The 225,054-nt window shown below is 71.7% G+C and carries 211 protein-coding genes, 4 tRNA genes, 1 other RNA gene, 3 pseudogenes and 1 riboswitch (2 of these 220 only partly in view); of the genes and pseudogenes, 98 read left to right on the top strand and 121 right to left on the bottom strand.

From position 1 onward, the window contains the following. The 3 genes from lpdA to APR04_RS02400 form a co-directional block, all read left to right on the top strand. Nucleotides 1–1,090, top strand: partial view of a dihydrolipoyl dehydrogenase gene (lpdA, locus tag APR04_RS02410; protein ID WP_253867576.1) — the 3' portion only. Its footprint begins 329 nt before the window's first position; 1,090 of the gene's 1,419 nt are visible here — the last part of the coding sequence; its start codon lies off the left edge, out of view; the stop codon is at nucleotides 1,088–1,090. Nucleotides 1,091–1,121: 31 nt separating this feature from the next. Continuing rightward, nucleotides 1,122–2,960 (top strand): 2-oxoglutarate dehydrogenase, E2 component, dihydrolipoamide succinyltransferase, encoded by a 1,839-nt coding sequence (gene sucB, locus APR04_RS02405; RefSeq protein ID WP_253867575.1) that lies wholly within the window; start codon nucleotides 1,122–1,124, stop codon nucleotides 2,958–2,960. A 152-nt stretch (nucleotides 2,961–3,112) separates the two neighbouring features. After that, complete coding sequence (locus tag APR04_RS02400; RefSeq protein WP_253867574.1) at nucleotides 3,113–4,090, top strand: TIGR01777 family oxidoreductase; 978 nt, start codon at nucleotides 3,113–3,115, stop codon at nucleotides 4,088–4,090. Here APR04_RS02400 and APR04_RS02395 read toward each other — a convergent pair. Further along, nucleotides 4,074–5,534 carry a serine/threonine-protein kinase gene (locus APR04_RS02395; protein ID WP_253867572.1) on the bottom strand — a complete coding sequence of 487 codons (1,461 nt, stop codon included), beginning with the start codon at nucleotides 5,532–5,534 and terminating at the stop codon, nucleotides 4,074–4,076. The genes APR04_RS02400 and APR04_RS02395 overlap by 17 nt on opposite strands. A gap of 118 nt (nucleotides 5,535–5,652) precedes the next feature. Beyond that, nucleotides 5,653–6,738, bottom strand: coding sequence for a Gfo/Idh/MocA family protein (locus tag APR04_RS02390; protein WP_253867570.1), 1,086 nt, complete (start codon nucleotides 6,736–6,738; stop codon nucleotides 5,653–5,655). Nucleotides 6,739–6,903: 165 nt separating this feature from the next. Here APR04_RS02390 and APR04_RS02385 point away from each other — a divergent pair, with 165 nt between their 5' ends. The 6 genes from APR04_RS02385 (at nucleotide 6,904) to glnA (APR04_RS02360) (ending at nucleotide 13,366) form a co-directional block, all read left to right on the top strand. Then, the gene (locus APR04_RS02385) at nucleotides 6,904–7,617 is read left to right on the top strand and encodes an HNH endonuclease family protein (protein WP_253867567.1); all 714 of its coding nucleotides are present in this window, start codon (nucleotides 6,904–6,906) and stop codon (nucleotides 7,615–7,617) included. 211 nt (nucleotides 7,618–7,828) lie between these two features. Continuing rightward, nucleotides 7,829–8,827 carry a putative endonuclease domain-containing protein gene (locus APR04_RS02380; protein ID WP_253867563.1) on the top strand — a complete coding sequence of 333 codons (999 nt, stop codon included), beginning with the start codon at nucleotides 7,829–7,831 and terminating at the stop codon, nucleotides 8,825–8,827. A gap of 167 nt (nucleotides 8,828–8,994) precedes the next feature. Further along, a complete protein-coding gene (gene lipB, locus APR04_RS02375) occupies nucleotides 8,995–9,711 on the top strand; it encodes a lipoyl(octanoyl) transferase LipB (protein ID WP_253867561.1) in 717 nt (238 codons plus the stop codon). A gap of 94 nt (nucleotides 9,712–9,805) precedes the next feature. Then, nucleotides 9,806–10,807, top strand: coding sequence for a lipoyl synthase (lipA, locus tag APR04_RS02370; RefSeq protein ID WP_253867559.1), 1,002 nt, complete (start codon nucleotides 9,806–9,808; stop codon nucleotides 10,805–10,807). Nucleotides 10,808–10,849: 42 nt separating this feature from the next. Continuing rightward, nucleotides 10,850–11,593 carry a DUF4191 domain-containing protein gene (locus tag APR04_RS02365; protein WP_253867557.1) on the top strand — a complete coding sequence of 248 codons (744 nt, stop codon included), beginning with the start codon at nucleotides 10,850–10,852 and terminating at the stop codon, nucleotides 11,591–11,593. A 348-nt stretch (nucleotides 11,594–11,941) separates the two neighbouring features. After that, the gene (glnA, locus tag APR04_RS02360; RefSeq protein WP_253867556.1) at nucleotides 11,942–13,366 is read left to right on the top strand and encodes a type I glutamate--ammonia ligase; all 1,425 of its coding nucleotides are present in this window, start codon (nucleotides 11,942–11,944) and stop codon (nucleotides 13,364–13,366) included. A gap of 133 nt (nucleotides 13,367–13,499) precedes the next feature. Here glnA (APR04_RS02360) and APR04_RS02355 read toward each other — a convergent pair whose 3' ends face one another. The 4 genes from APR04_RS02355 to APR04_RS02340 all read right to left on the bottom strand — a co-directional run bounded on the left by APR04_RS02355 (nucleotide 13,500) and on the right by APR04_RS02340 (nucleotide 16,731). Continuing rightward, nucleotides 13,500–14,345 carry a DUF1963 domain-containing protein gene (locus tag APR04_RS02355; RefSeq protein ID WP_253867553.1) on the bottom strand — a complete coding sequence of 282 codons (846 nt, stop codon included), beginning with the start codon at nucleotides 14,343–14,345 and terminating at the stop codon, nucleotides 13,500–13,502. Between the two features lie 105 nt (nucleotides 14,346–14,450). Further along, on the bottom strand, nucleotides 14,451–14,975 hold the full coding sequence (locus APR04_RS02350) for a hypothetical protein (RefSeq protein WP_253867550.1): 525 nt from the start codon (nucleotides 14,973–14,975) through the stop codon (nucleotides 14,451–14,453). A 143-nt stretch (nucleotides 14,976–15,118) separates the two neighbouring features. Next, nucleotides 15,119–15,748 (bottom strand): NAD(P)-dependent oxidoreductase, encoded by a 630-nt coding sequence (locus APR04_RS02345; protein WP_253867548.1) that lies wholly within the window; start codon nucleotides 15,746–15,748, stop codon nucleotides 15,119–15,121. Beyond that, a complete protein-coding gene (locus APR04_RS02340) occupies nucleotides 15,745–16,731 on the bottom strand; it encodes an EamA family transporter (RefSeq protein ID WP_253867547.1) in 987 nt (328 codons plus the stop codon). Before APR04_RS02340 ends, APR04_RS02345 begins: the two co-directional genes overlap by 4 nt. 80 nt (nucleotides 16,732–16,811) lie before the next feature. Between APR04_RS02340 and APR04_RS02335 the strand changes: the two genes are divergently transcribed. After that, on the top strand, nucleotides 16,812–17,714 hold the full coding sequence (locus APR04_RS02335; RefSeq protein WP_253867546.1) for a LysR family transcriptional regulator: 903 nt from the start codon (nucleotides 16,812–16,814) through the stop codon (nucleotides 17,712–17,714). Here APR04_RS02335 and APR04_RS02330 read toward each other — a convergent pair. The 9 genes from APR04_RS02330 to APR04_RS02290 all read right to left on the bottom strand — a co-directional run bounded on the left by APR04_RS02330 (nucleotide 17,698) and on the right by APR04_RS02290 (nucleotide 26,144). Beyond that, nucleotides 17,698–18,165 carry a hypothetical protein gene (locus APR04_RS02330; protein WP_253867545.1) on the bottom strand — a complete coding sequence of 156 codons (468 nt, stop codon included), beginning with the start codon at nucleotides 18,163–18,165 and terminating at the stop codon, nucleotides 17,698–17,700. The two genes, APR04_RS02335 and APR04_RS02330, sit on opposite strands and share 17 nt — an antisense overlap. A 250-nt stretch (nucleotides 18,166–18,415) precedes the next feature. Continuing rightward, complete coding sequence (locus APR04_RS02325) at nucleotides 18,416–18,703, bottom strand: DUF5615 family PIN-like protein (RefSeq protein ID WP_253867542.1); 288 nt, start codon at nucleotides 18,701–18,703, stop codon at nucleotides 18,416–18,418. Continuing rightward, on the bottom strand, nucleotides 18,700–18,933 hold the full coding sequence (locus APR04_RS02320; RefSeq protein WP_253867540.1) for a DUF433 domain-containing protein: 234 nt from the start codon (nucleotides 18,931–18,933) through the stop codon (nucleotides 18,700–18,702). The genes APR04_RS02325 and APR04_RS02320 overlap by 4 nt, the downstream gene beginning before the upstream one ends. A gap of 68 nt (nucleotides 18,934–19,001) precedes the next feature. After that, nucleotides 19,002–19,976: an OmpA family protein gene (locus APR04_RS30880; protein ID WP_253867538.1), complete on the bottom strand. Its 975-nt coding sequence runs from the start codon at nucleotides 19,974–19,976 to the stop codon at nucleotides 19,002–19,004. Next, entirely contained in the window at nucleotides 19,973–22,504 is a 2,532-nt protein-coding gene (locus APR04_RS02310; RefSeq protein WP_253867536.1) for an Hsp70 family protein, read from the bottom strand. The genes APR04_RS30880 and APR04_RS02310 overlap by 4 nt, the downstream gene beginning before the upstream one ends. A gap of 4 nt (nucleotides 22,505–22,508) precedes the next feature. Next, entirely contained in the window at nucleotides 22,509–23,057 is a 549-nt protein-coding gene (locus tag APR04_RS02305) for a hypothetical protein (protein WP_253867534.1), read from the bottom strand. A gap of 108 nt (nucleotides 23,058–23,165) precedes the next feature. Then, nucleotides 23,166–24,452 (bottom strand): hypothetical protein, encoded by a 1,287-nt coding sequence (locus APR04_RS02300; protein ID WP_253867532.1) that lies wholly within the window; start codon nucleotides 24,450–24,452, stop codon nucleotides 23,166–23,168. Continuing rightward, a complete protein-coding gene (locus APR04_RS02295; protein WP_253867530.1) occupies nucleotides 24,449–25,102 on the bottom strand; it encodes a protein kinase domain-containing protein in 654 nt (217 codons plus the stop codon). The genes APR04_RS02300 and APR04_RS02295 overlap by 4 nt, the downstream gene beginning before the upstream one ends. An 82-nt stretch (nucleotides 25,103–25,184) precedes the next feature. Then, nucleotides 25,185–26,144, bottom strand: a complete 960-nt coding sequence (locus APR04_RS02290; protein WP_253867528.1) for an alpha/beta hydrolase family protein — start codon at nucleotides 26,142–26,144, stop codon at nucleotides 25,185–25,187. A 136-nt stretch (nucleotides 26,145–26,280) separates the two neighbouring features. On the opposite strand from APR04_RS02290, the gene APR04_RS02285 reads away from it, so the two are divergent. After that, the gene (locus APR04_RS02285) at nucleotides 26,281–26,898 is read left to right on the top strand and encodes a TetR/AcrR family transcriptional regulator (RefSeq protein WP_253867525.1); all 618 of its coding nucleotides are present in this window, start codon (nucleotides 26,281–26,283) and stop codon (nucleotides 26,896–26,898) included. On the opposite strand, the gene APR04_RS02280 is transcribed toward APR04_RS02285, so the two are convergent. Then, complete coding sequence (locus APR04_RS02280; RefSeq protein ID WP_253867523.1) at nucleotides 26,883–30,212, bottom strand: bifunctional [glutamine synthetase] adenylyltransferase/[glutamine synthetase]-adenylyl-L-tyrosine phosphorylase; 3,330 nt, start codon at nucleotides 30,210–30,212, stop codon at nucleotides 26,883–26,885. The two genes, APR04_RS02285 and APR04_RS02280, sit on opposite strands and share 16 nt — an antisense overlap. Nucleotides 30,213–30,262: 50 nt before the next feature. After that, nucleotides 30,263–31,597 (bottom strand): type I glutamate--ammonia ligase, encoded by a 1,335-nt coding sequence (glnA, locus tag APR04_RS02275; protein WP_253867522.1) that lies wholly within the window; start codon nucleotides 31,595–31,597, stop codon nucleotides 30,263–30,265. Between the two features lie 104 nt (nucleotides 31,598–31,701). Between glnA (APR04_RS02275) and panB the strand changes: the two genes are divergently transcribed. Further along, nucleotides 31,702–32,532, top strand: a complete 831-nt coding sequence (gene panB / locus APR04_RS02270; protein WP_253867521.1) for a 3-methyl-2-oxobutanoate hydroxymethyltransferase — start codon at nucleotides 31,702–31,704, stop codon at nucleotides 32,530–32,532. Between the two features lie 9 nt (nucleotides 32,533–32,541). Here panB and APR04_RS02265 read toward each other — a convergent pair whose 3' ends face one another. Further along, on the bottom strand, nucleotides 32,542–32,727 hold the full coding sequence (locus tag APR04_RS02265) for an SPOR domain-containing protein (RefSeq protein WP_253867520.1): 186 nt from the start codon (nucleotides 32,725–32,727) through the stop codon (nucleotides 32,542–32,544). A 14-nt stretch (nucleotides 32,728–32,741) separates the two neighbouring features. Between APR04_RS02265 and ppgK the strand changes: the two genes are divergently transcribed. Beyond that, on the top strand, nucleotides 32,742–33,488 hold the full coding sequence (gene ppgK / locus APR04_RS02260) for a polyphosphate--glucose phosphotransferase (protein WP_253867519.1): 747 nt from the start codon (nucleotides 32,742–32,744) through the stop codon (nucleotides 33,486–33,488). Nucleotides 33,489–33,536: 48 nt separating this feature from the next. Here the strand turns inward: ppgK and APR04_RS02255 are convergent, their stop codons facing one another. Together APR04_RS02255 and APR04_RS02250 are read right to left on the bottom strand one after the other, a co-directional pair. After that, entirely contained in the window at nucleotides 33,537–33,905 is a 369-nt protein-coding gene (locus tag APR04_RS02255) for an STAS domain-containing protein (protein ID WP_253867518.1), read from the bottom strand. Between the two features lie 267 nt (nucleotides 33,906–34,172). Then, nucleotides 34,173–34,529 carry a DUF3467 domain-containing protein gene (locus APR04_RS02250; protein ID WP_253867517.1) on the bottom strand — a complete coding sequence of 119 codons (357 nt, stop codon included), beginning with the start codon at nucleotides 34,527–34,529 and terminating at the stop codon, nucleotides 34,173–34,175. A 232-nt stretch (nucleotides 34,530–34,761) separates the two neighbouring features. Between APR04_RS02250 and APR04_RS02245 the strand changes: the two genes are divergently transcribed. Continuing rightward, nucleotides 34,762–36,831 carry a HelD family protein gene (locus APR04_RS02245; RefSeq protein ID WP_253867516.1) on the top strand — a complete coding sequence of 690 codons (2,070 nt, stop codon included), beginning with the start codon at nucleotides 34,762–34,764 and terminating at the stop codon, nucleotides 36,829–36,831. Between the two features lie 50 nt (nucleotides 36,832–36,881). Here APR04_RS02245 and APR04_RS02240 read toward each other — a convergent pair whose 3' ends face one another. Further along, entirely contained in the window at nucleotides 36,882–37,544 is a 663-nt protein-coding gene (locus tag APR04_RS02240; RefSeq protein ID WP_253867515.1) for a histidine phosphatase family protein, read from the bottom strand. Nucleotides 37,545–37,685: 141 nt separating this feature from the next. Between APR04_RS02240 and APR04_RS02235 the strand changes: the two genes are divergently transcribed. From APR04_RS02235 to APR04_RS02220, 4 genes are all read left to right on the top strand, one after another. Then, nucleotides 37,686–38,456, top strand: coding sequence for a C40 family peptidase (locus APR04_RS02235; protein WP_253867514.1), 771 nt, complete (start codon nucleotides 37,686–37,688; stop codon nucleotides 38,454–38,456). Between the two features lie 65 nt (nucleotides 38,457–38,521). After that, on the top strand, nucleotides 38,522–39,457 hold the full coding sequence (locus APR04_RS02230) for an alpha/beta fold hydrolase (RefSeq protein ID WP_308292312.1): 936 nt from the start codon (nucleotides 38,522–38,524) through the stop codon (nucleotides 39,455–39,457). A gap of 45 nt (nucleotides 39,458–39,502) precedes the next feature. Then, nucleotides 39,503–39,643: a hypothetical protein gene (locus APR04_RS02225; protein ID WP_253867512.1), complete on the top strand. Its 141-nt coding sequence runs from the start codon at nucleotides 39,503–39,505 to the stop codon at nucleotides 39,641–39,643. Nucleotides 39,644–39,681: 38 nt separating this feature from the next. Further along, nucleotides 39,682–40,113, top strand: coding sequence for a roadblock/LC7 domain-containing protein (locus tag APR04_RS02220; RefSeq protein ID WP_253867511.1), 432 nt, complete (start codon nucleotides 39,682–39,684; stop codon nucleotides 40,111–40,113). Nucleotides 40,114–40,295: 182 nt separating this feature from the next. Here the strand turns inward: APR04_RS02220 and APR04_RS02215 are convergent, their stop codons facing one another. The 3 genes from APR04_RS02215 to APR04_RS02205 all read right to left on the bottom strand — a co-directional run bounded on the left by APR04_RS02215 (nucleotide 40,296) and on the right by APR04_RS02205 (nucleotide 43,395). Continuing rightward, on the bottom strand, nucleotides 40,296–40,868 hold the full coding sequence (locus APR04_RS02215; protein ID WP_253867510.1) for a pyridoxamine 5'-phosphate oxidase family protein: 573 nt from the start codon (nucleotides 40,866–40,868) through the stop codon (nucleotides 40,296–40,298). Between the two features lie 128 nt (nucleotides 40,869–40,996). Next, nucleotides 40,997–42,658: a SpoIIE family protein phosphatase gene (locus APR04_RS30875; protein ID WP_253867509.1), complete on the bottom strand. Its 1,662-nt coding sequence runs from the start codon at nucleotides 42,656–42,658 to the stop codon at nucleotides 40,997–40,999. After that, nucleotides 42,655–43,395 carry an alpha/beta fold hydrolase gene (locus APR04_RS02205; RefSeq protein ID WP_253868004.1) on the bottom strand — a complete coding sequence of 247 codons (741 nt, stop codon included), beginning with the start codon at nucleotides 43,393–43,395 and terminating at the stop codon, nucleotides 42,655–42,657. The genes APR04_RS30875 and APR04_RS02205 overlap by 4 nt, the downstream gene beginning before the upstream one ends. 276 nt (nucleotides 43,396–43,671) lie before the next feature. Between APR04_RS02205 and APR04_RS02200 the strand changes: the two genes are divergently transcribed. Beyond that, a complete protein-coding gene (locus tag APR04_RS02200; RefSeq protein ID WP_253867508.1) occupies nucleotides 43,672–44,046 on the top strand; it encodes a hypothetical protein in 375 nt (124 codons plus the stop codon). A gap of 309 nt (nucleotides 44,047–44,355) precedes the next feature. Here APR04_RS02200 and APR04_RS02195 read toward each other — a convergent pair whose 3' ends face one another. The 3 genes from APR04_RS02195 to APR04_RS02185 all read right to left on the bottom strand — a co-directional run bounded on the left by APR04_RS02195 (nucleotide 44,356) and on the right by APR04_RS02185 (nucleotide 45,590). Continuing rightward, entirely contained in the window at nucleotides 44,356–44,721 is a 366-nt protein-coding gene (locus APR04_RS02195) for a squamosa promoter-binding protein 15 (protein ID WP_253867507.1), read from the bottom strand. A 75-nt stretch (nucleotides 44,722–44,796) separates the two neighbouring features. Next, nucleotides 44,797–45,333, bottom strand: a complete 537-nt coding sequence (locus APR04_RS02190) for an ATP-binding protein (RefSeq protein ID WP_253867506.1) — start codon at nucleotides 45,331–45,333, stop codon at nucleotides 44,797–44,799. Continuing rightward, nucleotides 45,330–45,590, bottom strand: a complete 261-nt coding sequence (locus tag APR04_RS02185) for a hypothetical protein (RefSeq protein ID WP_253867505.1) — start codon at nucleotides 45,588–45,590, stop codon at nucleotides 45,330–45,332. The genes APR04_RS02190 and APR04_RS02185 overlap by 4 nt, the downstream gene beginning before the upstream one ends. 390 nt (nucleotides 45,591–45,980) lie before the next feature. Between APR04_RS02185 and APR04_RS02180 the strand changes: the two genes are divergently transcribed. Next, nucleotides 45,981–46,694, top strand: coding sequence for a hypothetical protein (locus APR04_RS02180; RefSeq protein ID WP_253867504.1), 714 nt, complete (start codon nucleotides 45,981–45,983; stop codon nucleotides 46,692–46,694). A 467-nt stretch (nucleotides 46,695–47,161) separates the two neighbouring features. On the opposite strand, the gene APR04_RS02175 is transcribed toward APR04_RS02180, so the two are convergent. Next, on the bottom strand, nucleotides 47,162–47,563 hold the full coding sequence (locus tag APR04_RS02175) for a squamosa promoter-binding protein 15 (RefSeq protein ID WP_253867503.1): 402 nt from the start codon (nucleotides 47,561–47,563) through the stop codon (nucleotides 47,162–47,164). Between the two features lie 67 nt (nucleotides 47,564–47,630). Here APR04_RS02175 and APR04_RS30305 point away from each other — a divergent pair, with 67 nt between their 5' ends. The 4 genes and pseudogenes from APR04_RS30305 to APR04_RS30870 form a co-directional block, all read left to right on the top strand. Then, the gene (locus tag APR04_RS30305; RefSeq protein ID WP_301311946.1) at nucleotides 47,631–47,765 is read left to right on the top strand and encodes a hypothetical protein; all 135 of its coding nucleotides are present in this window, start codon (nucleotides 47,631–47,633) and stop codon (nucleotides 47,763–47,765) included. A gap of 69 nt (nucleotides 47,766–47,834) precedes the next feature. Continuing rightward, nucleotides 47,835–49,067: a cytochrome P450 family protein gene (locus tag APR04_RS02170; RefSeq protein ID WP_253867502.1), complete on the top strand. Its 1,233-nt coding sequence runs from the start codon at nucleotides 47,835–47,837 to the stop codon at nucleotides 49,065–49,067. A gap of 659 nt (nucleotides 49,068–49,726) precedes the next feature. Further along, a complete protein-coding gene (locus tag APR04_RS02160) occupies nucleotides 49,727–51,754 on the top strand; it encodes a cytochrome P450 (protein ID WP_253867501.1) in 2,028 nt (675 codons plus the stop codon). Between the two features lie 327 nt (nucleotides 51,755–52,081). Continuing rightward, a pseudogene (locus APR04_RS30870) lies at nucleotides 52,082–52,297 on the top strand (tyrosine-type recombinase/integrase); the annotation flags it as partial. A 3-nt stretch (nucleotides 52,298–52,300) separates the two neighbouring features. Here the strand turns inward: APR04_RS30870 and rnpB are convergent. Continuing rightward, nucleotides 52,301–52,699, bottom strand: an RNA gene (rnpB, locus tag APR04_RS02150) — RNase P RNA component class A. Between the two features lie 41 nt (nucleotides 52,700–52,740). Continuing rightward, entirely contained in the window at nucleotides 52,741–53,124 is a 384-nt protein-coding gene (locus tag APR04_RS02145) for a tautomerase family protein (protein ID WP_253867500.1), read from the bottom strand. 48 nt (nucleotides 53,125–53,172) lie between these two features. Here APR04_RS02145 and APR04_RS02140 point away from each other — a divergent pair, with 48 nt between their 5' ends. After that, nucleotides 53,173–54,000 carry a YaaA family protein gene (locus APR04_RS02140; protein WP_253867499.1) on the top strand — a complete coding sequence of 276 codons (828 nt, stop codon included), beginning with the start codon at nucleotides 53,173–53,175 and terminating at the stop codon, nucleotides 53,998–54,000. Nucleotides 54,001–54,131: 131 nt separating this feature from the next. After that, nucleotides 54,132–55,373, top strand: a complete 1,242-nt coding sequence (locus tag APR04_RS02135) for an MFS transporter (protein WP_253867498.1) — start codon at nucleotides 54,132–54,134, stop codon at nucleotides 55,371–55,373. Between the two features lie 9 nt (nucleotides 55,374–55,382). On the opposite strand, the gene APR04_RS02130 is transcribed toward APR04_RS02135, so the two are convergent. The 3 genes from APR04_RS02130 to APR04_RS02120 form a co-directional block, all read right to left on the bottom strand. Beyond that, nucleotides 55,383–56,135, bottom strand: coding sequence for a histidine phosphatase family protein (locus tag APR04_RS02130; RefSeq protein WP_253867497.1), 753 nt, complete (start codon nucleotides 56,133–56,135; stop codon nucleotides 55,383–55,385). Further along, nucleotides 56,132–56,890 carry a zinc ribbon domain-containing protein gene (locus APR04_RS02125; RefSeq protein WP_253867496.1) on the bottom strand — a complete coding sequence of 253 codons (759 nt, stop codon included), beginning with the start codon at nucleotides 56,888–56,890 and terminating at the stop codon, nucleotides 56,132–56,134. Before APR04_RS02125 ends, APR04_RS02130 begins: the two co-directional genes overlap by 4 nt. A gap of 95 nt (nucleotides 56,891–56,985) precedes the next feature. Beyond that, nucleotides 56,986–57,858 carry a Nif3-like dinuclear metal center hexameric protein gene (locus APR04_RS02120; protein ID WP_253868002.1) on the bottom strand — a complete coding sequence of 291 codons (873 nt, stop codon included), beginning with the start codon at nucleotides 57,856–57,858 and terminating at the stop codon, nucleotides 56,986–56,988. A 245-nt stretch (nucleotides 57,859–58,103) separates the two neighbouring features. On the opposite strand from APR04_RS02120, the pseudogene APR04_RS02115 reads away from it, so the two are divergent. Beyond that, nucleotides 58,104–58,553: pseudogene (locus tag APR04_RS02115) on the top strand (S-ribosylhomocysteine lyase); the annotation flags it as partial. 98 nt (nucleotides 58,554–58,651) lie between these two features. Next, the gene (mtnN, locus tag APR04_RS02110; protein WP_253867495.1) at nucleotides 58,652–59,392 is read left to right on the top strand and encodes a 5'-methylthioadenosine/S-adenosylhomocysteine nucleosidase; all 741 of its coding nucleotides are present in this window, start codon (nucleotides 58,652–58,654) and stop codon (nucleotides 59,390–59,392) included. Nucleotides 59,393–59,402: 10 nt separating this feature from the next. Here the strand turns inward: mtnN and APR04_RS02105 are convergent, their stop codons facing one another. Then, complete coding sequence (locus APR04_RS02105; RefSeq protein WP_253867494.1) at nucleotides 59,403–60,326, bottom strand: LysR family transcriptional regulator; 924 nt, start codon at nucleotides 60,324–60,326, stop codon at nucleotides 59,403–59,405. Between the two features lie 131 nt (nucleotides 60,327–60,457). On the opposite strand from APR04_RS02105, the gene APR04_RS02100 reads away from it, so the two are divergent. Next, nucleotides 60,458–61,774: an aspartate aminotransferase family protein gene (locus APR04_RS02100; RefSeq protein WP_253867493.1), complete on the top strand. Its 1,317-nt coding sequence runs from the start codon at nucleotides 60,458–60,460 to the stop codon at nucleotides 61,772–61,774. Here APR04_RS02100 and APR04_RS02095 read toward each other — a convergent pair. From APR04_RS02095 to APR04_RS02080, 4 genes are all read right to left on the bottom strand, one after another. Continuing rightward, nucleotides 61,753–63,570 carry a bifunctional 3'-5' exonuclease/DNA polymerase gene (locus tag APR04_RS02095; protein WP_253867492.1) on the bottom strand — a complete coding sequence of 606 codons (1,818 nt, stop codon included), beginning with the start codon at nucleotides 63,568–63,570 and terminating at the stop codon, nucleotides 61,753–61,755. The genes APR04_RS02100 and APR04_RS02095 overlap by 22 nt on opposite strands. Nucleotides 63,571–63,665: 95 nt before the next feature. Further along, nucleotides 63,666–67,112 (bottom strand): DUF4132 domain-containing protein, encoded by a 3,447-nt coding sequence (locus APR04_RS02090; protein WP_253868000.1) that lies wholly within the window; start codon nucleotides 67,110–67,112, stop codon nucleotides 63,666–63,668. Nucleotides 67,113–67,198: 86 nt separating this feature from the next. Further along, complete coding sequence (gene aspS, locus APR04_RS02085; RefSeq protein ID WP_253867491.1) at nucleotides 67,199–68,488, bottom strand: aspartate--tRNA(Asn) ligase; 1,290 nt, start codon at nucleotides 68,486–68,488, stop codon at nucleotides 67,199–67,201. A 275-nt stretch (nucleotides 68,489–68,763) separates the two neighbouring features. After that, complete coding sequence (locus APR04_RS02080) at nucleotides 68,764–69,645, bottom strand: alpha/beta fold hydrolase (RefSeq protein ID WP_253867490.1); 882 nt, start codon at nucleotides 69,643–69,645, stop codon at nucleotides 68,764–68,766. Between the two features lie 127 nt (nucleotides 69,646–69,772). Between APR04_RS02080 and APR04_RS02075 the strand changes: the two genes are divergently transcribed. Both APR04_RS02075 and APR04_RS02070 read left to right on the top strand, forming a co-directional pair. Then, nucleotides 69,773–70,423 carry a biliverdin-producing heme oxygenase gene (locus APR04_RS02075; protein ID WP_253867489.1) on the top strand — a complete coding sequence of 217 codons (651 nt, stop codon included), beginning with the start codon at nucleotides 69,773–69,775 and terminating at the stop codon, nucleotides 70,421–70,423. 84 nt (nucleotides 70,424–70,507) lie between these two features. Continuing rightward, nucleotides 70,508–72,244, top strand: a complete 1,737-nt coding sequence (locus APR04_RS02070) for an L-aspartate oxidase (protein ID WP_253867488.1) — start codon at nucleotides 70,508–70,510, stop codon at nucleotides 72,242–72,244. A gap of 58 nt (nucleotides 72,245–72,302) precedes the next feature. Here the strand turns inward: APR04_RS02070 and APR04_RS02065 are convergent, their stop codons facing one another. Continuing rightward, complete coding sequence (locus APR04_RS02065) at nucleotides 72,303–72,953, bottom strand: cytochrome b/b6 domain-containing protein (RefSeq protein WP_253867487.1); 651 nt, start codon at nucleotides 72,951–72,953, stop codon at nucleotides 72,303–72,305. Then, a complete protein-coding gene (locus tag APR04_RS02060; protein WP_253867486.1) occupies nucleotides 72,943–73,443 on the bottom strand; it encodes a hypothetical protein in 501 nt (166 codons plus the stop codon). The genes APR04_RS02065 and APR04_RS02060 overlap by 11 nt, the downstream gene beginning before the upstream one ends. A 140-nt stretch (nucleotides 73,444–73,583) precedes the next feature. Here APR04_RS02060 and APR04_RS02055 point away from each other — a divergent pair, with 140 nt between their 5' ends. Further along, nucleotides 73,584–74,132 carry an RNA polymerase sigma factor gene (locus APR04_RS02055; protein ID WP_253867485.1) on the top strand — a complete coding sequence of 183 codons (549 nt, stop codon included), beginning with the start codon at nucleotides 73,584–73,586 and terminating at the stop codon, nucleotides 74,130–74,132. Then, the gene (locus APR04_RS02050) at nucleotides 74,129–74,935 is read left to right on the top strand and encodes a zf-HC2 domain-containing protein (RefSeq protein WP_253867484.1); all 807 of its coding nucleotides are present in this window, start codon (nucleotides 74,129–74,131) and stop codon (nucleotides 74,933–74,935) included. Before APR04_RS02055 ends, APR04_RS02050 begins: the two co-directional genes overlap by 4 nt. Before the next feature lie 29 nt (nucleotides 74,936–74,964). Here the strand turns inward: APR04_RS02050 and APR04_RS02045 are convergent, their stop codons facing one another. The 8 genes from APR04_RS02045 to APR04_RS02010 all read right to left on the bottom strand — a co-directional run bounded on the left by APR04_RS02045 (nucleotide 74,965) and on the right by APR04_RS02010 (nucleotide 81,648). Then, nucleotides 74,965–75,612, bottom strand: coding sequence for a GntR family transcriptional regulator (locus tag APR04_RS02045; protein ID WP_253867483.1), 648 nt, complete (start codon nucleotides 75,610–75,612; stop codon nucleotides 74,965–74,967). 72 nt (nucleotides 75,613–75,684) lie between these two features. Further along, on the bottom strand, nucleotides 75,685–76,752 hold the full coding sequence (locus APR04_RS02040; RefSeq protein ID WP_253867482.1) for an ABC transporter substrate-binding protein: 1,068 nt from the start codon (nucleotides 76,750–76,752) through the stop codon (nucleotides 75,685–75,687). Nucleotides 76,753–76,796: 44 nt separating this feature from the next. Next, on the bottom strand, nucleotides 76,797–77,651 hold the full coding sequence (locus APR04_RS02035) for an ABC transporter permease (RefSeq protein WP_253867481.1): 855 nt from the start codon (nucleotides 77,649–77,651) through the stop codon (nucleotides 76,797–76,799). After that, on the bottom strand, nucleotides 77,648–78,457 hold the full coding sequence (locus tag APR04_RS02030) for an ABC transporter ATP-binding protein (RefSeq protein WP_253867480.1): 810 nt from the start codon (nucleotides 78,455–78,457) through the stop codon (nucleotides 77,648–77,650). The genes APR04_RS02035 and APR04_RS02030 overlap by 4 nt, the downstream gene beginning before the upstream one ends. Beyond that, the gene (locus APR04_RS02025) at nucleotides 78,454–79,158 is read right to left on the bottom strand and encodes an RraA family protein (RefSeq protein ID WP_253867479.1); all 705 of its coding nucleotides are present in this window, start codon (nucleotides 79,156–79,158) and stop codon (nucleotides 78,454–78,456) included. The genes APR04_RS02030 and APR04_RS02025 overlap by 4 nt, the downstream gene beginning before the upstream one ends. Then, nucleotides 79,155–79,871, bottom strand: a complete 717-nt coding sequence (locus APR04_RS02020) for a PIG-L deacetylase family protein (RefSeq protein WP_253867478.1) — start codon at nucleotides 79,869–79,871, stop codon at nucleotides 79,155–79,157. Before APR04_RS02020 ends, APR04_RS02025 begins: the two co-directional genes overlap by 4 nt. Next, complete coding sequence (locus APR04_RS02015; RefSeq protein WP_253867477.1) at nucleotides 79,868–80,857, bottom strand: DUF6282 family protein; 990 nt, start codon at nucleotides 80,855–80,857, stop codon at nucleotides 79,868–79,870. The genes APR04_RS02020 and APR04_RS02015 overlap by 4 nt, the downstream gene beginning before the upstream one ends. Beyond that, nucleotides 80,854–81,648: an NAD(P)-dependent oxidoreductase gene (locus APR04_RS02010; protein ID WP_253867476.1), complete on the bottom strand. Its 795-nt coding sequence runs from the start codon at nucleotides 81,646–81,648 to the stop codon at nucleotides 80,854–80,856. The genes APR04_RS02015 and APR04_RS02010 overlap by 4 nt, the downstream gene beginning before the upstream one ends. A 152-nt stretch (nucleotides 81,649–81,800) precedes the next feature. On the opposite strand from APR04_RS02010, the gene APR04_RS02005 reads away from it, so the two are divergent. The 3 genes from APR04_RS02005 (at nucleotide 81,801) to gdhA (ending at nucleotide 84,332) form a co-directional block, all read left to right on the top strand. Then, complete coding sequence (locus tag APR04_RS02005; RefSeq protein ID WP_253867475.1) at nucleotides 81,801–82,232, top strand: group III truncated hemoglobin; 432 nt, start codon at nucleotides 81,801–81,803, stop codon at nucleotides 82,230–82,232. Between the two features lie 11 nt (nucleotides 82,233–82,243). After that, the gene (locus tag APR04_RS02000; protein ID WP_253867474.1) at nucleotides 82,244–82,879 is read left to right on the top strand and encodes a helix-turn-helix transcriptional regulator; all 636 of its coding nucleotides are present in this window, start codon (nucleotides 82,244–82,246) and stop codon (nucleotides 82,877–82,879) included. Nucleotides 82,880–82,985: 106 nt separating this feature from the next. Further along, complete coding sequence (gene gdhA, locus APR04_RS01995; RefSeq protein ID WP_308292311.1) at nucleotides 82,986–84,332, top strand: NADP-specific glutamate dehydrogenase; 1,347 nt, start codon at nucleotides 82,986–82,988, stop codon at nucleotides 84,330–84,332. Between the two features lie 336 nt (nucleotides 84,333–84,668). Here gdhA and APR04_RS01990 read toward each other — a convergent pair. Beyond that, nucleotides 84,669–85,664 (bottom strand): annotated as a pseudogene (locus APR04_RS01990) (squalene cyclase). Nucleotides 85,665–85,773: 109 nt separating this feature from the next. Between APR04_RS01990 and APR04_RS01985 the strand changes: the two are divergent. Next, nucleotides 85,774–86,391 carry a VOC family protein gene (locus tag APR04_RS01985; protein ID WP_253867473.1) on the top strand — a complete coding sequence of 206 codons (618 nt, stop codon included), beginning with the start codon at nucleotides 85,774–85,776 and terminating at the stop codon, nucleotides 86,389–86,391. A 450-nt stretch (nucleotides 86,392–86,841) separates the two neighbouring features. Here the strand turns inward: APR04_RS01985 and APR04_RS01980 are convergent, their stop codons facing one another. Then, nucleotides 86,842–87,402, bottom strand: a complete 561-nt coding sequence (locus tag APR04_RS01980) for a hypothetical protein (RefSeq protein ID WP_253867472.1) — start codon at nucleotides 87,400–87,402, stop codon at nucleotides 86,842–86,844. A gap of 31 nt (nucleotides 87,403–87,433) precedes the next feature. Beyond that, nucleotides 87,434–88,045, bottom strand: a complete 612-nt coding sequence (locus tag APR04_RS01975) for a uracil-DNA glycosylase family protein (RefSeq protein WP_253867471.1) — start codon at nucleotides 88,043–88,045, stop codon at nucleotides 87,434–87,436. Nucleotides 88,046–88,221: 176 nt separating this feature from the next. On the opposite strand from APR04_RS01975, the gene APR04_RS01970 reads away from it, so the two are divergent. After that, nucleotides 88,222–89,055: a CPBP family glutamic-type intramembrane protease gene (locus tag APR04_RS01970; RefSeq protein ID WP_253867470.1), complete on the top strand. Its 834-nt coding sequence runs from the start codon at nucleotides 88,222–88,224 to the stop codon at nucleotides 89,053–89,055. After that, nucleotides 89,052–90,227, top strand: a complete 1,176-nt coding sequence (locus APR04_RS01965; RefSeq protein WP_253867469.1) for a sensor histidine kinase — start codon at nucleotides 89,052–89,054, stop codon at nucleotides 90,225–90,227. The genes APR04_RS01970 and APR04_RS01965 overlap by 4 nt, the downstream gene beginning before the upstream one ends. A gap of 72 nt (nucleotides 90,228–90,299) precedes the next feature. On the opposite strand, the gene APR04_RS30865 is transcribed toward APR04_RS01965, so the two are convergent. From APR04_RS30865 to APR04_RS01945, 4 genes are all read right to left on the bottom strand, one after another. After that, the gene (locus tag APR04_RS30865; protein WP_253867468.1) at nucleotides 90,300–91,487 is read right to left on the bottom strand and encodes an NUDIX domain-containing protein; all 1,188 of its coding nucleotides are present in this window, start codon (nucleotides 91,485–91,487) and stop codon (nucleotides 90,300–90,302) included. 40 nt (nucleotides 91,488–91,527) lie between these two features. Beyond that, nucleotides 91,528–91,968 carry a GNAT family N-acetyltransferase gene (locus APR04_RS01955; RefSeq protein WP_253867467.1) on the bottom strand — a complete coding sequence of 147 codons (441 nt, stop codon included), beginning with the start codon at nucleotides 91,966–91,968 and terminating at the stop codon, nucleotides 91,528–91,530. A gap of 128 nt (nucleotides 91,969–92,096) precedes the next feature. Next, nucleotides 92,097–92,642 carry a zinc ribbon domain-containing protein gene (locus APR04_RS01950; protein WP_253867466.1) on the bottom strand — a complete coding sequence of 182 codons (546 nt, stop codon included), beginning with the start codon at nucleotides 92,640–92,642 and terminating at the stop codon, nucleotides 92,097–92,099. A gap of 64 nt (nucleotides 92,643–92,706) precedes the next feature. Then, nucleotides 92,707–93,288 carry a histidine phosphatase family protein gene (locus tag APR04_RS01945; RefSeq protein ID WP_253867465.1) on the bottom strand — a complete coding sequence of 194 codons (582 nt, stop codon included), beginning with the start codon at nucleotides 93,286–93,288 and terminating at the stop codon, nucleotides 92,707–92,709. A gap of 128 nt (nucleotides 93,289–93,416) precedes the next feature. On the opposite strand from APR04_RS01945, the gene APR04_RS01940 reads away from it, so the two are divergent. Then, a complete protein-coding gene (locus APR04_RS01940; protein ID WP_253867464.1) occupies nucleotides 93,417–93,869 on the top strand; it encodes a DUF6234 family protein in 453 nt (150 codons plus the stop codon). Nucleotides 93,870–93,916: 47 nt separating this feature from the next. On the opposite strand, the gene treZ is transcribed toward APR04_RS01940, so the two are convergent. Next, nucleotides 93,917–95,743: a malto-oligosyltrehalose trehalohydrolase gene (treZ, locus tag APR04_RS01935; RefSeq protein WP_253867463.1), complete on the bottom strand. Its 1,827-nt coding sequence runs from the start codon at nucleotides 95,741–95,743 to the stop codon at nucleotides 93,917–93,919. Continuing rightward, the gene (gene treY, locus APR04_RS01930; protein WP_253867462.1) at nucleotides 95,740–98,268 is read right to left on the bottom strand and encodes a malto-oligosyltrehalose synthase; all 2,529 of its coding nucleotides are present in this window, start codon (nucleotides 98,266–98,268) and stop codon (nucleotides 95,740–95,742) included. Before treY ends, treZ begins: the two co-directional genes overlap by 4 nt. A 168-nt stretch (nucleotides 98,269–98,436) precedes the next feature. Here treY and APR04_RS01925 point away from each other — a divergent pair, with 168 nt between their 5' ends. Next, entirely contained in the window at nucleotides 98,437–99,324 is an 888-nt protein-coding gene (locus APR04_RS01925) for a cation-transporting ATPase (protein ID WP_253867461.1), read from the top strand. A gap of 268 nt (nucleotides 99,325–99,592) precedes the next feature. On the opposite strand, the gene APR04_RS01920 is transcribed toward APR04_RS01925, so the two are convergent. Continuing rightward, a tRNA-Met gene (locus tag APR04_RS01920) sits at nucleotides 99,593–99,666 on the bottom strand. 167 nt (nucleotides 99,667–99,833) lie between these two features. Between APR04_RS01920 and APR04_RS01915 the strand changes: the two genes are divergently transcribed. Together APR04_RS01915 and APR04_RS01910 are read left to right on the top strand one after the other, a co-directional pair. After that, nucleotides 99,834–100,592: an ABC transporter ATP-binding protein gene (locus APR04_RS01915; RefSeq protein WP_253867460.1), complete on the top strand. Its 759-nt coding sequence runs from the start codon at nucleotides 99,834–99,836 to the stop codon at nucleotides 100,590–100,592. 4 nt (nucleotides 100,593–100,596) lie between these two features. Beyond that, a complete protein-coding gene (locus tag APR04_RS01910; protein WP_253867459.1) occupies nucleotides 100,597–102,456 on the top strand; it encodes an FtsX-like permease family protein in 1,860 nt (619 codons plus the stop codon). Here APR04_RS01910 and APR04_RS01905 read toward each other — a convergent pair. Together APR04_RS01905 and APR04_RS01900 are read right to left on the bottom strand one after the other, a co-directional pair. Beyond that, nucleotides 102,441–103,124: a response regulator gene (locus APR04_RS01905; protein WP_253867997.1), complete on the bottom strand. Its 684-nt coding sequence runs from the start codon at nucleotides 103,122–103,124 to the stop codon at nucleotides 102,441–102,443. The genes APR04_RS01910 and APR04_RS01905 overlap by 16 nt on opposite strands. Before the next feature lie 2 nt (nucleotides 103,125–103,126). Then, a complete protein-coding gene (locus APR04_RS01900) occupies nucleotides 103,127–104,875 on the bottom strand; it encodes a sensor histidine kinase (protein WP_253867458.1) in 1,749 nt (582 codons plus the stop codon). Between the two features lie 109 nt (nucleotides 104,876–104,984). On the opposite strand from APR04_RS01900, the gene APR04_RS01895 reads away from it, so the two are divergent. The 4 genes from APR04_RS01895 to APR04_RS01880 are packed head-to-tail and all read left to right on the top strand — an operon-like array spanning nucleotide 104,985 to nucleotide 108,687. Continuing rightward, a complete protein-coding gene (locus APR04_RS01895) occupies nucleotides 104,985–106,049 on the top strand; it encodes a Bug family tripartite tricarboxylate transporter substrate binding protein (RefSeq protein ID WP_253867457.1) in 1,065 nt (354 codons plus the stop codon). Continuing rightward, nucleotides 106,046–106,582, top strand: a complete 537-nt coding sequence (locus APR04_RS01890; protein WP_253867456.1) for a tripartite tricarboxylate transporter TctB family protein — start codon at nucleotides 106,046–106,048, stop codon at nucleotides 106,580–106,582. Before APR04_RS01895 ends, APR04_RS01890 begins: the two co-directional genes overlap by 4 nt. A gap of 12 nt (nucleotides 106,583–106,594) precedes the next feature. After that, the gene (locus APR04_RS01885; RefSeq protein ID WP_253867455.1) at nucleotides 106,595–108,181 is read left to right on the top strand and encodes a tripartite tricarboxylate transporter permease; all 1,587 of its coding nucleotides are present in this window, start codon (nucleotides 106,595–106,597) and stop codon (nucleotides 108,179–108,181) included. Continuing rightward, nucleotides 108,178–108,687, top strand: coding sequence for a universal stress protein (locus APR04_RS01880; RefSeq protein WP_253867454.1), 510 nt, complete (start codon nucleotides 108,178–108,180; stop codon nucleotides 108,685–108,687). Before APR04_RS01885 ends, APR04_RS01880 begins: the two co-directional genes overlap by 4 nt. 34 nt (nucleotides 108,688–108,721) lie before the next feature. On the opposite strand, the gene APR04_RS01875 is transcribed toward APR04_RS01880, so the two are convergent. Further along, the gene (locus tag APR04_RS01875; protein WP_253867453.1) at nucleotides 108,722–109,612 is read right to left on the bottom strand and encodes an SDR family oxidoreductase; all 891 of its coding nucleotides are present in this window, start codon (nucleotides 109,610–109,612) and stop codon (nucleotides 108,722–108,724) included. A 178-nt stretch (nucleotides 109,613–109,790) separates the two neighbouring features. Between APR04_RS01875 and APR04_RS01870 the strand changes: the two genes are divergently transcribed. Next, complete coding sequence (locus APR04_RS01870; RefSeq protein ID WP_253867452.1) at nucleotides 109,791–110,882, top strand: lipocalin-like domain-containing protein; 1,092 nt, start codon at nucleotides 109,791–109,793, stop codon at nucleotides 110,880–110,882. A gap of 89 nt (nucleotides 110,883–110,971) precedes the next feature. Here APR04_RS01870 and APR04_RS01865 read toward each other — a convergent pair whose 3' ends face one another. From APR04_RS01865 to APR04_RS01850, 4 genes are all read right to left on the bottom strand, one after another. Beyond that, on the bottom strand, nucleotides 110,972–111,424 hold the full coding sequence (locus APR04_RS01865; RefSeq protein ID WP_253867451.1) for a MarR family winged helix-turn-helix transcriptional regulator: 453 nt from the start codon (nucleotides 111,422–111,424) through the stop codon (nucleotides 110,972–110,974). 190 nt (nucleotides 111,425–111,614) lie between these two features. Then, nucleotides 111,615–111,691 (bottom strand) — tRNA-Val (locus APR04_RS01860). Nucleotides 111,692–111,754: 63 nt separating this feature from the next. Beyond that, nucleotides 111,755–112,246 (bottom strand): peroxiredoxin, encoded by a 492-nt coding sequence (locus tag APR04_RS01855; protein ID WP_253867450.1) that lies wholly within the window; start codon nucleotides 112,244–112,246, stop codon nucleotides 111,755–111,757. Between the two features lie 21 nt (nucleotides 112,247–112,267). Continuing rightward, entirely contained in the window at nucleotides 112,268–112,675 is a 408-nt protein-coding gene (locus APR04_RS01850; protein ID WP_253867449.1) for a DUF3052 domain-containing protein, read from the bottom strand. Nucleotides 112,676–113,114: 439 nt separating this feature from the next. Between APR04_RS01850 and aceE the strand changes: the two genes are divergently transcribed. After that, nucleotides 113,115–115,895 (top strand): pyruvate dehydrogenase (acetyl-transferring), homodimeric type, encoded by a 2,781-nt coding sequence (aceE, locus tag APR04_RS01845; RefSeq protein WP_253867448.1) that lies wholly within the window; start codon nucleotides 113,115–113,117, stop codon nucleotides 115,893–115,895. A gap of 131 nt (nucleotides 115,896–116,026) precedes the next feature. Here the strand turns inward: aceE and APR04_RS01840 are convergent, their stop codons facing one another. Next, on the bottom strand, nucleotides 116,027–116,719 hold the full coding sequence (locus APR04_RS01840; RefSeq protein ID WP_253867447.1) for a hypothetical protein: 693 nt from the start codon (nucleotides 116,717–116,719) through the stop codon (nucleotides 116,027–116,029). 100 nt (nucleotides 116,720–116,819) lie between these two features. Here APR04_RS01840 and APR04_RS01835 point away from each other — a divergent pair, with 100 nt between their 5' ends. From APR04_RS01835 to APR04_RS01805, 7 genes are all read left to right on the top strand, one after another. Continuing rightward, nucleotides 116,820–118,106, top strand: a complete 1,287-nt coding sequence (locus APR04_RS01835) for a PucR family transcriptional regulator (protein ID WP_372496051.1) — start codon at nucleotides 116,820–116,822, stop codon at nucleotides 118,104–118,106. A gap of 119 nt (nucleotides 118,107–118,225) precedes the next feature. Beyond that, nucleotides 118,226–119,212 carry an ACP S-malonyltransferase gene (locus APR04_RS01830; RefSeq protein WP_253867446.1) on the top strand — a complete coding sequence of 329 codons (987 nt, stop codon included), beginning with the start codon at nucleotides 118,226–118,228 and terminating at the stop codon, nucleotides 119,210–119,212. Further along, complete coding sequence (locus tag APR04_RS01825) at nucleotides 119,209–120,210, top strand: beta-ketoacyl-ACP synthase III (protein ID WP_253867445.1); 1,002 nt, start codon at nucleotides 119,209–119,211, stop codon at nucleotides 120,208–120,210. Before APR04_RS01830 ends, APR04_RS01825 begins: the two co-directional genes overlap by 4 nt. Nucleotides 120,211–120,337: 127 nt before the next feature. After that, nucleotides 120,338–120,586 (top strand): acyl carrier protein, encoded by a 249-nt coding sequence (locus tag APR04_RS01820; RefSeq protein ID WP_253867444.1) that lies wholly within the window; start codon nucleotides 120,338–120,340, stop codon nucleotides 120,584–120,586. Between the two features lie 130 nt (nucleotides 120,587–120,716). Next, nucleotides 120,717–121,961, top strand: coding sequence for a beta-ketoacyl-[acyl-carrier-protein] synthase family protein (locus tag APR04_RS01815; RefSeq protein WP_253867443.1), 1,245 nt, complete (start codon nucleotides 120,717–120,719; stop codon nucleotides 121,959–121,961). 155 nt (nucleotides 121,962–122,116) lie between these two features. Further along, nucleotides 122,117–122,602, top strand: a complete 486-nt coding sequence (def, locus tag APR04_RS01810) for a peptide deformylase (protein WP_253867442.1) — start codon at nucleotides 122,117–122,119, stop codon at nucleotides 122,600–122,602. A 278-nt stretch (nucleotides 122,603–122,880) separates the two neighbouring features. Further along, nucleotides 122,881–123,378, top strand: coding sequence for a DUF3145 domain-containing protein (locus APR04_RS01805; RefSeq protein ID WP_253867441.1), 498 nt, complete (start codon nucleotides 122,881–122,883; stop codon nucleotides 123,376–123,378). Between the two features lie 137 nt (nucleotides 123,379–123,515). On the opposite strand, the gene APR04_RS01800 is transcribed toward APR04_RS01805, so the two are convergent. Further along, nucleotides 123,516–124,754, bottom strand: coding sequence for an RtcB family protein (locus APR04_RS01800; protein WP_253867440.1), 1,239 nt, complete (start codon nucleotides 124,752–124,754; stop codon nucleotides 123,516–123,518). Nucleotides 124,755–124,917: 163 nt separating this feature from the next. Here APR04_RS01800 and APR04_RS01795 point away from each other — a divergent pair. The 6 genes from APR04_RS01795 (at nucleotide 124,918) to yidD (ending at nucleotide 128,101) form a co-directional block, all read left to right on the top strand. After that, nucleotides 124,918–124,991: transfer RNA gene (locus APR04_RS01795), tRNA-Ile, on the top strand. 195 nt (nucleotides 124,992–125,186) lie between these two features. Beyond that, nucleotides 125,187–125,423 (top strand): hypothetical protein, encoded by a 237-nt coding sequence (locus tag APR04_RS01790; RefSeq protein WP_253867439.1) that lies wholly within the window; start codon nucleotides 125,187–125,189, stop codon nucleotides 125,421–125,423. Between the two features lie 26 nt (nucleotides 125,424–125,449). Continuing rightward, the gene (locus APR04_RS01785) at nucleotides 125,450–125,956 is read left to right on the top strand and encodes a DUF6879 family protein (RefSeq protein ID WP_253867438.1); all 507 of its coding nucleotides are present in this window, start codon (nucleotides 125,450–125,452) and stop codon (nucleotides 125,954–125,956) included. Beyond that, nucleotides 125,928–126,824: a helix-turn-helix domain-containing protein gene (locus APR04_RS01780; RefSeq protein ID WP_253867437.1), complete on the top strand. Its 897-nt coding sequence runs from the start codon at nucleotides 125,928–125,930 to the stop codon at nucleotides 126,822–126,824. Before APR04_RS01785 ends, APR04_RS01780 begins: the two co-directional genes overlap by 29 nt. Before the next feature lie 45 nt (nucleotides 126,825–126,869). Further along, on the top strand, nucleotides 126,870–127,688 hold the full coding sequence (locus APR04_RS01775; protein ID WP_253867436.1) for an HAD family hydrolase: 819 nt from the start codon (nucleotides 126,870–126,872) through the stop codon (nucleotides 127,686–127,688). Nucleotides 127,689–127,723: 35 nt separating this feature from the next. Continuing rightward, nucleotides 127,724–128,101 (top strand): membrane protein insertion efficiency factor YidD, encoded by a 378-nt coding sequence (yidD, locus tag APR04_RS01770; protein WP_308292310.1) that lies wholly within the window; start codon nucleotides 127,724–127,726, stop codon nucleotides 128,099–128,101. Between the two features lie 123 nt (nucleotides 128,102–128,224). On the opposite strand, the gene APR04_RS01765 is transcribed toward yidD, so the two are convergent. From APR04_RS01765 to APR04_RS01755, 3 genes are all read right to left on the bottom strand, one after another. Then, complete coding sequence (locus APR04_RS01765; protein ID WP_253867434.1) at nucleotides 128,225–130,963, bottom strand: pectate lyase family protein; 2,739 nt, start codon at nucleotides 130,961–130,963, stop codon at nucleotides 128,225–128,227. 226 nt (nucleotides 130,964–131,189) lie between these two features. Then, nucleotides 131,190–132,311: a M15 family metallopeptidase gene (locus APR04_RS30860; protein WP_253867433.1), complete on the bottom strand. Its 1,122-nt coding sequence runs from the start codon at nucleotides 132,309–132,311 to the stop codon at nucleotides 131,190–131,192. 94 nt (nucleotides 132,312–132,405) lie between these two features. Next, a complete protein-coding gene (locus APR04_RS01755; protein WP_253867432.1) occupies nucleotides 132,406–132,705 on the bottom strand; it encodes a toxin-antitoxin system YwqK family antitoxin in 300 nt (99 codons plus the stop codon). Between the two features lie 30 nt (nucleotides 132,706–132,735). Between APR04_RS01755 and APR04_RS01750 the strand changes: the two genes are divergently transcribed. Continuing rightward, nucleotides 132,736–133,305 (top strand): hypothetical protein, encoded by a 570-nt coding sequence (locus APR04_RS01750; protein ID WP_253867431.1) that lies wholly within the window; start codon nucleotides 132,736–132,738, stop codon nucleotides 133,303–133,305. Here the strand turns inward: APR04_RS01750 and APR04_RS01745 are convergent. Continuing rightward, nucleotides 133,294–134,415, bottom strand: coding sequence for an N-acetylglucosamine kinase (locus APR04_RS01745; RefSeq protein ID WP_253867430.1), 1,122 nt, complete (start codon nucleotides 134,413–134,415; stop codon nucleotides 133,294–133,296). The genes APR04_RS01750 and APR04_RS01745 overlap by 12 nt on opposite strands. A gap of 253 nt (nucleotides 134,416–134,668) precedes the next feature. Here APR04_RS01745 and APR04_RS01740 point away from each other — a divergent pair. Then, nucleotides 134,669–134,741 (top strand) — tRNA-Asn (locus tag APR04_RS01740). A gap of 131 nt (nucleotides 134,742–134,872) precedes the next feature. Here the strand turns inward: APR04_RS01740 and APR04_RS01735 are convergent. Continuing rightward, the gene (locus APR04_RS01735; protein ID WP_253867429.1) at nucleotides 134,873–135,160 is read right to left on the bottom strand and encodes a hypothetical protein; all 288 of its coding nucleotides are present in this window, start codon (nucleotides 135,158–135,160) and stop codon (nucleotides 134,873–134,875) included. A gap of 101 nt (nucleotides 135,161–135,261) precedes the next feature. Here APR04_RS01735 and APR04_RS01730 point away from each other — a divergent pair, with 101 nt between their 5' ends. The 3 genes from APR04_RS01730 (at nucleotide 135,262) to APR04_RS01720 (ending at nucleotide 138,172) form a co-directional block, all read left to right on the top strand. Further along, entirely contained in the window at nucleotides 135,262–135,669 is a 408-nt protein-coding gene (locus tag APR04_RS01730; protein ID WP_253867428.1) for a hypothetical protein, read from the top strand. Next, nucleotides 135,666–136,034, top strand: a complete 369-nt coding sequence (locus tag APR04_RS01725; protein WP_253867427.1) for a transcriptional regulator — start codon at nucleotides 135,666–135,668, stop codon at nucleotides 136,032–136,034. The genes APR04_RS01730 and APR04_RS01725 overlap by 4 nt, the downstream gene beginning before the upstream one ends. A 341-nt stretch (nucleotides 136,035–136,375) precedes the next feature. After that, on the top strand, nucleotides 136,376–138,172 hold the full coding sequence (locus APR04_RS01720; protein WP_253867426.1) for a P-loop NTPase fold protein: 1,797 nt from the start codon (nucleotides 136,376–136,378) through the stop codon (nucleotides 138,170–138,172). A 77-nt stretch (nucleotides 138,173–138,249) separates the two neighbouring features. Here the strand turns inward: APR04_RS01720 and APR04_RS01715 are convergent, their stop codons facing one another. Both APR04_RS01715 and APR04_RS01710 read right to left on the bottom strand, forming a co-directional pair. Further along, nucleotides 138,250–139,194, bottom strand: coding sequence for an ATP-grasp domain-containing protein (locus tag APR04_RS01715; protein ID WP_253867425.1), 945 nt, complete (start codon nucleotides 139,192–139,194; stop codon nucleotides 138,250–138,252). Nucleotides 139,195–139,616: 422 nt separating this feature from the next. After that, complete coding sequence (locus tag APR04_RS01710; RefSeq protein WP_253867424.1) at nucleotides 139,617–139,850, bottom strand: tautomerase family protein; 234 nt, start codon at nucleotides 139,848–139,850, stop codon at nucleotides 139,617–139,619. 78 nt (nucleotides 139,851–139,928) lie between these two features. Between APR04_RS01710 and APR04_RS01705 the strand changes: the two genes are divergently transcribed. Continuing rightward, nucleotides 139,929–140,420, top strand: a complete 492-nt coding sequence (locus APR04_RS01705) for an NUDIX hydrolase (RefSeq protein WP_253867423.1) — start codon at nucleotides 139,929–139,931, stop codon at nucleotides 140,418–140,420. A gap of 23 nt (nucleotides 140,421–140,443) precedes the next feature. Here APR04_RS01705 and APR04_RS01700 read toward each other — a convergent pair whose 3' ends face one another. After that, nucleotides 140,444–141,658 carry a VanZ family protein gene (locus tag APR04_RS01700; RefSeq protein ID WP_253867422.1) on the bottom strand — a complete coding sequence of 405 codons (1,215 nt, stop codon included), beginning with the start codon at nucleotides 141,656–141,658 and terminating at the stop codon, nucleotides 140,444–140,446. Between the two features lie 159 nt (nucleotides 141,659–141,817). Here APR04_RS01700 and APR04_RS01695 point away from each other — a divergent pair, with 159 nt between their 5' ends. Genes APR04_RS01695 through APR04_RS01680 form a run of 4 tightly spaced genes read left to right on the top strand, consistent with a single transcriptional unit; the run spans nucleotide 141,818 to nucleotide 146,062 of the window. Continuing rightward, nucleotides 141,818–142,849 (top strand): 2-keto-3-deoxygluconate permease, encoded by a 1,032-nt coding sequence (locus APR04_RS01695; protein WP_253867421.1) that lies wholly within the window; start codon nucleotides 141,818–141,820, stop codon nucleotides 142,847–142,849. A gap of 11 nt (nucleotides 142,850–142,860) precedes the next feature. Continuing rightward, nucleotides 142,861–144,105, top strand: coding sequence for a four-carbon acid sugar kinase family protein (locus APR04_RS01690; RefSeq protein WP_253867420.1), 1,245 nt, complete (start codon nucleotides 142,861–142,863; stop codon nucleotides 144,103–144,105). Beyond that, nucleotides 144,102–145,145: a 4-hydroxythreonine-4-phosphate dehydrogenase PdxA gene (gene pdxA / locus APR04_RS01685; RefSeq protein ID WP_253867419.1), complete on the top strand. Its 1,044-nt coding sequence runs from the start codon at nucleotides 144,102–144,104 to the stop codon at nucleotides 145,143–145,145. The genes APR04_RS01690 and pdxA overlap by 4 nt, the downstream gene beginning before the upstream one ends. Continuing rightward, complete coding sequence (locus APR04_RS01680) at nucleotides 145,103–146,062, top strand: GntR family transcriptional regulator (protein ID WP_253867418.1); 960 nt, start codon at nucleotides 145,103–145,105, stop codon at nucleotides 146,060–146,062. Before pdxA ends, APR04_RS01680 begins: the two co-directional genes overlap by 43 nt. A 117-nt stretch (nucleotides 146,063–146,179) precedes the next feature. Here APR04_RS01680 and APR04_RS01675 read toward each other — a convergent pair whose 3' ends face one another. Continuing rightward, nucleotides 146,180–147,121, bottom strand: coding sequence for an alpha/beta fold hydrolase (locus tag APR04_RS01675; protein ID WP_253867417.1), 942 nt, complete (start codon nucleotides 147,119–147,121; stop codon nucleotides 146,180–146,182). A gap of 72 nt (nucleotides 147,122–147,193) precedes the next feature. On the opposite strand from APR04_RS01675, the gene APR04_RS01670 reads away from it, so the two are divergent. The 7 genes from APR04_RS01670 (at nucleotide 147,194) to APR04_RS01640 (ending at nucleotide 152,759) form a co-directional block, all read left to right on the top strand. Next, a complete protein-coding gene (locus APR04_RS01670) occupies nucleotides 147,194–147,463 on the top strand; it encodes a type II toxin-antitoxin system prevent-host-death family antitoxin (RefSeq protein WP_253867416.1) in 270 nt (89 codons plus the stop codon). After that, nucleotides 147,453–147,893: a type II toxin-antitoxin system VapC family toxin gene (locus tag APR04_RS01665; protein WP_253867415.1), complete on the top strand. Its 441-nt coding sequence runs from the start codon at nucleotides 147,453–147,455 to the stop codon at nucleotides 147,891–147,893. The genes APR04_RS01670 and APR04_RS01665 overlap by 11 nt, the downstream gene beginning before the upstream one ends. Then, nucleotides 147,886–148,686, top strand: a complete 801-nt coding sequence (locus APR04_RS01660; protein ID WP_253867414.1) for a helix-turn-helix transcriptional regulator — start codon at nucleotides 147,886–147,888, stop codon at nucleotides 148,684–148,686. Before APR04_RS01665 ends, APR04_RS01660 begins: the two co-directional genes overlap by 8 nt. 153 nt (nucleotides 148,687–148,839) lie before the next feature. Further along, complete coding sequence (locus APR04_RS01655; RefSeq protein WP_253867413.1) at nucleotides 148,840–149,871, top strand: iron-siderophore ABC transporter substrate-binding protein; 1,032 nt, start codon at nucleotides 148,840–148,842, stop codon at nucleotides 149,869–149,871. Nucleotides 149,872–149,881: 10 nt separating this feature from the next. Then, the gene (locus tag APR04_RS01650) at nucleotides 149,882–150,925 is read left to right on the top strand and encodes a FecCD family ABC transporter permease (RefSeq protein WP_253867412.1); all 1,044 of its coding nucleotides are present in this window, start codon (nucleotides 149,882–149,884) and stop codon (nucleotides 150,923–150,925) included. Further along, nucleotides 150,922–151,950: a FecCD family ABC transporter permease gene (locus APR04_RS01645; protein WP_253867411.1), complete on the top strand. Its 1,029-nt coding sequence runs from the start codon at nucleotides 150,922–150,924 to the stop codon at nucleotides 151,948–151,950. Before APR04_RS01650 ends, APR04_RS01645 begins: the two co-directional genes overlap by 4 nt. After that, nucleotides 151,947–152,759: an ABC transporter ATP-binding protein gene (locus tag APR04_RS01640; RefSeq protein WP_253867410.1), complete on the top strand. Its 813-nt coding sequence runs from the start codon at nucleotides 151,947–151,949 to the stop codon at nucleotides 152,757–152,759. Before APR04_RS01645 ends, APR04_RS01640 begins: the two co-directional genes overlap by 4 nt. Here the strand turns inward: APR04_RS01640 and APR04_RS01635 are convergent. Beyond that, nucleotides 152,743–153,057 (bottom strand): DMT family transporter, encoded by a 315-nt coding sequence (locus APR04_RS01635; RefSeq protein WP_253867409.1) that lies wholly within the window; start codon nucleotides 153,055–153,057, stop codon nucleotides 152,743–152,745. The two genes, APR04_RS01640 and APR04_RS01635, sit on opposite strands and share 17 nt — an antisense overlap. 10 nt (nucleotides 153,058–153,067) lie before the next feature. Beyond that, nucleotides 153,068–153,132, bottom strand: a riboswitch (guanidine-III (ykkC-III) riboswitch). A gap of 294 nt (nucleotides 153,133–153,426) precedes the next feature. Between APR04_RS01635 and APR04_RS01630 the strand changes: the two genes are divergently transcribed. Then, a complete protein-coding gene (locus APR04_RS01630) occupies nucleotides 153,427–154,404 on the top strand; it encodes a fatty acid desaturase family protein (protein WP_253867408.1) in 978 nt (325 codons plus the stop codon). A gap of 14 nt (nucleotides 154,405–154,418) precedes the next feature. Beyond that, nucleotides 154,419–154,646 carry a ferredoxin gene (locus tag APR04_RS01625; RefSeq protein ID WP_253867407.1) on the top strand — a complete coding sequence of 76 codons (228 nt, stop codon included), beginning with the start codon at nucleotides 154,419–154,421 and terminating at the stop codon, nucleotides 154,644–154,646. 8 nt (nucleotides 154,647–154,654) lie between these two features. On the opposite strand, the gene APR04_RS01620 is transcribed toward APR04_RS01625, so the two are convergent. From APR04_RS01620 to APR04_RS01610, 3 genes are all read right to left on the bottom strand, one after another. Further along, a complete protein-coding gene (locus APR04_RS01620) occupies nucleotides 154,655–155,758 on the bottom strand; it encodes an NAD(P)-binding domain-containing protein (protein ID WP_253867406.1) in 1,104 nt (367 codons plus the stop codon). 90 nt (nucleotides 155,759–155,848) lie between these two features. Continuing rightward, complete coding sequence (locus APR04_RS01615; protein WP_253867405.1) at nucleotides 155,849–156,436, bottom strand: TetR/AcrR family transcriptional regulator; 588 nt, start codon at nucleotides 156,434–156,436, stop codon at nucleotides 155,849–155,851. Between the two features lie 17 nt (nucleotides 156,437–156,453). Next, nucleotides 156,454–157,035 carry a sugar O-acetyltransferase gene (locus APR04_RS01610; RefSeq protein ID WP_253867404.1) on the bottom strand — a complete coding sequence of 194 codons (582 nt, stop codon included), beginning with the start codon at nucleotides 157,033–157,035 and terminating at the stop codon, nucleotides 156,454–156,456. A 60-nt stretch (nucleotides 157,036–157,095) separates the two neighbouring features. Here APR04_RS01610 and APR04_RS01605 point away from each other — a divergent pair, with 60 nt between their 5' ends. Beyond that, a complete protein-coding gene (locus APR04_RS01605) occupies nucleotides 157,096–158,310 on the top strand; it encodes an MFS transporter (protein ID WP_253867403.1) in 1,215 nt (404 codons plus the stop codon). Between the two features lie 17 nt (nucleotides 158,311–158,327). Here APR04_RS01605 and APR04_RS01600 read toward each other — a convergent pair whose 3' ends face one another. The 8 genes from APR04_RS01600 to APR04_RS01565 form a co-directional block, all read right to left on the bottom strand. Continuing rightward, a complete protein-coding gene (locus APR04_RS01600) occupies nucleotides 158,328–164,669 on the bottom strand; it encodes a DUF2341 domain-containing protein (protein ID WP_253867402.1) in 6,342 nt (2,113 codons plus the stop codon). A gap of 245 nt (nucleotides 164,670–164,914) precedes the next feature. Continuing rightward, nucleotides 164,915–165,154 carry a hypothetical protein gene (locus APR04_RS01595; RefSeq protein ID WP_253867401.1) on the bottom strand — a complete coding sequence of 80 codons (240 nt, stop codon included), beginning with the start codon at nucleotides 165,152–165,154 and terminating at the stop codon, nucleotides 164,915–164,917. Nucleotides 165,155–165,221: 67 nt separating this feature from the next. After that, nucleotides 165,222–165,653: a DUF6098 family protein gene (locus APR04_RS01590; protein ID WP_253867400.1), complete on the bottom strand. Its 432-nt coding sequence runs from the start codon at nucleotides 165,651–165,653 to the stop codon at nucleotides 165,222–165,224. 32 nt (nucleotides 165,654–165,685) lie between these two features. Then, nucleotides 165,686–166,999, bottom strand: a complete 1,314-nt coding sequence (locus tag APR04_RS01585) for a cytochrome P450 (protein ID WP_253867399.1) — start codon at nucleotides 166,997–166,999, stop codon at nucleotides 165,686–165,688. Between the two features lie 115 nt (nucleotides 167,000–167,114). Next, complete coding sequence (locus APR04_RS01580) at nucleotides 167,115–167,531, bottom strand: CBS domain-containing protein (RefSeq protein WP_253867398.1); 417 nt, start codon at nucleotides 167,529–167,531, stop codon at nucleotides 167,115–167,117. A gap of 124 nt (nucleotides 167,532–167,655) precedes the next feature. Then, nucleotides 167,656–168,261 carry a flavodoxin family protein gene (locus tag APR04_RS01575; RefSeq protein WP_253867397.1) on the bottom strand — a complete coding sequence of 202 codons (606 nt, stop codon included), beginning with the start codon at nucleotides 168,259–168,261 and terminating at the stop codon, nucleotides 167,656–167,658. A 93-nt stretch (nucleotides 168,262–168,354) separates the two neighbouring features. Continuing rightward, nucleotides 168,355–169,491 (bottom strand): FUSC family protein, encoded by a 1,137-nt coding sequence (locus tag APR04_RS01570; RefSeq protein ID WP_253867396.1) that lies wholly within the window; start codon nucleotides 169,489–169,491, stop codon nucleotides 168,355–168,357. A gap of 22 nt (nucleotides 169,492–169,513) precedes the next feature. After that, nucleotides 169,514–169,933 (bottom strand): CBS domain-containing protein, encoded by a 420-nt coding sequence (locus APR04_RS01565; RefSeq protein WP_253867395.1) that lies wholly within the window; start codon nucleotides 169,931–169,933, stop codon nucleotides 169,514–169,516. A 240-nt stretch (nucleotides 169,934–170,173) separates the two neighbouring features. On the opposite strand from APR04_RS01565, the gene APR04_RS01560 reads away from it, so the two are divergent. Then, on the top strand, nucleotides 170,174–170,380 hold the full coding sequence (locus APR04_RS01560; protein WP_253867394.1) for a tautomerase family protein: 207 nt from the start codon (nucleotides 170,174–170,176) through the stop codon (nucleotides 170,378–170,380). A 30-nt stretch (nucleotides 170,381–170,410) separates the two neighbouring features. Here the strand turns inward: APR04_RS01560 and APR04_RS01555 are convergent, their stop codons facing one another. Next, complete coding sequence (locus tag APR04_RS01555; protein WP_253867393.1) at nucleotides 170,411–171,199, bottom strand: isocitrate lyase/PEP mutase family protein; 789 nt, start codon at nucleotides 171,197–171,199, stop codon at nucleotides 170,411–170,413. 537 nt (nucleotides 171,200–171,736) lie between these two features. Here APR04_RS01555 and APR04_RS01550 point away from each other — a divergent pair. Further along, entirely contained in the window at nucleotides 171,737–172,699 is a 963-nt protein-coding gene (locus tag APR04_RS01550; RefSeq protein ID WP_253867392.1) for a zinc-binding dehydrogenase, read from the top strand. Here the strand turns inward: APR04_RS01550 and APR04_RS01545 are convergent. The 16 genes from APR04_RS01545 to APR04_RS01470 all read right to left on the bottom strand — a co-directional run bounded on the left by APR04_RS01545 (nucleotide 172,651) and on the right by APR04_RS01470 (nucleotide 190,873). Then, nucleotides 172,651–174,165, bottom strand: a complete 1,515-nt coding sequence (locus APR04_RS01545) for an HNH endonuclease (protein ID WP_253867995.1) — start codon at nucleotides 174,163–174,165, stop codon at nucleotides 172,651–172,653. The genes APR04_RS01550 and APR04_RS01545 overlap by 49 nt on opposite strands. 192 nt (nucleotides 174,166–174,357) lie before the next feature. Continuing rightward, nucleotides 174,358–174,966: an AAA family ATPase gene (locus APR04_RS01540; protein WP_253867391.1), complete on the bottom strand. Its 609-nt coding sequence runs from the start codon at nucleotides 174,964–174,966 to the stop codon at nucleotides 174,358–174,360. Between the two features lie 30 nt (nucleotides 174,967–174,996). Beyond that, the gene (locus tag APR04_RS01535; protein WP_253867390.1) at nucleotides 174,997–175,848 is read right to left on the bottom strand and encodes an HpcH/HpaI aldolase/citrate lyase family protein; all 852 of its coding nucleotides are present in this window, start codon (nucleotides 175,846–175,848) and stop codon (nucleotides 174,997–174,999) included. Further along, on the bottom strand, nucleotides 175,845–177,053 hold the full coding sequence (locus APR04_RS01530) for a CaiB/BaiF CoA transferase family protein (RefSeq protein ID WP_253867389.1): 1,209 nt from the start codon (nucleotides 177,051–177,053) through the stop codon (nucleotides 175,845–175,847). The genes APR04_RS01535 and APR04_RS01530 overlap by 4 nt, the downstream gene beginning before the upstream one ends. Then, nucleotides 177,050–179,080, bottom strand: coding sequence for an SUMF1/EgtB/PvdO family nonheme iron enzyme (locus APR04_RS01525; RefSeq protein WP_253867388.1), 2,031 nt, complete (start codon nucleotides 179,078–179,080; stop codon nucleotides 177,050–177,052). Before APR04_RS01525 ends, APR04_RS01530 begins: the two co-directional genes overlap by 4 nt. Next, entirely contained in the window at nucleotides 179,077–180,045 is a 969-nt protein-coding gene (locus APR04_RS01520; protein ID WP_253867387.1) for a ribokinase, read from the bottom strand. The genes APR04_RS01525 and APR04_RS01520 overlap by 4 nt, the downstream gene beginning before the upstream one ends. After that, nucleotides 180,042–181,433 (bottom strand): ADP-ribosylglycohydrolase family protein, encoded by a 1,392-nt coding sequence (locus APR04_RS01515; RefSeq protein WP_253867386.1) that lies wholly within the window; start codon nucleotides 181,431–181,433, stop codon nucleotides 180,042–180,044. The genes APR04_RS01520 and APR04_RS01515 overlap by 4 nt, the downstream gene beginning before the upstream one ends. Further along, on the bottom strand, nucleotides 181,430–182,623 hold the full coding sequence (locus APR04_RS01510; RefSeq protein ID WP_253867385.1) for an ADP-ribosylglycohydrolase family protein: 1,194 nt from the start codon (nucleotides 182,621–182,623) through the stop codon (nucleotides 181,430–181,432). The genes APR04_RS01515 and APR04_RS01510 overlap by 4 nt, the downstream gene beginning before the upstream one ends. A 64-nt stretch (nucleotides 182,624–182,687) precedes the next feature. Next, on the bottom strand, nucleotides 182,688–183,965 hold the full coding sequence (locus tag APR04_RS01505; RefSeq protein WP_253867384.1) for an ABC transporter substrate-binding protein: 1,278 nt from the start codon (nucleotides 183,963–183,965) through the stop codon (nucleotides 182,688–182,690). 56 nt (nucleotides 183,966–184,021) lie between these two features. Continuing rightward, nucleotides 184,022–184,861: a carbohydrate ABC transporter permease gene (locus APR04_RS01500; RefSeq protein WP_253867383.1), complete on the bottom strand. Its 840-nt coding sequence runs from the start codon at nucleotides 184,859–184,861 to the stop codon at nucleotides 184,022–184,024. Next, a complete protein-coding gene (locus tag APR04_RS01495; RefSeq protein WP_253867382.1) occupies nucleotides 184,861–185,835 on the bottom strand; it encodes a carbohydrate ABC transporter permease in 975 nt (324 codons plus the stop codon). The genes APR04_RS01500 and APR04_RS01495 overlap by 1 nt, the downstream gene beginning before the upstream one ends. Further along, nucleotides 185,832–186,866 carry a LacI family DNA-binding transcriptional regulator gene (locus tag APR04_RS01490; RefSeq protein WP_253867381.1) on the bottom strand — a complete coding sequence of 345 codons (1,035 nt, stop codon included), beginning with the start codon at nucleotides 186,864–186,866 and terminating at the stop codon, nucleotides 185,832–185,834. The genes APR04_RS01495 and APR04_RS01490 overlap by 4 nt, the downstream gene beginning before the upstream one ends. A gap of 187 nt (nucleotides 186,867–187,053) precedes the next feature. After that, nucleotides 187,054–188,277 carry an MFS transporter gene (locus APR04_RS01485; protein ID WP_253867380.1) on the bottom strand — a complete coding sequence of 408 codons (1,224 nt, stop codon included), beginning with the start codon at nucleotides 188,275–188,277 and terminating at the stop codon, nucleotides 187,054–187,056. A 26-nt stretch (nucleotides 188,278–188,303) separates the two neighbouring features. Then, nucleotides 188,304–189,329, bottom strand: a complete 1,026-nt coding sequence (locus APR04_RS01480; RefSeq protein ID WP_253867379.1) for a CobW family GTP-binding protein — start codon at nucleotides 189,327–189,329, stop codon at nucleotides 188,304–188,306. 90 nt (nucleotides 189,330–189,419) lie between these two features. Beyond that, nucleotides 189,420–190,181, bottom strand: coding sequence for a class I SAM-dependent methyltransferase (locus APR04_RS01475; protein ID WP_253867378.1), 762 nt, complete (start codon nucleotides 190,179–190,181; stop codon nucleotides 189,420–189,422). A gap of 50 nt (nucleotides 190,182–190,231) precedes the next feature. Further along, nucleotides 190,232–190,873, bottom strand: coding sequence for an NADPH-dependent F420 reductase (locus tag APR04_RS01470; protein ID WP_253867377.1), 642 nt, complete (start codon nucleotides 190,871–190,873; stop codon nucleotides 190,232–190,234). A 59-nt stretch (nucleotides 190,874–190,932) separates the two neighbouring features. On the opposite strand from APR04_RS01470, the gene APR04_RS01465 reads away from it, so the two are divergent. Further along, complete coding sequence (locus APR04_RS01465) at nucleotides 190,933–191,610, top strand: TetR/AcrR family transcriptional regulator (RefSeq protein WP_253867376.1); 678 nt, start codon at nucleotides 190,933–190,935, stop codon at nucleotides 191,608–191,610. Between the two features lie 190 nt (nucleotides 191,611–191,800). Here the strand turns inward: APR04_RS01465 and APR04_RS01460 are convergent, their stop codons facing one another. The 3 genes from APR04_RS01460 to APR04_RS01450 all read right to left on the bottom strand — a co-directional run bounded on the left by APR04_RS01460 (nucleotide 191,801) and on the right by APR04_RS01450 (nucleotide 194,610). After that, nucleotides 191,801–192,904, bottom strand: a complete 1,104-nt coding sequence (locus tag APR04_RS01460) for a Gfo/Idh/MocA family protein (RefSeq protein WP_253867375.1) — start codon at nucleotides 192,902–192,904, stop codon at nucleotides 191,801–191,803. Next, on the bottom strand, nucleotides 192,901–193,638 hold the full coding sequence (locus APR04_RS01455) for a sugar phosphate isomerase/epimerase family protein (protein WP_253867374.1): 738 nt from the start codon (nucleotides 193,636–193,638) through the stop codon (nucleotides 192,901–192,903). Before APR04_RS01455 ends, APR04_RS01460 begins: the two co-directional genes overlap by 4 nt. Nucleotides 193,639–193,740: 102 nt before the next feature. Next, a complete protein-coding gene (locus tag APR04_RS01450; RefSeq protein ID WP_253867373.1) occupies nucleotides 193,741–194,610 on the bottom strand; it encodes a LysR family transcriptional regulator in 870 nt (289 codons plus the stop codon). Nucleotides 194,611–194,728: 118 nt separating this feature from the next. On the opposite strand from APR04_RS01450, the gene APR04_RS01445 reads away from it, so the two are divergent. Both APR04_RS01445 and APR04_RS01440 read left to right on the top strand, forming a co-directional pair. Beyond that, complete coding sequence (locus APR04_RS01445) at nucleotides 194,729–195,601, top strand: aldo/keto reductase (RefSeq protein WP_253867372.1); 873 nt, start codon at nucleotides 194,729–194,731, stop codon at nucleotides 195,599–195,601. Between the two features lie 62 nt (nucleotides 195,602–195,663). Further along, nucleotides 195,664–196,596, top strand: coding sequence for an aldo/keto reductase (locus APR04_RS01440; RefSeq protein WP_253867371.1), 933 nt, complete (start codon nucleotides 195,664–195,666; stop codon nucleotides 196,594–196,596). A gap of 59 nt (nucleotides 196,597–196,655) precedes the next feature. Here the strand turns inward: APR04_RS01440 and APR04_RS01435 are convergent, their stop codons facing one another. Both APR04_RS01435 and APR04_RS01430 read right to left on the bottom strand, forming a co-directional pair. After that, nucleotides 196,656–197,375 carry a lytic polysaccharide monooxygenase auxiliary activity family 9 protein gene (locus tag APR04_RS01435; RefSeq protein ID WP_253867370.1) on the bottom strand — a complete coding sequence of 240 codons (720 nt, stop codon included), beginning with the start codon at nucleotides 197,373–197,375 and terminating at the stop codon, nucleotides 196,656–196,658. Between the two features lie 94 nt (nucleotides 197,376–197,469). Continuing rightward, on the bottom strand, nucleotides 197,470–198,903 hold the full coding sequence (locus APR04_RS01430; RefSeq protein ID WP_253867369.1) for an FAD-binding oxidoreductase: 1,434 nt from the start codon (nucleotides 198,901–198,903) through the stop codon (nucleotides 197,470–197,472). Nucleotides 198,904–199,006: 103 nt separating this feature from the next. Between APR04_RS01430 and APR04_RS01425 the strand changes: the two genes are divergently transcribed. The 3 genes from APR04_RS01425 (at nucleotide 199,007) to APR04_RS01415 (ending at nucleotide 202,140) form a co-directional block, all read left to right on the top strand. Then, complete coding sequence (locus APR04_RS01425) at nucleotides 199,007–199,558, top strand: MarR family winged helix-turn-helix transcriptional regulator (RefSeq protein WP_253867368.1); 552 nt, start codon at nucleotides 199,007–199,009, stop codon at nucleotides 199,556–199,558. Nucleotides 199,559–199,651: 93 nt separating this feature from the next. Beyond that, entirely contained in the window at nucleotides 199,652–201,100 is a 1,449-nt protein-coding gene (locus APR04_RS01420) for an MDR family MFS transporter (protein ID WP_253867367.1), read from the top strand. Nucleotides 201,101–201,168: 68 nt separating this feature from the next. After that, nucleotides 201,169–202,140 (top strand): NAD(P)/FAD-dependent oxidoreductase, encoded by a 972-nt coding sequence (locus APR04_RS01415; protein WP_253867366.1) that lies wholly within the window; start codon nucleotides 201,169–201,171, stop codon nucleotides 202,138–202,140. Here the strand turns inward: APR04_RS01415 and dnaG are convergent. Together dnaG and APR04_RS01405 are read right to left on the bottom strand one after the other, a co-directional pair. Further along, a complete protein-coding gene (dnaG, locus tag APR04_RS01410; RefSeq protein WP_253867365.1) occupies nucleotides 202,137–204,101 on the bottom strand; it encodes a DNA primase in 1,965 nt (654 codons plus the stop codon). The genes APR04_RS01415 and dnaG overlap by 4 nt on opposite strands. Before the next feature lie 10 nt (nucleotides 204,102–204,111). Then, nucleotides 204,112–205,008 (bottom strand): helix-turn-helix domain-containing protein, encoded by an 897-nt coding sequence (locus APR04_RS01405; RefSeq protein WP_253867364.1) that lies wholly within the window; start codon nucleotides 205,006–205,008, stop codon nucleotides 204,112–204,114. Nucleotides 205,009–205,051: 43 nt separating this feature from the next. Between APR04_RS01405 and APR04_RS01400 the strand changes: the two genes are divergently transcribed. The 3 genes from APR04_RS01400 (at nucleotide 205,052) to APR04_RS01390 (ending at nucleotide 207,221) form a co-directional block, all read left to right on the top strand. Beyond that, a complete protein-coding gene (locus APR04_RS01400; RefSeq protein ID WP_253867363.1) occupies nucleotides 205,052–205,504 on the top strand; it encodes a VOC family protein in 453 nt (150 codons plus the stop codon). A 122-nt stretch (nucleotides 205,505–205,626) separates the two neighbouring features. Continuing rightward, the gene (locus tag APR04_RS01395; RefSeq protein WP_171104560.1) at nucleotides 205,627–205,800 is read left to right on the top strand and encodes a DUF4236 domain-containing protein; all 174 of its coding nucleotides are present in this window, start codon (nucleotides 205,627–205,629) and stop codon (nucleotides 205,798–205,800) included. 122 nt (nucleotides 205,801–205,922) lie between these two features. Next, nucleotides 205,923–207,221, top strand: coding sequence for a deoxyguanosinetriphosphate triphosphohydrolase (locus APR04_RS01390; protein ID WP_253867362.1), 1,299 nt, complete (start codon nucleotides 205,923–205,925; stop codon nucleotides 207,219–207,221). A gap of 607 nt (nucleotides 207,222–207,828) precedes the next feature. On the opposite strand, the gene APR04_RS01385 is transcribed toward APR04_RS01390, so the two are convergent. Genes APR04_RS01385 through APR04_RS01375 form a run of 3 tightly spaced genes read right to left on the bottom strand, consistent with a single transcriptional unit; the run spans nucleotide 207,829 to nucleotide 211,519 of the window. Further along, on the bottom strand, nucleotides 207,829–208,728 hold the full coding sequence (locus APR04_RS01385) for a sugar ABC transporter permease (protein WP_253867361.1): 900 nt from the start codon (nucleotides 208,726–208,728) through the stop codon (nucleotides 207,829–207,831). Then, a complete protein-coding gene (locus tag APR04_RS01380) occupies nucleotides 208,728–210,296 on the bottom strand; it encodes an ABC transporter permease subunit (protein WP_372496050.1) in 1,569 nt (522 codons plus the stop codon). The genes APR04_RS01385 and APR04_RS01380 overlap by 1 nt, the downstream gene beginning before the upstream one ends. Next, on the bottom strand, nucleotides 210,296–211,519 hold the full coding sequence (locus APR04_RS01375) for a sugar ABC transporter substrate-binding protein (protein ID WP_253867360.1): 1,224 nt from the start codon (nucleotides 211,517–211,519) through the stop codon (nucleotides 210,296–210,298). Before APR04_RS01375 ends, APR04_RS01380 begins: the two co-directional genes overlap by 1 nt. Nucleotides 211,520–211,702: 183 nt before the next feature. Between APR04_RS01375 and APR04_RS01370 the strand changes: the two genes are divergently transcribed. After that, the gene (locus APR04_RS01370) at nucleotides 211,703–212,755 is read left to right on the top strand and encodes a LacI family DNA-binding transcriptional regulator (protein WP_253867359.1); all 1,053 of its coding nucleotides are present in this window, start codon (nucleotides 211,703–211,705) and stop codon (nucleotides 212,753–212,755) included. 67 nt (nucleotides 212,756–212,822) lie between these two features. Beyond that, a complete protein-coding gene (locus APR04_RS01365; RefSeq protein ID WP_253867358.1) occupies nucleotides 212,823–214,607 on the top strand; it encodes a glycoside hydrolase family 13 protein in 1,785 nt (594 codons plus the stop codon). 38 nt (nucleotides 214,608–214,645) lie between these two features. Here APR04_RS01365 and APR04_RS01360 read toward each other — a convergent pair whose 3' ends face one another. Together APR04_RS01360 and APR04_RS01355 are read right to left on the bottom strand one after the other, a co-directional pair. Further along, nucleotides 214,646–215,905, bottom strand: a complete 1,260-nt coding sequence (locus APR04_RS01360; protein ID WP_253867357.1) for an arginine deiminase — start codon at nucleotides 215,903–215,905, stop codon at nucleotides 214,646–214,648. Nucleotides 215,906–215,954: 49 nt separating this feature from the next. Continuing rightward, entirely contained in the window at nucleotides 215,955–217,391 is a 1,437-nt protein-coding gene (locus tag APR04_RS01355; protein ID WP_253867356.1) for a basic amino acid/polyamine antiporter, read from the bottom strand. A gap of 286 nt (nucleotides 217,392–217,677) precedes the next feature. On the opposite strand from APR04_RS01355, the gene APR04_RS01350 reads away from it, so the two are divergent. From APR04_RS01350 to APR04_RS01340, 3 genes are all read left to right on the top strand, one after another. After that, nucleotides 217,678–218,334, top strand: coding sequence for a DUF3558 domain-containing protein (locus tag APR04_RS01350; protein WP_253867355.1), 657 nt, complete (start codon nucleotides 217,678–217,680; stop codon nucleotides 218,332–218,334). A gap of 86 nt (nucleotides 218,335–218,420) precedes the next feature. Then, a complete protein-coding gene (gene dusB, locus APR04_RS01345) occupies nucleotides 218,421–219,650 on the top strand; it encodes a tRNA dihydrouridine synthase DusB (protein ID WP_372496048.1) in 1,230 nt (409 codons plus the stop codon). 164 nt (nucleotides 219,651–219,814) lie between these two features. Further along, nucleotides 219,815–221,641 carry a serine/threonine-protein kinase gene (locus APR04_RS01340; protein WP_253867354.1) on the top strand — a complete coding sequence of 609 codons (1,827 nt, stop codon included), beginning with the start codon at nucleotides 219,815–219,817 and terminating at the stop codon, nucleotides 221,639–221,641. Between the two features lie 15 nt (nucleotides 221,642–221,656). On the opposite strand, the gene APR04_RS01335 is transcribed toward APR04_RS01340, so the two are convergent. The 4 genes in view from APR04_RS01335 to APR04_RS01320 are tightly spaced (at most 10 nt apart) and all read right to left on the bottom strand, a layout consistent with a single transcriptional unit that may run on beyond the window. Further along, on the bottom strand, nucleotides 221,657–222,262 hold the full coding sequence (locus APR04_RS01335) for a response regulator transcription factor (protein ID WP_253867353.1): 606 nt from the start codon (nucleotides 222,260–222,262) through the stop codon (nucleotides 221,657–221,659). Further along, nucleotides 222,259–223,464 (bottom strand): sensor histidine kinase, encoded by a 1,206-nt coding sequence (locus APR04_RS30855; RefSeq protein WP_253867352.1) that lies wholly within the window; start codon nucleotides 223,462–223,464, stop codon nucleotides 222,259–222,261. The genes APR04_RS01335 and APR04_RS30855 overlap by 4 nt, the downstream gene beginning before the upstream one ends. A 10-nt stretch (nucleotides 223,465–223,474) precedes the next feature. Further along, a complete protein-coding gene (locus tag APR04_RS01325) occupies nucleotides 223,475–224,284 on the bottom strand; it encodes an ABC transporter permease (protein WP_253867351.1) in 810 nt (269 codons plus the stop codon). Then, nucleotides 224,281–225,054 carry the 3' portion of an ABC transporter ATP-binding protein gene (locus tag APR04_RS01320; protein ID WP_253867350.1) on the bottom strand. 3 nt of this gene lie beyond the right edge of the window, so the window shows 774 of its 777 coding nt (coding positions 4–777); its start codon lies beyond the right edge, outside the window — the gene reads right to left on this strand; its stop codon occupies nucleotides 224,281–224,283. Before APR04_RS01320 ends, APR04_RS01325 begins: the two co-directional genes overlap by 4 nt.

The raw sequence follows: 225,054 nt of genomic DNA, 5'->3' as shown, positions 1-225,054 counted from the left end.
GAAGATCACCGTCGTGGACGGACACGGCACGCTCGTGGCCCCCGGGGTCGTCGAGGTCACGTCCCCGGACGGCGTGGCGACGCGGTACGACGGCAAGGACGTCGTGCTCGCGACCGGCTCGTACGCCCGTAGCCTGCCGGGCCTCGAGCTCGGCGACCGGGTCATCACCTCCGACGAGGCGCTGACGCTGGAGACCGCGCCGAAGTCGGTGGTGGTGCTCGGTGGTGGCGTGATCGGCGTCGAGTTCGCATCCGTCTGGAAGTCCTTCGGCGCCGACGTGCAGATCGTCGAGGCGCTGCCGCACCTCGTGCCGAACGAGGACGTCGCGCTCTCCAAGGCGCTGGAGCGGGCGTTCCGCAAGCGCGGCATCAAGTTCTCCCTCGGCGAGCGCTTCGCCCAGGTCAAGCAGTCGCAGGACGGCGTGCAGGTCGAGCTCGAGTCGGGCACGACGTTCGACGCCGACCTGCTGCTCGTCGCCGTCGGGCGCGGTCCGCGCACCGCCGACCTCGGTCTCGAGGCCGCCGGCGTACGGCTGGACCGCGGTTTCGTCCTGACCGACGAGCTGCTCCGCACCGGTGTCGCCACTCCAGCGGGCGGCCAGATCTGGGCCGTCGGCGACATCGTCCCCGGCCTGCAGCTGGCCCACCGCGGGTTCGCGCAGGGCATCTTCGTGGCCGAGCAGATCGCGGGCCTGGCGCCCGTGACGATCGACGAGGCCACGATCCCGCGCATCACCTACTGCGAGCCGGAGGTGGCGTCCGTCGGCGTCACCGAGGCGCGGGCCGCCGAGCTGTACGGCCCGGACCAGGTCGAGACCATCGAGTACAACCTCGCGGGCAACGGCAAGAGCAGGATCCTGGGTACCCAGGGCTTCGCGAAGCTGGTGCGGCGCAAGGACGGACCCGTGGTCGGCATGCACCTGATCGGCTCGCGGGTGGGCGAGCTGATCGGCGAGGGCCAGCTCATCGTGGGCTGGGAGGCGTTCCCTGAGGACGTCGCCTCGCTCGTGCACGCCCACCCCACCCAGAACGAGGCACTCGGAGAGGCACACATGGCGCTGGCCGGCAAGCCTCTGCACGCCCATAACTGACCACTTAACGACAAAGGAGACCCCACAGGTCATGTCTGAGAACGTGCAGCTGCCGGCCCTCGGCGAATCCGTCACCGAAGGCACTGTCACCCGCTGGCTCAAGGCTGTCGGCGACGAGGTCGCCGTCGACGAGCCGCTGCTCGAGGTGTCGACCGACAAGGTCGACACCGAGATCCCGTCGCCCGTCGCGGGCGTCCTCGAGCAGATCCTCGTCCAGGAGGACGACACCGTGGAGGTCGGCGCCACCCTCGCCGTCATCGGCGACGGCTCCGGTTCTGGCGCCGCGCCGGCCGCACCGGCCGCCGAGCAGGCAGCCGCCGAGGCGCCAGCTCCCGAGCCGACGCCGGAGGAGGCCGCTCCCGCAGAGTCGCCTGCCGCCGAGTCGCCTGCCGCCGAGTCCCCCGCTCCCGCCCCAGCCGCACCTGCCGAGGCTCCCGCCCCGTCCGGTGGCGGTACCGAGGTCCCGCTGCCCGCCCTGGGCGAGTCGGTCACCGAGGGCACCGTGACGCGCTGGCTCAAGGAGGTCGGTGACGAGGTCGCCGTCGACGAGCCGCTCCTCGAGGTATCGACCGACAAGGTCGACACCGAGATCCCGTCGCCTGTCGCCGGTACCCTCCAGAAGATCCTGGTCCAGGAGGACGAGACCGTCGAGGTCGGCGCCGTGCTGGCCCTCGTCGGATCGGGCGCCGCGGCTCCCGCCGCAGAGGCGCCCGCCTCCGCGGCCCCGGCTCCCGTCCCGGATCCGGCCGCGGACTCCCCGGAACCCGCCAAGGCCGCGGCTCCGGCACCCGAGGCGCCTTCCGCACCTGAGCCCACCCCGGCTCCCGCCGCCGAGGCACCCGCAGCCCCGGCCCCGGCCCCCGCTCCCGCTGCGCCGGCTCAGGCTGCGCCGGCTCAGGCACCTGCCGCTCCGGCGGCGGCATCGACCGGTCGCACCATCGGCTCGTACCTGACCCCGCTCGTGCGCAAGCTCGCCGCGGAGAAGGGCGTCGACGTCGCTGAGGTGACGGGTACCGGCGTCGGTGGCCGGATCCGCAAGGAGGACGTGCTCGCGGCCGCCGAGGCCAAGGCAGCACCGGCTCCGGCAGCAGCAGCTCCCGCGGCGGCCAAGGCGCCGTCCGCCCCGGCCAAGCTCGAGGTGTCGCCGCTGCGTGGCACCACCGAAAAGATGTCGCGCCTGCGCAAGATCGTCGCCCAGCGGATGCTGGAGGCGGTGCAGTCGCAGGCTCAGCTGACCACGGTCATGGAGGTCGACGTCACGCGCGTCGCGCAGCTCCGGGCCAAGGCCAAGGAGTCGTTCGCCGCGCGCGAGGGCGCCAAGCTGACGTTCCTGCCGTTCTTCACCCAGGCCGCTGTCGAGGCGCTCAAGGCGTACCCGAAGATCAACGCGACCATCGACACGGAGAAGGGCGAGATCACCTACCACGGCTCGGAGAACGTCGGCATCGCCGTCGACACCGAGCGTGGACTCGTGGTTCCGGTCATCAAGAACGCGGGCGACCTGAACCTGGCGGGCATCGCCCGGCAGATCCAGGACCTCGGTGCCCGCACCCGGGCGAACAAGGTGACGCCGGACGAGCTGTCGGGCGGCACGTTCAACATCACCAACACGGGTTCGGGCGGGTCGCTCATCGACACCCCGATCGTCCCGCTGGGCCACGCCGCGATCCTGGGCACCGGCACGATCACGAAGCGGCCGGTCGTCGTGACCGACCCGGACGGCAACGAGAGCATCGCGGTGCGCTCGATGTCGTACATCTTCCTGTCCTACGACCACCGCCTGGTCGACGGCGCGGATGCCGCCCGCTTCCTGACGGCGATCAAGAACCGGATCGAGGACGGCGCGTTCGAGTCGGAGGTCGGTCTCTGACGCGGACGTTCGCTTCGCGTAGGTAGCGTCACGTAGTTGGCCGTGGCCGGTTCCGGGTTCGGAGCCGGCCACAGCTGTCTAACGGCGCCGGCCCGGCACCGCTCTGGCGGTCAGGCATAGGCCGGAGGCCCCGGGCAGGTTAGATTCACCGCATGGATGTGGTGGTTGCCGGTTCACACGGTCTCATCGGTTCCGCACTGGTCGCCGATCTCGTCGCGCGCGGGGATACCGTGCGGCGGCTGGTGCGCCGGGGCGCTGAGCCGTCCGACGGCGGCAGGCCACCCGGCGACGGAGCCACCACCGCGAGCGAGAGCGCGGCCGGTGCCGCCCTCGTCCGCGACGTCTCGTGGGACCCGCGGACCGGCGAGCTCGACCCGGCCGCGCTGGAGGGTGCGGACGCCGTCGTGAACCTGGCCGGCGCCGGGATCGGTGACCATCGCTGGACACCTGCCTACAAGCAGACGCTCCTCGGCTCGCGCACCACCACGACGAGCCTGCTCGCCCGCACGGTAGCCCGCACAGACACTCCGCCCGTGCTGGTGAACAGCTCCGCGATCGGCGCGTACGGCAGCCGTGGCGACGAGGTCCTGACCGAGGCCTCGGCGCGCGGGGACGACTTCCTCGCCGGCCTGGTCGAGGCGTGGGAGAAAGCCACCGCGCCGGCCGCAGAGGCCGGCGCGCGTGTCGTCTGGCTGCGCAGCGGTGTGGTGCTTGCGCCGTCAGGCGGTGCGCTCGGCAAGCTGCTGCCGATCCTGCGCCTCGGGGTCGGCGGCCCGCTCGGGAGCGGCCGCCAGTGGTGGAGCTGGATCACCCTTACCGACGAGATAGCGGCGATCCGCCACGTCATCGGCGCGGACGTCCGCGGGCCGGTCAACGCCGTCGCCCCCGAGCCCACCACGAACCGGGCGCTGACCCTCGCGCTCGCGCGGGCCCTGCACCGCCCGGCGATCCTGGCGGCGCCCCGGTTGGCGCTGCGGATCGCTCTGGGCCAGTTCGCCGACGACCTCGTCGCCTCCCAGCGGGTCGTGCCCGGGGTGCTCGCCAGGACCGGCTTCACCTGGACACACACGGATGCTCAGGACGCGGCCCGCTGGGTGGTGGAGGCGAACGGGGTCAGCGCACCTCGCTGACGCGCCAGCCGCCCGGAGTCCACACGAGGGTCAGGTCCGCCGACTCGTTCGAGGCAGGGACCGACGTCTCGCCGGTGTCGGACACCTGCTTGTGCGCGGTGATCGTGTAGTCGATCCGGACCACCGCCTCGATGGGCACCTTCTTGCCCGCCTGCTTGCCGCTGGCGGCATCCGACGTCTCGGTGCGCGAGGCGGTGGTCGCGTTCTGGAGAGCCGATGCCGCGCCGGGGCCCAGCGTCACGACCTCCGTCTTCTGCACCTCGGCAGACGCACCGACCACCTGCGCGCCGGTCTGCTCGAGCTCTTCAAGGATCTGCTTGTCCGCCACGTAGGCGGGCGAGCCCTCCACGTTGACCGCACCGATGTCGGACACGGCGCCTGCCAGCAGCGCCAGCCGGCGCGACGTGAGCTCGACGGCGGCACCCGCAGGGTCCTTGGCGTTGGCCACCGGGTTGACCCCGACCGCGACCGACGACGCCGCCGCCGACGGAGACGGCACGGCGACCGCCGGCTCCTCGTCTCCGAAGAGCTGAGGAGCGGCCATGGCCGCTGCCACGATGCCCGCGATGACGCCCGCTGCGATCATGCCCGTCGCGACGACGGACGCCGTGGTGGTCCGCGGCTGGGAGGCCTTCCCTGCCGCTCCTGCCGCGATGGACCGGCCCGTGAGCGGCATCGTCGCCCGACGTCGCGCCGTCACCGCCCAGCTCTTGCCGTCCACTGCCGCGATGGACCCGGTCAGCGTCCTCGCCGCGGAGCGCCACGCCGAGGGCGTGCGCGCCCCGCGCGGCACGTGGCCCGCGATGGGCACCGGACCACTGAGCGCCGCCGAGACCAGCGCCGATCCCTCGGGGAGGCGAACCGGCTCCGGCGTCACGGCCTCGTCAGCGAGCGCCGCGAGCGTTCCGGGCTCGGGCCGGTCGCGCGGGTCCTCGGCGCGGGCGCGGGCCAGTACGGCGCGCAGCGCCTCGTCGGCGTCCGAGTCCAGGCTCGGGCCGGGGAACCCGAGCACCGACTCAACGAGCGTGGCCAGGGACGGGACGTCGACCGGGTCGTCGCTGTGGTCGGGGAGCGTCACGCGGGGCCGCAGCATCGCGCTTCCGTCGGAGCGGAGCAGCACGTCCGTCGGCCGGACCCCACCGTGGACGAGGCCCACGCTGTGCAGGGCCGCGAGCGCCTGCGCGATCGCGACGGTGACGCCGGCGCCTTCCGCGGCGGTCAGGGGACCCCGCGATCCGACGGCGGTAGGCAGATCGACAGCTCCGGTACGCGACAGCCGGACGTCCAGGTTGTCCGGGCCGTTCGGGGAGATGGCGATGAGCGGCACCAGCTGGGGGTGGTCCAGTGTCGCGAGAGTGTCTAGACGGCGCACCAGGAGGGCGCGAGACGCGGCCTCCGTGGGGACGGCCACGCGGACCAGTTCCGCAGATTCGATGTAGTGCACTCGTTCATGAGAACCCCGCGCTCTGAAGCCTGCCCTTTATCCACAGGATTTGCTGAATCCGGCGCCCTGTGGGTGAGCCGCCCGAGCGCAGATTCGTCCCGGCGGTGGTGTCGGCGGCTCATACGTCGATGAGTCGCCCCTCCTTTGCGGACCTCCGGGCGGCGTCCAGCACCTCAGCGGTCCGGACGGCGTCGGCGGGGTCGACCGGGACCTCTGCCTCACCGGCCAGCCACTCGGCGACCGCCGTGTAGAAGTCCGCGTGCCCGCCGCGCGGCTGCGCCACCGCCGTCCGCTCCCTGCCGCGTACGAGCCAGCCGTGGGTGCCCTCTGGCTGTTCGCCGTCGAGCACGTCGAAGGGCGACGCGTCGCCCTCGAACGAGTTCACGAGGTAGGCGCCGCCGTCGCCGAGTACGCGCGTACGGGGTCCTGGCGCACCGACGAGGGAGCCGGCCCAGAGGCGGGAGACCACGCCCGTGGCCGGTGGACCCCCACCGAACAGGACGTCGGCGGCGGCTCGCCCTTGGACGACACCGGGCCGGCTGCCGGGAGCCGCGTGGTGCAGCACGAGGAACACGTCGTCCTCGGTGGGCGTCGAGAGTGCCCGCGTCTCCGCGTAGACCGCGACGACCGGACCGAACAGCTGGGTCGCCGAGTCCACGAGGTGGGGGCCAAGGTCGAGCAGGAGCCCGCCGCCCACGGTGTCGTTCTCCTTCCACCGCTGCTGCGGTTTGGGTCGCCACCGCTCCCAGTGCCGCTCGAAGGTGTGCACCTTGCCGAGGTCGCCCCGGTCCAGCAGGGCCGCGAGGGTGAGCTGCTCGGGGTCCCAGCGCCGGTTGTGGAACACGGTGAACGGCGTGCCCGACGACGACGCCGCGCTCACCACCCGCCGTGCCTCCGCCGCGGTGGTCGCAATCGGCTTGTCGAGCACGAACGGCTTGCCTGCCACGGACACTGCGTCGGCGTGCTCGGCGTGCAACGACGAGGGGCTGGCGATGACCACCAGGTCGTAGAGCCCGGGCTCCAGCAGCATCGACGGAAGGTCGTTGAACAGGCGCGCGCCCGGCCAGTCACCGACCGCCTGGACGCGCCGTCCGGAGTCTCGTGCGACGACGGCTGTCACCGTCATTCCCGCTGCTCGCGCCAGGCGGGCATGGATCTGCCTGCCCGCACCCCCGTAGCCGACAATTCCGATCCGAAGAGCCATGGCCCCATGGTGCCCCGCTGGGCGCGCCGACGCGAGACCACTGGTCAGGGGGTTAACCGCCGTAACCCGATTCTGGCAGACTGGGGCAACAGGTACTTTTCGCACGTTCTTAGCGGTTCCGGCCAAGTGCGTCCGGACCACACCGGCCGACAGAATGAGGGGCTCGTGTCCGCCACAGCCAAGAAGTCCAGCCAGACCCGCAAGGCCCTCCAGCTCGTGCTCGTCGCCGTCGCGGCACTGGTGCTCGCTGGCAACTTCGTCCTCAAGTCCCTTGGCGACGACGTGGCCCCCGCAGAAGGCGCCGAGGGCTCGGCGCTCGCGACGCTCGACTCGCTCACGGTGCAGGACGCCGCCACCGAGGACGGCTACGACCGCGAGGCCGACTTCGGCAGCGCCTGGCAGGACGCCGACGACAACGGCTGCGACACCCGGAACGACATGCTCCAGCGAGACCTCGAGGACTACGAGCTGTCCCCCGGCGACACGTGCGAGGTGGCGTCAGGGACGCTCGACGACCCGTACACGGGCGAGAGCATCGCGTTCGTGCGCGGGGAGAACTCCAGCGACGTGCAGATCGACCACGTGGTGGCGCTCATGAACGCCTGGACCACCGGCGCGGCGGACCTGGACCGGCCCGAGCGCATCGAGATCGCCAACGACCCGCTCAACCTGGTGGCGTCCGACGGTCCGGCGAACATGGGCAAGGGCGCGAAGGACGCCGCCGAGTGGCTGCCCGAGAACCAGGCCTACCGCTGCGAGTACGTCGCCCGGCAGGTCGCGGTCAAGGCCAAGTACGAGCTGTGGGTCACGCCCGCGGAGCGCGACGCCATGGAGGACGTCCTGACGAGCTGCCCCGCGGAACCCCTCCCGGCCTCCTGAGCGGCGCTGCGGCGCTGCTGACTCTGGTTCAGCAGGCTGTTGCGGACCATGACAAGGTCCAAAACGGTCGCCTCACGCCTGCTGAACCTCAGTCAAGAGTGTGTCGGGCGCACCGTCGCGAGCGCGACCACAGCGCCGTCCTCGGCACGGTTGTGCACAGCCTCGACGACCGCGGCGACGACGGCAGGCATTGCGGTGATCTGATCCGGGCATGCGTCCCCTCAGCCCGGTCCCTCCTGCGGTGACCAAGCTCGCCGCCCAGCAGGAAGGGCTCCTCTCGGTGCACCAGTGCCATGCGCTCGGCGTCGATCGACGTCGGATCCAACGGCTCGTCCGGGACGGCGTCTGGCGCCGCGAGGGCAACCGGGTCGTCGACACGGATCCCACCCCGCCGTCGACGAGGGTCCGGGACGACTACTTCGACCACATCCGGCGGCGGTCAGCGGTCAAGGGCATGCTCGTCCAGCCAGGGACGGCCGCGGTCGGAGCCGCCGCGCTCGCACTGCATGGTGTCGCCGGCCTCCCCCGTCACATCGATCCAGAGGTCTCGTACCCTCGGGGCGTCCGGCACAGAGGACTGGACGGCGTGATCGTGCGCCAGTACGGCAGCTTCGCATCCGAGCGGTACGGCAGCTGGCGCATCGCGAAGATCGAGCACGCCCTCGCCCAGGCGCTGCCGGGTCTGTCCCGGGACCACGCCGTCGCTGTTCTCAGCAGCGCCCTGAACAGGCGGAAGATCAGCCGGGCCGGACTCGTCAAGGTGCGCCGGCTGCTGCGCCGACGACGAGACGCGGGGCCGGCGCTCGGCTGGATCGATCTCGCGGACGGCAACGACGAGTCCCCTGCCGAGACCTTCGCCCGCCTCTCCTGCCTCGACCACGGGGTCCCGCCGGATCGCACCCAGGTCGTGTTTCACAAGGACGGACGCTTTTTGGGCCGCTGCGACCTCGGCTGGCTCCTGCGTGACGGTCGGTGGCTCGTGGTCGAGATCGACGGCGTCGCGCCACACTCGACCCACGAGGCGCTCGTCAAGGACGCGCCCCGCCAGAACCGGCTGCTGGCGACCGACCGAATCGTGCTGCTGCGCTTCAAGCCAACGGACAACGACCGGCCGGGAGGCATCGGGGCCGTCGTGGCCGCCCACATCACAGAGCTGGGCGGCCTCCCCCACCCCCACCCACCCCTGCCGGCCACCCCCATCCCCCTCTGATCGGTGCTGAGGTTGGTTCAGCAGGCGGACGGGAACCACTATCGGGCCCAGAGTGGTCGCCTCGCGCCTGCTGAACCCGGGTCAGCGCCGGCCGACCGGCCGACCCACCAGCCCGCCGGCCCGGTGACCCGGTGACCCCGCCACCGCGCGGACGTAGGGTGACTGGCATGGACATCCGCCACCTCACCGGGCACATCGGGTACCACGAGGGCTGGGACCTGCAGCGCAGCACACACGAGTCGGTCCGTTCCGAGGACTCGGCCGACACGGTCTTCTTCCTCGAGCACGCCTCGGTCTACACCGCGGGCGCACGCACGCGCCGCGACGAGTACCCCACTGACGGCACCGAGGTCATCAAGGTCGACCGCGGCGGCAAGATCACGTGGCACGGGCCGGGCCAGATCGTGGCCTACCCGATCGTCAAGCTGGCCAAGCCGTTCGACGTCGTCGAGTACGTCCGCACGCTGGAGCAGGCGGTGATGGACGTGTGCACGGCGTTCGGCGTCGACACCATGCGGGTCGAGGGGCGCTCCGGCGTGTGGGTCGCCGCCGACTCCCCCGACGCCCCAGCACCGCGGCTGGAGCGCAAGGTGTGCGCCATCGGCGCGCGCGTCGCCAAGGGCGTCACCATGCACGGCCTGGCCCTGAACTGCGACGCCGACCTGGTTGCGTTCGACCACATCGTCCCCTGCGGCATCCCGGCCGACGACGCCGACGTCACGTCCCTCACGGCCGAGCTCGGCCGACGCGTCACCGTCGACGACGTCCGGCCGCTGCTGGAGGCGGCCCTGGTCGAACGTCTGACGCCGCTGCTGGCCCGCGGCGAGACGCCGTCCGTCGTGCCGGCCGAGCACCTGCCCGGAACGGTCGCGGCGACGGCGTGACCAACACCACTGACCACCACCGGGCTGACCGCGCACACGCGGGCAGCCCCGGCATAGGCTCGGCACAACCCGCTGAACTGGGAGAGGAAACTGCGTGACCATCGCACCTGAAGGCCGACGCATGTTGCGCATCGAAGCGCGCAACTCGGCTACACCCATCGAGAAGAAGCCCGACTGGATCAAGACCCGGGCGGTGATGGGCCCCGAGTACCGCGACATGAAGTCTCTCGTCAAGGGCGAGGGCCTGCACACGGTGTGCGAGGAGGCCGGCTGTCCCAACATCTTCGAGTGTTGGGAGGACCGTGAGGCGACCTTCCTCATCGGCGGTGACCAGTGCACGCGCCGCTGCGACTTCTGCCAGATCGACACCGGCAAGCCCGCCGACTTCGACAAGGACGAGCCGCGTCGCGTCGCGGAGTCCGTGCGGACCATGGGTCTGAAGTACTCGACGGTCACGGGCGTGGCCCGCGACGACCTGGCCGACGGCGGAGCCTGGCTCTACGCCGAGACGGTCCGGCAGATCCACGCGCTCAACCCGGGCACCGGCGTCGAGCTGCTGATCCCGGACTTCAACGCCATCCCCGAGCTGCTCGACGCCGTCAACGAGTCCCGGCCCGAGGTGCTCGCGCACAACGTCGAGACCGTGCCGCGCATCTTCAAGCAGATCCGGCCCGCGTTCACGTACGAGCGGTCGCTCTCCGTGATCACCCGTGCCCAGGACGCCGGACTGGTCACCAAGTCGAACCTGATCCTCGGCATGGGCGAGACCATCGACGAGGTCAAGCAGGCCCTGCAGGACCTGCACGACGCCGGTTGCGACCTCATCACGATCACGCAGTACCTGCGACCCTCCCTGCGCCACCACCCGGTGGACCGCTGGGTGCGGCCGGAGGAGTTCGTGGAGCTGTCCGAGACCGCTGAGGAGATCGGCTTCCTCGGCGTCATGGCTGGGCCGCTGGTGCGTTCGTCGTACCGCGCGGGCCGCCTGTGGGGCCAGGCGATGACCAAGTACGGCCGTCCCATCCCCGAGGCGCTGTCGCACCTCGCACAGACGACCACCTCCCGTCAGGAGGCGGCGAGCCTGCTGGCCCGCTGATCCGGCACCCAGTCCGTCCGCAGCACACTAGAATTGACGACCATGGCCCGAACCTCGTCCGGGGGCGACGCGCGCAACGATGTAGCAGCGTCTGCCGCCAAGCAGAAGAAGCCCAAGAAGCGCCGCTGGTATCACCAGCTGTGGGACGTCTACAAGATGACCCGCAAGCAGAACCCGCTCGTCACGTGGTGGATGCTCGCCGCGTTCGTCGGGGTCGTTGCGGTAGCGCTGCTCATCGGCGTCCTGGCAGGCCCGTGGGTCTACGCACTGGTCATCGGCGTGCCGTTCGGCGTGCTCGCGGCCATGTTCGTGCTGTCCCGCAGCGCGGAGACCGCGGCCTACACACAGATCGCCGGCCAGCCCGGTGCCGCACGCGCCGCGCTCGGCACCGTCCGTGGGGGCTGGACCTTCGAGGACGAGCCCGTAGCGGTCGACGCGCGCAACCAGGACTTCGTGTTCCGGGGCGTCGGCAAGGCCGGTGTGGTGCTCGTCTCCGAGGGGCCGCCCCACCGGGTCGGCCGCCTGCTCGAGCAGGAGCGCAAGAAGGTCAGCCGCATCCTGTCCAACGTGCCGGTCACCCTGATCCAGTGCGGCGACGGCGAGGGGCAGGTGCCGCTCACCAAGGTGGCGCGCGCCGTCTCCCGGCTGAAGTCGACCCTGACCAGGGCCGAGGTCTCCGAGGTCGCCAAGCGCCTCAAGGCCATCGGCGGCGTCAAGCTGCCGATCCCCAAGGGCATCGACCCGACCCGCGCCCGCCCCGACCGCAAGGGCATGCGCGGGCGCTGACCAGCCGGCGCCGCCGACCGGCGCCCAACGGTCGACCATGGTGAGAGGGCGCCTTGCTCACTGAAGGCGCCCTCTTTGCCTGTCCACATTCGTCCGATGGACGGACGCCGCCCGGCCCGGCGCTGTGACTTCTGGCACTCTGAAGCAGCGCTGGCAGGGCCGCTACCAGCACATCTCCCCGGGATGACGCGGCCGAGAGATCCGAGAAACATCCCGGCAACAACCGGTAACCAAAGAGAAACCACCTGCCCATAGGTTCATGGCGATCCCAAGCGACCGTGCCCCAGTTCGTCACGGCATGGTCCCGACGGACTCCCCCTGAACTTATCGAGCGAGCAAGGAGCGCAGATGTTCAAGAACGCCGAGGAGGCGATCGCCTTCACCCGCAACGAGGGGGTGGAGTTCGTCGACGTCCGGTTTATCGATCTGCCGGGCGTCACGCAGCACTTCAACATCCCGGTCGAGCAGTTCGACGAGGACGCCTTCAGCGAGGGCCTCATGTTCGACGGCTCGTCCATCCGCGGGTTCCAGGCGATCCACGAGTCCGACATGAAGCTCGTGCCGGACATCACGACGGCGTTCGTCGACCCGTTCCGCAAGGCGAAGACGCTGATCGTGAACTTCTCGATCGTGGACCCGTTCACGGGTGACGCCTACGCTCGCGACCCCCGCAACATCGCGGCCAAGGCCGAGGCCTACCTGAAGTCGACCGGCATCGCCGACACCGTCTTCTTCGGTGCCGAGGCAGAGTTCTACGTGTTCGACGACGTGCGCTTCAAGACGTCCGCGAACGAGAGCTTCTACGCCATCGACTCCGTCGAGGCCGCATGGAACACGGGCCGCGTGGAGGAGGGTGGCAACCTCGGGTACAAGACCCGCTACAAGGGCGGCTACTTCCCCACCTCGCCCAGCGACCGCTTCGCGGACCTGCGTGACGACATGGTCAAGGTCCTCGGCGAGGTCGGCCTGTCCGTCGAGCGTGCGCACCACGAGGTGGGCACCGCCGGCCAGCAGGAGATCAACTACAGGTTCAACTCCCTGCTGCACGCGGCGGACGACGTGATGAAGTTCAAGTACGTCATCAAGAACGTCGCGTTCGAGGCAGGCAAGTCGGCCACGTTCATGCCGAAGCCGGTCTTCGGCGACAACGGCTCGGGCATGCACTCGCACCAGTCGCTCTGGAAGAACGGCGAGCCGCTTTTCTACGACGAGAAGGGCTACGGCGGCCTGTCCGACCTCGCCCGCTGGTACATCGGCGGCCTGCTCAAGCACGCGCCGTCGCTGCTCGCGTTCACCAACCCGTCGGTGAACTCGTACCACCGCCTGGTGCCGGGCTTCGAGGCTCCCGTGAACCTCGTGTACTCGGCCCGTAACCGCTCCGCCTCGATCCGTATCCCGATCACGGGTACGTCCCCGAAGGCGAAGCGCATCGAGTTCCGCGCGCCGGACCCGTCGTCGAACCCGTACCTGGCGTTCTCGGCGATGCTGATGGCCGGCCTGGACGGCATCAAGAACCGTATCGAGCCGCCGGCCCCGGTCGACAAGGACCTGTACGAGCTCCCGCCCGAGGAGCACGCGCAGATCGCGCAGGTGCCGACGTCGCTCGACGGCGTGCTGGACGCGCTCGAGGCCGACCACGAGTACCTCACCGCCGGTGACGTGTTCACCGAGGACCTGATCGAGACCTGGATCGCGTACAAGCGCGAGAACGAGATCGACCCGATCCGTCTGCGGCCGCACCCGCACGAGTTCGAGCTCTACTACGACATCTGAGCCTGATCGGCTAGATTCCGGGCCTCACGTGCCTTTCGAGGCCGCGTAGTCCACGAAGAGTCCACGCAAGCTGCGATCACCTTCCGGGTGGCAGCTCGCGTGGACTCTTCTGTGTCGACCTGTCCGGGATCGGTCAGGGATTCCAGTAGACGGTGCTGAAGGCGCGGTCGAAGCGACGGGCCTCCAGGTCCGCCCGCTGGATTCCCCACTGCACGTCCGCGCCTTCCCGACCACTGATGTTCGGGTTCCAGTGAGCCAGCAGCACCCAGTCCTCGACGGCGCCCGACACCGGCTCACCGTCACCCCAGCGCCCCCGCTTCACCTCGTGGACCGCGCTGCTCGCGAGGCGTTCCAGCGGGTCCGGGTCGGAGTCCTCCTGGTCCGCGTATCCGCCGACCTGCAGATGCCCGCTCCGGCCAGAGGCGTCGCACCAGACAGCGACCAGCTCCTCAGCGTTCGGGAACCCGGGAAGTGAGTGGTACGGCAGGTCCGGTTCCGTTCTGGCTCTCAGCTCGCCCTGCGGGTAGGAGTCGACGATCTTCTGGTAGTGGTCGTCGCCGGGGTAGCCCTTCCAGGTGTTCTTGTCGCGTTCCTCCACCGGCGTGCCGACCGGGACATATATGGCCTGGCCGTAGTTCCCCTCGCCGTCCGGCTCATCGAGTGAGGCGAAGAGCAGCAGAAGCCCGTCGGGCGGCAGGGGGAGGTCCGTCGCGTCCTTCGGCAGCGCGGCGAGGTCGACGGACGCGAGGTACGGGTACTCAGGGTCCGGGACCTCCGCGGGCAGCAGCAGCGGCCCGCCGAACGCGCCCGCGACCGTCCCGTCTCCGCCACCGGTGAGAACCGCGCACGGCCGGACGTTGCTGATCCACCGGTCCACCTCTTCAGCCGGTAGCGGGTCGATGTCCTCCCACGGGTACCCCTCCTCGACTGCCTGCGTACGAAAGGGAATCAGCATCTCTCGGAGCTCGTCATCCGTCACACGGGCAACCCTATTGCCCACCACCGACAGCCGCGGGAAGGTCGTGGGCCGTCGTTTGGACGGGCGGTCTTCCGCCGGCGCGTTCGAGCGTGGCCGGCCGAGCGGTCAGGCCGTCCGGCGCCGGAAGTACGCGACCGTCAGCACCGCGAGCAGCGGCCCCCAGGCCAGCAGCGGCACGTAGCAGACGAGCAGCACGACCTTCTGCACGACAGTGGGGAAGTAGAAATCGAGGGCCCCGCTGGTGGTTCCCCTCAGCACATTGACGACGGCGAACGTCCAGATCCCGGTCAGCGCGGCCGCGCCGAGGGCTGCCGGGACGGTCGCGGCGATCCGGTGGATCGGTCGTCCGCCGACGAGCGGCAGCCAGCCCGGCACCACCTCGCCCCACCGTTGGACCAGTCCGAGGGACAGCAGCGCCAGCAGCTCGGCGAAGACCGAGAGGCCGACGATCTGCACACGTTCCGAGAACGGCAGCACGATGGTGGTGTTGACGACCGGGAGCCCGGCAACCAGCGCGATTCGCCACAGGCCGGACGGAAGCGTGATCAGGGCGAGGACGTGCGCCAGCCGGTGCGCGCCCGGCGTGACGCCTGTGGCGGACCGCAGCATCGAGTCGATGGATGAGCTCATGTCGTCGATCGTTGTCGGACGCGTCCTCGAACGGATCACCCGCGCATGTGAGCCTGCTCCCCCGAACGGGTGACTCGGCGGCGGGAACTGGCTCGCCCGCTCGTCTCCTGGGATGAAGTCCGGGTGGCCGGGCGTTTCCAGCGTCAGTAGGCGACGGTGAGGTGCCTCGCGCGTCCCGGGTTCTCGACCTCGTCCAGCACCGCGACCGCGAGGTCCTCGGCCGAGATCCGCGACCGGCCGGCGCCGTCGACCAGGAGCGTCGTCGTGCCGCGGCGGTACGTACCGGTCCGCTCTCCGGGTTCGAGGACCGCCGGAGGACTGAGGTAGGTCCACGCCGCGCGGTGCCCCTCGCACGCCTGGAGCTGAGCAAGACTGGCCACGGCGCTCGACCTCCACCGGGCGGGCACGTACCTCTCGTCGTCGATGACCAGCACGCCGGGAGAGTCCGGGCTCGACAGCGGGCCAGCGCCACCGACCAGGAGCAGCGCCGTTCCCGTCGCCGCGGCGGCATCGAGCAGCACGGTCGTCGTCGCCGGAACGCTCGCCTCCTCGCCCGGACGCGGTCGGACGGCGCTCACGGCGACGTCCGCGGTACGCAGGAGCTCTCGGACCCGCACCGGGTCGCCGGCGTCCACCGAGACCGTCGCGACCGTGGCAAAGCCCTCGCCACCCACTCCGCGGGAGACGGCCACGACGTCGTGCCCGCGCACCGACGCCTCGCTCACCACGCGTCTGCCCACCATTCCGGTGGCCCCGAAGACGACGATCCTCATCGCGCGACCTCCGCGACCGCCGCCGGTGGCGCGACACGCCGGCCCCGTGGCGGGAGCTGGCCGGCGAGCACCGCCGCGAGCGCCAGCACGAGTCCGGCCACCTGGACGGGCGTCAGGGTCTCGCCGAGCACGCCGACGCCGATCCCCGCAGCGACCAGGGGTGCGAGCGGGCCGAGGAAGGCCACGGACGTGACAGGCAGCCGCCCGATGCCCCGGAACCAGAGCACGTACGCGATGAGGCCGCCGACCAGTCCGAGCCAGAGGTAGCCGAGGACGGCGGTGCCGTCGACGGCGGGCGGCGGGCCCTCGGTGAGCAGGGTGATCGGGAGCAGGAAGATCCCGCCTGCGGTCAGCTGCCAGCCGGCGGACGCGATCGGGCCGACGCCGTCGGGCCGGCCCCAGCGCTTGGTCAGGGCGACGCCGAGGGCCATGGATACCGCACCGCCGAGCCCGGCCGCGACGCCGACCGCGTCGAGCCGTGCCTCCGGCCCGAGCACGACGAGGCCGACACCCACGACACCGGCCCCGCCCCAGACCAGCTTGTGCACGGACAGGGGTTCGCCTAGCACCGGCAGCGCGAGGAGGGCCACGACCACGGGCGTGATCGCGCCGAAGGTGGCCGCCACGCCGCCCGGCAGCCGTTCGGCGGTGAGGAAGAGCAGGGGGAAGAAGAGTCCGATGTTGAGGATGCCGAGCACCGCGCTCTTCCACCACCACGATCCGCGGGGCAGCGCCCTGGTCGGGGTTGTCCCGCCGTTCCCGGCCCTGACCTGCCGGGTGACCATGCCGAGCAGCGCGCCGACGGCGATGGCGACGAGACCGGCGGGCAGGGCGCGGACGAGGCCGGCGAAGAGCGGGTACCCCGCGGGGAGCATCTCGGTGGTGACGAAGTAGGTGGTGCCCCAGACCATCGGGACGAGCGCCGTCACGACGGTGAGCGCCACCGTCCGGCTACGGCCCGAGGAGAGCATCGTGGTGGTCATGGACCTCAGTCTTCGTGGGGAACAGCCATGAGTCCAACACATCCTTTTCATGCCATCGATCGTGGTGCACGATTGATCCCATGGAGCTGCAGCAGCTGCGGTACGTCGTGGCGGTCGCCGAGACGTCGAACTTCACCAGGGCGGCGGAGCGTTGCCATGTGGTCCAGTCCGCACTGAGCCACCAGATCAAGCGGCTCGAGCACGAGCTCGGGACGCCGCTCTTCGCCCGGACCAGCCGCCAGGTCCGGCTGACGCCGGCGGGCGAGGCCTTCCTCCCCGCCGCCCGGCAGGCGCTCGAGGCCGCCGAGCGCGCCGTGGCGGACGCGGCGGCGACGGTCGGCGAGGTACGCGGCCGGCTCAGCGTCGGCGTCATCCCGACGGTCGCCGCCGTCGACGTGCTAGCTGCCCTGCGTGAGCTGCGCAACCGTTACCCGCAGGTGCGCGTCTCGCTGCGCACCGGGCCGAGCGACAAGCTGACGTCGGACGTGGCCGGCGGGCGGCTCGACGTGGCGTTCCTCGGCCTGCCGAGCACCGCTCGGCCCACGGGCGTGCGCTGCCACGAGCTGGCCCGCGACCGGCTGGTCGCCGTGCTCGCCCCGGACCATCCGCTGGCCGGCGGCCATGACCTGGATCTCGCGGGCCTCGCGAACGAGCCGTTCGTCGACTTCCCGTACGGGTCCGCCGGGCGGACCCAGACCGATCAGGCCTTCGCCCGTGCTGGTCTCAGCCGGGACGTGGCCTTCGAGGTCACCGACGCGCATCTCATGGCCCAGGTGATCCGCCACGGGCTCGCGATCGGCTTTCTCCCCTCGACCTATCTCCGGCGGGCACCCGAGCTCGCCGGGCTGGCCGTCGTCACCGTGGCGGACGCCCCGAGCCGCGTCGAGTACGTCATCTGGAGCAAGCCCGGGCCCACGCCCGCGACCCGCGCGTTCCTGACGGCGATCGGGCTCTCCGAGATTCGTGCTACTCGGATGCCATGAGGCCCTGACCGGGCTCGGATACACGCCACCGGATGGTCACTTGTTCATCCACCGGCAGCGAGGGAGCGCCAACGAGGATGTGGTCGATGAGATAGAGGATCGTCAAGCGCAAAGCCTCAGACGATGCCTGGGCTAGGTTCGTTCGCGTCAAGGCCATTGCCTCACTCACGATGTCGGGGTTCGACTCAAGGGTTCCCAGCTCGTCCAGGAAGTTTGGATCGAAACCAGATGCGGCCCGTGCCGCCTCGATTGAGCGAGCCATGATGTCGTTCTCGACTTCGAGACGGTCGACTATCTGCTCCAGTACATAGTCCTCCAAAATGTCTGCCCCTATGGAGGCATGATCGCCGTGCGTCGCCTCACTCCCTTCCATCTCCTGGGGATCATATTCGGCCATGCGAGCCCAATGCGTTGCGGCAAAGCAAGCGGTCAGCCACATGGCCTCGGGCATGTTGAGGATGACGTCACCGACCGTTGGAACGTTGACCAGGCTCTTCAGCCCGTCAGGTACGTCGTCGGATCCAAACCTGTCCGTCAGCCCGCCACTAAAATGAAGCGATTCCGGCGTAATGGGGGCTGACGCCGCGCAGAAGTCGTGGTGAGCGATCAGTCGCCGTCAGAAGCGGCCGCCGTGCGCGTCCAGGCCACGATCTGGGTCGCTCGAACCTCGACACGGTCCGCATTCTCGAACGCAGCGACGATCACCTCAAGGTGTGTGCGTCGAACGTCGCGAGCAGGTCGTTGTTCGTCACGTTCCCCATTGCCACCACCAGCAGCCGACGCGGTCGCCCATGCAACTGCTGCGATATGCGGAAGTCGGCGTCCTTGGACACCACTACGCGGTCCTCGACGTCGGCGAACGCCGTAACGTCGGTATCCGACGAATGGTTGCCTTCCGGCAACTCGATCGTGTGCTTGGCGTCGTGCCCGGCCTTGGTCAGCGCACGTGCCAGCCGCGCAGGCAACTGCGCGTCGACGAGGAACTTCACGCCGCGCTGACGGACACGACCGTGTGACCACCCGACGCGAGCGCCCCATACTCCAATGCAGCGAGCAGGTCGTCTTGCTCAAGGTCGGGGTAGTCCTCAAGAATCTCGTCTGCAGACATCCCGGACGCTATCAGTTGCAGGAGCATCTGCACCGGGTAGCGAAGCCCACGCACGACCGGCTGGCCGTGACAGACCTGCGGGTCGGACGTGATGCGATCAAGACGGGACATGTCCCTATCGTAGCCACGGCGCCTCGATCGAGGCAGCACAACAGGACACGACTGGTCCGCGCCATGCCCTACGGCACCACCTCGACCGCCACGGTCACCGTCTGGTTCCGGGCCCGGTTCGTCGCGTTCGTGTTGGGGTACGGCGGGTCCACGTCGCCCGCACTCGCCACGTCCACCGCGCTCAGCGGGATCCCGCTGCCCGACGAGATCACCTGCGCCGCCGCGAGCGCCCGGGCCAGGCTTACCTCGGCGTTGCCGGCGTAGCGGCTGCCCGGCACCGGGGCCGTATCGCTGGTGTGGCCTACGACCGTCACCTCGACGTCGGCCAGGCCACCAAGCCGGTCGCCGAGGCCGCCCAGCAGATCGGCCCCACTCCCCGAGGTCTGAGCGCCACCGGCCAGGAACACCGGGTCGCGAAACGTCACGACCACCGACCGCGGGTCGAGCGTCGTGGTCCATCGGGGATCCCCCAGCGCGTCCCGCACGTCCCGGAGGGCCGCTCGGTCCCCGGACGTCGCGCCGTTCGCCGCCGGCTGGTCCGACGGCGCCTCGTCCGATGGCGCCAGCACGCGGAGCTCACCCATCTCGTGCCGTAGCCGGGTGAGCTCCTGGGCGACCGCTGGGTCGGCGCGCTCGTCCGCCGTCGGACCCGGAGCCCAGGCCCACCCGGCGACCGCGCCCCCGCCGACGAGCAGCAGGCACGCCGCCGCGGCGCCGACCACCAGGCCCCCGCCGGAACGCTTTCCGGCCCAGGTCTCGCGGATCCGGCGGCGCCCGTCGCGCGCCCCGGCGTGTTCGGGATCCAGGTGCTCGACGCGAGCCCAGCACGCATCGGCCTCGGCGAGGTCGCCGCGCTGGGCGTGCACGCGGGCCAGCAGGTCGAGCACCTCCACGGTGTCGCTATCCCTGCCGTCCAGCGTGTCGAGCAGGCGCCGCGCGGTGTCGTAGCGGCCGGCGCGTGCGTGCAGCGCGGCCTCTGCGACGGCGGCCCGGACGGTCGCCACCTCCCCGGCCCGGGCCTCGGCCTGGGCGACCGCGCTCACTGCGCACCACCGTTGCCGAGCAGGCCCTCGCCGAGCAGCGAGGGTGCCGCGGTGTTCCCGCCGGTCTGCCCCAGGAACCGGCCGAGCCTGTTGTTGACACCGGTGAGCCGGTTCAGGTCACCACCGGCGACCGCCGAGCGCCCCTCGGCGAGGAGGCGCTGCACCTCCCTGCGCGGATCGTCGTCCAGCGCACCCTCCAGCCCGGCGAACCGGATCAGCGGCAGCTGCCCGCTGTCCTCGAACACCCGGATGGCGATGGACCGCACCTCGGCCGTGCGGCGCTCGATCACCGTCCGGTTGCCGTCGGCGATGGCCTCGTCGAGCTCGGCCTCGGCGCGGCGCAGGTCGTTCCCGTAGCGGCTGCCGCCCGCGTCCTGGACGGCCTCGCGCGCGACTCCCTGTGCTTCCCGCCCCTCCTCGATGACCCGTGGCAGCTCCAGCAGCTCGTCCACCTCGTCGAGCGCGGACTCCGCCTCCAGGAGCCGCCCCTGGCAGGTGGCGATCGCGTCCTGGTCCGCCTCGGACTGCCGCAGCAGCCGGTCGATCTCGTCCATGACCTCGTCCGAGTCGATCCGGTCCAGGCGGGCCAGCGCCTCCGTGGCCTTGATCCGCTCGGCCTGGCCGCGCAGATCCTGGTACCTGCCGTCGAGGGCGGCCCTGGACGCACGCAGGTCGGCGAGGCCGGGCAGCAGGGACCGCCCGAGGTCGACGTCGATCGCGAACTCGGCGTCGAGGAAGGGTACGAAGGCCTCGGCCCTGATCCCGCCGCTGGCGTCGACCCGCACGACCACCTCGACCTCCGTGTCCACCGGCAGGTCGCGGGCGACGTCGTCCGAGCGCACGTCGAGCCGCCCCACCACCGTGTTGCGGTCGGCCCGCACGTGCTCGCCCTGCAGGATCGGGATCCGCACCAGGCCGACGCCGCTCGCCTTGCTCACGGCCTGCGTCGTCCGCAGCCCGCGGATCGCTCCCTTGCTCGGCAGCTCGGTGTTGCGCTGGACCAGCAGCGCCACCGTGTTGTCCACCAGGCCGACGCCGAGGGAGTGGCTCATGGTCGGCGCACCACCCATTCCGCCACTCTTGCGCTGGTAGGTCAGGCCGCCCTGGTCCGTCGCCAGCTCCGTGCCCGCCGGGTCGTACACGACCACGGTGAACGAGTGGGTGGCGAACTCCTCGGCCCGGAGCCGCACGGAGAACGACCCGTCCGGGCGGAGCGCCACGGCTCCGGTGCTCCAGGGCGGGAGCGACGTCGTGTTGCGTACCTCCACGGTGCTGCCGGTCCAGTCGGCGACGCCGTCCGCCTGGACCTGGCCGCCGAGCAACGGGTCAGGATCGAGGCCTGCCGCCGCGTACTCGAGGTTGAGCCGCGCGCGGCCCGGAGGGAGCGGTGCGTCCCTCCGCACCACCTCGGGGATGCGCTGGGTACCGGCGAAGATCGCCGCGCCGCGGGCCACCACGGTCATCGGGTCCAGGCCGTGGTCGAGCGGGATGCCCAGACCGTCGACCGGGTCGGCCAGCAGCTCGCGCACCAGCGCGAGCTGTGACGAGCCGCCGACCAGGAGGACCCGTTCGAAGGCTTCGGGCCGGATCCCGCTCTCGACCAGCGACTGGCGGCACAGCCGGATCGAGCTCGCGACGAGAGGCCGAGCGATGCGGCCAAGGTCTTCGCGCGTCAGCACGCAGCTGAGGTCGACCTCGCGGCCGGCCTCGACCTTGATGATCTCGTCGATCTCCACGGTGTCCTGCTGGGACAGCTCGACCTTCGCCGTCTCGGCCACCGCCTTGAGCTGCGCGAGCACGCCACGGTGCCGGGTGGGGTCGGTCGTGATGCCGCTGAGGCCGTGGTCCTGCTGCAGCCGGGGCAGCAGGACGTCCTCGACGATCGCCCAGTCGATCCGCTTGCCGCCCAGCGAGTTGTCGCCCGCGTGGTTGACCACCCTGAACTCGCCGTCCTCGATCTTCACCACCGCGGCGTCGAAGGTGCCCCCGCCGAAGTCGTAGACGAGCCAGAACCCCTTCTCGGGCACTTCGGCATCCGCCGTATAGGCCCAGACCGCTGCGGCAGGCTCCTGCAGCAGCGGCGCCGCCCGGAGCCCGGCAAGCTCCGCGGCCCTGCTCGTGGCAGCCGTCTGGTCCGCGGTGAACGCGGCAGGGACCGTGATCACCGCCGTCTCGACCGGTTCACCCGTGCGCCGCTGCACGTCGCCGCGCAGAGACTTCAGCACCTCCGCCGACATCTCCTCCGGCGACATCGTGCGGCCCGACGCCTCGAAGAGCTTGTCCTGGTCACGCCGGCCCATCCGGAGCTTGAACTCCGCGCACGCGTTGTCCGGTTCGGCCACCACACGGGCGCCGGCCTTCCGGCCGACGAGCACGTTCCCCGAGCGGCTCACATACACGGCCGACGGCGTGAACTCCAGGTTCTGGGTGTTCCGGACCATCTCGGCACTCGCGCCCGTCGCCAGGGCTGCGGCGCTGTTCGTCGTGCCCAGGTCGATCCCGATGTGGATGGTGTCGCGCATCGTCATGTCGTCATGTCTCCTTCGTCTCCGGTACCGCCACGATCACTTCGCCCATCTGGATGACCCGCCCCGCACGGCGCACCGACGGCCGGATGGTCTCGACCACGGTCTCCTCGACGACGTCCGGGTCGTCCTGGTAGGCCAGCACGTGCAGGTCCATGCCCACGTCGAACCGCAGACCGTCGTGCCCCTCCACCTCGATCCCGGCATCGGCGAGACGGTCCGCGGCGGCCCCGAGGTGGCGGTTCACCCACCGCACGGCACGTGGTGGGTCCTCCTCGGCTCCCGGGCCGTCCACCCGGTTGCGGGCCCGCCAGATCTCGGTCACGAGACCCGCCATCACGTCGTCGGGCAGGTCGTCCGGCACCAGGGGCGCCGGTGGCGCAGGCGCCGTCGGGCCGGGCGCGGCGACCGGCAGCGTCGCCGCGTGCGCCGGGCCTGCCACCGTGTCCGGCCCGACGGCGGGCGGCAGGATCCGGAACTCTGCCGGGAACCGGCGCTGCCGGGTCCAGGCCAACAGGCTCGAGGCGCCCTCCCGGCGCCGTGGTGGGGCGTTCACCCATCCACTCCTCTCGGGTTCGTTCGTGCTCCGGTACGTGCAGCCCTGCGCAGTCCAGGGATGGCGCGGCAGCCACGCTGTGTCCCGAGCCACCTCCCGGTGGCCACGTCAGGCCTCGACGATGCTCACCAGGAGGCCTGCGGCCATGAGCCCGCCGAAGACGGCCCCCACGATGAGGAAGACCAACGGGGCACCGGTCAGGCCGAGGAGCCACCACGACACCGCGCCGCCGATCAGGAACGCGACGAGAAAGGCCAGGCAGCCGACCTCGCCGCCCTGGGAGACAGTCGCCGGCCGACCGGGCACGGCGCCCGCCGCCCCGCGCCGCGCGGGCGGGGGCCGAAGCGCGCCACGACCGACGAGCGCAGCCAGCTCCTCGAGGTCGGCGACGTTCTTGTCCACGAGCTCCGTCACCGACCGGGCCGACGCGAGCGTGCGAGCCCTGCGGAGCAGGGCGAGGGCCGGCGCCGTCGGCGGTGCGCCCGACGCGCCGTCCAAGTGCTCGTTGACGTACCCGACCACACGGTTGTTGACGACGTGCGCCACCTCGTCCTGGCAGGCAGCGGTGAGGTCGTCGTCGGCTCCGAGCACCGTCGTGATGGTCCTCAGCGCCGCCGCCGTGCCGTCGAGCAGGTCCCGGGCCGTCGAGAGCCCGACGGCGGGGTCCGCGCTCCGCGCCGTCTCGCACGCTGCCCTGACTCGGCCGGCGGAGGGTTCGACGGCCGCACGGGTGACCTCACGCACGACCCTCGGATCGAACCCGGCCCGGCGGAGCGCCTCCAGGTGCGGGTCCGCCTGCGCCCCTGTGGTGGCACCGGCGGCCCGCACCGCCAGCCCGACGGACACCCCGATGACATGCTCGGGCAACCGCTCACGCAGGGCCCGGAGCACGGCCACGGACAGGCGCGGGTCGTCGATCTCGGCCGCGCGGCGGCGTACCCACTCCCAGGTCTCCTCCGCGGTGAACGCCTGCGCAAGGAGACGCAGGCCCGACCTCCAGTCGTCCCAGGTGCCCGCGTCGGCCACCTTGCCGTCAAGGGCCGTCGCCTCCAGCGCCCTGCAGTGCGCGAAGACCGCGTGCTCGGGCCAGCTCGCCTGGCCCGGCCGGAGCCAGAACAGCTCGTGCACGAGCCGGGCCAGCGGATCGCGGAGCACCTCGAACGCGGTACGCAGCGCGTCCGCGTCGTCCGAGGGCGGCAGCGGCACGTCGGCGTCGGGCACCGGTGTCACGTAGTACGGGTTCTGGCTCTCCTCCCGGTGCCTGCGCACCTGGCGGGGCGAGACCGCGGTGGGCAGCCCCGTGACCCGGAACGCGTTGTTCCGGTAGAGGCCGTGCCCGTCGAGGGGGCGAAGCACCCGGTCGAGGTCCCGGGCGACGTCGGCAGTGCTGCTCATCGGCCGCCTCCTCCCGGTGCTGTGCCGGCCCGGCCACCGACCCGCCAGGGGGCCAGCTCCCGGCCCAGCTCGGCCGCGTCGGCGGGCCGGCTCGGCAGGTCCGGCGCGAGGGCACGCAGGACCACCCGCGCCAGCTCGTGGCCGACGTCCCGGTTGAGGTCCCGCGGTGAGATCGGCGGCTGCCGGTGCTGGGCGCCGAACACCGTGAGCGGCACGTCCTCGTACGGCAGCAGGTCCGTCAGCAGGAGGTACGCGACCGTCCCTACGGCGTACACGTCGCCGGCCGGGGAGGCACCCTGGCCGTACCGCAGAGCCTCCGGCGCCATGAACGCGAGGGTGCCCTCCGAGCTGGTCAGGCCCGTCTCCGCATCGGCACGCCGGGCCAGCCCGAAGTCCCCGACCCGCACCCGGAGCCTGCCCTGGTCGAACCCGACGAGGATGTTCGGGTGGCCGATCTTCGAGAGCAGCACCGCCTCACCGAGCATCCGTCGCGTCTGCGCCAGCGTGCCGACGCGTTTCAGGACCTTCATAGCCTGGCGGCCCAGGAACTGGTGCCGCACCCGGTACACCTCGGAGCAGGCACCCTGGCCGAGGTAGCGCTCGACCTCGTACGTGTCGCCGATCCGGCGGCCCTCGGTGAGCAAGCGCACTGATTGGTCCTCCCTTCCGCGACTGTGTCGACGGAAGGCTGGCACGCGCGGTGCGGGACCCCTCCCGGCCCACCGCGGCAGATCAGCCGATCGGGTGCTTCGACTCGACGCGGCCCACCCCGTCGGGCACTCCCGCCAGCGCGGCGCTCGCCTCGGACCAGCTCGTGTCGTCCGGGTACAGGGCGCTGCGCAGGTACGCCGTCGAGAGGCGCTGGACCAGCGCGACCCGCTCAGGGCTCTCGTCGGTCGTCTCCGTGACGCCGTACCCGGTGATCCCGCCGAGCGAGTGCTCCGCCCCGAACAGGGTGAGGAGGCTCTTGCTGCCCGGGCTCAGCGCGTAGGGGTCGGTGAACCAGTCCGGACCCCGCGTCGACAGCATCGACCGGTCCTCGTCCCCTGCGACCACGAGGGCAGGCGTGGCCATGGCGGCGAAGCCCGGGCTCATGAACGAGAAGTTCTCGGCCGCGAACGGCGTGAGCTCGTCCCCGCCAGTACCCGGCGTGGCGAGCAGGACGCCTGCCTTGATCCGCGGGTCGGTCAGGTCCTCGCCCGCCTGGCCGTCGGCGTCGAGCACCCGCGCGCCGAGCAGCATGCTCGCCGTCTGGCCGCCCCAGGAGTGCCCGGCCACGGCGATCCGGTCCCGGTCGAGGCGTCCGGCCAGGCCGGGTACGGCGGCTTGGACGAGGTCGAGCTGGTCGAGGACGCGCTGCAGGTCATCGACGCGGCTGCGCCAGATCGCCGGGTACCGGGGGTCCTCCGGCGAGAGGTTCAGCGTCCGCGAGTCCAGGTGCGTCGGCTGGACGACGACGAAACCCTGCGCGGCCCAGTAGTCGGCCAGCGGCGCGTAGCCGTCCATCGACGCCCCGAAGCCGTGCGAGAAGACGATGACCGGCAGCTCGTTGCCTGCGGTCGGCGCGGAGACCCGTACCCGCAGGTCGTCGCCGCGGTCCGGGGCCGCCAGCACCACCGGCCGCACGGACCCGACCTGGATGGCGACGGGGGCGGCGGGCCGCGTGACGGTCGTCGTAGCTGATTCGCTCATGGAATGCTTCCTTCCAGCCGGACCACCCGTCGCAGCGGGCGGCCCGTCATGACAGAATGGGTAAACGGAACCTTGCTCCGCTCAACATACGGAGCGGTGTTCCGGTTGTCAACGGCACCCAGCGGGAAGGATCGTGGTGGAGGACAAGAACCAGGACGACGCCGGTCAGCGGGCAGCTCCACGCAAGCGCGCCGACGCCCGGCGCAACGAGCAGGCGCTGCTCGACGCCGCCGCCGCCGTCTTCGTCCGCTCGGGTGTCCAGGCCCCCGTGCGCGACATCGCAGCCGAGGCCGGCGTGGGGATGGGCACCATCTACCGCCACTTCCCGAAGCGGGCCGACCTGGTGATCGCCGTCTACCGGCATCAGGTCGAGGCCTGCGCCGAGGCGGGTCCGGCCCTGCTGGCGTCCGCCTCCTCGCCGCACGCCGCGCTTCGCCGGTGGGTCCAGCTCTTCGTCGACTTCCTGGTGACCAAGCACGGGCTCGCCGGCGCGATGCGGTACGACGACGCCGGCTTCGCCGACCTGCACGGCTACTTCCTCGACCGGCTGCTACCCGTCTGCGCCGAGCTGCTCGACGCCGCGGTGGAGGCCGGGGAGATCGAGGCCGACCTCAGCGCCCTCAACCTGCTGCACGGCATCGGGAACCTCTGCATCGGTGCCGACAAGGACCCGGACTACGACGCCGGACGCCTGGTCGACCTGCTCGTCGCCGGCCTGCGCCGGCCTGCCGGCCTCGCTCACTCCGCGCCGTAGAACACCCGCTCCATCACGGTGCGGGCCCGCCGGGCGAGGCGCAGGTACAGCTCCTCGAGCTCCGGCCCCGTGCCGACGTCGCCGAGGAGGCGCGCGATACCGGTCAGCGCGTGGCTGTCGTGCGGCAGCATGTCCACGCCCTGACCGCTGGTCCGGCCCGACCACAGCACGATCGCCGAGCGCAGCCGCGACGCGAGCCGCCACGCCTCCAGCAGCACCTCGGCGTCGTCGTCGGACAGGAGGCCCGCCTCCCGTGCCGCCTTCAAGGCGGCGACGGTGCCGGTGGTCCGCAGACCCGGTACCTCGAACGCGTGCTGCAGCTGCAGGAGCTGGACGGTCCACTCGACGTCGGACACCCCGCCGCGGCCGAGCTTCAGGTGGCGCGCCGGGTCGGCGCCGCGCGGCAGCCGCTCCGACTCCACGCGGGCCTTGATGCGCCGCACCTCGCGCAGGACCGCCGCGTCCGGCCCGCCCTCCGGGTAACGCAGGGGGTCGATGAGCGCCGTGAACCGTGCGCCAAGGGACGCACCGCCCTCGGCACCAGGACCCAGGTCGAGCTCGCGGTTCAGGTCGGGTACGCCGCCGGCCGCAGCACCAGCCGCACCGCCGTCCGACAGCGAGGCCGCCACCGCGCCCTCCTCCGGGCCCCCCGCCGCGACCACGCTCAGCGTGCCGGAGAGGGCACGCGCCCGCAGGAGCGCCTGCGCCTCCCAGGGCGAGGACCAGCGGCTGTAGTACTTCACGTAGGACTCGAAGGACCGTACCAACGGCCCGGTGCGGCCCTCGGGCCGCAGATCGGCGTCCACCGGCAGGCCGGGCTCGGGCCCGACGGCGGAGAGGATGCGCCGCAGGCCCTTCGCCACGCTCAGGGCATAGTCGTTTGCCTCCTTGTCCACCGCGCCGCCCACCGCCTCGTACACGAACATGACGTCGGCGTCAGAGCCGTACCCCACCTCGTGACCGCCGAGGCGGCCCATCGCCACGATCAGCAGCCGCGCGGGCTCGTCCCCGCGGGCGACCCGCCGCTCGGCGCGGGCCTCGTACTCCGCGATGCGCAGCCCGCCGGCCAGGACGACGTCGGCGGCGTCCGAGATGGCCTTCGCGGCGGAGACAGGGCCCAGGGCGCCCAGCACCTCGGCGACGCCGGTACGAGCCAGCTCACGCCGGCGCAGCGCACGCAGCGCGATGGTGGCGCTGTCCACCTCCTGCGCCCGGCCGAGCAGGGCGTCGGCCTCCGCCGCCAGCCGCCGTACCCCCCGCGGCGCGAGCGAGTCGGACTCCGCGAGCCAGCGCACCGACTCCGGGGACCGCCCGATGGCGTCCGCGAGGTACCGCGACGAGGAGAGCACCTGGGCCAGCCGCGACGCCGCCTCGGCGGAGTCGCGCAGCAGCCGCAGGTACCAGTGCGTGGAACCCAGCGTGTCGGACAGCTTCCGGAACGCGAGCAGCCCCTCGTCCGGGTCGGCGCCCTCGGCGAACCAGCCCAGCAGCACCGGTAGCAGCTGCCGCTGGATCGCCGCGCGCCGTGAGACGCCGTCGGTCAGGGCCTGGACGTGGCGCATGGCGCCGGCCGGGTCGCGGTAGCCGATCGCGGCGAACCGGGCCATCGCGGCCCGCGGCGCGAGCGACGCCTCGCCGGTCGAGAGCAGGGCCGTCGCAGGCAGGAGCGGTCGGTAGTAGACGGCCTCGTGCAGGTCGCGCACCTCGCGGCGCACCGACCGCCAGGTCTTGACGAGGTCGTCCGCTCCACCACGGCCCAGCCCGCGCGCGATGCGCCGCAGCTCGGCCTCTGCGGTCGGCATGAGGTGGGTACGACGCAGCCGGAAGAGCTGGATCCGGTGCTCCAGCGCGCGCAGGAACCGGTAGCACTCCCCCATCCTGCGGGCGTGCTCGCGTCCGACGTAGCCCCCGCGCGACAGAGCCGCCAGCGCGTCCAGCGTGGTCCGCGAGCGGATGTCCTCGTCCGCGCGCCCGTGCACGAGCTGCAGCAGCTGCACGGTGAACTCGACGTCGCGCAGGCCGCCCTTGCCGAGCTTGACCTGCCGGTCGGCCTCGGCCACCGGCACGTTGTCCTCGACGCGCTTGCGCATCGCGCGGGCGTCCTCGACGAAGTTGGGCCGCTCGACGGCCTGCCACACCAGCGGCCCGACGGCGGCCCCGTACTCCTCCCCCAGCGCCAGGTCGCCCGCGACGGGGCGCGCCTTGAGCAGCGCCTGGAACTCCCACGTCACCGCCCACCGCTCGTAGTACGCGAGGTGGCTGGCCAGCGTCCGCACGAGCGGCCCCTGCTTGCCCTCCGGCCGCAGCGACGCGTCGACCTGCCACAGCGCCGGCTCCGCCGACGGGCCGGAGCACACCTGCGCGAGTCGTCCCGCGAGCCGCGTCGCGACCCGCAGGGCGTGGTCCTCGTCGCACGCCGGTGCGCCGTCGGACAGCCGGCCGGGCTCGGCGACGTAGATCACGTCGACGTCCGAGATGTAGTTCAGCTCCTGCCCACCGGTCTTGCCCATGCCCACGACGGCCAGGCGCACGCCGACGGCGTGGTCGTCCTCGTCGGCACGGGCGACGGCCAGCGCGCCCTCCAGCGCGGCGGCCGCCAGGTCCGCGAGCGCTGCGGCCACCGCGGGCAGCACCGCCGTCGGGTCGGGTGCGGTCACGTCGGTGGCGGCGATCCGCAGCAGCCGCGCCCGGTACGCGCGGCGCAGCCGGTCGGTGTACGACGGCGGATCGCTCTCGGTCGCCCCCGCCCGGCCGGCCGGCACCTGGGTACCCGCGACCGGCTCGTCGGCCTCCGGGTCCGCGTCGACGGCCCGCAGCAGCTCGGCGCGGACCGCCTCGGCGGGCACGCCGGTACCGGGGGTGCGGTCACAGATCAGGTCGAGCAGCGCGGGATGGCGAACCAGCTCGTCGCCGAGCGCGGAGGACGAGCCCAGCACGCGCAGCAGCCGGTCGCGCGCGGACGGGCGGGGCGGGTCGTCGTCGCCGCGGGGCTCGACGGGCTCGCCCTCCGTGACGGCGAGGACCGGGCGCAGCCGGTCCGGGGCGGCCGCCGCGAGCCGGACGAGCTGCAGCAGCGCGAGGTCGGGATCGGCGACCGCGGTGAGCGACCGCAGCAGCGCTGCGTCGGCGGGGTCGAGGGCGACCGTGCCGCGGTGCGGTCCGGACGCGCGGTCCGCTTCTCTTGCGCCGTTCGGCCTGGCATCCAGGACCGTCGTCAGGTCCGGGTCGCGCCACAGCGTGGCCGACCGGGTGAGGTCGGCGAAACCGGCCCGGATCAGGTGGGTCGTCAGGGTCTCGGGTCGGCGGCTCTGCACCCCCTGACCCTACGACGCGGGCCGGAGGTGCAGCACCCCTGCAGCGGGAATCAGAGCTGCAGGAACCGCTTGATCTCGAACGGCGTCACCTGCGCGCTGTACGCCTCCCACTCCTCGCGCTTGTTGCGCAGGAAGTAGTCGAAGACGTGCTCGCCGAGGGTCTCGGCCACGAGCTCGGACCGCTCCATGAGCTGGATGGCCTCGTCGAGGTCGCGCGGCAGGGGCGCGATGCCAAGGGCCCGCCGCTCGGCGGCGGTGAGCTCCCAGACGTCGTCCTCGGTGTGGTCCAGGAGGTCGTAGCCCTCCTCGATGCCCTTGAGGCCGGCGGCCAGGAGCACGGCGAACGCGAGATAGGGGTTCGCCGCCGAGTCCAGCGCGCGGTACTCGATGCGCGCCGAGTTGCCCTTGCCCGGCTTGTACATCGGCACCCGGACGAGCGCGGACCGGTTGTTGTGGCCCCAGCTCACGTAGCTCGGGGCCTCCTGCCCGCCCCAGAGCCGCTTGTAGCTGTTGACGTACTGGTTGGTGACCGCCGTGATCTCGCCGGCGTGCATCATGAGGCCCGCGATGAACTGCCGTGCCGTCTTGGACAGCTCGAACTGGGCACCCGGCTCGTGGAACGCGTTGCGGTCGTCCTCGAACAGGGAGACGTGGGTGTGCATGCCGGACCCGGGCTGGTCGGCGAGGGGCTTGGGCATGAAGGACGCGAACACGCCCTGCTCCAGCGCCACCTCCTTGACGACCGTGCGGAACGTCATGAGGTTGTCCGCGGTGGTCAGCGCGTCGGCGTACCGCAAGTCGATCTCGTTCTGCCCAGGACCGGCCTCGTGGTGGGAGAACTCGACCGAGATGCCCATGGACTCGAGCATCGTGATCGCGGCGCGGCGGAAGTCGTGCGTCGACCCCCGCGCCAGGTGGTCGAAGTACCCGCCCTGGTCGACCGGCTCGAGCTTCGAGTCGGTCTTCGTCAGCTGGTTGAAGAGGTAGAACTCGACCTCGGGGTGCGTGTAGAAGGTGAACCCGCGGTCGCTCGCCTTGGCGAGGGTGCGCTTGAGCACGTTGCGCGAGTCGGCGAGCGACGGCTCCCCGTCCGGCGTCAGGATGTCGCAGAACATGCGGCCCGTACCGTGGCGCTCGCCGCGCCAGGGCAGCACCTGGAAGGTGGTCGGGTCCGGCTTGGCGACCATGTCCGCCTCGAAGACCCGGGTGAGGCCCTCGATGGCGCTGCCGTCGAAGCCGATGCCCTCGCTGAACGCCGACTCGAGCTCGGCGGGTGCCACGGCTACCGACTTGAGCACGCCGAGCACGTCGGTGAACCAGAGCCGGATGAAGCGGATGTCGCGCTCCTCGACCGTGCGGAGCACGAACTCCTGCTGCCTGTCCATGGGGCCATCTTGCACTAAACCTGTTACAGGCGCGTGTACCGGGTGTGGCGGACCGGTCGTAGGCTTTCCAGCGGCACCGAGGCCGCCCGAACCACAGGAGAACCATGTCCGCCCACACGTCCCCCGTTCAGGGGCCCAAGAGGGTCCGCGTGCATCACCTGGCGGAGGCCAAGGCCCGCGGTGAGAAGCTCGCGATGCTCACCGCGTACGACGCCGTGACGGCCGCGATCTTCGACGCGGCAGGCATGGACGTCCTGCTCGTCGGCGACTCGATCGGGAACGTCATGCACGGCCACGCGACCACGATCCCCGTGACCGTCGACGACATGATCCCCGCCGCCCGTGCCGTCGCGAGGGCGACGAAGCGCGCCTTCGTGGTCATCGACCTGCCGTTCGGCTCCTACGAGGCAGGGCCGCAGCAGGCACTGGAGACGGCGGTGCGGATCTTCAAGGAGACGGGCGCCGACGCCGTCAAGCTCGAGGGCGGCGTCCGCTCCGCACCGCAGATCCGTGCGCTGACGGACGCCGGCATCCCCGTCGTCGCGCACCTCGGGTACACGCCCCAGTCGGAGAACCTGCTGGGCGGACCGCGCGTCCAGGGCCGCGGCGACGCCGCGGTGGAGGGCCTGGCCGCCGACGCCCGGGCGGTCGAGGACGCCGGCGCCGTAGCGGTCGTCCTGGAGATGGTGCCCGTCGACGTCGCCGCGCGGATCACCGAGGCCGCGCGGATCCCGACCATCGGCATCGGCGCCGGACCGCACTGCGACGGCCAGGTCCTGGTGTGGACGGACATGGCGGGCATGACCGCCTGGTCGCCGCGCTTCGCCCGGCGCTACGCCGAGCTCGGCGCGGCGCTGCAGCAGGCCGCGCAGGACTACGTCGCCGAGGTCAAGGACTCGTCGTTCCCGGACGAGGAGCACTCGTTCGACAAGTAGCCCGCCCACCTACTTGCTGCGCCACTCCTCGTCGTCCTGGTCCCACGACTCGTTGCGCGAGCTCGCGCTCTCGAGGGCCTGCTGCGCCTCGGCGCGCGTGCCGTACGGACCCATGAGGTGCGTCCAGGAGGAGCGGCGCCCCACCTCGACCTCACCCGTCTCGGTGTTGTACCAGTACTGCTCTTCGGTGCCCATGAGACGATCCTGGCATGAGTGACCTGGCATTTGGCATCGACATCGGAGGTTCGGGGATCAAGGGTGCGCCCGTCGACCTCACGGTGGGCGGGTACGCGGAGAAGCGGACCCGCATCCCGACCCCCGTCCCGTCCACCCCGCAGGCCGTGGCCGACGTGCTCACGGCGCTCGTCAACAGCTACGACCTGCCCGACGACGTGCCCATCGGCGTCGCCTTCCCCGCACCGATGCACCGCGGCGTGGTTCGCTCGATGGCCAACCTCGACCAGTCCTGGACCGGCGTGGACCTGCCGGCGCTCGTGCAGCGCACGAGCGGCCGCCATGTCGTCGCGGTGAACGACGCCGACGCCGCGGGTGTGGGCGAGGTGCGCTACGGAGCCGCCCGCGACACCGCCGGCGTGGTGCTGGTCGCGACCCTGGGCACGGGGATCGGCTCGGCGCTGGTGGTCGACGGGGTACTGGTGCCGAACACGGAGCTGGGGCACCTCGAGATCGACGGGTACGACGCCGAGTCCCGGGCCGCCGACTCCGCGCGCGAGCGGGAGGACCTGTCCTGGGACGAGTGGGCCGAGCGTCTGCAGCGCTACTTCGGCGTGGTCGAGGACCTGCTGTCCCCCGACCTCATCGTCGTGGGTGGTGGTGTGAGCAAGCACCACGAGAAGTACCTGCCGCACCTGCACCTGCGCGCGCCGATCATTCCCGCCCAGCTGCGCAACGCAGCAGGCATCGTCGGCGCCGCGGCCCTGGCCGCAGGTCGCTGACCAGCCGCACCCGGTCCTCGGGCCGGGTGCGGTCCCGACGGGACCGGGTCAGGCCTCCCGCGCGACGGCGGGTCGCGCCTGCTGGGTGAAGAGAGCGTCGACCCCGAGCATCTCGATGACGCTCCGGACCACCGGCGGCGGTTCCGGAAGGCTGACGGTCAGCCCGTCCTGCGTCCCGTAGGTGTACATCTGCATGAGGAAAGCAACGCCGGTCGAGTCCATGAACGTCACCCTCGAGGTGTCGATCACGACGGCCTTGGCCCTCTCCAGGGCGTTGGCTATCGCAGCACTCGACTCACCGCGCAGGGAGACGTCGATCTCTCCCCACATGCTCACGACACTCGTCCGGGACTGTTCTTCGAACATGATCCCGCCCGTGCGCCCCCTGCTGTCGAATTCGGTGGTGCTCACTTGCATCGCCCCTGTTCATTACTCCCCGACATGGCCGCCGGAACGGGTCGCCCGCCCCCCGGGCAACTCTGGGAGATTGCAACGCCTTCGTCGCGATCACAGGAAGCCTACATCCGTGAAGATCGCAAGTGGAACAGCCTCTGAGTCTTACATTTCACCCTCAGGACTGGTATAAGCCGTAGTTTCCCTGGTCAAACTGGACCATTGCTCCCGGTCAGACCGGACAAAAGGCGTCCGACTTGGACAATCGTTCAAGAAAAAGATTCACGAGATTCAATTCTCGGACGATCGATTCGGGCCATCGGGGCCCTCTGCGACCCCCGGATTGCGTACGGTCGGTGCGCTTTCCTTCTCCCATGCGTCGAGCTGCATAGTGAGGGCCTTCGCAAGCTCGAACACCTGCTGGGGAGGAATGCGCACCCGGGACACCACACGGCCCGGAACCGTTATCGACGTAACCTCTCCCGACTCCGGGTCGGAGACCGGGCTCGGCGGCTGCTTCACGGCGATGAAGTCGAGGATGAACGACGTCGGCGTGTGCCATACGGAGGCGAAGTCGGCCGGTACGCCCGTCTCCATCTCGTCGGGTACGTCGATCTGGAACTCCTGGGGCAGCTCGTCGGACGACACTAGGGGCTCCTCGATTGGCCGGGCGGTTCCCCGACCGTACCGTGGGGCAGGTTGGTGCGACAGCGGAAACGGACTCCGGGGACATATGTACCCGAGCAGCCCGCCCGCCACCGAAAAAGTGCCGCCTCGCACGCCTGCCCAGCACTAGACTCGCGCGTCCGTTCCGACGAGCGTCCCGGACGAGCTCGTCCCCGCAGACTCCTCATCTCCGCAGACTCCTGGAGGGTCCCCCATGCCTGCCGACGTGCCCGAGCTCACCCACGAGCGGGAGTTCCTCGCCGAGGCCCGGTACCAGCTCGGCCGGATGCGGGACCGGGTGGCGGCGCTCGACGGCCGCTACGCCGGCGACCCGGTCAGCGCGGACGTCCTGGAGGCCGCGCTCGCGCGGCGGATGGAACAGCTGACCGACGACCCCGAGATCCCGCTCTTCTTCGGCCGGATCGACGTCGAGGAGAGCGCCGAGACCTTTCACATCGGGCGACGCCACGTCTCGGACCCGGACGGCGAGCCGATGGTCGTGGACTGGCGCGCACCGGTGAGCACCCCGTTCTACCGGGCCACGCCGAAAGAGCCGATGGGGATCACGGCCCGGCGTCGCTACGGCTTCGCCCGCGGCCACCTGACCGGGTTCGAGGACGAGCCCCTGACCGGCGCGGACCTGACCACCGACGGAGCGGACGCCGCCGCGCACTCGGAGATCCTCGAGTCCGAGATCGAGCGCCCGCGCACCGGGCCGATGCGCGACATCGTCGCGACGATCCAGCCGGAGCAGGACGTGATCGTCCGCATGCCGCTCGAACGCACCCTGGTGGTGCAGGGTGCGCCCGGCACGGGCAAGACGGCGGTCGGGCTGCACCGCGCGGCCTACCTCTTGTACGCGCACCGCGAGCAGCTCACGCGCCGCGGCGTGCTCGTCGTCGGACCGAACAAGAGCTTCCTGCGGTACATCCGTGACGTGCTGCCCGCCCTCGGCGAGATCCAGGCCACGCAGGCGACCATCGAGGAGCTGGTCAGCAGCCACGCCCCGGTGCGCGGCACCGAGCCCGCCGACGTCGCGACCCTCAAGGGCGACGCACGGATGGCGGCCGTGCTGCGGCGCGCCGTCTGGTCGCACATCGCCACCCCGCAGGACACGCTGGTCCTGCCGCGCGGCTCCTTCCGCTGGCGGGTCCCCGCGTACGAGGCGCGCGAGGCGATCGAGCAGATCAGGTCACGGGACGTGCGCTACGCCCTCGGCGGGGCCCAGCTGCGGCACGCGCTCGCGCACCGGGTGCTCGTCCAGATCGAGGAGACCGGCGACGCGCTCGACGACCGGGCGTGGGACGTACTGGCCCGGACCAAGCCCGTCCGGGACTACGCGGCCGCGGTATGGCCGGTGGTCGACCCACGCAAGCTCCTTCTCCGGCTCCTCACCGACCCGGAGCTCCTCGCCGGGTGCGCCGAGGGAATCCTGTCCGAGGCCGAACAGCGCCTCCTCGCCTGGGACCACCCGCCCCGCACCGCCGGCTCCGCGCGGTGGACGACGGCGGACGTCGTGCTGCTCGACGAGCTGGCCGACCTGCTGGACCGGACGGAGTCGCTGGCGCACATCGTCGTCGACGAGGCGCAGGACCTGTCCGCGATGATGCTGCGTGCCCTCGGGCGCCGCGCCGCGACGGGCTCGCTCACCGTCCTCGGCGACCTCGCGCAGGCCACCACGCCCTGGGCGTCGAGCGACTGGTCGGACGTCCTCGGCCACCTGGCCAAGCCCGACGGGCACGTGGAGCAGCTCACCGCGGGGTTCCGGGTGCCCGCCGACGTCATCGAGCTCGCCGCCCGCCTCCTCCCCAGCATCGCACCCGGCCTGGAGCCGCCGACCGCGGTCCGGCGCGCTCGCGGCCGCCTCACGATCACCACCGCGCCGCTCGGCGACGTGCTCGTGGGCGTGGCCGGCCTCGAGGGTTCCGTCGGCCTGATCGTGCCCGACGCCGCCGTGCCGCACGTCCGCGGTGCGCTCGCCGCCGCAGACCTCACCTTCGCGGTGGTCGGCGAGCAGGACGACGAGCGCCCCGGCCCGGACAGCGACCCGGACGACGCCTCCGAGTTCGACGCACACCTGGACCTGGTGCCTGCCTCGCTGGCGAAGGGCCTCGAGTTCGACCACGTCGTGCTGCACGACCCCGCGGGGATCGTGGCAGCAGAGCCCAGCCACGCCACCGGCCTGCGCCGCCTCTACGTCTGCCTGACCCGCGCGGTGACGTCCCTCGTCGTCCGGCACGAGGACGACCTGCCGCCGGAGCTGGGGCCGGCCGCCTCCGCCTGAGGACCCGGATCGCGCGGCCACCGACGGAGGGCGTGCCGCTCCGGCGAGGCTCAGTCCTCGACCGGTTCCCCGGTCGGGTCGTCGGCAGCCGGTGCGTCCAGCTCGAGCCCACCGACCGGTCCGGCGGACCACGCCACGAGCCGCCAGCCGCCGACGGGGTCGCCGTCGATCTCCACCAGACCGGTGTTGGCCAGCGCGGTCCGCTCGACGTGATCGACGTCCACGCCCGCCACGCGCGCCGACACCCAGGCACGGATGGCGGCGCCGTGGGAGACCACGACGACGCTGTCCCAGCCGCGCGCGGCGATCGCCGCGACGGCGCCGTCGTACCGGCCGAGAAAAGCGCGGCCGTCCGGCCCTCCGGGCATGACCCTGCCGACCTCGCCGCGCGCCCAGGCGAAGACGGTGCCGAGGTAGCGCAGGTGCGACTCATGGTCGCCGGCCATCTCGAGCTCCCCCGCCTCCACCTCCTGCAGACCGTCGACCATCAGCGGTTCGATGCCCCGCGCTCGGGCGAGAGGCGCGGCCGTGCGCGCCGTCCGCACCAGCGGGGAGACGGCTATGGCGTCCACCTGGCGGTCCCGGAGCGCTTCGGGGACCGCGGCGGCCTGACGATCACCGAGCGTGGTCAGCCCAGGACCGGGGTGTGCCGTGTCGAGCAGGCCTTCCACGTTCGCGGGTGTCTGTCCGTGGCGCAGGAGCAGAAGTCTCATGGGGAGCATTCTCTCCGACCGGTCGACGTCGTCTCGCACACCGCCCCGGACAGGGGGTTTCGGCCGCCGTGGCCGTTCCGTTACCCTTGGGCTCGCCGTGAGTCTGATATGCCGTTTTCGATCAGAAAGGTCCCTGCGTTCATGGATCACCAGTCCAGCCCGGCCACGTCCCAGTCCCTGCGTGGTCGTCACCGGGCAGCACGCGGCCCGGTGCGCACCCTTGTCACCCGGACGCCCTCCGCGCAGGCCGGCACGATCACCGGTCGTGGTGCCGTCATCGCCGCGGCAGGCGGCGGCGTCCTGCTCTCGCTGATCGCCCCGCCCGCTCAGGCGGCACCCGCCACGGAGGTCAGCACGGCGCTGGCAGGCAAGGCCGTCCAGGGCACGCTCAACACGGCCGATCTCAACGCCCTGACCGCCCAGGCCCGTCAGAGCATGGCCGCTACGAACGTCGTCGCCGTCAATCCCAGCGCGGAGCTGAAGGTCGAGAAGTCGGCAGTCTCTGTGATCTCGGCCGCCGAGAACGAGGAGTTCCAGGAGGAGCGTGCCGCAGAGGCCGAGGCCGAGGCACTCGAGCAACGAGGTTCGGCGGTGGTGTCCATCGCGATGCGGTACCTCGGCGTCCCGTACGTGTGGGGCGGGACGACCCCGTCCGGGTTCGACTGCTCCGGCTTCACGTCGTACGTCTACGCCCAGGTCGGCATCGACCTGCCGCGTACGTCGTCCGCGCAGCGATATGCCGGGACCCCCGTGTCCTGGGCCGAGGCACAGCCGGGCGACATGATCTGGACCCCTGGACACATCGCGATCTACGCCGGCGACGGTATGCAGATCGAGGCCCCGGTTCCCGGCAAGAGCGTGCGGTACACCAGCATCTGGCAGTCCAGCCCGACGTTCATCCGCGTCGGCTGAGACCACCGCCGGTGCGGGGCGGCGGGTCCTGACGCCGGCGTCCGTCCCGACGATGCCGGCGATGGATGCCGGACATGGATGCCAGGCATAATCGGGGTGTGTTCGAAGGCTTCACGACCGAGTGGATCGACAGCGACGATGCGTCGATCTTCGTCCGGCACGCCGGATCAGGCACGCCCGTGCTGCTCCTCCACGGTCATCCGCGAACCTCGGCGACCTGGCACCGCGTGGCCCCGCGTCTCGTCGCCGCAGGGTTCACCGTGGTGTGTCCCGACCTTCGTGGCTACGGCCGGTCACGGGGTCCCGAGCCCAGCCCCGACCATTCCGCTCACTCGAAACGAGCTGTCGCCCAAGACATGGTCGCGGTCATGAGGAGTCTTGGCCACGAGCGTTTCTGCTCGGCGGGCCATGACCGCGGAAGCCTGGTGGCGCTCCGGCTGGCTCTCGACCACCCGACGGCGGTCGAGAGGCTGGTCCTGATCGACTGCCTCCCCGTCAGCGAGCACCTCCGCCGCGCGGGCGCGGACTTCGCCACACGATGGTGGCACTGGTTCTTCTTCGCCCAGCCGGAGATCCCGGAGCGGGTGATCAATGCCGACCCCGCCTCGTGGTACGGACGGAAGGCAGACGCAGCCACCATGGGGGCCGACAATCACGCCGAGCTCATGGACGCCGTCGCGCAGCCGGAGGTGGTGCGGGCGATGCTGGAGGACTATCGCGCCGGCCTCTCCGTTGACCGCGAGCACGAGGAGGCGGACCGTACGGCGCACCGGCGCGTCACCGCACCGCTTCGCGTCCTGTGGTCGCTCCAGGACGACATCGAAGAGCTGTACGGCAACCCGCTGGACATCTGGCGCGGATGGGCGGACGAGCTGGACGGATTCGGCATCGACTCCGGCCACCACGTCGCGGAGGAAAACCCGGCTGACCTCGCACAAGCCCTGATCGGTCACTTCCGTCCCTCTCCGAGCCAGAGGAGGCCAGTGCCGGGTTTGAGATGAACGTGCGAGACTGCATCGTTTCTTACGACCGTTGCGAGGGCTATCGTGGCCGCAGCGACGGATCCCAAACCGAAGCTGCGGTACCCCGCCGACCTGTTGACCGGACGCACCAGCATGCTGCGCCGCGTCGTTCCCGCATGCATGCTCTACGCCCAGATCCGCAAGTTCTACCGGTTGCCTGACTGAGCCCGTCCGCGGGAAGCAGGCACCAGAGGAGCAGAAGAGTGACCCTCAGTACCGAAGCAACGAATTTCGGGTGGCTGCTCGACAACTTCGTGCGCACCGTCCCAGGCAGCCGGCACACGCTCGTCGTTTCAGCAGACGGCCTGCTCATGGCGATGTCCGACCAGCTCGACCGCACCAGCGGCGACCAGCTCGCGGCGATCGTCTCAGGCATGTCGAGCCTCACGCGTGGAGCCTCTCGACAGCTCAACGGCGGCAACGTCCGCCAGACGATCATCGAGATGGACAAGGGGTTCCTGTTCCTGATGAGCGTCTCGAACGGGTCCGTGCTCGGCGTTGTCGCCGAGGCTACGTGCGACATCGGCCTCGTCGGGTACGAGATGGCTCTCCTGGTGTCCCGCACCGAGGGCACGCTCACCCCGCAGCTGATCTCGGAGATGCGTGGCAGCCTCCCCGTCGATCGGCAGCGCTAGGACCTGCGTCTCGCCGACAGCACGGCTCGGACGCAGGAGAGGAAGCACGATGGTGTGGTCCGCGACGAACACGGCGTAGGCGTCGCGGACCGCATCCGACGCTGCCTCGGCTGATCGTGCCCCGCCCGACGCGGGCCCGACACGGGCCCGGCGACGGCGAGCGTCGGGTACCGGCGGCGGCCTCAGCGCGGGTCGACGTCGTCCAGCGGGTCGACGTCGTAGGCCGGCAGACCGTCGATGCTCGTCCAGTTCTTGCGCCGCCGGAACTCCTGCTGTCCCGCCTCGCCCTTCCGCTCGAAGTACGGCCCGATCAGATCCCGCTCGCCCCCGTACGCCATGAGGGGCACGCCCCAGCCGCAGCTGTCCGAGACGCGGTCGACGTCGACCACGATGACCGCGCGGGCACCCGGTAGGTCGGTGAAGCGGCTCGCGAGTGCGGAGTACTCGTCGTCGTACCGGGTCACGACGCGGCCGGTGCCGTGGAGCCGGACGATGTTCGGCGCGCCGTCGAACGCGCAGAACATCACGGTGATCCGGCCGTTCTCGCGGAGGTGCGCCACCGTCTCGCTCCCGCTGCCGGTGCCGTCGAGCCACGCGAACGTGTGGTCGTCGAGCACGGCGAAGGTGCCGGGAACTCCGCGCGGCGAGACGTTGACGTGCCCGTCCGGGGTGAGCGGCGCCGTCGCCACGAAGAACACATGCTGCCGCTCGACGAACTCTCGCAGCCGACCGTCGATCCGCTCGTACAGTTTCATGCTCGCACGCTGCCACGAGCTTCGTCGCCTGCCGCGCCCCTGACCAGCACCCGGACGCGCTACAGGCCATCGGCTGAGCTCGATGAGGGCGAACAGTGCCCGACCGTACGCGCCGGCGGGCTCTGCGTTCAGGAGGTGTCGAGGGCATCCCACTCGAGCCGGAGCACGCACGCGTCGTCGTACTCGTTGAGCTCGCCGCCGAGCAGCGACGGGACGAGCTCGGAGGCGACCGCTGCGCCCGGAGACCCGGCGGCTGCCCTGGCGAACGCCTCCAGGCCCGTGGGCAGGCTGCGGTCACGCCGCTCGACCATCCCGTCGGTGTAGAGCCACAGCACGTCACCGCGGCGGAGCTCGAGGACCCCCGGCCCGGCCTCCGGCCCTGAGAGGTGCGTGGAGTGCCGACCCGACCGGTCCGCCATCACTGCCGCGGGCGGCAGCACCGGGGCATCGGTCGCGGTGATTACGCCCAAGGGCCGCCGGCGCCCCTGCCACAGGAACTCGGCGTCGCCGTCGGGCCGGGTCACGAGGGGTGGAGGGTGCCCAGCGCACGCGAAGACGAGCCGCCCCGTAGTCACGTCGAGCTCGGCATAGACGAGCGTGGACCCGAAGCCGACCCCGCGCCGCTGGACGAAGCGGTCCACGCGGGCGAGCACCTCGACGGGGCCGACACCGCTCTCGGCACAGCTACGCACGACCGTCCGCAGCTGTCCCATCGCGGTCGCGGAATCCAGCCCGTGCCCGACGACGTCACCCACGGCCAGCGCGAGGGTCACGTCGTCCACCCAGAAGGCGTCGTACCAGTCGCCACCGACCTCGAGCGAGCGTTCCGCGGGCCGGTAGTCGGTACTGAGGCGGGCGCGCTCGGGCTGAGGCAGATGTTCGGTGAGCATCGCGCGCTGCAGCTCGTACGCCACCGAAACGCTCTGCTCGTGCAGCACCGCACGGTCGAGCGCGACGCCGCCCTGCTGTCCGGTGGCGGCCAGCGCCCCGCGGTCCAGCGCGTCGTCTCCAGCGTGCGCCCGCGGGGCGAGGACCAGGATGCCGTGGAACGTGTCGGCGCCGTGCAGCGGGACCACGACCTGACCGTCGGGCGCGATCACGACCTCGGCCGCTGCGGCGGCGGACTCCCCGGAGCCATCGGTGATGCTCGCAGCGTCTCTCGTCGCCTCCAGGAGCGCCGCGGACGGCTTCTCGACCGACGCGTCGTCACCCAGCCGCGCGCGCAGGGTGAGCGTTCCCGAACCATCGACGAGCCAGACCGACGCTGACTCGGCGCGGAACTCGCCGACCGCCGCGTGCACGAGCGCCTCGCAGACGCCCTCGACGCCCGCCGCCCGGGCGAGGGCTGTGGTCGTGACGAGGAGCGTGCGGACGCTCGCCGCGGACCGCTCCGCTTCCGCGTGGGCCGCCATCAGCTCACGCTCGAACCGTGACCGCTCGCGAGCGTCGAACAGGGCCACGTTGATGACGATGTCGTCGTCGTCCCCGTCGCCGTGCAGCTCCGCGGAGAGCAGGACCGGACGGCGGGTGCCGCCGGCGCGCAGCTCGACCGCGATCTCCTCGACCCGGCCCTGCATGCGCAGCAGCGGGGCGAGGTGCGTCTCCCAGTAGATCCGGCCGCCCACGGACAGCAACGCGCTCAGCCGGGTGCCCCGCAGGTCCCGCGCGCCGGCGTCGTCGAACCAGCTACGGAACGTGTCGTTGGCATCGAGGATCGCGCCCGCGCCGTCCAGACGGAGCAGGGCTACGGGGGCCGAGTCCCACGAGCGGGCACGCCCTGGAGGCGTCACGGAGAGAGATACTCGCGCATCGCGGTGATCAGCTCCTCGGGAGCGCTGAGGTTCGGGCAGTGGCCGACGGCGTCGATGAGAACGAACTTGCTGTCGGCGAGCTGGTCGTGCACGTACTCGCCCACCTCGACCGGAGCGATGACGTCCTCTCGGCACTGGACCACAAGGCTCGGCGTACGGACGGCGGCCAGGTCGGCCCGGTTGTCGGAGAGGAAGGTCGTGCGCGCGAAGCGCTTGGCGATGGCCGGGTCCGTGCGGCAGAAGGAGTTGGTCAGCTCCTCACCGAGCTCGGGTCGGTCCGAGCTGCCCATGATCACCGGCGCGATGAACGCGGACCAGCCGAGGTAGTTGGCGTCCATGGTCTCCAGCAGCTCCTCGATCTCCTGGGCCGAGAACCCCCCGCGGTAGCCGACGTCGTCGACGTAGCGCGGGCTGGGGCCGACCAGCACGAGGCGGTCGAAGAGCTCGGGCCGCCGCGCGGCGGCGAGCAGCGCGATGGTCGCGCTCACCGAGTGGCCCACGAACACGACCGGGCCGAGCGCGAGCTCCTCCAGGAGCTCGACGACGTCGTCCGCGTAGCCCTCGAGAGACGCGTGCCGGTCGGGGTCGTACGCCGCGAGATCAGACCCGCCGGCGCCGACGTGGTCGAGCAGGACCACGCGGAAGTCGTCCTCGAAAGCCGGGGCCACCAGCCGCCACATGGACTGGTCGCAGCCGAAGCCGTGGGCGAAGACCATGGCCGGGGCGCCCACCGGGGCGCCGGCGACCTGGACATTGTGGCGAGTGGCGGCAGACACGGCAGCAGTTTAAGCAGCATCGGCGGCCCGGCCTGTCGACGGCACTTCGATACCACCGCGCTGTTGCGAGGTGTTCATCACTCGAGAGCGAACCATTTGTGGACGCCGTGGAAAGGCCCCGCCTCGCCCATGAGCCTCGCCTGCTGCTCCGCCTGTTCCACGCTCGGCTGCCTCTTTGCTCGGCTTTCGAGGCGGCGGTCTATAGGCTCTCGGATCGTGGGAGAGGCTGACGCGGACGACCAAGAGACCCGAGCGACGCTCTACGCCGTCGGGCACGCGCTCGCGCTCGTCGCCGCCGCGGTGATCGCCGCCTGGACCCTCGTGAACATCTGGACCCTCGCCAATCCGCCCGGCCACGGGACGGTGTGTGCGCTGGTGTACCCGGCGCCGCCCGGCTGCGCGCCGCACGCCCGCTTCACACCGGCGTTCATCTCCGCGGTCGTCGTCTCGCTGGCCTACAGCGCAGTGACGTTCCTCTTGCTGACGCAGGGCCGGCATCGGGCCATGGTTGCCGTATGGGGGCTCGGCGGCCTGCTGATCCTCTCCGTGCTTGCCGGCCAGTTCGTCACGTGGGGCGGCGTGCGGGGCTGAGTCGGTCGCTGTTGCCCGGAGCCCGTCGGGGGGCTCCAGGAGTCCCGACCCGCCCTGACCGACGCGATCGGAATCTGATCCACCTCAGCAGAGCCCGACAGCGCCGCGGCCGGCAGCCTTCCCTTCAGCTTCGGATTCTGCGATCCAGTTCGTCTCCCAGGTCGCTCCGGCGTCCGCCGAGAACGCCTGCTCGAACCTTGATGGGCTCAGACGGCGGTCATGTGTACCGATGTGTACCGAGCTGCCCTCCAATCAGACCGCGTGCAGGCTCGCCGCCGTCCGAGTGTGAACGGCCTTGTGCTTGGCTCTTCACTCCCGATAGAAGACCTCGTCGTCCTCGCTCGGTACGAGGGGCGCGAACTGCCGAAGCTCGGCGCCGCGGATCATCCACAGCCGGAAGAAGCCCTCTTCCTGGTCCATCACGAACAGTTGCACCGCGTTCGGCTCGCGCCACGGCATCTCGAAGAAGCGCTGCCGGACAGCATCGAGGTCAGCATGGTTCAGCACACCCGCCCACACCTCGCACTCGGGCGCCTTCCACCCGCCCCATTGGCTGTCCTCCGCGCTCGTGAGCAACCTCAGGTAGCCCACTCCGCGACGCTCAGGACTCGACCGGCGGGGGGCTTCTGTCCGTAGCCACTCGCTCAGCGCGTTCGCGTTCTCGGTGTCGTCCATGTCGACAGCGCGGCACCACGATCTTCCGGGTATAAATGCGTCGCCTCACGCCCTCCCGCCGCGTGCGACGTGTCCTCATGGCAGAAGGCTGTTGAACACCTGGCGTGCCAACCCCGCGGGCTCCTGACCCTCGACGTGCAGGCGCAGGCCGCTCGGCAGGTGCGACAGATGATGCGCGTAAGTCTCGTGCTCAGCACGGAGGAATCTCGGATCCTTGCTCACTCCGCGTCCGGAATCTGCTCTCGCCCGGGCGAGAGAGGCGTCGAAGTCCGCCGTCAGCACGACGTGGAGAACATCGGTGCCCGCAGGCACCTGGTCAAGGACCTGTTGCACTTCGGTCGGGTTGGAAGTGCCTTCGTCGACCACGATGTCGATGTCGGTCGTCAGCCAGGCGCCGATCAGCTCTGCATGGATCCCATGAGCCCAATCCCAGTCTGGAAGTGTCGGCAGCGCCATCTCCGCAACGGTGTCGACGTCGGTGAGCGCCACCGAGAAGCCCTCCAGCCGTAACAGCCGAACCAGCTCGACGGCCAGTGTGCTCTTCCCGGACGCGATCGGGCCGCTGATTATGACCAGCCGCGAACCCGCGCGGCGCTGAATCTTGTCGATCATGTCCTGACCGTGTTCTCGAACGGCTCCGCCAACAGCACTACCCGATCGCTCTCGACGTCGAACCCGAGTAGGGGATGGTGCCCGTCGCCGCCTTCGGAGCTCATCAGCACTGGTTTCGCCACCTGCCGTCCGATCGCGGAGAGGAACGCGCAGAACCAGTCCTCGACCGACGCCCCGGGTACGAGCAAGTCCGGCAACGCACCCATCAGATCGGGGTCGAAGAACTCTTTGACCCCGTCCCACAGCAGGTCAGCCACTCGCAGATCTTGCCTCTGCGCTGGGGTTCCTCGCCAGCCAATTCACCGCGATCGAGGAACCAGGTATCGTCGCGGGCTTCGACCCGTCGAGCCTGCGAGCAGTGGCGCTGAAGCCGCACTGCACTATGCGCCGGTGGTTCGTGGATCGCAGTCCGGACATCTGGCACGGTATGGCTGGAGGGGCAGCGGCCGGGAGCATCGGGATTCCAACGCTCCCGGCCGTTGGTCATGTTGGCGCCGGACGGGCTGGCGCGGACCTTATGCGGGCTATCTGCGGACTGCCTCGCGTCGTGCTCGCTCATGCGCCAGTGGGAGCGTGCGGATCGCCGAGTGCCGGGCTGGCACCCACGGTCCTGCCCTTAGGTTCCGGTGTGCCAGTAGCATCCCGGCATGACAGCCGATCAGAACACTCCGCCACGGGTTTCGGGCGGCTGGACGAGAATCGTCCTGGTGCCGGTTGGCGTCGTGCTCATGCTCATCGGGGCTTCCCAGGTCTTCGCCTGGACGGGCTACAAGCTCGGGGCCTTGCCGATCGGACTGTGGCAGGTTCTGGAACACGGCGGGTTCAACGGTGTCCTCGGTGAGGACCTCGGCGCCGCGATCGGGCGAGGTCTCGCATGGACCGTCGGCTTCGTCACGGTCTCGATTGTCATACTCAGCATCGTGAGACGCCGAGCGGCCCACAGGCTCCCGGTGGGCGTCTTCGTGCTCGGTGCGGTGTTCGTAACGTCATGGGCATTCCCGGGAAGCGCCGGCCTGACGCATGACGGTGCGCGGCATGACTTTCACACGTTGCGCCCCGCGCTCGACGACGTCGTCGAACGAGCAGTGCAGGGCGATCTCGACGGGCCATATGCCGAGCTTCCCCGGACCCTGGACTTCGTCTCCGTGACCGGCTCCGTCGACCTCTACCACGAGGCGGAGGACCCTGGCGCGGTGACCATCTTCGTTCCGCAGTGGGCACGGCTGGTCGACGACGCGGGCGGCTACATCTACTCGCCGCACCGCAGACCCGACGTAGACATGCATGGCATGGCCTGCACCGCCCCGGCCCGGCTGGACGAGGGCTGGTGGTCCTGCGGGATGAGAACAGGATCCAGCTGAGGCCGCTGGCCGGAAACGCTGGCGACTCCGAGACGTCACTGGTTGGGTGGAACGCCCGAGCGTCGAATGGACCCGGCTGTACCGGCGAGATCGCTTCGAGCCGTTGATGGCTGTCCGGCTCGCTGCGCGAGGCTCCGCTCCGGACGACCTCGCACAACGCGACAGCTCGGGCTTCTCCGGCCACCGCTCCGACGCAGGTCAGAGGCTTAAAGCGGACGAGCCGGCCTGTACGCCGGGTTCTCCCGGATGGTGTGCTGGTATGTCTCGCGATGTCCGACAAGTGGGTTGGGCACCGCGGGGTCGTTGGAACTTCGCGGTTCTGCCGGGTCCGGGGCGCGTTGGTGGAGGTGGCGTCGGATGGCCTCAGACGGCGGTCATGTGTACCCGATGTGTACCGAGCTGCTCCCCAATCCGACCGCGCACAGGCTCGCCGCCGTCCGAGTGTGAACGGCCTTGTGCTTGGCTCTTCACTCCCGATAGAAGACCTCGTCGTCCTCGCTCGGTACGAGGGGCGCGAACTGCCGAAGCTCGGCGCCGCGGATCATCCACAGCCGGAAGAAGCCCTCTTCCTGGTCCATCACGAACAGTTGCACCGCGTTCGGCTCGCGCCACGGCATCTCGAAGAAGCGCTGCCAGACAGCATCGAGGTCAGCATGGTTCAGCACACCCGCCCACACCTCGCACTCGGGCGCCTTCCACCCGCCCCATTGGCTGTCCTCCGCGCTGGTGAGCAACCTCAGGTAGCCCACTCCGCGACGCTCAGGACTCGACCGGCGGGGGGCTTCTGTCCGTAGCCACTCGCTCAGCGCCTCCGCGTTCTCGGTGTCGTCCACGTCGGCCGAGATCATCACGTTCGCCACCCAGCTCATAGCGATCGTTCTACCGGAGCGGACAGCAGGTCACCACAGGATGGGGTCGAGCTGGCACTGAGCGGTCATGAGCAGAGCGTGGGTCTCGCGAGAGGCGTTCCGGGTGCTGGCGTTCGCGACGACGATGAGCCCGGACCTGGCCGCCGTGGGGAAGAACGCCGCGTGTTTCGTGTTCTCTGCTGCCCGTGATAGAAACGCCTGATCGGGCGTCTACGCAGGTCGCCCCAGATTTCGGTGGATAATTTAGATGAATGTCGACGGGTGGAGTGGCATGCCTGACCTGGAACCGCAGCGGAGCGGGGGCCGGGTGTCGCTGGTGGACCTGACCGGTGCAGAGGACATGACTGCGGCACTGCGCAAGCTGCAGGACCAGTGGGGGCCGGTGGCCCCCGTGGATCTGGAGCCAGGCGTACCGGGCTGGCTCGTGCTGGGGCACGCCGAGGTCATGGAGGTGATGCGCACCGAGAGCGTCTTCGCCCGGAACCCACGGCACTGGAGAGAGCAGCTACCACCTCAGTCGAACCTGCACGCCATCCTGTCCCCGACCGGACGGCGGAACCTGTACTTCTCGGACGGCGCGGAGCACCGGCGGCTGCGGCTCCCGGTGGACGAGGCGTTCGCCGACATGGACGAGGTCCGGACGGCAGCGCTCGTGCGCGTCGTCTGCGCCCGGCTCATCGACTCGTTCGCCGCCAAGGGCAGTGCGGACCTGATGGGCGAGTATGCGGCGGCGGTGTCATTCCTGGCGGTGTCGGGCATGTTCGGGTTCGACGAGCGGCAGGGGTTCGACCTGCTGCGCTGCGCGAGCGAGATCTTCGGGCACGGCGGCGATCCCGTGTCAGCCCTGGTCCGGATGGACCAGATCGTGCTGGACCACGTCATCGCGACCCGGGCGGAGCCAGGCCCGAACCTGACCGCCAGCTTCATCGAGCACCCGAGTTTCGAGGACGACACGGAGATCGTGCACTCGATGGTGATCGCGATCTGTGCGGCGAACGAGATGCTCGTGACCTGGATCGCGGCCACACTTCGCCGCATGCTCACCGACCCCCGGTACACCGGCCGCGTCACGGGCGTGCGCCGCGGGCTGGACGACGCGATGGACGAGACGTTGTGGAGCGAGCCGCCCGTGGCGAACCTGCCCGCCCGGTACGCCGTGACCGACTGCACCCTCGGCACGGCGCGGATCCGCGCCGGCGACGCGATAGTGATGGGCGTGGCCGCCGCGAACAACGACCCGCGGGTACGCACCAGCGACGACCTCTTCGAGGCGGGCAACCGGTCGCACCTGTCCTTCGGCGTCGGGCCGCACGCGTGCCCCGCCAAGCGCCCCGGGCGGCTCGTGGTCAAGATCGCGGTGGAGAGCCTCATGGAGCGGCTCGACCTGAGGCTCACCGACCCGGTGGTGAAGTGGGCGCCATCGCCGTGGTCGCGCTACCCGTCCACGCTGCCGGTGACGTTCACTCCCGAGCGCCAGGCCGCCCGCACGCCTGCCCGCGTCTGACCTGCCCCTGGAGCGTCAGACGGCATCGACGTGCGCCTTGCCGTTCACGCAAGTCTTCGTGCGCCATGCCCGCGCGGGGTTCGCCGTCGGGGACCTGCATCCTGAGCATGAACTCGAGGTTCCAGCGTGCCTCGTCGAGGATGTTGGCGACTCGATCTACCGATGCTCGGGACGAGCACCAGCGGCTGGGGGACTCAGGCCGTGCTGGCGAGGGTCTCCGGGTGCACCGGCGTACGGGACGTCCCGGTGCGCACCCAGGACTCGACCTCGTCCACCGCAGCCTCCCCGAGGCGTCGCACCTCTCCGCCGACCGACCCGGCAATGACGGTGTCGTTCGTGATGAGCCGACAGAGGGTCTTCGAGACCGGGGTCGGCGTGGCAGGCGGTTGCCGAGGCTACCGGGTTGCGCCAACGGCGCACAAGACTGCCCGAACCGTCACATGGCTGTCTCATAGTCACTTCTTTACGTACTGGTCACACGGCGACCCGCAAGAGTTGAATGTTCTGCCTGGTATGCACGTTATGGTTCAGGTTGTCCGTCGGCAGACGAGATGGTGTCTTGGCTAAAAGAGGAGCCCCCAGTGCCTGACCACACCGGTAGATCCCGAAAGACGACAGACGCCGTCGCAGCTAGTTCGGACCGCGAGTCCCGCCGCCGCGTGACCAAGCTGATCCGGCACCTGAGCACGCCCGAAGGGCGCGCCGACCCCCACGCCGTCTACGACGAGCTGCGGGCCATGGGCCCGGCGGTACGCATGCCGTGGGGAGCCTGGATGGTCACCTCGCACGGCGCGAGCCACGAGGTGCTCAGCGGATCCGGCTGGCGCACCGTGGACGCCGCCTGGCGCACCGCGCGCCAGCCGACGTGGGTGCAGCACCCGGGCCTGAAGTTCCTGCACGACTCCGCGCTCGGCACCAACCCGCCCGGGCACGCCGGGCTGCGCCGCAGCCTTGGCTCGTTCGTCTCGCCGCAGTCGGTCGCTGACCTCACACCGCAGATCGTCCAGACCGTCCACGAGTACCTCGACCGGTTCGATGCGGTGCTGCGCGCCGACGGCGAGGCGGACTTCGGGGCCCTGGTCGGCGACCGGCTGCCCATGGCGGTGCTCTGCATCGTTCTCGGGCTGCCGCGCGAGGACATCCCGCTGCTGTGCGAGATGAGCCGCATGCTCTCGAACGTGCACGACCTCGCGCCGAGCAAGGCGCGGATGGTGCAGGCCGACCGCGCGGGCAAGCTGTGGAACGCGTACTGGGAACAGCTCGTAGCCCAGCCCAGACCCCGCCTCCCGGAGGACTCCCCGCTGGGAGAGTGGCTCGACACAGAGACCGACCCCGCGGTGCGCGCGGTGGCCGGCTCCCAGCTCAACGTCATGATCGAGGCGGGCCTCGAGACGACGACGTCCCTGCTGTCCGACGGCGTGGTGCAGCTCCTGCGCCGGCCCGACCAGGCCACGTGGATGCTCGAGCACCCGGAAGCCGTGCACGGCGCCGTCGAGGAGCTGGTCCGCTTCGTATCGCCCGTACAGCTCATGACCCGGTACGCAGCGCAGGACACGGAGCTGCCGGGCGGCATCCCGGTGACAGCCGGGCAGATCGTGCACGCCGTGGTCGCCGCGGCCAACCACGACCCCGACGCCTACGACTCGCCGCACGACCTGAACCTCTCGCGCCCGCCTCGCCGCAACCTCGCCTTCGGCGTGGGCATGCACTACTGCCTAGGCGCGCCGCTGGCCCGTCTGGAAGCGACGACACTGTTCCCCGAGGTGCTGCAGCGGTTCGATCTCGAGCTCGCCGGGCCAGTGGGCTACGACGAGACCCTAGCCTTCCGCGGAACGCGTTCGGTGCCGGTACGGCGGCGACCCCGTCCAGCCGCGACCGCGGGTGCTGGTGCGGCGGTGGGTGCTGGTGCGGCGGTGGTTGCTGGTGAGAGCGCGTCCGCCGCCGGACCCGTCGTGGTCGACCGCGAGGACGCCGTGCTGGTGGTGACCCTCACGCGGCCCGACGGCGACAACCGGCTCGACCGAGCGACGCTGACCGCCCTGGGCGACGTGCTCACGACGCTGCCCGACGACGTCGCCGCCGTCGTGCTGCGCGCCGAAGGGCGCCACTTCTGCATAGGCGGCGACCTGGACGAGCTCGCCCAGCTCGCCACCAACGACCCCGACGGCTACCGGAACCTCGTCGAGCTCAGCGACGAGGTGCTGCGCGCCTGGCGCACCTGCCCGGCGGTGACAGTCGCGGCGCTGCACGGCAACGTCGCCGGAACAGGGCTCGGGCTGGCGGTCGCGAGCGACCTGCGCGTGGCCGCCGAGGACGCACGGTTCCGCGCGCCCGAGACGGTCGTCAGCATCCCGGTGGGTCCGAGCGAGGTGCTGGACCGCCTGGTCGCCGAGATCGGTTCCGGCTGGACCCGCGCGATGCTGCTGCTCGGCGATGCCCTCAACGCCCAGGAGGCGCTGGAGGGCGGGCTCGTGCAATCCGTCGTCCCGACCGAGAACGTGTGGGCCGAGGCCAAGCGCCTGGCCCGGCGCATCGCCCGGCGCGACCGGGAGGCCATCCGCGTCACCAAGCAGACGATGGCCCGGCTTCCGCACGACGGTCCCGATCCGACGGAGGGCACCGACGTGTGGGAAGCACCACTAGCCCAGGCCCTGCGGCGCCGGATCACCCTTGGCAACGCGAGGTAGCGACTCCTCGTCGACGAAAGGCCGGCGGGGCCAGCGACAATGCTGGCCCCGCGCCCGAGACGATCGTCAGCATTCCGGTCGGCCCGAGCGAGGTGCTGGACCGGAACTCGCGGCGACCGTCGTCCTGGCGGTCTGGAGACGGCGACCCGTCGACCCGGACGCCGGAAAGTTCACGTTCAAGGAGCACGCCGAGCACTGGCGGACGCTCCAGGTCCATCGCGGCAACACAGAGGACCAGGTCGACGTGGTTCTTGAGATCCGAACCTACCCACGGTTGGGACACCTGCCGCTAGCCCCGATCGACTCCGAGGACATCCAGTCGACTTCCACGATCTGCGTCACTACTACGCGAGCCCGCGCATCCGCCACGGCGCGTCCGTCAAGGCGGTTCAGGCACGACTGGGCCACAAGGACGCGAGTGAGACCCTGGACACCTACTGGTATCACCACGGCCTTCAGGCCAGGCGACCATGGCGCAACTGCGAACGTGATCTCGCGCCTGGAAGCCTCCGACTGGTGCTCCGATGCAGGTCAGGGCCTTAAAAGCGGACGAGCCGGTCTGTACGCCGGGTTCTGTTCCCGCGCCGGGTTACCCCAGCGCGGGCGACGGCCATCCATCTAGGCCCTGCGTTGCCGCAGGGCTCGAGCGGTCTACCCAACTGTGCTTCTCAGAAGAGAATCGGGCGGGCCGCCCTCAAACACAGTCTGTCTGACCTTGCTCCAGGTGGGGTTTACCTAGCCGCTACCGTCACCGGCAGCGCTGGTGGTCTCTTACACCACCGTTTCACCCTTACCCCCGGTCCTGAGACCAGGGGCGGTCTGTTTTCTGTGGCACTGTCCCGCGGGTCACCCCGGGTGGCTGTTAACCACCACCTTGCCCTGTGGAGCCCGGACGTTCCTCGGCGGGCGCCCGAGGGCACCCAACGCGACCGTCCGACCGACTCGTCCGCAGGTAGAAGAGTACCGCCAAGTGGTCGCACCGCCTGTCAGACGTCGACGCGGTAGCCCAGCACCAGCTCGTCGCCCGACATCCCCCGGATCCCCCAGTTCTCGCGCGGGCTCTCCAGGATCACGATCTCCAGGTCGTCGGCGGCCAGTCCGAGGTGCGGCGCGACGTCGTCGTACAGCGCCGCGATGAGCGCGCGCTTGGCCTTGCGGCTGCGGCCGGTGAAGCAGACGATCTCGACCACGAGGTAGGCGTCCGAGCGCGGGGCGACCAGGTCGCCGTCGTCCAGGAGGAGGAAGCGGTGGAACCGCTTGTCCGCCGGGAGCTGCCAGGTGCGCACGAGCGCCTCGTGCAGCGCGTCGGAGATCTCCGCACGCCGCTCGCCCCATATCGACCGGTTTCCGTACACCTTGACCTGGGCCATGTGCGCCAACCTACCGAGCCATCCCGCCCGGCAAACTAGGCTGAGCGGGTGATGTTGCTCCTCCCGCCCTCCGAGGGCAAGACGCCGGCGCCCGACGGCGCGGCCCCGCTCGACATGGACTCCCTGGTCCACCCGGAGCTCACCGAGCGACGCGAACAGGTCCTCGCCGATCTCGCTCGGGTCAGCGCCAGGCCCGACGCGACCACCGCCCTCGGGGTCAGCGAAGGACTCGCCGACGAGGTAGCGCGCAACACGGCGCTCCGCGAAGCGCCGTCGGGCCCGGCTGCCACGGTGTACACGGGTGTCCTGTACGCGGCGGCCGGCCTGGCCACGCTGCCCGACGGCGCCGCGCAGCGCGCCCAGGCGAGCGTGCTGACCTTCTCGGGGTTGTGGGGAGTCGTCGCGCCCGGTGACCGCATCCCCGCCTACCGGCTCAGCATGGGCGTCGGCCTGCCCGACGTCGGCCGCCTCGCCACGTTCTGGAAGCCCGCCCTCGCAGAGGTCCTCGATGCGCGCGCGGCCGGCGACGTCGTCGTCGACTGCCGGTCAGCCACCTATGTCGCCGCCTGGAAACCCCGGACGACCGGGGACGGGGCCACCGAATGGGTGGAGGTGCGCGTGCTGCGCGAGACCGACGGGAAGCGGACCGTGGTGTCGCACAACGCGAAGCACACGCGCGGCGTGCTGGCCGGGCACCTGCTACGCCGGGAGCCCGAGGCCCGGACCTGCGAGGACGTGCTCAAGGCCGCGCAGGAGCTGGTGGGCTCCGTCGTGCTCACCGAGATCGGCTCGGGCAGGGACCAGACCTTGATCGAGGCGAACCTGCTGGACGGCAGGCCACGCGGCCCGCGGACGCTGGAGCTCGTGCTCGCCTGAGCCATCTCTCCTTCGAGGCCTAAGTTTCTTCGCTTTCGAGGGTCTGAAAGCGAAGAAACTTAGGCCTCGAAGGAGAGAGTCGGGCCCCGAACCCTGGCGCACGCGCCCACCGACCGGTTGGATGACCGGTCATGACGACACGCAGCCTGACGGGCGCCCGAGTCGCGGTGGCAGCGGCGTTCTTCGCGCAAGGCTTCGTCTTCATCAGCCTCACCACCCGCCTGCCCCGGTTCCTGGAGCGCTGGGGTCTCGACGAGGTCGCCCTGTCGCTGCTGCTGCTCATGATGGTGCTGCTCGCCGGCGTCGGGTCCCTGGTCGCGGAGCGCACGGCGCGGAACGTCGGCAGCGCAGGCACACTCCGGCTCGGGCTCGCGCTGATGGTCGTGGCGGTGCCCGCGATCACGCTGGCGCCGGCGATCGGCGTCTTCGTGGGCGGGGTCGCGGTGTACGGGGTCGCGCTGGGCCTGGTCGACGCCACGACCAACATGCAGGGCGTCGACCTGGAGCACAGGTACGGCCGGCCCATCCTGCCGTCGTCGCACGGTTACTGGACCACCGGTGGCATCAGCGCCGCCGTCCTGGTGCTCGCGACCGGGCACCTCTCCCCCACCGTGGGAGCGTTCGTGGCGGTGGTCCCGATGCTGATCGCGTTCGCACCGTTCCTTCCGCACGTCGTGGCGGCGCCGCGAGTCGCACCGGGGGCCTCGGCGGGCGACGGACCGGTCCAGTGGCGACCCATCTGGCTCGTGGGCACCGGGCTGGTCGTGTTCTACATGGTCGACACCACCGCAGCGGCCTGGGGACCCGTCTACCTGGCTCGCTCGTTCGACGCCCCGGGCAACCTCGTCGCGCTCGCGACCTTCCCCTACCTCGTGACCTCGATCGTCGTGCGCCTGGCGGGCGGCCGTCTCGTGACCCGGTTCGGCGTGGCTCCGCTGCTCCGCGTCGGGGCGGTCATGGCCTGCGGTGCGCTGGCCCTGGTGGCGCTCGCGCCGTCGTGGCAGATCGCGGTGGTGGGCTTCACGATCCTCGGCGCGGCAGTCGCCCTGGTGGCGCCACTCAGCTTCTCGGCCGCTGGACGCATCGCGGCGGGCACGGCAGGCACGGCGAACGCCCCGGTCGCCGGAACGCCCGCAGGCCCTGCCCCCGAGCCCGCCCGCGCCCGCACGGACACCGTCATCGCGCGCTTCAACCAGTTCAACTACGTCGGCGCTCTGCTCGGCTCTGTGCTCACGGGGTTCGTCGGGGCGGACAACCTCCGGCTCGGGTTCGCCCTTCCCGCGGTGCTGGTGCTGGCGCTGGTGCCCCTCGCTCCGGCCTTCGCCCGGGGAACGCTCAAGCGATCGGGCGACCGCCCGGTCACCCGGCAGTAGGTCGGCAGCTCAGCCGTCGGTCGGCACGCCCACGGCGGTCACCTCGGTGGAGCCGTCCTCCCACAGGCGCACCACCGACAGGGAGGCCGGCGGGATCCGCAGCCGCGGCCAGTGCGAGGCGGGCGCCCCCAGCGCCTGCCCGACGGCGGTCCGGATCTGCGCCACGTGCCCCACCGCCACGACCGTGCGGCCCACACCACCGGCCAGCAGGTCGGCGAGGCCGTCCCAGACACGCGCACCGAGCTGCGCGTAGGACTCGCCGCCCGGCGGCTCGAAGGTGCCCGTCGAGCGCCACCGCGCCAGCTCGCCCGGCCAGCCCTGCTCGATCTCTGGCGCGGTGAGCCCCTCCCACTCCCCGTACCGGCACTCGGCGAACCGGTCCTCGGTGCCGACGTGCAGCCCGAGGCGCCGTCCGACGGCGGTCGCCGTCTCCTGCGTGCGCGCGGTCGGCGAGGCGACGAGCGCTGTCGGGCGCGGCAGGTCCGGCCAGAGGCCGCCGCCGCGCATGCCGCCCGTCGAACCCGCTCCGGTCCGCGCGGCGCGTCCGATGCGGAAGACCGCGTCAGCGGCCTGCGCCGCCTGGAGCCGGCCGCGCGCGGTCAGTGGCGGACCGGGGACGTCCGACCCGGAGTATCTGCCGGCCTCCGTCAGCGGCGTCACCCCGTGCCGGACGAGGACCGCGGTGAGCGGGAGAGCGCCGTCGGACCGAGCAGGCGCGTCCGGCTGGCGCCGGTACGTGTCGAACCCTGGCGCCTCGCTCATCCGGCGGCAGCGCCGGTCTTCACGCCGGAGACGCGCACAAGGATCCGGCTGCACTCCTCGCAGCGCACCACGGCATCGGGAGCCGCGTTCTTGATGTTCGCCAGGTCGCCCGGCGGGAGGTTCATCCGGCAGCCCTCACAGCGGTTGCCGTTGAGCACCGCCGCGCCCGTGCCGCCACGCTGCGTCCGGATCTTCTCGTAGAGGGTGACCAGGGCAGTGTCGAGCCCGTCGGCCGCCTTGGCCCGCTCGCTCACCATCGCCTGGACCTGCGCGTCGATCTGCGCCCAGCCCGCGTCGCGCTCCGCCTCGACCCTCGTCTTCTCCGCGACGAGCTCACCGTTGGCGGCCTCGACCTTGGCCAGAGCGTCCTCGTGCGCCTCGAGCCGCTCCATGACACCGAGCTCGATCTCCTCCAGCGCCGCCTGGCGGGTGGCGAGCGAGCCGAGCTCGTCGGTCAGCGCCACGGCGTCCTTGGCGCTGACGCCGCCCGAGTCCAGCCGCTGCTGGTCGCGCTCCGCACGGTTGCGGACCTGCTCGACGTCGGACTCTGCCTTGGTGAGCTCGCGCTTGAGGTCGGCGACCCGGGTACGCGACTCGACGAGCGAGGCACGCAGGTCGGCGATCCGGCCGTCGAGCTCCGTCAGCGTCGTGAGCGCGGGCAGCGTCTTGCGCTGGTGGGCGAGCTGCTGAGCGCGGGTGTCGAGTGCCTGGACCTCCAGCAGCCTGCGCTGGTCTTCTGGCGGTGCGGTAGCCACGGGAGGCGTCCTCTCGGTCGGGTTCTGGGGGGGCGGTCCAACGCTACCCCGCGCCCGCCCGCGCCGAATCCACCCGCCCCACACGTGCCAGACGCTCAGACGGACGGGATGTGGCCCGTCCAGGGGTCGGTCACCATGTTGCTGACGCGGGCATCGACCGTGAGGCCGTCCGCCGCGAGCGCCGCGACGAGGTCCTCGACGGCGTAGTCCAGCCACGGCCATTCGCTCGCGTAGTGGGCGGTGTCCACGAGGAACGGGGTGCCCGACAGCCCCGCGCCGTCCTCGAACTGGGCCCGTTCGCGCAGCTCGGACGCCGGGTGGTGGCGCAGGTCCGAGGTGACGTAGACGTCGGCGGCGGCCGCGCGGACGGCGTCGAAGTAGCCGTCGCCGGACCCGCCGAGGACGGCGGCCGTGGTCACGATCGCGTCCGGGTCACCGGAGTAGCGGATTCCCTGGGCCGTGGCGGGCAGCGCTTCCGCGACACGGAGGGCGAAGCCGGCGAGCGTTGTCGGCTCGGCGAGGCGTCCGACGCGCCCGATGCCGCGGGCGGTGCCGTGGTCCGGGTCGCTGCCGTCCGTCAGGGTGGCGGCGCGCACCTCGAGCGGCCGCCGGTCGGTGATGCCGACCAGGTCGGCGAGGGCGTCCGCCACGCCGCGCGGGGCGGCGTCGGCGTTGGTGTGCGCGACGTGCAGAGCGCACCGGCCGGTCACCAGCCGGTGCACCACCGACCCCTTGAAGGTCGTGGCGGCCACGGAGCTCACGCCGCGGAGGAACAGCGGGTGGTGCGTGACGAGCAGGTCGGCGCCCCAGTCCAGGGCCTGGTCGACGACCGCGGCCACCGGGTCCACCGCGAACAGCACCTTGCGCACGGCCGCGTGCGGGTAGCCGGCCACCAGTCCGACGGCGTCCCACGCCTCTGCCGTCGACGGCGGGTAGAGACCGTCGAGGGCGCGGACGACCTGCGCCAGCGTGGGGGTTGCGCTACCGAACGCAGGTGGCGGGCTGTCGAACGGCGGTGGGACAGGAGTGCCGTGCGGGCCGAACCGCGGTGGGGCCGGGGTAGCCGGCCCGTTGGACGGGTCGGGCCACCTGGGGGCGTCGCTGCTGCTCACGCCTCGCAGCGTAGTACGCGGCGGCGGTCGAGCACGCCCGGTCGCACGTCCTGCAGACGCGGAGGACATAGGCTCGTGTCGTGACCGAGTCAGCCCCCCGCATGAACGTCGAGTCGTTCAACCTGGACCACCGCGCCGTCGCCGCCCCGTACGTGCGGCTTGCCGACCGCAAGCAGCTCGCGGGAGGGGACGTGATCGTCAAGTACGACGTGCGACTCACGCAGCCCAACGTCGCGCACCTGGAGATGCCGACGGTGCACTCCCTCGAGCACCTGTTCGCAGAGCACTCGCGCAACCACTCCGACGCCGTCCTGGACTTCTCGCCCATGGGCTGCCAGACCGGGTTCTACCTGATGCTGCAGGGCGACCCCGCCTACGAGGACGTGCTCCAGCTCGTCGAGGCGACGATGCGTGACATCGTCACCGCGTCCGAGGTGCCTGCCGCGAACGAGGTGCAGTGCGGCTGGGGCGCGAACCACTCGCTGGCCGGCGCCCAGGAGGCAGCTTCCGTATTCCTCTCGGCACGTGGTGTGTGGTCGCAGGTGTTCGCCGACGGTGCGCCGGGCGACGCGTCCGCCAGCGACGCGGCCGCCCGGGACGCGGCAGCTCGCGAGGCCGCTGCCCGCGACGCCGCTTCCGCCGCCGAGCAGTGAGCGCCCCCACGCCCGTCGCCGTCGTCCTCGTGGCGATGGACGACGAGGCCGCGCCCTTCCTCGATCTGGCGTCCGAGGTCGGCGAGCCCGAGCGCGTCGGCCGCGCCGAGTACCGGCGCATCACGCTCGCCGGCCGGCCCGTCGTGCTCGTGCGCAGCGGGATCGGCTTCGTCAACGCGACCGCCGCCGGCGCGGCCGCGATCCTCCGTCATGGCGCGGACGTGCCGCTGATCAGCGCGGGCAGCGCCGGCGGGCTCGCGAAGGACGTAGCGGTGGGCGACGTCGTGCTCGGCGTCCGCCTCGTCAACGCGGACGCCGACGCCCGCGCCTTCGGGTACGTGCTCGGCCAGGTCCCCGGCATGCCCGAGGCGTACGACGCCGACCCCGTGCTCGCCGACGCCGTCCGGCGGGCCGCTGCTGACGTCGAGGCGCGCGAGCCCGCAGGCGGTCAGGACCGTCCGGCGCTGCGCGAGGGCACCATCGGTTCCGGCGAGAAGTTCGCCACCACCGACCTGGCCCTGCGGCTCCGCGCGGACTTCCCCGACATCCTCGCCGTCGACATGGAGTCCGCGGCGCTGGCTCAGCTGTGCCACGGCTTCGGCGCCCGGTTCGTGTCGGTGCGGGCGGTCTCCGACCTGTGCGCGCCCGACGGCACCGAGTTCCTCACGCACGTCGACGACGCGGCGCTGCGCTCGGCGCAGGTCGTCACCGCGACGGTCGGGCTGCTGGCGGACTGAGCTGCCGGACCTACACGACGGTGCTGGTCTCGCCGGTGCTGGTCTCGCCGGCGCTGGCGCGCAGCTGCTCCACGGCGCACGCGACGAGCGCTGCCCGACGCCGGTCCTGGCCGGCGTGGACGACGATGCGGCGCGAGACGCCCGGGCGAACCAGAGGCTTCGCGACGAGCCCCGGGGAGTCGTCCGGCACGGCCAGCCGCGGTAGCACCGTGACTCCGATGCCCGCGGCCACGAGCCGGAGCGCCGCCCGGTGGTCGTCGAGCCGGGCGGCATAGCGCGGGGCGAACCCGGCAGCGCTGCAGGCGCTCAGGACGATGCGCCCGATCGGGCTGTCATAGATGTCATGGTCGACCCAGGGCTGTTCTGCCAGGTCGCGGAGGCTGACCTCTGGCACGCCGGCCAGCGGGTGCGACGCCGGGAGCACGGCGACGAGCTCCTCGACGACGAGCTCATGACGCGCATAGCCGTCGAGACGGATACCGGCGCCGTCGGCCGGCTCGGTGCGGAGGTCGAGATCGGGTCGCCGGCGCCCGCGGCCGTCGACCGGTTCGTTGAGGCTGATCTCGACGGTGAGGTTCGGCTGGAGCCGCCGCACGGCGCGCACCACCGCAGGCATCCACTGCTCGGCGGCCGAGGCGAAGCAGGCGATGGCCAGGTGCTGTCCCTGACCGCCCCGGAGGTCCGCCACCGCCCGTTCGAGGCGACCGAAGTCGGCCAGGAGCGCCTGCGCCTGGTCGGCCAGCTCCCGGGCGGCGTCGGTCGCCGCGATCCCGCGGCCCTGTTTCTCGAACAGGACGAGCCCGGTCTCCCGCGCGAGCGCGGCCATGTGCTGGCTGATCGTGGCGGGCGAGTAGCTGAGGTTCCGGGCCGCCCCGTTGATCGATCCGGCAGCCAGGACCGCGCGCAGGATCTCGAGCCGTCGTGGGTTGAGCATGACCTCGACCGTAGGGCAGACGCGACCGTAAGGCATTGGCGAACGGTCGCTCGCTTTTGTGTGCTTGTCCTGACTGATCGGCGCGGTCGAGGATAGGCCTGTCTTGATCGGCTCCGCGTGGAAGGACGACCATGGATACGACGTTCTGGGACGATGCCGACCGGCTCCTGATCCGTTACGGACCGAGCTTCACCCCGCGGGTCATCGAGCGGGCCTCCGGCTCGTACGTCTACGACAGCGACGGGACACCGATCCTCGACTTCACGTCGGGGCAGATGAGCTCCATCCTCGGCCACGCGCACCCGGACATCGTGTCGACGGTCTCGTCGGCCGTCGCGTCGCTGGACCACCTCTTCAGCGGCATGCTCAGCGCCCCGGTGCTGGGGCTGGCCGGACGGCTCGCCGGGACGCTGCCGGCCCCGCTGGGCAAGACCATGCTGCTGAGCACCGGGGCCGAGGCCAACGAGGCTGCGATCAAGATGGCCAAGCTCCGCACGGGCCGCTACGAGATCGTCTCGTTCGACCGCTCGTGGCACGGCATGACCCAGGGTGCGGCCTCCGCCACCTTCTCCGCCGGACGGCGCGGCTACGGTCCGCCCACGCCGGGCAACCTCGCCCTCCCCTCCCCGAACGCCTACCGGTCGCCGTTCCGGTCGCCCGACGGGTCCTACGACTGGGAGGCGGAGCTGGCCTACGGCTTCGCGCTCGTCGACCAGCAGTCCGCCGGCAGCCTCGCCGCCTGCCTCGTCGAGCCGATCCTGTCCTCGGGCGGGATCATCGAGCTGCCGACCGGGTACCTCCGGCGGCTCAAGGAGATGTGCGAGGAGCGCGGGATGCTGCTCGTCCTCGACGAGGCGCAGACCGGCCTCGGCCGTACCGGCGACATGTACGCGTTCGAGCGGGACGGCGTCATCCCGGACATCCTGACGCTGTCGAAGACCCTCGGCGCCGGGCTGCCCGTCGCGGCCGTCGTCACGTCCGCGGACATCGAGGAGGTCTGCCACGACCGGGGATTCCTCTTCTACACGACGCACGTCTCGGACCCGCTGGCTGCTGCGGTCGGGCTGACCGTGCTGGACGTCATCGAGCGGGAGCGGCTCGTGGCCCGCGCCGCGACGCTGGGCGAGCAGCTCACCGGCCGGCTGGAAGCGCTCCGCGACCGGTACGACGTGGTCGGCGACGTACGCGGCCGAGGCCTGCTCCAGGGCATCGAGCTGGTGCGGGACAAGCGGAGCAAGGCGCCCGCCGACGCGCTGGGCAACGCCGTCACCTCGGCCTGCCTGGACCGGGGCCTGCACATGAACATCGTGCAGCTGCCGGGCATGGGCGGCATCTTCCGCATCGCACCGCCCCTCACGATCAGCGAGGACGACCTGCATGCCGGGGTGGACATCCTGGAGGCCTCGCTCAGGGCGGTGCTGGACGCTCAGTCCTTGGCGTCCGCGTAGCTCTCCGTCACGGCGACACTGAGCGGGAAGTCCACCGGGAAGTCGCCGAAGAGCAGGCGCCCGGCCTCGTCGGCGGCAGCGCGCACCTCGTGGGACACGGCCTCGGCGAGTGCTGCCGGGGCATGCACCACCACCTCGTCGTGCAGGAAGAACACCAGGTGCGGACGACGGTCGAACGGCGCAGGGGCCAGGCCCGGCGGGGAGCCGGTGGAGAGCTCGCCCAGCGCCCAGAGCCGACGGCGGATGGACGCGATCCAGCACAGCGCCCACTCCGCGGCGGTCCCCTGGACGACGAAGTTCCGGGTGAACCGCCCCCACGAGCGGGTCTGGCTGCGGGCGCGCGACTGGACGTCCGCCCCGGCGTCCTCGTCGAACGCGGAGCCCTGCACCGCGGCCCAGGAGTCGCCCGGCAGCGGCGAGCTGCGGCCCAGCCGGGTGGAGACCTTCTCACCACGCTCCCCGGCGCGCGCGGCCCGCTCGACGAGGTCGATCGCCTGCGGGAAAGCGCGCGCGAGCCGCGGCAGCACCTGTGCGCTGACCCCCGTGGTGCCCCCGTACATGGCGCCGAGCATGCCGAGCTTCGCGTGCTCGCGGGAGTCGACGACGCCGGCCGAGACGATGCCGGCGTACATGTCGGTGCTGGCGCCGTCCTTGGTGCGTCCCGCAGCGGCCATGCGCTCGTCACGGGCCAGGGCGGCCAGCACCCGTGGCTCGAGCTGCGCCGCGTCGGCGACGACGAAGGTCCAGCCCGGATCCGCGGCGACCGCCCGCCGGACGTTGTGGGGCAGCTGCAGTGCACCGCCTCCCGTGCTCGCCCATCGGCCGGTCACGACGCCGCCCACCACGTACTCCATCCGGAACCGGCCGTCCGGCGCCCAGGTGTCGAGCCAGTTCCAGCCGTTCGCCGTGTAGAGACGGTAGAGCCCCTTGTACTCCAGGAGCGGGGCGATCACGGGGTGGTCGAGCTTCTCCAGCTCCCACTTGCGCAGGCTCCGCGCACCCACTCCCGCGTACTCCATGGCACGCAGCAGGTCGGGATGGGAGTCGGGGTTGAGCGTCGGCGGGGCGTCGATGGCATCCCGGATCCGGTTGGCGAGGTCTTCGAGCTTCGCCGGCCTGGCGCCAGGCCGGGGCCGCGGGCCCAGCGCCTCGGTGAGGATCTCGTCGTGGATGTCGCCGCGCCAGGGAAGCCCGGCGTGATGCATCTCGGCGGCCGCGAGCGCCCCCGCCGACTCCGCCGCGAGCAGGAGCCGGAGGCGGCCGGGGTCGGTGCTGTCCTTGATCGCGAGCAGCTGTGCGGTCAGCTCGGCGGCAGGATCGAGGTGGTTCCCCGTGTCGAGGGGCCTGTCGGTGGTGCCGCGGCCCTCGTCGGAAGCACGCGCCGGTGCGGTGATCTCGCCGAGGTCGAAGAGCGGCTCGGAGCCGGGGTGGCGATCGGGGCGGAGCAGCGCGGCCGCCGTCGGGCCGCCCGGGGGTGGGACGGGCGCGAGGCGGTCCCATGCCGTTGGGCCTGCCTCGGCGAGTGCGGTGCGTGCCGCCAGGACCGAGGCGCGCAGGACCGCGTGCGCCAGCCGCAGGTCGTGCGCCCGGTCGACCCGGACGCCGTCGGCGAGGAGCGCCGGGTACCAGCTGTTCGTGTCGTCCCAGGTCCAGCGGGTGTGCGACGCCTCGTCCGCGGCCGCCTCGCGAGCCAGCGCGGATGCCTCGACGACGCGTTGCTCCCCCGCCGGCGCACCCGGGTCGGACACCGGTCGCAGACCGATGCCCGACCCCTCTTCCGAGACCACCGTGTGCATGGGCTCAGTCTGCCGTGCGCCACTGACACCGGGCGTCGGCCGGCCGGCACCGCGATGCGGCCGGTCAGTCGGCGACCATCCTGCGGGGCTCAGTGCTAACTCTTCTTCTCCCACAGATCGGGCAGCAGGTCGGACGCCGCCGCGGCCTGGGCGCCCAGGCCCTGGTCGAACAGCGGTGTGATCTCGTGGTCGGCGAGGTGGCCGTGCCAGGCCGGCGCACCCGAGGCGTCGTCGTCCCTGAGGGTTGCCGCGTGCACGAGCGACACTCGCGCGTCGTCGGGGAGGGTGACGTCCTTGCCGTCGACGCCGATCAGCGCGCCCCCGTCGCCCGGGCGGAACGTCACAGCGCCCGAGTCCGTGCCCGGCTCCGTGCCCGGCTCCGTGCCCGGCTCCGCGCCCAGGCCCGTACCCAGGTCCCCACCCGAGACCGCAGCCTCCGGCGGCTCGGCCGCCCACACCAGGCGTGCGGCGAGGCGCGACATCAGCGGGTGTCCCAGCACGAGCTCGCGCCAGTCGGCGAAGCTCCACGTGCGGCCGGTGACCATGGCCTCGGTGAAGCGCTGCGTCTGGAGCGCCACGACGGCCTCAAGCTCCGCACGCGACTCCTTGAGCTGGCGCTTCGCCTCGGCATAGACCTCGGCGCCGTCGGACACGCGCCGGGCCGGCAGCGCCTTGACCACCTTGCCCGCCGGATCGCGCAGCTCGAGCGTGAAGGTGTCGGAGATGCGCCCGGTGACCACGCGGTCGCCGTCGGGCGAGCCGAGGTCGAGGCGCAGGATGCCGTCGTCGTCGAATCCGGCAGTCCGCACCGTACGGTCGGCGAGCTGGTCCGCGTCCCAGCCGTTGCGGTCGGCGATGTCCTCGGCGAGTGCGGTCGCGGTCTCCTGGACACTGCACTGCATGAACCGGCGTGACACCGCGAGCAGCTGCCGCACCGCTGCCCTGTCCCCGTTGGCGGCCAGCGCCCGGACCAGGTACTCGGCCTGCGCCCGGCGGCCCTTGTGCGTGGCGAGGTAGTGCTGCGCGGTCCTGGCGAGCTCGGCCCCTGGCATGCCGACCGTCAGCGCGAGCAGGCCCTTCTCCGTGGTGGCTGAGCCGAGGCAGGTGGCCTGGTGCCCACGGGTGTCCTGAGCCACCCACGCGCGCAGGACGAACGAACCGAGCGCAGCCTGCGAGGCCGCGTCCAGCAGCCCGACATACCGGGCGATCTGCCCGTCTCCGCTGGGTACCTTCAGCTTGGTCGCCAGGACCACCCACCAGCGGACGACGTCGCGCGGCACGACGGCGCCCTGCTCGTCGGCACCGCCCTGGCCATGGCCGGCTGCCGCCCAGCGCACCTCGGGCAGCTGCTCGAACGGGAACCAGCCGAGACTCGCCGGTACCTTGCCCGCCAGGCCCTTGGCCGCCTCGGCCCGCAGGGTCTCCGGGGCGAGGTCGGCGGAGATGTCGTCGCCCAGCGCCTCCAGCGCCGTGAGCAGCGCGGCACGTGCCGCCTCGCGACGCTCCTTCGTCAGCGCGGCACGCAGGGCAGGTACCGCGGCGGTGTCACCGATGCGCGCCAGCCACGCGGCGGCCGCGGCCCGGATCTCGGCCTTCGGGTCCGCGAGCGCCTGCTGCGCCACGGACCGCACGTCTGCGTGTGCCTCCAGCACCTCCTGGGCGGCGCGGCGGTGGGTCTTGCCTGCGCCGAGGGCGAGCGCGGTGACGCTCGGCAGCAGGAGCGGCGGCACCGCGGGGAAGCGGTGAAAGATCCGCAGCGCCCTGGCGGTGCGGTCGCCGCCGGCCTCCGTGCCCCGCAGGGCACGCTCCAGGACCAGCGGCCGCTCGGCGAACCACGGCCACGACACGGCCGTCGAGATGTCCTCGGGCCCCCACCCGCTGTCCAGGACCACGTCAGCGATGAACTTCTCGGCGTCCTCGACGCCTACGCGTTCCAGGGCGTCCTGGAGCTGGCGCAGGTCGGTGAGCTCGCCCAGGTGGCCGTGCAACCACCACAGCAGGTTGTGACGCCAACCGCGGCGGCTCATCTCGACCGGTACGTGCAGCCGGATGCGGAGCATCAGGTCGTGCTCGCCGAACGGGTAGTTGCGACTACCGGTCAGCCAACGGAGCAGGGGCGACACCCCATATCTCCCCGCGCTGCGGAGCGGCTCGTCCCCGGCGAGCGTGGCCGAGAGCGTCTCGAAGTCCTTCTCGGTGATCTCCTCCAGCCGGGCGAGGTCGTACCGAACGGCCTGCAGCGCCCGGTCCTTCGAGCCGTCCGGCTCCCGCTCCTGGATCTCCGCGAGGCGGGCACGTGTCTCAGCGGTCGCCGTCTCGACGACGGTCCGTACCCGCTTGAGCACGTCGTCCGGCACGACGTCGGCCAGCGGCTCCCACGCCGGAAGCTCGATGGCGACGTCCTGCGCGGGGGACTCCAGCGCGCTGGACCGCTCGATCGTCTGGTCCAGCAGCGTGACGTGCGCGTTCTTCCCGCTCGCTACCTTCCCGTCCTGGTCACGCAGCGACGCGAGCGCCGCCTCGCACGCGTCGATCCCTCCGGCGAGCGCGGCCAGACGTGTCACCGCCTCGTTGAGCCTGCCTGTCGGCACCGTGGTCAGATAGGGCTCGAGCAGCGCCACCTGTCGGGTGGCCGGGAGGCCGGCGAGGCGCTCGAGCGCGGCGATCCGCACACCCTTGGCGGTGTCGACCGCGAGCTCCGCGACGGTCGGCGCAAGACCACCGGTCTCGGTGCGCTTCCCGATCCAGTCGAGCACCTCTGTCTTGCTCTCGGCGTTCAGGCTGGGGATGATCTCGACGAGCACCGCGACGTGCTGGGCCGCGTACTCGTCGAAGGCCGGTGTCCTGGAGAGCGCCAGCCGGGCAGCCGTGCGCTCGGGTCGGGTTTTCGTCGACCGGTGCACGACAGCCAGGAGCACGGTGCGCACGGCGTCGGCGGACGGCACCCCGCCCTCGATCGCGGCCCCCTCGAGTGCCGTCGGGGTCCAGCGCGCCGACACGGCCTCGTTCGTGACGGCCGAGCGGGTGCGCCTCATCGAGCTGACGACGGCCGTGTCGTGCACCAGGAGGGAGAGCCACTCCGGCACACCGGGGATCTCGACGGTGTCGCAGGCCTGCGCCAGCAGGCGCGCGAACCGCACGATCGTGGCGACGTCGGCGTCGGCGTAGAGACGCCGGCGTGCCCGGGCGCCCGACTCCGTCGTCCAGTCCTTGTGCACGGCGTCCCCCTGCCGGACGTCGTCGGGCGAGACCCAGTGCGAGTAGGCGGTGGCGAGTCCGGGCTGGTCGAGCAGCCGGTCGATGGTGTCGGTACTGGCGGACGCCACCGCGGTGAGCACCTCCGGCGTCGCGCCCTGCAGCACGTAGCCGACTGCGTCGGCGTACAGCCCGGTGCTCAGCAGCTTCAGCGGTGCCAGCGCGTCCTGCACCGCACTCGCGACACCGTCGCCGCCCCCGACCCGGTCCACCAGTTCCTGCAGCATCTCGCCCCTCACCCAGCCGTAGGTCACGCGGGCACAGCTCGCCCCTGTGACGCGCCGCATCAGCGGCACGCGCCACAAGTTAGCGGCACCCGCTGACAGTGCCGGCCCCCATGGCCGGACCACTTGTTCTCGGCAGGTCAGAGGTCCTACGGAGCGAGCCGGTGCAGGTCCCTCGGGAAGGGCGTCACCTCGCGGAGGTTCGCCGCCCCGACGAGGCGCGCCACCCAGCGCTCCAGGCCGATCGCGAACCCGCCGTGCGGCGGCATGCCGTGCCGGAAGGCCGCCAGGTACGACGCGTACGTCGCCGGGTCCTCGCCACGCGCCTCGATCGCCGCGACGTAGTCGGCGTACCGGTGCAGGCGCTGCCCGCCCGTGACCAGCTCGAGCCCGCGGAACAGCAGGTCGAAGCTGTTGCTCCACCGCGCTCCCCCGGGGGCCGAGCCCGTCTCCGGGTGGGTGTAGAACGGCCGCTTCGCCATGGGGTAGCCCTCGACGGCCACGAAGTCCGAGCCGTGCTCGGCCATCGCCCACTCCCCGAGGGCACGCTCGTGCTCGGGTGCGAGGTCCGGCTCGTCGGCGGGCGCCCCGACCAGCGCCAGGGCGTCGGCGAAGTGGATCACGGGAAACGCCGCCGGGACCTCCGGCACCTCGAGGCCGAGCCGTTCGGCGGCCCCCGAGCCGCGTACGGCGTCGGTCATGCCGGCGAGGACGTCGCGCAGTACCGCCAGCACGTCGCGATGGTCGCGCACGAAGCCGAGCTCGACGTCGAGGGAGCGGTACTCCGCCAGGTGCCGCACCGTGTCGTGCAGTTCGGCCCGAAAGACCGGTCCCACCTCGTAGACCCGCTCGAAGACGCCGACCATCTGCTGCTTGTAGAGCTGCGGCGACTGCGCCAGGTAAGCGGGCCGGCCGAAGTAGTCGACGGCGAACACGTTCGCCCCGGACTCGGTGGCCGTGCCAACGAGCTTGGGCGTGCAGACCTCCGTGAAGCCGGTCGCGTCCAGCGTCGCGCGGAAGCCGCGCAGGCTCGCCGCCGCGACCTCCCAGCGCGCCTTCTGCGCGGGGTGCCGCCAGGCGACCGCCGCATGGTCGAGCAGCGTCGGCAGGGCGGCCGTCAGGGCGGGCCGCCAGAGCTCGACCGGCGGGGTCTCCGCGGCGTCCGTGAGCGGGGTGACCGCGGGCTCCGTGATCTCCACACCGCCGGGGGCCTGCGGGTTGGCGGTGACCGTTCCGGTCACCTCCACGGTGGTCTCCTCCGGTGGCACCTGCCGCGACACGCCTGAGCGCACCACCACCTGGGCAAGGCCAGTGCGGTCGCGCAGCACGAGGAACGTCACGGTCGCCAGCTCGCGACGACGGTGGACCCAGCCCTGCAGCCGCACGACCGATCCGGGCGGGGCGGTGGGCAGATCACCGGCGAGGGTACGGACCGGCACGCTCGAAGGCGTCTCGGCGGACGTGCTCGACGGGGTGCTCGGGTATGGCAAGGGTGGTCTCATCAGTCCTCCAGAGAGCGAAGGCCCTGGAGGAGCGGGCGGGGGCTAGGTCGCTGTGCCACCACTCCTTCGCCGGGAGACCCCGGCCTCTCGTCGGAACGCCGCACGCGCGGGCGGGGCGCTCGCCCGGTCGTCCGGGCCGAGGGTCGTCACGCCTCACGCTCGCCGACACCAACGTTATGCCCGACGGCGGGGCGCCCGCCAGCCCGTTTCCCTCATCTGCCGGCGTCGAGCCATTGCCGCACCGCCTGCCCGACGGCGTCGGCGTCCTCCAGCGGCGTCAGGTGGCCGCGCCCCGCGAACGCCACGACCTCGGGGTCGCCGGGGAGCGCCGTCGCGAGCCGCGCGGCCTGCTCGAACGGGATCCAGGGGTCGGCGACGCCCCAGCCGATGCGGACCGGGCAGCGCACCTGGTCGAGCAGGTCCGCGATCGGTGCCGTGTGGGTGGGCGAGAGCTGGGCGATCTGCCGGTAGAAGGCGGCCTGCCCGGCCTCGTCGAGCCAGGGCTGGGCGAGCGCCTCGACCGCGTCGTCGGGCAGGTGATGGTTGGCGGCGCCCGCGATGTACTCCCGGACGAGGGCCGCGTGCAGCGGGCCGGGCACCGCGGCGAAGACCGGCTCGTTCTCGGCCACGAGACGGAAGAACGGCGACCCCCACGGGTCGAGCGTCACGATGTCGAGCAGGAACAGGCTCGCGACCTCGACGTCCTGAAGGAGGTGCGCGCCCAGCGCTACGGCTCCCCCGATGTCGTGGGCCACCACGTGGGGCCGGTCCAGCGACCAGTGCCGCAGCAGCGCCGCGAGCCGCTGTCGCTGGGCGACGAGATCGACCGGGCACGCCAGGTCCTTCGGCGATGCACCGTATCCGGGCATGTCCCACAGGAACACGCGGTGGTCACGGCTCAGCGCACGCGCCACCGGCGCCCAGACACGTGCGGACCACGGGGTGCCGTGGCAGAGCACGACGTCGCCGGCCGAGGTCCCGTCCGTCGGCTCGAGCACGTAGGTGGCGACGCGGGCACCGTCGGCCTCACCGACGTCGACGAAGACCGGTGCGGGCAGTGCGGACCGGGCCGCGGCAGGCTGTGGAGCAGGCATGGGCCGACGGTAGGACGTCGAGGCCCGTCGGTCCACAACGAGGGGTTAGGTTCGCCTTACCTTGTTGCTATGCTCGCCACGTGATGACACATTGTCAGCACGTTGCCCCCGCGTCGGAGGAGAGTTCATGAGCCTGGCCGTCGAGGAAGACCTGCCGCTGTCCGCCCTGCTTCGCGAGGGCACGCGCGCCGACCATGGCGCCGCCAACTCCGAAGACTTCATCGAACAGCTCATGTCCGGCGCGCTGGACCGGGCCGCCTATGCCGACCTCTCGGCCCAGCTGCTCGTGGTCTACGAGGCGCTCGAAGCGGCGAGCGCGGCCGTGCGCGACGACGAACGAGGCGCCGGCCTCGTCTTCAACGAGCTCACGCGGGTCCCCGCGATCGAGCGGGACCTGGCCTTCCTGTACGGGCCGTCCTGGCGCGAGGAGATCCGGATCCTGCCCGCGACGAGAGAGTACGCGGACCGGGTGCGCGAGGTCAGCGGCAGCCTGCCGCACTATGCCGCGCACTCGTACACCCGCTATCTGGGCGACCTGTCGGGCGGCCAGATCGTGAAGCGCATGATGAAGCAGCACTACGACCTGGACGGCGACGGGGTGGCCTTCTACACGTTCCCGGACATCCCGAAGCTCAAGGTGTTCAAGGACGCGTACCGCAACGAGCTCGACGGCCTCGACCTGGACGGCGACGAGGTGGCCACCACGCTCGCGGAGGCACACCACGCGTTCCACCTGAACCGCGTGGTGTTCACAGCGCTCGCCGAGATCCACTGCTGACCACCTGATGACCCATCTCACATGTTGAGAATCCTCACAGCCTGAACCTGTCACGAATCGCGGCCGCCGGTGGTCGGATTGAGTATGAACACCACCGAACGTCGGATCTCAACGACAGTGCTGGTCATCGGGACGGGCGGGTCGGGGCTTCGCGCCGCGATCGAGCTCGCAGAACAGGGTGTCGACGTGCTGGCCCTCGGCAAGCGTCCGCGCATGGACACCCACACCTCGCTCGCGGCGGGAGGCATCAACGCCGCGCTCGGCACGATGGACGCGGAGGACAGCTGGCAGCAGCACGCCGCCGACACCATCAAGGAGAGCTACTTCCTGGCCAACCCGCACACGGCGGAGATCGTCGCCAAGGGGGCAGCACAGGGCATCGCCGACCTCGAGCGGTACGGCATGGCCTTCGCCCGGGAGGACGACGGGCGCATCTCGCAGCGGTTCTTCGGCGCGCACACGTACCGGCGCACCGCGTTCGCCGGCGACTACACCGGCCTGGAGATCCAGCGCTCGCTGGTCAACCGGGCGGTACAGCTCGACATCCCGGTCCTCGACTCGGTCTACGTCACCCGGATCCTCACCCACGACGGCGCGGTGTTCGGCGCCTACGGGTTCGACCTGACCGACGGGACGCCCTACCTGATCCACGCCGACGCCGTGATCCTCGCGGCAGGCGGCCACAACCGGATCTGGCGGCGCACGTCGTCCCGGCGCGACGAGAACACCGGGGACTCGTTCCGGCTCGCCGTCGAGGCCGGCGCGCGCCTGCGCGACCCGGAGCTGGTCCAGTTCCACCCGTCCGGCATCATCGAACCGGAGAACGCCGCCGGGACCCTGATCTCCGAGGCGGCGCGCGGCGAGGGCGGCATCCTGCGCAACGCCCTGGGCGAGCGGTTCATGAAGAACTACGACCCCGAGCGGATGGAGCTGTCCACCCGCGACCGCGTGGCCCTGGCCGCGTACACCGAGATCAAGGAGGGACGGGGGACCGAGAACGGCGGCGTCTGGCTCGACGTCTCGCACCTGCCCCGCGAGACGATCATGACCCGCCTGCCGCGCGTCTACCAGACGATGCTGGAGCTGCAGATGCTCGACATCACCGCAGAGCCCATCGAGATCGCCCCCACCGCCCACTACTCCATGGGCGGGGTGTGGGTGCGGCCGGACGACCACAGCACCGAGGTCGACGGTCTCTACGCGATCGGCGAGGCGTCCAGCGGCCTGCACGGCGCCAACCGGCTCGGCGGCAACTCCCTGATCGAGCTGCTGGTGTTCGGCCGCATCGTCGGCCGGGCCGCCGCCGCCTACTCCGCCGGCCTGGAGGCGCAGCGTCGTTCGCACGACGCCGAGGCCGAGGCCCGCGCCGAGATCGCCGACCTGCTGACCGCCGACGGGCACGAGAACGTGCGCGCCCTGCAGCGTGCGGTACGCGACACGATGACCGAGCACGCCGGCGTCGTCCGGGACGAGCAGGGGCTGACCGCTGGCCTGCGGGAGCTGGACGAGATCGAGGTGCGCGCCAAGGAGGTCGGTATCCACCCGGACATCGCCGGGTTCCAGGACCTGGCGCACGCCTTCGACCTCAAGGCGTCGCTCATCGCCGCGCGCGCCACGCTGGAGGCCGCCCGCGAGCGCCGCGAGACCCGGGGGTGCCACAACCGCTCGGACTACCCGGACCTCGACCCGGCACTGCAGGTGAACCTGGTCTGGTCGCCGCGAACGGGAGTGGTCCGTGAGGCGATCCCGGGGGTCCCTGAGGAGATCGCAGCCCTGATCGAGGCGCAGGAGGTCTCGACGGAGGGCAAGCTGGTCGAGTAGCCGGCCGAGTGCGGGATCTTCGCCCTTCTGACGAGTCGGGAAGGGCGAGATCCTGCACTCAACGAGGGTGGCGGTCGGTCCAGGCCGGCCAGACGCGTGTGGCATCCGTGCGGCGGAGGTGGCCGCCCAGGTGCATGGCTCGCCAGACGCCGCGGTAGCCGGGCAGGATCCCCGAGGCGATGATCACGTGGCCGACGACGACGGGGGTCACCACGTACGTCGCCCACCGGTGCACCAGCAGGAACCAGACGAAGGCCGGGCCTCCGCTGACGAGCGCCAGCCCGACCCCCGAGACGACGAGGGCGAGCAGCGTCACGACGAGCACCAGGTTGGCGATGCGCTGCCCGGGGTCGAACCGGCCCTCGTGCCACCCGAACCGCCCGGTGAAGATCGCGGCCGGCCAGCGCCGGAACCAGGCGGCGTCACCGCGGTGGAACCGGACGGACTCCCGCCAGAAGGTGCGCCACCCCCGCGCGCCGACGACGGCGGCCAGCGCCGTCAGCCCCGCGAGGACCCAGCCGGTGACGGTGTGCAGCTCCGCGTCGGAGGCCCCCGTGGCTCTCGCGAGCACGCTCGGCCTGCCCTCCTGGCCCAGCTGCAGCCACCACCCCGTGGCCAGGAGCACGATGACCGTCACGTAGACGCCGGCGTGGAACCAGCGGGCAGGCCGTCCGTTGCGCTCGACGGTGCCCGCCGGGTCAGTACCCATCGCTGGTGCCGGAGTCGCTGCCCGTGTCGCTCCCCGCGCCGCCGGCTCCGACTGTCACGGTCACCTCGGTCTCCACCCCGGCGGGCGAGTGGTCGGCGTTGCGCAGCGACGCGTTGACCACGTGCTCGCCCTCCGGCAGGTCGGCGATCTCGACGCTGTCGCTCTCGACCACCTGGTACTCCTGGTCGTCGCCGTCGAAGAAGACGTGGACGTGGTGGGCGCCGGAGTCCGTCGGGCCGAGCTCCTCGCTGGAGGCGAGCTCGACGGCGAACGGCACCTCGACGGTGTCGCCGTCCTGCGGCGACGTGATCTCGAGGGTCATGCCGCCCGCCTCCGCGTCGCCGCCACTGCCTGCCCCACCGCCGTAGCCGCCACCGGTGCCACCCGTGCCACCGCCTTCCCCGCCACAAGCCGCTGCGAGCAGCACGGTCAGTGCCGCTCCGGCGACGAGCCTCGCTCCTCGTGGTCCGCGCCCCCGTAGTCTGAACATGGTTCCTCCTCTTTCCGGTCGTCCTCGTGGGCTTCCGTCACAGGTCCTTACGTGGCGTGGCCCCCGGACGGATCTCTCGGCCGACGGCCCGATCCGCGAACGGCGAGATCCACGAGCGGTCCGTGTACGTAGGAAAGGACATGACGGCATCGGACGAGGCACTCCTCGCCGGGATGGCCGCGGACGACGCGGACGCGGCCGCCGTCTTCGTGCGCCGCCACCAGGCGCGGGTGTACGGGCTCGCGCTCTTCGTGGTGGGCATCCCCGCCGTCGCGGAGGAGGTGGCGCAGGAGACCTTCGTGCGCGCGTGGCGGCACGCCGACGCGTTCGACCCGCGCCGTGGCCGCGCCACGACATGGCTCCTCGCGATCGCCCGGCATGCCGCGATCGACGTGCTGCGCGTGCGGCGTGACGTCCCCGTCGACCCCGTGGTCATGGTGGAGACGATCGCCGACCCCGACCGCCTCGCCGAACGCGTTGCGACCGGCACCACCGTGAACGCCGCCCTCGCCCGGGTATCACGCGACCAGGCGACGGCGGTCGTGCTCGCCGCGGTGTTCGGGCTCAGCGGTGCCGAGATCGCCGAACGGACCGGTGTACCGCTGGGCACGGCCAAGACCCGTATCCGCCTGGGGCTGCGGCACCTGCGTGACGAGCTGGCGAGCACGAGGGAGGTCGAGAAGCCATGACGACCGGACGGTGCGCCGCGCTGCGGGACGCGCTCACCGAGGTGGCGCTGGGCGTCGCCGACGGCACCACGCGCGGCACGGTGCTGGCGCACCTCGCGACCTGCGAGAGGTGCCGGGACGACCTCGCGTCGCTGGCCGCCGCGGCCGACGAGCTGCTCCTGCTCGTCCCGGAGCGCGAACCCTCGGCAGGCTTCGAGGGCCGCGTGCTCGCCCGGCTCACGTCCGACGGGTCCGCCCGTCCGGCCGGCTCGCCCGCCCTGGCCGACGGCCGCGTCCCACCCGTCGGGCCGGCTGCCCTCCGGCGGCACCGGGCGCGGACGGCCGTCCTCGCCGGGGCGCTGGGCGTGGGGCTGCTCGGCGTCGGCGGCACGGGCGTGTGGGTCGCCACGGAACCGGACCGCGACCTCGCCGCCGCCTACCGCACGACGCTCGACACGGCGGACGGCCGCTACCTCGCGGCCGCCGACCTCACGACCGACGGGGAGTCCGGGGGCCCGGCACGGCCGGTCGGCACGGTCTTCCTCTACGAGGGCAACCCGTCCTGGGCGTACGTGGTGGTTCGCGACGGGACTGCGCCGAGCTACACGGTCACGGTCACCGTCGCCACGGGCACCGCGGCCGACGACGGAGCAGGCGCCGCACCAGGCACTCGCGAGGTCACGCTCGGGTCGTGCGTCGTGGACGCGGGCACCTGCTCGGCCGGCGGCGTGCTCGACGTCGCCGTGCACGGCGTCGTGACCATCCGGCTGACCGCCCCGGACGGCGAGACGTGGGCGACCGCGGCCCCGCGCACCCCGTCCTGACGACGACCGCGCCACGACCGACGGCCGCGTCACGACGCCGCGGCCGCCCCCTCCGTCGCCGTGCGGTTGGTCTCCCGCATCGCCTCGAGCACGCTGTCGATGTGGGCGGCCATCGCCGCCTCGGCGGCCCCGCGGTCGCGCCCGCAGATCGCCTCGACGATCGCCATGTGCTCCTTGACCGACTTGGCGGGCCGGCCCGGCTTCATCGCGAGCCGGTACTGGTGCCGCACGAGCTGGCCACGGAGCCGGACGATCAGGGTCCGGGCGGTGCGCTGACCGCTGATCTCATGGATGCGGGCGTGCAGGCGGCGGTTCAGCATCGCGTACTCGCCGACGTCGCCGCTCGTCGCGGCGGCGTCCATCTGCCCGGCGACGCCACGGAGCTCGGCGATCTCCGCGTCGGTGACGTGCTCGGCGGCCTTGCCCGCGCACAGCGACTCCAGCGCCCGCCGGACCTCGGTGATCTCGATCGCCTCGTCGAACGGGATGACGCGTACGCGGGCCCCGCGGTTCTGCACCCGTTCGACGAGGCCTTCCCCCTCGAGCCGGCCGAACGCGTCACGTACGGCGGCCCGGGAGGCCGCGAACCGCTCGACGAGCTCCGACTCGATGAGGCGCTGCCCTGGTACCAGCTCGCCCTCGAGGATCAGCGCCCTGATGTCCGCGTCCACAGCCATGTTCGAAGGTCTCCGTCCAGCAGTCGGCGTCCGGCTCCACGTTCTGAAGGGGATTCTTCCAGCATGAGTGCCCTATTCGTCCTGCAGCGCGGACTCGATCCACGCTGAGGGCACCAGGTCGGCGAAGGCCGGCGGGTCGGGGATCAGCCCACTCTCCTGGTGGAAGGCGGCGGACGTCTCGTACCCGCTCTCGGCGGGCACCGGGGTGTCCGCGATCGCGTCCTGCAGCACGGGGGCCAGGAGCTTGATCGTCTCGGCGTCCATGGTCGACTGGTACTTCTGCAGCAGCTCGGCCGCGGCGGCGTCGTCGGAGCTGATGAGCTCCTCGGCACGGGCGATACCCCGCACGAACGCCGCGGTCGCCTCTGGCTTGTGGTCCATCACCTCCTGGGTGGTGAACAGCGCGCCGTGCACGGCGTCCGCCAGCTCGGGCACGTCGCCGCGAGCGGGCGAGATGAAGATGCGGCCGACGCCGGTGGCCTCGGCCTGCTCACCGACCGGCTGGAAGAACGACAGGGCGTCGACCCGTCCGGCCTTGAGCGCCCCGATCGCGGCCGACGGGTCGGCTCCCAGGTTGACGAGCGTGACGTCGGTGGCCGTGTCGAGGCCCTGCTGTGCCAGCAGGTAGGAGACCAGGGCCTCGGTGCCGCTGCCCGGTCCGGTGATGCCGATGGCCTTGCCCTCCAGCGCGGCGACCTTCTCCTCGAGCGGCCCGTCGTCGAGCGATTCCGGGATGCCGGCACCGGCGATGACGTCGACGTAGTACTCGTTGACGAGGGATCCGATGACGCGGGCGCCGTCGTTGATCTGGTAGAGGTTGTAGGCGTCGGTCATGACGCCGCCGGCGATGTCGATGCTGTCCGACTCAAGGGCCGCGGCCAGCTTGGCGCCGGTCCCGAGGCGCGGCCGCTCGGCGAGGGTGAGCCCTTCGTCCTCGAAGAAACCCTGGTCCTCGGCGACGAAGATCGGGAAGAAGGCCACCGAGTCGCTGATCTGCCCCACGTTCAGGGTCATGGCATCGGCGCCCGTGGCGGGCTCGCTGGTTCCTTTGTTGGCGCAGCCTGCGGCGGCGACCAGGCTGATCGCGACGAGGGCGGCGGCGCCTGCCATTCGGGCGGGGGTGGTGCGTTGCGGGTTCACGGAGCTCCTCCTTGAGCTGGCACAGCTGGACGGACAGGACACGGTCAGGTGTCGAGCGGCTTCCACCGGCTCGTGCGGGCGTCGATGAGGCCCACCAGACCGTTGAGGACCATGGCGATGACCGAGAGGACCAGCAGCGTCGCGAACACCCCGTCGGTGTCGAACTTCGCGGACGAGTCGCTGATGAGGAACCCGAGGCCGCGGTTGGACGCGACCAGCTCCCCGATGACGGCGCCGATCAGCGCGTACGGGATCGACACCCGCAGCCCGGTGAGCAGCCCCGTCATGGACGCGGGCAGCACCACCTTGAGCGCGACGTCGCGCCGGCTGCCGTTCATCAGCCGCACCGCGTCGACGAGCGCCGAGTCGACCTGGTGGACGCCGGCGGCGGTGTTGATGAAGACCAGGAAGAACACCGACACGGCCGCGAGCAGCACCTTCATGTCGGTGCCGATGCCGAACCAGACGATGAACAACGGCGCGAGGGCGACCTTCGGGATCGCGTACAGCGCCATGACGTAGGGGTCGAGGATGGTCCAGACCACCCGGATCGGCGCGATCAGGTAGGCCAGGACCGCGCCGGCTCCGGCGCCGAGCAGGAACCCGAGCACGATCTCCTGGATGGTGATCCACGTGTTGGTCCACAGCGTGCCGTCGGCGATCCAGCCGGCGAGCCGCTCCCAGATGCCCTGCGGCGAGCTCACGTACTGCGGGTCGAGCACCGGACCGGACAGGACCTGCCAGACGGCGACCAGCGCCACCAGGAGGCCGGCCCGCCACGCCCAGACGGTCGCCCTGCGGCCGTGCTTCTCGCGGAAGCCACGAGCGGTCCGCACCTGGAGCGGTCCGGCGGATCCCGGTCCCGCGGTTCCGGCGTCGGTGGTGGTCGCGGCGCTCATCGGGCGCCCTCCTTCAGTGCGACGGACAGGCTCTTGTGCAGGGCGACGAACCGGGGATCGACCCGCACCTCGTCGGGATCGCGCGGGCGCTGCAGGTCGACGTCTACGTCGAGCAGCACCGACCCGACGGGGCCCAGCACCACCACGCGGTCGGCGAGCAGCAGCGCCTCCTCGATGTCGTGGGTGACGAAGACGACGGTGCGACCGGTCCCCTGCCACAGCCGCAGCAGCTCGCCCTGCAGCTCGGTCCGTAGCTGGGCGTCGAGCGCGCCGAACGGCTCGTCGAGGAGCAGGGTCTCCGGGTCGGCGGCGAGCATCCGGGCCAGGCTCGCCCGCCGTCGCATACCGCCCGACAGCTCCCGCGGGAAGTGGTGCTCGAAGCCCCCGAGGCCGACCAGCTCGATCAGCCGCTGCGCCTCCTCGCGCCGCGACCGCTTGCCCTCGCCGCGCAGCTCGCGCGGCATCTCGACGTTGCGGGTGACGTCCCGCCACGGCATGAGCGTGTCGTGCTGGGTCAGGTAGCCGATCTCGGTGCTAGGCCCGCTCAGCGCGGTGCCCCGGTAGAGGATCTGGCCCGACGTCGGCCGGGTGAGGCCGGCCATCAGGTTCAGCAGCGTGGACTTGCCGCAGCCGCTGCGGCCCAGGAGCACGAGGAACTGGCCCGGCCGCACGGTGATGCTGAACTCGCGCAGCGCCACCAGGTCCTGGTCGCCCTTGGGGAAGTGCTTGGCGAGGTCACGGACCTCCAGCACGCCGTCGGCGTCGGTCCCCTGGCCTGCCGGGTGCACGATGGTGGAGGCACTCATCTCCGGTTCCTCTCTGTGTCGTCCTGCCGGTCTGTGTCACGCAGTCCGTGGATGTCGTAGCTGAGCTCGCCCGCGAGGAGCCGTTCACGCATGCCCGCCTCGCGGGCCAGCCGCGCGCGGGTCGCCGCCAGCACGTCCGCCAGGTCCTCCTGCGGCACGACGACGGCGCCGTCCCGGTCCAGCACGACGACGTCGCCCGGCCGGACCGACTGCCCACCGATCTCCACGGGGACATCGAGCTCACCCGGATCGGTGCGGCGCGCGCCGCGGACACGCACCCACCGGGTCCACACGGGCAGGCCGAGCTCACGGACGTCGTCCACGTCGCGCACGGCGGCGTCGACCAGCACGGCGGCGGCGCCGTGCACCTTCGCCTGGGTGACGAGCAGGTCACCGACGAGCCCGACGGGCCGGGGCTCGGGCATGGCCAGGACGAGCACCTCACCGGGCTCGAGCACCGAGATCGCCCGGTGCACCGCGAAGTTGTCGTCCTGCGCGCAGGCCACGACCCGGGCGGGACCGGCGACGCGGGTGCCGGGCACGAGCTGCTGCAGCTCGACGTCGACCATCCCCCGCCGGCCCGCTGCCTCGTACACGGTGGCGACCCCGGCGCCGGCGAGCTCGTGGCAGATCGCGCCGAGGCCGGCGCTCGCGTCCGTGCCCTGGGCCGTGCTCAGGTTCGTGCTCAGGTCCGCGCTCACAGTGCCTCCACGACGTTCGGGACCAGGCGCTGGAACGCCTCGGCCTGGCGGATCGCCTTGTTGCCCGTCACCTTGCGGGCATGGTTGCCGCGGTGACCGGCGCGCTCGGTGTAGTACTCGCGCAGATAGCTCTGCGCCGCCATCGCGGACATGGCCTCCGACTTGCGGTCCATGACGGGGGTGATGTCGACGAAGACGCTGGGCACGAACCCGCACAGCTCGGGCTGGTGCGGCTCGAACACGAGGAGCTCGGTGGGCGGCGCCGTCCGGAAGCCGGACTCGACGCCGGCGCCAGAGGTCAGCAGCCGCGCCTGCGCCGCGGCGGCGTAGGCCACGGGGTGGTCGGGGTTGAAGGGGTCCTTGTCGGGGTGGGTGAGCACGACGTGGGGCGCGAAGTCGCGCATCAGGCCCGCGAGGCGGTCCACGGCGTCGGGTCCCACACGCAGCGGGTAGTCGCCGAGGTCGAACGCGACCAGCTCCGCGCCGACGGCGGCCGCCGCGGACTCGGCCTCCTTGTGCCGCACCGCCTTGACCTTCTCCTCGGTCTGCCCCTCCTCCTTCCAGAGCTCCCCGGACTCGCCGCGCTCGCCGTACGAGAGAGCGACGACGACGGACGTGCCACCGGCGGCGGAGTTCTTGGCGATCACCCCTGAGGCCCGCCAGACGAAGTCGGCGCTGTGCGCTCCGACGACCAGGAGCCGGCGGCCGCTCATGCGCGCACCCCTTCGGCGTCGGCCGGGACGGGCTCGGCACCGGAGGGCTCGGTGACGACGGCGAGCCTGCGCGAGTTGACGACCGCCATCGTGTGGACGTCCTCCTCGGAGAACCCGTTGGCGAGGAAGCCGTCCGCGAGCAGCGCCAGCCCGTCCTCGACCGGCGGGTTGAACGGCTGCCCCAGGTCGCTGGACAGGACCGAGTGCTCGGGCCCTACCCGGCGCACGTGGTCGTAGAACTGCTCCCAGGAGACCTTGCCGCTGTGCGGCGTCGTGAAGCACCGCTCCATGAGGGCGCCGTGCTCGGCGAGCTCGCGCTGCGCGTCGACGGGCACCCGCTGCGAGGTGAACTCGGGGTGCGTCACCACCATGCGCCGCACGCCCGCCTCGGCGGCCGCGCGCACGACCTGGAGGATCTCGGAGCCGGACAGGTGGCCGGTCGCGAGCACCAGGTCGTGCTCCGCGATCAGGTCGAGCACGTCGCGCAGGGCCTGCACCGGCCCGTCGTCGTCGACGACGGGGATCGCCGGGGCCATGATGCCGCGCTCCGCGAGGTCGTCCTGGATCTGGGCCCACATGGGCGGGACGGCGCCCGCAGGCGCCTTGGCGCGGCTCTCGCGCTGGTTGGTGCAGTCGACGGTGGGCAGCCACACGACGCGTGCGCCCTGCCGGGCCGCGATCTCGACCGCCACGGGGTTGAGCCCGCCGACGGAGGCGTTGAGCGTGATGGCGCCGAGGACGTCGGCGCCCGGCACCACCTTGCGCACGTTCTCGGCGCGCTCCGCCGTCGGCACGTAGTGGGACTTGAGGACGAAGCCGGCCTGGCCGACGTCGACGAACCGCTGGGCGAGCTCGAGGTCGTCGACGCGCCGCTTCATCACGTCGGGCGCGACGTGCACGTGCGTGTCGTAGGCGCCCCGGACGAGCTCGCGGGCCCGTGCCGACGGGACGGGGTGCGCTTCCGGGTGGGTGTGGCCGTCAGTCATACGGTCTGCTCCTTCGCGTGGGTGGGATGCGCGAGCTCGACCAGGAGGTCGTGGCTCGCGCGGGCGATGCGGGGCTCGACGCCGAGGTCGGTCAGCAGCTCGGCCGCCGCGGCCATCTCGTGGGACCTGCGGACGGCGTGCTCGGCCGACCCGGAGACCAGCCGCTCGACGGTCGTCCGGTCGGCGCGGGCGAGCTCGTCACCGATGTTGTCGCGCAGCCAGGGCTCGAGTCCGGCCACCTTCGCGGCGGCCAGCGCCTCGACGACCGCCGCGGCGAGGCCCTTGAAGAACACGCTGCGCAGCAGCTTGCGCGTGGCGGCCTCGCCGGGGCCGCCGTCGACGATCGTGATGCCGGCACCGAGCGGGGTGAGGGCCTCAGCGAGGCGCCGGGCACCAGGGCCGCTGGCGAGCATGGGGGTACGCAGCCCGCTGCCGGGCACGGGGCTCATCAGGGCGACGTCGGCGAAGACGGAGGTGCGCGACGTCGCGGCGAGCGCCGCGGCGAGGTCGCGCTTGAGGCGGGCGTCCCCGGTGTTGAGGTCGGCCCAGACCGCGCGGTGCGCGGCCGGTGCGCCGTTGCGGAGCGCGACCGCTGCGTCGGCCGCGCTGTTGACGCTCAGCACGAGCTGAGCGCCTGCGACGGCGGCCGCCTCGCTGGGCCGGACCTGGACGCCCGAGGGCGCCGGCCGGACCGGGTCGTAGCCCTGGACGACGACCCCGGCGTCGACGAGGTCTCTCGCTATCTCGGAGCCGGCTTCGCCGAGCCCGAGCACTGCCACGCATACGGACATCTGCGGCCGCCTTTCAGTGTCAACAACAATGTCAACAATCCCGTCGACACTGAGTGTGCCGCAGATCGCCCGACCGCACAAGGGCCTGCCACCGCCTTGCTGTGGCGGCTTAAAAAGCATGAACTGCCTCTTTATTCGAGTACGCTGGCCCCATGGCAGATCTGGCAGTACGAGCCGACGTCGAGGACCTGGTGTCGACGTTCTACGAGGCGGCGTTCCAGGACCCGCTGATCGGGCCGGTATTCACCGAGATCGCGAAGATGGACCTCGATCACCACCTCCCGATCATGTGCGACTTCTGGGAGACGGTGCTGTTCAACGCCGGCCTCTACAAGCGCAACGCGCTGCAGGTGCACTTCGCCCTGAACTCCCGGCACCCGCTCGGGCCGGACCATTTCGAGCGGTGGGTGACCCTGTGGTCCGCGACGGTCGACGCACGGTTCTCCGGGCCGGTCGCCGACCGTGCGAAGCTACAGGCGAGCCGGATCGCCGAATCCATGCAGCGGCGCCTGGCCGGACGGTCGGGCAGCCTGCTCGAGACGATCAGCCGCCGCGAGGGTATGGCACCCGCATCGGAGGTGTGAGGATCAGTCCGATGACAGGACGAAGCGAGGACTACCACGCCGCACTGGCCTCGACCAGCCGCCGCCAGGTCCTGGACGTCCTCCTCGCGGCGGCAGAGCCGCTGGACGCCGCCGGCGTCGCCGAGGCGCTCGCGCTGCACGTCACCACCGCGCGCTTCCACCTGGACCAGCTCGCCGACGCGGGTCTGGCCCGGCGTCGGCCCAGCGCGGAGAAGCGGCGCGGGCGGCCACGCATCCTCTACGCGCCGGCCGGGGCCGCGCACGACTCCGATGCCCGCGAACAGCTCGTCGGGGTTCTCGCCGACACGCTGGCTCGCGAGAAGGAGCCGGCCGCCGACGCGACCAGCGCGGGCCGTCGATGGGCCGACACCTTCGACGCCTCGGCCGCCGACGGGCCTGTCGGCGGCCTGGTCGAGGTGCTCGACCGGATCGGGTTCGACCCGGAGGTGACGCCGGACGGGCAGACGATCCGGCTGCATGCCTGCCCGTTCCGCGGCGCCGCCAGGGAACATCCCGAGGTCGTGTGCTCCGTGCACCGCGGCCTGGTCCAGCGGCTGCTCGAGACCACTGGGCCAGCAGCCCAGCTCGTCCCCTTCGTCGAGCCGGAGCTGTGCCTCATCACGCTCGACCGGCCGGCGACCCTATGACGACGGCGCTCCCGGCTTCGTGCCCCATCGTGGGACGCCGCGACAGCCGACAGATGCCTGTGCGTATCGTGTCGCTGCCCTTGCACCACCCGAACGGAGAAATCGCGTGCCCCACCTGGACGAGCGCCTCATCCCGGTCTTCGACGAGGTCATCACCCGCAACCCCGGGGAGACCGAGTTCCACCAGGCCGTCCGCGAGGTGCTGGAGAGCCTGGGCCCGGTAGTGGCCAAGCACCCCCAGTACACCGACGCGGAGGTGATCCGGAGGCTGTGCGAGCCGGAGCGGCAGATCATCTTCCGGGTGCCGTGGACCGACGACGCCGGGCGGGTGCAGCTGAACCGCGGCTTCCGGGTCGAGTTCAGCTCCGCGCTCGGCCCGTACAAGGGCGGCCTGCGTTTCCACCCGTCGGTATACCTGGGGATCGTGAAGTTCCTGGGCTTCGAGCAGATCTTCAAGAACTCGCTGAGCGGGCTGCCGATCGGCGGGGCGAAGGGCGGCAGCGACTTCGACCCGAAGGGTCGCAGCGAGGCCGAGATCATGCGGTTCTGCCAGTCGTTCATGACGGAGCTGTACCGGCACCTCGGCGAGTACACCGACGTCCCGGCCGGCGACATCGGCGTCGGCGGACGCGAGATCGGCTACCTCTTCGGGCAGTACAAGCGCATCACCAACCGGTACGAGTCCGGCGTCCTCACCGGCAAGGGCCTCAGCTGGGGCGGGTCCCAGGTGCGCACGGAGGCGACCGGTTACGGGACGGTCTTCTTCGTCAACGAGATGCTCGCCCACTCAGGAGAGTCCTTCGACGGCAAGCGGGTCGTCGTGTCCGGCTCCGGCAACGTCGCGATCTACGCGATCGAGAAGGCGCACCAGCTCGGTGCCCGCGTGGTGGCGTGCTCCGACTCCGACGGGTACGTCGTCGACGAGGCCGGTATCGACCTCGACCTGCTCAAGGAGATCAAGAACGGCCACCGCGGCCGGGTCGCCGACTACGCGGAGCGGCGCAGCAGTGCGCGGTACGTCGAGGGCGGATCGATCTGGCAGGTGCCGTGCGACATCGCGCTGCCGTGCGCCACCCAGAACGAGCTGGACGGCGCCGACGCGAAGAGCCTCGTCGAGAACGGCTGCCTGATCGTCGCAGAGGGCGCCAACATGCCGACCACGCCCGACGCCATCCGGCTCCTCCGGGACGCGGGCGTGCGGTTCGCACCCGGTAAGGCCGCGAACGCCGGCGGCGTCGCCACCAGCGCACTCGAGATGCAGCAGAACGCCTCGCGCGACTCGTGGACCTTCGAGCACACCGAGGCACGTCTCGCCGAGATCATGCGCTCCGTCCACCACCGGACGCTGGAGACCGCCGACGAGTACGACGTGCCCGGCGACTACGTGGCGGGCGCGAACATCGCCGGTTTCACCCGGGTAGCGGACGCCATGCTCCACCTCGGACTCATCTGACGGCGCGGCTGCCGACCAGGCGACGGAGCCCAGCGCGCCCGGCACCCGAGCCCGGCTGACGGCGGGGACGACAGTCTTCGGGACCGTGCGCGGCAGTGCCCGCCACCCACGGTCCCGGTCCGGCACCGGTCGACGCCCTGGCGCACCCTCGAGGGCCGACTGCAGACTTCGTCGGCGCCTCGACCGACGACTGCAGACTTGACTGCGGTTTTCCGGTCTCTCACCGCAACCAGGTCTGCAGTCGGCATCCGTGGCCGCGACCAACTCTGCAGTCGCAAACGGGCTTGCCGAGAGGTGGACCCGCGCCGCCGTCGACGGACGGCCGGGCTCCACCGCTCAGCCGGGAGAGCTGCCCTGGACGTCGAGCTCGGGAGACGTGCCGTCGTTCGCCGCGTCCCACCAGTCGAGCACCCGCGTGGCGTAGAACGTGAGCCACTTCGACGGCTCCCCCGGCGGCACGTCCACCTCGAACCAGACCCGCCCCGGATGGCGGCCCTGCTGCGGCCAGGTTCCGTCCGGGCGGCGGGCGGCCCTGACCACACCGACGGCGTCGGCGAGCCGAGGGTCAGGCCCGACGCCGTCGTGCAGCGCCGCCGCGCGAAAGTAGTCCAGGGCGTTGAGCGCGCTGAAGCCCCAGCGGAACGGGTACCCGAACCGCGTCGCCCACGGGCCAACGGGCTCGCCCGTCGACAGGGTGCGGAGCAGCCGCCGGTCCAGCAGGTACTCCTCGCCTGCCCGACGCGCGGCCCGCAGCTCGTCGCTGCCGCCGGTCGTCGCCTCGTAGTACAGGAGGCCCTTCAAGGAGCCGAGGGTGGAGTGGAACGACGAGCGGGTCGAGCCCTCGACCCACTCGCAGTTTCAGCCGCCGTCGGCGAGGCGGTGCTCGACGAACCACTGCGCGATGCCCGAGACGTCCGCGCCGAGCCAGGCGCCGTTGGCGAGCGTGAGGCCGTTGATGCAGCAGTCGACCTCGCCGTCCCAGTAGGGCAGGTCGTCGTACTCCCACCGGCTGTTCGCGGCGAGCTTTTCGACCGTGCCGGACAGCTCGGCGGCGTCGAGGCCCCAGTCGCGCAGGGTGGTGAGCGTCCACGTCGTCGCGGCCCAGGGCTGGCCCTCCTCGTCGCCCAGGAAGCCGGCCGGGAAGTAGGCTCCGCCGGCCCACTGCCCGTCGGGATCTTGCAGCGCGAGCAGGCGAGCCCCGAATCCCTCCGTTGCGACACTGGTCCGGGTGGCACGCCATACGTCGTCGGGCGCGCACGCGAGGTCGCGTTCGACCTGCCAGCGCAGTGCTGGGTCAGCGTCGAGCAGCCAGTCGAGCAGCTCCGGTGTCATCGGGAGAAGGCTACTTTTCAGCGGGCCGGTCCGCGAGGTCCAGCCCCGGTCCGCAGGTGGTCAGGAATCGAGAAGCGCCCGGTGCCGTGCCGAACCTAACGTGATGGGCATGGCAAACATCGACTCCGTCACCCTCGAAGTAACCGACCTCAGCACCGCACGTTCCTTCTACGACGCCTCGTTCGACCTGGGCGACCGGCTCCACCTCCGCGAGACGGATGCACCCACCAGCGGGTTCCGCGGGTACCACCTGTCGCTCATCTCGTCCCAGCCGGGAGACGTCAACGCCCTGTTCGACGCCGCCGTCGCCGCGGGAGCCACCATCCTCAAGCCCGTCGCCAAGTCCATGTGGGGCCACGGCGGCGTGGTCCAGGCGCCCGACGGCGCCATCTGGAAGCTCGCGACCTCCGCCAAGAAGGACACCGCCCCCGTCTCCCGGAAGGTCGACGAGATCGTGCTGCTCATCGGGGCGGACGACGTGTCGGCGAGCAAGAAGTTCTACGTCGGTCGCGGGCTGACCGTTGGCAAGAGCTTCGGGTCGTACGTCGACTTCAAGATGGGCTCCAGCCCGATCGGGTTCGGCCTGTACAAGCACTCCGCGCTGGCCAAGGACGGCGGGGTCGCGCCGGAGGGGACGGGCTCGCACCGGATCGCGGTGAACAGCGACCTCGGGGAGTTCGCGGACCCGGACGGGTTCGCGTGGGAGCCGGTTCGGGCGAGCCGGTAGTCGCCTCTGGCGTGCCTCGCCGGCGGTCTTGGCATTTCTGGTGACTATGGCCGCTGCGCGGCACCTGTCCGGGCGCGCGTGCATTGATTGACCGTCAATGAGGCGGACGGCCGAACCAGAGCTGCACTCACCCCGAGGAACAGCATTCCCGATGGGAAAGCCGCTCGTGCTGCCGACCGAGCCCTGTCGACGTCACCACCGAACTGGCGCTTCGCATGCAGAACCAGATCAAGCGGGCGCCCCTTACCGAAAGATCGAGCGACATGTCTCCCTATCCCCCACAGCGCCCCCACCATGCCTGTCGATCCGACAACTATCAGAATGATTCGAAAGAACGGGCTGAACAGTGACCGCTCGAACCGGCTCAAACTTTCGACCGCAACCAATGAGCCTGGTATCACAACGTCCATCCAAGCCCTCCCGAGATGTCGACCTCATCGTTCGCATCGGTTATGCCCATGGGTCGACGTCATTTATCAAGCTTCGCCGTTCTTCCTCGAAGCCCAGGAACCGAAGGCTGCGCCTCCCCTTGATCCCGACGTCGCCGAGCAACCATGGGTGAAGCGAATCGTCAACTATCGCGACCAAGAACTCTAGTACGCCGAAAGGCAGTTCATGCCACAAGGTTGACGACCGCGACCAGACAAGTATCGTCCACTCGTCCGGGTCAGCCCTCGACGGATTCCAGCACAGGAGATCGGCGCTGGCAGTAACCCCCCACACAATCGGTTCCAGCTTCGTGCCTGTGGCAGCTGATCCGTTGAACTGCCGCCAAGTCGCCCGCGCCGTTTCGGTCTCCTGCCGTACTGACCCTGCAAAATTCCCGTCGCCACCCGGATCAAGGATCGTGATGTAATCCTCGATCCCTCCGGCGCCGTAGGTCTCTATCAGCCAGGAATAGTCGCCCGGCGGACGCAACTCGGAGAACTCCTCGAAAACGTTCCAACCGTGATTCTCGGCGGCGACGGGTGGCGGCATGACTGCCAGGACCCGGTCTCTCAGACTCGACATCTCACTCCCAGAATTTTTCGCAGAGGGTCCCTCAGGGTCGTGTGCCCTTCGCGGTCGCCCCGTCGAGCGCCCCGCTCACCAGCAAGCGCAGCGCCGGGATCACCTCCGCCTCGAACCAGGGGTTCCTGGTCTGCCACCGGAAGTTGAGCGGGGACGGGTGCACCAGCGGGATCATGGACGGCAGGTACTCCGCGTACGCACGTACGGTCTCGGTCAGGCTCGGCTTCGCGCGGCGTGCCAGGTAGTACTTCTGGGCATAGCCGCCCACCAGGATCGTGAGCCGGAGGTCCGGCAGCTCGGTGAGGATCCGCTGGTGCCACAGGCCGGCGAAGTCCTTGCGCGGCGGCAGGTCGCCGGAGGTGCCCTTGCCCGGGTAGTAGAAGTCCATCGGGACGAGCGCGATCACGTTCGGGTCGTAGAACTGCTCGTCGTCGACGCCGAGCCAGGACCGCAGCCTCACGCCGCTGGCGTCGTCCCACGGCACGCCGCTCTCCTGGGCCTTCCGGCCGGGGGCCTGTCCGACGACGGCGATCCGGGCTCCCGGCGCGGCGGTGTAGAGCGGCTCGTACCCGAGCTCTCGCGCCCAGGCGTTGGACTGGTGCGCAATGATCTCGGCCCGGATCTGATCGAGAGTGCTGGGCACGGCTCTCCTTCGCGTCTGCTGAGGCCCGGGCAGGGCTGCCCGGTGCAGCCCAGTCTGTCCCCCGTGCGAGCTACCTGCGAGTGTCCACCCTGCGGTGACGATTCCGGGCCGCCGGATCCATAGCGTTCGGGGTAGCCCGCGGCACTCCGGCCGCGGCTTCTCAACAAGGAGTCATCGTGCGTCTGGTGTGGCAGCTCTTAGCGGTTATGGCGGTCGCCCTCGCGGGTGGTCAGGCAGTGATGGCGGTCCAGGGCAACCACTGGCTGGAGCTCGTCATCGGGTTGGCCACGGCCGTGCTCGCGGTGTTCGTCTACGCCTGGGTCGTACGCCGGACCGAGCGCCGCGCACCGGTGGAGGTGGAGCTGAGGAGCGCCGCACCCGGGATCGGCCTTGGCACGCTCATCGGCATCGGCCTGTTCGGCGCCGTCATCCTGAACATCGCCTTCCTCGGCAACTACACCGTCAACGGTTTCGGCACGACGTCGGGCGCGATCGGCCTGGTCGGCTTCATGGCCGCTGCGTCCGTCACGGAGGAGCTGATGTTCCGCGGCGTCCTGTTCCGCATCATCGAGGGCTGGACGGGCACCTGGATCGCGCTGACGCTGACCAGCGTGCTGTTCGGCGCCGTGCACCTCTTCAACCCGAACGCCAGCCTGTTGGGCGCCCTCGCCATCGCCATCGAGGCCGGCGGGATGCTCACTGCCGCCTACATCGCGACCCGCAAGCTGTGGGTGCCGATCGGTCTGCACTTCGGCTGGAACATCGCAGGCAGCGCGATCTTCAGCACCGAGGTCTCCGGCAACAACACCCCACAGGGTCTGCTGGACGCCACGATGTCAGGTCCGTTGCTGATCACCGGCGGCGAATTCGGCCCGGAGGGAAGCGTCTACTCCGTGGTGTTCTGCGTGCTGGCGGCCGGGGTGTTCATGTGGCTGGCCCACCGGCGCGGCTACCTGGTCCCTCTCCGGCGCAGCGCGCGGTCGGGTGCGGCCGCTACGCTCCCTCGGTGATCGATCCCCAGCAGGTCCTGGACCGGTGGCACCAGCTCGACGTCACGGTCCGGGACCTGCCGCTCGCGCTCGCGCTGGCGGGTGCGGCGTTCGTGCCGCAGCTGCTGGACTACGGGACGCAGATCGGTGATCTACCCGCTCGTCCGCTGGACGGGTGGGCCGTGCTGGTGATCGCTCTCCAGTGCCTCCCGCTCGCCGTGCGCCGGCGGTGGCCAGCCGTGTGCATCGTGCTGGTGTCGCTCGGTTTCGCCGTCGGCCAGGTCCAGGGCTACCACTCGTTCGCGGCCAACGCGCTCGGCATCACGCTGGTGAGCACCGGCGCGTACCTGGCACACCGACGGCGGCTCGTCCCCGCCGTCCTCTCGGTGGCCTACGTGGCGATGGCCGTCGCGCTCGACCGGCTGACCGGGGCCGAGCGAGTGGACGAGTTCGTGACGTTCTACCTGGCGATGGCCCTCGCCTGGGGCGTCGGCTCGTGGCTGCGCTCCACCCGGGCGGCCGAGGCCGATCGCCGGCTCCGGGTCGCCGAGGAGACCCGCACCGCCGAGCGCACGCGGATCGCCCGCGAGCTGCACGACGTCGTGACCCACCACGTGACGGCCATGGTCGTGCAGACAGAGGCTGCCCGGTACCTGACCGGCGCGCCCGACCGTCTCGACGAGACCCTGAACGCGGTCACCGACACGGGTCGGCGGGCCATCGGCGACCTGCGGCACCTCCTGGACCTGCTCGACCCGGGCCACGACGCCGCCGTCCGGACGCCGTCGCTCCGGGAGCTGCGCACGCTCGTCGAGCAGACCCGCCGGGCCGGGCAGCCCGTGGAGCTCACCGAGGAGGGCACACCATCGGAGTCGGCAGGGAGCGCCGAGCTGGTCGCCCACCGGGTGGTGCAGGAAGCCCTGACGAACGCCCTCAAGCACGCACACGGCAGCCCGACGGCGGTCGGCGTGCGCTACGACGACAGGGAGATCACCGTGGAGGTCAGCACCGCCGGGACCGGACCTGAGCAGGCCCTCGTCGGCGCCCGCCCTCGCTCACCGGGCGGGAGCGGCCGGGGCCTGGTCGGGCTCCGCGAACGGGTGGACGCCCTGGGCGGCGAGTTCGGCGCGGACCGCGGGGCCGACGGCGGATTCGTCGTCCGGGCGCGCATCCCCACCGGGAGCCCGGCATGAACCCGCCGATCCGGGTCCTGGTGTGGACCGCGTGCAGGCAGTGGTCCACGCCTACCGCAGCGGCCCGGTGACCTAGGGCTGGTCCTCGGCCTCGGCCTCGGCGAGCAGCGCGCCACGGTTGGTCCGGATGAACGCCTTCAGCGCGGCGGGCACCAGAGCGACGGCGGCAAGTGCGCCGTCGTCCCTCAGGTCCATGTGCTCGACGGCGTAGGCGCCCCGGGCCGGGTCCTGGAGCTCGGGGCCTGACCGCAGCCCGAGCTCCATCGAGACGACCCGCGCGAGGAAGTAGTGGTGCACCGCCACCCCGGCGTCCTTGGGCTGGGACGTCAGGAACACCTGCCGGACGACCTTCGCCGTCGCACCGAGCTCCTCGAACAGCTCCCGGTGCAGCCCGCCCTCGACCGAGGCGTCGTCGGGCTCGACACCACCACCGGGCGTCACCCAGTACGGGGCACGGCCCCGGACCGTTCGCTTGATCAGCACGAGCCGGCCCTCCTCGTCCAGCAGGATCGCCCGTGCCGCACGCCGCACCACCACCGACGGAGTGGTCGACGTCGCGGGGACCTCGTCGACGACGGGTGCCTGGCGCAGGTAGCCCTCGAACAGGGGGCCACCCGCCGCGTCCAGCGTCGCCCGTGCCACGGCGACCATCGTGTCGTCGTCGTGCCGGGCGGCCACCCAGCGGGCGGCGTATCCGGCGTCCCAGGCGCGCAGCTCGCGCAGCAGCCACTTGCCGCCGCCGTCCCACCTGCCGGCCGCCGCCAGCGCGAGGTGCCCCACCCGCTCCCACAGCACCGACCGCACGACGTCGGCCTCGCCGCCGTCGCGCGCGTACGCGAGGTCGTCCAGCAGGTCCGTCACGCCGTACCGGGCATCCTCCAGCGCGCTGTTCGACGCCGGTCCGGGGCCCGCTTCCAGCATCTTCTGGCACTGGGCCTTCAGCCCGGCGACGTCGGCCTCGCCGGCCACCGGCACACCCGTGGCGATCATCCGCACCAGCGTCGGCTTTCTGCGCGCCATCTCCTGCGCGATGAACCAGCGGTGCCCGTCCTCGGTGTTCACGAACAGCTCCACCGGCCAGCCACGCCAGCGCACCGAGTCACGGTGCCCGACGGCGTCGTCGGGCACGCAGACCACGATGTCGAGGTCCGACCCCGCCGTCCGGGCGCCCGGGTCGAGCACGCTGCCGGCCAGCAGCGCCCACCGAGCGTGGGGATAGCGGTCAGCGACCAGGGCGGCGGCATCGGCGATGGGGTCCACGGCAGCCATCATCTGTTACTCGGGCAAACGGGCCTATTCGTTACCGTGAATTCGCGTCTCGCGCCCGGAGGAGATCGTCGGTGAGGTGGATGAGCCCCGCGGCCGTACGCCGGAAACCGCAGGACTCCAGGTAGAAGGCCTCGAGGTGCGGCTCGAAGTCGACGAACAGCCACTCGCAGCCGGCCGCCCTGGCTCCCTCGGCCGCTCGGCGCACCACGGCGGTGCCGACTCCGTGCCGCTGGTGGCTCGGGCGCGTCTTGGTGTCGATCAGGAAGGCGTGGTCCGCGCCGTCCCACGCCACGTTGACGAACCCCACGAGCAAGCCGCTGTCGGTCCGGGCGGTGACCCAGCCCAGCGAGTGACCGCGGACGCGGTCCCACCAGCCGGGCTGCGGGCTGCCGCCGTGCGACTCGGTGAGATCCACGATCTCGTCGTCCGACACCGGTCGGCGCCAGTCCAGGATCAGTTCATCTGTAGGCATGGTGCTCAAGGGTGACGATGACCTGCCCGGACAGCAAGCGCATACTCGCCAGTTCCCGGCACACCGGGCAGAGTTCACGCTCCCGAGGCAGGCGGATGGAGATGCGTGAGCCGCACATGCCACCGATTTCACAGCTTGGCGGCCCGGTAGACGAGTCGATGGCCGCCGGCGACGTCGCGCACGAGGTCACGGACGATGGTGCCCAGATCGGGCCAGTCCCAGAACCACAGTCCGAGCGCAGCAAAAGCGAAGTAGTCCTCGTGCCACCGCCACTGGTTCAGCTCGACGCTCGCCCGACACTCCGGACACGATGTCGGTGCCGGCGACGCAAGCAGCCAGGCATCGACACCGCCGAGCAACCCGTGGGCGTCGGGGTCGAGACGATGGCCGCACCGGGGGCACTGAGCCCACTCGTACTCGCCCTGCCCGCCCCAGAACACCTCCCGCGTCGCAATGATCCGCACACCGCCCGGCGGCCAAGGCTCCGCTTCCTCTACCGCGTCCGCCCAGCGCGGCCCGTACTCATACCCAGGGTCACCGAACGCTGCCCCCTGGACGATGTCAGGGCTGAGAATCTCACGTTCCGCGAGTCTGGACGTGATTACCTCCGCCAGCCGTGGAGCTTCGTCGTCCGTCGCGTCGACGTCGGCGATCCATTGGAACCACGTTCCCACCGTGCGACTCCTCGCTCATATCTGGGACGACCTGTCGCCCTGGCCTCGCCGATCAACCCGCTGATCATGCCTCGCGGGAAAGGTCACACTCTGCTCCTCCGACACGACATGCACCGGCTCCAGGAGCGTGGGCCCTCGCCACGGTGATCACGTCCGGCATCGCCAGGGCCCGCCACCTCTCCAGGTCCGGCTCGGTCCCCGCGAGCACGGCATCGAGCAAGGTCCACGCGGTACCGTGCCCGACCAGGACGACGTCGCGCCCAGGATGTTCCGCGAGGATCTGCCGTACCGCGGCAACCACCCGCGACCGAGTCCGGGCGAGCGGCTCCCAACCCGGGCGGACCTCGGAGTCCGGGTTCGCGAACGCCTTGCGGACCGCGTCAGTGAAGTCCGGCACCCAGCCGGTGCCGCTGCGGTCGTGTTCCCTCAGGTCCTCCACCACGGGCACCTTCCGCCCGGCCAACAGGAGCGCCGTGCGCGCCGCCTTCGGCTCGGGCGAAGTGAACCAGACGGCGTAAGCCGGCCACGGCGCCCGCGCAGCCAGGTCCGTCACCAGGTGCTCGTGCTCCGGGTCCAGGACCCACGTCGACGCCGGGACGGCCGGGTCAAGGATCGGCCATCCGTGCCGGACCAGGTAGAGAGCCACCGCGCAAGGGTATGCCGCGCTCTCGGAGCGCCGACCGGCGCGTTGACCGTCAACTACGACGTACGGATCAGAACAGCTCGGGACAATTTCCTTCCTCCGCGATCCCAGGAGCCCGTACGATCCGCGCTATGACGGGCAGACGCCGGACAGCGCCGGACCCAGGAGCAGCCGCGTCGAGCGGCCGGGACGAACCGCTCGCCGACGCCGGTCGCGGCGTGGCGGGCGAAGTCATCGGATCGCTCGTCGCCCTCATTGCGGGCCCATGGGTACTCCTCGTGAACATGGTGAACGCCTACGGGTTCCTGACGCCGTCCACACCGGAGCCTCGGCACACCATCGTCTACGCGATCGTCGCCGTGACCATGCTGGCCGGGGTCGCTTGGACCTTCGTCTCGGCCCGGCGACGGAATGCGGGCATCATCGCGTACGTCTGGCACGTGCTGGTCGGAGCAGTGGCAGTCGCGGCGATAGTGCTGACGATCGTGCCCCAGGTGGACTGGCGCTCGCTGAACGACCCGCCGCCCGTGGAACCCAACGTGGACTACGACCCGTGCTACTCGGGCGGAGATCCCTGCGGCTGACCGGAGTTGCCAGGTGTACTGTCCGCGGCCCCGCGGTCGCGCACGCCTCACCGCAGCACGGCGATGCCTGCCCCCCGCACCGTTACCGTCGTCGCGCCGAGGCGGCTCTCCACCGCCGCCGGGTCGGTCCCGAGCACCGCTGCCGAGTCGAGCACGAGCCGGGGTGGCTCGCCGTCGTGCTCGACCACCACCGACACCGGCCGCTCCTCCAGCGCGAGCACCACGTCGACGCGGCCACCTCTCTCGACAGCGCCGCCCTCGACGGCGCCGCGCGTCAGCACGACCGCCCCGTCCTCGACCCGCACCGTCGTGGCCCTCCGGTCCCCCGACGCGATCGCCGGCTCGGTGCGCCGGAGCCGGACCAGCGCCCGGTACAGGCCGAGCATCCGGCGCCCGTCGTCGGACCGGGCCTCCGCCCAGTCGAGCCGGGACGCCTCGAACGTCTCGCGCGCCTGCGGGTCGGGCACCGTCACGTCGGCCCCGTACAGCTCGGCCCAGCCGTGCCCGCCGAACTCCCGGGCACGCCCGCGTGAGATCGCCGCCGCCAGCTCCGGCTCCTCGTGGTCCGAGAAGTACAGGAACGGCGTGGTCGCGCCCCACTCCTCGCCCATGAACAGCATCGGGGTGAAGGGACCGAGCAGCACGACGGCCGCGCTCACCGCGAGCGCCCCGGGTGCCAGCACCCGGGAGGGCCGGTCGCCGAGCGCCCGGTTGCCCACCTGGTCGTGGTTCTGGGAGCAGACGACGAAGCGGCGCCCGTCCAGGCCGGGTGGCACCGGCGCGCCCCAGGGCTTGTCGCGGAAGGTGGACCAGCCGCCGTCGTGCACGAAGGCCCCGGTGAGGGCCTTGGCGAGCGTCTCGGGCGCGCCGAAGTCGTCGTAGTAGCCGTGCCGCTCGCCGGTGAGGAGGGTGTGCAGGGCGTGGTGGACGTCGTCGGCCCACTGGGCGGTCATGCCGTACCCGGGGCGGCCCTGGAACGCCTCGCCGGTGGGCGTGACGGTGCGGGGGTCGTTGGCGTCGGACTCGGCCACCAGCGAGAGCGGCCGCCCGACCTCCTTGGCGAGCGTCGCGACGGCGTCGGACAGCTCGGCCAGCAGGTGTTGAGGCGAGTCGTCGACCAGGGCGTGGACTGCGTCGAGGCGCAGCGCGTCGACGTGGAAGTCGCGGAACCACCGCAGCGCCTTCTCGATGACGAAGGCCCGCACCTCGGCGGCGCCGTCGCCGTCGAGGTTCACGGCCGCTCCCCAGGGCGTGTGGTGCCGGTCCGTGAAGTAGGGGCCGAACTCGGCGAGGTAGTTGCCCGAGGGGCCGAGGTGGTTGTCGACGACGTCGAGGCAGACGGCGAGCCCGCGCGCGTGCGCGGCGTCAACGAAACGCTGCAGCGCGGACGGGCCGCCGTACGACTCGTGCACCGCCCAGAGGGCGACGCCGTCGTACCCCCAGCCGTGGTGTCCGCCGAACGCGGCCAGCGGCATGAGCTCGACGACGTCGACGCCGAGGTCGGCCAGGTGGTCGAGGCGCCCGACGGCGGCGTCGAGCGTGCCCTCGGGCGTGAACGTGCCGACGTGGAGCTCGTAGGTGACGGCGCCGAGCACGTCGCGGCCGGCCCAGGCGGCGTCGGCCCACGGGTGGGCGGCGGCGTCGAACGTGCGCGACGGGCCGTGCACGCCGACCGGCTGCCAGGGGCTGCGCGGGTCGGGGCGCGGCGGGCCGCCGTCGAGCGAGAACGCGTAGTCGGTGCCGGGCAGTAGGGGACGTGGGGTGCTCCACCAGCCGCCGTCGTCGGCAGTCATGGGCTCCGTGCTGCCGGACGTCGGCAGGAAGAGGTCGACGCGGGAGACGCGCGGTGCCCAGACGCGCAGGGTCGGGGTCATGCGGTAGCTCCGTCCGTGCCCTCGACCGCGCCGGTCGGCTCCGCCACGAGCAGGGCGACGGGCCAGGAGCCGAGGAGGTCGCCGAGGTGCACGGCGCCGCCGTCCTCGGTTGAGCCCGTGAGCACCGACCGCCAGGCCTCGCCCGGGGTGGGCTCTGGCAGCACGACGGTCGCTTCCGCCAGGCCCGACGTGTCGCCGAGCCGCGTCGCCACGACGGCGACGCGCGGCCCTGCCGCATCCCGCCGGGCGAACGCCACCGCGCGGCCCGTGGTCACGGGCAACGGCTCGTAGCCCGCGTCCTCGCCGACGAACGCGCCGGGGTGCGCCCGCCGGAGGCGCAGTGCAGCGGCCGTCACCACGAGCTTCTCCTCCGCGAGGTCCGACGGCGTCCGGCCCGCATCGAGGGCGGCGAGCGTGCTCGCGAGCGCCTCCAGGTCGACGGGCCGCCGGTTGTCGGGGTCGACGAGCGAGGTTCCGGTGACCTCGGTGCCCTGGTAGACGTCGGCGACGCCGGGCACGGTGAGCTGGAGCAGCTTGGTCGCGAGCACCGAGCGCCGGACCGTCGGCGCCACCTGCTCTACCCAGCCGGTGAACCCTGCGACGACGTCGGAGTGGATGAGCAGGTCGGTCGCGTACCGCACCAGGCCCTCCTCGCGGGTCTCGTCGGGCGCGGTCCAGGTGGTCCACGCCTTCTGCTCGCGCGCTGCCTTGACCAGGTACGCGGTGAGGCGGTCGGCCTCGATCGGTCCCGCCGGGGTCCACGTGCCCGCGAGCGTCTGCCACAGCAGGTTCTCGGTGCGGCCGTCGAGGTCGGCGGGGCGCAGGTCCGCCGTGGCCTCGCGCAGACGCCGCACGAGCGCGGTCCAGGCGTTCGCGTGCGCGGCGATCGCGCCGATGCGCGAGCGCACGTCCTCGCCGCGCTTGGTGTCGTGCGTCGAGCCCGCGGTCATCGTCGCGGGCCACGACTCGGCCGTGCGCCGCGCGTGCTCGTGGAGCTCGTCGGGCCCGATGCCGAAGTGCTCCGGTGCCCCGCCCACCTCGCACAGGCTCACCAGGTGCGTCCACCGGTAGTACGCGGTGTCCTCCACGCCCTTGGCCATGACGGCACCGCACACCTGCGGGAACCGGACGACGAGCTCGGCCCGCCGTTCCTCGCCCTGGCGGCCCGCGGAGCCGACCTCCCGTCCGAGCACCAGGTCGACGACGACGTCCAGCGTGTCGTGCCGGTCCGGGTCGAGCCGCGACCGGGCGACGTCGGCCGCCTCGTGCACGACGCGCTCGGCCAGGGGCGGCGCCGTCTCCCCCGGCACGACGTAGGCCCGGTACCGGCCGAACGCGACGACGAGCTCGGTGACGCAGTCCTGGAGGGACCGGAACGTGTGGTCACGCAGCCGGACGTCCTCGCGGCAGATGTCGGCGAGCATGGTCGTCAGGAGGTGGGTCTCCGCGTACAGCGAGGTCTCGACGATCTGCCGTTTGGCCTCCTCGACGAGGTCGTCGAGGGTGGTGTGCTCGCCCGTCACCTCGTGCAGGAGGCCGGCGAGCGGCACGGCGCCGTCGGGGTCGACCTGCAGGGCGTGCAGCCGCCACGCCGTGTCGTAGCCCGTGGTCCCGGCGACCGGCCAGTCGTCGGGCAGCTCCTCGCCCTCCTCGAGGATCTTCTCCGCCGCGACCCACGCGCCGCCGGTCGCGTCCCCCAGCCGGCGCAGGTAGCCGCGGGGATCGGCCAGCCCGTCAGGGTGGTCGATCCGGAAGCCGTCGACCACGCCCGCCTCGAAGAGCTCGAGCAGCAGCGCGTGCGTGGCGTCGAAGACCTCCGCGTCCTCCACGCGGATGCCCGCCAGCGAGCCGACGTCGAAGAAGCGGCGGTAGTTGAGCTCCTCGTCGGCCACGCGCCAGTACGCGAGCCGGTAGTGCTGGCGGCCCACCAGCTCCGCCAGCGGCAGGTCCTCCGTCTCCGGGCGGACGGGGAACAGGTGGTCGTAGTAGCGCAGGACGGGCTGCTCCTCGCCGGTACCGCCGTCCCCTGGCACGACGGCGTGGTCCAGGACGAGCTCCCCCGCGGCGAGCACCGTCCCGATCCGCGCGCCCAGCACCGGCATGAGCAGCCCTTCGCCCTCGGCGAGGTCGACGTCGAACCACCCCGCGTACGGGGACTCGGGCCCGTGCTTCAGCACGGACCACAGGGCACGGTTGTGCCAGGCGGGGGCCGGGACAGCCATGTGGTTCGGGACGACGTCGGCGACGACGCCCATCCCGCGCGCGTGCGCCGCGGCCGCGAGCCGTTCGAGCCCTTCCCTGCCACCCATCGTGTCGCTGATCCGGGTGTGGTCGACGACGTCGTACCCGTGCGTGGATCCCGGCGCGGCCTGCAGGACGGGCGAGAGATAGAGGTCCGTGACCCCGAGCGTGTCGAGGTACGGCAGCGCCTTCTCGGCCTCCGCGAACGTCAGGTCTTGTCCGAGCTGGAGGCGGTAGGTGCTGACCGGAGTGCGGCGTCCTGGTCCAGGGAGATGAGAATGCACTGTGCCTCCGTCGCTCGGTGGTCGTTCGGCCGTCCCGCGTGCTCCACACGATCGCTGATCTCGGGTTATACCGCCAGGCCGCGGGGCGAGACTCTCATCCTGCTCTCACGAACTTCTCATGCTGGCCTGGAAAGGTGGTCTCTCCGCCCGACGGAAGGAACGGACCGCATGTCCAAGCTCTCCAACATGATCGGCCTGGCCAAGAAGGCGCTCGACGCCCAGACCGGGCAGCAGCAACAGCAAGGGTCGCCGCAGGGCGGTTCGACGGGTCAGAAGTCCTGGCGGTCCACGCTCGAGGACGTGGCCGCCGCGGTGGGCGGACGTGGTCAGGCTGAGCAGACACCGGGCCGTGCGCCCGCGTCGCATGGCTACCCCGCCGCCCCGCAGGGCCGGCCGAGCGCACCGGGTTCGACCGACGCCGACCGCCAGGCCATCGCCCGCTACGACTACCTCATGCAGACCGCCGAACCGCACCAGATCGAGCAGATCCACACCGAGTCGTTCGCCCGGCTGACGCCGGCGCAGCGCGAGGCGGTGCTGCAGCGCATGCAGGCGGACCTGCCGGCGCACGAGCAGCCACGCTCGTCCGACGTCGCCGATCTGTCCCGGGCAGCGGCACGGACGGAGGCCCGTCGGCCGGGCTCCATGCGGTCAGTACTCGCGAAGGTCGGCACGGGCGGAGCCGTTGCGGGAGTCGCCGTGGGAGCGGTGGGCGTCCTTGGCGCGGTCGCGGCCGGTGCCGCGGTGAGCAGCGTGGCCGGCCCGCTCCTGGAGAACGCGGCCAACCTCGGGGTCGACTTCGAGACGCTCGCCTCAGGCGTCGACGTCGAAGGGCTCACGTCATCGGTCGGCGAAGTCGGCGCGGGTGCTCTCGACGAGGCCACCGCTGGTGTCGGAGACCTCGGTACCGGCGCTCTCGACGAGGCCACTGCTGGGGTCGGGGACCTCGCCGGCTCGGCCGACGGCGCGCTGTCCGGTCTCGGGGACCAGGTCTCCGGGGCGGGCGAGCAGTTCTCGGACCTTGCCAAGGGGTTCGACCCGCGCGACCTGTTCTGAGCCGCGCTGCTTGACCGAGGCTGACGTGTGACGTACCCCTTGTGCTCCGGCGCGGGACAGGAGCAGCTCGAGCACGAGGGGCGTCAACGCCGGGTCGTCCGGTCCTGGCTATGACGAGCAGGCGGTGACCCGCGCCACGCGGGTACCGAGTCATCGGATCGCACATCGCCCTCGCGGGCCCTCTGCTGATCACCTCACGACATGACAATGGCCCAAACCCAGTTCCATGGGTTCGGGCCATTTCTGATGTCCTGCGACACCAGACACGTAGCGGGGACAGGATTTGAACCTGTGACCTCTGGGTTATGAGCCCAGCGAGCTACCGAGCTGCTCCACCCCGCGATGACACCCTCAGGTGCAGACCAAAGGTACCACGCGCATTCGGACGATGAAGCACTACATCGGAAGATGCAAGGTCGAGAGTTAGCCCGAAGGCTCGTAGAGCGGATCGCGGTCTGTGCCTACTTTCGACAGAGGAAGGTTCCCCTCCCTCACAGAAAGGTCGCCTCATGACCTCGACCACGATCGCGAGCCCGCCGCAGGCCGACTCCGCCGTGCGCCTCGTCCACCTCACCAAGACCTACCCGAACGGCCCGGAGCAGGTCGCTGCTCTTCAGGGCGTATCGCTCGCCATCCGGCCCGGCGCGTTCACCGCGATCATGGGCCCGTCGGGCGCGGGCAAGTCGACCTTCCTCAACCTCGCCGCGGGTCTCGACACGCCCACCCACGGCCAGGTGTTCATCGGTGATATCGACATCACCGAGCTCTCGTCGGACGCCGTCACCCGCTTCCGCCGACGCCACGTCGGCTTCGTGTTCCAGTCGTACAACCTCATCGGCCACCTCACCGTCGGCGAGAACATCCAGCTGCCGATGCTGCTCGACGGCCGACGCCCCGACGAGCAGTGGCAGCAGGAGCTCGTCGAGTCCGTCGGGCTGACGGGCATGACCGAGCGCCTGCCGGGCGAGCTGTCGGGGGGCCAGGCGCAGCGCGTCGCCATCGCCCGTGCGCTCATCACGCGGCCAACGGTCGTCTTCGCCGACGAGCCGACCGGTGCCCTCGACCGCCGCACGGGCGACCAGGTGCTCGACGTGCTGCGCGGCGCCGCCAAGCGCTTCACGCAGACGCTGGTGCTCGTCACGCACGACCCGCACGTCGCAGCGACCGCGGACGAGGTGCTCTTCCTGGCAGACGGGCGACTGGCCGGCGGGCTCGTGGCGCCGACCCCGAGCCAGATCGCCACCCGCCTCGTCGAGCTGGGGCGGTAGCGCCATGTGGTCCTTCGCCCGCTCAGCAGTACGCGCCTACCGCTCCAGCTTCATCGGCAGCTTCCTCATCGTCATGGCGGCCGCCGCCCTCCTCTCGGCCAACGGCGTGCTCGTGGAGAGCGGCCTGCGTGGTGACGCGCCGTTGCTCACGACCGTGGCCGCCTCGTTCGCCGGCACGGCGATCCTCGTCGTCGTGCTCGTCGTCGCCTCGACCTTCGCCTCGGCGCTGCGACAGCGCAACGCACAGTTCGCCCTCCTGCGCGCCGTCGGAGCCACCACCGCACAGGTGCGCTCGATGGTGACGGCCGAGGTCACCATCGTCTTCGCGCTCGCGGCACCGCTGGGCGCCGTCCCGGGACTGTTCGCCGCGAGGCTGCTCACACCCGTGCTCGAGTCCGGCGGCATCGTGCCTGGCGGGCTCGGGCTGACGATCTCACCGCTTCCCGTGATCGGGTCGCTGCTCCTGCTGTTCCCGACCGCTCTGCTCGCAGCAAGGCTCGCCGCCCGCGAGGTGACCAAGGTCAGCCCGACCGCGGCCGTGCGCGGTGCTTCTGCTGAGTCGGCCGGCCTTTCCGGAGTGCGGCGGGTTGCGGCGGTCACGCTGCTCGCATCGGGCATCCTCGTGGCCGGTACGCCGTTCATCGTGCCCGGCACGCTGGGCAGCGCTGCCGGAGCGACGTCCGCCTTCCTGCTCATCAGCGCCGCGGCACTGGCCGGCCCGGCGATCGTCGGCACGATCGCCCGGCGGGCAGCGCGCGCCACCCGCTCCTCGAGCAACGCAGCCGCCATGCTCGCCCTCGTCAACAGCCGTGGCTTCTCGCGTCGGATCACGGCGGCGATCATCCCGCTCGCCCTCTTCCTGGCGCTCGGGACCGTGCAGACAGGCGTCAACGGCAGCATGGTGGACGCTGCGGGCATGCAGCTGCGTGCCGGCCTGGGCTCGGACGTCATCATCACCTCTCCCGACGGCGTGACGGCCGAGCAGGCAGCCGCCGTCGGCTCCACTCCGGGTATCGACGCGGTCGTCGCCAGCTCGACGGTGCCCGCAGAGGTCAAGGTCGAAGACGAGGACCTAGGCGGCCTCTCGTGGGAGCAGACCGGCCTCCGTGCCGTGACCGGGAGTACTTCGGGTCTTGTCGACGCGGAGGTGACCGCAGGCTCCCTGGACGACCTCGCCGGCCCCGCCACGATCGCCGTCAGCGGCGAGAGCCTCTTCGCCACGGGCAAGAGCGTCGGCGACACGGTGGAGCTGCGGTTCGACGGAGGCGCCGTCGTCTCGCCGACCATCGTGGCTGTCTACGACCGGGGCCTCGGCCTCGGCAGCTACATCATCGACGAGTCGTCGCTGCCCGGCTCCGTCCGGCCGGCAGCAGCGGACCTGCTGTTCGCGCAGGGGTCGGCAGACCTGGCCCACCTCGGGCTGCGGACGGTATCCGTGGACGACTACGTCGACGAGACGGCGGCTGGTGCGGCGGCGCAGCAAGAGCTAGGAGCGATCCTGCTGTTCGTCCTCATCTTCTTTCTCGCGATCGCCGCCGCGAACACCCTCGTCATGCTCACCAGCGCGCGCAAGCCGGAGTTCGCCCTCCTGCGCCGCGTCGGCACGACCCGTCGTCAGCTGACGTCGATGATCTCGATCGAATCGGTGTTCGTCATGGTCATGGCCTTGGTGATCGGCACGCTGTCGGTGGTTCCGGCCCTCGTGGGCGTCGCCTACGGCATGCTCGGTCGCTTCGCGCTAGCGATCGACTGGCCGGTGTACGGGGCGCTGGCCGGGGCGGTGGTGCTCATCGCATCCGCGGCGATGATGGTGCCGGCGAGGGTTGTCGGTCGGGTCCGGGCCGGCGCTCAGCAGAGCCGGTAGCGCCTCTCCGGCCGCCCCGCCGTGCCGTAGTTGAGGCGCACCGCGGCGCGGCCCGTCGTCGCGAAGTGCTCCAGGTAGCGGCGCGCGCTCACCCGGCTGACGCCGACGGCGTCCGCGCACTCCGTGGCACTGAGCTCGACGCCGTCCGCGAGCGCGGCCAGCACGGCGTCGGCCGTCTCCTGACTGAGCCCCTTGGGCAGCTGGGCGCGCGGTCCGCCCTGCGGTGACCGCGCGAAGACGGCGTCGATGTCGGCCTGGAGGTCCTCCTGGCCGACGTCGACGCCGCCCAGACCGTCGAGGGCCTGCCGGGTGCGGCGGAACTCCTCCAGCCGCGCGGCCAGGTCCTCCGACGCGAACGGCTTGACGAGGTAGTGCGCGGCCCCGCCCGCCGCGGCGGCGCGGACGGTGTCGACCTCCCGGGCCGCGGTGATGATGACGATGCCGACGTCGTGTCCAGCTGTTCGCAGCCGCCGCAGCACCTCGATGCCGCTCACGTCGGGCAGGTGCACGTCCAGCAGGACGAGGTCGGGCCGCAGCCGTTCGACGGCGGCGAGCGCGTCGGCGCCGGTGTGCACCTCGCCCACCACGCGGAACCCCGGCACCCGCTCCACGAAGCGTCGGTGGATCGACGCGACCATGAAGTCGTCGTCCACCACGAGCACGTCCATGCTCACTGCGGTCGAACCCCCTCGCCCGTCACGATGCCCTGCGGCAGCTGGGCGGTGAACGCCGCACCGCCCAGCGAGTCATCATCTCGCACCGTGACGCCGCCCCCGCGGCGCTGCGTCAGTACGTGCACGAGGGCGAGCCCGACGCCGCGGCCGGCCGTCCCGGCGGGTTTGGTGCTCCAGCCGCGCCGGAAGATCGCGTCCACCTGCCCGGGCGCCACACCCGGGCCGCTGTCGGCGACCTCGACGACGACGTCCTCCCGCGGTCCGGAGACGACGAGTCGCACGCGCACCCGCGCCGGGCGGACGCCGCCGCCCACGTCGGGCCCCGCCGGCGACCCGGCAGCCGACCCCGCAGCCGACCCAGCCGATGACGCCGCGGCGTCGACGGCGTTGTCGACGAGGTTGCCGAGCACGGTGCCGACGTCGGCGGACAGGTCCGGGTCGAGGCGCGGCAGCGCGCTGCCCGGGTCGACGACGAGCTCCACGTGGCGCTCGTCCGCGAGGGTCGCCTTGGCGATGAGCAGCGCAGCCACCGCCGGGTCGGCGACCCGCGCCGTGACGGCGTCGCTGAGGTCCGCGCGCCGCCGCGTGAGCCGGTCGACGAAGCGGCCCACCTCGTCGTACTCCCCCAGCTCGATCAGCCCGGAGACGGTGTGCAGCTGGTTGCTGAACTCGTGCGTCTGCGCGCGCAGCGTCTCGGTGACGCTCTCGCGCGCGTGCAGCTCGCTCTGCAGCGCCAGCAGCTCGGTGCGGTCGCGCAGCGTGGTCACCGTGCCCGCCGGGCGGCCGTCGTGCAGCACACGGCGGCGGTTGATCACCAGCACCGTGTCCCCGGCGACGAGTACGGCGTCGTGCACCTCGTCCGTGCCGCGCAGCAGGTCGAGGACGGCGGGGTCGAGCCCCAGGTCCTCCAGCCGGCGGCCGCTGGGGTCGGGCGCGTCGGCGGGCAGGCCGAGCAGCTCGTTGGCGCTGTCGCTCACCAGGCTCACGCGGCCGTCGTCGCCCACGACGACGACTCCCTCGCGGATCGACCGCAGCACTCCCTCGCGGTGGTCCGCGAGCGCCGCGATCTGGGCCGGCTCCAGGCCGCGCGTGCGTCGCTTGACCAGGCGGGCGAGGAGCCACGAGCCGGCGGCCGCGAGCGCCGTGCCGATGCCGAGCACCACGAGCACGTCGCCGCCGGCGCTCGAGAGCCGCTCGGTCAGCGGCGGGTACGGGTCGGCCAGCACGACGACGGCGACCGGCTGCGGAGCGCTCGGTTCGGGCACGGGGTCGCTGCCGCCGTAGACGGGTACCCACGCCGCGATCGAACGGCCCGCGACGTCCGCGACGTCGCCGCTGCCCGCGCGCGTGGCGGCGGCGTCGGGCAGGTCGAGCCGCTCCCCCGTCCGCGTCGGGTCGGTGGCGGCCAGGATGCGCCCGTCGAGGTCGGTGAGGTAGGCGTTGCGCGCGTCGACGTAGGCCGCACGGGACTGCAGGTAGAACGCGAGGGCCCGGGTGTCGGGCGCCTCCTCGGTGAGGGTCGCCTGCACGGCCGGGATGCCGGCCAGCCCCTCGGCCGCCACCTCGAGCCGGTCGGCGCGGTCGTCGCGGAACGCGGCGTCGGCCTGCCCGAGGAAGACGACGGCGGCCGCCGCGACGACGACGAGCAGCACGGCGAGCTGCAGCGCCAGCACCTGCCCGCCGAGCGTGAGCTGGCGGGTGGGGCGCCTGGTGGGGCGCCGGACGGGGTGACCGCGTGACCGCAAGTTCCACAACCTCCTTTGGTTACCCAATGATGACGCGCCCGGTGGGCACCTGTGACGATGACACCGGGGCAAGGCTGCCCCGCAGCACCGACCCAGTCTGGAGGAACCGATGTCGTCGACGACATCCGGCCCCCCGAGCCGCACGTCCGAGCCCGCGGAACCCGGGCACTCCCGCAGCACCGGCCGCCGCCGCGGCGCCCGTCTCGCCCTCGCCGCCACGCTCGCCGTGACCCTGGTCGCCGTCGGCGCCGGGTGCGGCGTCACGCGCGGCGACGACTCCGCGGACCTCGACATGTGGATCCCGAACAGCCCCGGCGGCGGTTACGACCAGACCGGCCGCGCGGCCGTCGGCGTCCTCGACCGCGACGGCATCACCGGCGGCGACATCCAGGTGACGAACATCCTGGGCGCGGGCGGCTCTGTCGCGATGTCGCGGCTCATGGGCGAGGCGGGCAACGAGCGGCTCATGATGACGCTGGGTCTCGGCGTGGTCGGGTCCACGTACTCGTTCGGCGTGGACGCCCGCCCGCACGACGCGACGCCGCTCGCCCAGCTCATCGAGGAGCAGGAGGGCGTGCTCGTGCCGGCGGACTCCCCGTTCCGCACGATCGACGACCTCGAGGCGGCGTGGCAGGAGGACCCGGGCTCGGTCGTGGTGGGCGGCGGCTCCTCGCCCGGCGGCCCCGACCACCTGTTCCCGATGCAGCTCGCCAAGGCGGTCGACGTCGACCCGAAGGACGTGCGGTACGTGTCCTACGACGGCGGCGGCCCCCTGACCAGTGCGCTGCTGGGGAACAAGATCCAGGTGGGGTTCTCCGGCCTCGCCGAGTTCGAGGGGCAGATCGAGGCGGGCGAGCTGCGGGTGCTCGCCGTCTCCGGCGAGGAGCGCCTGACCGAGGGCGTCCTCGCCGACGTCCCGACCCTCACCGAGTCCGGCATCGACCTCGTCTTCACCAACTGGCGCGGCGTCGTCGCCCCGCCCGGCATCAGCGAGGAGCGCCGCGCCGAGCTCATCGAGTACCTCACCCGCATGCACGACTCGCCCGAGTGGGAGCAGGCCCTTGCCGACAACGGCTGGACCGACGCCTTCGTCACCGGTGACGACTTCGAGCAGTTCCTGCGCGAGCAGGACGAACGGGTGTCGACCACCCTGAAGGAGCTGAACCTGCTGTGAGCACCGAGGTGGAGACCCCCGCAGCGGGGCCAGCGGACCACGGTCCCCCGGCCCCGCGCGTCGACGCCGCCCAGTACGGGCTGGCTGCCGTGCTGCTCGTCGTCGGCGCGTACACCGTGTACGACGCCACGACCCTGGAGGTCGGGTTCGCCGACCCCGTGGGTCCGCGCATCTTCCCGATCGTCATCGGCGCGGGGCTCGTCGTCACGAGCGTGCTGCTGGCCGTGGCGGCGGCGCGCGGCTCGCGCCCCGAGCCGGAGGCGGGCGAGGACGTCGACGTCACGACGCCCGCCGACTGGCCGACGGTGCTGAAGCTGGTCGGCGTCATCCTGCTGACCATCGCCACCGTCACCTGGATCGGCTGGGCGCTCGCCGGCGCGGTCCTCTTCGCGGGCGCTGCGTGGGCGCTCGGCAGCCGCACGCTGATCCGCGACGTCCTCGTGGGGCTCGTGCTCGCGGTGGCCAGCTGGTACGGCTTCGTCGTCGGGCTGGGCATCCCGCTCACCCCCGGCGTCCTCGACGGAATCTTGTGAGGCGGTGACCTGATGGAGAACCTCGGACTGCTGTGGGACGGCCTCGGCGCCGCCCTCACCCCCATGAACCTCCTGTACGCCGCGGTGGGCGTGCTGCTCGGCACGTTCGTCGGCGTGCTGCCAGGCATCGGGCCGGCGATGGCGATCGCGCTGCTGCTGCCCGTGACGTACGGGCTCGAGCCCACGCAGGCGTTCATCATGTTCGCCGGGCTGTACTACGGCGGCATGTACGGCGGGTCGACGACGTCGATCCTGCTCAACACGCCCGGCGAGTCGGCGTCCGTGATGACGGCGCTCGAGGGCAACCTCATGGCCCGGGTCGGGCGGGGCGCGCAGGCGCTGGCGACCGCTGCCGTCGGGTCGTTCGTCGCCGGCACGATCGGCACGCTCCTGGTCGCGATGTTCGCGCCGGCGCTGGCCGACGTCGCCGTCGAGATCGGCTCCCCGTCGTACTTCGCGCTCATGGTGCTGGCGCTGGTCATGACCGCGACCGTGCTGGGAGCCAGCCCGCTGCGCGGGCTGCTCGCCCTGTTCGTGGGCCTGACGATCGGGCTGGTGGGGCTGGACCTGAACACCGGGCAGCCGCGCCTGACGTTCGGCGTCTCCCAGCTCGTGGACCGCCTCGACATCGTGGTGGTGGCCGTGGGCATCTTCGCCCTCGGCGAGGCCCTGTGGGTCGCGGCGCACCTGCGCCGCAAGCCCGTGCGGGTCGTGCCGGTCGGGCAGCCGTGGCTCGGCCGCGAGGACCTGCGCCGCTCGTGGTGGCCCTGGCTGCGCGGCACGGCGTACGGTTTCCCGTTCGGCGCGCTGCCGGCCGGCGGCGCCGAGCTGCCGACGTTCCTGTCGTACGTCACCGAGCGCAAGCTGGCCAAGCGCTCGAGCGCGAAGGGCCGCGGCAAGGACGAGTTCGGCCAGGGCGCCATCGAGGGCGTGGCCGGCCCTGAGGCCGCGAACAACGCGTCGGCCGCCGGCATGCTCGTGCCTATGCTCGCGCTCGGACTGCCCGTGACGGCGACGGCGTCGGTGATGCTGTCCGCGCTGCAGGGCTACGGCATCCAGCCCGGTCCGCAGCTCATGACCGAGCACGCCGACATGGTGTGGACCCTGCTGGCGAGCCTGCTGATCGGCAACCTCCTGCTGCTCGTGCTCAACCTGCCGCTGGCGCCGCTGTGGGCCCGGCTGCTGCGCATCCCGCGCCCCCAGCTGTACGCCGGGATCCTCTTCTTCGCCTGCCTCGGCGCCTACGCCACGAACCTCGACCCGTTCGACATCGGCCTGCTGCTCGTGTTCGGCCTGCTCGGCCTCGCGATGCGGCGGTTCGGGCTGCCGGTGCTGCCGCTCATCCTCGGCGTCATCCTTGGCCCGCTCATGGAGACCAAGCTGCGCGAGGCGCTCACCATCTCCGGCGGCGACCCCGCCATCCTGTGGGGCGAGCCGCTCGCGATCGTCATCTACGCGGTGCTCCTCCTGGTGCTGGCGACCCGGCCGCTGCTGTCGCGGTGGCGGTCACGGACGGAGTCCCGGATGGTGGCCGAGGCCGCCGCGGACGTGGTACGAGACGACGGCGCCGCCGTCGGGACGGAAGGGGATCAGCGGTGACGAAGGACGCGCAGCACCAGGAAAGTGGACTGGACGCCGGGTTGGACACCGGGCTGGACACCGGGCCGGGCACCGGGCCGGGCAACGGGCCGGGCTCGGCCGACGGGTGGGTGGTCGTGGCGTGGACCCCCGACGCGTTCGGCGACGCCGCCCTCGAGCACGGCATCGCCTGGGCCCGAGAGGGCGGGCGCGGCGTCGCGGTGGTCAACGGCACCCGCGGGGACGCCCTCGTGGACGAGCGCTTCGCGGCGCCCGCCGGCCTCGCCGACCTCGCGGAGCGGCTGCGAGGTACCGGCCTGCCCCACGTCGTGCGGCAGGAGATGGGACGGGACGTCGCGGACCAGGTGCTCGACGTCGCCGAGGAGCTGTCCGCGCGGCTCGTCGTCGTGGGGCTGCGGCACCGTAGCCCGGTGGGCAAGCTGCTCATGGGCTCCGTGGCGCAGCGGATCCTCCTGACCGCCGAGTGCCCGGTGCTGGCCGTCAAGCCGGGGTCGCGGCCGGGCTGAGCGCACCTCGTTCTCGGCTCGACGCAGGGCCCCGCTACAGCGGCCGGCCGCCCGTCACACCGATACGGTCCCCGGTGATGTAACTGGACTCCTGGGACGCGAAGAACACGTACGCCGGCGCCAGCTCAGCGGGCTGGCCGGCGCGGCCCAACGGCGTGTCGCCGCCGAACTGCTCCACCTTCTCGTCCGGCATCGTGGCGGGGATCAGTGGCGTCCAGATCGGCCCGGGCGCCACCGCGTTGACGCGGATGCCTTCCGGCGCGAGCTGCTGCGCCAGCCCCTTCGTGAAGTTGAGGATGGCTGCCTTGGTCGTGGCGTAGTCGAGCAGCTGGGGGCTCGGCTCGAACGCCTGGATCGACGTCGTGTTGATGATCGACCCACCCTCGGGCAAGTGGTCCAGCGCCGCCTTGGTGATCCAGAACAGCGCGTAGACGTTGGTCTTCAGCACCCGGTCGAGCTGGTCCGTCGTGATGCCGCGCAGCCCGTCGTCCTGGGACATCTGGTACGCGGCGTTGTTCACGAGGATGTCCAGGCCGCCGAGCCCGTCCACCGCGTCGGCGACGAGCCGGCGGCAGAACTCCTCGTCCCGGATGTCGCCCGGCAGCAGCACGGCCTTGCGGTCCGCGTCCTCGACCCAGTGCGCCGTCGTCCGGGCGTCCGGCTCCTCCTCCGGCAGGTAGGAGATCGCGACGTCGGCACCCTCGCGCGCGAACGCGATCGCGACCGCCCTCCCGATACCGGAGTCACCGCCCGTGATCAGCGCCCGCTTACCGTCCAGCCGGCCGGATCCCCGATAGGTGGACTCCCCGTGATTCGGCTCCTGCGACATGTCGCCCGTGCGACCCGGCGGCTGCAGGTCGTCCGCAGGCTGCTCCGGTCGCGGGTACTGGGTGCTGGGGTCCTGCGGCGTGGTCTGGTCCGACATGTGCAACTCCCCCGTCGATGTCAGGTGCAACATCCAGCGTGCGAGCAGCGGTGTTCACTCGCACCGGAACCGCACCGGCCGTCGCCGGTGCCGGACAACCCCTTGACATGGTTGGTATTACAAACCATCCTTGAATAGTTGGTAATACACACCATCACCCCCACACGGAAGGTTCCCCATGCGGAGAAGCACCGGTATCAAGCTGGCCGCCGCCGCGACGCTGACGGCGTTGCTCGGTTCGACGGCCAGCGCATCCCTGGCTCTGGCCAACGACACAGACCCCGCTTCCCCCGCGCGCACGGTCACGACCAGCACGGTCGCCGACAGCGGGATCCCGGCAGTGGTCGATCCGGCCACAGATCTCGCCGCCCAGACGCCGGACGCGAACGAGGAGTGGGCCGACTCGATCTACTTCACCAGTCGAGTGAAAGCCCGCGGCCACGACATAGGCCTGCTGGTGCACACCGTGCGTCTTCCGGAAGGGCCGGGCAACCTGCTGCTGGTCTCCGCCCACGACGCGACCACCGGCTGGTACGAGAGCTACGCCACGAGGTTCGACGAGGGCGACTACTCCTGGAGCACGCAGAGCCTCGACATCAAGGCACCCGGCCTGCGATGGACGGGGAACGCCGAGCGGATGTCCGTCTCCCTCGACGTGCCGTGGGGCTCCCTGGACCTCGTGCTCCAGGCGCGCGGACCGGCCCTGAACTACGGCGGCACCGGAGCGTTCACTCTGTTCGACCACACGAACTACGAGTTCGCCCTGCCCGACATGCGGACCACCGGCACCGTCACCATCGACGGGCGCCGCCAGCAGGTCACCGGCCGTTCCTGGCTGGACCGCCAGTGGGGACCGAACGTAGGGACTCCGGGCAATCACTGGAGCTGGATGAACTTCAACATGCCGAACGGCGATGCGGTGGCCCTCTGGGACGCCGTCAGCGCTGACGGCGAGACGCACACCTGGGCAACGGTGCTGCGCGAGGACGGCTCCTACGAGGTGGCAGCCGTCGAGCCGCTCGCCGAGGACGCCGGCAAGTTCTGGACCAGCCCCACGACCGGACAGAGGTATCCGACCCGGTGGGTCGCCAGCATCCCGGCGCTGGACACCCGTCTCACGGTGCGCATCGTCGGCAACCCGGGCCAAGAGATCATCCTGGGCGGCAACGGACGCCTTGAGGCCACCGCCAGGTTCGAGGGCACCTACGACGGCGCCAGGGTCAGCGGCAAGAACTTCGCCGAGATGTTCGGCGACTGGCCCGCCTCCTAGCCCCCGCGGTCTAGTCCCCGCGGTGCCGGGCGGCACCCTGCTGCAGCCGACCTGCAGCAGGGTGCCGCCCGGCGTCGCCTTCTTTCCTTTCAGGGCCCGCTCGGAGGCTCCGTGGTCCCGCGGTCCGCCGCGGACGTACCGGACACGGTGTCGAGCAGGCGTGCAAGCTCGTGCCGGTCGTTCGACTCCAGGCGGTTCGTGAAGGGTGCGAGCGCAGCGCGGATCTCTTTCTGCAGCCGTTCCTCGAGCTCGCGGCCGGCCGGGGTGATGAACACTTCGACCGCCCGGCGGTCCTCTCGGGACCTGTCCCGGGCCACGAGCCCTCGGCGCTCGGCTCGTTCGACGAGACCGGACATCGTCGACTTGTCGAGCCCCAGGAACGCGGCCAGATCCGTCATCCGAGGTCGGCGGTCACGCAGGATACCGAGCACGCGCAGCTGGGTGAGGGACAGGTCGTGCTCGGCACCGATCCGGGTGAGCACGGCCATCAGCCGGAAGGACGTCCGGACGAGAGCGTCCTCGAGCGCGTCATCAGATCCCATACGACGATCCTACGTGACTTAGTTTGCATTACCTACCAACAGCCCCGCGCAGCAGGTCCTCTTCCAGAACGCAGTTAGGCATGGTTTAGCACCCTGGAGCCTGCCAGATCGCATGGTCGAGGCGGACCGAACAACTCTCGGACAAAGCCAGGACGCGAGACATCTATCAACGATGTCCCGCGTCATCACATGGTGGGCCCGGAGGGACTCGAACCCCCGACATCCACGGTGTAAACGTGGCGCTCTAACCAGCTGAGCTACAGGCCCCGGCAGCGGGACAACGATACCTGCCCCGCGCCGTGTCCGGCACAGATTTCCGGACGAGTCGGATCAGATCTCCGCGACCGCCCTGCGGTAGTCCTCCAGGTCGCGTGCCTGCCCCCGCGGGTTGACGACGCACCACCGGACGATCCCGTCGACGTCGATCAGGAACGTCCCGCGCAGCGCGTGCCCGGCGTCCTCGTCGAGCACACCGTAGGCACGTGCCACCTCGCCGTGCGGCCAGAAGTCGGACAACAGGTCGAACTGGTAGCCCTCGGCCGCCTGCCACGCCTTGAGCGTGAAGACCGCGTCCGTGGACACCACGAGAAGGCGCACGCCAGCCGTCTCGAAGTCCTCGATGTTGTCGCGCAGCTCGCACAGCTCATCGGTGCACGTGCCCGAGAACGCGAACGGCACGAAGACCATGAGCACCGGCGCACCGCGCAGGTCCGACAGCGTGGTCGGGGTGCCATGCGTGTCGGGCAGCGTGAAGTCGGGTGCGGGGTCACCCGACTTCAGCGGCACCACGGAACCACTCGGCGTGGCGGTGGACTCGGTCATAGCTCCCCAGTTGTCAGACCTTCACTTACCGCGGCCTCGGAAGGCGAGCCGGGTGGCCGACCAGTCCGCCGCGATAGCGAAGGTACTGGTGGTCTGCAGGCCGGCCGTGGTGGCGGCCTCCTGGATGTCGCTGTGGCCTACCTCGCCGTCGCGGCCGGGCTTGGGCGTGAGGATCCAGATAAGACCGCCGTCGTCCAGGACGGTCAGCACATCGACCATCGCGTCGGTGAGGTCGCCGTCGTCCTCCCGCCACCAGAGGATGACGCCGTCGGTCACGTCACCGAAGTCCTCGTCCTCCAGCTCGCTACCGATGATCTTCTCGATGTCCGCCCGGAGGGCTTCGTCGACGTCGTCGCCCCAGCCGAACTCCTGCACCACCTGGCCGGCCTCGAAACCGAGGCGCCCAGCGCCCTGGGTGTCCGTGCTCACTTGGTTGATCGTCCCTCTCTCTGTCCGGCACTGTCTGCCGGGTCGTATGCCTCATTCTGTCGGTCCTGCGTCGGACCCTCCGTCGCCAAAGGTAGTGCACGCACCCCGGCCATGCCTCGCAACCAGGTCGCGTGGTGTCTTTTTGATGAATCTGTGAGACCTGGGCAACGCGCGAGTCATGCACTCAGTCTCATTATTGCGATACCGCGTATCAATACTGGTGCGAACCAGCACAGACGTAACGCAGATCACGCACTCTTGACCGCCCTATGGTGTGAGCGCAGGCTGTGAGGGGACAGAATGGCTAGATCCACCTGTGCGTGGGCGGGCACAGTCGCAACCCCAGCTGTGGCGACGCGACGCCGACGCGACGGGTCCTTACGAGGCGGCGGGGAGCGCGAACCGCGACCGTGCCGCGCGACACCGAGAGAGGTTGCTGGTGGCTTCGTTTGACGAGACCGGACCGCTGATCAACGGTCTGCTCAGCGCCGTACCTGATATCGACCCGGCCGAGACCGAGGAATGGGTCGAGTCATTTGACGGGCTGATCGACGACAAGGGCGGACCCCGCGCCCGGTACGTCATGCTCAACCTGTTGCGGCGGGCGCGAGAGCGGAATGTGAGCATCCCCGCGTCGATGGCGACGCCCTACGTGAACTCCATCGGGGTGCACGAGGAACCGTACTTCCCGGGCGACGAGGCCATGGAGCGTCGTTATCGCTCCTGGATCCGCTGGAACGCGGCGGTCATGGTGACCCGCGCCCAGCGCGAGGGCCTCAGCGTCGGTGGGCACATCTCCTCGTACGCGTCCGTCGCGACGCTCTACGAGGTAGGGCTGAACCACTTCTTCCGGGGCAAGGACCATCCCGGCGGCGGCGACCAGATCTACTTCCAGGGCCACGCCTCCCCCGGCGTCTACGCCCGGGCGTACCTCGAGGGCCGCATGTCCGCGGACCAGCTCGACGGGTTCCGCCAGGAGAAGTCGCACCCGGGTGGCGGCCTGCCGTCGTACCCGCACCCGCGGCTCATGCAGGACTTCTGGGAGTTCCCGACCGTCAGCATGGGCCTCGGCCCGGCGTCGGCCATCTACCAGGCCTGGACCAACAAGTACCTGCACAACCGCGGGGTCAAGGACACGAGCCAGCAGGACGTCTGGGCGTTCCTCGGCGACGGCGAGATGGACGAGCCCGAGAGCCGCGGCATGATCCAGCACGCCGCCCAGCAGCAGCTGGACAACCTGACGTTCGTCGTGAACTGCAACCTGCAGCGCCTCGACGGGCCGGTCCGCGGCAACGGCAAGATCGTCCAGGAGCTGGAGGCCCAGTTCAAGGGCGCCGGCTGGAACGTCATCAAGGTCGTGTGGGGCCGCGAGTGGGACACCCTGCTCAACGCCGACAAGGACCGCGCGCTGGTCAACCTCATGAACGTCACCCCCGACGGTGACTACCAGACCTACCGCGCGGAGTCCGGCGCGTTCATCCGCGAGCACTTCTTCGGGCGCGACCCGCGCACCAAGGCCCTCGTCGAGAACATGACCGACGACGACATCTGGAACATGAAGCGCGGCGGCCACGACTACCGCAAGCTCTACGCGGCCTACTCCGCGGCGCGCGCGCACAGCGGCCAGCCGACGATCATCCTTGCGCACACCGTCAAGGGCTACGGCCTGGGCTCCGGCTTCGCCGGGCGCAACTCGACGCACCAGATGAAGAAGCTCAAGGGCGACGACCTCAAGACGCTGCGCGACTCGCTGCACATCCCGATCTCGGACGCCGAGCTCGAGGCCGACCCGTACCTGCCGCCGTACTACCACCCCGGGGCCGACTCGCCGGAGATCCAGTACATGCTGGAGCGCCGTCGTCAGCTCGGCGGGTTCGTGCCGGAGCGCCGCACCACGGCGAAGACCGAGCTCACGCTGCCCGAGGACAAGACGTACGAGCTGCTGAAGAAGGGCTCCGGCACGCAGCAGATCGCCACGACCATGGCGTTCGTGCGGCTGCTCAAGGACCTCTTCAAGGCCAAGGACTTCGGCGACCGCATCGTGCCGATCATCCCGGACGAGGCTCGCACCTTCGGCCTGGACTCGATCTTCCCGAGCGCCAAGATCTTCAACACGCTCGGCCAGAACTACCTCGCCGTGGACCGCGAGCTCATGCTGAGCTACAAGGAGTCCGAGTCCGGCAAGATCATGCACACCGGCATCAACGAGGCCGGTTCCGCCGCCGCGTTCCAGGCGGTGGGCACGTCGTACGCGACGCACGGCGAGCCGATGATCCCGTTCTACATCTTCTACTCGATGTTCGGCTTCCAGCGCACTGGCGACCAGTTCTGGGCCGCCGGCGACCAGCTGACGCGCGGGTTCATCATCGGCGCCACCGCGGGCCGCACCACCCTCACGGGTGAGGGCCTGCAGCACGCCGACGGGCACAGCCCGCTCATCGCGGGCACGAACTCCGCGGTCGTGCAGTACGACCCGGCTTTCGGGTACGAGATCCGGCACATCGTGCGGGACGGCATCGAGCGCATGTACGGCCCCGCCGAGAACGGCCACGTCGCCGACGGCAGGGCTCAGGACGTCATGTACTACATCACGGTGTACAACGAGCCGATGGTCCAGCCGGCCGAGCCGGAGGACGTCGACGTCGAGGGCATCAAGCGCGGTATCCACCGTGTCTCCGTCGGAATCTCGGCGTCTGGCGACAACGACGGACCCAAGGCCCAGCTCCTCGCCTCCGGCGTGGGCGTGCCCTGGGCGCTCGAGGCGCAGCAGCTCCTCAAGGAGGACTGGGGCGTCTCGGCCGACGTGTGGTCGGTGACCAGCTGGAACGAGCTGCGTCGCGACGCGCTGGCCGCTGAGCACGACTCCCTGATCGACCCGGCGGCGCCGATGCGCACGCCGTACCTCACCGAGAAGCTGTCCGGTGCCCAGGGCCCGTTCGTCGCCACCAGCGACTACGACCACCTGGTGCCCGACCAGATCCGCGCCTGGATCCCCGGCGACTACGCGGTGCTCGGGGCCGACGGTTTCGGCTTCTCCGACACCCGTGCCGCCGCGCGCCGGCACTTCCTCATCGACGGCCCGTCGATGGTGGTCCGGACGCTGCAGGTCCTCGCCCGTCGCGGCGAGGTCCCGGCCGACGTCGTCCCGAAGGCCGTCGAGAAGTACCGTCTCCTGGACGTCACGGCAGGCACCTCGGGTACGGCAGGCGGCGACAGCTGACCAACGGTCCACGGGCTTGAGAACGACCTGAGGTACCGATCCGGCTCGGATCGGTACCTCAGGTCGTTCTCGTGGCGGATCTTCGCCAGGACTCCGGCCCAGGCAGGGCCAGGCTCAGGCAGCGCTCCGGCTCAGGCGCCCGGCTTCTCCTGCTCGCTGGCGGCTATCGCCCTCTCCAGCTCGTCCCGCAGCGGCCGGACCGCCTTGGCGTCCGGGTGCATCTCCAGGGCCCGCAGGTGCCGCCGGGCCTCGAACACGCGGTCGGCCTCGAGCGCGGCCAGCACCAGGTGCTTACCGACAACCGGCGAGTGCTCCCGCACGCGCCAGTGCCCCACGCCCAGCCCCAGTGCCTCTACCGGCATCCCCGCGTCACGCAGGATCGCCAGGCCCTCCGCCAGGGCGCGGCCGTCGGGGTCCCGCTCCGCGGCGGTGATGAACCGCCTGACGGCGCCGTCCGGGTCGTCGGCGAGCGACAGGCGGCCCAGCTCGATCAGGGGGTACCAGCCCCGCGGGTGCCCGGCCAGCTCCTCGGCGAGGGACCAGACCGCCAGGTCGGCCTCGCGCTGCTTCGACTCCGGGAGCTCGTCGGAGTCCCGCAGCGGGTCCTCCAGCGTCGTGCCCTCGGCGGCCCGGCTGCGAACGATCTCTGCCAGGGCGCCGAAAGCCTCCTCGTTGTTGGGATCGTCGGTCAGCTGGGCGCGCAGCGCGTCCTCGTGTCCCGCGTCCCCTCGTCGGGGCGCCGACGGCGACGGGCGGCGAGCGCCGACCGTGGACGCAGACAGGGGCCGACGGATGAGGCGGCGGAGCCGATGCATCAGGGCCATGCCCTCGACCCTACAGTTTCCCGCAACGTCGCACTGGAATCACACCGCCTTGAAAGTCCGTTTGTGGACTCTCCACAACTCGGGCTCGTATGCTGCCAGGGTGCCAGCAACTCGACGGGCCGCGCGAGCGGGTGCCCAGAAGCCCGACCAGGAGGCCGGGTCCACAGCCGACCGCGGGACCAGCCAGGACACCAGCCAGGACACCGGCAAGGCCGAGCCCGCCGACGCAGGGACCGACCCCGCCGGCTTCCCGATGAACCTCCAGCGGGTCCGCGAGGCCAGCGGCCTCCTCACCGCCGCCGCGATGCGCCGGCTGGACGAGGACCTCACCTGGTACCGCGACCTGCCGGCCGAGGACCGCTCGTACGTGGGCCTCGTCGCCCAGGCGGGCATCAACGCCTTCACGTCCTGGTTCACCGACCCCGACCGGCCGCCGCACGGCGTCAGCGAGATCTTCGCCGCGGCACCCACCGAGCTGACCCGCTCCATCTCGCTGCAGCACACCCTGCAGCTGGTCCGCGTGGTGGTCGACGTCGTCGAGACGCACTCCGACCGGATCGCCGCCCCCGGCGGCGAGCGCGACCTGCGCGAGGCGGTCCTGCGCTACTCCCGCGAGGTCGCGTTCTCCGCGGCCGAGGTCTACGCCCGCGCAGCCGAGTGGCGCGGCGCCTGGGACGCCCGGCTGGAGGCGCTGGTGGTCGACGCCCTCGTCCGCGGCGACGGCGACGACTCCCTGCGCTCCCGCATCTCGGCGCTCGGCTGGAGCGGCCGGGGCAACGCGCTGGTCGTCGTCGGGCTCGCCACCGAGGAGCTCGACGAGATCCGCACCGCCGAGATCCGCCGGGTCGCCCGGCGCGCCGCGGGCGACGCGCTCGTCGGGATCCACGGCGACCGTCTGGTGCTCGTGCTCGGCGGTGAGGGCGACCTCGTGGCCGCCGCCACCTCGCTGCTGGTCCGCTTCGGCACCGGCCCGGTCGTGATCGGCACCCAGGTGCCGAGCCTGACCGACGCCGCCCGGTCCGCCCGGTCGGCGCTCGCCGGCCTGACCGCCGCCCCGGCGTGGCCGCAGGCACCGCGCCCCGTCATGGCGGACGACCTGCTGCCCGAGCGCGTACTGACCGGCGACTACACGGCCCGCGCCACGCTGATCGCCCAGGCGTTCACCCCGCTGCAGGACGCCGGCGGGGCCGTGCTGGAGACCCTGTCGGCGTACCTGGGCACCGGCCGCTCCCTGGAGGCCGCCGCGCGCCATCTGTACGTTCACCCCAACACGGTGCGCTACCGGCTCCGCAAGGTGTCGGAGATCACCGGGTGGGACCCGTTGGACGCCCGCGAGTCGTTCGTGCTGCAGGTGGCGCTGGCGCTGGGCCAGCTCGGCCGGGGCTGACGAGCCCGCACTAACTCTTCGCCGAGGTCAGCGCCTTGTAGGTTCCCCACAAGGCCCCCTGATGAGGTTGGTACAGGTCGCGACGTCCTGCGGCGGTCCCGGGTTGGCAGAGTGGACGTGTGCTCGCCGTCGTCTGCCCTGGACAGGGCTCTCAGACCCCCGGGATGCTCAGCGACTGGCTCGAGCTGCCCGGTACCGAACAACGCCTCGCCGCAGCATCCGAGGCCTCGAAGCTGGACCTGGTGGCGCACGGAACCACCTCTGACGCCGACACGATCCGGGACACCGCGGTGGCCCAGCCCCTGATCGTCACCACGTCCCTGCTCGCGCTCCGCGTCCTGCTGGACGGGCGCGCCGCGGCGGACGTCATCGACGTCACCGCAGGTCACTCCGTCGGCGAGCTCTCGGCTGCGGCCGTGGCGGGCGCTCTGTCCGACGACGGCGCGGCCGGCCTGGTCGCACTGCGGGCCCGCGCGATGGCCACGGCGGCAGCGGCAGCGCCCTCGGGCATGAGCGCCGTCGTGGGCGGTGACCCGGACGAGGTGCTCGCCGCCATCGAGGCCGCCGGCCTGTGGCCCGCCAACGTCAACGGCGCCGGCCAGACCGTCGCAGCGGGTGCGCTGGAGGACCTCGCGAAGCTCGCCGAGAACCCGCCGACCCGGGCGCGCGTGATCCCGCTCCAGGTGGCCGGCGCGTTCCACACGCCGTTCATGGACGCTGCGCGCGCCGAGTTCGAGCCGGTGGCCCTCGGCTGGGACGCCACCGACCCGGCCCTGCCGTTCCTCGCCGACCTCGACGGGACCGCCTACACCGGCGGCGTCAACGGCCACGGCACCGGGGCGGACGTGCTGGGCAACCTCGCACGCCAGGTGACGGCGCCCGTGCGCTGGGACCTGATCATGACCGGCCTCGCCGAGCGCGGTGTCACCGGCCTGCTCGAGCTCGCACCCGGCGGCGTCCTGACGGGCCTCGCCAAGCGCGGCCTCAAGGGCGTCGAGACGGTGGCCGTGAAGTCGCCCGCCGACCTCGACGCTGCTCGCACCCTGATCGCCGCGCACAGCGACGTCCTTTCCAGCGGCACGAACGCGACCGGAGCAGACCAGTGACTTCCCTCAAGCAGGCCGAGCCCACGCAGTTCTCGCGGATCCTCGCGATCGCCGGGGAGCGCGGCGAGCTCGTCGTGACCAACGACGACATCGCGGGCCCCATCGACTCGTCGGACGAGTGGATCCGCCAGCGCACCGGCATCGTCACCCGGCGTCGGGCCGGCGCGGACAAGGACGTGCTCGACCTGGCCGAGGCCGCTGCGAACAAGGCGCTCCACGCGGCGGGCCTCGTCGGCGCCGACATCGACGCGGTCATCCTCGCGACGATCACGCACATGCACATGACGCCGTCGGGCGCGGCGATCCTGGCCGAGCGCATCGGCGCCACCCCTGCCGCTGCCTACGACGTGTCGGCCGCCTGCGCCGGCTACGCGTACGGCATCGGCCAGGCGGACGCCCTGGTCCGCGCCGGCCTGGCCCGGCACGTGCTCGTGATCGGCGCCGAGAAGCTCAGCGAGATCATCGACCCGACCGACCGCTCCATCTCCTTCCTGCTGGGCGACGGCGCCGGCGCGGCGATCGTCGGCCCGTCGGACACGCCGGGCATCGGCCCGACGGTCTGGGGCTCCGACGGCGCCAAGGCCACCGCGATCCGCCAGACGCACTCCTGGACCGAGCTGCGTGAGGACCCGTCCCTCGGCTGGCCCACGCTGCGCCAGGACGGCCCGACCGTGTTCAAGTGGGCGGGCTTCCAGATGGCTCCCATCGCGGAGAAGGCGATGGCGGAGGCGGGCGTGACCGCCGAGGACATCCAGGTCTTCATCCCGCACCAGGCCAACATGCGGATCATCGACCAGATGAAGAAGCAGCTCGGTCTGCCGGATACCGTGGTCATCGCGCGCGACATCGCCGAGACCGGCAACACGTCGGCGGCGTCGATCCCGCTGGCCGCCGAGCGCCTCCTTGCGGAGGGGCAGGCCAGGTCGGGCGACCTCGCCCTCCAGATCGGGTTCGGCGCGGGTCTCGTCTACGCCGCGCAGGTCGTGGTGCTGCCGTAACCGGCGTGGGCGGGCCGGAAGGAAATGGCCCGTCGTGCATTCCGGTCGCGAGATACGCCAAGATCTGACCAGCAAGACTCCGGTGCCCGACGGCGCCGGTGACCGTTACGAAAGATAAGGAAGTCCCATGGCCAACACGGACCAGGAGATCCTCGAGGGCCTCGCCGAGATCGTCGCCGAGGAGACGGGCCTCGACCAGGCCGACATCCTGCTCGAGAAGTCCTTCACGGACGACCTCGACATCGACTCCCTGTCGATGATGACCATCGTCACGCACGCCGAGGACAAGTTCGGGGTTCGTATCCCGGACGAGGAGGTCAAGAACCTCGCGACCGTCGGTGACGCAGTGAGCTTCATCAAGAGCGCCCAGGCCTGAGCCGCCCCCGACGGCGGCAGCGCGGCCCGGACCAAGACCCGGGCCCGCGCCGCCGTCGGGCATCCGCTGCTCACCAGGCAGCACCTTTCGCACCTGCCCCCTTCGTCCCACCACCCTCGGGAGCATCATCATGACCTCCGCACGCGAAGTCGTCGTCACCGGCCTCGGCGCCACCACACCCCTCGGCGGGGACGTGGCATCCACGTGGGAGGCCGCCCTCGCAGGCGTATCGGGGGCACGCACCCTCAAGAACGACTGGGCAGAGAAGTACGGGATCCCCGTGACCTTCGCCGCCACCATCAAGGTGGACCCGGCAGAGGTGCTCTCGCGCCCCGAGACCAAGCGCATGGACCCGTCCGCGCAGTACGCGATCGTCGCGACGCGCGAGGCCTGGGCCGACGCGGGCAGCCCCGAGATCGACGGCGACCGGCTCGGCGCAGTGGTGTCGTCCGGCATCGGCGGCATCCAGACCATCCTGGACGGCTGGGACACGCTGCGTGAGCGCGGCGCCCGGCGCATGCTGCCCATGACCGTCCCCATGCTCATGCCGAACTCCCCCTCGGCCTACGTGTCGCTCGAGCTCGGTGCCCGCGCAGGCACCCACGCACTGGTGTCCGCGTGCGCCTCGGGCGCCGAGGCCGTCGGCTACGCCGTCGACATGATCCGCTCGGGGCGCGCCGACGTCGTCGTGGCAGGCGGCACCGAGGCGGCCATCCACCCGATGCCGCTCGGCGCGTTCGCGGCGTCGCGCACGCTCTCGCTGCGCAACGACGACCCGCAGGGGGCCTCGCGCCCGTACGACATCGACCGCGACGGCTTCGTGCTCGGTGAGGGTGCGGCGGTCCTGGTGCTGGAGAGCGCCGAGCACGCCGCCGCCCGCGGCGCCCGCGTCTACGCAACGATCGGCGGCGTGGGCCTGTCGTCCGACGCGTACCACATCACCTCCCCCGACCCAGAGGGCAAGGGCCAGGTCGCGGCCATGCGCTTCGCGATGCAGGACGCCGGCGTGACCGCCGCCGACATCGTGCACGTCAACGCGCACGCCACCTCCACCAAGGTGGGCGACCTCACCGAGACCAAGTCCATCCGGACGCTCCTCGGGGCCGACGCCGACCACGTGCAGCTCTCGGCGACGAAGTCCATGACCGGCCACCTCCTGGGCGGCGCCGGCGCCATCGAGTCGCTGTTCGCGGTCAAGGCCGTCGCCGAGCGCCTCGCCCCGCCGACGATCAACGTCGACAACCCCGACCCGGAGCTGCAGGTCCCGCTCGTGCGCGACGAGCCGTACAAGCTGCCGGGCGGCGACATCGCCGCGATCAACAACTCGTTCGGGTTCGGCGGGCACAACGTCGCCCTGGTGGTCCAGAACCACTGAGCCGACGCCCGCAGGTCCCGTCCGTCGTCAGACGCTCAGGTCACCCCGGTGGCCTGAGCGTCTGACATGTACGAGGGCTTTCGCGACCGACCGGATGCCGCCGCCCGGGCCTGTCGTGCCCGCGACCCTTCGTTCTGACATGGGAGAATGTCCGCATGGCAATGCGTGAGATCCGTGTGGTTCCCGACCCAGTGCTGCGCACCCCGTGCGACACCGTGACGACTATCGACGACCGCGTCCGCAGCCTGGTCGCCGACCTGGTCGAGACGGTGGACGACGAGGGGCGCGCCGGACTGGCCGCCAACCAGATCGGCGTCTCCCTGCGGGCCTTCTCGTGGAACATCGAGGGCGACATCGGCTACGTGCTCAACCCGCGCATCGTCGAGCTGGGCGATGAGCTGCAGGACGGCGGCGAGGGCTGCCTGTCCGTTCCCGGGCTCTGGTACCCCACCGTGCGCGCGAACTACGCCCGGGTCGAGGGCATCGACCTGAACGGCGAACCGATCACCGTGGAGGGCACCGAGATCATGGCTCGCTGCCTGCAGCACGAGTGCGACCACCTGGACGGCATGGTCTATCTCGACCGCCTCCAGAAGGAGACGCGCCGCGCGGCGATGCGGGAGCTCCGCGCGCGCCTGTGAGGGTCTGACGGCCGAGTTTCGTACGCGCTAGCCCTTGCGAGATCAATCTCAGGAAAGTCCTGAGGGGCACTAGTGGTGCAGCGGCGTTCTAGGCAAGAATGTGCCGCACGAACTCGTCGTACGTGGTGATTCTTTCGACGCCTGCGCGCCGTTTCGCCTCGCATCTCGTCGACGAATCGGGCAGGATGTGGTCCGAAGCACCGCTGTGCAGCCGACCACAGCGTCACCGCCCTGGTGAGGACGTAGGGGAAGACGTACCTCGATCCAGGGAGGAAGACATGGCCGGTGTCATCACGCGGGGTGTGCTTTTTGTGCATTCGGCGCCTCGTGCCCTGTGCCCCCACATCGAGTGGGCAGCGGGGAACGTTCTTGGCGTGCGCGTATCCATGGACTGGACCGCGCAGCCCGCGGGGCGCGGGCTGTACCGCGCCGAGTACTCGTGGCAGGGTGCGCAGGGCACGGGCGCCAAGCTGGCGTCAGCTCTGCGGGGCTGGGCGCACCTGCGGTACGAGGTGACCGAGGACGCGAGCAACGGGGCCGACGGCGCCCGCTGGTCGCACACCCCCGACCTCGGCATCTTCCACGCCATGACCGACGTGCACGGCAACATGGTGGTGCAGGAGGATCGCGTCCGTGCCGCCCTGGAGCTCGCCGACCCGCGTGCCATGCGGGACGCGCTCGACCTCGCTCTGGGCGCCGCCTGGGACGACGAGCTGGAGCCGTTCCGGTACGCCGGTCTCGGTGCTCCGGTGCGCTGGCTGCACCAGGTGGGCTGAGCCGGCTGGAGCCTCCCGCTACCCAGGGATTCGGCCCGGTCGCCGGCCGGAGTCTCCCGCTACCCAGGGATTCGGCCCGAAATCTTCGGGATTTCGGGCCGAATCCCTGGGTAGGGCACCCCGCAGCCCGGCAGGGCTCAGCCCTTGACGCAGAGCACCGTCCGCAGGCGGGCGACGACCTCCACGAGGTCGGACTGCGCCGCGATCACGGCGTCGAGGTCCTTGTAGGCGCCGGGGATCTCGTCGAGCACTCCCCGGTCCTTGCGGCACTCGACGCCCTCGGTCTGGACGGCGAGGTCCTCGACCGTGAACTCCTGCTTGGCTCGGGTCCGGGACATCCGCCGTCCGGCGCCGTGCGACGCCGACCAGTACGACTCCGGGTTGCCCAGGCCGCGCACCACGTACGAGCCCGTGCCCATCGACCCCGGTATGAGGCCGAGATCTCCCTTGCCCGCCCGGATAGCGCCCTTGCGGGTGACGATCAGCTCTTGGCCGTCGATCTGCTCGCGCGCCACGTAGTTGTGGTGCACGTTCACGCCCTCGTCGAAGGTGAGCACGCGGCCGCCGTCGGACATCGCCGCGAACTCATCACGGACCGCCTGGACGGTCAGGGCCATCATGACCGCACGCGACCTGGCCGCGTACTCCTGCGCCCACCAGAGGTCGTTGAGGTACGCGTCCATCTCGGGCGTGCCGGCGAGGAACACGGCGAGCTCGCGGTCCACGAGACCCACGTTGTGCTCGAGGCGCTTCGCGATGCCGACGTGGTGCTCTGCGAGCTCCTTGCCGATGTTGCGGGAGCCGGAGTGGAGCTGAAGCCAGACCTGATCGGTCGAATCCAGACATAGCTCTACAAAGTGGTTGCCTCCGCCTAGCGAACCAAGCTGCTTGCGCGCACGCGTCTCGAGCTGCCGGACCTTCGGGTTCAGCGTCTCGAACCGGTCCCAGAACGCCTGCTCGCCCCGCAGCCGCTCCTGACCTCCCGAGCCCTTCACGGGCCGCAGGCTGCGCAGGTCGACCGGCTCACCGTGCGAGTGGAACCCGACGGGGATAGCGGCCTCGATGCGCGCCCGGAGACGCGAGAGGTCGTCCGGCAGGTCGGCAGCGGTCAGCGAGGTGCGGACGCCGATCATGCCGCAGCCGATGTCGACACCCACGGCGTTCGGGGACACGGCGTCGCGCATGGCGATCACGGAGCCGACGGTCGCGCCCTTGCCGAGATGGACGTCAGGCATCACGCGCACACCTTCGACCCATGGCAGGGCAGAGATGTTGCGGAGCTGGTTCAGTGCGGCGTGGTCGACATCGTGCTCGTGCGCCCACATGAGGGTCCGGGCCCGGGCGCCCGACAGTGCGACCGGGAAGTTCGAGGACATGGGAGTGCTCCAGTTCTTCTGGGGGGATGGCTCGCAGAACCTATGGGCCGACGGCGAGCGGGCGCCAGGAGATTTCGGCACCGTCCGCGTGCCCACGAGCGCGTGGGGAGACCCGCGTTCCCTGCCCGAGGCAGTAAGATCCTCCCGCGGCTTGTTGCTGCGAGCCCCGTTAGCTCAGCTGGTCAGAGCAGGAGACTCATAATCTCTCGGTCACAGGTTCAAGTCCTGTACGGGGCACCTATTTGACCTGGCCATTTGGCCGAGTCTTTACAGTGCGTTCCGCACCCAATGACGCGGAAATGGCGCAGCGGCGTGACACGGGTGAGTAGCGCGTGATGCGTCGTGAGCTTCACACCGACCCCTTGACCGGGGCTGCCGAGCACCTGACGATGGCCACGCCGTTTCACCTGTTTTCGAGCGAGGGAGACCGTCGTGCGCGTGCAGTTCCTGGGCAAGGACCCCGAGTCGAGCGACACCAACTCGCCGACCCTGTTCGCCACCGACCGGAAGGACCGGACGTCGTACCTCGTCCAGGGGTGGCGCGTCACGGACGCCGAGGCGCTGCAGGGCGTCGGCGACATCCCGGACCACGAGACCATCGTCGAGATCCCCGTGGAGATCATCGACCTCGCGATCCGTCACCGCCAGGAGCAGGAGGGGCGATCCTGAGCACCCTGACCCCGTCGAGCGACCCGTTGTGGGGCGAGCTGTTCAAGACCTTCGAGCACACAGCCTTCCGCCTCGAGGTCCGGGACACCTACAGCTCTCCAGCCGAGCAGGAGCCCCTGAGGCGGTACGTCGAGACGGGGGACCTGGACCAGGAATGGCGGGCCGGCTGGTTTGAGCAGCTGGCCGGGTGGCACCGTGCCGGTCAGCGGTTCCATCGGGTTCGCGTCGTGTCGGTTCCGCTGACCACCTACAGCGAGTGGGGTATGCACATCGCCGCGCGCTCCAACGAAGCCGGCGACGACATCCGCTACCTCGACCGGGCGAACGCCGGTGACCTGCCCGACCACGACTACTGGCTCTTCGACTCCCGGCTGGTCGCCAAGATGCATTTCGCGGACGACGACGAGTTCGTCGCTTTCGAGCTCATCGAGGACCCGGCCCTGATCGTCGAGCACAACTACTGGCGCGACGCCGCCTGGCACCAGGCCATCACGAGAGACGAATTTGCCGCGAAGCACAGTCAACAGCGCTGACATCCGTGACGCCCGCAACGAGCTGGGCGCCCGGCTGCGCGACCTGCGGCGAGCTGCCGGCCTCACGGTCCGGCAGCTCGCCACCTCGCTCTCCTGGCCACCGTCGAAGATTTCGAAGCTAGAGAACGGGCAGCAGACGCCGTCGGACGCGGACGTGCGGGCATGGACCGATGCGCTCGGCGCGGAGCGGGAGACGGACAACCTGCTGGCCGAGCTCCACACTCTGGCGACGCGGTACGCCGAGCTCCAGCGACTGTTGCGCGGTGGCCAGATCCAGGTCCAGCAGGCAGCGGGTCGGCGCGAGTCCAGGACCGCAGTGTTTCGGATGTTCGAGTCGACGTTCGTGCCGGGCCTCCTGCAGACCGCGGACTACGCCCGGCACCGGCTCGCCCAGAGCGCCCGGGTGTTCGGGCGCCGCGTGCCGATCGGGGACGCCGTAGCCGAGCGCATGAAGCGCCAGGAGATCCTGTACGACCGCACCAAGGCGTTCCGTGTAGTCATCACCGAGCCGGTGCTGCAGTACGCCCTCAGCCCACCCGACGTGATGCTCGGCCAGCTGGACCGGCTCATGTCGCTGGCGACCATGCCGAACATCCGCCTCGGAATCATCCCGCTTGACGCCGAGTACGTGATCGCACCAGCACACGGCTTCTGGCTGTACGACGATGGCCTCGTGGTCGTAGAGACCTTCGCTGCCGAGCTGAACCTCACACAGCCGGGCGAGGTCGGGCTGTACACCAAGATTTTCGAGACGCTCGCCCTGGACGCGGTCTACGACAGACGCGCTAGGGCGCTCATCGCGACGGCCGCGGAGGCAGTCGAGACCAGGCTAGACGGCAAGTCAGGACACGCCGACGAGAAACATTAAGAAACGTCGTCGCTGCGTGCGGTTCGTGTCAATAATCTCCAGCACATGACCTCAGTGACGCAGCAGCGGACAGCCCGGCCCATGGAACCCACCGCGCCGGCGCTGGTCGCCTGCGACATCGACGGCACCCTCGTCCGCACCGGGCACCCGGTCACCCTGTCCGTGCGCACTGCGGCTGAGCTTGTCCGTGTCGCCGGCCATCACATCGTCCTGGCGACCGGCCGCTCCCTGGTCGGCGCACTCCCGGTGGCGCTACAGCTCGGCCTCGACGGCGCATGGATCGTCGCGAGCAACGGCGCGATCACGGCGCACCTCGTCGACGGCTACTACGAGATCACCGAGCAGCACATCGTCGACGCCGAGGCCGCCATCCGTATCGCCCTCGCCGAGGCGCCCCCCGTGCGGATCGCGGCGGAGATCGTCGGCGCCGGCTACCGCGTGAGCACCCCCTTCCCCAACCACGAGCTCAACGGGGCCCAGCACTCCGTCCGGGACCTCAGCGAGTTCTGGACCAACCCGACGCCCCGCCTCGCCCTGCGCGGCCCGTCCGCCTACCAGCTCGTGCCGAGTCTTCGCGCGGCCGGGCTGACGGCAATCGCCACCCGCCTCGACTGGGTCGACGTCACCGCACCCGGGATCTCCAAGGCGACCGCCCTCGAGGAGATCCGCACGCACCTCGGTGTCGAGGACTACAACACCGTGGCGATCGGCGACTCGGAGAACGACGTCGAGATGTTGGACTGGGCGGCGTGCGGCATTGCAATGGCCCACGCGCCGGCGTTCGTGATCGCGGCCGCGGACCGCACCACCGGCACCATCGACGACGACGGCGCCGCGAGTGCCCTGCTGTCGCTGCTGAACTGAGGCCTGCCACGCCCGGGGGCGGCCACCGCGAGCGCATGGAAGTTGGCGACCCCGACCGCCACGGCAGGCGCTGGGGTGCGCGAGCGAGCGGTCCGGATCGACCGTACGGTGTCGAGATGAGCCCAGCGGCCAGAGTTGTCGATCACGCGATCGCGACGTACCAGCGGCGGATCTCGCCGCGGAAGGGCTGGCGGTGCGCCTACGGCGTCCTGTACGGCGGCGACGGATGCTCCGGCGCTGTGCGGGACCTGTTCTCCCGAAGAGGCCTCATGCGGGGTGCTGTGCCCACGACCGTGCGATTTCTCGCGTGCTACCAGGCCGCCAGGATGTTGGCCCAGGCCGACGTACAAGGCGTGTGCTGCTGCGGGCCCATCCCGATCCCGTTCGGCTGGAAGTCGCCCCGCGGCCGGTGATCGCCGCCTGAGATCTGTCGTGAGCCGCCGTCGGCGGACGCGATCCGACGAGGGCGCCCCGGTAAGTGCGCTGCCGCACCCCAGGACGCCCTCGTCAGTTGTCCGCTCTCAGGATTCGATCGATCAGAGGTCGACGACGTTCCCGCCGATCGTCACGACCAGGCGACCGTCGGACGCGAAGGACCAGTCCAGCGAGCCGGAGTACTGCCCGCACCGGGAGCCGTTCGAACCGGACCACCACTGGTTGCCGCCGGCGTCGTCGCCGATGATCCGGTCGTTCGACCCGCTGTCGCAGGACGTGTTGTCCCGGAAGGTCGAGGAGCCGCCGTCGAAGTTGAAGTTGCGCTCCTCGCTGCCGATGCTCAGGTTGTTCGAGATCGTCAGCGACCCGAGGTTCCGGTTGTACCCGAAACCGTGCTTGCCGTTGTCGTAGGCGATGCTCCGCCGCACGGTGTGGTCCACCGCGATGTCCTCCCCGCCGAGCTTGTACCCGTTGCGGTCGCCGTTGCCGGCCTGACCGCCGTTGGACAGGGTCCCGTTCTCGTACGAGAGCGAGTCCTCGATGGTGACGGCGCCGATCGGGCCGGTGTCGTCCTTGGTGTACAGGTCCCAGCCGTCATCGATGTTGTTGTGGGCCACGGTGTAGCGGAACACGTTCCCCGAACCCACCGTGAGCTTCGGTGCGAACCCGTCAGCGTCCTCCCCGTCGGAGTCGGAGTTGTCGTGCGACTCCGAGGACACGATGAGGTTGTTGGCGGGCCACTCGCTGCTCGGTGCCCCGGCCGTGTAGCGGGAGAGCTGGAGACCCGTGTCGCGGTTGAACCGGGTCACCACCCGTTCGATGACGTTGTTGTCACCGCCCAGCAGGATCCCGTTGTCACCGGCGCGCTCGACGACGATGCCGCGCACGTGCCACCAGTCGCCGCCGATGGCGAGACCACGGTTGGCCGAGCTCTCGCTCTGCGCGGAGAAGTTCAGCACCGGCGTCTCACCGGGGTAGGCGAACAGCTCGGTGCGGTTGCCCGAGGTGCCGCTGTTGCCCGGCTCGATGGCGACCGTCTGCGAGAGGTTGTACGTCCCGCCACGCACGGAGATCGTCCCGCCGGGCTCGATCCGGTCGATCGCCGACGCCAGCGTCGTCGGGTCGGACTCGGTACCCGCGGCGCTGTCGCTGCCGCCCGGCGCCACGAACAGCGCGTCAGCGCCCGGCTGCTCGCCCGGGTCGCCGTCGCCCGGGTCACCGTCACCGGGGTCCCCATCACCCGGGTCGCCGTCACCCGGGTCTCCGCCGTCCGACGGCACACCGGCGTAGGTCTCGAACTCGGCGACTCGCGGCGTTCCGCTCGAGCTGGTGATCTCGAAGTTGATCTTGCCCAGCGTGGTGGTGGCGAAGGAGATGACCCCCGCGCCGCTGCCGCTGGTCAGGACGGCGCCGTTGTCGTGGTTGACGACACGCCATGACCCGATGTTGCCGACGGCGCCGTCGGCCTCACGGATGTTGATGCTCGACACCGCACGGTCCGAGTCCCACTTGACCGAGATGCGGCCGGTGGAGCCGCTCGGGGACCAGTACGTGCTCATGGAACCGTCCACCACGTTGCCGAAGCTGGTACCGCTGGCCTTGCTGGAGCCGTCGGCGCCCGCGTCCGCGCTCAGGTTCTCCCCGGCGGGCGGGTCGGTCGGGTCCGTCGGGTCCGTCGGGTCCGTCGGATCCGTGGGGTCAGTGGGGTCGGTCGGATCCGTGGGATCCGTCGGGGTGCAGCTTCCGTCCGACACCCGCAGGCCGTTGTTCGCGCCCGCCGTCTCGCTCACGACGCCGGGCACGCAGCTCGCCCCGTCCAGCGGGTACGAGTACGGGATGCTGACCGAGGTGTTCGACGTCGGGTCGGGGCCGGCCGGGTAGTTGTCGCTGCCCTCGCTCGACCAGGTCACGTTGTCGAAGATGTTTCCGTCGACCTGCCAGGAGCCCAGCTCGTCGGTGTAGAAGGTGCCAAGGACGTCCTTGGAGTCCTCGAAGTAGTTGTTGTCCACCTTCGCCTTGGCACCGGCCCGGGAGTTGATGCCGGACTCGACCAGGCCCACGTAGTGGTTGTTGTACATGTGGGCGATGCCGCCACGCAGCAGGGGCGTGCGGGAGTTGAGGTTCTGATACAGGTTGTGGTGGAACGTGACGAAGCCGTTCGACCGGTCGCTCTCGCTGGAGCCGATGAGGCCGCCGCGTTCGGAGTTGCGCAGGATGCTGTAGGACAGGGTCACGTACTTGGTGTCGTTCTTCATGTCGAACAACCCGTCGTAGCCCTCGTCCTCTCCGCCTGAGGCCTCAAGGGTGAGGTGGTCGCCCCAGACGTTGCGGACGCCGCTCTCCATGCCGATCGCGTCGCCACCGTTGGACGTGGGCGAGCCCGACTTCTTCACGTTCCGGACGGTGACGTTCTGGATGATGATGTTGCTGGCCTCGCGGATGTGGATGCCGATCTGGTCGAACACCGCACCGCCGCCGACGCCGACGATCGTGACGTTGCTGATCTGCTTGAGCTCGATCACGTCGTCGGCCGTGCTGCAGCTGTCGCCCGACACCTGGCTGGTGTTGCCGTGGTTGATGGTGCCTTCGACCTCGATGGTGATCGGGGTGCTGCTGCTGGCGCGGGTGCACAGTGCCGTGTGGATCGCCGTACCGGTGGTGGCCCGCACCGTCTGCCCGCCGGCGCCGCCGGTGGTCCCACCGTTCTGGGTGGCGAACCCTGTGGCGGGGCCGGTCGCCGCCGCAGCCTCCGGGATGGACTGGGCGGTCACCCCGATCGTGACCGCGAGGGTCACCGCTGCCACCGCCGAGAAGATCTGCATGGCTCTTGGTCGTCTCATCGTCATTGCCTCACGTTCGTCGTTGAATGCGGGACATTGCTGTGGTTCCACGTGCCACGCGGGGTCGACAGAAGCGTCCGCGCCGACGCTGGCACGAGCCGACCGGATGATTTTCGACCTCGCGGGTAACCGGTTTCTCGGATCCTAGTAACCGGTTTCCCGGATGGCAACCCCCTCAGCGCAAACGCGTCGCTGGCTGGTCCGGAGCGGAAGGTACCGGCAGGGCTCAGGCGCCGGAGCGCGCGAGCACCGACTCCCAGTGCCACGGCTCCGGGACACGCCCGTCGGGCTCTGCGAACGCCGGGTGCGTCCAGGAGTAGGTCTCGGCGTTGTCCTTGAGCCACTCGTACTGCTCGGTCCCGAACGTCTCGACGCCGCCGCCGATGTCGACCGCGAGCGCCAGCCCGTGGTTGGAGCAGCCCGGCGGCGCGGCGATCGGCGACGACGGGTCGTAGATGGACGCCTGCGACTTGTACGAGCGGTACGACGAGTTGATCGTCAGGTGCTCGCCGAAGGCCTTCTGGTAGGCCTCGTCGAGCTTGACCAGGCTGTCCAGCACATCGGCGCGGACGAAGTGCGTCGGCGCCCACGGGATCTCCGCCAGCGCGGACTCGGGCACCTTGCCGCTGTCCGGATCCCACGTCTGGTCCGGCGCGGGGCAGGTGATCGCGTCCTGCGCGTCGACCAGCGCCGTGGTCGCGACCGTGACGACCGAGCGGTTCGTGCTCAGGTCGTTCACGGCCTGCTCCAGCGCGGCCAGGTCCTCGCCGTCGACGCTGGTGCTCGCGGCGGCGTCAGCGGTGGCCATGGAGTCCAGCGCGGACTGCAGCCGTTCCCGCGTGCCGTCGTCGACCCCGAGGCCTTCCGTCGCGGCGTAGACCTTCTCCGCCTGCCCCTGGGCGGCCACCAAGCTCTTGCGGGCCGCCTCGACCTCGTCCCGGCCGAACTCGACCATGGAGCCCTCCACGGCGTCCGTCGCGGCGCCCAGGGACTGCCGGGCGTCCGCCGTCCCGGTGGTGAGCCGCGTGAGGACCGACTCGTCCAGCACGGAGTTCGCCTCGGCGATCTGCGCGGAGAGCCCGACGCGCGTCGTCTGCTTCGCGACCTTGCCGTCGGAGGTCTCCATCAGCCGCTTGGCCGCGGTGACCTGCGAGGAGAGGGCGTCCGTCTCCGAGGTGACCCACCAGGCGACGCCGCCGCCGCCCAGCACGAGGACGACCGCGAGCGTCGCGGCGACCACCCGCAGGATGCGTCGACGGCGGCCTTTGGCCTCGCGGCGGTCTCTAGCCGTGGCGCCGGCCTTCATACCTGAGGGATCAACAGCAGGCATGGTGTTCGTCGAGGTCACGAGCCCAGAACCTACGGCACCCACCACCCTCCGGCCGACCCGCCAGCGGGTGAACTCCGCCGGCGTGCGGCGGGCCACGCCGGCACGTCCCGCATCAGCCCTGGCGCTCGCCCGCGCCGCTTCCGGCGCCGAGCGCCGTGACCTTGTAGGTCACACCGTCGCGGTCGTACGTTGTCCACTCCCCCACCTGGCGACCGCGGTCGAAGTGACCGGAGCGCTTGAGGCTGCCGTCGGTACGCCACCACTCCCAGTAGCCGTGCGGTTCGCCGTCGAGCTCGCTCCCGCGGGCGTGCACCGCACCGTTGCGGTGGTGCTCGACGCGTTCGGTGGGCTCGCCCGGTGCGCCGGACGGGATCTCGGCAGGCTCGGAGGACACGGGATCGGCCTTGTTCATTCCTCCAGTCTGCGGCACTACGGTGGGAACATGGGTTTCCGATGGCGGTCAAGGAACCGCCCGCAGAAGGCGGTCCGTCGCGCCGTACGCTCGCATCGCACCGACTCCGTGCTGGCCGAGGCAGCGCTGGTCACGTCGACGGGTGAGGCGTGGGCGTTCGCCACGCGCGCCGAGCTCCTGCTGATCGCGGCGCCCGAGGCGCCCGACGGCCAGGACGACGGCGAGTCGCGGGGCGCACCGTCCGTCGTCGTGCACCGGGAGTGGTCCGACGTCGACCGGGCGACCTATGACGTGGAGTCCAACGTCGTCCGGGTGCACTGGGTCGACGGCGAGGAGCCGACACCGCTCCCCCTCGACGGCCATCGCTCCGTGCTGCCGCAGGTGCTGCGTGAGCGGGTGCAGTGGTCGGTGGTCCTGGCGGAGCCGGTCAAGCTGCCGGGCGGGCGTTCCGCCCGCGTGGCGGTCCGACGCCGCGCGGACGGCGAGCTGTTCTCCCAGGTGATCGGTCAGAGCGACCTGGACGTGACCGATCCGGACATAGCAGATGTGATCGATGCCGCCGAGGCTCGGGTGCGCAACGCGGCGGGTCTACCCGCCTGAGCCTGCGCGCAGGATGGCCTGGGCACTGTCGGGCAGCCCGTCGTGCCGCCGGGGCACCCTGGGGACCGCGCCGCTCTCGAGCGACACCGCACCAGGATCGGGCGTCCCCATCCGGACCGACAGGAACGGCCGGTTCGACGGCACGCCCTCTGGGGTCTCGAGAAGCCTCCGGGCCAGCACGAGAGCACCGTCCAGGGGCTCCCCCGCAGCAGGGACGATCTCGACGTCGGGGCGGACGTCGGTCACGTGCGACATGACCAGGTCGCGCAACTCGGGGACCTTGGCCATCAGCCTGCCCGTCGTCGCGACCCGGGCCTCGACCCCCGGGTGGCTGAGCGCCGCGCACAGGGTGTCCGCCAGCCCTTTCGCGGCCGCCGCGCGGATGGCGACGCTCGTGGGATCGCCGGCCCTCGCCGCGGCCAGCACGCTTCTGGCGAACCCGGCCAGCAGGCTGAGCGCGTCCGGACGGTTGTCGAGAGTGACCCCGTGCCGCTGGCGGCCGAAATGCTGCTCGGCGGCCCGCAGCAGGACCTGCGAGGCGCCGTCCTCGCGGCCGTCGCGAGCCTTGTTGGCGGCCGTGAGCCCCTCGCGGCCGATCCATCCGCCGCTGCCCTGGTCCCCGACCAAGAACCCCAGCCCGTCCGCGAGGTACCAGCGGGCGTATTCGTCGACGGCGACGCCGACCGCACCCGTGCCCACCACGAGCACGGCGCCGGCACGCCCGCCGAGGGCGCCAAGGTGTGCGGTCACGGCGTCGGTCGACACGGCGGTCCGTTCGGTTCCCAGGCTCTGGGCGAGAACGTCGTGGAGAGCGTATGGGTCCAGCCGGCCGGCCCGGTCCATGGCCATCATCCCGCGGAGTCCGACGGCGGCCGCCATGACCCGGGGCGTTCCGGTGCCGGCCCGTGCGGCGTCGAGCTCGGACACCAGGTCCTGGCAGAGGCCGCGGACGACGTCGGGGGCGTCGGAGCGCCCGTCCACGACGTGGGGCGGCGGACCTTCGACCCGGACATGTGGTCGTCCGGGCCCAGGGCTGGCAGCGGCACGCGAGCCGGTTCCGCCGAGGTCCAGGCCTACTACCCAGGTGTCCTCCGGCGGAGGGTCGGTCACCCTCTGGGTGTCTGCTGCGGCCCGCACCCGAGGATGGTGGCACAACACGGCGACGAACGACATGGAATCTCCCCGATCTCGCGCCGGACCGGCGTGTTGTCCGGCATGTCGACGGGGCAGGTCCGGCCGCCGACGCCGACGTGTCGCCGACCCTGTGACAGAGCCCTCGGAAAACACGACAGGACTACCCGCCGGAACCTGTTAGAGTTTTCACCGGTCGCCCTCCCGGCTCACGGGACTGGGGCGGACGTATTCCCGCGTAGCTCAGCTGGCAGAGCATCCGACTGTTAATCGGACGGTCGTTGGTTCAAGTCCAACCGCGGGAGCAACCAGGCCCGGAATCTCAACGGTTCCGGGCCTTGCTGTTTCTGTTACATGGTGCCAACCCAGCGGAAACTTACACCGCGTCACACCCAATGGGTTGGCGGCAGAGTGCGCCAGGCCGCGCAGCGAGCGCTCACTTGATGCGGGTCTGCAGGAAGTCCCTCATCGACTCGGTGGGCTCGTAAAAGCCCCAAACGGTGTTCGAGAACTCCCCGGCCGCAAAGAAGGCAGCGGGCTCAACTCCTGAAAGCCTGTAGACGCTGATTGAGTGCCGCTGCGCGGGGTACATGGGGTCGACGACCACCACACTCCCAACCGGCACAGGCTCCCACTCCACCCGCCAGGGGTCGACACCAGCGATCGCGACGGGGCTGCCTTCAAGCACGACCGCTAGGAATTCCCAACCCTTGGACGCTTCCACGCCGTCAGTATCTACCAGGTCGCCGGATCGGCCGGGACCTCGATCGCAGCACTGTCGGCCCTATGCTTGCCACGCATATGCATCCAGCGCATAATTGCTGCGTGATCCTCTTTCCCGCGCGACCGTTCCGGATCGCGCTCGACGCGCTGAAGGCAAAGGCGGTTGCGGGCGATGAACGTGCCGAGGCAACACTGCGACTCGTGGCAGCCCAGGTCGCAGTCCTGCGCGACCTCGACGGTGAGCCTGTCGAGGAGACGCCGACCGTGCGCAGGGTCGTACAGTCGGGCGAGTTCCCGGTCTGGCGACTCTCGCACCCATTCCGGGAAGGGCTCGCCGTACGGACGATCGTCTGGTTCACCCCGGAAGGAGAGGCAGTCTTGATGCTGTTCTTCTCGGACAAAGCCCAGATGGGAGACGTGTTCTACGACTCAGTTGGCAGCCGTGCCGATCAAGCGATCGACGAGTGGCTGCGCGACCGGCCAACATCACAGAAGGAGGACAGCCGATGAATGCCGACGCCCACACCCCGTTCAACGACGAGCTCGACGAGATCGTCAATGCCACACCCGAGCGAGCAGCTGCCGTCGCGGAGATCCGTGCCGAGATGGATGACACGGACCGCGCCTACCGGATGAACCTTGCAGCCCTCCGCTCGGCAGCGCACTACACACAGGAGGAGATTGCTCAGCGCCTAGGCATGAGCCAGAGCGCAGTCTCTCGCGCCGAGAAGCGTGGCGACATGCTCTACAGCACACTCCTGTCCTACCTGCGGGCGGCCGGCGCCGAGAACCCGTCGCTCGTGGTCACGATGCACGGCAAGCGCATCGAGATCGACCTGGCCACTGCTGCGGAGCCCGAAACACGCGCAGCCTGACCTCGCGCCGAACGCACCGCCGCATGTACGCCGCATTTTCATTGCGACGCACCACGTCAGGACGCGTCGGAACGGCACCGTCCACGCTGATCTGAGGCACCTCCGCCGCAAATCAGCGCACGTAACACGTCACTTTGGGTCTCAACCGGTTGATGGCGAACCCACATCGGACGGTCGTTGGTTCAAGTCCAACCGCGGGAGCCGCCTGAACCCCTTCTTGATGTGGGGATTCAGGGCCTCGTCGTTTTTCGCCGTCGGCCCTGATCAGAAGGCCGACCCGACCCCCGCAGGGCGCCCGGCCGATGCGCTAGCGTGCGTCCCTGATGTCCAGCTCAGGAAGATTGACCTCGACCGCAGTGCGCGACGACCTCGGGTTGCGGCCCCACGTCGAGGCCCTGGCGCAGCTCCTCACGGCGCGCACGGCACCGCCGTCGTACGCCGTGGCCGTCCTGGGCGAGTGGGGAGGCGGCAAGTCCGCGTTCCTGCAACGCCTGCAGACGCAGGTCGAGGCGCGGGCCGCCTCGGGCGACGCGGAGGCCGTGGCATCGGTGCGGGTCGTCCGGTGGAACGCATGGGCGCACGGTGAGGGCTCCGTGCTGGTCGGCATCGTCGCGAAGGTCGTCGCCGCGCTGCCCGGCGAGGACGTGAGAGGACGCCGTCGCGGGCCCCTCGACGCCCGGCGGCGGGCCCGGCGACGCACGGCGACGACGAACCGGGCCGAGCGCATGCGTGCGCGGGCCGTCCGGCTCGGCCACCAGATCGGGACCGCCAAGGACGCGAGCTCTCTCGTCACCGCCCTGCACCAGGCCCGGGTGCTCTTCCTGCTGCCGTGGGCGCTGTTGCGCAGCGGGTGGCGCCAGGCACTGCCACTCGCCGTCGTGCTCGTGGTCGCAGGACTGGTCGTCACCGGGCTGGCGCTCCTGCCCGTCCTCGCGCCCGAGGTTGCAACCTGGCTCGCCGAGTCAGGCACCTGGGTCAGCGGGTTGCTCGCCTCGTCGGGCGTCGTGGCGGCGCTGACGGCGCTCGTCGCCGGCTACCGCAGCCGCGTGGCCGAGCTGGACCCGTTGCGCACCGGCATGGTCGGCACGCTGTCGCAGCTCGTCCTCGTCACCTTCGACCAGGAGAGGGCCAAGGCGGAGGTGCGCCTCGCCGAGCTCGACGCCGACGACGCCATCGACGGCCTGTCCGCCCTCCTCCACGACGACGACCACCAGGGCCGCCTGGAGCGCGCCCACGGGTTCGTCGGAAACCTGCGAGACGATCTCGGGACCTTCGCCGACCAGCTCGCCCAGGCCGAGGAGTACCTGCGACGCCCCGGCGACACCGACGCCGACGGCCGGGTCGAGCGGATCGTGCTCCACGTCGACGACCTCGACCGATGCCCACCCGACCGGGTCGTCGACGTGCTGCAGGCCGTCACGCTGCTGCTGTCGACGAGCCTGTTCGTCATCGTGGTCGCCGCCGACCCACGGACCCTGCGGCACGCGCTCGAGCTCGACGCCGCGGCAGCCACACACCTGGAGGGCCGCGCGGCCGGGGCGCTCGACCACCTCGACACCCTCTTCCAGGTGCCCTACGCGCTCCCCCGCCTCGTGCCTCCGGTCAGCGGCCGCTACCTCCTGCGGACCGCCGCCGACCAGGGGCTCCTCCCGCATGACCTGGCCCTTGACCCGGGCGACGCCGCCGCCCCGTCAGAGCTTCGGGCGTCGGGCACGCTCAGCGCCCAGGAGGCGGGGCTCCTTGCGCTGGTCTGCGAGGCCGTGACCACGCCGCGCGCGGCGAAGAAGCTGCTCACGCTGTACCAGCTGGTCCGGTACGCGACCGGGCCCGACGACGACCTGCGGCCCGCCGCCCTCCTGCTGGCCCTGCTCGTGGGCGCACCCGAGCAGACCGCGCAGCTCCTCGGGGAGCTCGATGACCAGGCCGACGCGGCGCACCTCGCTACCGTGATCGAGACCCTGGGCGGCAAGCACGCGGCCGCATGCCACGAGCGGTGCGGCGCGTGCGCGGCCTGGCGGCGGATGCGCGTCGTCGCGGAGCACGCGGTCGCCGCAGGAGTCCCCGCCGAGGTGAGCAGCTACCGCGTGTGGGCGCGCGAGGTGGCGCGGTTCAGCTTCCACCTGACGGAGCGGCACTGACCTGATGCTGCCGCTCCCGGCGACTGACGTCTGGCGAAGCCAACGGCCGCCGCCACCACCATCGCATTGACTTCTGGTCAGACCTTGTCGAGGGAGTCGGCAGGCACTTCCCTGGCGCGTGCCTCGGCGGTAGCAAGCGCCCGTATCAGCGGAGCGGAGTCCTGACCGGCCGGCAGGTCACTGACCTGGCCATCGCCGACCTCGATCACGCGCCAGACACCATCGGACCGCAGTGCGAGGTCCGTGGTCACGAACGAGGCCCCCAGGGTGCGCACGCTCATGCCGACGGCGTCGCGCACCTCGCTCGGCACCTCGACCGTGATCCCCGAGGGCGCGTCGGGATGCGGAGTGATCAAGACCGCCGATCCCTCGACCCACCAGACGCGCACCTCCTGGGTGCGCCCACCGGCGTCGGGCGCGAACTGCTCGAAGGCACGTACGACGATCCCGCCGGCAAGGTCGTCCCCCTGCAGCTCGACCATCCTTGCGAGCACACGGGCGGTGGCCGCGACGTCGGCGAGATCGGGCACGAAGCACGCCTCGTGCCATTCGTGCTTGCGGGACTTCACGTAGTCCTTCACGATGCCCGGACCGCCGCCCAGCGCCACGGTCAGCGCGCCGACGTCCGCGCTCGTCGGCGTCCGACCCGCCTCCCACGGCGACCAGACACTCGCGGGGGTCAGGTCCGCGAACGCGTTGTACCAGCCGGGCAGCTCGTGCGCGGCCCGGTACGCGGTGGGGTCGGTGACCAGGCGGACTCCGCGGGTACCTAGCTCGGTGTCGAGCCGCGAGTACCCGGCGGAGGGGATCATCCAACCGCGGTACCGGGCGATCTGTCCGCCGTCGGACGCCGGAGTCCGACGCACTGCCGCGTGGACGTCTCCGGCGAGGATCGCGTCGTGGTCCACCACCGCGACTTCCATGCCCGCCTGCCGTGCGGCGTCAGCCTCCCGCATGAAGTGCTGATCAGGAACCCGGGGGGCGAGCGGATCGGACGGGACCAGGAGCAGGGGCATTGGCATGTGTGGACCGTACCGATCAACCGGGGGAGCCACAGGCCCGGGATCCTAGGTTTCCGGCCTTGCAGTTTTTGGCACCAGTGCGGCCCGGCCGAGTGTGCCGGGTGAGCGGCCACGCCGCGCGCCTTTGGGTCAGCGGCCACGCCGGGCATCCCTCGCTATGGAGGACGTCATGACCAGCGCCTCCCGCCGAGTGCAGACTTTGTCGCACCGGTGATCCATGACTGCAGAGTTGGTCGCGGATGGCAGCCCCGCACCCGCGACCAACTCTGCACTCGGCGAATCCGGGTGCGACGAAATCTGCACTCGGCCGGAGGATGCTGGCCTCGCGGGATAAAACTGCCGACCCGCAGCGGCACGTGTTTGCCAGCCCAGCGATCGTGCCCATCAGGCGCCGGAGTATGAGCCTGATCGCTGCTGCCGGACTACTGGCCGGACGGGCGCATCCGACGGGGTGGGATGCTCTCGTCCTGGCCGGAGTCGGCGAGGGTGACGCCACCTACTCCCCAGTTCTCACGCGGCAGCTCCTGGATGACCACCCGGATCGTGTCCGGCTTCATGTGCATCACGCGCGCGTACGTCTCGGTGAGCTCTGCGATGAGCCGTCGCTTCGTCTCGTCGTCACGCGGCGAGGCGTTCAGGACCTGGATCAAGGGCATGGCCAACATCCCACCACGGCCCGACCCTGCACGGCCCCGTCCACCACACCCGGCGACAGGTAGCGCGAGACTTGACCCATGCCGACGACGAGCGCAGGCCTCCTGCCCTACCGACAGCTGCCCGACGGCGGGCTCGAGGTGCTGCTCGGCCACATGGGCGGGCCCTTCTGGGCGCGCAAGGACGCAGGTGCATGGACCGTGCTCAAGGGCGAGCTCGCCCCCGGCGAGGACCCGCACGCCGCGGCGCTGCGCGAGGCGAGCGAGGAGCTCGGGATCCAGCTGCCGCCGTCGTCGGCCCCGGACCTCGAGCTCGGCGAGGTCCGCCAGCGCGCGGGCAAGCGGGTCCTGGCCTGGGCGCGGAAGTGGCCCCGGACCGGACCCGACCTCAGCCAGATAGCGAGCAACACGCTGGAGATCGAGTGGCCCCCGCGGTCAGGGCAGCGCGTCGAGATCCCCGAGATCGACCGCGTCGCCTGGCTCAGCCCCGACGAAGCACGACGCCTCGCCGTGAGCGCGCAGGCCGCGCTCATCGACCGCCTGGAGGCCGCCCTCGCGAATCCGGCGGCATAGAGCCGGGTCGGCCCTGGCCAACCTCAGGAGCGCCCGGCCGGCGGCGAGCCAGCCGGCGCCGAGCCAGCCGGCGGCTCAGCCGCTCCAGCCGCTCCAGCCTCCGCCCGCGCATCGACGAGCCGATACGGCGCCGCCTTCCCCGAGAGCCCTCGCTTCCCCGCGGTGAACGGCGCGGCCACGACGAGCACGGCCGCGAGCGCGGAGGCAAGGCCTGCAGCAGAGGCGAGTGCGCCGACGTCGAACATCGTCGCGGCGTCCGACAGCACCTGGAGCAGCCCCCACAGGGCTCCCCCGACCAGACCTCGTCGCACGCGCGCCGCCCACGAGAGCCCGACGCCGACACCACCGGCCACCCGCGAACCCGACGGCACCACCGCGAGCCACACCGTCCGCTGCCCCAGCGACTCCCCCGCCCCCGTGGCCAGCGGGAGGACGAACACGACGAGCCACGGCAGGACGCCGGCGAACAGCCACAGCGGCACCGTGTCCGGCGGGACCTGGCCGGTCCCGAGGTAGCTCACCAGGCCCCACGCCATGGTGAGCAGGCCGCTGAGCAGCGTGTACGCGACAGCGTCCACCGCCATGCCCAGCCAGCGCCGCCAGACCGTCACCGGCCGCGGCACACCTCGGGTGGCCGCCAAGGTCTTCGCCCTGGGCATCCAGCGCAACACCCAGGGTGCGATGACCGCACCGAGCACGCCGCCCGCCGTGTTGGTGATGAGGTCGTCGACGTCGGCCAGCCGGTAGGAGCAGGGGATCAGGCCGAAGACCCCCGTCCCCTGGGTGACCTCGATCAGGAGCGACGCGGCCAGCGCCGAGGCGGCGGACGCGAGCAGGCCCCAGCCCAGGTAGCGGCGCACCAGGATGCCCCACGGCACGAACAGCACGACGTTGAAGACGCCCTGGAGCACCGAGATGTCCCGGACCGCGGCGCCGAGCGACAGCCCGGCCGTGCGCTCGCGGATGTCCACGAAGGTCTGTCCCGGCCGCAGCTGCACGGTCGAGTACCCGTAGTCGGCGCACCAGGCGGCGACGTCGCCGGACGGCAGCGGGAGCAGCGTGTAGGCGGCGAGCGCGGTGCCGTAGACCGCGAGCGCCGCCGCGCCGAGCAGCCGGGCCGGGCTCGTCGTCCCGTAGCGACGGACCTGGATCACGAGGACCGGTACGAGAAGGGTCAGGAAGAGGCCGGTGCCGAGCAGCACACCTATCCGGGCCGGCCATGTCCACACGTCGCTCACTGCGGCAACGCTAGGCGCCGTGCGCCCGGCGCGCGCGGGATCGACCGACGGAGGGAGGGGGACTTGCCCATGCCCGCAGGGTGGCGTAACTTCGTACGTACTTTCTTGTCCTAACAATCGCGACGCCGCCGTCGGCCGCGCACGAAGAAGAGGTTCGCCATGGATGCCGGCCGCTCACCCAAGTCAACAGTCCCCCTCTACGACTGGATGAACCGTGTCCCGGGCGGGCTCATGCTCATCCCGCTGGTCCTCGGCTCGGTCGTCGGGACCTTCTTCCCGGGCTTCCTCGAGCTGGGCTCGTTCACCACCGCCCTGTTCAAGGACTCGGCCCTGCCCCTGATCGCCGTCCTCATCTTCGCCACGGGCATGCAGATCACGGCCCGGACGTCCGGGCCCGTCCTCGCCACCACCGGGACGCTGCTCCTGACGAAGTCCCTGATCCCCGCGGCGCTCGTCGCCCTGGCCGGCAGCATCTTCGGGATCGAGGGCTTCCTCGGGGTCTCGATCCTCGCCCTCATGGCCACCGTGGACAACAGCAACGGCGGCCTGTGGCTGGCCTTCACCGGCAAGTACGGCGACGAGCGGGACCGGGGCGCCTACATGGCCTCGGCCCTGAACGACGGCCCGTTCATCTCGATGCTCTTCCTCGGCGCCTCCGGGCTCGCGGACATCCCCCTGACGGCGTTCCTCGCGGCGATCATCCCGCTGGCGCTCGGCTTCGTCGTCGGCAACCTGGACCCGCGCTGGACCGAGGTCATGCGCCCGGTCCCGAACATCGTGATCCCGTTCTTCGCGTTCGCCCTCGGTACGGGGATCAACCTGCGCGACGTCGTCTCCGGCGGCGCGAGCGGCATCCTGGTAGGCGTCGTCGCCGTCGCCCTGACCGCCGCGCTCACCTACTCGGGCTACCGGTTCATCCTGCGCCGCGGCATCAGGTCCGGCATCGCCATCGCCTCTGCGACGACGGCGGGCAACGCCGTCGCCACGCCCGCGATCATCGGGGCGATCGACCCGGCCTTCGAGCCGTACGTCGCGGTGGCCACGGCCCAGGTCGCCTCGGCCGTCCTGGTCAGCGCCATCCTCGCGCCGCTCCTCGCGACCATCGTCCTCAAGCGGCAGGGCGGCCTCACGTCGGAGGACGACGCCGAGCAGGCGCCGGCCACCGCCGACGAGGGACGCGGCACGGCATGAGCGAGCACGGCATGAGCGAGAACACCGTCGCGGTCGTCGCGGACGACCTCACCGGGGCCGGCGACTGCGTGGTGCAGTTCGCCCGCGCCGGCTGGCGGAGCCACCTGGCGCTCGGCCCGGCGCTACCCGTCGGTGAGCGGACGGCGGTCGCCGTCGTCACCGACGCACGGCCCCTCGACACCGACGCCGCAGCGGCAGCCACCGCCGACGCCGTCAGCGCGCTGGTCTCGGCAGGGTCGCAGCGGCTCTACGTCAAGATCGACTCGACGATGCGGGGCAGCGTCGCCGGTCAGGTCGCGGGAGCGCTGGCCGCCTGGCGCGAGCAGGTGCCCGGCGCGTTCGCCGTCGTCTGCCCGAGCTATCCGGCGCTGGGGCGGACCGTCAGCGACGGCGTCCTCCTGGTGGACGGCGCACCCGTCGCCACCACGGCCGCGGCCCACGACCCCGTCACTCCCGTCCACGAGAGCGACCTGACCGCGCTCCTGCCCGGCGCCGTCCGGGTGTCCGCCGACGGCGACGCGCGCGCCCTCGCGGTCCGCCTCGCCCAGGCCGGCGAGACCGCTGACACGGTGGTGGTCGACGCCGTCGCCGACGCCGACCTGGACCACCTCGCCGGCGCGGTCGCCCTGCTCGGCGCCCACGCCGTCCCGGTCGGCTCGGCCGGTCTCGCGGCAGCCCTCGCACCACGCTGGGGCGACGGTGCCGACAGCCCCGAGCTCCCACGGATCGCGGTCGAGCGGGTGCTCGTGGTCCTCAGCTCGCTGAACGAGGTCTCGCTCGCTCAGGCGGACGAGCTCGTGCGCGCCGAGGCCGGCATCCACGTCCTGGTCCCGGACTCCGCGGTAGGCGCCGACGACGCGGTCGCGTCGTGGCTGACCGGCCTCGGTCCGCGGACGCCGCCCGCCACCGTCCTCGTGCGCACCCCTGAGCCCACCGACACGGGTCGGGAGCGCGCCGCACAGGCTGCGAGCTCGCTGGCGGAGCTGGTCGCAGCGGTCACCGCGCGGGCCCGTCCGGACGCGATAGTCCTCATCGGCGGGGACGGCAGCCGCGCCGTCCTCGCTCGCCTCGGCGCCCGCAGCGTGCGGATCGCCGGGTCGGTGGCCGAGGGCGTACCCCTCGGCCGTCTCGAAGGCGGTTCGGCCGACGGCACCGTCGTCGTGACGAAGGCCGGCGGGTTCGGCACGGCCCGGACCGTTGTCGACGTCCTCGCGAACCTGAGGTCGTACTGTTCCCACCAGGAGGTAAACCCTTGAGCATCCCCACCCTCGCCATCACCCTCGGCGACGTAGCCGGCATCGGCCCCGAGATCACGGCCAAGGCCCTGCTCGGCCACGACGACGTGCGCACCCGGTGCGTCCCGGTGGTCGTTGGCGACGAGGGCGCCATGCGGCGCGCCGTCTCCGCGATCGGCGGCGACCCCGCCGCGGTCCGCGTGATCGGGTCCCCTGCCGACGCCACCAACACCCCCGGTGTCATCGAGCTGCTCCAGACGGGCCCCTCCCTCGCGGACGTGCCGATCGGGGAGCTCAGCGCCGCGGCCGGCGACGGCGCCTACCGGTTCGTCGTCGAGGCCTGCCGCCTGGCTCGCGAGGGCCAGGTCGACGCCATCGTCACCCCGCCGCTGAACAAGGCCGCGATGCACGCGGGCGGGCACAAGTGGCCTGGGCACACCGAGCTGCTCGCGCACGAGTTCGGGGTCGAGAACTTCAGCCTGGTGCTCTCCGCCGGCGACCTGTACTTCTTCCACCTCACCACGCACGTCTCGCTCCGCCAGGCGATCGAGAACATCACCCCGGAGCGCACCCGCAACGTCCTGGACCTGGCGGGCGCGTTCACCGCGGCGCTCGGCCGGCCCGACGAGCCGATCGGCCTCGCGGGCCTCAACCCGCACGCCGGCGAGAACCGCCTGTTCGGCGACGAGGACGCCGACATCCTGGCGCCCGCCGTCGAGGCGGCGCGCGACCGCGGCATCAACGCCCACGGCCCGCTGCCCGCCGACGCCCTCATCCCGGCCGCGGTGAAGGGGAAGTGGAACATGGTCATCGCCTGCTACCACGACCAGGGCCACGCCCCGTTCAAGGCGGTCTACGGCGACGACGGCGTGAACATCACCGTCGGCCTGCCCGTGGTGCGCGTCTCCGTCGACCACGGGACCGCCTTCGACATCGCCGGTCAGGGCATCGCCCGCGAGGCCAGCCTCGTCCTCGCGATCGAGCGGGCCGCCGAGCTCGCCCCCGGCTGGGACCACGTGTGGCAGACGGCGCAGAAGACGTCGCAGAAGACCGCGAGCTGACCGTGGCGCTCCCGGGACCGGACGGCACTCCGCTCCACCGAAAGCTCAGCAGCGAGCTGCGCGCGCAGATCCTCGGCCGCGCGCTCGCGCCGGGCGCGCACGTGCCGACCGAGGCGGAGCTGCAGGAACGCTACGGCGTCTCCCGTTCGGTGGTCCGCCAGGCACTGGCGGCGCTGGAGCAGGAAGGTCTCGTGGAGCGACGTCGCGGCCGGGGCACCACCGTCCGCGAGCGCGGCGAGCTCCACCGCCTCGTGCAGCGGGTCCCGGGCCTGTCGACGCAGGTGGAGGACGGCGGCGTGCACGTGGGCACCCGGGTCCTCGAGCTCTGCACGGAGCCGGTGTCCGAGGCCACCAGCGTGCTCGGCTCCGGCCAGGTGCTGCGCATGCGACGCCTGCGCAGCGCCGGCGGCGAGCCGCTCGCCGCCATCGAGACCTGGCTGCCCGCGGAGTTCGGCGAGCTGACGGCGGACGAGCTGACGGACACCTCGCTGCACGCCACGATCCGGCGCCGGTTCGGCACGCGCGTCGTGGCGGGCAAGCGTCAGGTCCGGGCCGTCGGGGCCGACTCCGAGACCGCCGAGCTGCTCCAGGTGCCGGTCGGGGCACCCGTGCTCCTGCTGGAGGGCACGAGCACCGACGAGGCGGCCCGGCCGGTCGAGGTGTTCCGCACCTGGCACCGGGCCGACCGGGTCGTCTTCGACATCAACGTGATCCGTGAGCCCGACGCCGCCGCGAACCTGGCCGACACCTTCACGGGCCTGCGTGCCCAGACCGCGCCGACCGGCCCGCACGGTGCGGCACCCGATGGCGGCAGTGGCACAAGTGCCGGCCTCCGGGCCCGGCTCGACGCCCTCGGGCGCGAGATGCTCGACCTGGCGCGGCAGCTCGAACATGACGAGGGCGATCCGCACCGGTGACAGCCGGAGGGCCGCCAGGCCGCCGAAGGTCCTCTTCCAGAACGCACCTGGGCATGGCACAGCGCCCTGGAACAGGGCGGATCGCATGGTCGAAGCGGACCATCCAGGGCCGAGCGCTCACCGCCGAGGATCTCTGACTGCCCGAGCACGATGCGCCCCCACCGATGTCGTCACCAGGCCCCGGGTCTGCTCCGCGATCGCCGGCCAGGCGACGGGCGGCAGGTCGTGGCCGATACCGTCAAGGACCACCAGCTTCGCGCCGCGGATCTCGCGGGCCACGGCACGTGCCGCCGAGGTCCGGATGAGCGGGTCGTCCTCACCCTGCAGCACGAGCGTCGGTGCCTGGATCTCGCGCAGCCGCGGGCCCCGCCATCTCGCGCGCAGCTGGCGGCCGATCCCGGCCATGTCCCGCGGCCCGCACTCCAGCCCACGCTCGATCCGCTCCCGGGCCGCTGCCTCGTCGCACGGGTTGGCCGGGGACGCCATCCCTTTCGCGATGGCCAGGGACGCGGCGATGTCGCCGTCGCGGCCCTCGGGATAACGCTTCGTCGCGTTGCGGGCGACCAGGCCGAACCTGAGGTAGCGCAGCGCGCGGGGCCCGACGGCGTCGCTCGGCGGGGCGTCGCACGAGACGAGCGCGCGGACGCGGTCCGGATGACGCAGCGCGACCCGCTGCGCCGCGACGCCGCCCAGGGAGTGCCCGAACATCACCGCGCGGTCCCAGCCGACGGCGTCCAGCACGGCGACGGCGTCGTCGGCCAGGTCCGCGGCCGTGTAGGTGCCGGCGCCGGGCCCGAGCAGCATGTTCCACGGTCCGCGCCGCACGGTCTCGCTGAACCGGGTGGAGGCGCCGGTGTCGCGCTGGTCGTACCGGACCACGTCGAACCCCTGGTCCGCGAGCGCCCGGCAGAAGCCGTCCGGCCACCAGAACCGCGAGATCGCGAGGCCCATCATGAGCAGGAGCGGAACACCGCCCCGCTCCCCGAAGCGGTCGTAGGCGAGCTCGACGTCGCCGTTGTCCACGTACGTGGTCGGCGACCAGGTGTCTGTATCAGTCACCCGATCCATTGTCGTGTGGGATCGCCCCACTCGCCCGATTTCGGCGTGGCACGGTGTGGCACACTTGATGGCGTGAGCCTTCAACCAGAGATCACTCAGCGCGACCTACGCTCGCGGTCGAAGGAGATCATGGACGCCGTCCAGTCCGGACATTCATTCACGGTGACGCGCGACGGACACCAGATCGGCGAGCTGGTCCCGCTGCGGCGCCGACGCCGTTTCGTCCCACGCGCGGAGTTCGCTGCGATGTCCCAGGCCGGTCCGCACATGTCGCTGGAGGCGTTCCGCGCCGACCAGGACGCGACCCTCGATGACGAGGCTTCCGACCCCTATGAGCGCTGAACCCACCCAGGGCCTCGTCGACACGAACATCCTGATCCTGCGGGACCGGATCAACATCGCCGAGCTGCCCGACGAGATGGCCGTCAGCGCCATCACGCTCGCCGAGCTCTCCGCTGGGCCACATCTTGTCCGGCCCGACCGGGCCGGATACGACGAGCACGCTGAACGCGCACGCCGCATCGACGTACTCCAGCGCGTCGAGAACGAGTTCGACCCCATCCCCTTCGACGCCGAGGCGGCTCGCCTCTACGGTCGCATCAACGCCGGCGTCGTCGCCGTCGGACGAGCACCGCGCCGACGGGCCGTCGACCTCATGATCGCCGCCACTGCCGCAGCCGAGGGTCTCCCCCTGTACACGTCGAACCCGGACGACTACAAGGGGCTCGACCACATCATCACGCTCGTCCCGGTGACCCGACCGGATGCCTGAGCCGGCCGACCAGGCCGGCCACCTGCTCGACAGCCGCTCCTTGCCGATGTTCGCCGCCGGCGCCGTCGACGTGCCCTGGATCATCAAGGGCATGGACGAGCTCGTCTCCCGCGACACCGTCTGGGAGGCGCACGCCCACCCGACCCACGAGCTGCTGTGGAACCTGCGCGGGGCGTCCAGCGCGACGACCGGCACCCGCACCTGGACGATCACGCCGACGCTCGGGCTCTGGGTGCCTGCCGGGGTTCCCCATTCCGGCCGCGTCCCCGCCGGCACCTGGTACCGGGCCGCCCAGTTCAGCACGCAGGCCGCCGCACCGCTGTCGGCGGGACCGATGGCCATCGAGATCACTCCGCTCCTCGCCCTCCTGCTCGACCGGCTCACCGACCGGCCCCTCGGCCCCGCGTCGCGCTCGCTGACCGAGCAGATGGTCCTCGACGTCCTCGCCCCGTCACCGCACGAGCTGTTCGTGCAGCAGCCGCGCAGCGACCTGCTCCGACCGATCGCCGCGGCGCTCACCGCGAACCCTGCCGACCCGCGCACCCTCTCGGCCTGGGCGGAGCACCTCGGGGTGAGCCCGCGCACGATCACCCGCGCGTTCCGTTCCGAGACCGGACTGAGCTTCGCCCGCTGGCAGGCGGTCCTCCGCGCCCAGCAGGCCGTGCTGCTCCTCGCCCAGGGGGTCGGCGTGGAGCACACCGCCGAGCGCGTGGGCTACCGCTCGGCGAGCGCCTTCGGCGTCGCCTTCCGCCGCACGACGGGCCGGACGCCCGGCCAGTTCCGACCCGCCTGACGCACCAGGCGCTGTCCGGATCGCTACAGATGCCGTCCCTATCGCTCGATTGCGCCACAGGACCGGCAATTCGTAAGATGTTAGGTAAACCTCGCCTAACTCGTGGACCACGAGCGCGCCGAGATCCCTGAGCTTGAGAGAGAGTCACCGCACATGCCCCGACGTCGTCTTCTTGCCCTGGCCATGGCCGGATCCGTGGCCATCGGCCTGTCCGCCTGCGGAACCAGCGCCCCAGCGGCCACCGAAGAGCAGAGCACCGGCGCGTCGTCCGGCGACTACCCGATCGTCATCGAGCACGCGCTCGGCACGACGACCATCGAAGAGCAGCCCGAGCGCGTCGCCACGGTGAACTGGGCCAACCACGAGGTCCCGCTCGCACTCGGGATCGTGCCGGTCGGCATGGCCGCCGCCAACTTCGGGGACGACGACGGCGACGGCCTGCTCCCCTGGGTCGAGGAGGAGCTCGACGAGCTCGGCGCCGAGGCCCCGGTGCTCTTCGACGAGACCGACGGCATCGACTTCGAGGCGGTCGCCGACACCCAGCCCGACGTCATCCTCGCCGCCTACTCCGGCCTGACGCAGGAGGACTACGACACCCTCAGCGAGATCGCGCCCGTCGTCGCCTACCCGGAGGCCGCATGGTCGACGTCGTGGCGCGACGTCATCCGGTTCAACAGCCAGGGCCTCGGTCTGGCCGACGAGGGCGAGGAGCTGGTCGCGACCATCGACCAGCAGATCGCCGACACGGTCGGCGAGCACCCGGAGCTCGACGGCAAGACGGCGATGTTCGTCACCCACGTCGACACCGCCGACCTGAGCACCGTGAACTTCTACACGGCCAACGACACGCGCGCCGCGTTCTTCGACGACCTCGGCCTGGCCACGCCCAGCGCCGTCGAGGAGGCCTCGGCCGGCGGCGAGTTCTCCGGCAGCGTGAGCGCCGAGCAGGTGGACCTGTTCGACGACGTCGACGTGATCGTCACCTATGGCGACCAGGGTCTCGTCGACACCCTCGAGGGCGACCCGCTGCTGTCCCAGATGCCGGCGGTGGCCAACGGCGCCGTCGTCTTCCTGGACGGCGAGGGCCCGCTGGGCACCGCCGCGAACCCCACACCCCTGGCGATCCCGTGGGTGCTCGAGGACTACGCGTCGCTGCTCGCCGACGCGGCCGCGAAGGTCGAGTGACACCCGCACAGTGACCACCGTTCTCCCCCGGCAGGCGCCGGGCGTCGCCGTCGTGCGGCGCCCGGCGCGGGTCCGGCTCCTGTGGCTGCTCGCCGTCGCCGTGGTCCTGCTCCTACTGGTGGCCGCGTCGCTGGCCATCGGCTCGCGCGACGTGTCATGGGCCGACATCGTGGCGGCGCTCGGCGGCTCGTCCGACGGCCTCGACCAGGCGGCCGTGACCAAGCGCATCCCGCGCACGGTGCTCGCCCTGCTCGTCGGCGCCGCCCTCGGGCTGTCCGGCGCGGTCATGCAGGGCGTGACGCGCAACCCGCTCGCCGACCCGGGCATCCTCGGGGTGAACATGGGCGCCTCGCTCGCCGTGGTGGTCGGCATCGCGTGGTTCGGCATGTGGACGGCCACCAGCTTCATCTGGACGGCGGTCCTCGGCGCGGGCGTCACCGCGGCGTTCGTCTACCTCATCGGCTCGCTCGGGCGCGGTGGCGCGACGCCGCTCAAGCTGGCGCTGGCGGGAGCCGCCACCTCGGCGGCGTTCGCTTCGTTCATCAGCGCCGTCGTGCTGCCGCGCGGTGACATCGCCGGCAACGTGCGGTCCTGGCAGGTCGGCGGTGTCGGGGGCGCCGGCTTCGACAGCATCGGTCAGGCGGCGCCGTTCCTCGTCGTCGGGACCGTCATCTGCCTGATCGCGGCCCGGACCCTCAACGCGCTGGCCCTCGGTGACGAGCTCGCCACGGGCCTCGGCGAGCACGTGGCGCTCGGCCGCGGGCTCGCGTCGCTCGGCGCAGTCCTGCTGTGCGGGGCCGCCACGGCGGTGGCCGGGCCCATCGGCTTCGTCGGGCTGGTCGTGCCGCACCTGTGCCGCCTGCTGGTTGGCGTCGACCACCGCTGGCTCCTGCCGTTCTCGGCGCTCACCGGGGCCGGGCTGCTCACCGCCGCCGACGTGCTCGGCCGTATCGTGGCCCGCCCGGACGAGCTTGAGGTCGGTATCATCACCGCGCTCGTCGGTGCCCCGTTCTTCATCGCCATCGTCCGCCGGCAGAAGGTACGGGAGCTATGACCGCCGTCGAGGTGGTGACGCGGAGCCGCCTCCGCAGAGGTCGGCGGCGGCGCCTGGTGATCGCCCTGCTGGTGGTGCTCGTCGTGGCCACGTTCGCCGTGACCCTCATGGTGGGCAGGACCGTCTACCCGCCCGCCGACGTCGTCCGCGTGATCCTCGGCGAGGACGTACCCGGCGCCTCGTTCACCGTGGGCCGGCTGCGACTCCCCCGGGCCGTGCTCGGTGCGCTGGCCGGTCTCTGCTTCGGGCTGGGCGGGGTCACCTTCCAGACGATGCTGCGCAACCCGCTCGCGAGCCCCGACATCATCGGCATCAGCTCCGGCGCGAGCGCGGCCGCCGCGTTCGCGATCGTCGTGCTGGGCCTGGGCGGCGCACAGGTCTCTGTGGTCGCCGTCATCGCGGGGCTCGGCGTGGCCCTCGTGATCTACCTCCTGTCGTACCGCGACGGCGTAGCCGGTACCCGGCTCATCCTGATCGGTATCGGCATCGCCGCGATGCTGGACAGCGTCACCGCCTACGTGCTCAGCAAGGCACCCCAGTGGGAGCTGCAGGAGGCGATGCGCTGGATCACCGGCAGCCTCAACGGCTCCGCGTGGGCCGACGTCGTGCCGCTGCTGGCGGCGCTCGCCGTCCTCGGGCCGGCGCTGCTCGGCCAGGCCCGGAACCTTGCGGGCCTCCAGCTCGGCGACGACGCCGCGTCGGCCCTCGGGGTGCGCGTGGAGCGCACCCGGATCCTGCTCATCGTCGCCGCCGTCGGGCTGATCGCGTTCGCCACCGCTGCCACCGGTCCCATCGCGTTCGTCGCGTTCCTCGCCGGACCCATCGCCGCCCGCGTCACCGGGCCGCACGGCTCGCCGCTGGTGCCCGCCGCGCTGGTCGGCGCGCTCCTCGTGCTGGTCGCCGACCTGGTGGGGCAGTTCGCGTTCGGCACGCGCTACCCCGTGGGCGTCGTCACCGGGGCGCTCGGCGCGCCGTACCTGATCTACCTCATCATCCGCACCAACCGCACGGGAGGCTCGCTGTGACCGCAGCCCACACGCTCCAGGCCACCGGCCTCACCCTCGGGTACAAGGACCGCACGGTCATCTCCGGTTTCGACCTCACCGTGCCGCCCGGGCGGATCACCGCGATCGTCGGCGCGAACGCGTGCGGCAAGTCGACGCTGCTGCGCGCGATGTCCCGACTGCTCGCGCCGCGCGAGGGACAGGTGCTGCTCGACGGCAAGCAGGTGCACCGGACACCCGCGAAGGAGCTCGCGCGCACCCTCGGCCTGCTGCCGCAGTCCCCGGTCGCGCCCGAAGGGATCACCGTCGCCGACCTGGTCGGCCGAGGCCGCAACCCGCACCAGGGGATGCTCTCGCGCTGGAGCGTGCAGGACGACGAGGCCGTCGCGGCGGCCCTTGAGACCACCCAGACCCTTGACCTCAGCGACCGACCGGTCGACGAGCTCTCCGGCGGCCAGCGCCAGCGCGTGTGGATAGCCATGGTGCTGGCCCAGCAGACCGACCTCCTGCTGCTCGACGAGCCGACGACGTTCCTCGACGTCAGCCACCAGGTGGAGGTGCTCGACCTGCTGACGGACCTCAACCACACCCGAGGCACCACCATCGTCATGGTGCTGCACGACCTCAACCTCGCCGCGCGCTACGCCGACCACCTGGTGGCGCTCACCGACGGGCGCGTGCACGCCGCTGGCCCGCCCGGCGACGTGCTCACCACCGACACCGTGCGGGCGGTGTTCGGGCTGGAGAGCCAGGTCATCACCGACCCGACGTCGGGCAGGCCGCTCATGCTGCCGATGGGCCGGCACCACGCGGTCAGTGCGTCAGCTTGAGCCCGATCACGCAGCCGATGAGGCCGGCGATCAGCAGGACCCGGACCACGGAGACCGGCTCGGCGCCGGTGGCCATGGCCCACAGGACGGTGGTCGCCGCCCCGATGCCCACCCAGACGGCATAGGCGGTGCCCACCGGAAGGTCACGCAGCGCATAGGCGAGCCCGCCCATGCTCGCGACGAGGGCGACGCCGAACACGATGCTCGGCCCGACGTTGTGGAACCCGTCGGAACGGCTGAGGGCCGTGGCCCAGACGGCCTCGAGGAGGCCGGAGACGACAAGAACGATCCAGGACATGGTGGCTCCTTAGTTGCCGTCTTGTCGCGCACCGGGTACGGCAACCCTCGTCCGGGGACCCCTTCGGATCCTGCTGACGATTTTTGCACATGCCCGACCTGTGCGGCAGGCCACCGCGCGGTGGTGCGGGTCACCGGGCGCGGGTCACCGCTCGCCTGGCCGCTTGAGCAGGCGAGCGGCGAGCAACGGGCACCTTCGTTAGCATCGAGAGGGAAGCGGTTCCACTGCTTCACGGCAGACGTGACGTAGTAGCGGCACCCCGGTTCTGACCAGCCGGGGGCCGCTGGTTTTCGAGAGGTGGCAATGCTTGGAAATCGCTATGTGGAGGCCTTTCATCAACTGACGAAAGAGGCCAACGGCGCCGGCCTGATGCGCCGTCGCTACGGCTTCTACTGGACGCTGATGGTGTTCTGGACACTGGCCACAGCGGGCATCCTGGCCGGCGTGGTCATGCTGGGCGACACCTGGTACCAGCTCGTCCTGGCGGCCCTGCTGGGCGTCGTGATGGCTCAGTTCGCGTTCCTCGGGCACGAGGCGGCCCACCAGCAGCTGTTCGCGTCCAAAAGCTGGAACGAGTGGACGTCCCGGGTCATCGCCGGGTTGTTCAACGGGCTGAGCTATGGCTGGTGGGTCGACAAGCACGGCCGGCATCACGCGAACCCGAACAAGGAGCGGGAAGACCCCGACGTCGAGTCAACGGTGCTGTCCTTCACGCCCGACGGCACCGACCAGCGCACCGGCCTGGCGGCCCGCCTCGCCAGGTACCAGGGCTACTACTTCCTGCCGCTGCTGCTCTTCGAGGGCTTCTCCCTGCACGTCGACTCGGTCAGGACCATCCTCACCGGCAAGGACGTCAGGCACCGGTGGGCCGAGATCCTGTTCGTCGGCATCCGGATCCTCGGCTACCTGGCATTCCTGTTCGTCGTTCTTCCGCCCGGGATGGCGGTCGCCTTCGTCGCCGTACAGGTCGCCGTGTTCGGCTTCCTGCTGGGTGGCGCGTTCTCCCCGAACCACATCGGGATGCCCACCGTCCCGCACGACGCCGACATCGACTTCCTGCGCCGGCAGATCCACATGTCGCGCAACGTCCGTGGCGGACCACTGGTGCACTTCCTCATGGGCGGCCTGGAGTACCAGGTGGAGCATCATCTGTTCCCGATGGCGCCGCGCCCGAACCTGCCTGCCGTGCAGAAGCTGGTCCGCGCGTACTGCGCCGACAACGACATCCCCTACACCGAGACGTCGCTCACCGGAGCGTTCCGGACGATCATCGCCTACCTCAACCAGGTGGGGCTGAAGAACCGCGACCCGTACACGTGCCCGCTCGTTCGCCGATACCGCGGCTGAAGCCTGGAGGACTCATGAAGCCCACCGTCAACCCGGACACGTGCATCGCCTCGGGCAACTGCAGCCGGACGGCGCCCCGAGTCTTCGCGAACCTCGAGGAGAACGGCGGGTTCGTCAGCATCGTCGACGAGAACCCGCCCGAGTCGGAGTGGCCGGCTGTTCGCGCTGCCGAGGAGCAGTGCCCGTCGGCGACCATCCACATCGAGAAGGACGACGGGATCCCGGCCCGCGCGTCCGCCTGAACCGGCCGTCAGGCCACGGCCACCCGGAGCCGCCGCACCACCGCGGCCACCGCCTCCCGGCCGGCCCGGTTGGCGCCGACCGTCGACTGCGACGGCCCGAACCCGATGAGCTGGACCCGCGGCTCCGCGGCGGCCTGGGTGCCGTTCATCGCGATGCCGCCCAGCTCGCCCAGGAGGCGCAGCGGGTCCAGGTGCACCAGGTCGGCCTTGAACCCGGTGGCCCACAGGATCGTGTCGACCGGGGTGAAGGCGCCGTCCGCCTCCCGCACTCCCATGGGCTCGATCGCCGTGAACATCGGCCGCCGCTCCAGGGCGCCGCGGCGCTTCGCCGCGAGCGCGTACGGCGTCCAGGCCAGCCCCGTGTAGGACACGACGCTCCCGGTGGGCCTGCCCGCCGCGACGTCGGCCATGACCATGGCGATGGTCTCTCGGCCGGCCGTCTCGGGCTGGAAGCCGTCCTCGCGGAAGACCGGCACCCTGCGGGTGTACCAGTGCGTGGTCGCCACCCGCGAGATCTCCTCCAGGAGCTGGACCGCGGAGATCCCGCCGCCCACGACCGCGACGCGCCGGCCCGCGAAGTCCTCGGCCCGCACGTAGTCACGGGTGTGGAGCTGCCGGCCGACGAAGGTCTCCTGCCCGGGGTAGCGCGGCAGCACGGGGTTGGTCCAGGTACCGGTCGCGTTGATGACGGCGCGGGTGGTCCAGGAACCACGGTCGCTCGTCACGACGAGGTCGCCGTCCGGGTCGCCGTCGGCCCGGCGCACCGCCACCACCTGGACCGGGCGCAGGACGGGGAACGCGAACGACTGCTCGTAGCCGGCGAAGTACCGCGGGACGGCGGCACGGCTGGCCTCCGTCGTGTCGACGGCGGGCTGGGTCAGGCCGGGAAGGTCGAAGATGCCGTTGACCGTCGCCATCCGCAGCGACTCCCAGCGGTGCTGCCAGGCACCGCCGGGCGCGGAGTTCGCGTCCAGCACCACGTAGGTGCGCTCGGCCTCCGGCTGGTCGACGGCGCTCACGAACCCCCTGCGCTGCAGGTGGTACGCCGCCGACAGCCCAGCCTGCCCGCCGCCGATCACGACCACGCTAGCCCGCTGCACTTCCTCGCTCACACCGAAGACAACACCACCCCCGGGCAAATGTTCCGCCCGGTCCCCGGCCCCCCGGCCCCCCGGTGTGGTCGGCAGAACGTCAGATGATCGTCAGCTCGGGTTGCCGATCATCTGACGTTCTGCCGACCACGTCGGCGGACTCGCCGTGATCCGGTGCACCGCCTCCGTGATCGCCGCCCCGGCCGGAGCCTCCGTGTCCAGGGCGCGGTGGATCGTGAGTCCCTCGATCAACGCGTCAAGCATCCGGGCCGTGACCGGGTCGAAGTGCCGCTCGAGGGCCGCACGGGAGCGCGCCATCCACGCGTTGGTCAGCTCGCGGAACGCCGGCTCCCGAGCGGCGAGCGTGTACAGCTCGTGCGTCAGCACGAGGTCCCGCTGGGTGCCGAACACGTCCCGCGTGACGATCTCGACCACTGCGGCACGCGCGCTCGCCACGTCGGTGGCCTCGCTCATCCGCTGCTCGAACCCGTCGCTGACGCTCCGCGAGAACCGGCCGAACGCCTCCCGCAGCAGCTCGTCCATCCCGGCGAAGTGGTAGGTCATCGACCCGAGAGGCACGTCGGCCAAGGCTGCCACCTTGCGGTGCGAGACGCCCGCGACCCCCACCTCCGCGATGAGGTCGAGGCAGGCGTCGATGATCCGGTTCCTGCGGTCCGGGTCGTGTCGACGTACCGTCATCTGGCGCCCCCGCCCCCTCAGATCTCGCGGACCACGCGTGCGGGGTTCCCGACGGCGACGACGTTCGCAGGCAGGTCCCGTGTCACGATCGCCCCGGCCCCCACCACGGTGTTGTCCCCGATCGTCACGCCCGGGCACACGATGACACCGCCACCGAGCCAGACGTTGTCGCCGATCACGATGGGCAGCGCCGCCTCGAGCTTGTCCCGGCGCGGCTGCGGCTCGACCGGGTGGGTCGGCGTGAGGAGCTGGACACCCGGGCCGAGCTGGCAGTCCGCGCCGATGGTGATGGTCGCGACATCGAGGGCCGTGAGGTTGTAGTTGACGAAAGTGCGCGGCCCGATGTGCACGTTCTCGCCGTAGTCCACGAAGAGCGGCGGCTTGACGTACGCGTCCTCCCCCAGGGTGCCGAGCAGCTCCACCAGCAGCGACCGTGCCCCCGAGTCGTCCACCACAGACGCACGGTGGTAGGCATCCGCGACGCGCACGGCGCGCTGCGCGAGCCGGGCGTTCTCCGGGTCGTCGGCGATGTACAGATCACCCGCCAGCATGCGCTCGCGGTTGGTCCGGGCGTCCCCGGCGAAGTGGTCCTGAGTCATGAGGGCCACCATAGCGGGCGTTGTGTACGACCGTACGCTGAGGTGGGTACGCTCGTTCGCATGCCTCCCGTCCCGGGCCCCGGCCCGCAGCCCGCCGACCGGCGCGCCCGCGCCGCCGTCGCCGCCATGTTCCTGACCAACGGCGCCCTGTTCGCCAACCTGGTGCCGCGCTACCCGGAGATCAAGGCCGCCCTCGACCTGGACAACGCGACCTACGGCGTCGCCGTCGCGGCGTTCCCCGCCGGGGCGATCATCGCAGGGCTCGGTGCGGGCTTCATGGTCCGCAAGCTCGGCTCGGCGCAGGCTGCGGTGGTTGGAACCATCCTCACCGGCCTGGGCGTGCTGGCCGCCGGACTGGCGCCGTCGTTCGGCCTCCTGGTGCTCGCGCTGCTCCTCGGCGGGGCGATGGACGCCCTGACGGACGTGGCGCAGAACGCCCACGGCCTGCGGGTGCAGCGCCGCTACGGCCGGTCGATCATCAACGGCTTCCACGCCGTCTGGTCCGTCGGCGCCGTGCTGGGCGGGTCCATGGCGGCCGGGGCCATCGCGATCGGGCTGCCCCTCGGCGTGCACCTGGGCATCTCCACGGCGATCTTCGCGATCGTCGCCCTGGTGGCGCTGCGGTTCCGGCTCCCCGGGCGCGACGGCGACATCGAGGACACGCCCGGGACGACGTCGGACGCCGCGGTGCGCGGTACCGCGCTGAGCCCGCGCACCGTGGCGATCGTCGCCGCGCTCGTCCTGATCGCCATCGGCGGCGCCCTCGTGGAGGACGCGGGCAGCTCGTGGGCGACGCTGTACCTGTCCGGCTCGCTCGGCGCGCCCGCCGCCCTGGCCGCTACCGGGTTCGTCGCGCTCGTCGGCGCGCAGTTCGTGGGCCGGATGCTCGGCGACCGCATGGTGGACCGGTTCGGCCAGCGGATGGTCGCGCGCGGCGGGGGCGTCGTCATCGCGCTCGGGATGGGGCTGGCCCTGGCCGTCCCGACCGTGCCGGGCACGATCATCGGCTTCGCCGCGGCCGGGCTGGGCAGCGCGACCCTGGTCCCCGCCGCCATGCACGAGGCGGACGAGCTGCCCGGCCTGCGGCCCGGCACCGGGCTGACCATCGTGTCGTGGCTGATGCGGCTGGGTTTCCTCGCCTCACCGCCACTGGTCGGCATGGTCGCCGACGCCGTGGGCCTGCGCTACGGCCTGCTGGTCGTGCCGGTGGCCGGCCTGCTCATAGTGCTCCTGGCGGGAGTCCTCCAGACCCGGACCACTCCCCCAGCACGCTGAGTGCTGGGGGAGCCAGGTCAGCGCCAGGGGCCGAACGGGGTGCCCGGCTCCTGGTTGCGGGTCCACCACGTGGCCTCGTACCGCCGGCCGTCGTGCTCCACCTGGTCACCGGCGTCGAAGATCCGCGTCGGGGTCCAGACGGCGGTGCCGTCGTCGGTCGTGGCGATCTCCTGCCACGGCCCGTGCGGGTTGCCGGGTTCCTGGTCCCGGGACCACCACGACGCCTGCCAGACCGCGCCCCGGTAGGTCACCTCGTCACCCGCCGTGTACACGGCGCCGGCGTCCCAGGCAGGGGCCGACGGCGCCTCCGGCAGGGTGAACGTGCTGACGGCGCTCCGGGTCACGTGACCGGCCGGGTCACGCAGCTCGGCGTACCACTCGTGCTGCACGCCGCCCTCGACGTCGTCAAGGACCACCGACATCCGCTCGGCACCGACCGCCGTCCGCGGGTCGCCGACCTGCTGCCTCGGTCCGGCCGCCACGGTGAGCGACTCGGCGGCCAGGGTGCGCGTGGTCGTGCCACCGAGGTCGATCTCCAGGGCGAAGTTCTCCGTGTCGTCGCCGTGGAAGCCAGGGATCGCGCCCTCGGGCACCTCGTGGTGCCAGCCGCCGTCGGAGGTCGCCTTCTCCAGCAGCGGCGACCAGGTGTTGAAGTACATCAGGTCGTTCTCGGCGTCGACGCTGATGTGCTTGAGGTACTCCTGCCCGCCGTAGACACGCGACTGGTAGTCGGTCAGCACGCCGTAGGCGCGGTTGCCGCCCGCGGTCTCCCGCGACGCGACGCCGGTGCCCGCGATGTGGCCGCCCAGCACCAGCTTGACGTTCTCGTACGGGTCCACCAGCTCCCGCGTCACGTTGCCGTTCGACCAGCCGTTCACGCCCTGGTTGACCGAGTTGTGGTTGGCGATGATCACCGAGTGGTCGGGGTGCGCCTCGATGACGTCCTTCGCCCACGCCAGCCCGGCATCGTCCGCGTTGTCGGCGGAGAAGAACCCGACCGTCAGCACGAGGAGCTGCGCCCCGTCGATCTCGCCCGTGTAGTAGTAGTTGTCGATGTTGTCGCTGCCCCCGAACCGCCAGGGGCTGTCCTCGAGGCTCTTCTCGAACCGCTCCATCGGGAAGTACTTGGGCAGCATGACACGGCCGTTTCGGTTGTTCTGGTAGTCGTGGTTGCCCCACGAGATCAGGTACGGCAGCCCGGCTTCCTCCAGCGCGCGGGCCGACGGCTCGGCGCCCACCCACTGGTACTCCTGCGAGAGGTACTCGCGGTTGACCCAGTCGCCGGCCTGGATGACCAGCTCGGTCTTGCGCTCGTCGGCCACCTCCGCGACGTACTCGAACTGGTGCGTCATGAGGTCGGGCGTCGCCTGCGCGTAGAGCTGGGAGTCCGGCACGTGGTCGAACGCCCAGTCGTACCGGTCGGCGGTGGGCAGCGTCTCGATGTCCCGGTCCTCGCCGTCGGGCAGGGCTGTCAGGCCGCGCCAGACGAGCAGGTGCAGCTTCCCGTCGGCGACGACGTTCTCGTCGGCGCGGGCGGTCACGTCCAGCGCGACGGCGGCGCCGTCCGGGTCCGACCCGGAGTCCTTCAGGAGCCACCGGCCGGCCGCGTGGTCGTACACGTGGGCCGAGACGGTGCGGGCGTCGCCCTTCCCCGACCAGGTCAGGTGGAACTCGTCCTGGGCGGCCTGCTCTTCGGTCAGCGAGATCTCGTAGACCTGGAACGGGTTCTCGTCCTCGCCCACCGTGGTGGGCAGCAGCTCGTCGCCGACCTTCCCGCTGGTGGGCTCGAGGGCGTCCGGCACCCGGTCGGGGGTGCTGCCGCTGCGCACCACGACGTTCGAGTCGTCGAGCGGGATGGTCGGACCGGCGTAGAAGGTGGCCTCGACCCGCTCCCGGTCCTCGGTGCGCGGCGTCGCGGAGAGGGTCACGCCCAAACCGGAGGCCGACTCCGCGTCATCGCTCACCTTCGGCGCGGCGGGCGCCACCGTGTCCTCGACGGTGACCGGCACCTCGACCGGCTCCGCAGTATCCCTCGGCCCGCCGACGGCGGCGGCGCGCACCGTGAGCGTCTGCTCCCCCGGCTCGTTCACGGGCACCCGGACCGTGAACGGCCCGGCGTCGACCCGCTGGGTGTGCACCTTCTTGCCCGCGACCTCAGCGGTGAGCACCGCGCTGCGGGTGACCGACCCCGTGACCTCGACGAGGCCCGCCTCGACCGTGCTGCCCGCGCGCGGCGTGCCGACGATCAGCGTCACGGGCTCGTCGGCCCGCTCGACACGCTCGCCAAACGTCACGGCGTCGCCGAACAGGTTCGCGAACCGGAAGGCCTCGAAGTCCGGGGTGAACGCCACGCCGGCGATCTGCACCTCGTCGACCAGGCCCCGGAACGGTGACCGGAGGCTGCCGTCGTTCGTGTAGTAGTCACCGATCGTCGTCTGCACCGCCGGGTCGGAGAACGTGCTGCGGTACTCGACCATCTGGCTGTGGACCTCACGGCCGTCGACGAACACCGAGTACGTCATGCCGTCGTAGGTCTGGGTGACCAGGTGCGGCTCGCCGTCGGCAGCGAAGTCGAACCGGTGGCTCAGGTCGACGTCGCCGAACTCCCAGCTGTTGCCGGCCAGCCGGGTGCCGACCTGCGGCTCCCCCGGCCGCACGCCCTGCCAGAAGGTGTGCTGCCCGTCGCTGCTCTCCTTGGCGATCACCGGGGCGGCCGAGCCGAGCCCGGCCAGGTCCTCCTCGGTGAGGGAGTACACGCCGCTGATCGCTATGCGGTCGTGGTGACCACCGACGTCGTCCGGGTACTGCAGGCGCGAGCCGGCGAACCGTGCCTGGCCGGTGCCCCGCTCCGAGGTTCCGGTGGCGAGGTCGTCGCCCACGACGAGGCCGGCGTGCCGGCCCGTGGAGTCGGTGCGCCGGTCACCGCTGGCGGTGTCTCCGCCGAAGTGCTCGACGAGGGTGTAGTCCTCGCCCCACACGGCCGTCGGGTCGTTGGCCGGCGCCGACCCCCCGAAGTAGGCCCACACCTGCTGCGCCGAGCCGGCGGCCAGACGCGGTACGCGGACCCACACCGTCGAGGTGTCGCCCGGCTGCCAGGTCTCCACCTCGAACGGCAGGGGCGCGCCGTCGGCGGCGAAGAACGACAGCTCGTCCCGCTCGACGTCGGGCGCTGCCGGGATGCGAAGCTGCACCGGCGTACCGGTGAAGTCGGACCGGGTGTCGTTCCGTACGGTGACCGCCTGGCGGGCGGTCGCGTCCGGGTCGGCCCAGGCGACCGTCTTGCCGTCGGTGGAGACCAGACCGCCCAGCTCGCGCAGCCGCTGCTCCGCGGCCTCCAGCCGCGGCATCCCTGTGAGGGCACCACGCTGCGCCTCGGTGAGCCCGTCCACGGCGGCGCGCGCCGCTGCCACCGCCGCTGAGTCGTCGAGCGTCACGTCGTCGACGGCGGGCAGCTCGTCGATCTGCGCGCCGACCGGGGACAGCTCGCGGTCGATGCCGAAGCCCTCGAACAGGCGCGGCACCCCGCGGTCACGGATGTCGTAGACGTTCACCGTGAGGCGGTCGGCCGTGACGTCCACGGCCGTGAAGTTCTCGCCCGCCTGTTCACCGGTGCGGTCGAACAGGCGCAGGTAGGGCTCGAGGTCCACGCCCTGCGGGTTCGTGGCCTGCGTGTAGTGCTTCGCGCCGGCCGTGTTGGGCAGGAAGTAGATGGTGCCCTCCGGGTCCACGGCGTACTCGATGCGCTTGCCGTTGCGAACCTCGGTGATCTTCGTCGTCTCGACGGCGCGCGCGCCCGCCACCCCGTCGGGGTCGGCAGCCAGGACCTTCGACCGGCTCATCACGTGGTCGTGCCCCTGGAGCACCAGGTCGATGCCCAGCTCGTCGATCACGGGCACGAGGGTGCGGCGCATCGCCATCACGTCCTCGTCGTCCAGGTGGGTCGCTGTCGTGTACGTGCCCTTGTGCATCGTCAGGACCAGCCACTTGGCGCCGGCCGCGCGGGCGGCCTCGGCGTCGGCCCTGAGCCAGTCGAGCTGCTCCTGGGAGATGCCCTCCGACCCGCCCTCGTTGGTGTTGAGCACCATGAAGTGCGCCTGGTTGTACGTGTACGAGTAGTACACGCCGTCGGACCGGTCCTGCTCTTGGGGTCCCTCGAGCGTGAAGTGGTCGGCGAAGGCGTTGGTGTGCCGGTCGTGGTTGCCGGACGCCGGCACGAACGTCGTGTTCAGCAGGCTCGGGCGGGCGGAGTCGAGCAGGTCCTTCCAGTCCTGCTCCCTGCTGCCGTCCTCGACGACGTCGCCGTTGTGCATGACGAACTCGGCGTCCGGCACGTGCTCGAGCGCCTTGGCGATCGTCTGCGCGGAGAGCTCGGCCTCGGCCAGGTTCTGCGACTGGGTGTCGGTCAGGTCGACGAACGTGAAGTCCTCGTCGCCGCCCTCTGCCGTGGCGCCGTCAGCGGTGACAAAGGTGCCGGTCGCGCTCCACACCTGCTCGGCGGAGTCCCCGACGCGGTAGTAGTAGGTGGTGCCCGGCCGCAGGCCGCGGGCGACCGCACGGTAGAACGTCTCACCGTCCTCGCTGTCCTCGCGCTCCGCCCCGACCTCGACGGTGGCGGAGCCCTCGGGGAACTCGCGGTCGGTGCTCAGCACGGCGACGGCGCTGTCCGTCTCCAGCGTCGAGTACCAGGTGAACGCACGCTGCGTGCCCGGGTCGCCGTAGAACGTGGTGGTGATCCGGTTGGGCGCCTCGGCGGCCGAGACGTACTTGGGCACGGGGTGGCCGAGCTCGGCGTCGAACCGCCACTTCTCGACGAAGTCCCAGCCGCGGACCGCGTAGGTGGCCTGCTGCGCGAGCGCCTCCGGCGTCGTGTCGGTGCCGTGCTGGTTCTTGGTGCCCGGGCCGGCGACGGTCTGCCCGCCGACGGTGATCTCGGCGTTCGCGAGGTTGTCCTGCGCGGTCCAGCCGTCGTAGCCGGTGTAGCCGACGACGCGGCCCGCGAACCCGTCGACCTTGCCCGAGAAGTCGATCGAGCCGCCCAGCGCGACGTTGCCGGTGAACGAGCTGCCGGAGCTCGGGTTGCCGGGGTAGGCGACGACGTGCGCTGCGTCGATGCCGCGGGTACCGGCCGCCCCGCCGTCCGCGGCGACCGTGAGGTCCACCTCGACGAGGTTGTTGCGCACGGTCACGGCGCCGTTCGAGTAGGCGACGAGGCCGGCGGGCATCTTGTGGGCGCTCATGGAGCCCTGGACCCAGCTGTCGGTGACGCTGCCGCCGCGCAGCTCGGCGACCAGCCCGGCCACCTTCTCTGCGCTGGTGGCGGTCAGGTCGGCGTCGACGACGGTGTTGCCGGTCAGCGTCGCGTCGGTGGCGACGACGGCGAGGCCGGCGACGAGCCCGCCGCGCGAGCCCCCGTCGGCCGTGACGCCGGCCAGGGTGAGGCCGCGGATCGTGCCGCCGGCGAGCTGCCGGACCAGGCCGAGCCGGTCGGCCTCGCCGCCCGCGCTCTCCTGCGTGCCATAGACCAGGTCGCTGATCGTGTGCCCAGCGCCGTCGAGGACGCCCTCGAACCGGTTGATGCCGCCGAACGGCTCGCGCCCGGCGAAGTCGAGGTCGGCGGTCAGCACGAAGTGCTTGGCCCCGGTGTAGCGCGCGTTGCCGTCGTTGAGCTGCGCGGTGAGCAGCTCCAGGTCCTCGGCCGACCCGATCTCGTACGGCTGCTCTGCGCTGCCGTTGCCGAACAGGGAGGCCGTGTACTGCGGCACGGGGTGGCCCAGCGCCTCGTCCCAGCGCCAGGCGTTGGTGAGGTCCCAGCCCAGCTCCTCGTAGGTCGTCTGCTGCGCGAGCTCCTGGGCCGTGGTGTCGCTGCCGTGCTGGTTCTTGGTGCCCGGCCCGGCGACCGTGTCCCCTTCGATGGTGATGGCAGCGTTGGCCAGGTTGTCCTCGGCCGTCCAGCCGTCGTACCCGGTGTAACCGATGACGCGGCCGACGAACCCGTCGACCTTGCCCGAGTAGGCGATCGAGCCGGACAGCGCGACGTTGCCGGCGAACGTGCTGCCGTTGGGCGAGCCGGGGTAGCCGGCGATCAGCCCGGCGTTGTTCCCGCGCGTGCCGTTCGCGCCGCCCGGCACCACCATCGACAGGTCGGCCGCCACCAGGTTGTTCCGCACCTGCGCGTCCTGGTTGACGTAGGCGGCGAGGCCGCCGGGCATCTCGCCCGCTCTCAGGGAGCCGGTCACAAGGCTGTCGGCGATGGTCCCGCCGTGCAGCTCGGCGACGATGCCGCCCACCTTCTCGGCGCTGCTCGCGACGAGCTCGGCCCCGGTCACCGCGTTCCCGGTCAGCGTGGCGTTGCTGGCCACGACGGCTATCGCGCCGATCCAGCCGCTCGTGCTGGTCCCGGCGTCGGCGAGGACGCCGTCGAGCCTCAGGTTCCGGACCGTGCCGCCGTCCAGCTTGCGGATCAGGCCCAGCCGGTCGGCCTCGCCGCCCGCCGAGGCGTCCCGTACGAGCTCGATGTCGCTGATCGTGTGCCCGGCGCCCTCGAGCGTGCCGGTGAAGGAGTTGATGCCGCCGAACGTGCTCCCGCCGAAGTCGATGTCGGCGGTCAGCCGGTAGGCCGACCGCCGTACGCCCCCGGGTCGCCGTTGATCGCGCCGGCGACCGTGCGCAGGTCGTCGGCCGAGTCGATCTGGTACGGGTCACGCGGTGCGCCCTCACCCTCGATCCCGGGCAGAGGGTCGGCGGCCTGGGCGGCGGGCAGGCCCGATCCGAGGGCGAGAGCGACGCCGAGCGTCGCGGCGACAGGCGCCAGCAGACGTGGGCGTACTAGGACATGTCGAGGCATGTCGCGAGTTCACCTGGCGGTACTGAATACCCACCGGCCGACACGTGAAGTCACGATGAACAGTCGATCACCTTCCGTCCGCCCCCGCGCGGAACACCCGGGCGTACGTCGTCGTCGCCTCGTCCACCACCGACCGGTCGATCGACGCGACGGCGGTGGTCCCGACCAGCAGCGGCTCGCAGTCCGGCCCGCGGCCCGCGATCTCGCCGGTGAGGACCCAGGGGTAGCGCTCCGGTGACTGCAGGTGCGCGTACTGCCACAGCTGCCGCGCGAGCCAGTGCTCGACCTCCCGGTCCCACCACGGCTCCGGCGTCAGCGGGTTCACGCTGAGTCCCGGCAGCAGGCACCCGCTCTCGTGGTCCCGGCTCACGGTGGCGGCGTCGGCCACGGGGCCCGCACTGAACCGCACGTAGAGCGGCGAGACCGCCTCGACGAGCTGCGCCACCTCGGCGATCGACCGCAGGTGCGGCACGCCGGGCAGCATCCCGGGCTCGGCCATGGGCCTGCCTCCTCTCCCAGCTCGCGTGCGGCTCAGGCGCTGCCGGCCGCGCGGAAGCCCAGCCCCAGGTGATCCACCGTCGCGGGCACGGGATCACGGGCCAGGTAGCGCCCGCGGGCGACCCGCAGGTCCCGTGCGACCAGCCGCGTGAGCAGGTGAGAGGCCACCAGCAGCACGAAGTTCCGCCCGGGACAGGCGACGGGTCCGCCGCTGAAGGGGATCAGGCCCCAGTCCGCGTTGTTGCGACCGTCCAGCCACGCGTCGGGCACGAACGCGTCCGCATGCTCGAGCCGGGCCGGGTCGCGGTGGAAGAACGAGCTCACGACGGCGAAGCCCGTCTGGGCGGGCAGGGTGCGGCCGCCCCACTCCGTCGGGGCGGTCGAGTCGCGCAGCACGGCGAACGTCGTCGGCCACAGACGCAGGGACTCCAGGACGCACGCCCGCGCGTAGGGCAGGAGCGCGGGGGACGTGCCCGCCGGCTCCGCCTCGGCGAGCAGCCGCTCCCGCACCGGCGGCCGGGCGGCGGCCATCGCGAGCGCCCGGAGGGTCGCGGCGCCGGCGGCGTCGAACGCGAAGAGCCAGTGCGGCACCTGGCCCACCGCGGTGGCGGGGCCGCGCCGGTGGGCAGCCTCGGCGAGGCAGCCCGCCTCGGGAGTCTGGACGTAGGACGCGATGCGGCCCTCCAGCTCCTCGCGGAGCCGGGTCCGGCGCGGGCGCAGCCACGCCCAGTTCGCGTCGCGGCGCAGGGCGTCGAGCACTGCGACGAGCTCTCGGTCATCGCGGGCCCTCGTGCCGAGCACGACCTCCAGGACGATGCCCCACCACGCGTCGGTGAAGCTCTGGGCGTCGAGCCGTCCGGTCGAGTCCAGCCGCTGGGTCAGCTGTGCCGCGCCCCGGCGCACCGCGTCGACGACGGCGGCCCCGTCGTCGTGCACCGGCTGGTCGGTCTGGAGCACCGCCTCGTTGAACGGCCGCCGGTGCCAGCGCTCGGCGGTCGAGGAGATCAGCACGCCCTCGGGCTGGAAGTGCGCGAGGGCGGCGTGCTTCTCCTTCGTGGCGGGCGTGAACGGCTCGGGCGAGCCTTGGAGCAGGCGGCGCACGTCCTCGGCCTCCGTGACGACGACGACGCGGCGCGACCCGATCCGCACGACGAGCGGCGCGCCCCCGTGCCGCTCGCGCAGGTCCGTCAGGACGGCGCGCGCCGTGCGGTCGGTCTGGTGCCGCTCGGCCCAGGCGGTAGCTCGCGGGCGACGCACTATCGCGCCCTGGGCGACCAGCGGGGCGAGCACCCGGCCCAGCACGCGGGCGCTCTCCGTGGCGGTCAGGTCGACGGGTGTAGGGCTCATGGCGTCTCCTCACCGGGACGTGGTGCGAGGCCTGCCCCGAGGTCGTCTCACGTCAGGTGGCACGTGCCGGGCTCGTCCGCCGAGCGTCGGCGAACGAGCCCGGTCGGCGGACCGCTCAGCGGTTCGGCTCCGCCTCGGAGATGTCCGCGAGCGCGGACGCCGGGTCCCTGGTGACGGCGAGGTCACCGATCGCGACGATGCCGACGAGGACGTCGCCGTCCATCACGGGGACTCGGCGGACGGCGGCGTCACGCATCACCTCGACCGCGGTCTGCACGGGGTCGCCGGGGCCTACGGTGACGAGCTGCTCGCTCGCGACCTGGCCGACGGTCGCGTCGAGGCCGAGGCCCTCGGCGAGGCCGCGGACCACGAGGTCCCGGTCGGTGACGATCCCGACGATCTTCGACTCGGTCTGGACGACCAGCGCACCCACGTCCTGAGTAGCCATCGTCTGGGCGGCGGCCTGGACCGAATCGGATACGTCGACGGCGGTCGGTGCTGGGGTCATGACATCGGCGACGGTTTGCACCATGTCGTTCTCCTCCCTCGGTAGGTCCGACGGCGGTCTGCTCCACCGACACGTTCACCATGCCTCGGTGATCTCCCGCTCGCATGCGCGTCCGTCGCGGTGCTCGGGCGTCCTGGGACCGTGGGCGTCAGCTCTTGGGAGGCGGCACCGGCTGTGCCGCGAGCGCCGACGCGACGGAGTACAGGTTGTGCGCCATGAGGCGGCCGGTGCTGTGCGACCACTCGTGCCCGTGCTCGGTCTGCGGGTAGTCGTCGCCGGGGCCGGGACCCTGGTTCCAGTAGGTCCACGACTGGCCGGGGATGGTGTAGCCGATGTCGACGAGCGCGCCGTTGATCTCGGAGATCACGTGGTGCGCGCCGTCCTCGTTGCCGGTCACGACCACGCCGGCCACCCGGTTGTAGGCGACCGGGGTGCCGTCCTTGGCCGTCTCGGAGATCATCGCGTCCATGCGTTCGAGCATGCGCTGGGCGATGGAGGAGGGTCGTCCGATCCAGGTCGGGGTGACGACCACGAGGATCTCGGCGTTCAGCAGCTGCTCGTGCACGCCGGGCCAGGCGTCGCCGTCGCCCAGGTCGGTGACGACTCCTGGCGGGACGTCGAGGTCGGCGAGCCGGACGTGGTCGACGGTCACGCCACGCTCCCGGAGGGCGTCGGCGACCACCGCCGCGAGCGTCTCGGTGTTGGACGGTTCGGGGGACGGCTTGAGCGTGCAGCTGAGGAAAAGGGCCTTCACGGAACACCTCGGCAGGTTTGATCGGCAGCCGCTTCTCGACCTTTCCCAACGTAACGCGGTGACGGCTCGCTTGCCGCTCGGCGGCTCCCGCCGTCAGGCCCGCAGGGCGTCGGCGCCGCGGGCCAGCTTGACGATGAGGGCGCCCGCCACGAAGTAGTCGTACTCGGACGAGCGCTGGGCGGTGCGGACGACCTGGCGGAGTCCTTCGATCGACTCGTCGAGCCGGTCGACCGCCTCGGCAGCCTCCTTGGCGGCTTCCTTGGCAGCGTCGGTGTCGTTGCCGGCGTCTCGGGTCACCGCTGTGCGCAGGGCCTCCGCGAGGGCCCGCAGGGTGCTGGCGAACTCCGGTCTCAGCTGCTGCCCGAGCGCTACGTCGTCACGTCCTTCCCGTTCCCACTCGACGAGCAGGCGCACTATCTCGTCGACCACGTCGGCCGAGACACCCAGCGCACCGGCGCGGCGGGTCTGGGAGTCCACCCAGTGCTGGTTGCCCTTGTACCGCACGCGCACGTTGGCGCGTGAGGCCTCGCGGGTCTGGGCGACGGCGGTCCGCGCGCGCTCGACCGTCGGGACCAGCTGCTGGCGGCGGCGCTCCCACTCGTCGGGCGCCAGCGGCCCCTCGTTCTCCAGCCAGCCCGCGAGCGACTCGACCTGTTCGGCGAGCCCGTCGCGCAGGCGGCCGAGCGCGAGCTCCGACGGGGTGAGCGGCAGGGGCGGGAGCAGCAGGTTGATACCGATGCCGATCGCGGCGCCCACGACGATCAGCCCGGCGTAGGAGCCGATGTAGTCGGCCCCGTCCCCGCTGCCGAGGATGAGCACGAAGATGGCGGACATCACTGCCCAGCTACCCATCTCGCCGAAGATGCGCCAGCCCACGCACAGGAGCGCAAGGCCGACCACCACCGTGAGCTCCAGCGGACCGGGAAGGGGCAGCAGGGCCACCGCACGGGCGATGATCGCGCCCACCAGCACCGCGGCGACCGACTGGAGGGAGTCACGGACGGAGCGCACCACCGTGCTGGTCGTGGCGAGCACTGCCCCCAGCGGCGCGTAGTACGGGTACTCGGCGAACGGCGCGGGCGCGACGAGCCCCACGGACCAGGCCAGGCTCGCCGCGACCGCGCCCTTGACCGCGAGCGACCATCGCGGGTGGCTCAGCCAGGCGCGGTAGACGGCGGAGAGCACGCCAGACGGCCGGGCCGGCGTCAAGGACTGCCGGAAGTCGCTCACGTTCAGCAGCCTTGCACGGCGCTCAGTCGTTCGGAACCGCCTCGGAGATCTCCGCGAGCGCCGACATCGGGTCCCGCTCGACCGCGAGGTCGCCGATCGAGACGATCCCGACCGGCACGTCGTCGTCCATCACGGGGATCCGCCGGACGGCGGCGACCCGCATCAGCTCGACCGCCACCTCGACCGGGACGCCGGGTCCGATCGAGATCAGCTCCTCGCTCGCCACCTCACCGACCATCGCTTCGAGCCCGAGCCCTTCGGCCAGGCCGCGGACCACGAGGTCCCGGTCGGTGACGATGCCGACGGTCGTGGTCCCGGCCTGCACGACCAGTGCGCCCACGTCCTGTGCGGCCATCGTCCGGGCAGCGGTCTCGAGCGTCTCGGACATGCCGATGGTGGTCGGCTCGGGGGTCATGACATCGGCGACAGTCTGCTGGACCATGTCGCGCTCCTTCCCTCGGTGCGACGTCCCTGGGGTAGGGGCCGACGGCGGGCTGCCTCACCGGCTTTCCCACCGTGCCGCGCCGGGGTGCCGCTCGCATCCTGTCGCTTCACGACGGCGCACCAGGGATCGCCGGTCCCCCGACCCAGGGTCCTCTCCCGCCTCCGGCAGGTGCCCGGCAGAGTGGACGGCGTCAGGCCACCACACCGTGGCCGTAGCCGGACTCAGAAAGGGACGACCATGCCGTTCGCGAATCTCAAGGTGCCAGCGGACACCCTCACCACGGAATCGAAGAAGAAGCTGCAGGACGCCGTCACCGACGCCTTCGCGGACGTGTACGGCGAGCGGGCACGCCAGTCCACGCTCGTCATCCTCGAAGAGGTCGCCGACGGCGGTTGGAGCCTTGGCGGCACGATCCTGAACGTGGAGGTTCTCGGTCGGAGCTGATCGGCGGGACGGGTCGCCCCTCGGGCGACCTCAGCGCTGGTCTCCCCCGCGCTGCGCGTACCGCTCCAGCCGCGCCTGCGCCTGCGGGTAGGGCGTGGCCGACGGCGTCGCGCCGCCGTCCCGGACGGCGGTCGCGACGGCGACGGCCGCGTCGATCGCCGCGCGGTAGGGCAAGGACCCGGTGCTGACCCGCCGGACGCCGAGCTCGCCCAGCCGCTCCAGCGAGAGGCCGGGGACCGCGAGGACGTTGAGCGGCAGCGGGAGCGCGCTCGCGAGGCGTTCGAGGACGTCGGGTTCGGTCGCGCCGGGCACGAAGATGCCGTCCGCCCCGGCGTCGACGTAGGCGCGGGCCCGGTCGAGGGTGGCCTCGACGGTGGCGTCCTGGTTCAGCCAGTAGGTCTCGACGCGTGCGTTGACGAACACGTCCGGCGTCGCCGCCTTGATCGCCGTCACCTTGGCGGCGTGGGCCGCCGGGGTGGTGAGCTCGCCGAACGTGGAGTCCTCGATGTTGATGCCGGCGAGGTTGGTGTCGGCAAGCAAGGCGACGAAGTCGGCGACCTCGGCCGGGTCGTCGCTGTAGCAGTCCTCGAGGTCGGCCGTGACGTAGGCGGGCAGCGCGCTCAGCCGACGGACCAGCTCCTCGGTGGCCCGTCGGCTCGTCCGGCCGGCGTCGGGCGTACCGACGGCTGCGCTGACGCCGAAGCTCGTGGTGCCGACCGCGGGAAACCCGGCCTCGGCGAACGCCAGGGCGGAGGCGACGTCCCAGGCGTTGGGGAGGAGGAGGGGGTGAGGGCCGTGGTGGAGGTCGGCGAAGGTCATGGGGACAGCGTCCCAGGACCTTGTCACTGCGACACCTGTCGAAGCCGAACCCCGTCGCCCCCGGATGACCGGGTTCGCTCGCTTCAGGTTGAGGAGGAGTTCCTCGCGGCTCTGCCATCCGGAGCGGACCCACGCGGGCTGCCCGGCGCGTTGCGCCAGGACTCACTCAGCGGGCTGTGGTCCACCGTGTCCAATCCGAGCTGGTCGTACAGCCGCGTGACGAGGTCGACGGCCTCCGGGTAGTCGCTCGACACCGCCAGCGCCACCCGATCGGGATGCCCTGCTGGTCGGCCGGCACCGCGCAGCCGCTCGTGCTGGATGTGGGTGAACGCCTTGGCGACCCTGGACCGTGGAGCTGCTCCTGGCGCAGCTGGTGCACCGCGGCCCGTGCCGACGGGCCGTCTGGCCCCCTCGAGACCAGCGGGTGGGCAACTGAAGCAATCAGCCGGTCACCCCTCTCACTTTCCCGAAGTGGACGCCCCCGTCCGTTAGCGTCACCGCGAAAGCGCAGACAGCAAGCAGCACAGGAGACGAACGATGCGAGCAGTGACGATCAAGCAGTTCGGAGACCCGAGCGGCATGGCGGTGACCGACGTCCCGGTGCCGACCCCACGGCCAGGGCAGATGGTGATCGAGACCGAGGCGATCGGGGTGGGCGGCGTCGACGCCGTCATCCGCCGCGGGACCCTCGCCGGGTACGGGTTCACCACGGGCCTGATCCCCGGCAGCGAGGTCGCCGGGACGGTGACAGCGGTCGCCGCCGACGTCGACGGGTCGTGGCTGGGTCGCCGGGTGTGGGCGTTCACCGGCACCGGTGGTGGCTACGCCGAGCAGGCGCTCGCGCAGGTGACCGACGTCGACGCGCTCCCCGACGGGCTCTCGTCGATCGACGCGGTGACGCTCGGGAGCTCTGGGCCCGTCGCACACTTCGCGCTCGCCCACGCGCACTTCGCGGCCGGCGAGTCGGTGCTCGTCCGCGGCGCGGCGGGGAGCATCGGCATCCCTGCCGTCCAGCTGGCGGCGTGCGGTGGCGCGAGCGCCGTCGCGGTGACGACGTCGTCGCCCCAGCGCGGCGACCGGCTCCGTGCGCTCGGGGCGACGCACGTGCTCGACCGCTCCGGCGACGGCGGACCGGACGCGCCGGCGTCCTATGACGTGATCATCGACATCGTGGGTGGACCCGGTACTCCGGAGCTCATCGACCGGCTCGCGCCGAACGGGCGGCTGGTCGTGGTCGGCGCGATCACCGGCATGCCGCCGGCGGACTTCGGCCAGCGACTCGTGAGCGCCTTCCAGCAGTCTCGCTCGGTCGCTACGTTCAGCCTCGACACCGTTCCCACACCGGACAGGGACGCAGTCCGGGCCGCACAGTTCGCCGCCGCTGCGCGGGGCGAGCTGCACGCCGTCGTGCACGACGTCCTGCCTCTGGAACAGGCCGCCGACGCACACCGTCAGATGGATGCCGGCACGGTGTTCGGGCGGATCGCCCTGGTGCCCTGACGGGCACGACCAGTCACGGGGCCGTGCTCCCACGAGATGTCGGCCCGGCCGCTACGGCGACGAGTTCGTCGTCGCGATCTGGGCCGGTAGGCGATCGCGGCGTGGCGGGGTCCGGTATGGCACCCGATCGAGTACCGGCTGCGTGGGACGCGACCACTGCCGGGTGAGCCCATGCCGACCGCCGGGGTCCACCCTGGAGCGGCCTCGCGGACCGGTTCGGGCGGTGCGGGTGCCACGGAGGCATAGGTGTGCCCGGTGGGCGTGACCGTCTCCACACCGTGCCGGCCGTCGATCTCAGTGGCCTTCTGCCGCCATCCGGGCGCCTGCTTGGCATGGTTGCAACGGGCGCACAGGCCCTGACCGTTCGCCAGGCTGGTCTCGCCGCCCTCGGCGTGCGGAAGGACGTGGTCGATGTGCCGCACGGGGGCGTCGCACCACGGTGTGCCACAGATGCCCTGCTCCCGGGCACGGAGGAGGGTGGCGAGGCTCTGTGGGTGGAACCGCGACGCCGACGTCGTCGCCAGCAGGCGGCCCCGGGGGTCGACATAGATCGCACGGAGCCAGGCGACGTCGGCGTCGATCCCGTGCGCCGCGAGGTTCCGCGCCACCGGCGCGGGGACCGTGCCCGCCCCCGCAGGCATTCCCTCCGGCACCACGGCAGGTTCGTCACCACCTGCCAGCAGTGTCTGGTCGGAGACCAGCAGGTTGATCGTGACCGGCACGTCGTCGGCCTTGCCTGGTTCCCGCCCGGTGACCCGCTCGATCAGGGTGTCGGCCATGATCTGCCCGGCAGCCCGCTCGTCGCCGGAAGCCTTGGTGGCGTCGGCGTGCGCCTTGAGCTGCGCGTACGCCTGCACCCCCTGTGCCATCGGCACGAGCGCGGTCAGGTAGACCATCAGGTCGGGCGCCGGACGCACCGAGACGCGCCGCTCCGTCACGGCCTTCGCGTTCCGCTTGACGCACGCGTGGACGTCGAGCGTGGCCGCCAGCTCTTTGATCTGGGCGATCAGCCGCTTGGTGCCCGTCCGGGCCAGGGCCGCCAGGTTCGCGGGTCCGCAGATCTGCTCGTCGATCTGCGCACGGTGCTCCGGCGAGAGGTGAGAGGTCTCGCGCACCAGGAGCGTCGCGCGCCACTGCGAGAGCGCACCGGTCCGCAGCACGTCGAAGGTGTGCGGCATCTCCGTGACCCACGCCCGAGCCGTACCGAGGAACGCGCCGCCCGCGTGCGGGCTGAGCTGCATCGCCGCACCGACCTGGTTGGGTACCCCACGGCCCTGCCGCTCGGCTCGGATGCCCTGCGCGGCCTCCTCGGCCCGGGTGGCCTCGTCCAAGGCCACCGCCAACCGGCCCTGTGCTGCGGCCACGGTGTTCTTCACCGCCTCGAGCTCGCCGAGCAGGTCGATCCACTCGGCCAGCACCTGCTTCGACGCCGGGCCGTCCGTGTCAGCCCCGCCTGGCAGGATCATGGCGGCCAGGTGCTCGCGAACCGCTCGGACGTCGGCCGCACGGACGACCGTTCCCTCACCGATGGGCAGCACCGAACCCGAGGGCCGGTCGCCCACGCCTGGTGCACTCATCGCTGATGTCATGTCACCACCATATGGCACACCCGTTCGCATCGCTCGCCGACCGGTCCCCATCTGCCGACAGCAGAAACGTCAGGTCAGCCGGCCGGCCCACCCCTGCGCCCGCAACGTAGCCTCCGGCACCACGGCGCGCCGTGCGGCCTCGGCCACGATCGCCTCGGCGGTCTCCTCAGGCGTCTGCTCCCCGGAGTCGAGCCACCAGCCGAGGTCGCCCAGCTCCCGCCGCTGGTTCCGCGCCAGCGGGGCGAAGTCGTAGTCCACCCGGGTCTCTACGGCGCGGGTCGCGTTCCGGTGCCGCGCCACGTCCGGCGGCGGGCACAGCACCACCAGCATCAAGGGCCGCGCCCGCAGACGCCGGGCGATGAAGCTCAGCTCCGCACGCGTCTCGACCACCGAGTCGGCGACCGGCGTGAACCCGGCCTCGGCGAAGTTGTCGGCCACGGAGCACAGATTCACCATCCGGAGCCGTAGCTGCCGCTGCCCCTCGGGCCCGGGAGCCCAGCGGCCGTCGTCGTCGAGCATGTTCGCCCTACCGCTGACGAGCATGATCCCGAACACGTCCCCGTCGACCTGCGCGGCTCGCGGCAACCGCTCGGCCACCAGCCGCGAGACGGTGGTCTTCCCCGCCCCGGGCGTCCCGGTGATCAGCAGGCAGCCGGCCAGTGTCTCTCGATCAGTCACCTCGCCACCCTCGCATCACACGGCAAGGCTTTACCCGGCGGAGGCCAGCTCCAGCACCCACCGCGCCCGCTCCACCATCGCGACGTCGAGGAACGTCCCGTCCGCCAGCGCCACGGCGCCCACACCCTCGACGGCGGCGCTCCCGACCCGCTCCAGCACGTCTCGCGCCGCGGAGACCTCGTCGGCAGAAGGCAGGAAGGCAGCCCGGATCGTGTCGAGCTGCCCAGGATGGATCGCCGTCCGGCCGCTGAAGCCGAGCCCGCGACCGGTGCGGCACGACGCCGCCAGCCCGTCCAGGTCCCGTACGTTGGTGTACGCCGACATGTGCGGCGACGGCAGCCCAGCCGCCCGCGCCGCGACGACGACGCGGCCGCGCGCCCAGGTGAGCCCCTCGTCGCCGTCGACCCGCAGGTCGGAGCGCAGGTCCGCCTCCCCGAGCCCCAGAGACGCGACCTGCGGCGACGCCGTCGCCAGCTCGAACGCCCGCTCTACCCCGAGCGCCGACTCGACCAGCAGGTGCAGCGCCCGGCCGGGCAGCGCGGCCGCGAGCGCCCGCACCTCGTCGACGGACTCGACCTTGGGCACCCGTGCGCCGACCCCCACGGGCAGCGCCGCGACCATCGCGACGTCGTCCGCGTGCCACGGCGTGCTCGGATGGTTGATCCGCACCTGGACGGCCCGGCCGCTCGGGTCAGCAAGAATCCGCGCGACGTTGTCCCGCGCCTCCTCCTTGCGCGACGGCGCGACGGCGTCCTCCAGGTCGGCCAGCACCGCGTCGGCCGACGACGCCAGGGCCTTGGTCACCCGGTCGGGCCGGTCGCCCGGCACGTACAGCAGGGTCAGCGACGTGCGACCGCCGGCAGGCCCAGCAGGATCACTCATACCGCCCCCTCCCCCCGCAGCTCGGCGATGCGCTCGGGAGAGAACCCCAGCTCACCGAGCACGAGGTCCGTGTCCGCGCCGTGCGGCCGGCCCGTGAACTGGATGACGCCGTCGTTCTCGGAGAGCCGGAACAGCGGCCCCTGCATCAGCATCGGCCCCAGCTCGGGGTCATCGATCTCGTGCAGGGTGCCCAGCGCCTGCAACTGCGGGTCCTCGACGATGTCCCGCGCGTCGTAGACGGGGGCGACGGCGGCCTGCGCCGCCTCGAACGCCGCCACCACCTCGTCCCGCGTGCGGAGCGCGATCCAGCCCCCGACCGCCTCGTCCAGCTCGTCCGCGTGCAACGCCCGGTCGACGCCGCGCGCGAACCACGGCTCGTCGACGAGGTCGGGCCGGCCCACGAGCCGCACCACGCGCTCGGCGATCGACTGGGCCGACGTAGAGACCGCCACCCAGTGCCCGTCGCTCGTGCGGTAGGTGTTGCGGGGCGCGTTGTTGCCGGACCGGTTGCCGGTCCGCGCCTGCACGGTGCCCAGCTGGTCCCAGCGCGTGATCTGCGGCCCGAGCATCGCCAGGATCGGCTCCACGATCGCGGTGTCCACGACCTGCCCGCTCCCCGTGCGCTCACGCACCGACAGGGCCGTCATGATCGCGAACGCGGTGGCGAGCGACGCGACGCCGTCGGCAAGGCCGAAGGGCGGCAGGGTGGGCGGGCCGTCTGGCTCGCCGGTCATCGCCGCGAACCCGCTCATCGCCTCGGCCAGCGTGCCGAAGCCTGGGCGCGTGCGGTACGGCCCGACCTGGCCGAACCCCGAGACCCGAGCGAGCACGAGGCGCGGGTTGCGGGCCGACAGCTCCTCGTAGCCCAGGCCCCAGCGTTCGAGCGTGCCGGGCCGGAAGTTCTCGATCACCACGTCCGCCTGCTCGGCGAGCGCCAGGAACACCTCGCGCCCGCCCGGCGAGCCGAGGTTGGCGGTGATGGTGCGCTTGTTGCGCCCCAGCGTCTTCCACCAGAGGTTGACGCCGTCCTTCGCCGCCCCGTGCGTGCGCGACGGGTCGGGCTTGGCCGGGTGCTCCACCTTGATGACGTCGGCCCCGAGATCGCCCAGGTGCATGGCCGCCATCGGCCCCGCGAACAGGGTCGAGGCGTCCACGACGCGCAGCCCGGCCAGGGCGCCGCCGGCGGGGTCGCGGGAGACGCTCATGCGGTCGCCTCCCCAAGATCGGTCGAGACCGGCAGGTCCCACGCGCACCGGAACCCGACGGTGGCGCTCCGGGCGAGCCCGAGGCCCGGCAGCAGGTACTTGACCGAGTAGTCCGGCGCGTGCCGCCCGCCCTCGACGTACCAGTCGGACCTCTCGGCGCGGTAGTCGCTGCCGCCCTTGAGCATGACGAACCGGGTGCGGCCGTCGCTGTGCTCGCTCTCCGTCCAGCTCCAGACGGCGAGCCCGGGGCGGTCCACCCCGAACAGCGCCGGACGCGCCTCGCCCGCGAGCTGCCACTCGTCCTCCGTGGGCAGCCGGCCGCCGCGCCACGCGCAGTACGCGCGGGCGTCGTCGAGGTCGACGAAGGTCACCGGATGCTGCTCCGTGCCGGCATCGGGACGGCCGTCGGCACCGTGCGCCCAAGACCAGTGCGCCAGGAACCGGTGCGGCTCCGCGGGCGCGTAGTCCGTGGCGTCGAGGAACTCGGCGAACTGCGCGTTCGTCACCTCGCTCGCCGCGACGGCGACGGGCGCTGCGAGGACGCCGTCGCGCTGGAGCGTGCGCGCGTCGTGCAGGCGCGGCGGGAGCGGCTTCCACTCGTCCACGTACGGCGCGCCCTGGTACATGCCGGTCTCCCGCGCGCGGTAGCGCACGGTCAGCACGTAGGAACCTTGCGGCACGACGACGGCGTCCGTGTCCGTGTCCGAAGCCGAGGTCACCGCGGTGACCTGTACGTCAGACACGTCGGTGAGACCGACGCGGCGGGCGATCCGGTGCGGGAACCGGGCGTCGGCGTCGTGCGGCAGGTCCGCCAGCGCGTCGAGCAGGCCGGGCAGCCATGCGGGCTCCGCTGCGTCCACCTGCACCAGGGCGGCGATGCCGCGCCCTGGCACCACCACCCTCGACGTGTCAGGGGCCAGCACCGGGCCGGTGTAGTCGGCCTCGCCGCGGTTCACGAGCGTCCAGAGGGTCACGCCGTCGAGCTCCCAGCGCGACGCGTAGACCCCGGCGGCCTCAGCCTCGGCGGCGAGCGGGGCCAGCGGCGTCCACTCACCGTCGAGCAGCAGGTCACCCGCGGCGCGCTGGACGGACACCAGGCGGCGCACGGTCGCGGCGTCACGCCGGGACCAGCCCACCCACACGCCGAACACGACCTCCCACACCATGACGCCCACGCCGTTGAGCCACGCGGACTGCAGCTCCTCGGAGTGGTCGCGGTGCCAGCGCCGCACGTGGTGCTGCATGTGGCGACGCTCGTACCAGTGCGCGCGGAGCACGCCGGGCACCGGCGAGTCGGCGAAGAACTGCGCCCAGGACGACGAGTGGTCCTCGATGCGCTCGACCGCCAGCTTCGACTCGCCCTCCAGGACGATCCCCGGGCGTGCCTCCTCCAGCCGCGCGACCAGCTCCGGCTCGGCCTTCTTCAGGGTGTCGAGGAAGACGCCGTCCGCCCCGAGCTCGCGGACCACTGCGGCCAGCTCGGTCACGTCGTCGGCGCCGCGCCGGGTGCCGACGTCCCACGGGTTGTAGTCGACGAACACGTGCAGGCCTGCCTCGTGGAAGGCCTCCACGAGCGCCACCAGTCCCGGCACATCGCGGTAGAAGTCCCACTGGTTGCGGTCGTCCAGCCCGATCACCGGGTACGCGTGCCACAGCACGACGGCGTCCAGCCCGCCGAAGCGCTCGCCGGCGTCGGCCAGGAACCGCTCGGGCGTGAACCGCCCCTCCACGAACGAGTAGAGCAGCTCGTCCCACAGCCACACCTGCGCCACGGTGGAGCAGCGCGCGGCCCACGCGGCCTCGGGCCGGGCGTACGCGGCGCCCGCGTAGCCGTGCCGGTCGCGGGCGTCCGCCCGCCAGGCCCGCAGCGTCTCGCGCCAGGCGGGCCGGTCGGCCGGGTCGGCGGGTCCGGAGAAGATCTTCGCCTCGTCGAGGGCCGCGCTCGCCTGCGGAGTCAGCGGCCCGACGGCGACCTCGGTCGGCCGGTCGATCGGCCGCGGGACGAGGGGGTCGAACGTGTACGTCATGGTGCCTCTCTCAGTTCTTCGGCCAGCGCGGCGACGTCGGCGGCCTCCGGCACGGCGTCCTGCGCCCCGGGCCGGGTGACGGCGAGCGCCCCGGCCGCCCCGGCCAGGCGTGCGGCGTCGACGAGGTCGGCGCCCCGGGCGAGGGCGGCGGCCAGCACTCCGCAGTAGGTGTCGCCGGCTCCCGTGGTGTCGACGGCCGTGACCTGGGCGGCGAGCACGTGCATGGTGGGGACGCCGCGTCGGGCGACGAGGCTGCCCTGGCCGCCGAGCGTGACGACCACGGCGCGCACCCGGCGCAGCAGGGCCGCCGCGAGCGCTTCCGGCGTCGCGGCGTCTGCCGTGCCGCTGTCGTCCGCGGCGGACGGCAGGCCGGCCACCAGGTCGGCGGCCTCGTGCTCGTTGACGACGAGCACGTCGAGCTGTTGCCACAGCTCGTCCGGCAGCTCGCGCGACGGCGCGGCGTTGAGGACGAAGAGCGCCCCGTCGCGGCGTGCCCGGGCGGCCGCCACCACGGCGTCGAGCGGGATCTCGAGCTGCGCGAGCACGACGTCGGCGGCGATGATCCGGTCCTTCTGTGCCCCGCCGATGTGGACGTGCGAGTTGGCCCCTGGCGCGACGACTATCGCGTTCTCGCCGTCGGGCGACACGGTGATCAGCGCGGTGCCGGTCGGGGACCCGACGCGCTCGACGATGTCGGTTCGCACCCCTGCCCCCACCAGGGAGGCGAGCAGCAGCTCAGCCGACTCGTCCTGGCCGAGCGCGCCGACGAACGTGGTGCCGGCTCCCCCGGCGCGCGCCGCGCCGACGGCCTGGTTGGCCCCCTTGCCGCCCGGCGAACGGCGCAGGTCTCCGCCGAGGATCGTCTCGCCGCCCGCGGGGTGACGCGGGACGTCGACGACGAGGTCCACGTTCGCCGACCCCACGACCACGACCCGGCCGACCGCCGGGTCCCGTCCGGCGCTCATGCGGCGCCGCCGGGAGGCCCCGCGAGGGCGACGGTGCGCGCAGCGAGGTCGGTGATGCGCTGCGATCCGCCAGGGAGCGACGTCGCGATCCGCCCGTGCAGGGGCCTGGTCCACTGGTCACCGATGCCGGTGACCCCGCGCAGCGCGCCGACCACCCCGCCGACGGTCGCCGCCGCCGAGTCGGTGTCCCACCCCGCGGTGACGGCGATCGAGACGCTGGGCCCGAACTCGCCGCGGCCGGCGCTGAGCGCGAACGCGATGACCCCCGCGTTGTTCAGGACGTGCACCCAGTGCAGGTGCCCGTACTCGGCGTGCAGCCGGTCGAGACCGGCTCGGACGCCCGCCTCGCTCCCGTCGCAGTCCCCGCCGAGGGAGCGGCCGAGCCGCACGGCGGCGGCCAGGCGGCTCCCCGGCGGCACCACCGCGTCGGCCGCGTCGAGCACCTCGTCCACGCCGTCGCACACCATCGCCGCCGCGGCGAGCGCTGCCGCCCACTGGGCGCCGTAGGTGCCGTTGCGGGTATGGCTGAGCCGGGCGTCGGCCCAGGCGAGCCGGGCCGCCTCGCGGACGTCGCCCGGTGCGGTCCAGCCGAGCAGGTCGGTGCGGATGAGCGCACCGATCCACTCGCGGAACGGGTTGTCGTGCGTCGCCGTCTCGGGCACCGGCCGTGCGTCCAGGATGTTCCGGTAGGCCGCGCGCTCGGCCGTGAAGGTGCGGCCGGCGGGCAGGTTGTCGAGCCACAGCTGCGCCACGTCGTCGGTGGTGAACCCGCGACCGTGCTGCTCGAGGAGCGCGAGCGCGAGGATCGGGTAGTTCAGGTCGTCGTCCTCCGGCATCCCGTCGATGTTCTCCTCGAGCGACGTCGGCGCCGACCGGCGGTTCCAGGGCCAGCGCGCCGCGACGTCGTCGGGCAGCCCTGCCGCCGTGAAGTACCGCCGCAGCGGCCACCGGCCGGTCGACCGGAGGATCTCCTCGATGCCCTCCCGGGGGATCTTCTCCACGGGCTTGCCGAGCAGGCACCCGGCCGCGCGTCCGGTCCAGGCGCCCTGCACGCGGGCGGCGTAGGCGGCGTCGGGCCCGCCGGAGCCGGACGGCCGCCTGGGCAGCACCGGTGCGGGCGGCAGCAGGGCCTCGATCTCGGCCCAGCCGTCCGGTTCCTCGGGGGCCGACGGCGCCGGCCGGGCGTCCAGCTCCGCCAGCAGCGACCTCGCCAGGGCGCGGAGCTCTGGCGACGCGGGGACCGGCCCGGCGCCGCTCACCGCCGGCGTCGGGTCGCCGCCGGCCGCGACCCAGCGGTCGCGGACGTCGGCCACGTCCTTGCCCTCGTCCGCCGCCTGCACGAGCTCGTGCGCCAGGAGGTCCTCCGGCTGGGCCCAGGTCAGCCTCATCCGAGGCCACCCGCCACCGCGGCACCGGCCGCGTCCGGAGCCACCGCGTCGATGGCCGCCAGCCGGCCAAGGGCCCGCTCCCGGTCGGCGCGCAGGATGTCGGCGGCGGCGGAGGCCATGAGCCGGCCGGTCTCCCGGACGTCCATCTTGCTCGCGGCCTCGATCTCGTCGAGCCACTGGGCGGGCACGACGCCGCTCCCGCCGAGCCCGGCCGCGACGGCGCCCGCCATGACGGCGATCGAGTCGGCGTCGCGGCCGTAGTTCACGGCGGCGAGCACGGCGCCGCGGTAGTCGCCGCGGTGCGCGAGCAGGAGCCCGAGGGCGACCGGCAGCTCCTCGATCGACTTGGTCCGCGAGGGACGGCGCGCGTCCATCGACATCTGCCGGTACTCCGGCCCGACCGAGTCGTAGGGCGCCACGGTCTCCCGGACGAGGCGCGCCAGCTCGCGCTCCTCGTCGTCGGTCCGCGGTGCGGCCGGCCAGCCCTCTACGGCCTCCACCACCGCGCGGAGCGCTGCGGCAGTACCGTCGTGCGCGACGTCGAGCGCCGCCGCGACGACGTCGTCGAGCGTGGCGCCCGGGGCGACGGACGCCGCGACCATCGCCGCGAACACCCCCGCCGCCTCGCGCCCGTAGCTGGACTGGTGAGCGCCCGTGAGGTCGATCGCCTCGGCGTAGGCGCCCCGCGGGTCGCCCGCGTTGACCAGCCCGACCGGGGCCGCGTACATGGCGGCACCACAGTTGACGACGTTGCCGACGCCGGCCTCGCGCGGGTCCACGTGGCCGTAGTGCAGCCGGGCCACCAGCCACTTCTCGGCGAGGAACACCCGCTGGAGCAGCAGCGCCGTCGACTCGAGCTCGGGGATCCACCGGGGCTCGCCGATCATCAGCGGCACCAGGTCCTCGGCCATCGCGTACGCGTCGAGGTGCTCGCGCCGCTTGGCGTACACCTCGACGAGCGCCCTGGTCATCAGGGTGTCGTCCGTGATGTGCCCGTCGCCCTTGTGGTACGGCGCGATGGGGCGCGCGTCCTGCCAGTTCGGGTACCAGGGTCCGACGATGCCGCGCACACGGCCCCCGTGCCGCTCCTCGATCTGCTGCGGCGTCCAGCCCTCGGTGGCGCCACCGAGCGCGTCCCCCACAGCGGCACCGGTGATCACGGCCACCGTCCGATCCTCTAACCAGCTCACGGCTACGCTCCTTCGTCGTTACTCGTACACGTCGTTCTTCGGCACGCCCTACGGCGCGGCCTGGCTACTGCGTGATCTCGTCCCAGCCGTTGGTGAGCTGGTCCGCCAGCTCCGTCTCGTCCGTCTCCTGGGCCAGGTAGCGCTGGTAGGCCGGGGTGGCCACCGTGTCCTTCCACTGCGCGTAGGAGTCGACGAACAGGTACGGCGCGGAGACGAAGTTCTGCCCCGAGGCCAGGATCGTGTCCCAGCCGTTCTCGTCGCCCAGCTTCTCCGCCAGGTGCTCCTGGGCCGACGTCGTCGCCGGGATCAGCGCGTCCGCCTCGTTGAGCGCGGCGAGGTGCTCGGTCTGCGTGAAGAACTCGATGAACTCGGCCGACTCCTCCACGTGCTCGGAGTCGATGTTGACCGAGAGCGTCTGCGGGTTGGCCGCCTGCTGCGGCCCCTCGGGTCCGGCCAGCGGCGGGAGCGCCACCCAGTCGAAGTCCTTCGGCGCGTCCTTGGCGATGTTCGCGGCCTGGTAGGAGCCCTGCACGGTCATCGCCGTCTGCCCGGCGTAGAACGAGGCGATGGCCTCGGAACCCGACTGCGTCATGGTCACCGGCAGGATCGACTCGTCCTCGTACGCCATGTCGTGCACCAGCTCGGGCAGGGCCATCTCGCCGTCGTCGACGGTCAGGGTGGCGTCCTCCCCCGTGCCCTCGAAGTAGGTGCCGCCGAACCCGGGGGCCAGCGACATGAACGCCGCCGTCGGGCTCGACAGACCCCAGCCGAGGCCGTAGACCTCGTCGCCGTCCGTGGTGGCCCTGGCGATCTCGCGCAGCTCGTCCCACGTCATGGTGTCGCCGGTCGGGATCTCCACCCCGGCGTCCTCCAGCAGCGTGCGGTTCGCGAACACCATGTACGACTGCAGCTCGGTCGGGTACGCGATCAGCTGCTCGTCGACCGTCACCGAGTCGAGGATGCCCTCGGGGATGTCCGCGCGGCGCTCGTCCGACATCAGGTCGGTGAGGTCGGCGAGGTAGCCGTCGCGGGCGAAGGACACGATGCTCGCGGCCTCGTAGTGGATGATGTCGGGCGCGGCGCCCCCGTTGAACTGGGTGATCAGCTTGTCGTAGACGCCGTCCCAGCCGGCCGGGACGATCTCGACCTGGACGTCCGGGTTCTCCTCGTTCCAGTCCGCGACGATCGACTCCGTCTCGGCGATGGCGGCGGGCTGGTCCGAGAGGGCCTGGAACTTCAGCGTCACCGGGCCGTCGTCGGCGGCGTCACCGCTGCCGCAGGACGCGAGCAGCGCGGTGGTGATCGTGAGGCATGCGGCGATGGACACTCCACGAGTCTTCATGGGTCTACCTTTCGTCAGAGATGGTGCAGGGCGGGTGGTTGGGCATCGAGGGACGGTCATCCCTTGACCGCCCCGGCCATGAGGCCGCCGGTGAGCTTCTTCTGCATGATCGAGAAGAAGACGATGCTGGGGATCGCGGCGAGCACCGAGCCCGCCGCGAGGGGGCCGAGCGCGACCTTGCCCTCGCCGCCGATGAACGTCGACAGCGTGATGGGCAGGGTGTAGTTCTCGGGTGACTGGAGCAGCACGAGAGCGAAGAAGAACTCGTTCCACGACGAGACGAAGCTGAACATCGCCGTCGCGACGACGCCGGGGGCCAGCAGCGGGAAGACGATGCGGCGCAGCACGACCAGGCGGTTGCCGCCGTCCATCGCCCCGGCCTCCTCGAGGTCCACGGGGATGGCGGCCACGTAGCCCTGGAGCATCCACAGCGCGAACGGCATCGTGTACGTGGTGTGCACGAGGGTGAGCCCGACCAGGCTGTCCGTCAGCCCGATGGTCCGCAGGATGAGGAACAGCGGCAGGATCACGAGGATCACCGGGAACACCTGGCTCACGAGGATCCAGCCGACGCCTGCCACCCGGATCGTGCCCTTGAGCCGTGCCAGCACGTATGAAGCGGGCAGGGCGATGAGGATGACGAGTGCCGTGGACGCCAGCGCCACCATCGCACTGTTCCCCGCGGAGCTCACGAGACCCTGGCGGGCCAGCGCCTCGGAGTAGTTCGCCCAGTGCCACTCCTGCGGCAGCAGGTTCACCACGAGCGAGTTGAGCTCCGCGGACGACTTGACCGACGCCGAGACGAGCCACAGCAGCGGGAAGCCGAGGAACAGGATGTAACCAGCCAGCGCCACGTACTGGGCGGGGCGGACCAGCTGCTGGGCAAAGACGCGCATCAGCTCAGCCCCCCTTTCTTCTTCGTCTCGAAGCGGTCGTCGCGGAGCTGCGACCGCAGGTAGACCGCGAGGAGGGCGACGACAACGACGACGAGCACGACACCCATCGCCGCCGCGTACCCGATGTTGCGGTTCTTGAACGCCTCCAGGTAGGTGAACAGCATCGGCAGCATCGTGCGGCCGCCCGGCCCGCCCTCGGTCAGCACGTAGACCAGGGAGAACGAGTTGAAGTTCCAGATGAAGTTCAGCGAGGTGATCGACGTGACGATGGGCCGGAGGCTCGGCAGCGTCACGGCCGTGAACCGGCGCCACGCCCCGGCGCCGTCGATCGCGGCGGCCTCGTGCAGCTCGTCCGGGATCTGCTGCAGCCCTGCCAGCAGCGTCACGGTGGTCTGCGGCATCCCGACCCAGACGCCGACGACGATGACGGCGGGCAGCGCGGTGGAGAAGTCGGCGAGCCAGTTGATGTCGTCCGGCAGGCCCAGCGAGCCGAGGAACGCGTTGAGCGGTCCGGCGTTGGGCGAGTAGATCATCTTCCACATGATCGCCACGACGACGGGCGGCATCGCCCACGGGATGAGGGCGAGCACCCGGGTGAGCGCCTGCAGGCGCAGGCCGGAGTTGAGCAGCTGCGCGAGACCCAGTGCCGCGACCAGCTGGAGGAGCGTCACGGAGACGGCCCACGTCATGCCGATGCGGAACGAGTCCCAGAAGAACGAGCTGCCCATCAGCCGCGTGAAGTTGTCGACTCCGACGAACTGGTAGTCGGGGCTGCGCACGAGCTCTGCATCGGTGAACGCCAGCAGCACGCCCATGAGGAGCGGCGCCACCGACAGCACCAGGATGGGCAGCAGGGACGGCATCACCAGCGCCGCTGCTTCGCGGCGTCGGGCCCGGTCCAGACCGGTCGGACCACGGCGGCGTCCTGGTCGGGGCGCCTGCGACGGCGGCCGGGGCGAGGTAACGACGGTCATCGTGCGCTCTTCTCCTGTGTGGCGGTGGACTCGCGCACGACGAGGTGCGGGCCGATGGCGATCTGCCGGGCGGGCTCGACGGCGTCGCCGACCCGGTCGAGGACGAGCTGCGCGGCGGCGCGGCCACGGTCGGCCGATCCGAGGGAGACGCTGGTCAGGCTCGGCTGGAAGACGCGGCCGATCTCGGTGTCGTCCATCCCGGTGACGGCGAGGTCACGGGGCACGGAGAGCCCCAGCTCCCCCGCGGCCCGGATGACACCGATGGCGAGCAGGTCGTTGGCGGCGACGACGGCGTCGAACGGGCCCGCCTCCGGGTCGCGCGCGAGGAGGCGCCGCGCGGCGGCGAGCCCAGCGGCGACGGTGAAGTCGTCGGCCCGCTCCGTCTCCGTGTGGTCCCCGGCGAACGCGGCGGCGCTGGTGGCGGCGTCGAACCCGCGCTGGCGGGCGGCGCCCGGCGTGGTGTCGAGCGGGCCGTTGACGAACCCGATCCGGCGTCGGCCGATCTCGACGAGGTGGGCGACGGCCTGGCCGAGGCCGGCCGCCGAGTCGGTGGAGACCGAGTCGATGCCCTGCTTCTCGAGCGAGCGGCCGATCACGACGACGGGCACGGGTGCCTGCCGGATGGCTTCCACGAGGGCGTCGTCGGTGCGCAGGGGGCTCACGATCAGCCCGTCGACGAACCCGCTGCCGAGGCTGCGGACCAGGTCCACCGTGGTGCCGACCGTCGGGCCCGTGGACATGACGACCACGCGGTAGCCGTGGGGCGCGACCACCTCGTGGATGGCGGTGAGCATCTCGACGTAGACCGGGTTGCCGATGTCGGCGACGGCGAACGCGACCTGGAAGGTCCGCTTCATCCGCAGCGACCGGCCGATCGCGTCCGGGCTGTAGCCCAGCTCGGCGGCCGCGGCACGGACGCGATCCACCATGGTCCGGCTCGCTCCCGTGCCGTGCAGCGCCCGCGAGGTCGACGCGAGCGAGACCCCGGCGCGCTCCGCCACCTGCATCAGGGTGGCGCGTGATGACGACACTGTCACTCCACTTCGTCGTGAGCTGTTGTTCGCTGGCTGGAACTTCTCTGGAAACGTTTCCAGAGTGCCGAGGCAAATTCGCTGGAAACGTTTCCGGAATACCGCCCAGCATGCCCGCCCCGGGGCCCGGCCGTCAAGGCAGCGGAGCAGTGTGGTCGGCAGGACGTCAGGTGATCGGCGCCTTGAGCTACCGATCACCTGACGTTCTACCGACCACTCGGCCCGCGCTCCCGCCCCCCACCAGGGCGACCACAGCGATCACCACGCACAGCGCAGCCGTGGTCAGCAGGCCGACGGAGAAGCTGGTCCCTGCGGCGATGAAGCCGACGACGAGCGAGCCGAGCCCTGTACCGGTGTCGAACCCGATGTTCCAGACCGCGCTGGCGAGGCTGCGGTCCCGGTCGGGCACCGCGGCGAACGCCGTGACCAGCGTCAGGTTCTGGAGGCTGCCGTAGGCCACACCGACGACCGTCATGCCCGCGGCGAGCACCGCCGGACCGGGGCCGGTCTCGGTGAGCGACCAGGCACACAGCGCGAGGCCGCCTGCACAGAGGGCGAGCAGCGGGGAGATGAACCGGCTCGGCCCGAAGCGGTCGGCCGGCCCGCCGACGAGCCAGCGGGACAGCGCCGCCGCAGCGGTGAACCCGAGCAGGCCGAGCACCGCGACCGTCGAGCCGTGCCGGAACTGCGGGGCGAAGGTGAGCAGGGCCCCGCCCGGGGTGGTCACGGCGAGCAGGACGAGCGAGGGCAGCGCGAGGGCCAGGAGCATCCGGCCGCGTCCGGGCCGGGCCTCGTCACCGGTGTCGGGGACGCCGGCCTCGGCGATGTCGTCGAGGCGTCGGCCCAGGGCTGCGGCGAACGGCACCGCGAGCGCCGGGGCGGCACCGAGCACGAAGACCACGCGGAAGTCGATCGACTCGGCGATCCAGGCGGCGCTCGGCACGAGGAAGAGCTGCGGGGCGGCGACGGCGAGCCCGTAGACGCCGATCGCCCGCCCGCGCCGGGTGGCGTCGACCAGCGAGGCGACGGCGCTCGCACCGCACACGGTGAGGATCGCGAAGCCGGCGCCGCGGACGGCGGACACGGCCAGGATCCCGGCGAGCTGGTCGGTGAGCATGAGCGCGAACGAGGGCAGGCCGAGCAGCAGCACCCCGATGCTGAGCGTGGTGCGCCAGCCCAACCGGCGCAGCGACCACGGCACGGTGGTCTGGACGGCGACGGTCGCGAGCATCAGCACGGCGTTGACCAGGCCGGCTCCGCCCTCGTCCGCGCCACCGCGGATAGCCCACAACGGCGCCGTCGGGAGCAGCAGCGCATAGCCTGCGAAGCCGAACACCGACGTCCACAGCAGGGCCCGCACCCCGGGTACGCGCAGGATGGGCAGGTCGTGGTCCGTCGGCGTCGTGCTCACGTGAACTCACCTTACGGCCGACCGGCTCAGGCGCTGAGCCGCCGGTAGCGCTGGAGCCGGGCGAAGCCCTGGGCATCCGGGGCGGACGGCGTCAGCGCGTGCTCCAGCCGGTCCCGCACGTGCCCGACGTCGAGGTGCATGCCGATGGCGACGAGCTCCCCGGCGCCGTCGCCGTCGACCCGCCTGCTGCTCACGTGCACAGAGCGGCCCACGACGTTCACGACGTAGCCGCGCAGGCTGCGGCCGGTGTCGACGACGACCCGCCCCTTGATCCGGTACGCGCCCGGCGGCGGATCCTCCAGCAGGTCGACCAGGCGCCCTGGGCTGACCGGACCGGCCGCGGTGACCGTGACGGCGTCGGCGTGCTCGTGGTCGTGCTCGCGAGCGTCGCGGAGCAGCGCGGCGAGCGGGAGCTGGTCGGGTGGGTCCTCGACGGACGCCGCGTCGTAGACCAGGGCTGGGTCCACGCGCCCGTACGAGGTGCGCACCACCTGGGCGGCGGGGTTGCGCTCGTGGACCCGGGCCTCGATGCGGGCGAGCGTGCGCTCGGCCTCGCCGGCAGGCAGGCGGTCGGTCTTGTTGACGACGACGAGCGACGTCACCGCGTACCGCGCGGGCGGGTCACCCCCGTCGTCGACGGTGCCGAAGTGCTCGACGGCGTCGACCACGTCGACCACTCCCCCTGGCCGCACCCGCTCGACCCCGCTGAACCGGATCATGCGGGACAGCGTCAGCGGGTCGGCGATGCCGCTGGCCTCGACCAGGACGACGTCCAGCCCCAGCCGGGGGTGGGTGAGCTTCTCGAGGGCGTCGTCGAGGCCGCCGGCGTCGGGCAGGCAGCACAGGCAGCCGCCGGCGATGGAAGCCGGCTCGTCGATCTGGCCGGTGACGAGGCCCGCGTCGACGTTGACGTCGCCGAAGTCGTTGACGATCACGCCGACCCGCGCGCCCGGCTGCTGCAGCAGGTGGTTGAGCAGCGTGGTCTTGCCCGCGCCGAGATGCCCGGTCAGGGTCACCACGGGCACGCGGCCGTTCGCGGCGGGGCTGCTCATCGCGCCTCTCCTCATCGTCCGACGACGCCGGAGGGCGTCGCCTAGATGATAACGGTTCTCATGACGGTGCCGGGGCCAGGCCAGGCCGGGTCAGCGCTCGGGGCGCCGCGCCACCACCCAGCGGAAGGCGTTGATGAGCCGGTAGCCACCGGCCGGCCCCCGGAACGAGGCCGCGGCGGCGATCACTACCGGCGCCAGGTCCGCGATCGTCGACGCGTCCTCACCGAACAGGACTCCGCGCACCAGGTCCGTGTCGTGCCGCGCCGTCCACGCGACGGGCACGACGCCGCCGTCGAGCACGTCCCAGCCCACTGTGCGCAGCAGGTCCGTGAGACCGCCCTCGACCCGCAGCGGACCGTCCTCCGGCGGCTCCTCGTCGTCGGCCGCCGCGAGCGCGCTGTTGATCACGTCCAGGTCGTTCCGCTCGCGCTCGGCCCAGCCGGCGAGGCCGACGGTCCCGCCCGGTGTCAGCACGCGCCCGGCCTCGGCGAGCGCGCGCTCCTGGTCCCCGGCGAGCTGGAAGGCGTTCACGGCGAGCAGCGCTTCGAAGGCGCCGTCGTCGAACGGGAGCTGTTCGAAGTCACCGGGCCGCACGTCCGCGCCGACGGCCCGCGCCCGGGCGAGCTCGACCATCCGGGGCGCCGGGTCGACGCCGGCGGGCCGGGCGCCTCGCTGCTGGAGGTGTTCGAGCAGCTCGCCCGTGCCGCAGCCGACGTCGAGCACGCGGGTGCCTGGCCCGATCGCCGCGGTGGCCAGCAGCGGCTCCCACACGGGCCGCGCGAAGCCGCCCCAGTAGCGGCCCCAGTCGTCGGCGACGCTCGACCAGGGATCGTCGGGGCTCGTGCTCGGCATCACACGACGATATCCGAGCCGCGGCGAGGGTTCAGCGGGCAGCGTGCAGGTCAGACGACGCGCGGCGCCTTGGCCAGGTTCGCCTCGAGCTCCTCGGCGTTCTGGCGCACCACGTAGGCCGGCCGGTCCCGCTCGACGCGCCAGGACTCGCTGAGCGGTCCGACGTTCACGGTGTCGAAGCCTGCCTCGTCGTAGAACCGGGTGACCAGGTCGACCGCCTCCGGGTGGTCGCTCGCCGTCGCCAGCGCCCTGCGGTCCTGCGTGCCCGCCGGGCGCCCGTCCGTGCTGATGGTCGGGGCGGTGATGTGGTTGAACGCCTTGACGACCTTCGAGGTGGGCAGGTGCTCCTGCAGCAGGCCGGACGTCGTCACCTCGCCCCGGTCGAGCGCCTCGATGCGACCGTCACGCTCCCAGTAGTAGTTGTTCGCGTCGAGCACGATCTTGCCCGCCAGGGGCTCGACCGGGACGTCGCGGTAGGCCTTGAGCGGCACCGCGACGAGCGCGACGTCGGCGGCGGCCGCGGCTTCCTGGGCCGTCGCCGCCCGGGCGCGCGGCCCCAGCTCCGCGACGAGGTCCGCGAGCGTCTCGGGACCGCGCGAGTTCGCGATCACCACGTCGTTGCCCTGCGCGATCGCGAGACGCGCGACCTGGCTGCCGATGTTTCCTGATCCGATGATGCCGAAGGTGCTCATGCGCTCCGCAACCTCGGCAAGCGCCGATGCATTCCGGCCGACTTCGTACGATGGCGTCCATGGCGAACAGCGAGGCCGGGTCCCGCGGGCGGTCGTACCGGAAGGGCCCGGAGCGGCGCGCACAGATCCTCCTGCGTGCCATGGAGCTGTTCGCCGAGCGCGGCGTAGGCGCCTCGCTGCGCGCGATCGGCGAGGCGATCGGCGTCTCGCACGCCGCGCTGCGCTACTACTTCGCCAACCGCGACGAGCTGCTCGTCGAGGTCTACCGGGCGCACGAGTCCCAGGTGCATGAGGCGCAGGCGCGTGAAGGGTCGGCACCCGAGGAGGTCTCGGCGGTCGCCATGATGGAGATGAGCGCCGAGCGGAACCGCTCCATCCCCGGGCTTGTCGAGCTCTACGCGACGCTGACCACCGACGCCCTGCAGGAGCGGCAGCACCCGGAGACGCGCGAGTTCGTGCAGGCCCGGTACCGGCGGGTCCGGGCGGACCTCGCCGAGCGGGTCCGGGCCGGGCAGCGGTCCGGCGCAATAGCCGCCGACGTCGACCCGGAGGACGCGGCCGCCCTGGTCGTGGCGGCGTCGGACGGCCTGCAGCTGCAGTGGCTGCTCGCCTCCGACACCGTCGACGTCCGCCGCTCGCTGGAGCTGCTGGAACGGCTCCTGCCGGGCGCCGGGCGAGCCGAGGCAGCTGGGGTCGAGGCCGCTGGACAGGCCGGAAGCCGACCTGCCGAGGCGTGAGGTACACCCGATCGGCAGGTGCCAGGTCTGGTGAAGAACGTTCGGCTCAGCCCCGCAAAGTTCAGCTGAGCCAGATAATTCAGCACAGCCCGCAAACCCGGTCCTCAGCTGAACGTTCTTCACCAGACCTGGCACCTACCCGCCTGCTATACCGAGCGCCCCGCGCCGGGGACGAGCGCTCGGCCGCCCCCTACGCCGGTGACACGATGGTGGGGTCCCAGCCGTCCGGCAGGGGCGCCACGGGCCCGACGGCGGAGTCGATCTCGACGGGCTTGCCGCCGTCCGCCGCGTCCCGGACCGCGAGCAGGATGTCCAGGACGTGCGAGGCTACCGCCCCCGAAGCGCGCTCGGTGCCCCCGTCGCGGATCGAGCGCACCAGGTCGACCACCCCTGCGCCGCGCCCGAGCTCGGGGCCGACTGCCGGGAGCGTCGTCGGCTCGTCGGACCCGTACCGCCACAGGGTCGAGTCCCCGCCGAACTCGTTGGGGTCCGGCAGGCTGATCGTGCCTTCGGTGCCGTTGATCTCCACGAACCCGTTCCGGCGCAGCGCGTGCTGGAACGAGAACGTCGACTGCGCCGAGCGCCCCGGGCCGAACTCGATCAGCGCGGCGTGGTGCGTCGGGACCAGCACGTCGAACACCTCGCCGGCCCGGGGACCGCTGCCGATGGTCCGGGTCGGGCGGGAGGTGGAGGCGACCGCTTGGACCCGCGTCGCGGACCCGAAGACGTGCACGAGCGTGGTCACGTAGTAGGGGCCCATGTCGAACAGCGGGCCCCCGCCGAGCGCGAACAGGAAGTCGGGACTGGGATGCCACGACTCCGGGCCCGGCACGTGGAACATCGTGGTCGCCGTCAGCGGGTCCCCGATGTCGCCGCGCGCGATCGCCCGGAGCGCGGTCTGGATGCCGGCGCCCAGCACCGTGTCGGGAGCGCACGCGACGCGCAGGCCGCGCGCTTCCGCGTCGGCCAGCAGGGCCGACGCCGCGGCCCGGTCGAGCGCGAGGGGCTTCTCGCTCCACACGTGCTTCCCTGCGGCAAGGACGCGGTGCCCGACGTCGGCGTGCACGGCGGGGACGGTGAGGTTCACGACCACCTCGATGTCCTCGCGGGCCAGCAGCTCGTCCACGCTGCCCGACGCCTGCACGCCGTACGCCTGGGCCTGCGCCGCGGCGCGCGCGTGGTCGAGGTCTGCGACGAACCGGACCTCGACGTCGGGGAACCGGTTCAGGTTCTCCAGGTACTGGGTCGAGATGTTGCCTGCGCCGATGATGCCGACGCCCGCCACGCGGCTCATCGGTCGTTCTCCGTCAGCCAGGCGAGCGACTGCGCGATGCCCGCGAAAACGTCTCCGGCATACGCGTCGAACTCGATCACCCGGGTCGCCCGAGGGGCGGCGGCCAGGATGGCCGGCACTCCGATCTCGCCGGAGCCGGCCGGCTGCTGCTTGAGCACGTCACCGTCCAGCGTGCCGTCCTTGACGTGGATGAGGCCCACGCGGTCGCCCAGCGCCCTGAGCAGCGCAGGGGTGTCGGCGCCGCCGACGCCGGTCCAGTAGGTGTCGACCTCCAGCACGACCGCCGGGTCCAGGTGCTCGACGAACAGCTCGAGCGCGTGCCGGCCCTCGATGCGGGTGCTCAGCTCCCAGCTGTGGTTGTGGTACCCGAACCGCAGGCCGCGCTCGGCGGCCAGCGTCGCGAGCCCGTTCACCCGCTCGGCGAGGTCGGCCACCTGGTCGGCGGTCTGCCAGTGCTCCTCAGGGATGAAGGGGTCGATCACGGTGCCGATCTCCAGCGCGGCCGCCGCGTCGAAGATCGCCTCGGGAGTCTCCGACCTGATCACGGGCGCGTGGCCCGACGGCGCCGTCACGCCGGCCGCCGCGAACGCGCGCCGGTACTCCTCTCTGCGCTCGTGAAAGGCGTACGGCTCCACGTGCTGGAGCCCGATCTCGGCCAGGCGCGCGACGGCGCCGTCCAGGTCTTCGGCTATCGCGTCTCGGACCGAGAAAAGCTGCACGGATGTCGTTGGCATCGTTGTCGGCATGGGAACCCCTTCGTTCGACCTGACGTCTCGCCGGCCGCCCCGTCGCGACCCCACCCGATGGTACTCAGAAATTCTTACAGTGGAAGGTTTTCAGCAGGACGGGGCGTCGGTCAGGAGCTCGAGCAGGTGCGGGGACGGGGAGTCCTGGCGGTCCGAGCCGGTGACCACCGAGACCACCCAGTCCGCGACGCCGTCCGACGCGACGGGCACGGCCACGAGCCGGGCGGCCTGCGGCTTGGCCGCGACGTGCCGCGGCACGAGGGCGACACCGAGCCCGCGGTCGACCAGGTCGAGCAGCGTGTGCACGTCGTTGACGGTGAACCGCACCCGGCGGTGCACGTTCTGCGCGCCGAAGGCGTCGTCGTTGAGCTGCCGCACCGCCCAGGACGGGTGGAAGTCGATGAAGCTCTCGCCGCCGAGCTCGTCCCGGCCAACGGCCGGGCGGGACGCGAGCGGGTGCTCCGGCGGGCACAGCAGCACCACCGGCTCCTGGCCCAGGACGGTGCGCGGCAGCACGCCGACGTGGTCGGTGGTGGCGACGAACGCGGCGTCGAGGTCGCCGTCGCGCACCCCTGCCAGCAGCTCGTGCGAGCCGGCCTGCGTGAACGCGATCTCCACCAGCGGGTAGCGGCGGTGGAAACGCTCGAGCAGGGAAGCGACGTCGACGACGCCGAGGCACTGCTCCGACCCGACCCGCAGCGTCCCCGCGAGCTCGCGGGAGACCTGCACCACCGCGTCGCGCGCCTCCGTCGCGGAGGAGAGCATGGTACGGGCGAAGGGCAGCAGCGCCAGGCCCGCCTCGGTCGGCTCGACCTTGCGCGTGGTCCGGGTGAACAGCCTGGTGCCCAGCTCGACCTCGAGGTTGCGGATCGCGGCGGACAGCCCGGACTGGGAGACGCCGGTGACCTCGGCGGCCCGGGTGAACTGCCGCTCGTCCGCGAGGGCGACGAGGTATTCCATCTGACGCAGTTCCATTAAGCAATACCAGTTCTAGGAATGATGATGAGGAGTTGTTGGACTTCTAGGTTATCGCTTCCTAGTCTCAGGCTCGAACCCGTTGCGACACGAGGAGCTACTCATGCAGAACCGCACCATCGGCGGCCGGGCCGTCTCCGCGATCGGTCTCGGCGGCATGCCGATGTCCATCGAGGGTCGACCCGACCGCGACCGCTCGATCGCCACGATCCACGCGGCCCTCGACGCCGGCGTCACCCTGATCGACACCGCTGACGCCTACCACCAGCACGCCGACGAGGTGGGCCACAACGAGGAGCTCATCGCAGCGGCCCTGCGCTCCTACGGTGGCGACACCTCCGGCGTCCTCGTCGCCACCAAGGGCGGGCACCTGCGTCCGGGTGACGGCTCCTGGACCAAGGACGGGCGGCCCGAGTACCTGAAGGTGGCCGTGAAGGCCTCGGCCAAGCGGCTCGGCGTCGAGGCCATCGGCCTGTACCAGTTCCACCGGCCCGACCCGAACGTGCCCTACGGCGACTCGGTGGGTGCGATCCGCGACCTGCTCGACGAGGGCGTCATCGAGATGGCCGGCATCTCCAACGCGAACCCCGACCAGATCCGCGAGGCCAACGACATCCTGGGCGGGCGCCTCGTCTCGGTCCAGAACCAGTTCTCACCGCGGTTCCGCTCGTCGCTGCCCGAGCTCGAGCTGTGCGCGCAGCTGGGCATCGCGTTCCTCCCGTGGAGCCCGCTCGGCGGCATCGCGCTGGCCCGCTCCGGCGAGCTCGGCGCGGAGTACGCGGCGTTCCTCGAGGTAGCGGAGGCGCACGGGGTCTCGCCGTTCCGCGTGACGCTCGCGTGGGAGCTCGCGCTCGCCCCGGTCGTCGTGCCGATCCCCGGCGCGTCGCGGCCGGAGAGCGTCCAGGACTCCGCGCAGGCGGCGGACCTGACGCTCACCGACGACGAGGTGGCGCGGCTCAGCGCCGCCGGCGCCTGAGCGTCCGGACGCCTCGCAAGACCGCACACGGCCCGCGCAAGACACCACGAGAAAAGGACCTCATGAAGACCTTCACCCTCCCCGGGACACAGCTCACCGTCCCGAACGTCGTCCTTGGCCTGATGCGCATCCAGGAGAAGACGGACGAGGAGGTGCGCACCCTGATCAAGACCGCGAGGGACGCAGGCATCTCGTTCTTCGACCACGCCGACGTCTACGGCTCAGGCCCGCACGGCTGCGAGAAGCGGTTCGCCGAGGCGATGCGGCTGACCTCGTCCGAGCGCGAGCAGGTCGTGCTCCAGACCAAGGCCGGCATCGTGGGCGACGGGCCGTACTTCGACTTCTCGTACGAGCACATCATCGAGTCCGTCGACGGCTCGCTGGCCGCGCTCGGCACCGACTACATCGACATCCTGCTGCTCCACCGCCCGGACGCCCTCGTGGAGCCGGACGAGGTGGCGCGCGCGTTCGACGAGCTGTCGGCGTCGGGCAAGGTGCGCTCCTTCGGCGTCTCCAACCACACGCCGGGCCAGATCGAGCTGCTGCGCAAGTCGGTGTCGCAGCCGATCGTCGCCAACCAGCTCCAGCTGTCCGTGACCCACGCCCCGCTCGTGGCGCAAGGTGTGGCCGCGAACATGCAGGCGCTGGAGCAGTCGGTCAGCCGGGACTCCGGCACGCTCGACTACTGCCGCCTGAACGACATCACGGTGCAGGCCTGGTCGCCGTTCCAGGCGGGGTTCTTCAGCGGGGTGTTCCTCGGCTCGCCGGAGTACCCGGAGCTGAACGCCGTCATCGACCGGCTCGCCGCGCAGTACTCCGTTCCGGCCATCGCGATCGCCACCGCTTGGATCACGCGTCACCCCGCGCAGATGCAGGTGGTGCTCGGCACCACCAGCCCCGAGCGGGTGGCGGGCGCGGCCCTCGGCTCCGACCTGCCGCTGACGCGCGCCGAGTGGTACGAGCTGTTCCGCGCGGCGGGCTACACCGTTCCGTAGCGGTCGGCCGCGGCGCCCTCCGACGAGGGCGCCGCGGCCGGGTCTGTCCCGCTGCGGCTCTACCTCGGCGAGGTCGGCGTGGGCGCGGTGAACACCACGTCGGCGCAGTTGTAGAACGCCTCCGGGCTGTCGGACCGGGTCCAGATCGAGTAGATGACGTGGTACCCGGACTTGTACGGCAGCGTGGCGTCCCAGTAGTACTCGTCCCCCTGCGGCCCACCCGGGCGCAGGGGCGGGTTGGTCACCTCGTCGAACGGTGCGGGCTCGAGGTCGTCCCACGCGAGCGGCTGGGACGGGTCCCACCCGTCCTTGGTGATGTACTGCGTCCACGTGCCGGGGTGCTTGGCCCAGGCGTTGTACGAGAACGTGATGGTCTGGCCGGGCACGAGCGTCGTCGTCGGCCACTCGGTGCCCGGCTCGCGGAACGCGGAGAACGATTCCTGCGGCCCGCACAGGTTCCCGTCGGGCACCACCTCCCTGTGGCGCCCGTCGGCGTCGCTGAGCAGGTTGCCGAACCAGTTGTAGAACGGGTAGTTCCCGTTCACGGCGTACGCGTTCTGGCACATCGGGTTCTGCGGGTTCAGGCCGCCGCCCTGGCCGTTCTCGATCCCGTCCACGTAGCACGCGTAGGTGCGGGTGGCCGGGTAGGTGAGCCCGCCGTGCGCGTACGCGGCGGGCGGGTTCGGTTGTACGACGACGATCGCCGCCGCCATGAGCAGGCCCAGCACGGCGACCAGCGCCGTCGCCCGGACCCGGCCGAGCGTCTTGTAGAGGGTCACGTCCAGCTCCTTCGTCGGTGCTCCGAGAGATCGTGGTGTGCTCGATCCTCGGAGCCCGACGACGGCCGGACAATCGCCCGTAACGATTAACCCGTCACGGCGCCACGTTGTGGTTCGACGCGAAAAGGTTCTGCGGGTCGTACGCCCGCTTCACCTCGCGCAGCCGGGCGAGCGTCGCCTCGGGGTAGGCATCGCGCACGTCCTGCGGCGTGGTGTCGCCCATGAAGTTCACGTAGCCCCTGCCACCGACGCCGAGCTCGCCGGCCGCCGACTCCACCCACTCGCGGAGCGCCGGCACGGCGTCGGGGTCCGGCACCAGCCCCTGCACGGTGACCATCCACGCGGCGTCCCTGTGCGCGAAAGCCGTCGCGGAAGCCCCGGTGCCGGCAATCGCGCCGCCCATCGGACGCAGGTTCACCACGGCCAGTCCGTGCGTCGCGCCGGACACCGCCTCGATCGCGGCAGCGGACCACTCCTCGGAGGGCGCCCAGACACCGTCGCCGAGGAACCCGGTCCGGGCGGCGGCCGTGGCTCCGCCGGCAGGCCCGCCGACACCCGCGAACATCTCGGGGTACGCGATCTCGCCCACGCTGTCGTGCACCGCGCCGGGCGCACGCAGGCGGGCGAGCGATGCCTCCGCGTCGGACGCCGGGCCCGCGAAGCACACCAGCGCCATGACGAGCGGCTTGCCGTGCAGCTCGGCCGGGATCATCGGCATCGGCGGCGCGACCATCACGTTGACCATGGCCGACAGCTCGGCGGGCGCCTCGGCGAGCGCCGTGAGGATCGTGGTGAGGGTGCCCGGTTCGGCTGCCCACGCGAGCATGCCGCCCGTGACCACCGGCAGCTCGCGCAGCCGCAGGTCGAGCCGGGTCACGACGCCGAAGTTCCCGCCGCCGCCCCGCAGCGCCCAGTAGAGGTCGGGGTGCTCGTCAGGGTTGGTCTCCACCACCGTCCCGTCCGCGAGGACCACCTCGGCGCCCAGCAGGCTGTCGAGGGTGAGGCCGTCGAGCCGGCTGAGGTAGCCGATGCCGCCGCCGAGCGCGAGGCCCGCGATGCCGACGCTCCCGGTGTCGCCGAATCCGGTGGCCAGACCGTGCTCGCCCGCGGCCGTCACATAGGCGCCGGCGAGGACACCGCCCTGCGCGTGCCCGACGCCGGCGGCCGCGTCGATCTCGACGCCGTCCATGAGGCGCAGGTCCAGGACGAGCCCGCCGTCGGCCAGACCGTGCCGGACGTAGCTGTGCCCGCCGCTGCGGACCGCGAGCGGCAGCCCTGTCTCGCGCGCGACGGCGAGCACCGCGGCCACCTCGGCGGTGTCCCGTACTCGCGCGACCGCGGCCGGAGTGCGCTCCGGGCCGCCCATGAACACGACTGCCGTCTCGGCGAACGCTGCGGCGGAGGGTGTGAGCAGGCGGTCGCCGAGCGCGGCCGCGAGCGGGGCCAGGGCGTCGTCGAGCACCTCGGGTGAGAGCTGGGTGGTGGTGCGGGTGAGGCTGGCGGTACCGGTGCTGTCCTGCATGGCCATCTCAGGTCTCCTCGTGGGGTGCGCGAACCTTGCACCGACAACGTTAGGGATCTAAGGATTAGGCGTCAATGCATTTCGGCGAGGTTCGAATTAGTCTGCGCTCATGCGACCACGCGAGCGGCCCAGCGGCGAACCAGCCGGCAGCGACCCTGGAGCGGGGCCGGGAGGCGATGCGGGCCAGCACGGTCCCGTGCCGGTGGCGGTCACGTTGTGGCACTCGGTGCAGCGGGTGATGCGCTCGTTCGACGCGCTGCTGACGGAGGAGGGCGGGAGCTGGCAGGTCTGGCACATCCTGCTCGCCCTGCACCAGGGCACGCCGGCCACCCAGCGCGAGCTCGCCGGCGCCGTCGGCATCCGGGAGGCGACCCTGACGCACCACCTGCGCGGCATGGAGGACCGGGGGCTGGTCCTGCGCACCCGGGAGGAGTCGAATCGCCGGGTGCAGCGCATCGAGGTGACGGAAGCGGGAGAGGTGCTGTATCGCAGGCTCAAGTCCGCGGCGATCGCGTTCGACCGGACGCTGCGGGACGCCATCGGGGGCGACGACGCCGACGTCGACGCGTTCTCCGGCACGCTCTGCCGCCTCGCCGACTCGGTGCCAGACGGCGGCCGTGGCCCCGTCCCGGAAGGCTGGCCGGGCAATCGCCGGGTCTAGCCCCGGGACCCTGCGCTGCGACCGGGCGCCGGGAATAGGCGCTGCCCCGGGCAACTTTGTAAGTGTCGTGCAGCACACCCGAAGGATCCTGACATGACCGCGCAGCCCGCCGACGCCGCCGTCGACGCACGGCTCGGCCTGCGCGGCGACCGCGGCCCGATCCTCGGCGCGCTGATGCTCTCCACGGCGCTCGTCGCCCTCGACGTCACGATCCTCGCCACGGCGTCGACCACCGTCGCGCGGGAGCTCGGCGCGTTCGAGCAGGTCCCGTGGCTGTTCTCCGCGTACACGCTGGCGCAGGCGGTGACGGTCCCCCTGTACGGGCGCCTGGCCGACGTGTTCGGGCGCAAGCGCGTGATGATGGTGGGGATCGGGCTGTTCCTGCTCGGCTCGGTGCTGTGCGCCGTCGCCTGGAGCATGCCGGCGCTCATCTGGTTCCGCGTGCTGCAGGGCCTGGGCGCAGGCGCGATCATGCCGATGTCGATGACCATCGCCGGCGACATCTACACCCTCGCCGAGCGCGCCAAGATCCAGGGGTACCTCGCGAGCGTGTGGGCGGCCTCCTCCGTGCTCGGCCCGACCCTGGGTGGCGTGTTCAGCCAGTTCGTGAGCTGGCGCTGGATCTTCTGGGTCAACGTGCCGATCGCCGCCGTGGCCGCCGTGGTCCTCTGGCGCCGGTTCCACGAGAAGGAGCGCGAGGGCGAGCGGGAGCCGGTCGACTACCTCGGCGCGGCCCTGCTGACCGCAGGCAGCACGGCCCTGGTGCTGGGCCTGCTGGAGGGCGGCACGGCCTGGGGCTGGTCGTCGTGGCAGTCGATCGGGATCTTCGTCGCCTCGGCGGTGCTTCTCGCGGCGTTCACGGTGTCGGCCCGCAGGAGCGCGCACCCGATCTTCGACCTGGGGCTCCTGCGCCGCCGGGTGGTCGGGGCGTCCACGGCCGCGTCCCTGATGATCGGCGTCATCACGCTGGGCCTGACCACCTACGTGCCGATCTACGCGCAGGGTGTGCTCGGCACCGGACCGCTCGTGGCCGGGTTCGCGCTGGCCTCCCTCATGGTCGGCTGGCCGCTGGCGTCCACCCTGTCGGGCCGGGTGTACCTGTCGATCGGCTTTCGCTGGACCGGCGCCATCGGGGCCGGGACCGTCGTGGCCGGATCGCTCCTCACGCTCGGTCTCGGCACCGGCTCCCAGTTCTGGCACGTCTCCGCGGCGGTGTTCGTGATCGGCCTGGGCATGGGCATGGTCTCCGTGCCGACGCTGCTGGCCGCGCAGCACAGCGTGGGGTGGGGTGAGCGCGGGGCGGTGACCGCCACCAACATGTTCGCCCGGTCGATCGGACAGGCCGTCGGCGTGGCCGCGCTCGGCGCGGCGGTGAACGCCGTGACCACGGTGGGCCCGAACGGCACCCCCGAGGGGCCGGGCCTGGCCCAGGCCATGCACCTGGTGTTCTGGTGCGTCACCGCGTGCGCCGCCCTGCTGACCGTGACCGCGCTGCTGCTCCCCCGCGACCACCCGAGCGACACGGTCGGGGCCCGGGCTTGACTTCATGTTGACCTGAAGTCGGAGGCTGGGGCGGTACCGCACGACGCCTCAGGAATCGGAGCCCAGCGATGTCCGCACCAGACCCCTCGACCAGCCCTTACGACGCCGTGGTGATCGGCGGTGGCCCCGCCGGGCTGCAGGCCGCGCTCACGCTCGGCCGCATGCACCGGCGCGTCCTGCTGCTCGACTCCGGCGAGTACCGCAACGCGCCCGCCGAGCACCTGCACAACTTCGTGACGCGGGACGGCACGCCGCCGGCCGAGTTCCGCGCCGTCGCCCGCGCCGAGCTGGCCGCCTACGCGACGGTGACGGTTCGCGAGGCGGCCGCGACCGCCGTCGTGCCGGACGGCGACGGGTTCCGGGTCGAGCTGGGTGCCGAGCCGAGCGCCGAGGGCGCCGACGGTCCCGAGTCGCTCGCCACCCGCACGGTGCTGCTCGCGACGGGGCTCCGGGACACGCTCCCCGCGATCCCCGGCCTCGCGCCGCTGTTCGGCACGGTCGCCGCCGTCTGTCCGTACTGCCACGGGCACGAGCTGAGCGGCGAGCACGTCGCGGTGCTCGGCAACGGGCCGCACGTGGCCCGGGTCGCGTTCCTGCTGGAGCGCATCGCGAGCCGCCTCACCGTCCTGACCGACGGCGCAGAGCTGGAACCGGGCCTCCGCGCGCAGCTCGACGCCGCGGGCGTCGCCGTCCGGCCGGAACCCGTCAAGGAGCTGAACCGCAGCGCCGCCGGTGCCACCGTGTCCTTCGCCGAGGGCCCCTCCGACGAGGTGGGCGGCATCTTCGTGGCGTCCGAGTTCGCCCAGCGCGCCCCGTTCGCGGCGCAGCTCGGCCTGAGGATGCAGGAGTCGGGCGCCGTCGAGGTCGACCCGATGGGCCGCACGAGCGTGCCAGGGGTGTTCGCGGCGGGCGACATGGCCCACACGTCGGCGACTCCGATGCCGCTGGCGTCGGTGCTGTGGGCCGCGGCATCCGGTCTGATGGCGGCGGGGTCCGCCGACGGCGAGCTGCTCGCCCGCGACCACCCGGCCCCGAGCTAGTCGTTCGTGCTCTCCCGGAGGGTGCGGCGTCGGGCCTCGATCGTCAGGAGGTCGGCGAACGCCGTCTGGTAGGCCTCGGTGTCCGGGTCCAGCCGGCGCAAGCGGCTCTTTGCGTCGGCTACCCGGCGGCCCAGGACGTGGTCGACGACGTTCCGCACCACGCCCTCGACCACCGCACCGATCGCGGACTCCCGGTCCTCCGGGAGGTCCGCCACCGCCAGCTGCGTGACCAGGCCCGCCACCGCCTCTGGCGCCTGTTCCAGCACGGCGGCGACCCACAGCGCCGTGGAGATCTCGCGTCCGGCCGTCACACCCCCGGCAGCCCGGATCGCGGTGTGCACGGCCTGCCACGCGGGCACGACGAACGCCTCCTCGCCCAGGTCGTCGAACGACACCGGTACGTGCTGCGGGTACTGGAGCACCGCGACGAGCGCGAGCCACTCGGCACGCGCCACAGGGTCGCGCAGGTCGGGCGCGGACACCTGCGGAACGGCACCCGGCTGCGAGCCGTCCGCCGCAGGCCCGCTCCCGGCGGACGACGCCGCGGCGCCGGACTGCCGATCGCCGCCGGCCCGGTCGGGCGCGCGACGCAGCGACGGTGTCGACGCCGCACGGCCGACCTCCCGCCGCACCTCGTCGATCTCCGTGCCGATCCATCCGGCGACCTCGCGCATGTAGCCGTCGCGCTGGCTGCGGTCCCGGATCCCCACGATCTCCGGTGCCGCGGCCCGCACGGCGGAGACCCGGCCCTCCACGGTGTTCAGGTCGAACTGTCTGATCTTGGCCTGGATGACGAAGGCGAACAGCGGCTTGCGGCCGTCGACCAGCGCGCGCACGGCCTCAGGGCCGTTGGCCATGCGCAGGTCGCACGGATCCATGCCGCCGTCGGCGACAGCCACGTAGGTCTGCGCGAAGAACCGCTGATCCTCACCGTAGGCACGCTCGGCTGCCTTCTGCCCGGCCGCGTCGCCGTCGAACGTGAAGATGATCTCGCCGCCCACGGTCCCGCCGGACGTCAGCTGCAGGCCACCACCGGCGGTCGTGTCGCCGAGCAGGCGGCGCACCACCTTGGCGTGGTCGCCGCCGAAGGCCGTGCCGCACGTGGCCACCGCCGTCGTGACACCGGACAGGTGCGCGGCCATGACGTCCGTGTACCCCTCGACCACCACCACGCGCTTGCCCTTGGCGATCTCCCGCTTGGCGAGGTCGATCCCGTACAGCACGTGCGACTTCTTGTAGAGGCTGGTCTCGGGGGTGTTGAGGTACTTGGGGCCCTGGTCGTCCTCGAACAGGCGGCGCGCACCGAAGCCGATCACGGCCCCCGTCACGTCCCGGATGGGCCAGATGACCCGGCCGCGGAACCGGTCGTAGATGCCGCGCTGGCCCTGCGACATCAGCCCGCTGGCGACGAGCTCCGGCTGGGTGAAGCCCCGGCCCTGGAGGTGGCGCTGCAGCGCGTCCCAGCCCTTGGGCGCGAAGCCGACGCCGAAGTGCTCGGCGTCGGACCGGTCGAAGCTGCGCTCGGCGAGGAACGTCCGCGCCGCGGCGGCCCCTGGGCCCATGAGCTGCTCCGCGTAGAACTCGGCGGCCACCCGGTTGGCCTCCAGCAGGCGCTGCCGCTTGCCGGGCTCCTCGCGGGGACGGGCGTTGCCGCCCTCCTCGTAGCGCAGCTGCACGCCCGTCTTGCCCGCGAGGTACTCGACGGCCTCGGTGAAGCTCAGGCCGTCCATCTTCATGATGAACTCGATGACGTCGCCGCCCTCGCCGCAGCCGAAGCAGTGGTAGCGGCCGACGCTCGGGCGCACGTTGAAGCTGGGGCTGCGCTCGTCGTGGAAGGGGCACAGACCCACCAGCGCACCCACTCCGGCAGGCTTGAGGGTCACGTGCGCCGAGACGATCTCGTCGATCCGCGCGCGTTCGCGGACCTGGTCCACATCCTCACGTCTGATCAGCCCGGCCACGCCTGGAAGTCTATGCTCGCGTGCCGGGCTGCGACGCCGCCGTCCACACCCCGCAGCGCCGGGCGTGCTCGCCCGGCGCGACACCCACCGCCCGCACGAAGTCCCCCGTGAAGTGCGCCTGGTCGTAGTAGCCGACGGCGGCCGCGAGCCCCGCCAGGTCCAGCCCCGGGTCGCGGCCCAGCATCTCGGCGGCGAGGTGCACCCGGTGCCGCTGCAGCACCCATTTGGGGCTCACGCCCACCCAGTCGGCGAACAGTCGCTGCAGCGAGCGCGGCGTCGTGCCGAGCCGGGCGGCGAGCGCCGCGACCGTGGTGCCGGGTACTGCGTCGGCGATCGTCGCGAACGCTTCGCGGAGGCCGGCCAGCGCGGCCGTGGAGCGCGGTGTCCTGGCCCGCTCCGCGGCGGCCCGGAGCAGCGGGGTGACGGTCCGGACGGCGGCGACGGGACGGCCGGCCGCCGCCTGGGCCAGCGCCTCGGCGCCGGCGCTCCCCGCAGCCAGCCCGAGAAGGTCCGCCGGGCCGACGGCGCCGCGCTCTCCCGGGTGCGTGAGCCCGAGCAGGACCCGGTACCCGCCCGGGCGCAGCTTGGTGCCGACCACCGCGCCGGACCCGGCGAGCGTGCGCTCGTCGGACGGCCCGGCGGGCATCGCGTAGGCGAGGAAACCCGTGTGCTCCGCCACGACCTGGCCGACGGGGTGCGGCACCACGGTCTGCGTGAACGTGCCGCCCGGCGGCAGGTCCCAGGTGATCACCCAGTGCCAGTCCACGACGTCGGCGAGGTCCGGCGCGGGCTGGACGCGCGCGAGGGTGAACCCGTCGCGCGCCCGCGCGGGGTTCACGATGCCGAGCGTGGGCCCGGACTCGAGCGCCTGCGTGACCGCATTGTCGGCGTCGAACACCTGTCGCATATCTCCAAGACTGGCACAACCGGGCTGCGCGAGCATCGACGACATGAAGAACTCAGCCCTGCACCCGAACATCTCCGTGCGCGACGCCCGCGCGGCCATCGCCTTCTACGAGGCTGCGCTCGGCGCGGAGACGCTCTCCGTCGTCACCGCCGGCGACGCGGTGATCCACTCCGACCTGGTCCTGCGGTCCACCGCGGGCGAGTCGACGTTCACCGTCGCCGGTGCGTTCCCGCCGGACTCGGTCGCCCCGGAGCCCGGCGCGCCCACGCACGCGAGCTTCACGATCCCGGTCGAGGACACCGACGCCGCCTACGCTCGCGCGCTGGGCGCCGGCGCGACCAGCCTGGCCGAGCCGGCCGACTGGTTCGAGGGGTTCCGGCAGGCCGCCGTCCGCTGCCCCTTCGGCCACCGCTGGTACTTCGTCACGGTCGCCGACTCGGTGACGCCGGAGGCCGTCCAGCAGGCGAGCGACGCCTGGGTAGCGGACCGCGACTGACCGGACCGCCCCGTTGACCGTGTCGGGACGACTGCTGCGGTCAGCTTCCGGGCGGGGAGCGGTTTGCCGGGCTCGTGCAGTTCGGTACGCTTTGCCCCGACCCGAGGAGGAAAGTCAGGAACATGGGAATCCGGTATCGCAAGAGGCTGTCGCTCGGCCCGCTCAAGTTCAACATCACCCAGAAGGGTTTGTCGTCCATGAGCTTCAAGATCGGTCCCTGGACCTGGAACTCCCGGACCAAGAAGCACTCGATCAACCTTCCCGGTGGCCTGAGCTGGTACAGCAACAACAAGTAGGACCGCCGCGGCGGAGGCAGTGGCCGAGCACCTGCCTCCGCCGACCACGTCCGACGGCCGGCAGACGAGCGGCAGCGGGGCCGGATTCCGGGGATGTCGACCCGCGTGGCTAGAGTGGTGGCGTGGAGCAAGCCCTCGGGAAGAGCATCCCGCCGTCGTACAGCGCGCAGGACGTCGAGCGCTGGGTGTCCGAACCGCCCAAGTCCGAGGCCCGTACCCCCTTCGAACGCGACAGGGGCCGCGTGGTGCACTCCTCCGCGCTGCGGCGCCTCGGCGCCAAGACCCAGGTGCTCGGCGCGGGGCACGACGACTTCGTGCGCACCCGGCTGACCCACTCCCTCGAGGTCGCGCAGGTGGGTCGCGGCATGGGCCGCTCCCTGGGCTGCGACCCCGACGTGGTCGACACCGCATGCCTCACCCACGACCTCGGGCACCCGCCCTTCGGGCACAACGGCGAGACGGCGCTCGCCGAGATCGCCGAGCCGATCGGCGGCTTCGAGGGCAACGCGCAGACCCTGCGCCTGCTGACCCGGCTCGAGCCGAAGGTCCTCGCCGACGACGACACCCCCGCCGGCCTCAACCTCACCCGCGCGAGCCTCGACGCGAGCGTCAAGTACCCCTGGGCCTACGGGGCCGGCCCCGCACGACCGGACGGCACGGCGAGCCGCAAGTTCGGCGTCTACGCCGACGACCTCCCCGTCTTCACGTGGCTCCGCCAGGACGCGCCGGACGGCGTGAAGTGCCTCGAGGCCCAGGTCATGGACCTCGCCGACGACATCAGCTACTCGGTGCACGACGTCGAGGACGGCGTGGTGGCCGGCCGTATCGACCTGGACCTCATGGCGGACGCCGAGGAGCGGGCGCGGGTAGCCGCGTACGTGCGCGCCTGGTACGGCGAGTGGTACACCGAGGACGCCATCGACGCGGCCATCGGGCGGCTGCAGGACTACCTGCGCGGCGTCGGGCACCTGGTCCGGGCCTTCGACGGCTCACGCAGGTCCCTCGCCTCGCTCAAGGACATGACGAGCCAGCTCATCGGCCGGTTCATCGGCTCGGCGATCAGCGCGACGCGAGCCGAGTTCGGCGAGGGCGACCTCACCCGCTACGCCGCCCGGCTCGTGGTGCCCGCCGAGACCGAGCACGAGATCCTCGCGCTCAAGGGCATCGCCGTCGCCTACGTCATGGCGCCGCGCGGCCAGGAGCCCCGCTACCTGCGGGAGCGGGAGATCCTGGCCGAGCTGGTCGGCGTGCTCGCCGACCGTGCCCCCGACGAGCTGGAGACGCCGTTCGCCGCGGACTGGCGGGCAGCGGCCGACGACGCCGGCCGCCTGCGCGTCGTCGTCGACCAGGTCGCGTCGCTCACGGACCTGTCGGCGCAGGCGCTGCACCGCCGTCTGGTCACGCCGGGCTCCTCGGTGTGATGTCCGGAAGGTCGTGCTGGGCCGGGCCGGGTCGGGGGCTCTGGCAAGGTCGGGGGGCTCGGGCGGTGGGACGGATCGCGGTTCCGCGCGCCGAACCGCAGGTTCAACGTCCGCATGGTCGCCGACCCGAAAGTTACGCGTCCACTCAGGGTCCGATGAACGTTCCCGTCGCGGTTCGGCTCCATTGGCGACTCGTAACTTGCGGTTCGGCACCGATGTCGGCCGCGATGGACTCGTAACATGCGGTTCGACGCCGACGTTGGCCGCGACGGACTCGTAACATGCGGTTCGGCGTCTGCGGCCCGACGGCGACGCCAGCCACGGCGGGCGCGCAACTCGCGGCTCGACACGTTGGCCGCCGTGACGGCCTACTGGCGGTGTCGAACCGCAACCAAGACGTCTCATCAACCGACCTGCAGCGACGAACCGCAACTTGCGTGTCAGCCGATCACTCCAACCGAAGGTTGCGAGTCTGCCGAGCCCCCAATGGACCTGCCTGTTGCGGCTCGGCCCCACTGGTGACTCGTAACTTGCGGTTCGGCACCGGCAGGGGTCGCGAAGGACTCGTAACTTGCGGTTCGGCACCGCCGTCGGAGCAGCCGGCTGGTCAGCCCTTGACCGACCCCGCCGTCAGGCCGCCCACTATGTACTTCTGCAGGAACAGGAACAGCGCGAGCACCGGCAGCGCCGAGACGACGGCGCCCGCGGTGAACAGGCCCCAGTTCGCGTCCTGCAGCGACGACACCCAGCCGTAGAGCCCGACGGCGAGCGTCCAGCTCTCCTCCGACTGCAGCAGCACGCGCGCGATGATGAACTCGCCGAACGTCGCGATGAAGCTGAGCAGCCCCACCACGGCGAGGATCGGCGCGGTCAGGCGCAGCACGATGGTCCAGTAGATCTGCGCGTGCGAGGCGCCGTCGATCTTCGCGGCCTCGTCGATCTCGCGCGGCACCGTGTTGAAGAACCCGTACATGAGGAACGTGTTCACGCCGAGCGCGCCACCGAGGTACACGCAGATCAGCGACAGCTTGGAGTCGAGCCCGAGCACCGGTACGACGTCGCCGAGCGAGATGAGCAGCAGGAAGATCGCCACGAACGCGAGCATCTGCGGGAACATCTGGATGATCAGCAGGGCGGTGAGCCCCACCCGGCGTCCGCTGAACCGGAACCGGGAGAAGGCGTAGGCCGCGGCGGCGCCCATGAGCACTGTCCCTGCCCCGGTGGCGACCGCCACCACGAGGGTGTTGCCCATCCAGGTCCAGAACTTCGTGCCGCCGAGCGCCACGTAGTTGGCGCTCGACACCGAGGCGAACAGGTCGTTGGAGCCGGTGAGCGTGCCGCCCTCGGCCAGCGAGGCCGACACGACGTACACGAGCGGGAAGCCCGCGTAGGCCACGGCGAGCACCCCGACGAGGTGGCGCCAGCCGAGGTCGGAGAACCAGCGCGCCGGGGAGGTGCGGCGGGGCAGGGCGACGCGGCGGGTCGCGGGGGCGGTCGTCGTGCTCATCAGGCGATCTCCTCGAGCGAGCGGGTGCGCCGGAACGCGAGGGCGGAGATGGTCGCGACCACCACGAAGATGACGATCGACAGGGCGCTGGCCAGGCCGTAGTCCTTGGCCGCCGTCCCGTCGAGCCCGGAGACCGAGTAGACCATCGAGATGAGGATGTCGGTGTGCCCCAGCGGCACCGAGGCGTCGTCGAACCGTGGCCCGCCCCCGGTGAGCATGTAGATCAGCGTGAAGTTGTTGAAGTTGAAGGCGAAGCTGGAGATGAGCAGCGGCGCCGTCGCGACCAGCAGCAGCGGCAGGGTGATGGACCGCCAGGTGCGCCACCGGCCCGCGCCGTCGATCCTCGCGGCCTCCAGCACGTCACCCGGCAGGGACTGCAGCGCGCCGGTGCAGATGAGGAACATGTACGGGAAACCGAGCCACAGGTTCACGCCGAGCACCGCCAGCTTGGCGAGCACCGGGTCCGTGAGCCACGGGACCTCGGCTCCGCCGAGCAGCACCTCGTTGACGAACCCGTACGACCGGTTGAGCATCCCCGACCACAGCAGGGCCGCGAGGAAACCCGGGATCGCGTACGGCAGGATCACCAGCGTCCGGTAGAAGCGCCGCCCCCGCAGGCGCGCGTCGTTGAACGCGATCGCCAGGAACAGGCCGAGCAGGAACGTCGAGGCCACCGAGATCACCGCGAACGCGAACGTCCACAGGAGGATCTTGGCGAACGGGCCCGCGTACCGGTCGTCGCCGAACGCGGTGACGAAGTTGTCCAGGCCGACGAGCACGCGCCAGCCCACCGGCAGGGTCGTGCCGTCGGCGGCCTCGAACTGGCCGTCGTCGTTCGGCGTGTACGTCACGCCCGTGGTCGTGTCGGTCATGGTGTCCGACGCGGCGTCGTACGTCAGCGTGGACGTGAAGACGTACCCGGTGCGGGCGTCCTGGGTGCGGATCGAGCCGTCGTTCGGGTCCTCCGACACGGGCACGCGCAGGTCGGTGACCTCCTGCTGCCGCTCAAGGACCTCGGCGTACTCCAGCACCTCGTACCCGGGGAGGGCAGTGACCTGACCGGCGTCCACCGCGGCGCCGTCGACGGCGGTGAGCGGCTCGTCGGCCGTGCCCGCCCGCACACCGCCCTCGGGCGAGACGATCGCGAAGCCGAGGGTCTCACCAGCCGCCACCACGGTGAGGGGGGACGACGGCGAGCCCTCCACCCGGCGCTCGTTCTGCACCAGGAGGGCCTCGACGGCCTGCTCCTTGGTGGAGTTGTGCCCGTCACCGTAGTTGGTGAACGCGACGTAGCCCGTGTAGGCGACCACGTACACCTGGTAGACGAGCAGGAACGCGAGCCCCGGCAAGATGTACTTCAGCGGAAGGGCGCGCTTGCTGAAGTAGGCCCAGTTCGCCGCGAGCAGCAGCGCCACCATCGCGGCGAGGAGGCCCCACGACTCGGCGCCCCACGCGGCGAGGACGGCGTACACGCCGAGGGCGTCGACCAGCGCGATCAGGACGAGCTTGACGAGAAACCCGGGGCTCCAGCCGGTCCGACCGGAGCCCCGGGTCACAGGCTGCATCATCAACCGATCTCGCCCTGGATGTCGGCGACCATCTTGTCCCAGGCCTTGACCGGGTCGGACTTGCCGGAGACGATCGCGGCCTCGGTCACGCCCCAGTACGCCCACACGGCGCCCATCTCGGGCAGCGACGGCATCGGCACCGCCTCAGCGCCGATCTCGCGGAAGCCCGCGGTGATCGGGTCCTCCGAGGCGGTGTCGGCGGCCTCGATCAGGGCCGGCGGCCGGTCACCCGCCTCGTACAGCGCGAGCTGCGCCTCGGCGGTGGCCATGTGGTTGACCAGGAAGTCGTTGGCGAGCAGCGCGTTCTCGCTCTGCGCGCTCACGTAGAAGCCGGCGACCCCCACGAACGGGAGGGCGGGCTCGCCGCCGGCGCTCGGGATCGGGTCGATCGACAGGTCGAGGTCCGCAAACTGCTCCAGCATCCACGGGCCGCCCACGATGAACGGCGACTCCCCCTTGGCGAAGGCCGCCACCGCGATGTCGTAGGTGACATCGGTGCTCAGCGTGCCGGCCTCGCCCTGCTCGGCCAGCCACTCCGCGAACTCCGTGCCGCCCTCGCCGCCGAGCGCGAGCTCCGGCTGGTAGGAGCCGTCCTCGTTCTGCTCGAAGACCGGGGCGCCGAACGACATCTGCAGCGGGTAGAACGTGTAGGGGTCGCCCTCGGTGGAGGTCTGGATCAGCAGCGGGTACTTGGTGTCGGCGTCCTTGCCGGCCGCGATGGCGTCGTCCCACGTGGCGGGAGCCTCGGGGGCGAGCTCGGTGTTCCGGATGAGCGCGATGTTCTCCACCGCGTAGGGCAGGCCGTAGACCTGGTCGTCCTGCGTGAACGCCGCGACGGACACCGGCTCGAACGCCGCGGCCGTGTCGCCGAGCTCGATCGGGGCCACCACGCCGTTGGTCGTGAGCTCCCCCAGCCAGTCGTGCGCGCCCACGGTGATGTCCGGGCCCTTGCCGGTAGGCACCTGGGCCAGGAAGTCGGGGCGGATGTCCTCGAAGTTCTTCAGGACCACCTCGACCTCGGCGCCCGTCGACTCCTCGAAGCCGGCCGCTGCGTCCTCGACGGCGGCCTGGCGGGTCTCGTCCACCCAGACGGTGAGGGTGGACCCCGTCCCGTCCGGCGGTGCCGACGACTCCTCGCCGGCTGGTTCCTCCGCGCCGCCCGAGCAGGCGGCCAGCGCCAGCGTCGCGGTCAGCGCAGCGGCGGTCAGGATGCTCCGTCGCATCGTCACTCCCGGTGTTCGCGGCCCGAGGCGGGCCTTGGTTCGATGCCACGAACCGTAAGGCCGGGTCCGGCAATCTTGCAAGCCGTTGCGATAAAGTTTCAGCATCGCTTGCAGCCGGTCGTGGGCACCGGCGGCGACAGCGGGGCGCCGACACCCGCCCATCACCGGGGACGAGGACATGACATGTCACTTAGGCTGCCAGTCGTGCGCACCCGACTGACCGACCTCGCCGAGCAGGCAGGGGTCTCTACCGCGACCGTGTCGCGCGTACTGAACGGAAAGCCCGGCGTCGCCGGCGAGACCCGCCAGGCCGTGCTCGCGGCCCTGGACGTGCTCGGCTACGAGCGCCCGTCCGCGCTGCGCGCCCGGCCCGCAGGCCTCATCGGCCTGGTGGTGCCCGAGCTGTCCAACCCGGTGTTCCCCGCGTTCGCGCAGGCCATCGAGTCGCAGCTTGCCTCGCGCGGCTACACGCCGCTGCTGTGCACCCAGTCACCGGGCGGCACCACCGAGGACGAGTACGTCGAGACCCTCATCGACCACGCGGTGGACGGCATCGTGTTCGTCTCGGGCAAGCACGCCGACACGCGGGCGTCGACCGAGCGCTACCAGCGGCTACGCGGGCGCGGGCTGCCTATCGTGCTGATCAACGGCTACGCGGCAGGCATCGACGCCCCGTTCGTCTCCCCCGACGACGCCGCGAGCGTCGAGCTCTCCGTCCGCCACCTGGTGACCCTCGGGCACCGCCGCATCGGCATGGCGATCGGTCCCGACCGGTTCGTGCCGGCCAAGCGCAAGATCGAGGCGTTCGGGGCACAGCTCGTGCGGCACGGCCTCGCGGCCACCGAGCAGGAGGCACGGGAGCACGTTGCACTGACCCTCTACACGCTCGAGGGGGGCCAGGCGGCGGCGGGCGAGCTGTTCGACTCCGGCCACACCGCCGTCGTCTGCGGCTCCGACCTGATGGCGCTCGGCGCGGTGCGCGCCGCACACTCGCGCGGCCTGTCCGTGCCGGACGACGTGAGCGTCGTGGGGTACGACGACTCCCCCCTGGTCGCGTTCACCGACCCGCCGCTGACCACGGTGCGCCAGCCGGTCGCCGACATGGCGCACGCCGCCGTCAGCGCCCTGCTCACCGAGATCCACGGCGAGCGAGCGCCCCGCTCGGAGCTGCTGTTCACGCCCGAGCTCGTGGTGCGCGGCTCCACCGGCGCTGCCCCGGCTGCTCCGCGGAGCTAGTTCTCTCCCGTACGCTTGCAGCAAGCGTTACAACCGACCTGCCCCCCGACACACGAGGACGCGACACGTGACACGTACTGCCCCGCCCACCACCGATGACCTCAGCGCCGGAGCCGTCGTCCACACCCCCGCCGGAAACAGCGAGTGGTGGCGCGACGCTGTGATCTACCAGGTCTATCCGCGCTCGTTCGCGGACGGTGACGGCGACGGGATCGGCGACCTGCCGGGCGTCACCTCCAAGCTGGACCACCTGAAGCAGCTGGGGGTCGACGCCGTCTGGCTGAGCCCGTTCTACCGTTCCCCCCAGAAGGACGCGGGCTACGACGTCGCCGACTACCGCGACATCGACCCGCTGTTCGGCACCCTCGCGGACTTCGACGAGATGCTCGACGGCGCCCACGGGCGCGGCCTCAAGGTCATCGTCGACCTCGTGCCCAACCACTCCTCCGACCAGCACGTCTGGTTCCAGGAGGCGCTGGCGGCGGCCCCCGGGTCGGCCGCCCGCGAGCGGTACATGTTCCGCGACGGGCGCGGCCCGGCCGGCGACGAGCCGCCGAACAACTGGCAGTCCATCTTCGGCGGTGCCGCATGGACCCGGCTGGAGCCGCGCGAGGATGACGGCCCCGTCGGACCCCAGTGGTACCTGCACCTGTTCGACACCTCGCAGCCGGACCTGAACTGGGAGAACCCGGAGGTCCGCGAGGAGTTCGAGGCGGTGCTGCGGTTCTGGCTCGACCGGGGTGTCGACGGGTTCCGCGTCGACGTCGCGCACGGCATGATCAAGGCGGCCGGCCTGCCCGACTGGGAGGGCCAGGTGTCGATGGTCGAGGGCACCGTCGCGGAGGGCGACGTGCCTGCCACCGACCCGGGCGCGCCCGAGGACGGCTCCACGGGCGCCGGGCACAACGGCCCGATGTTCGACCAGGACGGCGTGCACGAGATCTACCGCTCCTGGCACCGGGTCCTCGAGGAGTACCCGGGCGACCGCTGCCTGGTGGCCGAGGCCTGGGTGGAGCCGCTGAGCCGCCTGGCCCGCTACGTGCGTCCCGACGAGATGCACCAGGCGTTCAACTTCTCGTTCCTCACGGCCCCGTGGGACGCCGCGCGGCTGCGCACCGTCGTCGACGTCTCGTACAGCACGATGGACGCCGTCGACGCCCCGACCACCTGGGTGCTGTCCAACCACGACGTCGTACGGCACGTCTCGCGCTTCGGCCTGGCCGAGATCGGGGGCCGCCAGCTCAACGGCATCGCGGCGACCGACCCGCAGCCCGACGCCGAGCTCGGCCTGCGCCGTGCCCGGGCCGCGACGCTGCTGATGCTCGGCCTGCCGGGTTCCGCGTACCTGTACCAGGGCGAGGAGCTGGGCCTGCCGGACCACACCGCGCTGCCCGCAGAGGTGCGCCAGGACCCGTCGTTCTTCCGGACCGACGGCGCAGAGCCCGGCCGCGACGGCTGCCGGGTGCCGCTGCCGTGGGTCGGCGGTGCGCCGGGCAACGGGTTCGGCTCCACCGGCAAGACCTGGCTGCCGCAGCCGGACGTCTACGCCGACCTGGCGGCCGACCGGCAGTACGGCGTCGAGGGCTCGACGTACGAGATGTACCGGACGGCGCTCGAGCTGCGCCGGGCCGAGAAGGTCGGCGGGAGCACGCTCTCGTGGGTGGACGCCCTTGCCGACTCCCCCGACGTCGTCGCCTTCCGCGTGGCCGGCGTCGTCGTGCTCGCCAACCTGGGCGCCGAGCCGCTCGTGCTGCCTGCCGACGCACAGGTGCTGGTGGCCTCCGGCGACCTCGACACGTCGTCGGACGCCGTCGCCGTCCCGTCGGACACGACGGTCTGGCTCCGCGGCTGACAACCCGTGGTGGGCGCGCGTTCCGGCGCGCCCACCACTCAGGCCGGGTCGCGGATGATCGGGCACGTCATGCAGTGGCCGCCGCCCCGGCCGCGGCCGAGCTCCGCGCCGTTGATCTCGATCACCTCGATGCCCGCCTTGCGCAGCAGGTCGTTGGTGGTCGTGTTGCGGTCGTAGGTGAACACCACGCCCGGCTCGACCGCCACGGCGTTGTTGCCGCTGTCCCACTGCTGGCGCTCCGACTCGTAGACGTCGCCGCCGGTCTCGATGACCTGCAGCGCGCCGAGGCCGGTCTCCCTTGCCACGACCTCAAGGAACGTCGCGCTGCCCTCGTCGATGACGGAGAGACCGCCGCCCGAGCCCGGCCGCAGCACGAACGGGTGGATGGCCCCCACGATGCGCGGGTAGACGGTGACCGTGTCGACGTCGGCGAACGTCATGACCGTGTCCAGGTGCATGGCAGCGCGCAGCTTGGGCATGCCGGCGACGATCACCTGCTCGGCGGCGCCTCGCTCGAACAGCGCCTCGGCGACCTGCGTGATCGCCTGCCGTGACGTGCGCTCGCTCATGCCCACCAGCACCGTGCCGTTGCCGACGGGCATCACGTCGCCGCCCTCGAGCGTCGCCCGCTGGTGGTCGGTCTCCGGGTCGCCCCACCAGACCGTCGAGCCGACGAAGTCGGGGTGGAACTCGTAGACGGCCTTCATCAGCAGCGTCTCGTCGTGTCGCGCCGGCCAGTACAGCGGGTTGAGCGTCACCCCGCCGTACAGCCAGCAGGTCGTGTCGCGCGTGAACAGGGTGTTGGGTACCGGGGCCATGAGGTACTCGCGCGAGTCGGCCGTGTACTCGGCCAGCGACCGGTACGCCGCAGGCAGGTCCGGCACGTCGTGGGTGGCCAGCCCGCCGATCAGGTACTCCGCGAGCTGTGCGGGCACCAGTCCCTCGAGGAACTCCCTGGTCGGGTCGATCAGGCCCGACCCCACGATCCCCGGCACGATCTTGCGGTCCAGCAACCAGTCCCGTGCCCCCGGCACCTGCACCGTCTCGGCGAGCACGTCGTGCAGCTCGACGACGTCGACGCCGCGCGACCGCAGGTCGGCGACGAACCCTGCGTGGTGCTCGATCGCCTTGTCCACCCAGAGCACGTCGTCGAAGAGCAGGTCGTCCGAGGTCGTGGGGGTGAGCCGCCGGTGGGCGAGCCCCGGCCGGCAGACGAGCACCTTGCGGAGGCGTCCCACCTCGGAGTGCACTCCGTAGGCCGCCGAGGGTAGTGGTGTGTCGCCGCTCTGGATGGTCATGGTGTGCCTTCCTCCCGGTGGGTACCGGCCGCAGGGCGTCGCGGCCGGGTCAGATGGAGATCGCGCCCGTGGCGAGCGCGACGACGCCGGCCAGCCCGCCGATCACGGACACGACGAAGATCACCAGCTCGCCCCTGCTGAACACCCGCCTGCCCTGCTCGCGACGGGTCATGGCGAAGAGGATCGTCGCCGGGGCATAGATCACGAACGACAGCAGCACGAACGTCAGCCCGGCGGCGAACAGCAGGAACGCGGTGTAGAGCACGGCGGCCACCGCGATGACGAGGTCGCGCACCGTCGGGCTGCCGTGCGCCGGTCCGCCGCGGCCCGCGGCCAGCTTGAGCGCGTACCCGGCGGCGAGCAGGAACGGGATGAGCGAGAGCGCGCTCGTCAGGTCCAGCGCGAACGTGAACGCGTCGTCGGACACCAGCGTGACGAGGAGCATCACCTGGATCAGGATCGTCGTCAGCAGGAGCGCGGACCGTGGCACGTCGTTCGCGTCCGACCGGGCGAGGAAGCGCGGCATGTCGCCGTCCTTGGCGGCGACGTACAGCACCTCGGAGGACATGAGGGTCCAGGCGAGGTACGCACCGAGCACCGAGACGATGAGACCGACGCTCACGAACGCGGCTCCCCAGCCGCCCACGGCCGCCTCGAGCACGCCCGCCATCGACGGCTGGCGCAGCTCGGCGAGCTCCTCCATCGGCAGGATGCCGTAGGACACGATGGTGACCGAGGCGAAGATCGCGAGCACCATCAGGAACCCGAGGACGGTGGCCCTGCCGACGTCCTCCCTGCGCCGTGCGTGGCGCGAGTAGACGCTCGCCCCCTCGACGCCGAGAAAGACGAAGACCGTGGCGAGCATGGTGCCCCGGACCTGCTCGAAAAGCGGGCCGGTGCTCCCGTAGCCCTCGAAGTTGTCCATCAGCACCTGCACGTCCAGCAGGAAGATCGCGATCAGCACGAACGCGATGATCGGCAGCACCTTGGCGACGGTGACGATGCGGTTGATCGTCGCCGCCTCCTTCACACCACGGCGGACGAGCAGGTAGAACAGCCACACGCACGCCGTCGACGCGGCGAACGAGACGAGCGTGTCGCCCTCCCCCAGAACGGGCAGCACCGCACCGACCGTCGACATGATGAGGATCCAGTAGGTGACGTTGCCGACGCACGCGCTCGCCCAGTAGCCGAACGCCGAGAAGAAGCCGAGATACTCACCGAACCCAGCCTTCGCGTAGGCGTAGACACCTGAGTCGAGGTCGGGCTTGCGCATCGCGAGCCGCTGGAACACGAAGGCCAGCATCAGCATGCCGGTGCCCGCCACCAGCCAGGAGATGAGCGCGCCGAGCACCCCGGTCTCGCCGGCGAACCGGCTCGGGAGCGAGAACACTCCCGCGCCCACCATCGACCCGACCACCATCGCCGTGAGCGTGCCGACACTGAGCTTCGCCGTGCGTTTCTGCGTGCGGTCGTCGGCCTGCATCGGGAGACCCCCATGGCGGTCGGATGTTTCCGGTCCACGTGTCCAGTGGCCTCGCGCCCCTCGATGCCCCGGCAACGCCATTAGATACACGGGTGTATCCGGTCGGCAAAAGATGCGGCGGGTCAGGTGCCGGCCGGCGCCCGGCCGGCGTCGACCGAGCTGACCATGTACTTGCTGCCAGATGAGGGCCCCGTGTGGCAGCAGGTACATGGTCAGCTCGGCGACCTCCCGACGGCGGGCGACCCGTACTCAATGACGGTTGCCTGCCCTGTGGTTGGATTCGCCAGTGCGTATCCCCACGGTCGTGTCGTCCGCCGTCGCCCTCGCCCTGTTCCCCCTCCTCGTCGGCTGTACCGCACCGCCGGACACCGGGGACGCTGCAAGCCCCACGGCGTCGGCCTCCGGAGCGACCGCGACGACGCCTGGTGACGACGGGCCGTGCGACGCCCTGGATGCCGAGACGGTCGCGGACCTGGCCGGCGGTCCGATGACCGAGCACCAGGAGACCACCGTCGGCGCGGTGCCTGCCTGCCAGTGGCAGGACGGCGACGTGAAGGTCCAGGTCATTCAGGCACCCGCCGTCGAGTGGGCGGTGGCGCTGCCGGCAGTCCTCGACGAGATCAAGCAGGCTCCGGGACTCCGCGAGGAGAACCTGGCGCGGATCGACGAGGGCATCGAGCTCATCGAGTCGGGTGCGGTCGACCCCGCCGCGGCCTGCGACATGTTCTCCGTGATGTCGGAGATCTCCGGCAGAGAGCCTGGGACCGACAGGCTCGTCAACCTGCTTCCGGACGGCGAGGCACCGCAGGCGATCAGCGGCCAGGCGTGCGTCGACGGCGTCTACAGCTCGGTCCTGCTCGTCGCACCTGGACTGAGCAAGGAGAGCGAGCAGGTCTCCGCGATCGATGTCGCACTGAACAGGCTCATCGCCGCCGGTATCTAGAGCCGGCGCGGCGTGCCTGCGGGCCCTGTCCACCGGTGTGGTCCGGGTCGCTGCGGGAGCCTGGCGGCGTGCGACACAATGGGGCGGTGACCTCCGCCCTCGACACCACCCTCCCGACGCCCGCGACAGCCCGCCCGACGTCGGGCGCCCCTGTGCTCAAGCCCCTCCAGATCGGGCCGCTCACGGTGAACACACCGGTCGTGCTCGCACCCATGGCCGGGGTGACCAACACCGCGTTCCGGACGCTGTGCCGTGAGGCAGGGCGGTCGACAGGGTTCGACCCGGGCCTGTACGTCGCCGAGATGGTCACCAGCCGGGCGCTCGTGGAGCGCAACGTCGAGGCGCTGCGGATCGTGACGTTCGGCGAGGACGAGACACCGCGCTCCGTCCAGGTGTACGGCGTGGACCCGGCCACCGTGGGCGCCGCGGTGAAGATCATCGCCGGCGAGGACCGCGCCGACCACATCGACCTGAACTTCGGCTGTCCGGTGCCCAAGGTGACCCGCAAGGGTGGCGGGGCCGCGCTGCCCTGGAAGAAGCAGCTGTTCACGGACATCGTGAAGGCGGCGGTCGACGCGGCGGCGCCGTACGGCGTGCCCGTCACGATCAAGATGCGCAAGGGCATCGACGACGACCACCTGACCTACCTGGAGGCCGGCCGGACCGCGGAGTCGCTGGGCGTCGCCGCCGTCGCCCTGCACGCCCGCACCGCCGCACAGCACTACTCCGGGCAGGCCGAGTGGGACGCCATCGCGCGCCTCAAGGAGGCTGTGCGCACCGTGCCGGTGCTCGGCAACGGCGACATCTGGTCCGCTGAGGACGCGCTGCGCATGGTCGAGCAGACCGGGGCCGACGGCGGCGTCGTCGGCAGGGGCTGTCAGGGCCGCCCCTGGCTGTTCGCCGACCTCGCGGCCGCGTTCAACGGCTCCGACCTGCGGGTCCGCCCAGGCCTGCGCGAGGTCGCCGACACGATCTACCGGCACGGCCGGCTCATGATCGACTACTTCGACGGCGACGAGGGCAAGGGCATGCGCGACCTGCGCAAGCACATGGCCTGGTACCTCAAGGGCTACGCGGTCGGTGGCGAGAAGCGGCACGAGCTGGCACTCGTCGACACCCTGGCGGAGCTGCGGGAGCGGCTCGACGCCCTCGACCTGGACGCCCCCTACCCGGGGGACGACGCCGAGGGCCCGCGCGGTCGTGCCGGTTCACCCAAGACGCCGCACCTGCCGTACGGCTGGCTCGACTCCCGGGACCTCTCGGAGGAGTTCGAGGCCAAGCTGCGCGAGGCAGAGCTGAGCGTCAGCGGCGGCTGACGAAGGGTGCAGCCGCTGAGCGTCAGCGGCGGCTGACAAAGGGTGCAGCGCAGGGTACGGGCCGAGCACCGGGACCAGTTCCGATACGCTCCTTGCGCCGTGCGGCGAGCGAGGCGACCTGCCGGCGTTCCCGAGCGAGCACACCCGACCCGAGGGAGTCCCCCGTGCTGTCCGACGTGACGCGCCGCGTCCGCACAACTGAGCCCACGCCGCCCACCGCCGACGACCCGTCAGAGCTGGGCGGCTACGAGATCCGCGGCCGGCTGGGTCAGGGCGGCATGGGCGTGGTGTATCTCGGAGCCACCCGGAGCGGCCGTCTGCTCGCGATCAAGGTCATCCACCCGGAACGCACCGACGAGAGCGAGTTCCGGGCCCGCTTCCGCCGCGAGGTGTCGGCCGCGACGAAGGTGCGCAGCCGCCGCACGGCGGCCGTCGTGGACTTCGACGTCGACGCGCCCAGGCCCTGGCTGGCCACCGAGTACGTGCCAGGGCCCACCCTGGCGCAGGCCATCGCCGAGGTGGGGAGCCTGCCCGAGGAGGCCGTCCGCGAGCTCGTCACCGGTCTTGCCGAGGCCCTCGACGCGATCCATCGCGAAGGGCTCGTCCACCGCGACGTCAAGCCCGCCAACGTGCTGCTCGGTCCCGACGGGCCGGTGCTGATCGACATGGGCATCGTCTTCGAGTCGGACGCCACGTCGTTGACCACCACGGGCATGCAGCCGGGGACTCCACAGTTCATGTCGCCCGAGCAGGCCCGGGGCGAAGCTGTCACCGCCGCCACCGACGTGTGGTCGCTCGGCGCCGTCACCCACCTCGCGGCGGCCGGGACCCCGCCGTTCGGAACGGGCAGCCTCGCGACGGTCACCTACCGGATCGTGCACGAGACGCCCCACCTCGACGCCCTGCCGCCCGGCCTGCATCACCTGGTCGGCGCCTGCCTGGCCAAGGATCCCGCCGGGCGTCCGACGACGTCGGGGGTGCTCGCGTCGCTCGCCGACCCGCCGTCCGCCGAGCCCGCCGGCACCGGGCCGACAGGCCCCGGACTGCCCGACGAGGACACGGTGCTGCGTACCGAGACGTCGTCCGCTGCCACGACCACGCCGGGCCGCCCGGAGGCACCCCGGTCGTCGGACCGGGTACGTCGCAGAGTCCTGACCGGTCTGGTCGCGGCAGGTCTGGTGCTGGCCGGCGGCGGCGTCGCGGCGGCGGTCGTGCACTTCCTGGCTTCCGACGACACGCCTGTGGTCGCCACGCCCCAGGTCGAGGTGTCGACGTCGGCCGGCCCGTCCGGTGAGCCCAGCCCGACCGCGAAGAAGCCGAAACCGTCGGCGACACCCGAGAGCTCTCCTGTCGCCACGCCCGTCGGCGAGCAGGGTGCCACGCCCACCAGTGAGCAGGACGCGGCCCCGGCTCGGTTCCAGCCGGGCGCCGTGACGATCCCGGCGCAGATCCAGGTAGGCCAGAAGATCAGCGCGGAGGCGACCGGCTGGACCCCGCAGCCGGCCGCCACCAAGTGCCTGTGGAGCATCGGCGGCGAGGAGCGGGACAACCTCGGGTCGTGCACCTACACCGTCGCGCTCGACGACGTGGGCAAGTCCGTCCAGGTCAGGCTCACCGCCGCCCGGTCGGGGTACACCAAGGCGGTGGTGCTCTCCGACGCCACCGCCACGGTGCCTCAGCCGTCGGTGCAGCGGCCGTCCTGCTCGATCACCCTGCGCCCGGGCGTGGAGCACGCGGGCTGGCTGGCCCACTGCGGCATCGAGCAGGACCCGGACGTCACCTACACCTGGGCCTGGGTCGACATCGACAGCGGCGAGACGATCACGCAGGAGGGAGAGGCGGGGTACACGGTCGGTCCGAGCATGTGGGTTCGCGGCAGCCACAAGGGAAACCGCGTGACCGTGACGGTGACGGCGCAGCGGGAGGGCTACCGTTCCGCCGAGTTCAGCACCACGTCCACCATGCCGGCCGACTACGTTCCCGCCGGGTGACCCGCCCGCCGCGGCTCACAACCACCCGTTGTCCCGCGCGATCCGCACCGCCTCGGCCCTCGTGCGCGCGCCCGTCTTGCCCATGGCGGAGGACAGGTAGTTGCGCACCGTGCCCTCCGACAGGTGGGCCTCGCCCGCGACCTGCGCCGCGGTCCCACCGTCGGCGGCAAGGGCCAGGACGCGGGACTCCTGCTCGGTGAGCGGGCTGTTCCCCACCATGACCGACGCGACCGCCAGGTCGGGGTCGACGACGCGCAGCCCCGAGTGCACGCGGCGCACGGCGTCGGCGAGCTGCTCGGAGGGCGTGTCCTTGACCACGAATCCGCTGGCTCCCGCGTCCAGAGCGCGCCGGAGGTAGCCAGGCCGCCCGAACGTGGTCACGATCAGCGACCGGCAGCCCGGCAGGCCCGCGGCGAGCGCTGCGGCCGTGGCGATCCCGTCCAGCCCTGGCATCTCGACGTCGAGCAGGGCGATGTCGGCCCGCGTCTCCCGTGCGGCGGCGACGACCTCGTCGCCCCGCCCCACCTGGGCCACGACCTCGAGGTCCGGCTCCAGGTCGAGCAGCGCGGCGAGCGCGCCACGTACGAGGGCCTGGTCGTCGGCCAGCAGCAGCCGGATCATGCGGAGCCCTCTCCCTCGGGTGCGGCGGAGGCGAGCACGGCGGAGTCCGGTGCGTGCACCGCGAGGCGCATGCCGCCCAGAGGGCTGGGCCCCGTCTCCACGACCAGGCCGACACCCCTGGCCCGCTCGGTCAGCCCTCTCAGTCCGTTGCCACCGCCCGATGCCGCCTGCTCACCCCCGCCAAGACCCCGCCCGTCATCGTCGATCGCCAGGACGTCCGGAGCCAGGGTGACCACCACGCGACGCGCGGCGGCGTGCCTCAGTACGTTGGTGGTGCCCTCGCGCAGCGCCCAGGCGAACACGTCGCGGTACCTCTCGGCGACCTCGTCCACCGCGCCGGGCAGGTCGGCGGTGATCCCCGCGGCGTCGAAGGCCGAGCGGGCGGCGGCGAGCTCGCCCGCGAGCGTGACCTGGCGTTCGTCGGCCACCATGCCCCGCATGTCCGCGAGCGCCGAGCGGACGAGCGCCTGGATCTCGGTGAGCTCGGCCTCGGCTCGCTCGACCCCTGGCGGGAGTGCGGGGGCGCCGTCCGGGCCGCTGCGCAGCAGGCGGGCGGCGAGCTCCCCCTTCACGGACACGACCGTCAGGGAGTGGCCAAGGATGTCGTGCATGTCGCGGGAGATCCGGTCGCGCTCCTGGGCGACGGCGAGCGCTGCGATCTCTTCCTGCGCCCGGTGCAGCCTGCGGTTGCGCTCGGTCGCCCGCCGGAAGGCGAACATGGCGACGCCGGCGAGCAGTGCGGTCAGCACCAGTCCGTCCTCGGGCTGCCAGCCGGGGACCGTGCGGGGCAGGGTCAGCAGGGCGAGCACGAGCACGGCGACGACGGCGAGACCTGCCCGCAGGGACGCGAACATCATCACGGTGGCGGTGACGAGCACGAGGCCGGCCAGACCCTGCTGTCCGGCGGCGAGCGTGGTCAGCGCGACGCAGGCGAGCTGGGCGGCGACGAGCAGGGTGGCTGTCCGCGGCGTCGGTGTGCTCTCGGCCCAGTGCCGGACGAACGACCGGGCGAAGAGTGCCGCGAGCCCCACCACGCCGGCCACGCCGAGAACGCGCATCGGGACGGTCGCGGCGCCGGCTGCCTCCCGCAGTGGTACGGCGAGGAAGACGACCCAGGTCGCGGCGAGCAGCGCGCCGAGCCAGGCACGTCTCGGCGCCCGGTTCCCGGCCCGCCCGCCGGAGGGTTCGTGTTGCGTCGTCACGCGGTCATCCTCACACCCGCGCCGTGTCCTTGCGGAACCGCCAGGCAGCTCCGGCGAAGAAGATCGCTGCCCAGGCCACCACGTTGACGACTGCGACGATCTCGAAGGATCCGCTGCCCAGCGGCGCGCGGGCGAGCTCGGCCAGGCCGTAGGTGGGCATGAGCCGGGAGACGGCGGCCATCGGTGTGCCGTCGTTGAAGGGCAGGAACAGGCCGCCGGCGAACGAGAGCGCCGCCAGGATCAGGTTGAGGAGCTTGAGCACGCTCTCCGTGGGCAGCACGTACCCCATGAGCAGGCCGAACGCGGCGAAGACGAACGAGCCGCACCAGGCGATGAGGGCGCACAGCACCCAGGCGGAGGTGGGCATCTGCGCCCCGCCGAACCAGCCGGCGGCGAACGTGACGAGCACGGAGACGGCTCCGACCGCCATCGAAGCCAGCACCTTGACGAGCACGTAGGTCCAGGGCTCCAGGGGCGTCAGGCGCAGCTGTCGCGTCCAGCCCTGTGCGCGTTCCACGGCGACGCCCGCACCGCCAGAGGCCGCGGTCAGCAGCGCGCCGAACAATGCGATGGAGACCAGGAGCGAGGCCCTGAGGTTGGTGCCGGGCCCGATCTCGGTGGCCTGGTTGTCGGCGGAGGCCCCGACCCACAGGAACAGGGCGGGCGGGACCAGGAGCGAGAAGAGCAGGGTGCGGCGGTCGCGCAGCATGCGGCGCAGCTCGAGCCGCAGGTAGGTGCGGACCGCGCCGGCCCGTGCGGTGGAGCGGGTGGCGCTGCCCGACGTCGGCCGGGTCGCTCCGGGCAGTGGCGTGGCGGTCATCGGTTGACTCCTTCGGCAGTGGTGGCCGTGGTCGTGCCATCGGCACGGTCCGCGGTGAGGGCGAGGAAGACGTCCTCGAGGTTGCTGGAGCCGGCGAGGGCCTTGACCTCGGCCACGGTGCCGTCCGCGACCACGCGACCGTGGCTGACGAGGACTATCCGGTCGGCGTAGGAGTCTGCCTCTTGGAGGTAGTGCGTCGCGAACACGACGGTGCGTCCGGCCTCGGCGTCGTGCCGGATCGCGGTCCAGAAGTCGCGCCGCCCTTGCACGTCCATGCCGGTGGTGGGCTCGTCGAGCAGCAGGAGGTCCGGTTCGGAGACCAGCGCCATGGCGAACCGCAGGCGCTGCTGCTGCCCGCCGGAGCACTTGCCGACCTTGCGGCGGGCGATCTGGGCGATCCCCGCGCGCTCCAGGAAGGGCGTCACGGAGCCGGTCCGGCCGAACAGGGCCGCGGTCAGCTCGACGGTCTCGAACACGGTGATGTCGCGCAGGAACCCGCCGTCCTGCAGGGCGGCCGCCACCTGGCCGTCGGCGATGGCTCCGGCCGGCTTCTTGCCGAAGACCCGGACCGTGCCGGAGGTAGGCGCGGCCAGGCCGAGCACCAGGTCAAGCGTGGTGGTCTTGCCCGCCCCGTTCGGGCCGAGGAAGGCCACGACCTCGCCGGGCCAGACCACCAGGTCAAGCCCGTCGACGGCGCGGACAGCGCCTTCGGGACCGCGAAACTCCTTGACGAGACCCTTCGCCTCGATGGCGGGACTGCGTGTCGATGT

The sequence above is a fragment of the Promicromonospora umidemergens genome (assembly GCF_024171995.1).
Taxonomy (GTDB): domain Bacteria; phylum Actinomycetota; class Actinomycetes; order Actinomycetales; family Cellulomonadaceae; genus Promicromonospora; species Promicromonospora umidemergens.
The sequence above is the reverse complement of the archived record's forward strand: the minus strand, read 5'-3'. Positions and strand labels throughout refer to the sequence as shown.

Bases quoted from the DNA above. Each gene is read 5' to 3' on its own strand.
- sucB (WP_253867575.1), top strand. From the start codon at position 1,122: ATGTCTGAGAACGTGCAGCTGCCGGCCCTCGGCGAATCCGTCACCGAA.
- APR04_RS02400 (WP_253867574.1), top strand. From the start codon at position 3,113: ATGGATGTGGTGGTTGCCGGTTCACACGGTCTCATCGGTTCCGCACTG.
- APR04_RS02390 (WP_253867570.1), bottom strand. From the start codon at position 6,738: ATGGCTCTTCGGATCGGAATTGTCGGCTACGGGGGTGCGGGCAGGCAG.
- APR04_RS02380 (WP_253867563.1), top strand. From the start codon at position 7,829: ATGCGTCCCCTCAGCCCGGTCCCTCCTGCGGTGACCAAGCTCGCCGCC.
- lipB (WP_253867561.1), top strand. From the start codon at position 8,995: ATGGACATCCGCCACCTCACCGGGCACATCGGGTACCACGAGGGCTGG.
- APR04_RS02365 (WP_253867557.1), top strand. From the start codon at position 10,850: ATGGCCCGAACCTCGTCCGGGGGCGACGCGCGCAACGATGTAGCAGCG.
- glnA (WP_253867556.1), top strand. From the start codon at position 11,942: ATGTTCAAGAACGCCGAGGAGGCGATCGCCTTCACCCGCAACGAGGGG.
- APR04_RS02350 (WP_253867550.1), bottom strand. From the start codon at position 14,975: ATGAGCTCATCCATCGACTCGATGCTGCGGTCCGCCACAGGCGTCACG.
- APR04_RS02345 (WP_253867548.1), bottom strand. From the start codon at position 15,748: ATGAGGATCGTCGTCTTCGGGGCCACCGGAATGGTGGGCAGACGCGTG.
- APR04_RS02340 (WP_253867547.1), bottom strand. From the start codon at position 16,731: ATGACCACCACGATGCTCTCCTCGGGCCGTAGCCGGACGGTGGCGCTC.
- APR04_RS02335 (WP_253867546.1), top strand. From the start codon at position 16,812: ATGGAGCTGCAGCAGCTGCGGTACGTCGTGGCGGTCGCCGAGACGTCG.
- APR04_RS02330 (WP_253867545.1), bottom strand. From the start codon at position 18,165: ATGCCCGAGGCCATGTGGCTGACCGCTTGCTTTGCCGCAACGCATTGG.
- APR04_RS02320 (WP_253867540.1), bottom strand. From the start codon at position 18,933: ATGTCCCGTCTTGATCGCATCACGTCCGACCCGCAGGTCTGTCACGGC.
- APR04_RS02310 (WP_253867536.1), bottom strand. From the start codon at position 22,504: ATGACGATGCGCGACACCATCCACATCGGGATCGACCTGGGCACGACG.
- APR04_RS02300 (WP_253867532.1), bottom strand. From the start codon at position 24,452: ATGAGCAGCACTGCCGACGTCGCCCGGGACCTCGACCGGGTGCTTCGC.
- APR04_RS02290 (WP_253867528.1), bottom strand. From the start codon at position 26,144: ATGAGCGAATCAGCTACGACGACCGTCACGCGGCCCGCCGCCCCCGTC.
- glnA (WP_253867522.1), bottom strand. From the start codon at position 31,597: ATGGACAGGCAGCAGGAGTTCGTGCTCCGCACGGTCGAGGAGCGCGAC.
- panB (WP_253867521.1), top strand. From the start codon at position 31,702: ATGTCCGCCCACACGTCCCCCGTTCAGGGGCCCAAGAGGGTCCGCGTG.
- APR04_RS02265 (WP_253867520.1), bottom strand. From the start codon at position 32,727: ATGGGCACCGAAGAGCAGTACTGGTACAACACCGAGACGGGTGAGGTC.
- ppgK (WP_253867519.1), top strand. From the start codon at position 32,742: ATGAGTGACCTGGCATTTGGCATCGACATCGGAGGTTCGGGGATCAAG.
- APR04_RS02255 (WP_253867518.1), bottom strand. From the start codon at position 33,905: ATGCAAGTGAGCACCACCGAATTCGACAGCAGGGGGCGCACGGGCGGG.
- APR04_RS02245 (WP_253867516.1), top strand. From the start codon at position 34,762: ATGCCTGCCGACGTGCCCGAGCTCACCCACGAGCGGGAGTTCCTCGCC.
- APR04_RS02240 (WP_253867515.1), bottom strand. From the start codon at position 37,544: ATGAGACTTCTGCTCCTGCGCCACGGACAGACACCCGCGAACGTGGAA.
- APR04_RS02235 (WP_253867514.1), top strand. From the start codon at position 37,686: ATGGATCACCAGTCCAGCCCGGCCACGTCCCAGTCCCTGCGTGGTCGT.
- APR04_RS02230 (WP_308292312.1), top strand. From the start codon at position 38,522: ATGCCGGACATGGATGCCAGGCATAATCGGGGTGTGTTCGAAGGCTTC.
- APR04_RS02215 (WP_253867510.1), bottom strand. From the start codon at position 40,868: ATGAAACTGTACGAGCGGATCGACGGTCGGCTGCGAGAGTTCGTCGAG.
- APR04_RS02205 (WP_253868004.1), bottom strand. From the start codon at position 43,395: ATGGTCTTCGCCCACGGCTTCGGCTGCGACCAGTCCATGTGGCGGCTG.
- APR04_RS02195 (WP_253867507.1), bottom strand. From the start codon at position 44,721: ATGGACGACACCGAGAACGCGAACGCGCTGAGCGAGTGGCTACGGACA.
- APR04_RS02190 (WP_253867506.1), bottom strand. From the start codon at position 45,333: ATGATCGACAAGATTCAGCGCCGCGCGGGTTCGCGGCTGGTCATAATC.
- APR04_RS02180 (WP_253867504.1), top strand. From the start codon at position 45,981: ATGACAGCCGATCAGAACACTCCGCCACGGGTTTCGGGCGGCTGGACG.
- APR04_RS02175 (WP_253867503.1), bottom strand. From the start codon at position 47,563: ATGAGCTGGGTGGCGAACGTGATGATCTCGGCCGACGTGGACGACACC.
- APR04_RS30305 (WP_301311946.1), top strand. From the start codon at position 47,631: ATGAGCAGAGCGTGGGTCTCGCGAGAGGCGTTCCGGGTGCTGGCGTTC.
- APR04_RS02170 (WP_253867502.1), top strand. From the start codon at position 47,835: ATGCCTGACCTGGAACCGCAGCGGAGCGGGGGCCGGGTGTCGCTGGTG.
- APR04_RS02145 (WP_253867500.1), bottom strand. From the start codon at position 53,124: ATGGCCCAGGTCAAGGTGTACGGAAACCGGTCGATATGGGGCGAGCGG.
- APR04_RS02135 (WP_253867498.1), top strand. From the start codon at position 54,132: ATGACGACACGCAGCCTGACGGGCGCCCGAGTCGCGGTGGCAGCGGCG.
- APR04_RS02130 (WP_253867497.1), bottom strand. From the start codon at position 56,135: ATGAGCGAGGCGCCAGGGTTCGACACGTACCGGCGCCAGCCGGACGCG.
- APR04_RS02105 (WP_253867494.1), bottom strand. From the start codon at position 60,326: ATGCTCAACCCACGACGGCTCGAGATCCTGCGCGCGGTCCTGGCTGCC.
- APR04_RS02100 (WP_253867493.1), top strand. From the start codon at position 60,458: ATGGATACGACGTTCTGGGACGATGCCGACCGGCTCCTGATCCGTTAC.
- APR04_RS02095 (WP_253867492.1), bottom strand. From the start codon at position 63,570: ATGCACACGGTGGTCTCGGAAGAGGGGTCGGGCATCGGTCTGCGACCG.
- APR04_RS02090 (WP_253868000.1), bottom strand. From the start codon at position 67,112: ATGCGGCGCGTCACAGGGGCGAGCTGTGCCCGCGTGACCTACGGCTGG.
- APR04_RS02080 (WP_253867490.1), bottom strand. From the start codon at position 69,645: ATGCCTGCTCCACAGCCTGCCGCGGCCCGGTCCGCACTGCCCGCACCG.
- APR04_RS02075 (WP_253867489.1), top strand. From the start codon at position 69,773: ATGAGCCTGGCCGTCGAGGAAGACCTGCCGCTGTCCGCCCTGCTTCGC.
- APR04_RS02070 (WP_253867488.1), top strand. From the start codon at position 70,508: ATGAACACCACCGAACGTCGGATCTCAACGACAGTGCTGGTCATCGGG.
- APR04_RS02065 (WP_253867487.1), bottom strand. From the start codon at position 72,953: ATGGGTACTGACCCGGCGGGCACCGTCGAGCGCAACGGACGGCCTGCC.
- APR04_RS02060 (WP_253867486.1), bottom strand. From the start codon at position 73,443: ATGTTCAGACTACGGGGGCGCGGACCACGAGGAGCGAGGCTCGTCGCC.
- APR04_RS02055 (WP_253867485.1), top strand. From the start codon at position 73,584: ATGACGGCATCGGACGAGGCACTCCTCGCCGGGATGGCCGCGGACGAC.
- APR04_RS02050 (WP_253867484.1), top strand. From the start codon at position 74,129: ATGACGACCGGACGGTGCGCCGCGCTGCGGGACGCGCTCACCGAGGTG.
- APR04_RS02045 (WP_253867483.1), bottom strand. From the start codon at position 75,612: ATGGCTGTGGACGCGGACATCAGGGCGCTGATCCTCGAGGGCGAGCTG.
- APR04_RS02035 (WP_253867481.1), bottom strand. From the start codon at position 77,651: ATGAGCGCCGCGACCACCACCGACGCCGGAACCGCGGGACCGGGATCC.
- APR04_RS02030 (WP_253867480.1), bottom strand. From the start codon at position 78,457: ATGAGTGCCTCCACCATCGTGCACCCGGCAGGCCAGGGGACCGACGCC.
- APR04_RS02020 (WP_253867478.1), bottom strand. From the start codon at position 79,871: ATGAGCGGCCGCCGGCTCCTGGTCGTCGGAGCGCACAGCGCCGACTTC.
- APR04_RS02015 (WP_253867477.1), bottom strand. From the start codon at position 80,857: ATGACTGACGGCCACACCCACCCGGAAGCGCACCCCGTCCCGTCGGCA.
- APR04_RS02010 (WP_253867476.1), bottom strand. From the start codon at position 81,648: ATGTCCGTATGCGTGGCAGTGCTCGGGCTCGGCGAAGCCGGCTCCGAG.
- APR04_RS02005 (WP_253867475.1), top strand. From the start codon at position 81,801: ATGGCAGATCTGGCAGTACGAGCCGACGTCGAGGACCTGGTGTCGACG.
- APR04_RS02000 (WP_253867474.1), top strand. From the start codon at position 82,244: ATGACAGGACGAAGCGAGGACTACCACGCCGCACTGGCCTCGACCAGC.
- APR04_RS01985 (WP_253867473.1), top strand. From the start codon at position 85,774: ATGGCAAACATCGACTCCGTCACCCTCGAAGTAACCGACCTCAGCACC.
- APR04_RS01980 (WP_253867472.1), bottom strand. From the start codon at position 87,402: ATGTCGAGTCTGAGAGACCGGGTCCTGGCAGTCATGCCGCCACCCGTC.
- APR04_RS01955 (WP_253867467.1), bottom strand. From the start codon at position 91,968: ATGCCTACAGATGAACTGATCCTGGACTGGCGCCGACCGGTGTCGGAC.
- APR04_RS01940 (WP_253867464.1), top strand. From the start codon at position 93,417: ATGACGGGCAGACGCCGGACAGCGCCGGACCCAGGAGCAGCCGCGTCG.
- treZ (WP_253867463.1), bottom strand. From the start codon at position 95,743: ATGACCCCGACCCTGCGCGTCTGGGCACCGCGCGTCTCCCGCGTCGAC.
- APR04_RS01925 (WP_253867461.1), top strand. From the start codon at position 98,437: ATGTCCAAGCTCTCCAACATGATCGGCCTGGCCAAGAAGGCGCTCGAC.
- APR04_RS01915 (WP_253867460.1), top strand. From the start codon at position 99,834: ATGACCTCGACCACGATCGCGAGCCCGCCGCAGGCCGACTCCGCCGTG.
- APR04_RS01910 (WP_253867459.1), top strand. From the start codon at position 100,597: ATGTGGTCCTTCGCCCGCTCAGCAGTACGCGCCTACCGCTCCAGCTTC.
- APR04_RS01905 (WP_253867997.1), bottom strand. From the start codon at position 103,124: ATGGACGTGCTCGTGGTGGACGACGACTTCATGGTCGCGTCGATCCAC.
- APR04_RS01895 (WP_253867457.1), top strand. From the start codon at position 104,985: ATGTCGTCGACGACATCCGGCCCCCCGAGCCGCACGTCCGAGCCCGCG.
- APR04_RS01885 (WP_253867455.1), top strand. From the start codon at position 106,595: ATGGAGAACCTCGGACTGCTGTGGGACGGCCTCGGCGCCGCCCTCACC.
- APR04_RS01875 (WP_253867453.1), bottom strand. From the start codon at position 109,612: ATGTCGGACCAGACCACGCCGCAGGACCCCAGCACCCAGTACCCGCGA.
- APR04_RS01870 (WP_253867452.1), top strand. From the start codon at position 109,791: ATGCGGAGAAGCACCGGTATCAAGCTGGCCGCCGCCGCGACGCTGACG.
- APR04_RS01865 (WP_253867451.1), bottom strand. From the start codon at position 111,424: ATGGGATCTGATGACGCGCTCGAGGACGCTCTCGTCCGGACGTCCTTC.
- APR04_RS01855 (WP_253867450.1), bottom strand. From the start codon at position 112,246: ATGACCGAGTCCACCGCCACGCCGAGTGGTTCCGTGGTGCCGCTGAAG.
- APR04_RS01840 (WP_253867447.1), bottom strand. From the start codon at position 116,719: ATGGCCCTGATGCATCGGCTCCGCCGCCTCATCCGTCGGCCCCTGTCT.
- APR04_RS01820 (WP_253867444.1), top strand. From the start codon at position 120,338: ATGGCCAACACGGACCAGGAGATCCTCGAGGGCCTCGCCGAGATCGTC.
- APR04_RS01815 (WP_253867443.1), top strand. From the start codon at position 120,717: ATGACCTCCGCACGCGAAGTCGTCGTCACCGGCCTCGGCGCCACCACA.
- def (WP_253867442.1), top strand. From the start codon at position 122,117: ATGGCAATGCGTGAGATCCGTGTGGTTCCCGACCCAGTGCTGCGCACC.
- APR04_RS01805 (WP_253867441.1), top strand. From the start codon at position 122,881: ATGGCCGGTGTCATCACGCGGGGTGTGCTTTTTGTGCATTCGGCGCCT.
- APR04_RS01800 (WP_253867440.1), bottom strand. From the start codon at position 124,754: ATGTCCTCGAACTTCCCGGTCGCACTGTCGGGCGCCCGGGCCCGGACC.
- APR04_RS01775 (WP_253867436.1), top strand. From the start codon at position 126,870: ATGACCTCAGTGACGCAGCAGCGGACAGCCCGGCCCATGGAACCCACC.
- yidD (WP_308292310.1), top strand. From the start codon at position 127,724: ATGGAAGTTGGCGACCCCGACCGCCACGGCAGGCGCTGGGGTGCGCGA.
- APR04_RS01765 (WP_253867434.1), bottom strand. From the start codon at position 130,963: ATGAGACGACCAAGAGCCATGCAGATCTTCTCGGCGGTGGCAGCGGTG.
- APR04_RS01755 (WP_253867432.1), bottom strand. From the start codon at position 132,705: ATGAACAAGGCCGATCCCGTGTCCTCCGAGCCTGCCGAGATCCCGTCC.
- APR04_RS01750 (WP_253867431.1), top strand. From the start codon at position 132,736: ATGGGTTTCCGATGGCGGTCAAGGAACCGCCCGCAGAAGGCGGTCCGT.
- APR04_RS01725 (WP_253867427.1), top strand. From the start codon at position 135,666: ATGAATGCCGACGCCCACACCCCGTTCAACGACGAGCTCGACGAGATC.
- APR04_RS01715 (WP_253867425.1), bottom strand. From the start codon at position 139,194: ATGCCAATGCCCCTGCTCCTGGTCCCGTCCGATCCGCTCGCCCCCCGG.
- APR04_RS01710 (WP_253867424.1), bottom strand. From the start codon at position 139,850: ATGCCCTTGATCCAGGTCCTGAACGCCTCGCCGCGTGACGACGAGACG.
- APR04_RS01705 (WP_253867423.1), top strand. From the start codon at position 139,929: ATGCCGACGACGAGCGCAGGCCTCCTGCCCTACCGACAGCTGCCCGAC.
- APR04_RS01695 (WP_253867421.1), top strand. From the start codon at position 141,818: ATGGATGCCGGCCGCTCACCCAAGTCAACAGTCCCCCTCTACGACTGG.
- APR04_RS01690 (WP_253867420.1), top strand. From the start codon at position 142,861: ATGAGCGAGAACACCGTCGCGGTCGTCGCGGACGACCTCACCGGGGCC.
- APR04_RS01665 (WP_253867415.1), top strand. From the start codon at position 147,453: ATGAGCGCTGAACCCACCCAGGGCCTCGTCGACACGAACATCCTGATC.
- APR04_RS01660 (WP_253867414.1), top strand. From the start codon at position 147,886: ATGCCTGAGCCGGCCGACCAGGCCGGCCACCTGCTCGACAGCCGCTCC.
- APR04_RS01655 (WP_253867413.1), top strand. From the start codon at position 148,840: ATGCCCCGACGTCGTCTTCTTGCCCTGGCCATGGCCGGATCCGTGGCC.
- APR04_RS01645 (WP_253867411.1), top strand. From the start codon at position 150,922: ATGACCGCCGTCGAGGTGGTGACGCGGAGCCGCCTCCGCAGAGGTCGG.
- APR04_RS01635 (WP_253867409.1), bottom strand. From the start codon at position 153,057: ATGTCCTGGATCGTTCTTGTCGTCTCCGGCCTCCTCGAGGCCGTCTGG.
- APR04_RS01630 (WP_253867408.1), top strand. From the start codon at position 153,427: ATGCGCCGTCGCTACGGCTTCTACTGGACGCTGATGGTGTTCTGGACA.
- APR04_RS01625 (WP_253867407.1), top strand. From the start codon at position 154,419: ATGAAGCCCACCGTCAACCCGGACACGTGCATCGCCTCGGGCAACTGC.
- APR04_RS01615 (WP_253867405.1), bottom strand. From the start codon at position 156,436: ATGACGGTACGTCGACACGACCCGGACCGCAGGAACCGGATCATCGAC.
- APR04_RS01610 (WP_253867404.1), bottom strand. From the start codon at position 157,035: ATGACTCAGGACCACTTCGCCGGGGACGCCCGGACCAACCGCGAGCGC.
- APR04_RS01605 (WP_253867403.1), top strand. From the start codon at position 157,096: ATGCCTCCCGTCCCGGGCCCCGGCCCGCAGCCCGCCGACCGGCGCGCC.
- APR04_RS01595 (WP_253867401.1), bottom strand. From the start codon at position 165,154: ATGCCTCGACATGTCCTAGTACGCCCACGTCTGCTGGCGCCTGTCGCC.
- APR04_RS01590 (WP_253867400.1), bottom strand. From the start codon at position 165,653: ATGGCCGAGCCCGGGATGCTGCCCGGCGTGCCGCACCTGCGGTCGATC.
- APR04_RS01585 (WP_253867399.1), bottom strand. From the start codon at position 166,999: ATGAGCCCTACACCCGTCGACCTGACCGCCACGGAGAGCGCCCGCGTG.
- APR04_RS01580 (WP_253867398.1), bottom strand. From the start codon at position 167,531: ATGGTGCAAACCGTCGCCGATGTCATGACCCCAGCACCGACCGCCGTC.
- APR04_RS01565 (WP_253867395.1), bottom strand. From the start codon at position 169,933: ATGGTCCAGCAGACTGTCGCCGATGTCATGACCCCCGAGCCGACCACC.
- APR04_RS01560 (WP_253867394.1), top strand. From the start codon at position 170,174: ATGCCGTTCGCGAATCTCAAGGTGCCAGCGGACACCCTCACCACGGAA.
- APR04_RS01555 (WP_253867393.1), bottom strand. From the start codon at position 171,199: ATGACCTTCGCCGACCTCCACCACGGCCCTCACCCCCTCCTCCTCCCC.
- APR04_RS01550 (WP_253867392.1), top strand. From the start codon at position 171,737: ATGCGAGCAGTGACGATCAAGCAGTTCGGAGACCCGAGCGGCATGGCG.
- APR04_RS01545 (WP_253867995.1), bottom strand. From the start codon at position 174,165: ATGATCCTGCCAGGCGGGGCTGACACGGACGGCCCGGCGTCGAAGCAG.
- APR04_RS01535 (WP_253867390.1), bottom strand. From the start codon at position 175,848: ATGAGTGATCCTGCTGGGCCTGCCGGCGGTCGCACGTCGCTGACCCTG.
- APR04_RS01530 (WP_253867389.1), bottom strand. From the start codon at position 177,053: ATGAGCGTCTCCCGCGACCCCGCCGGCGGCGCCCTGGCCGGGCTGCGC.
- APR04_RS01525 (WP_253867388.1), bottom strand. From the start codon at position 179,080: ATGACGTACACGTTCGACCCCCTCGTCCCGCGGCCGATCGACCGGCCG.
- APR04_RS01520 (WP_253867387.1), bottom strand. From the start codon at position 180,045: ATGAGCGCCGGACGGGACCCGGCGGTCGGCCGGGTCGTGGTCGTGGGG.
- APR04_RS01515 (WP_253867386.1), bottom strand. From the start codon at position 181,433: ATGAGGCTGACCTGGGCCCAGCCGGAGGACCTCCTGGCGCACGAGCTC.
- APR04_RS01505 (WP_253867384.1), bottom strand. From the start codon at position 183,965: ATGAAGACTCGTGGAGTGTCCATCGCCGCATGCCTCACGATCACCACC.
- APR04_RS01500 (WP_253867383.1), bottom strand. From the start codon at position 184,861: ATGCGCGTCTTTGCCCAGCAGCTGGTCCGCCCCGCCCAGTACGTGGCG.
- APR04_RS01495 (WP_253867382.1), bottom strand. From the start codon at position 185,835: ATGACCGTCGTTACCTCGCCCCGGCCGCCGTCGCAGGCGCCCCGACCA.
- APR04_RS01480 (WP_253867379.1), bottom strand. From the start codon at position 189,329: ATGAGCAGCCCCGCCGCGAACGGCCGCGTGCCCGTGGTGACCCTGACC.
- APR04_RS01475 (WP_253867378.1), bottom strand. From the start codon at position 190,181: ATGCCGAGCACGAGCCCCGACGATCCCTGGTCGAGCGTCGCCGACGAC.
- APR04_RS01470 (WP_253867377.1), bottom strand. From the start codon at position 190,873: ATGAGCACCTTCGGCATCATCGGATCAGGAAACATCGGCAGCCAGGTC.
- APR04_RS01465 (WP_253867376.1), top strand. From the start codon at position 190,933: ATGGCGAACAGCGAGGCCGGGTCCCGCGGGCGGTCGTACCGGAAGGGC.
- APR04_RS01460 (WP_253867375.1), bottom strand. From the start codon at position 192,904: ATGAGCCGCGTGGCGGGCGTCGGCATCATCGGCGCAGGCAACATCTCG.
- APR04_RS01455 (WP_253867374.1), bottom strand. From the start codon at position 193,638: ATGCCAACGACATCCGTGCAGCTTTTCTCGGTCCGAGACGCGATAGCC.
- APR04_RS01450 (WP_253867373.1), bottom strand. From the start codon at position 194,610: ATGGAATACCTCGTCGCCCTCGCGGACGAGCGGCAGTTCACCCGGGCC.
- APR04_RS01445 (WP_253867372.1), top strand. From the start codon at position 194,729: ATGCAGAACCGCACCATCGGCGGCCGGGCCGTCTCCGCGATCGGTCTC.
- APR04_RS01440 (WP_253867371.1), top strand. From the start codon at position 195,664: ATGAAGACCTTCACCCTCCCCGGGACACAGCTCACCGTCCCGAACGTC.
- APR04_RS01430 (WP_253867369.1), bottom strand. From the start codon at position 198,903: ATGGCCATGCAGGACAGCACCGGTACCGCCAGCCTCACCCGCACCACC.
- APR04_RS01425 (WP_253867368.1), top strand. From the start codon at position 199,007: ATGCGACCACGCGAGCGGCCCAGCGGCGAACCAGCCGGCAGCGACCCT.
- APR04_RS01420 (WP_253867367.1), top strand. From the start codon at position 199,652: ATGACCGCGCAGCCCGCCGACGCCGCCGTCGACGCACGGCTCGGCCTG.
- APR04_RS01415 (WP_253867366.1), top strand. From the start codon at position 201,169: ATGTCCGCACCAGACCCCTCGACCAGCCCTTACGACGCCGTGGTGATC.
- APR04_RS01405 (WP_253867364.1), bottom strand. From the start codon at position 205,008: ATGCGACAGGTGTTCGACGCCGACAATGCGGTCACGCAGGCGCTCGAG.
- APR04_RS01400 (WP_253867363.1), top strand. From the start codon at position 205,052: ATGAAGAACTCAGCCCTGCACCCGAACATCTCCGTGCGCGACGCCCGC.
- APR04_RS01395 (WP_171104560.1), top strand. From the start codon at position 205,627: ATGGGAATCCGGTATCGCAAGAGGCTGTCGCTCGGCCCGCTCAAGTTC.
- APR04_RS01385 (WP_253867361.1), bottom strand. From the start codon at position 208,728: ATGAGCACGACGACCGCCCCCGCGACCCGCCGCGTCGCCCTGCCCCGC.
- APR04_RS01380 (WP_372496050.1), bottom strand. From the start codon at position 210,296: ATGATGCAGCCTGTGACCCGGGGCTCCGGTCGGACCGGCTGGAGCCCC.
- APR04_RS01375 (WP_253867360.1), bottom strand. From the start codon at position 211,519: ATGCGACGGAGCATCCTGACCGCCGCTGCGCTGACCGCGACGCTGGCG.
- APR04_RS01370 (WP_253867359.1), top strand. From the start codon at position 211,703: ATGTCACTTAGGCTGCCAGTCGTGCGCACCCGACTGACCGACCTCGCC.
- APR04_RS01360 (WP_253867357.1), bottom strand. From the start codon at position 215,905: ATGACCATCCAGAGCGGCGACACACCACTACCCTCGGCGGCCTACGGA.
- APR04_RS01355 (WP_253867356.1), bottom strand. From the start codon at position 217,391: ATGCAGGCCGACGACCGCACGCAGAAACGCACGGCGAAGCTCAGTGTC.
- APR04_RS01335 (WP_253867353.1), bottom strand. From the start codon at position 222,262: ATGATCCGGCTGCTGCTGGCCGACGACCAGGCCCTCGTACGTGGCGCG.
- APR04_RS01325 (WP_253867351.1), bottom strand. From the start codon at position 224,284: ATGACCGCCACGCCACTGCCCGGAGCGACCCGGCCGACGTCGGGCAGC.